Genomic DNA, 198974 nt, shown 5'->3' on the forward strand with positions numbered 1-198974 from the left:
ACCCCTGACCTCTACAATGCCATTGTAGCGCTCTCCCAGCTGAGCTACGGCCCCACATGTTCGCCGACCTGGACGCAACCGTCCGTTCCGACACCGCCCGCGAGGGACGAAAAACCCCGCCGGAGCGGGGCCGATTTCGAGGAATGGTGGAGCCGAGGGGGATCGAACCCCTGACCTCTACAATGCCATTGTAGCGCTCTCCCAGCTGAGCTACGGCCCCATCGTTTCCTCAGGATCGCCCTGGGAGGCGAACCATCCGGCGGTGTTTGCCGCCGGGAGCCGCGCCTCTAAGGGAGAGGCTTGGCGCTGGCAAGAGCGTTTTTTCGCCCCCGCCGATTTTTGCCGGCCTTTCCGTGACGAAGCACGCAAAGGCCGGCGAAACCATCAGTTCTCGTCGTCTTCGCCCTCGTGGGCGCCCACGCCGAGATCGTCGTCGCCACCCAGGTCGACGTCGTTGTCCGGCGAATCGCCGTCCTCGTCGATGTCGAGATCTTCCTCGGCGAGATCGACGTCGGCCACGGCCTCGACCTTCTCCTTCTGGATCTCTTCATAGGGGATCGGCTGCTTCGACTTGAGCACCGGATCGGGATGCCAGGCGTACTTGCATTCGACACAGGTGACCGGATCGGCATTGCCGAGGTCGTAGAAGCGGGTGCCGCACTTCGGACAGCTGTGCTTGGCGCCCCATTCAGGCTTGACCATGAACTTTCCTCGAAAAGCTTGCCCGCCGCCGGAAGGGCGCAGGCAGAAAACCAAAAAGCGTCTTTGGGGGCGCGCTGCCCGGAAATCAAGCGTCGCGCAAGAGCACCGACCATCTCGGACGGCGGCGCGCGCCTTGCCATAGCCGCCGCGCGCTGTCAAAAGCCGCGCGTTTTCGCCCTGTCCACCCGCGCTTCCGCCGCCAGCGGCCCGTGCCGTCCGTCAGCCAGAAAGTTCCTGCCTTGAGCCACTCCGCCGATCCCGCGCAGATGCGTCCCCGCCGCTTTCGGGCGCAAGGGCCCCTCACCGGCCGTATCCGCGTGCCCGGCGACAAGTCGATCAGTCATCGCTCGATCATGCTCGGCGCGCTGGCCGTGGGCGAGACGCGCGTGACCGGCCTGCTCGAAGGCGAGGACGTGCTGTCCACAGCCGCGGCGATGCGCGCGATGGGTGCCACGATCGAGCGCCAGGCCAATGGCGACTGGCTGGTCGCAGGGGTCGGCGTCGGCGGGCTGCTCCAGCCGCAGGGCGCGCTCGACATGGGCAATTCAGGCACCTCGACGCGGCTGCTCATGGGCCTTGTCGCCACGCACCCGATCACCGCCTGCTTCATCGGTGATGCCAGCTTGTCCAAGCGCCCGATGGGCCGGGTGATAGACCCGCTGACCGACGCCGGCGCGCGGTTTACCGGCTATCCCGGCGGTCGCCTGCCGCTGCTGGTCGAGGGCGCGCGCACCCCGGTTCCGCTGACCTATCGCCTCCCGGTCGCCTCCGCGCAGGTCAAGAGTGCGGTCTTGCTGGCCGGCCTCAACACGCCGGGCACGACCACGGTGATCGAACCGGTGGCGACGCGCGACCATTCCGAGCGGATGCTGCGCGGCTTTGGCGCGGACTTGTCAGTGGAAACCGATGCCGACGGCGCGCGCGTGATCCGCCTGACCGGCGAGGCCGAGCTGAAGCCGCAGGCGATCACCGTTCCGGGCGATCCCTCGTCCGCCGCCTTCTTCGTCGTCGTCGCGCTGATCGTGCCGGGTTCGGACCTCGTGATCGAAAACGTCGGCCTCAATCCCACGCGGGCGGCGCTGTTCGACGTGCTGCGCCTGATGGGCGGCAGCATCGAGGAACTCGATCGTCGCGACGTGGGCGGCGAGCCGGTGGCGGACCTGCGCGTGCGCGCCTCCAACTTGCGCGGCATCGACGTCGATCCGGCCGTGGTGCCGAGCATGGTCGACGAATTCCCGGTGCTGTTCGTTGCCGCAGCCCATGCGCAAGGCCGGACCGTGACGACCGGGCTCGAGGAGTTGCGCGTCAAGGAATCGGATCGCATCAGCGTCATGCGCGCGGCGCTCGAAGCGGCGGGCGCACGGGTGACTGAGACCGAGGACGGCCTTGTGATCGACGGCAGCGGGGGAGAGCCCCTGGCCGGCACGCATGACGCGCCCGTTGCCACGCATCTCGACCATCGTATCGCCATGTCGATGGCGGTCGCCGGGCTCGCCAGCCCGCACGGGGTCGAGGTGGACGACGTGCGCCCGATCGCCACCAGCTTCCCGGTGTTCGAGGACCTGATCGCGGCGGCGACCGGCGCATGACCCTGTCGCACACCTTTGCCAACATCTGCGGCTTTGCCGGGATGGCCTGCATCATCCTCGCTTACGGCTACATGACGCGCGAGAGCGGCAATGGCCGCACGCCCAACCCGTTCCTGCAGCACGGCACCAACCTCGTCGGCGCGATCCTGCTGACCATCTCGCTGCTGGTGAACCTCAATCCCGCCTCGCTGGTGCTCGAGGGCTTCTGGTCGGCGATCGCGATCTGGGGTCTGGTCAAGGCGTTTCGCCAGAAAGCGAAGGTGCGCCCGTGATCATCGCCATCGACGGCCCCACCGCTTCGGGCAAGGGCACCATCGCCAAGGCGCTGGCCGCGCACTACGGCCTTCCCCACCTCGACACCGGGCTGCTCTATCGCGCGGTAGGCCGGCAGGTGGCGCTGAACGGCGGCAACCCGGATTCGCCGGCGGACGCGCTGGCCGCCACCGCGTTTTCCGACGCCTTGCTGGCCGACCCGGAACTGCGTTCGGAGGCGAGCGGCGGGCTGGCCAGCCGGGTGTCGGTCCACCCGGCGGTGCGCGCCGCGCTGCTCGAGCGGCAACAGGCCTTCGCCAACCAGCCCGGCGGCGCCGTGCTCGACGGCCGCGACATCGCCACGGTGATCGCCCCCGATGCCGACGCCAAGCTGTTCGTCACCGCCAGCGTCGCGGCGCGCGCGCTGCGGCGCTGGGCCGAGATGCAGGCGCAAGGGCGCCAAATCGAACGCGCCGAGATCGAGGCCGACCTCGCCGCCCGCGATGCCCGCGACGCCAGCCGCGCGGCCGCTCCCCTGCGCCAGGCAGAGGGTGCGGCGCTGCTCGACACCTCGGCGCTGGGCCGCGAAGCCGCGATCGCGGCCGCCATCGCGCTAGTGGACAAGCAATTGGCGGCGCGCGACCGGGGCTGAAGTTCGGTTGTTTTTCCGGCCGTGAGTCGTGTTTGCGCCCTTCGACAAGCTCAGGGCGAACGGAGGTGGGCGGGACATTCTCTCCCTGTCCGTTCGGGCTGAGCCTGTCGAAGCCCCCCTGGCCGGCCCACGCCGTGTCTTGCGCCCTTCGACAGGCTCAGGGTGAACGGCGGGGGTGGGACATTCTCTCCCCATCTGTTCGGGCTGAGCCTGTCCAAGCCCGCCGCGCCCGCGACCACCCTGAAATCTGAGCACCGGCCACCGTTCTCCCTGGCGACAACCGATGCCACGGAGAATCCGATGTTCCTCAAGCGAGACCCGCGCCGCGACGCGCCTGCCGTCGCATTCCCGGCCAGCCCGGCGGTGGAGGCCGAGGATGTGCGCCGCTTTCCGCGAATCGGCGTGGAGATGCCGGTGCGCTGCAAGCTGGGAGTCGAGCGCGTGACGGTCATGCTCAAGGACCTGACGCCCTATGGCGCGCGGATCGAAGGGCTGGCGCGGCAGCGGATCGGCGAGCCGGTCATGCTGATGCTGCCCGGGCTCAAGCCCAAGCTCGCGTTCGTGGCGTGGACCGAGCCCATGGCCTCGGGCCTCGAATTCGAGCGCCCGCTGCACGAGAGCGTCTTCGCCAAGCTCGTCAGCACATTTGCCATCGACCATCATCGCCGCATGGCCGCGCGCGACACCGGGTTGCGCAACGCAGCGTGAGCGGGCGGCGGCCCGGCGCGTTGTCTTGCTGGCCCATGGACGCCGTAGGCCGGGGCGGTTAGGGGACCGCGGATGCGCTGCCCTTCCCGCATGTCCTCCTGCCCGGTCGCGGCGATCCGCCTGTCGGAACACGGGTGCCGGTCATGAGCACGCCGCGCCTCCATCATCTGGACGCTGCGCGCGCCGTGCTGCTGCTGCTGGGCATCCCGTTCCACGTCGCCACCACGGCCACCATGATCCTGTCGCCCGGCCTGCCCGGCTGGGTCGCCGATCCCGCGGTGGGCGTCGGGCTGTCGTTCATCCACTCGTTCCGCATGTCGGCGTTCTTCATCCTCGCCGGGTATTTTTCGGGGATGGCGAGCGCGCGGCGCGGGCGCAGGCGCTGGCTGCACGATCGCATGATGCGCGTGGCGCTGCCCCTGGTCGCCAGCGTCGCGACGCTGGCGCTGGTGCAATACCGGCTCAAGGTCATGCTCTCGGTCGCCTGGGCCAACGGCTATCGCGGATTGCCCGTGGCGTTCGAGCATCTGTGGTTCCTCGTCGTGCTGCTCGCCTACGTTTTCCTCTATGCCCTGCGGCCTCGCGTGGCGCGCGTGCCCGATCCCATGCTGAGGCCCCTGCTCGGGCTCGATCGCGGCGCCTGGCCGCTGGCGCTGCTCGCGCTGGCCGCATGGGGGGCGGCGCTGGCGGTCACGATCCAGGCCTTCGGACTGCACGACAACGAGGCCTGGTTCGAGGAGCAGCTGCTGCTGCGCACGCTGCAGTACCTGCCGGCGTTCCTGCTCGGCGCGCTGGCGTGGCGGCTCAAGCTCGGCGACCGGCTCTTTGCGTTCCACGGATACTGGCCCTGGGCGGTGGTTCCGCCCCTGATGGCAGCACACTTCCTGCTCGACCCGCTGGTCCGCCCGCATCTGGGCTGGACGGAGAACCCGCCCGCGATGCTGCAGGTCGTTGACAGCGCCATTGCCGGCGCACTGGCCTATGCCATGGCGCTGGTCGTGTTCCGCACGCTGGCGGCGCTGTTCGGCAAGCGCCATCACGTCATCGCCTTCCTCGTCGAGGGGGCGATGGCGATCTACCTGTTCCACATGATCATCGCCATGCTGGTGATCCTGACCCTTGCCCGCCTCGGCGGCACGGGCAGCCCCGCACCGACACTGCAATGGCTGGGGCTGTCGGGTCTGGTCTTCGGCCTGGCGGTGCTATGTTTCATGGCGGTGCGCCGCGTGCCGCTGCTCGCACTGCTGTTCTGCGGCACCGGGCTGAAACAGCCCGCGCCGCCGCATTCGACGGCGCAGCCACAGGCACCCAAGGCTTGCAATCCGGGCGAGAACCGCTAAGGGCCACGCTTCCGTTCGCGACTCGCTTGCGGAAATACCCGAAGAAAGCCGGAGGGGCCCCGCAATCCCGCGGACAAGCCAGCGATCGGTTAGACTAGATAAAGGACGCGAAGCATGCCGCTGTACGAGCATGTCTTTCTGGCGCGCCAGGATCTGAGCCAGGCTCAGGTCGACGCACTCGCCGCCGCCGCCACCGAAATCGTCGAGGCCAACGAAGGCAAGGTCACCAAGACCGAAACCTGGGGTCTCCGTTCGCTGGCGTACAAGATCCAGAAGAACCGCAAGGCTCACTTCGTGATGCTGAACATCGAAGCCAGCGGCGCCGTCGTCGCCGAGCTCGAGCGTCAGACCGCCATCAACGAAGACGTCATCCGCTACATGACCGTCCGCGTCGACGAGCACGAAGGCGGCCCGTCGGTGATGATGCGCAAGAACGACCGCGAGCGCAGCCGTCGCCGCGAACGCGAAGGGGAATAAGCCATGGCTCGTCCGTTTTTCCGCCGTCGCAAGAGCTGCCCGTTCTCGGGCAAGAACGCTCCGAAGATCGACTACAAGGACGTGCGCCTGCTCCAGGGCTTCATGTCCGAACGTGGCAAGATCGTCCCGTCGCGCATCACCGCCGTTTCGGCCAAGAAGCAGCGTGAGCTGAGCCAGGCGATCAAGCGCGCCCGGCACATCGGCCTCCTGCCCTACATCGTGAAGTAAGGAGCGGCCATCATGCAGATCATCCTGCTCGAGCGCATCGAAAAGCTCGGCCACATCGGCGACGAAGTTTCCGTCAAGGACGGTTACGCGCGCAACTTCCTTCTTCCCAACAAGAAGGCCCTGCGCGCCAACGACGCCAACCGCAAGGTGTTCGAGGCCAACCGCGCCCGCATCGAATCGGAAAACGCCGCTCGCCGCGAAACCGCGCAGAACGACGCCGGTTCGGTCGAAGGCAAGGAAGTGGTGCTCATCCGCGCTTCGTCCAACGCCGGCCAGCTCTATGGTTCGGTTTCGGTGCGTGACATCGTCGATGCCCTGGTCGCCGCCGGTGCCCCGGTCACCAAGGCGATGATCGTGCTCGAACGCCCGATCAAGACCATCGGCGTGTTCGACGTTCGCGTCGCGCTGCACCCCGAAGTGTCGGTCAACGTCAAGGTCAACGTCGCCCGTTCGACCGACGAGGCCGAACTGCAGTCGAAGGGCGTGGACGTCATCGACGCCATGTTCGACGGCGATGCGAGCGGCGGCTTCACCGAAGCCTACGATCCCAATGCCGAGCCGGGCGAAATCCCGGCCGACCTGCTCGACGAAGACCAGGCGGAAGCCTGATCCACGCGTCGCCGCACGGCACGAAACCAGAAGGGGCGCTTCCGCAAGGAGGCGCCCTTTTTGCAGCACAGCGCCTGCCCTTGCACTGTCATCCGGCTGCGCTACACCGGGGGCATGATTGCAAATGAACCTTTCACCGCAGCCGATCCCGCTGCCATCATTGCCGAACTGACCGCCCGGCACGACGCCGCCTGTGCGCGCCTGCGCACCGACATCGCCGCCTACATCGCGACGGGTGCGCTGCCCGATCCCGCCGATCGCCAGGCCGGCGCCTATTGCTATCCCGCGCTGCGCCTGCAGTTCTCGGGCGTGAGCCACGGCACGGCCGCGGGCCGCGCCTTCGGGCGGCTGACGCGCCCCGGCACCTTCGTCACGACCGTCACGCGCCCCGCGCTGTTCGCCGACTACCTGACGGAGCAGCTGGGGCTGCTGCGCGCCGACTACGACGTGACGCTGGAAGTCGTGAACTCGGCGCAGGAGATCCCCTTCCCCTACGTCGTCGATGCCAGCACCGGTTTCGGCTCGGTCTCGCCCAACGAACTGGCGCGGCATTTCCCAACGACCGACCTCGCGCATATCGGCGACGAGATCGCCGACGCGCTCGATCCCAGCCTCGATGCGACCGACGGCCCGGCCCCGCTGGCGCTGTTCGACGGCCTTCGCACCGACTTCAGCCTGGCGCGACTGGCGCATTACACCGGCACCAATCCTGCCGACTTCCAGCGCTTCATCCTGTTCACCAACTACCATCGCTATGTCGACGAATTCGTCGACTGGGCGGGCCGGCAGCTGGGGCAGGACGATTTCGTCGCCCTGACCGGCGCCGGTGGCCTGACGCTCGATGCACCCTGCGACAATGCGCGCGAGCGCCTGTCCGATACCGCATGGCGACGCCACCAGATGCCGGCCTACCACCTGATCCGGCCGGACCGCTCGGGCATCACGCTGGTCAACATCGGTGTCGGCCCGTCCAACGCCAAGACGATCTGCGATCACCTTGCCGTGCTGCGCCCCGAGGCCTGGCTGATGATCGGCCACTGCGGTGGCCTCAGGCCCACGCAGAAGATCGGCGACTACGTGCTGGCCCATGCCTATTTGCGCGACGATCACGTGCTCGACGACGTGCTGCCGCCCGAGATTCCGGTACCGGCCATCGCCGAAGTGCAGGTGGCACTGGCGCGCGCGGCCGAACTCGTCAGCGGCAGCGGCGGTGCCGACCTCAAGACGCGGATGCGCACCGGCACGATCGTGACGACCGACGATCGCAACTGGGAGCTGCGCTACGCCCACTCGGCCCGCCGCCTCAGCCTCAGCCGCGCGGTGGGGATCGACATGGAGAGCGCGACGATCGCGGCGCAGGGCTATCGCTTCCGCGTGCCTTACGGGACGCTGCTGTGCGTCTCGGACAAGCCGCTGCATGGCGAGATCAAGCTGCCGGGGCAGGCCAACCGCTTCTACGAGGAAGCGATCGCCGCGCACCTCGAGATCGGCACGACCGCCTGTGCGCTGCTGCGCGCCGAAGGCGATCGCCTGCACAGCCGCAAACTGCGCGCCTTCAACGAACCGCCGTTCCGGTAAGATTGCGCGCCTCCCCCCGCCCCGCCGGGTCAGCGGGGGGAGGAGGTGCAAGCCGCCTGTCAGGCCAGCCCTGCCAGCCACTCCGCGATCATCGCCCGCCCCGCCGCGACCGCGGTGCTGCCATGGCGATCGTGCGCGGCCCGCAGCGTCTCGGGCGTATGGCCGGCCTCGTGCACCTCTTCGGGGGATTGTTCGATCCACGCCTCGAAGCGCTCGTCCTCGCCCATCTCGGCGTGGAATTGCAGCGCCAGAAGGTTCGGCCCGCGCCGGAAGGCCTGATGGGGATAGAGCGGGCTGGAGGCGAGCAGTTCGGCCTGTGGCGGTAGGGTGAAGGTATCGCCGTGCCAGTGCAGCACCGGCACATCGGCCACGTGGCGCAGCGGGCTGTCGGGATCATGGACCTCGACCGCGTGGAACCCCAGTTCGCGCGCGTGACCGCGATAGACATCGGCGCCGAGCGCGGCGGCGATCATCTGCGCGCCGAAGCACACGCCCAGCGTCGGCCGGTCCGCCGCCAGCCGCGCGGCGAGCCGGCGCATCTGGCAGCGGATCCACGGATGCTCGATCTGGTCATAGACCCCCATCGGCCCACCCATCATGATGACGAGGTCGGGCTCGCGCAGGTCGAGCGCGGGGAACGCAGGATCGGCAACATCGATGCGGTCGACCTGGTAGCCGGCCTGTTCGATCGGCTCGCGATAACCGGCCACCCCCTCGTAGGGCACGTGGCGGATGATCAATGCGGACTTCATGGTGCGCTAGCGTCTTCCTGTTCCGACGGACGGGCCTTGGACCTTACAGGCCGAGCCGGGCGAAGAAATCCTCGGCCGAGGTCGGCTTGGCAAGCCCATCGCGGGGCCCCGGGTCCTGTCGCCATGAGGGATGCGGCAGGCGCGCCGTGGCCGAGGCGATCACAGGGGCCTGGCGGCGCAGGCGGGGGGTGTGGGAAACGGACATTCGCATTCTCCTTGTGACAGGGCCGAACACGAACCTGGCCAAGTGGCCTCGTCTTCGTGCGCTTTAGCCGTTGGTGACGCGGAGCAAGCTGGCAGGATCAAAAGCCGCGACCGGCACAGTGCCGATGAGATTTGTCTACTCATTCGCTTGATAAAGCGCATTCGAGAAAATCTGATGGGTCGGCAAGTTTCGCTTTTGGGTCTGACGATGGGCGAGCTTGCGCTGTCGTGCCGCCATTAATTCACCCCCGTTCGGTCATTCGTCACCCCGGGCGAAGACCCGGGGTCCCGCTTCTCCCGGCCGCCATTCTCCATCGACACTCAAGCTGGACCCCGGATCAAGTCCGGGGTGACGGGGGACTGGAGAGGAATGGGAACACTCAACGAGAAGGCCCGCCGGACACCTCGCGGCATCCGACGGGCCAGCCTTTCCTCCCCAGGAAAAGCGGTCGGCTCGGTGGCTTCAGCGCCCGGCGGCGCTGCCCAGCCGGTGGTAAAGGTTCGAGAACTTCACCGATTCGGGCTTGTCCTCGATCGCCTTGAGGTAGTGCAGCACCGCCTCACGGATCAGCTTGAAGTCCTCGGTCGAGAGGACTGCACGGGCACGGGCAGGTTCAGCCATTGTCCTTCTCCTACGTTCTCTTTCTGGTTGCTCGATGTTTCGGGCCGGCTCAGGCCGCGAACTGGTTCATGGTGTTGTGGGTACCGCCGGCCTTGAGCGCGGCTTCCCGGGCGAAGTATTCCTTGTGGTCGTCGCCGATGTCCGACCCCGCCATGGCCTGGTGCTTGACGCAGGCGATGCCCTGGCGAATTTCCTGGCGCTGCACGCCCTTGACGTAACCCAGCATGCCCGCCTCGCCGAAGTATTCCTTGGCCAGGTTGTCGGTGCTGAGCGCGGCCGTGTGGTAGGTTGGCAGCGTGATCAGGTGGTGGAAGATGCCCGCCTCGCGCGCCGCGTCCTTCTGGAAGGTGCGGATGCGCTCGTCGGCTTCGGCCGCCAGATCGGTATCGTCATAGTCCACGCTCATCAGGCGCGCCCGGTCGTAAGCGCCGAGGTCCTTGCCTTCCGCGGCCCAGGCGTCGAACACCTGCTGGCGGAAGTTGAGCGTCCAGTTGAAGCTGGGCGAGTTGTTGTAAACCAGCTTGGCATTGGGGATCACCTCGCGAATGCGCGAAACCATCCCGCCGATCTGGCCGATGTGCGGCTTCTCGGTCTCGATCCAGAGCAGGTCGGCGCCGTTCTGCAGGCTGTGGATGCAGTCGAGCACGCAGCGGTCCTCGCCGGTCCCGGTGCGGAACTGGTAGAGGTTCGAGGGCAACCGCTTCGGCTTCATCAGCTGGCCGTCGCGGGTGATCAGCACGTCGCCGTGGCCGATGCTGGCCGGATCGACCGGCTCGCAATCGAGGAAGGCGTTGTACTGGTCGCCGATGTCGCCGGCCTCGCGGGTGAAGGCGATCTGCTTGGTCAGGCCGGCGCCGAGCGAGTCGGTGCGCGCCACGATTACGCCGTCATCGACCCCCAGCTCGAGGAAGGCATAGCGGACCGCGCGGATCTTCGCGATGAAGTCCTCGTGCGGCACGGTGACCTTGCCGTCCTGGTGGCCGCACTGCTTCTCGTCGGAAACCTGGTTCTCGATCTGGATGCAGCAGGCGCCGGCCTCGATGAACTTCTTGGAGAGAAGATAGGTCGCCTCGGCGTTGCCGAAGCCGGCGTCGATGTCGGCAACGATCGGCACGATGTGCGTCTCGTGGTTTTCGATATCGTGCTGGATCTTGGCGGCCCGGACTTCGTCACCGGCCTCGCGGGCGGCATCGAGATCGCGGAACAGCTGGTTGAGCTCGCGGGCGTCGGCCTGGCGCAGGAAGGTGTAGAGCTCCTCGATCAGCGCGGGGACGCTGGTCTTCTCGTGCATCGACTGGTCGGGCAGCGGGCCGAACTCGCTGCGCAGCGCCGCGACCATCCAGCCCGACAGGTAGAGGTAGCGGCCCTTGGTGGTGCCGAAGTGCTTCTTGATCGAGATCATCTTCTGCTGGCCGATGAAGCCGTGCCAGCAACCCAGCGACTGGGTGTAGTTGGCCGGATCGGCGTCATAGGCGGCCATGTCGCGACGCATGATGCCGGCGGTGTAGCGCGCGATGTCGAGGCCGGTACGGAAGCGGTTCTGCAGGCGCATACGGGCCACCGATTCGGGCGCGATGCCATCCCAGTGCGTGTTGGGCGTGATCGTGCGATCGGCCTCGATGATCGATTGCTGGTACGTCATGGCAGTGCCCCTTCCAGTGCTCAGTGTGTTTCGTTGCACCCGGAATACGCCGCCATGATGCGGTGCGGAATGCGCGACGGGGTCTTGTTGTCAAACTTTACAGGTTATGCTTGTAAAGTTGTGCAGGCATGACATCATGGCGTTCATGGCACGCCCGGCAAGCCCATCCCGCCCGCTCTATCTCGGCCCGCGCATCAAGCGTCTGCGCCGCGAACTCGGCCTCACCCAGCAGGCCATGGCCGAGGACATGGCGGTCTCGCCCAGCTACATCGCGCTGATCGAGCGCAACCAGCGACCGCTGACCGCCGACATGCTGCTGCGTCTTGCGCGCACCTATCGGCTCGACATGGCGGACCTCGCTGCCGAGGACCGGGACGATCACGCCCGGCGCCTGACCGAGGCCTTGCGCGATCCGCTGTTCGCCGAGATCGACCTGCCCGCGCTCGAGGTGGCCGACGTGGCGACCAGCTTCCCCGGCATGACCGAGGCGTTGCTGCGGCTGCATGGCGCCTATGTCCGCGCCAACCAGGCGCTGGCCGAGGGGCGCGAGTCGGAAGGCAGCACGCCGGTGGCCGATGCCGCGGGCGAGGCCCGCCGCTTCCTGAGCGCACGCGGACACTGGTTTGCCACGCTCGATGCCAAGGCCGAGGCACTGGCCGGCGAGATCCAGGCCGCCGGCGGGGCAGAGCCGTGGTTGCGGCAAAGCGGGGTGCGGGTGCGCGCCATGCCCGCCAGCGTGATGATGGGGGCGCTGGCGCGGTACGACCGGCACAACGAGCAACTGTTGCTGGACGAATGCCTCGGTCCGCAGCGGCGTTCCTGGCAGGTCGCGCTCCACCTGGCCTATACGGCACTGCGCACCGAGATCGCGACCGTGGTGCGCGGCGAGAGCTTTGCCAGCGCCACGGCCGCACAGCTGGTGCGCCGCGCGCTCGCCGAGTTCGCGGCCGCCGCACTGCTGATGCCCTACGATCGCTTCGCTCGCGCGGCCGAGGCGCAGGGCTACGACCTGGATGCGCTGGCCGGGCTGTTCGCGGTCGAGTGGCAGAACGTCGCCCTGCGCCTCGCCAGCCTGCGCAAGCCCGGGCACGAGGGCGTGCCGTTCTTCCTCGTCGAGATCGACGCCGCCGGCAATGTCGTGCGGCGGATCGACGGCGCGGGCTTCCCCTTTCCGGCTCAGGGCGGCGGTTGCCCGCTGTGGACGCTGCATCGTATCGTAGCACGGCCCGGCGAGACGCTGGTGCAGGACCTCGAGCTGCCGCATGGCGCGACGTTCGTGTCGATCGCGCGCAGTCTTGGCCCCGAGGGGCGCGCGCTGGCCCTGGTCTGCGCAGCAGAGCATGGCCCACGCCTTGCCGCGATACGCAGCCGGCCCGCCAGCCCGCCGCCCACGCCGATCGGTGTCGCCTGCCGTCTGTGCCAACGGGCCGAGTGCACCGCTCGCGCCCACCCGCCGCTGGGACGCGAAATCCTGCCCGACGATTACCGCCGGGCAGGCGTACCCTTCGTGTTCAGCGAAAGCTGAAGTGGCTCAGGCCGCGGAGGCGTTGACGCCCATGCTGACCAGGTAGCGCTTGATGTTGCGCGCCGCCTGGCGCAGCCGCTGCTCGTTCTCGACCATGGCGATGCGCACGAAGCCCTCACCATCCTCGCCATAGCCCACGCCCGGCGCCACCGCGACTTCGGCGTGGGTGAGCAACTGCTTGGAAAACTCGAGGCTGCCCATGTGCTTGAGCGCCGGCGGCAGCGGCGCCCAGGCGAACATCGAGGCCTTGGGGCTCGGAATGTCCCAGCCGGCGCGGCCGAACGCCTCGACCATGACGTCGCGGCGCTTCTGATAGAGCTTGCGGTTCTGCTCGACGATGTCCTGCGGTCCGTTAAGCGCGGCGCAGGCCGCCGCCTGGATCGGGGTGAAGGCACCGTAGTCGAGGTAGGACTTTACCCGGGTCAGCGCCGCGATCAGCCGCTTGTTGCCCACCGCAAAGCCGACGCGCCAGCCGGCCATCGAATAGGTCTTGGACATCGAGGTGAATTCGACTGCCACGTCCTTGGCGCCGGGCACCTGGAGGATCGAGGGCGTCGGATTGCCGTCGTAATAGAGTTCGGAATAGGCCAGATCCGACAGGATCCAGACCTTGTTCTCCTTGGCCCAGGCGACCAGCCGTTCGTAGAACGCGAGATCGACCGTCTCGGCGGTCGGGTTCGACGGGTAATTGACGATCAGGATCGACGGGCGCGGCACAGTGAAAGCCATCGCGCGGTCGAGCGATTCCCAATAGCGTTCGTCGGGCGTCGTCGGCACCGAGCGGATCGTCGCCCCAGCGATGATGAAGCCGAAGGTGTGGATCGGGTACGACGGATTGGGCGCCAGCACGACATCGCCGGGCGCAGTGATCGCGGTGGCGAGGCTGGCGAGGCCTTCCTTCGAGCCCATGGTCATGACCACTTCGGTCTCGGGGTCGAGCTCCACGCCAAAGCGGTTGGCGTAGTAGTTGGCCTGAGCCTTGCGGATGCCGGGAATGCCCTTCGAGGCCGAATAGCCATGGGCCGAGGGCTTCTGCGCGACTTCGCAAAGCTTGTCGATCACATGCGCGGGTGGCGGAAGGTCAGGGTTGCCCATGCCGAGGTCGATGATGTCCCGCCCGCCGGCGCGTGCTGCGGCCCGCATCGCGTTCACTTCGGCGATGACATAGGGCGGCAGGCGCTTCATGCGGTAGAACTCTTCTTCCACGATCGTGACTCGAATGCTTGCCGGCTGGATTGCCGGGATGGTCCCCTTACGCCAATCGTTCCGCTTCGCCAAATCCTGTCGTGACACAAGCTTGCAACACTCGAGGCGCGACGTGGCGCAACATTCCGTCGATCGACCCCGAAGCGGCTTGCCCGGGCACAGGGCGCGCAATAGGTGTCGGATCGGAGCCGCAACAGGGGAACACGCCGATGCCAGACCGCGACGAGACAACCCCGCCCCGCGCCGCGCACCCGATCGTCGACAGCGCGGTGTTCGAGGACCTGTTCCGCCTTCAGACCGAGGCGATGCAGGCGATGATGGCGCCGTACCTGCCGACCACCGATGCGCGCGCGCCCGATCCTGGCGATCTCCAGCACTGGGCGATGAGCGGTGCCAAGCTGCAGAAGATGTGGCTGGACTTCGCGGCCGAGCAGACCGCCATGGCCGAGCCGCTGTGGGGCCGCCTGGTCGAACCCAATCGCTGGCAGCACTTGCTCGACGACTGGCTCGCCGCCATGCCGCTTGCCCGCACCGAAACCCAAGCGCAGCTGTGGGACGAAAGCACCCGCCTGTGGACGCGGATGCTGGAGCTTTATGCCGGTCATGCCGTGGGCGGCGGGCGCCCCGTCGCGGTCGATGCGCAGGCCCTGCCCCGCCATGACCGCCGCTTCGCCGATCCGCGCTGGCGCGAACAGCCGTGGTTCGCGCTGCTGCACCAGACCTACCTGTTGCTGGCCGAACGGCTCGAGGCCATGGCCGACGAGATTTCCGGGCTCGAGCCCGAACGGCACGGCCAGTTGCGCTTCATGACGCGGCTGATCGCCGAGGCCCTGTCGCCGGCCAACTTCCCGATGACCAACCCGCTGGTGATCGAGCGGACGCTGCAGACGCGCGGCGAGAACCTGGTCAAGGGCGTCGAGCATCTGCTGGCGGACATGCGCCGCGGGCAGCTCAGTCATACCGATTCCCAGGCCTTCGAGGTGGGGCGCAATGTCGCCACGACGCCGGGCCAGGTGATTCACGAGACGCCGCTGTTCCAGCTGATCCACTATGCGCCGACGACCGCCGACGTTGCGGCGGTGCCGCTGCTGATCTTCCCGCCGTGGATCAATCGGTTCTACATCCTCGATCTCAACCCCAAGAAGAGCTTCGTCGCCTGGGCGGTCGAACAAGGCCTCAGCGTCTTCCTCGTCTCGTGGAAGTCGGCCGATCCCAGTCTCGCCGACGTGACCATGGACGATTACGTCCGTGCACAGATCGAGGCGATCGACGTGGTGCGGACGCGCCTCTCTGTCCCGGCGGTGCATACGATCGGCTATTGCGTCGCCGGGACCACCTTGGCGGCGACGCTGGCGGTGCTGGCGCGGCGGGGCGAAGCCGACCGGGTCGCCTCGGCCACGTTCTTCACCGCACAGGTCGATTTCGCCGATGCGGGAGAGCTGACCCACTTCATCGACGATGCCCAGCTGCGCTGGGTCGAAAGCCTCGAGACTGACGGATACCTCGACGGGCGCTATCTCGCCGCGACCTTCAACCTGCTGCGCGGGCCGGACCTCATCTGGAACTACGTCATCAACAACTACCTGATGGGCGACGACTATCCGGTCTTCGACCTGCTATTCTGGAACGGCGACACCACCAACCTGCCCGCCAAGTGGCACCGCGCCTACCTGAGCGACCTCTATCGCGACAATCGCATGGTGGTGCCCGATGCGCTAAGCGCGGATGGCACGCCGATCGACCTGCGCCGGATACAGACCCCGTGCTACATCCAGGCGGGGCGCGAGGACCACATTGCGCCGCCGCAGAGCGTGTGGAAGCTGACGCGCCACCTTGGCGGACCATGGCGCTTCGTCATGGCGGGGTCGGGCCACATCGCCGGCGTGGTCAACCCGCCCGCGGCGGGGAAGTATCAATACTGGACCAACCCCGGGGAGGCGGCGAGCCTCGAGGCGTTCATGGCGGGCGCCAACGAGACGCGTGGCAGCTGGTGGCCAGACTGGCGCGCGTGGCTGGCCGGGATCGACGCCGCGACCGTCCCTGCCCAGGGGGCCCGCGTGCCGGGTGCAGGTGCGATCGAGCCCGCGCCGGGGCGCTATGTGCGGATGCGCTGATCGCGGTTCGCGATGGTAGCGCGACCACGGTAGCATTCGGAAAAAACATCCAACTTGGATATTGTGCACTGCACAATATCCTTGACTTCCGCCTGTGCATTCCTATTTTTTGCAGTGCAGCAAAGGCCCTCGTCTGGCTTCCTGCCGAGTCGCATTGCGGCTCGGGTCAGGTCACAGGCGTCGGAATGCGCTACACAGCAGGAGTTGCAGGTCATGGCCGAAGATACCAAGGACAAGCGACAGCCCCCGCGTTCGGCGCCCTCGGCGCCGCGTGGCAAGGGCATCGTGGCGTCGGGTTCCTCGACCGCGCCTGGCGCCCCGCTGTCGACCCACCTGCCGGCCCAGTCGCCCGTGACGGACGCTGCGTCGGCCGCAGCACCTGCCGCCAAGGGCGCTCGCAGCCCGCGCGGCGGCACCGCGCCGGCCCGCAAGGGTCCGCCTGTCGCCCCACTCGCCACGGCGCTTCCCGCCCTGGCCGATGCCCCCGCAGCTCCGGTCGCTTCGTCGGTCGCCGCTGCAAAGCCGGTTCGTCCGCGCGCCGTGCCCTCCGCGGCCGCCGCGCCGGCGCCCGTGATTGCCCCCCGGGTTCAGCCTGAGCCCGCTCCGGCCGCTGTCCACGCGCAGGCACCGGAACCGATCGACATTCGCGTGGATGCCGTGGCGGCCACCGAGACCGTCGCGCCGACCGTTGTTGTGACCCCGAACGCCTCCGAAGCCGAGCCTGTCGCCTCGTCTGCGGACCCCAAGAAGGACTTTTCCATCATGAACACCGCCAACGAATTCTCCGACAAGTTCCAGTCCGCTTTCAAGGACGCTTCGGACAAGGCCAAGACCGCCTTCGAAAAGAGCCAGGCTGCGTTCGGCGATGCCGGCGCCTTCGCCAAGGGCAACGTCGAAGCCGTCGTCGAATCGAGCAAGATCCTTGCCTCGGGCCTGCAGGAACTGACCAAGGGCTACGTCGCGGAAAGCAAGACCGCGCTCGAAAGCTTCACCGCCGAAGTCAAGGACCTGGCCACCGCCAAGTCGCCGACCGAATTCTTCGAAAAGCACTCGGCCCTGATGCGCAAGCAGTTCGACGCGGCCGTCGCGGCCAGCAGCAAGCACAGCGAAGCCATGCTCAAGCTGGCGAACGAGGCGTTCCAGCCGATCTCGAACCGCGTCAGCGTCGCGGTCGACAAGATGAAGCAGGCTGCCTGATCCAGGCATCCGCCCACAAGGCTTAAAGAGGGCGGCTCCGGGAAACCGGGCCGCCTTTTTTTGCGCCCGCTTGCATCTCGCCGATTGTCGGGACGCCGCCGTCAGCGGACGAGCGCCGCCCGAAAGGGCAAGCCTTGCGCGAAGTGGCACCGCGTAACGCAATCCGCGCGCCATTTGCCGTTTCGTAAGCCATTTGCGGCAGGGATCGCGCTCGCCCTCTTGTAGAGTGGCGGGAGCAATGCGATATTCAGGTTTCCATGAACACCCTGGCTTCCTCTCCGGCGCATGACGCCCCTTTCGCTCGTGCGGCGCATGCCGTTGCCGGATGTGTTCTCGCGGTGGAAAGCAGCGCGCCACGCGCCGCGGACGATGACGACCACGGCGGCAACGACGATCGCGACGGCCAGATCGGTATCGCCACCCGCACCCGCGCCCGGCCCAAGAAGCCGAGCATGTTCAAGGTGCTGATGCTGAACGACGACTACACCCCGATGGAATTCGTCGTCATGGTGCTCAAGCGCTTCTTCCACATGGACATGGAACAGGCGACGCGCGTGATGCTCCACGTCCACCAGCGCGGCGTCGGCGTCTGCGGGATCTTTCCCTACGAGATCGCTGAGACCAAGGTGAACCAGGTGATGGATTTCGCCCGGCAGAACCAGCACCCGCTGCAGTGCACGCTGGAAAAGGCGTGACGGCTGGCGCCGGCTGAGCGCCCCGCCACGACACTCCTCCCTTACAAGCGCGTCAGTGGGCGGACTTCGCCTCTATCATGTCGCGCGCCAAGGCCCGCAGCAGTGCCGCCAGAACCGCCATCGACAGTGCGTGGGCGCCGCGCGAATGCCCGCCGGCGCCGCTGGGAAGCGCGATCTGCGTCTGATACTGCCCATCGCCCATCCGGCTGATGGTGTACGTCGCGACCGAGGGCAGCAGGGCGATGGCGGCACTCTCGAACGCGCCCGAATCGGCAAGCAGGCTGACCCACATGCTTTCATCGACGCGCACCCCGGTATCGGGGGCGAGACTGGTGTCGGCCAGCACGCGCAGCGCCTGCTCGAACCCCTTGCGCTGGTCGGCCGCCGGTAAATGCTCGCAGCGCTCGGCGAGCGCGACGAGATCTTCGGGCGTGGCGTGACCAGCCGCCAGTCGCGATTGCCACCATGATCCCGACGTGAGGAAATTCACCGCTGGTCCTTTTCCGTTCGTGCCGGACGCAGATGGCGCACCGGACCCGTTTTTACATTGTCGCCGGTCAAATCGGGGGCCGGGGCCGTGGCCCGGGGCAGCGCCCCTCACGGGGAACAACCAAAGACAGCAGGACGTTCGAGCGTTGATAGCCGCATCGACCCTATGCCTCGCCCGCGGCCGTGACAATAACTTTAGTTTAGTGAATTTTACAATTCGTTCGCCCGTGTCGATGGCACGAGCGCCCGTTCACCTACCCGGCCACGGGCAGCGGCTTTTTCGGCTTCCGCATCGCGACGAAGCGCGGTAACCGAAATCGACGATCCTTCCGGTGCGGGCCAGCCCGGCCGGGCGCCCGGTGGTCCTGACCGACCCTCGTGGCACCGGCCTTCTCCCGCACCCCTTCAGGCGAACCAACCCGACGTGAAATTCTTCAGCGCCATCGACAGGTACATCGCCCGGCTGGTGATCGTGCCCATGCTGGCCGTGTTCGTGCTGGCGGCCTCGCTGCTTGTGCTCGACAAGATGCTGCGCCTGTTCGACTTCGTCGCGACCGAAGGCGGGCCGGTGACGGTCGTGTTCAAGATGCTGCTCAACCTCTTTCCGGAATATGCGAGCCTCGCCATTCCGCTGGGGCTGATGCTCGGCATCCTGTTCGCGTTCCGCAAGCTGGCGACGACATCGGAGCTCGACGTGATGCGCGCGGTCGGGCTGTCCTACACCCGGCTGCTGCGGGTGCCCTACATGTTCACCCTCGGGCTCGCGGCGGTGAACCTGCTCATCGTCGGCTACATCCAGCCGCTGAGCCGCTATTACTACGAGGAACTGCAGTACGAGCTGGGATCGGGCGCGCTGGGTGCATCGATCAAGGTCGGCGAGTTCAATGCCCTGCAGGATCGCACCGCGCTGCGCGTGGATTCGAGCCGCGACGACGGGCGCGAGCTGGAGGGCATCTTCGCCCGCCTCGTCACCTCGAAGGGCGAGATCCTGACGATCTCGGCGCGCGAGGGGCAGTTCTTCGCCAATCGCGAGAACCGCGACACGGTGATCCTGCGCCTGACCGACGGCCAGATCGTGCAGGACGGGCCGGACCTGCCCTCGCCGCGCGTGCTGAGTTTCGCCTCGCATGACCTGCCGATCGATTTGCCCAAGATCGCCCAGTTCCGCCAGCGCGGCGACAAGGACCGCGAATACATCCTGCCCGAGCTGCTCAAGATGGGCTGGGACAAGACCACCTCGCAGGACATGCGCAACAAGAGCCGCGCCAGCCTCAACTACCGCCTCGTCGAGGTGGTGATGATGTTCCTGCTGCCCTTGCTGGCGGTGGCGCTGGCCGTGCCGCCCAAGCGGTCGACTTCGGCGCTCGGCGTGTTCCTGTCGATCGTGATGGTCGTCGCCTATCACAAGATCAACGAATACGGCCAGGACGTCGCCAGTCTTGGCCGCCTCGATCCCGCGCTCGCGCTGTGGGGGCCGTTCGTGCTGTTCGCGGCGCTGATCGTGTGGATGTACTGGCGCCTCGCTTATGTTCCGGGCGGCCAGCCGATCGGGGCGCTGGAAACCGTGTTCGCCAAGCTGGCGAGCCGGGTGCGCCGCGTGATCGGCCGCCGCCGCCTGCCCGTGGCCGCGCACGACGATGCCTTGCCGGAGGACGATACGCTTGCCGCTTGAATTCTTCCCCTCGCGGACGATGACGATTTACATCGCCAAGATGTTCGCGCTGCGTGTCATCGCCGTGCTTCTGATGCTCGTGCTTGTGCTGCAGATGCTCGATCTTCTAAGCGAGAGCGGCCAGATCCTGGCGGCGAAAGGCAATGGGCAAGAGCAATTGCTGACCTATGTCGGGCTACGCGCGCCGCAGCTCGTCGCGCGGTTCCTGCCCTATTCGGTGCTGCTCGCCACGATCATCACGCTCATCACGCTCAACCAGAACAGCGAGGTCGTGGCGATGAAGGCCGCCGGCCTTTCCGCGCACCAGGTGCTGGCGCCGCTGTTCCTCGTGGCCGGCGTCATCAGCGTGGCCAACTTTGCCTTCAACGAGCGCATCGTCACGCGCGCGACCGCAACGCTCAAGGCCTGGCAGGCGGTGGACTATGGCCCGATCCCCGAGGATAGCCAGGTGCGCAACAACGTCTGGCTGCAGGACGGGCCCAACATCCTCTATGCGCGCAGCATCACCGGCGAAGGCCAGGCGACGCGCATGACCGACGTGACATGGCATCGCCGCGATCCCACCGGCATGGTCACCGAGATCGTCCGCGCCGGCTCGGCCAGCTACGCCAACCCCGGCTGGCGGTTCGATCGGCCCACGACTTTCGACGTACAGAGCGCGCGTCGTACCACTGCGGCCGGCAGCGCGGTCTTTGCCACCAGCGTCACGCCCGCGCAGGTCGTCATCCGCCGTGCCGACGCCGATGCCGAGACGCTGCCGCACCTCTCCCGTTCGATCGAGGCGGTCCGTGCCGCGAGCCACAGCACCAGCGAACTGGAAAGCCGCTGGTGGCACAAGTTCTCGGGCCCACTGTCTGCGGTGCTGATGCCGCTGCTGGGCGCGGTGGCCGCGTTCGGCCTCGCGCGCTCGGGCCAGCTGTTCATGCGCGCGGTCATCGGCATGGCTCTGGGCTTTGCCTACTTCGTGGTCGACAACGCCGCGCTGGCGATGGGCAGCTTCGGGGGATACGGACCGCTGATCGCGGCCTGGTCGCCCTTCGTGCTGTTCCTGCTGATCGGCGAGACCGTCTTGATCCGCACCGAGGAATGAGGCCGGCGGGCGCGCCACCGCCGCCCGCTCCATGATGGCGGGCACAAAAAAGCCGACACCGCGGAAAATCCCGAGGTGTCGGCTTTTTGCGTGGTCTGGCGACATCCCGGACGCGAGGCCCGGGATTGCCGGCATCAGCGCGGGCGCGAGCCCATCGTCGAGCGGGCAAGCCGCGACAACAGCGGGAAAAGACCGTCGTAGTTGGCGCGGCCGTAGGTCGAATCGACGCCGAGGTGGCTGCCGATGCGACGATGGCACTCGGCCAGCGAGTGGTAGGGCATGCTGGGCAGCAGGTGGTGCAGCGCGTGGTAGCGCAGCCCGACCGGCGCCCAGATCGCACCCCACAAGCCCGGCGGCGGCACGTTGACCGAGTCGAGGTACTGGCCGGTCACGGTCATCTGTTCGCCCTCGTTCTCCCACAGGTGCGCAACCAGCGTGCGGACCTGGTTGAGCAGAGCGGCCAGCGAGACGACGCAGACGGCGATACCGAGCGGCAGCCAGCCATGCGTTGCCGACCAGCCCAGCAGCGTCCAGGCCCAGAGCGTCGCGCCCAGCTCCTGCCAGAACACGGCGCGGGCAAAATCGCCCTCGGGCTTGCGGCGGCGGAAATCGGGGTTGATCGCGAGCGAGGAGGCGCGCTCCCACACAAGTGTGCGCACCGCGGGGATGATCGCGCCAAGCGGCACGAGAATGGCCGAGCGGATCAGCAGGCCCACCGGCAGCAGCAGCGCGGTGAGGGTGAACACCGGCAGCGACCACGGCTTCATCAGCGCGAGCGGCAGATATTCGGGGTCTTCGCTGGTGCCGTAGCGGATGCGCGAGTGATGCAGCGTATGCACGCCCTCGTACATCAGCGAGGGGATCAGCATGGGGATGCCGACGAGCACGTTCCAGGCGAAGCGGAAGCCCGGCAGCGCATCGCGGTGCATGTGCGTGAGTTCGTGAATGAACAGCAGCGCGCGGTACAGCGCCAGGGCCGAGAACACGCCGAGCGCGGCCACCAGCCACCACGAGCCACCCTTGAGCGCCTCGGCGATGGCAAGCGCCAGCGTGCCGTAGCCGAGCGCGGCCGAGACCAGCATGTCCGGCCAATAGATCTCGGGCCGGGCACGGGCGAGATCGCGGGTCAGGTCGGCCGCGGCGCGCAGCATCGCCTTGTCGTCGGGCGTGGCGGCCAGGCTGCCCGAGGCGGCCTTTGGAGCGGGGGCGAAAGCATCGCCGCGGGTGTCGAATTCAGTGGCAAGCATGACGTGATATTCCCAAGCTACCCAAGTTGCGGCAGGCGGATGCCGATGCATCTGCCTCGTCCGCGTATGATGCCGGTCCGCCTGGGTTCGTCCGGCTTGACAAGTCACCGACACCACCACAGGCAGCAATCGGGACAGCGCGCGTTTAACTCGAAACAAAGGCGATATCGTGGCAGGCGAAGTAGTCATCACTCCCGTTGCAAACAAGGCCGAGCGGTCGGCTTTCGTCGACCTCGCCTATCGCCTCAATGCCACCGATCCCAACTGGGTGCCGCCACTGCGCATGGAAGCGGTGGAACTGCTGACGCCTGGCAAGAACCCGTTCTTCGAGCATGCCGACGTCCAGCTGTTCCTTGCCCGCCGCGACGGGCGCGTCGTCGGCCGCATCAGCGCCCATATAGACCATCTGGCTGTGGCGATGGACCCGGTCCAGGGTATGGGGCCGGGCACCGGCAACTGGGGCCTGCTCGAGGCCGAGGACGAGGCCATCGCACATGCGCTGATCGCCAAGGCCGAGGGCTGGCTGCGCGACAAGGGCATGACGCGCGTGCTGGCGCCGCTGTCGATGTCGATCTGGGAAGAGCCCGGCCAACTGACGCTGGGCTTCGACCATGCGCCCACCGTGATGATGGGCCATCAGCCCGAGCGCTATCAGCACTATATCGAGGCGCTGCCCTACACGCCGGCCAAGCAGCTGCTGACGTACGAGCTGGACATCACCCGGCAGTTTCCGCCGCTGATCCAGCGCATCGTCCAATCGGGCGAGAAGAACGCCAAGATCCGCATCCGCAACGTCGACAAGAGCAAGTTCGACAGCGAGGCGGCGATTATCCTCGACATCCTCAACGATGCCTGGTCCGACAACTGGGGCTTCGTGCCGTTCACTCAGACCGAGATCGCCTACGCCGGCAAGAAGTTCAAGCCGATCGTGCGCGAGGACCTCATCATGATCGCCGAGTACGAGGGCGAGCCGGTAGCATTCATGATGACGCTGCCCGACCTCAACGAAGTGCTGCAGCCGATGGGTGGCAAGCTGTTCCCGTTCAACTTCATCAAGCTGCTGCGCTGGCTGCGCAAGCCGCGCTGCCGCACGATGCGCGTGCCGCTGATGGGGGTGCGTAAGAAGCTGCAGTCTTCGCGCCTCGCCAGCCAGCTCGCCTTCATGATGATCGAGTACATCCGGCGCAATTCGGTCGAGCATTACGGTGCCTCGCGCGGCGAGATCGGCTGGATCCTCGACGACAACCAGGGGATGATCGCCATCGCCGATGCGATCGATAGCCACGTCAACAAGCGCTACACGATCTACGAACGCGCGCTTTGACGCCCTGCGCCCCGCGGAAAGACCTCGGGGCCAGAAACGTGCCCTGGACCGTGCCATGGGCATGGCGGAACATCCCATGGTCTGGTTCGTTTTCCCGGCAAGGGTCGATATAGGTCGTGTCCGCCAGGGCGGGCGCGAGACGCCGGGAGGAACCAAGACGCATCATGGACGATATCGCTCCTCGCCGTGAACCGAGCCCGGACGGGGCCATGCCGCAGGCCGCTGCAACGCATCCCGGGCTGGGCCCCGCGCTCGTGGTCGAGGACGAAGCCGTGGTTGCGCTGGCGATGGCCGACGCCCTGACCGAAGCCGGCGCCGACGACGTGTCGATCTGCCATACCACCGCCGCGGCCATGGCCGAGATGCAACGGTTGCGGCCCGCCATCCTCGTCCTCGATGTGCATCTCGCCGACCGGGACGACGGGTGGGCGCTGGCCGAACTGGCCGTGGCCATGAGCCCGCGTCCCCCGCTCATCGTCTTCTCGACCGGTACGCCCGGCAGCATCCCCCCGCATATTGCCGGGATGGGCCACGTCCTGGCAAAGCCCTTCCCGCCCGAGGCCCTGATCCGGCTGGTGCGGTCGCGGCTGCGCCCCGCAGGCCTGATCGAGCGCCTGCGCAGCGCCCTCACCCGCTGACTATTCCAGCCGTCGCCGCAACTGCGCTTCTTGGCGGATGCAAGAAGCGTCGTTGCCATGCAGCCATTTGACGAAGGCCAACGAAAAAGGCCTCCGCCGGGGATTGGCGGAGGCCTTCGGGATCGTATCACCAGCCGCTTGGACGGGAGGGGGGGTCTCGGCGGTGACAGACCCTAAACGGGCGCCCCGGACATCCGTTCCCGCGCCTGACGAAAAAATGCGGATTTTTTCAAGCTGCTGATCGGCATGGCATAATGCCGAATAAAAACCTTTAGATATAGGGCCTTGCCGGAAGGCCGGCGCGGTCGAAGCCGATCCAGTCGCGCACGCGATCCAGATCGGGAATATGGATGCGATGAACATTCCAGTCGATAAGCCCGGCCTTGCGCAAGGTCTGGAACGTGCGATTGGTGTGAACCAGCGACAGGCCGAGCATGTCGGCGACCTGGCTCTGCGTAATGGGCACGTGCAACTCGTGCGCACGCACGAGGCCGGTCTGCATGCCCCGCTCCATCAGCCATAGCGCCAGATAAGCCACGCGCTCGCGCGCCGGGCGTTGGCCGACGGCAACGAGATGCTGCTCGAGCGCGTCTTCCTCGCGCGCCGAAAGCCAGATCACATCGTAGGCGAACCGCGGCTGTGCCGTCACCAGATCCATGAAGCGGTCGCGCGGAAACAGGCACAGCCGGGAATCGGTCAGGGCGGTGACGCTGTGGCTCATTTCGCCGTCGAACGCAGCCTGGAGCCCAATGAGATCGCCGGGGAACATCACGTTCACGACCTGGCGCCGCCCGTCCTCGAGCAGGCGCGCTCGAATCAGGACGCCTTCGAGCACGGTGAACAACCGGTCACCAGGTGCCCCCTGACGCAGGAGGTCATCGCCCTTCGCGACCTGGCGTTCGCCGGCACGGTAATGCTCGATCCATTCGCGCTGCGTGCTGCCCGGTGCGATCAGGCCAGGCAGCGATCGCAGGGGGCATTCGCGGCACGGCGGCGGACCATGCGCGGGCAAGGGCGCCGACGCGCTCGCGGGGGGCGCGTCACCCATTGCGGCGGGATCGCCCGTGAAGCCCGGACCAGGCGCCCCGCCCTGCCCGTTTGCGTTGCCGTTTCCATTCCCGCGATTGCGATACACTGCCAACCCCCACCCCAGGGCCCGATCCCACCCGGGCCGCCGTACCAATGCCTGCGGCTAAGCGCAGCATGCGAGCGCCGGCTATGTCAAATGACATCAGCCGACGCCAGTTTCGCGGATAGGGCGCTTTCCTTGAACGACAAATGACGGGAACGCGCGGGAATGGCCACCGGGTATGTTTTGATACTGGAAGACAATGTCCTGGCGGCAATGGAGATCGAAGACGAGTTGCTGACCCGCGGCCATGTCGCCCGATGCGCGACGCATCTGGCCGAGGCCGAAGCCATGCTCGACGAGCAGATGCCGTGGGTCGCGCTGCTGGACGTGCGCTTGCCCGATGGCGTCTCGCACGATCTGGCGAGGCGGCTTCAGATGGCCGGGTGCCCGCTGGCCTTCATCTCGGGCGTCGATTCGGGTGCCATCCCGGACGAACTCAGGAATTATCCAAGGTTTCCAAAGCCGGTCGGGGCCTGGGTGATCGCGGACTGGATCGATGGCTGCGTTACCACCGCCAAGGATGCCGCGATCGATGCGGAAGAGGGCAATTTCCCCGCTTGACGGGCGGCGCGAAAAACCGCGGGATAGGCCGGGAACCAATCGACGCGTCGTTGCTTTAGGGTTGCATCGCGTATCCAGGAAGGGGTTTAAATGTCGCTGGGCGCCAAAGTAGGTACCAATCTTCCCTATCTCCGCCGCTATGCCCGCGCCCTCACCGGCAGCCAGCAGACCGGGGACGCCTTCGTGCGTGCCACGCTGGAGGCGGCGCTTGCCGACGCCAGCCTGCGCGCCGAAATCGGTGAAGGCCGCGTCGCGCTGTATCGCGCATTCAACAAGGTCTGGTCGAGTGCATTCGTCGACACGGTCGATCACTCGGGCGGCGACCTGCCGCTGGGCGGTCTGCACGAGACGGCCGCACAGGAACGGCTCGCCCACATCACGCCGGCCAACCGCCAGGCGCTGCTGCTGGTGACGCTGGAAGACTTCTCGGTCGACGAAGTGGCCATGATCCTCGATCGCAGCCCGTCCGACGTCGAGGCACTGGTTCAGGAAGCGGTCGAGGAAATCGATCGTGAATCGACCACCAGCGTTCTCATCATCGAGGACGAGCCGCTCATCTCGATGCAGCTGGAAGACCTCGTCCGCTCGCTGGGCCACGACGTGTGCGGCATGGCCGCCACCCGCACCCAGGCGCGCGACATCGCCACCAGCGAAACGCCGGGCCTCGTCCTCGCCGACATCCAGCTGGCCGACGGTTCGTCGGGCCTCGACGCTGTGGACGACATCCTCAAGCTCGTCGATGTGCCGGTGATCTTCATCACCGCCTATCCGGAACGCCTGCTGACGGGCGACCGGCCGGAGCCGACCTACCTCATCACCAAGCCGTTCCAGGAAGCCACGGTGCGGGCCGCGATCAGCCAGGCGCTGTTCTTCGGGTCGAGCCAGCCACTTACCTGAGGCTTTACCACTCAGTTCCCTCGTGAAAGGGCCGGGCAGACCATCGTCTGCCCGGCCCTTTCCACATGCGTCCGAAGGGCCCACCACCAAAGTTCAGGTCGGCCGGCCCTCGCGGATGGCAAAGTTGCCACGCTGGCGCACGGGGATGACGAGCGAGCAGCGCACGCCTTCGGGCGAGAACGTCAGGTCGACGGGGTTGCGCAACTCGTGCGCGACGATCTTTTCGATCAGGTCGGTTCCGAAACCGCGCTTGCGCCGCGCCGTCGTGTCGATCGGCGGACCGCCGGCCTCCTCCCACGAAATGCGAGCCGTGGTGTCGCTCGCGATCTCCCAGCGCACCGTGACGCGGCCACCTGGCACACTGAGCGCACCGTATTTTGCCGCGTTTGTCGCGAGTTCATGGATCGCGAGACCAAGCGACAGGGCGTCGTTGGGCGCCAGCAACACATCCGGCCCGGCGATATCGACGTGGCGGTCGGAGCCTTGCGCATAAGGCGCGAGCTCGGTGCGAATGACCAGCGAAACCGGGGTCGCGCCCCAATCCGATTGGGTGAGCAGGTCGTGCGTCGCCGACAGCGCGCGGATGCGACCCTCGAGGCTCTCGACGAAGCCATCGAGGTCGACCGCGCGGCGCTTGGTCAGCGCGATGATCGAGAGGACGTTGGCCAGCGTATTCTTCACGCGGTGGTTGAGCTCGCGGGTCAGTGAGTCGCGGATCGAGGACTGCTGCTCGAACCAGCTCAGCGCCACGCGGTCTTCCGCCACCTGCTGGCTCACCAGCCGCGCCAGCACCATCAGCAGCGTGGCCACGAGCAGGCCGAACAGCAGCGTCATCACGGATAGCAGCGAGAGCATGCCCGATGGCGGTGCCTCGGCGACGAGGATCCAGCGGCGCCCGGCCAGTTCGACGACACGCCGTACCGTGAGGCCCGATCGCGCCTCGGGCCGCAGTTCGGCCAGCAACCGATCGGGCCGCTCCGTGCCATCGTAGACGCGGATGCCGACCATCATGTCCTGGTCGGCCGGCTGCGAGGCACGCAGGAAGTTGGCGGCATCGAACGGCGTAAAGATGAAGCCGCGCAGGAGACGATGCCTGTCCTCGGGCCCGGCGGTGAAGACCGGCATGTACATCACGAAACCGGCCGGTCCTTGTGCGTCGCCGTCCTTGACCAGCTGCAGCTTGCCCGAGGCTGTCGGACGACCGCTGGCCTCGGCCTTGTCCATCGCCGCGCGCCTGACAGGATCGGTCGCCATGTCGAAGCCGATCGACATGCGGCTCTTGGCCGTCTCGGGCGCCACGTACATGATCGGGACGACGTAAGGCCGACCGCTACGGTCGTCGGGACGAATCCTGAAGCCGGTGCCCGTACCCTCGCGCATCACGCGCTCCACCATGGCGACATCGCTGCGCGCCACGCGAATGCCCCAGCCCATCCCGTTCACGCCGAAGGACCCGTCCTCCATCTGGAGCTGGGCGACGAAGCTGCGGAACAGGGGTGCCTCGACCGAACGGCGGGTGGCGAACAGGGCAGCGGCCGAGCGAAGGTAGGCCGCATTGCCGTTGGCGCGTCGCTCGAGCCCCGATGCGACTTCCTGCGCGGTCTTGTCGAGCTGGGCGACCTCGCGCTGACGGTCGGCGCGTTCGATGGCGAGCACGCTGACCGTCGTGACGGCCATGGTCAGCACGAAAATGCCCACCGGCAACGCGCGCGGGAAACGCTCGTACCAGCGGGGCGCCAGATTCTTCTGGGCAAGATCCCCGGGCGCCAGGCCTTTCTGGGCGAGCAATTTCTCCACCTTGGACTACGAACCTTTCGTCAATTCCGGTCGCGGAGTAACGGTCCCCAACGCCAGTGCCAAACCATCTTGCCCGATGCAACGCACCGCACAAGCACAGGTGCCCGCCCCGCGCGCAGTTCGCCGCATTAACCAGGACGCTATGACCGCTTTCCTGACGACATCCTGACATCGCAAGCATGATCGAAGAAGGCCGGGAACCGTTGGACAGAAGCCGCGTTCCCCACCCGAATACTTCACATCCGTGGCGCTGTGAGACGGGCAGCCCCGGCACTTGAAATCCGGGCTGTCGGTTTTGCGCCCATGGTATCATTTTTGCGACGACCCACGGGGGGAGGCGAAGCCGAAAGCGAATGTCGAAAGATAAACCTATGAAGACCCTGGGAACCCGACGCCGGACCGGTGGTCGGACCAACTCGCCGGAATGGGCCGATGGCCTGCGCCGCCTCTACGACTCCGTCGTGGAAGAGCCGCTGCCGGACAACTTCTCCAAGCTGCTCGACCAGCTGGACGACGACGCGCATGGCTGAGCCCGCGCGACGCCCAGCCGCCGACAAGCCTGCCGGCACCACGCCTCATGAAGTCCCCACCCGGGAAACCGTCAATCGCAACGCCGCCGCATTCAAGCGCGAACTGACCACGGTCATCCCTCATCTGCGCGCCTTTGCGCGTGGCCTGTGCGGGCGCCCCGACCTGGCCGACGATCTGGTGCAGGAAACCCTGCTCAAGGCATGGGCCGCGCAGGAGCGGTTCGAGCCCGGCACGTCGATGCGCGCCTGGACCTTCGTGATCCTGCGTAACGCCTACCTCACCGACATGCGCCGCAACCGGTTCCGCGCCGAATACGACGAGACCGTCGCCGAGCGCATCCTGGTGGCCCCTGCGGGCCAGGAAAGCCCGCTGCACCTGTCGGACATGCACCGTGCGCTGCTGACGCTGCCGCCGGAGCGCCGCGAGGCGCTGCTGCTGGTGGGCGCCGGTGGCTTCTCCTACGAGGAAGCGGCGCAGATCTGCCAGTGCGCGGTCGGCACGATCAAGAGCCGCGTCGGGCGTGCCCGCGCCGCGCTGGCGCAGATGATCGACACCGGCCAGTTGCCGCGCCGCAGCACCGACGATTCGGTGGCCCATGACGCAATCATGTTCGAGCTGGATACGACCGTTCAGTCGGGCAACGCCTGATCGGCCTACTGTGGGGCATGGAGCGGCGCCGTTCGGCTCGCCCCATGCATCCGGCAAATCATCCGCCTGCCACCACGTACACTTGATTGCGCGTGGTGGCAGGCGCAGATCGTTCGTGGCGAATCACCGCTACCCCCAGGCGTGCCGACGTGTCTCTTGACGATCCCGTGACCTTGCCCACCGAGGCGCCACCCGCCGTGGCGCAGCGCGCCGATGCCGCGGTGCAGACGCAGCAGGCCCGACTGCAATCGGCCATCCTGTTGTTGCTCGGACTGGGGCTGTTCTGCGCCCTGCCCTTCGTGCTCTCGATCGGATCGGTGGTGTTCCTGCCGCCGGTGACGGCGATCATCCTGACCATCGTGCTGGCGCCCGCGGCCGACCGGCTGGTGCGGCTCGGCCTGCCCAACATGCTGGCCTCGTTCCTGGCCATGCTGTTCCTGGTGGCGGTAATCGTGGTGGCGCTCAGCCTGATCCTGCAGCCTGCCTACGACATGGTCGACCAGGTTCCGGCGATGGCCCGCCGCGTCACGCTGCGCTTTGCCGAGCTGCGCAGCAACCTTGCCTGGATGAACGACCTCAACCGGCAGATCACGCGCCTGACCGGCCATGCCGCGACGCGCGAGGTCGTGCTGGCGACGCCGTCGGTGATCGAGCAGGTCGCCTTCGCCACGCCGAGCGTGCTGCTCGAGATCCTGCTGACCGCGCTGCTGACATTCTTCATGATCGAATCGCGCATCCGCACCAAGCGGCGCCTGCTGTTCGATCGCCACAGCTTCGGCGCCTCGGTGCGGATCGCCCGGGTCATGCGCGCGGTGCAGGACAGAGTCGCCTCGTACATCCTGACCGTCGCGCAGATAAACCTGGGCGTCGGCATGATCGTTGCCGGCGGCTCGTGGGCCTTCGGGCTTGGCGCACCGATCATGTGGGGCGGTCTTGCCTTCGTCCTCAACTTCCTGCCCTACCTCGGCCCTCTGGCCATGACCGCGCTGCTCGCGCTGGTCGGTGTGGGTACGGCGAGCACGCTGGCGCTGGGGCTTCTGCCCGCGCTCGCGTTCCTCGGGCTGCATGCGCTCGAGGCGAACGTCGTCACGCCGGCGATCCTCGGGGCACGGCTGACCCTCAATCCCGTGTCGATCCTGATCTCGATCAGCTATTTCTCGTGGATCTGGGGGGCGCTGGGCGCGCTGCTCTCGGTGCCGATCCTGCTGACGCTGACCGCGCTGGTCGATCATCTCGGCCGGCCCAACATCGTCGGCTTCCTGTTCGGCGAACCGCTGTTCCAGCCGGGGATCATCGCGGCCGACGACCTGGTCGAGCCGGAAGAACCCTGCCCCGAGCCAGACCTGGCCGAACTGGCCAGCGCCCGCGCGCACGGTTAGGCAAACGGATCAGGCTGCGCGGGTCGCGCAGCCTTTGAGGAACAGCGCCAGCGCGACGAAGCCGATCGCCGCGGCGACCAGCAGGGGCATGGCCGGCAGGTCGATCAGCGCGCCTGGGCCGCTGAAGCGTGCCAGCGACTGGGCGTAGAGCGGCGGGCCGATGATCTGGGCGATCGAGCCGATCGACTGGACTGCGCCCTGCAACTCGCCTTGGCTGCGCGCGTCGACGGCGCGGCTGTTCATCGCCGAGATCGAGGGCTGCACAGAGCCCTGGAACGCGCCGATCGCGATGGCGAGATAGACCTGCCAGGTCTGCACCGCGATGGCATAGCCTACCGCCGAGATCGCCAGCGCGACGACGCCCATGACGACCGCGCGCCGCTCGCCCAGCAGAGGCAGCAGGAAGCGCATGCCGAAACCCTGGAACAGGGCGGCCGAGAGCCCGACGACGGCAAGTGCGATGCCCACCGCCTTGGTCGAGAAGCCATAGGCGGCGATCGCGAAATAGGTCCAGATCGCGGGATAGACGACATTGGCGAGTTGCCAGGCCCCCAGCGCGGCGACGAACCACAGCACTTGCGCGCTTTGGCCCTTCAAGGCCTGCAGGCTGGCAAAGGCGTTGGCGCGGCGCCAGTCAAAGGGCCGGCGGTGCTCCGCATCGAGCGATTCGCGCAAGGTCAGGAAGCCGAAGGCGAAGTTGGCGAGCGATAGCCCGGCGGCCGCGAAGAACGGCACGCGGGGGCCGAGCGTGCCGAGCAGCCCGCCCAGCGCCGGACCTGCGACGAAGCCGATCCCGAAGGCCATGCCCATCAGGCCGAAGCTGGCCGCGCGCTTTTCCGGCGGGGTGACGTCGGCGATATAGGCGTAGGCGGCAGAGAAACTGGCGCCGGTGATGCCGGCGATGATCCGCCCGGCGATCAACCAGCTCATCGCCGGGGCGAACGCCTGAAGCAGATAGTCGAGACCGAGCGCCAGAACCGCCGCAAGCAGCACCGGCCGCCGTCCGTACCGGTCCGACAGGTTCCCGATCACCGGCGCGAACACGAACTGCATGACCGCATAGCCCGCACCGAGCCAGCCGGCGTATTCGGCCGCCACGGTGATGGGCACGCGCGCCAGCGTCATGATCAGGTTCGGGAACACCGGGATGACGATGCCGAAGCCCAGCATGTCGATCAGCACGATGCCGAAGACGAAACCCAGCGATGCCTTATGCGTCATGCCCTGAGCCATGCCTTGCGTCGTGCCCCCGTTTCCCCCGCTTCATTGCGCGGGGGTGTTCGCCGGCCGGTCAGCGCTGGCCGAGGGCCGCTTCGCTTTCCGCCAGCAATTGCGCGATGATATCGGCCACGGGCTCCTCGCGCGTGACCATGCCCACCGATTGCCCCGCCATCACCGAGCCGCGCTCGATATCCCCGTCGACCACCGCGCGGCGCAGCGCGCCGGCCCAGAAGTGCTCGATCTCGAGCTGGGCCGCCGCCATGTCCACCGTACCGGCATCGAGAAGTTGGGCAACCTCGATCTGCTTGGCGGTGAAGGCTTCGGTGCCCTTGTTGCGCAGCGCGCGCACGGGAATGACCGGCAGGCGCGGGTCGACCTGCACCGAGGCGATCGCATCGCGCGCGTTGGCGCGGAAGAAGGCCTGCTTGAATGCGAGGTGCGCGATGGATTCGCTGGCGCAGGCAAAGCGCGTGCCGAGCTGGACGCCGGCCGCGCCCATCTCGAGATAGGCGGCCATCGCCTCGCCGCGGCCGATGCCACCGGCAACGAACACGAGATGCTCTTCGGCGAGCACGGGCAAAAATTCCTGCGCGAGCACCGAGGTCGAGACCGGGCCGATGTGGCCACCCGCTTCGCTGCCTTCGATCACCAGCGCATCGGCGCCGCTGCGGAACAGCTTCTTGGCCAGCGCGATCGTCGGGGCGAAGACGATGACCTTGGCGTCGAACGCCTTGATCGCCTCGACGCTGCCCTTGGGCGGGATGCCGCCCGCCAGCACGACATGGCCGACGCGGTGTTTTTCGCAGACCGCGATCAGCTCGAACAGCTGCGGGTGCATGGTGATGAGGTTGACGCCGAAGGGCTTGGCGGTCAGCGCCTTGGTGCCGGCGATCTCGGCATCGAGCAGCGCCGGGGTCATCGCCCCGCAGGCGATCACGCCAAAGCCGCCGGCATTGCTGATCGCCGCGACGAGGTTGCGCTCCGAAACCCAGCTCATCGCCCCGCACAGGATGGCATGCTCGGTCCCGAGGAAAGCCGCGCCGCGTGCCATCAACGCGGAAGTCTTGGGCGCGGAAATCGTGGGAGTGTCGGTCATTGCGGGAGCAGCCCCTGAAAAAGCAGTGAAGGATCTCGATCGGCGCGGGCTCCGGTCCAGGTGAAGAACACGGGGCCATCGCACGCGAAAACGCGCCGCGCTTTAGGCGGACTGCGCCTTTCGGGCAAGGCTAAGCGCGAAACCACCCACGACGAGCCTCATAGCAGACTCCTCGGTCATCTACGTGCTCGATAACTTTATCCATGTTAATGCACTTAGGCGATCAACGGCGGGGCGGTAGAACCGGGCATCGGTTCACGACAATCCACGGAGAGTACGCCATGTCTGATGTCGCCAAGTGCCCCGTCCATCACGGCGCCAGCAGTGCCGCGATCGCCACCGCCCAGGCGGGTGCGGTGCAAACCAACCAGACCTGGTGGCCCAACCGGCTCGACCTGCAGGTGCTGCGCCAGCATTCGACCCGCAGCGACCCGATGCCGCACGGGCACGACTATCGCGCGCTCTTCGCCAAGCTCGACCTCGATGCGGTCAAGGCCGACATCAACGCGCTGATGACCACGTCGCAGGACTGGTGGCCGGCGGACTATGGCCATTACGGCCCGCTGTTCATCCGCATGGCCTGGCACTCGGCCGGCACCTATCGCACGTATGACGGCCGCGGCGGTGCGGCGACCGGCACGCAGCGCTTCGCCCCGCTCAATTCCTGGCCGGACAACGTCAACCTCGACAAGGCGCGCCTGCTGCTGTGGCCGATCAAGCAGAAGTACGGCGCCAGCCTGAGCTGGGCCGACCTCATGGTGCTGGCCGGCAATTGCGCGCTCGAATCCATGGGCCTGCCCACCGTCGGCTTCGGCGGCGGCCGCGAGGACGTGTGGGAGAGCGAGGCCGACGTTTTCTGGGGTCCCGAAGCCGAATGGCTGGGCGACCAGCGCTACACCGGCGATCGCGAACTCGATGAATCGCTGGCGGCGGTCCAGATGGGCCTGATCTACGTCAACCCCGAAGGCCCCAACGGCAAGCCCGACCCGCTCGGCTCGGCGCGCGACATCCGCGACACCTTCGCCCGCATGGCGATGAACGACGAGGAAACCGTCGCGCTGATCGCGGGCGGCCACACCTTCGGCAAGGCGCATGGCGCCGGCGACCCGACGCAAGTGGGTGCAGCGCCGGAGGGTGCCGACATCCTGGCGCAAGGCCAGGGCTGGGCCAGCACGCACGGCACCGGGCGCGGCGTCGATGCGATCACCAGCGGGCTCGAAGGCGCGTGGACGCCCAACCCGATTGCATGGGACAACGGCTATTTCGAGACCCTGCTCGGCTACGAGTGGGAGCTGACCACCAGCCCCGGCGGCGCACACCAGTGGAAGCCCAAGGGCGACGCGGGCGCCGGCACCGTGCCCGACGCGCACGATCCGTCGCGCCGTCACCAGCCGATGATGTTCACCAGCGACATCGCGCTGATCGCCGACCCCGCGTATGCCGCGATCAGCCGCGACTTCCACGCCAACCCCGACAAGCTGGCGCGCGTCTTCGCCGAAGCCTGGTTCAAGCTGACGCATCGCGACATGGGGCCGCAGGTCCGCTACCTCGGCAAGGAGGTTCCTGCCGAGCCGCGGATCTGGATGGACCCGGTGCCGCCGGTCGACCACCCGCTGGTCACCGAGACCGACATTGCCGCGCTCAAGGGCCAGATCGCCGAAAGCGCGCTGTCGGTGGCGGACATGGTGCGCACGGCCTGGGCCTCGGCCTCGACCTATCGCCAGTCGGACAAGCGTGGCGGTGCCAACGGCGCGCGCATCCGTCTTGCCCCGCAGAAGGACTGGGCGGCGAACGAGCCGGCCGAACTGGCCCGCGTGCTGGGCGTGCTCGAAGGCATCCAGGCCGGCTTCAACGCCGCTGCACCGGGCGGGCGCCGGGTGAGCATGGCCGACCTGATCGTGCTGGCCGGCAATGTCGGGATCGAGATCGCGGGCCGCGCCGCCGGCCATGACGTGACCGTGCCGTTCACGCCGGGCCGGACCGACGCCACCGACGCGGACACCGATGCCGAGAGCTTCGCCGTGCTCGAGCCGCGCACCGATGGCTTCCGCAACTACGCCGGCCCCAAGTCGCGGCGCTCGCCCGAGGAGCTGCTGGTCGATCGCACCCAGTTGCTGGGCCTGACCGCGCCCGAGATGACCGTGCTGGTTGGCGGCCTGCGGGTCATCGGCGCCAACCATGGCGGCAGCGACCTCGGCGTATTCACCGACCGCGTCGGCGCGCTGAGCAACGACTTCTTCCGCAACCTCTTGGCGGCAACGACAGCGCTGCGCTGGGAAGAAGCCGAAGACGGCACCTTTGCCGCGTTCGACCGCAAGAGCGGGGAGCGCAAGTATCGCGCCAGCCGCGTCGACCTCATCTTCGGCGCCAATTCGGAACTGCGGGCACTGGCCGAGGCCTATGCGACCGACGATGCCGAGCGGACCTTCGTCGACGCCTTCGTCGCAGCCTGGGCCAAGGTGATGGATGCCGATCGCTTCGACGTGAAGCGCTGAACCGGGAGCAAAACGGCGCCGATTGATCCCCCCGGCGCCGATAGAGCTTCCCACCCCGCCTTTTTCCGGTATCCCCTGGGACCCGGAAGAAGGCGGGGTTTTCGTTTTCACGATCAGGGGCATGGACAGAACCGGCGATGATGAAGGCCACGCTGGAGATCGTGCTGTTCCTGCTTTCGGGCCTGGCGCTGGCCGTGGGCAAGGTCGCCGCGATCGTCGCGCTGGGGCTCGCCGTCCCGGTCGCGGGCTTCCTGCTGGCCCGCCGCCTCTGGCGTCGCTGAGCAGCCGATTTCCTGCGCCAGGGAAACATGATAGCGCGGGCGCCATGACCGCGCAGATCGAACCGTTCCACGCCATCGCCATTTCCACGCTCGCGCACCGCATCACCGCGGAAGGCCTGCATCCCGGCCGCCCGGTGATCCATATGGAATTCGGCCAGCCCTCCACCGGTGCGCCCGCCGCGGCCATCGCCAAGGCGCAGGATGTGCTGGCGACCGACCCGATGGGATATTGGGAGAGCCAGCCGCTCAAGGCGCGGATCGCGCAGAGCTATGCCCAAAGCTGCGGCGTGACCGTCGATGCCGGCCAGGTCGTGCTGACTTGCGGTGCCTCGCCCGCGCTGGTCATGGCGCTAAGCTTGCGCTTTGCGCCCGGTGCACGCGTGGCGCTCGCCCGGCCGGGCTACGTCGCCTATCGCAATACCCTGCGCGCGCTGCACATGGAACCGGTGGAGATAGAGTGCGGCGCGGCCGAGCGCTACAACGTGACCGCTGCCGCGCTCGCCGCGATGGAGCCCGCGCCCGATGGCCTGATCCTTGCCAGCCCGGCCAATCCCACCGGCACGGTCATCACGCCCGACGAACTTGCCGCGATCGCGGCGGTCTGCCGCGCGCGCGGCATCCACATCATCAGCGACGAGATCTACCACGGGCTGACGTATGACGGCGCCGAAGCGCGCTCGATCCTCGCGTTCGATCCAGATGCGGTCGTGGTCAACAGCTTCTCCAAGTACTTCTCGATGGCCGGCTGGCGGCTTGGCTGGCTGGTGGTGCCCGCCGACCAGGTCGCGCAGGCGCGGGCGCGCATGGGCAACCTGTTCCTGACCCCGCCGGTGCTGAGCCAGCACGCCGGCCTTGCCGCGTTCGACTGCACCGACGAGTTGGAAGGCCATGTCGCGACGTATGCCCGCAACCGCGCGATCCTGCTCGATGCGCTGCCGTTGCTGGGCCTGGCGCGCATCGCCCCGCCCGACGGTGCGTTCTACATCTGGGCCGACATCGGCCACCTGACGCAGGATTCGATGGCGTTCTGCCTGCGCCTTCTCGAGGACACCGGCGTCGCCACCGCACCGGGGATCGACTTCGACCCAGTCGAGGGACACCGCTTCATGCGCATCAGCTTCGCGGTCTCGACGCCGCGGGTGGAGGAGGCGATCGCGCGAATGAAGCCCTGGTTCGCCGCGCGCGCGGCGGAGGTCGCCGAGGTGGTTTGAGGGGCTGCCCCTTTCCACTGCCTCCGTCGCTGGGGCGTTACGCCTCTGCGACACCCAACTTGCGTCGTGCGCGGCGCAAGCTGGTCCACGTCAGCACGATGACCAGCGGGGTCAGCAGGCCCACCACCAGCCGCGCGTCGAAATGGGCCACGCTTTCCGCACCTTCGAGCATGTGGCCGACCAGAGCCACCGCGTAATAGCTGATGCCGACCACCGACAGCCCCTCGACGAGGTGCTGGAGGCGCAACTGGTGCTGGGCGCTGCGGTCGAGCGAGGCCAATAGCGCGCCGTTCTGATTCTCGATCCGCGTCTCGATCCGCGCCCGCAGCAGCGCGGTGAACTGGCCGGCTCGGCTGGCCACCTGGCGCTCGCGTCGCGAAAAGGCAGCGCAAGTGCGCACCGCCGGGAGGAAGCGGCGCTGGGTGAACTCCGCGAGCGAGAGGAAGCCGGGAATGGCGCGCGGGGCCAGATCCTCGAGCCGTTCCTCGACCAGCAGGGCATAGGCCGCCGTCGCGCTCATGCGATAGTCGGTGGCGCTTGCGACTGCGGCAATGGCCAGCGACAGGGCCGACAGCTCGGCCATGAGGTCGTCGTCGCGTATGTCGCTGCGGGTGAGGTTCTCCCCGAGGCGGCGCAGGTCCTCTTCGGCCCGGTCGAGCCGCGGCCAGGCGGCGCGGGCCACCGGCAGGCCGAGCAGCGCGAGATTGCGGTAGGTGCCCAGTTCCTGCAGGCGCTGCACCGCGCGGGTCAGGTCACCGCCGTCCAGGCCATTGGCGGCGATCAGCATCCGGCCATAGCCCCGGGCATAGCCATCGTCCGCAATGCGAAAGTCCGACCAGATGCGCATCGGCCCCGCGACATGGCACGAGACGATTTCCTCGCCTTCCAGCCGCATTCCGGGCAGCACTGCTTGCGCCGCGGCATCGTCGGGAACCAGCGTGATGCGCGTCGCGCGCACGGTGCGGCCGGGCAGGCTTTCCATCCAGCGGATCGCGTCTTCCAGCGCGGCTTCACTGCCCGGCGGGACGAACAGCGTCTGCGTGCTTGCCTCGCTGTGCCGCTCCCAGGTGAAGGCGATGCCGCCGGCCAGCGTTCCCGAGACGTGGCGGCGATAGGCATGGCGCACATCGCCGCCCGGCGGCATCGCGCGCCAGGCGTCCCATTCGGCATCGCGATCGGCATCGTCGACCAGGCGAACCTGCTGGACCACCTGCATCGGGGCGTGCAGCCGGGGCCAGCGACGCAAGTGCATCTCGCTGACGATCAGGCGGCGCCATTCGTGTTCGTGCATGGTGAACTCCCCTGCCGCGACGATGCGACACCATCACGGCAGGGGCAATGAGACTTCTGCCCGAGCGACCGGGCACCCGCTGAGGGGCCCCTTCGCGCAGGGCAAGGCCTCAGGGCTGGTAGCGGCGCTCGGTCGAGGCCGGATGCTTCGCCTGCACCGCCTTGCTGCGGGTCGGGCGGTCCATCAGTTCGCCGCCGCAGCCGGGGCAGCGGTCGTCGAGGTCTTCGGCGCACTCGGCGCAATAGGTGCATTCGAGCGAGCAGATGAAGGCCCCCGGCGCCTCGGCCGGGAGTTCGGTGCCGCATTGCTGGCAGTCTGGGCGCATTTCGAGCATGGCAGTTCCTTTCAGGCCGCAGCCTTGCGCACGGCATCGCAGATCGTGTCGACCACGTCGGCGACTTCGTCGGCGTCGTCGCCCTCGGCCATGACGCGGATCACCGGTTCGGTTCCCGAGGGGCGGATCACCAACCGGCCGCGCCCGGCCAAGCGCGCCTCGGCCTCGGCGATCACCGCCTTGACGCTTTCGGCCTCGAGCGGCTTGCCGCCGGCGAAGCGCACGTTCTTGAGCAGTTGCGGGACCGGGTCGAACAGGTGCAGCGTCTGGCTGGCGGGCTTGCCGCTCGAGACCAGCGCGGCCAGTACCTGCAGCGCGGCGATCGTGCCATCACCGGTGGTGGCGTGATCGGTCAGGATCATGTGGCCCGACTGCTCGCCGCCGACGTTGTAGCCGCCGCTGCGCATCCGCTCGAGCACGTGGCGGTCGCCAACGGCGGTGCGCACCAGCTCGAGGCCCCTGCCCTGCAGGAACCGCTCGAGGCCAAGGTTCGACATGACCGTGGCGACCACGCCGCCGCCGGTCAGCTCGCCCCGCGCGGCCAGCTGGCTGCCGATCAGCGCCATGATCTGGTCGCCATCGACGGTCTGGCCCTTCTCGTCGACCACGATCAGCCGGTCGGCATCGCCATCCAGCGCAATGCCGATGTCGGCGCGCACTTCGCGCACCTTGGCCTTGATCGCGTCGAGGTGCGTCGAGCCGACGTTGAGGTTGATGTTCTTGCCGTTGGGCTCGACGCCGATGGCGATGACTTCGGCGCCCAGTTCCCACAGCGCCGAGGGTGCGACGGTATAGGCCGCCCCATTGGCGCAATCGACCACGATGCGCAGGCCGTCGAGGCGCAGGTTGTGCGGCAGCGAGGCCTTGACCGCGTGGATGTAGCGGCCGCGCGCATCCTCGATGCGGCGGGCCCGGCCGACGTCGGTAGCCGGGGCGAGCGCGAGGTCGTCCTCGAGCATGGCCTCGATCGCCAGCTCGTCCTCGTCCGACAGTTTGAAGCCGTCGGGTCCGAACAGCTTGATGCCGTTGTCTTCATAGGGGTTATGGCTGGCCGAGATCATCACGCCAACGTCGGCGCGCATCTCGCGCGTGAGCATGGCGACGGCTGGCGTGGGCAGCGGCCCCAACAGCACGACATCCATGCCGACGCTGGTAAAGCCTGCGGTCATCGCGTTTTCGAGCATATAGCCAGACAGGCGCGTGTCCTTGCCGATCACCACGCGGTGGCGGTGATCGCCGCGCTGGAAATAGGTGCCGGCGGCCTGGCCCACCTTCATCGCGGTGGCCGCGGTCATCACACCGGCGTTGGTGCGGCCGCGAATCCCGTCGGTCCCGAAGAATTTCCGTCCCATTGCGAAGTTCTTGTCCCTTGGCTGGCACGCCTCGCGCGTGCAACATGGCGGCCTCCTACACCAATATCGTCACCGTGGCATGAACCAAGCGATTACCGAACCGTCATCTCCGCTTCCCCCGATCACCCGCGTTCCTGCCGCCTGGATCTTCGCCGGCCTCGTCGGCGGGCTGGCGCTGGGCCTGCTGCTTGCGCTGCGCCTGCCGCAGAGCCTGCCCGACGTTCTTGCCGTGGCCGGCCCGGTCGGCGACCTGTGGCTGCGCGCGCTGCGCGCGACGATCCTGCCGCTGGTGGTGGCCCTGCTGTTCACCGGCGTCGCGCAGACCGTCGCGGCGGCGAGCGCGGGCGCGCTGGCGCGGCGGGCGCTGCTGTGGTTCATGATCGTGCTGGTCGGCGGCTCGGCCATGGCCGGCCTGCTGACGCCGCTGCTGCTCTCGGTCCTGCCCATCCCGCAGGGCGCGGCGGAAGCGTTGCGCACCGCGGTCGCCACCACGCCGGCCAAGGCCGCGACGATGCCGGGGCTTGCGGACTTCATCACCTCGATGGTGCCGAGCAACGTCGTCACCTCGGCTGCCGAGGACGCGGTCCTGCCGGTGATCCTGTTCACCGCCGCCTTCGCCGCTGCGGCGACGCGGCTGGGCACTGCGCACCGCCAGTCGCTCACCACCTTCTTCGAGGCGGTCGCCGGGGCAATGCTGGTGGTCATCGGCTGGGTGCTGTGGTGCGCGCCGCTCGGCGTCTTCGCACTCAGCCTGACGGTCGCGGCCAAGAGCGGCACCGCCGCGATCGGCGCGCTGGCGCATTACGTTATGATCGTTGCGCTGGTCGGCACGGTCGTGTTCCTCGCCGCCTATCCCATCGCGATCTTCGCCGGCCGGCAGAAGCCGGGCGAATTCGCCCGCGCGGTGATGCCGGCCCAGGCGCTGGCACTGTCCACCCAGTCCTCGCTCGCCACCCTGCCCGCAATGCTGGCGGCCTGCCGCCGCCTTGGCCTGGGCGACGCGCGCAGCGAATTCGTCCTGCCGCTGGCGGTGGCGCTGTTCCGCGGCACCGGCCCGGCGATGAACTTCGCCGTCGCGATCTACGTGGCGCACTGGTTCAACGTGCCGGTCGACAGCTTCCACATGCTGGCCGGCTTCGCCGTCGCCTCGGTGATGAGCTTCGGCGCGGTCAGCCTGCCCGGTTCGATCAGCTTCGTCACCTCGATCGGCCCCATCGCGATGAGCATGGGCGTGCCGGTCGAGCCGCTCGCGCTGCTGGTCGCGGTGGAGATGCTGCCTGACCTCATGCGCACACTGGGCAACGTGACGATGGACGTGGCGGTCACCGCCGCAGTCGCCGCGCGCGAGGATTGACCCGGCGGCTGCACCACTTGGCCGTACGGGGACCACGCGTGAGTATGGCTTTGCGGGCGATTGGAAAAAATCACTGGAAATCGCCGGCACATGCCATAAGCCGCGAAGGCACCGACGCGGCCACAGGCCGCAGGGGCACCGACGCCACCCTGAGGCGTTGGTCGGCACTTCCAGTTTCTTTATTGCCCAATTTCCTTACCGAAACGGAGCGACCATGGCGATTTCCCTTCTTCCGCTGCCCTACGCCGATAGCGCGCTGGACCCCACGATTTCGGCCACCACCCTGCAGACCCACCACGGCAAGCATCACAAGGCCTATGTCGACAAGACCAACGCCGCCATCGACGGCAGCGACCTGGCCGACAAGAGCCTCGAAGAGATCGTCGCCGCGGCCGAAGCCAAGGGTGACAAGGGCCTGTTCAACAACTCGGCGCAGGTGTGGAACCACGGCTTCTACTGGCACAGTCTTGCCCCCGAGACCTCGGCCCCGGCCGGCGAACTCGCCGCCGCGATCGACGCCTCGTTCGGCTCGCTCGACGCGCTGAAGCAGGAACTGGCGACCCAGGGCGCCGCGCACTTCGCCTCGGGCTGGGTGTGGCTGGTGGCCAAGGACGGCAAGCTGTCAGTCGAGCAGACTCACGACGCCGCCACGTTCTCGTCGGTCAGCGGCAACCCGCTGCTCGTCATCGACCTGTGGGAACACGCCTACTACGTCGACTACAAGAACCTGCGCCCTGACTACCTCAAGGGCGTGATCGAAAAGCACCTGAACTGGGACTTCGCCGCCGAGAACCTCGGCCGCGGCACGGTCTGGGCCTACCCGGCCTGATCGATCCCACCAGGATTGACGATCAAGACACAGGCGGCCCCAAAAGGGTCGCCTGTTTTTTGTGTGGGTGCCGGGATGTGGTTTCGCTGTGGCTTATGTTGGGACAAAACCGTCATTCCCGTACGGCCGGTCCAATGGCAGGTCCGTCGCTAAAACCTGACACTCGCCGAACGGTTCACTGGACAAGAACTGCGGCGGCAACTGGGCAGTCTGCGGACTCGCAGCTGTCAGGTTATCAAGTGAAGAAAGCAGACATCATGCAGCGAAAGTCTGCTGGACTTGCCTTACGCTGTGGAAAGGCGGGTAACGGGACGTCAACCGCACACATCGCTTTCGCAATAGGGCGGCGGCTCCCACCTAGCAGTTTGCGTAAGCCGGCGATGGGACCGCCGATCAATTCGTTGCTTTCTTCCTCATCGAAGGGATACTTCCGCACTCAAGGGATATTCCGTGCTGGCGATGCAGAAATGAACGATTTCCACAATCTCTCCCCTCTCGACTTCGAGGAACTCGTCCGAGACCTGCTCCAGGCCCACTGGTCGCGTAGACTGGAGAGCTTCGGACCCGGAAAAGACCAGGGGGTGGATGTCCGGTATCTGGCGGGCCCCGAACGGATCGTCGTGCAGGCGAAGCACTTCGCCCGCAGTGGACCGACCGCGCTGGTGCGGGCGATGGGTCGCGAGTGCGCGAAGGCTGTCGCGCTTCAACCGAGCCGCTATCTCCTAGCGACGTCTGTCTCTATGACGCCACTGTTGAAGGCGCAGATTGCCGCTGCGATGCCGGGTGTGCCACTCGCCGAGAACGACATTCTCGGGCGGGAGGATCTCAACAACCTGCTCGGCCTGCATCCCGAAGTGGAGCAGCGCCACTTCAAGCTGTGGCTCGCAAGTTCGGCTGTTCTCGAGCGCATCGTTAGGAGCGGCGTCTACAACAGGACGGCGGTCGAACTCGACACCATACGGGAAATGATACCGCGCTTCGTCCAGAACCGGAGCGTGGCCGACGCCGAGGCGCTACTCGCGGAGACGGGTGCACTGTTCATCGCTGGCGCGCCGGGGGTGGGCAAGACGACGCTCGCCCAGATCCTGCTGTGGCGACATGCCGAGCAGGGTTGGCGGATCTTCGTGGTGGACGACGTCGAGGAGGCAATGGCGGTCGCCAGCGAGGGCGAGCGGCGCCTCATCCTGTTCGACGACTTCCTCGGGCAGGTCCGGCTGTCGTCGGATCACGTCCGCGGGCTAGATGCCAGAATGCCGCCGCTTTTGGATAGGGTGGCAGGGCAGAAAGACCTGCGCTTCATCCTGACCACGCGCGACTACATCTTGGCGCAGGCGAAGATCCTGTCCGCCCGCTTGGACTCCGCAAAAGGCGTCCGGAGCTATGTTCTTAACGTCGGCACTTACACGCGGGAGGTGAAGGCGAGGATTCTCTACAACCACATCCACTTCTCGACTCTCACCGAGGAGCAGCGCGAGGCGATCCTGGAAGACGACTTCTATCTGACGATAATTGACCACAAAAACTTTAATCCGCGCCTTATCGAAATGCTGACGCGGTCGGACTATCTCGCACTAGACAAGAGACCGACGCGCGAGCTGATCAAGCACGTACTCGCCAATCCACAGCTGCTATGGGAGCGTCCCTTCCGCCAGCACATGACCGGCGACGCGCGGACACTGCTCCTCGCAATGGCGGTCAACGGCAGGTTTGTCGGGATGGCGCCTCTAAAATCGAGCTTCGTGCGCGTCTCCCGTGCGCTGGGCTCTCCGGTTCTCCCTTCGGAGATCGAGCACCGGTTCCGATCGGCCTACCGGGAGATCGAGGGTTCCGCGCTAGGCCTCATCAATGGTCTCGTCCATTTCACTAATCCGGGGCTCCGAGACTATCTTCAGGGGGTTGTCCTGGCTGACCGCCTGCTTCCTCTAATAATCCCGTGTATCGAGACCCCGAAGGAACTCGCCGAATGCATCGCGATCTTCCGGACGCAGCGCAGCCAACCGAGTGGGTGGAACGGCCCGGTGGAGCCGTGGATCGCCGCGCTGGACAGAGTCCGTGATAGCGGACTCGCTGAGCGCTTCGACTACCTCGAGCTCGCTCTCGATCTGTGCGACGAGTTTTGCGACGACGGTCTCATTGAGATGATGCTCGCCGCCCTCGCCAAGATCGAGGAGGCCGACGTCGATCAGGATGAAGTCCGGGAGATCTGCTCGCTGCTAGAGCGGTCGGCCCTGACGATGCTGCCAACGGAAATAGAGGCCCGCGTTCGGTCCGTAGCGACAGAGGCTGCGGCGGTGCTGCTGGAGAGGGGCGCCGCGTGCCTAGCGCTTGAGGACATCGAGAGTTTGGACGAGGCCCTCTTCTCCTACGGCAATGACGAGAACAGAGCTGTAGCCGCGGTGCATTCGGCCATGTCGACGATCGCCTGCGGCATAGACGGCGACCTCGACGCGATAAAGACGCTCGATGCGCTCGACGAATTCGAGAAGAGTCTGCTGACGTTGATGGAGAAGCGAGACTACCAGAGCGAAAGAATTCGACGTGACATCCGATGGCGGCGGGAGGCGCTGGAGGAGTACGAGCCGCGAGATGATCCCGGCGAGGGCTATTACGGTTCCCGCATCACCCCGGAACGTATTATGAGCGACGGAGACATCCGATCAATGTTTGGCGGCCTGCGGAGCTGAACGTCACAATTCACTTGACGTCGCGGATATAGCTGCGCTGCATTTCGTGCCCGAACCGCCGCATCTTCATTTGGTCGATGAGTCGCTGGTGCAGCAGGCTTTTGACGGCAACTAGACAAGGGTGTTCATGGCAGGGCTCCTTTCGTGGCTTCGCGCCAAGCGAACGGCAGGTTCTGGTGGGCACTGACTTTCACAGTCCGACCGCGAACGGCCTATGCTGGTCGCATTCCGCCCCACCCCTCACTCATAAACACACCGATCATACTGCCCCCGCACCACCGCCGAACGCGCGGCGATGGCGTTCCCGTGGCGGCGCTGGCGGCCGCTGACCGCGACCACTTCGCGGACCTTGGGCTGGGGAAAGGCGGCGGCGATGCGGGCGGCTTCGAGGCGCGAGAGGTGGAGGGCGCTCTTGTTGTAGTAGCGCTGCGCCCCGGCTTCGGCGCCATACGTGCCGATGCCGGTCTCGGCGACATTGAGATAGACTTCCATGATCCGCCGCTTTCCCCAGATCTGCTCGATCAGCACAGTGAACCAGGCCTCCAGGCCCTTGCGGAAATAGCCGCCGCCCTGCCACAGGAACACGTTCTTGGCGGTCTGCTGGCTGATGGTGGACCCGCCGCGGATGCGCCCGCCCTGCTGGTTGCGCTCGAACGCCTGCATCATCGCCTGCCGATCGAAGCCGTTGTGGCTGCAAAAGCGCGAGTCCTCGCCGGCGATCGCGGCGTCGACCATGGTGCGGTCGATCCGGTCGAGCGGGGTCCAGTCCTTGGTGATCCCGTTGCCGTCGAGCACCATCGTCGCGGTGATCGGCACCGGCAGCCACTTGTAGGCCAGGACCCACAGCACGCTGCCCGCCAGGAAGATCACGATCGCCCGGCCGATCCACCAGCCGATCCGCCAGGACACCGGCTGGCTGCGCGAAGGGCGGGAGGGCATCAGGTGCTTGAACATGCCGGCGGTTATGCCGTGCCGGCAGGGCCCGATCAATCCATGCGGCGGTGACCCTCGGCGCAAAGTCGCTGCAAAACTGTTCATCAAAACTGTCCGGGCGGCCATTGCACCGCGCGGGTGCGCTGCCCACCTTGGCGCCGAACCAGGAAGGATCATCCCCCATGAAGACCAGCGGCAACACCATCCTCGTCACCGGCGGCGGCACGGGCATCGGGCGTGCGCTTGCGCAGGCGTGGCACGCGGCGGGCAACGTCGTGATCGTCACCGGCCGCACACGCGAAAACCTCGAGGAGACCGTTGCCGGGCGTGAGGGGCTGCACGCCATGCCGCTCGACGTCACCGACCCGGCCGCGATCGCCACCTTTGCCAAGGACGTTATCGCCCGCTTCCCCGCGCTCAACGTGCTGGTCAATAACGCCGGGATCATGCGTTACGAGACGTTGGGCGCCGGGCGCGACCTCGGCGATGCCGAGGCGACGATCGTGACCAACCTGCTCGGTCCGATCCGCATGACCGACGCGCTGGTCGATCATCTTGCCGCACAGGCAGATGCCGCGATCATCAACGTCACCTCGGGCCTCGCCTTCGTGCCGCTCGTCGCCACGCCGACCTACAATGCCACCAAGGCGGCGATGCATTCCTACACCCAGTCGCTGCGCGCGCAGCTGGCCGGCCGGGTCGAAGTGATCGAGCTGGCGCCGCCCGCGGTGCAGACCGACCTCACGCCCGGCCAGTCGACGCGCGAGGGCTACCTGCCGCTCGCGACTTATACCGCGCAGGTCATGGCGCTGTTCGGCCAGGTGCCGACCCCTGCCGAGGTCTGCGTGCCCAACACCCTGTTCCTGCGCAATGCCGAGCGCGAAGGCCGCTACGACGACGTCTTCGCCATGATCAACCAGCACTGAACCGCTGCATCCTTCCGATACGGAGACCACGACCGTGACAGAATTCCTGCACACCATGATCCGCGTGACCGACCCCGATGCGACGATCGCCTTCTTCAAGCTCCTCGGCGTCGAGGAGACGCGCCGCTTTTCGAGCGAACAGGGTCGCTTCACGCTGATCTACCTCGCCGCGCCGGGGCAGGACTATGAAGTGGAACTGACCTACAACTGGCCCGCCGAGGACGGCAGCTTCGAGCGCTACGAGGGTGGGCGCAACTTTGGCCACCTCGCGTTCCGGGTCGAGGACATCTACGCCACGTGCCAGACGCTGATGGATGCCGGCGTCACTGTGAACCGCCCCCCGCGCGACGGGCACATGGCCTTCGTCAAGACGCCCGATGGCATCTCGATCGAACTGCTGCAGAAGGGCGACCGCCTCGCCCCCGCCGAGCCCTGGGCGAGCATGGCCAACACCGGCAGTTGGTAAGCCACGGGCGGGCGCTCCAGTGCGAGCGCCCGCCTGTACCGCCGCACGCAACGATCACCGCACGACGACGGCGACGCTGTCGGGCACAAGATCGGCCAGCCGCACCAGGCTGCGGTTGTGCCGCAGCGTGCGGCGCTGTTCCTCGACGATCGGCCACAGCACCGTGGCCAGCGCGGCGGCAAGCGTGGCCGTATCGTTGGCCAGCCAGTGCCGCCCGACCGCGAAACCGACGAGCGGCGGGATCAGTTGCCGCAGCGCGGTCCACAACTGATCGGCCAAGGCCGACGCCGGAACGAGGATCGGGGCAGGTTCGGGCAAGCTGTTCGGGGTCATTGCGTCATCCTTCGGGGTTGAGGCTGCGATCAGCGCGCAAAGGTCGCGGCGAGCCAGGCGATCAGGCCCGACAGCACGCTGCCCAGCGCCACCAGCACCACCCAGGCCCCGCGCCGCTCGTTCTCGCGCGCTTCGATCTTGGCGAGGCGCGCATCGATCCGGTCGAGCGTCGCGGCCATCTGGGCAAGGCGGTCTTCCACGGCGTCGAGGCGTCCTTCCATGCGACCGAGGTCGCGGTGAATGTCGGTCGGTGCAGCTGCGCTCACTGCCCCGCCCCACAGACCCGGCAAGCGATGGCGCTGGCGGGATCATCGCGATCGAGCGGCCCCCAGCTATGCGGCTCAACCAGGGGCCAGGGCTCGTGCCGGCGCAGCGTCGTGCCACAGGCGGCACATCCGGTGCAGGGTTCGACGGCATCATCGACGGCATTGGTTACGGCGCCACAGCGGCAGGTCAGAACGGTCATGGCGATTACCCCCAGATCCAGGCGTTGAGCGATTTGGAAAAGCGCACCTGCACGGTCTGGCCCGCAGCCAGGGTGGTCGGTGCCGTGCCGATCACCGTCGGGCTGCCGGTGCTGGCATTGGTCACGGTCAGGGCGGTCACCGCCGAGCGGCTGGTGATGCGGTACGTCGCCTCGTCCGCCGGGTCGACCGGCAGGACGATCGTGAGCGCAGCCAGCAAGGCACCGTTGGTCAGCACCACGCTGCGGGCGTTTCCGGTCATCGCCACCGTACTCCCCGAGGCCGGCGCGACCTGCAACTTGTCGAGCGGCAGCCCCTGCGGGTTGAAATTGTCGCGGAACACGGTGGCGCATTTGCCCGCTGCGGTCCCCTCGGTGATCGCGGGCAGCATGTTGCCCGCGACCGACGCGGCCGTCTGGTTCGAGGGATGCGTATTCTCGGTGGCGTGGTAGAGCCCGCCCGCGATCGTCGCGCCATTGGCGATGGTCATGCGGTTCTGCTCGATCGTCGCCGTGACCGGCGAGGACATGAAGGCGCTGCACACGACATTGATCGCGTAGGCGCCCGCAGGAATCCACGCCAGCGGCGAGACGACGACGATCTGGTTGCCGCAGACGCTGGCGCCTTTGCGATACCCCTGCACGTCGATGAACGCCATGTTCACGCGCTGCGGCACGCTGGCATAGGTGAACAGCAGGCGGTTGTTCTCGACCACCTTGGTCATGCCCATGCCCGAGGTGAGCTGAATCGCGCAATTGGTCAGCATGTTGTTGGACACGACCACCATGTCTGCGGGCCCGTCGTTGCTGCGGCCCACCAACCCATCGCGTGCGATCACCGAGTTGCCCGAGAAATCGACCACCTCCTGCGCCGCAGTGCTGGAACCAGACGAGCTGCCCGCGATCACCTGGAAGAAGGTCCGCCCCTGCTGGTAGCGGAGGTAGCCGGCGGTGAAGCTGGCGCTATAAGCGATCCCCACGGTGAATTCGGTCGCCGAAAGCCGCGTCAGCGCCAGCGGCGTGGACGCAATCTCGGAGATCAGCACGAGTTGCCCGCTCTGGAGATCGAGCGCACTGCCGACGGTGACCTTGGTGGTGCCGTCGCCGTTGTCGGCAAAGGCGGTGATCGCGGCACTCTGCATATAGGTAGTTGCCGCTACGCTCGCGCCGGTGTTCGCGCCGGCCAAGGTGCATTCGATCGTGTTACCGCGGAATGCAACGTTGATTGCGGCGTAGAATGTGGAGCACGCGAAGTTGCCAAAGTGACGAATGGTGTTGCCCGTCGCCAGGCAATTGCTGCAGCCTTCGAAATCGAGCGCGGTGTCGGTCGAATACTCCAGTGTGTTTCCACTTACGATCACACTCTCGCCGCAATTGCCGTAGATACCGCCGTTGTTCCACGAGCAGTAATTGCCGAAGATGCGAAAGTGGGCGAAGCGCCGCAGGAACTGTACGCTGCCGCCCTTGGCGAAGTCGGCGCCCCCGCCCCACCACGAGATATTGCCGTAAGCCAGCGTGTTGCCGCTGATCTCGCCGTGGCGGGCGAAGTTGATGCGTATGCCGGGGATGCCGTAGCTGGTGTTCCAGCTGCGGTTGCGGCGCACGTAGATGTGCTCGTTGAGGTCATTGATGTCGTTGGGATTGAAGCCCGCGAGAACCGCCGGATCGACCGAGACCGAACCGCTCGCGGAATTGTAGGTGCCGTTCTCGTTGGCCTCGGCGGTCACGTAGAGCAGCGCGCAGGCGGCATATTCGCAATCCTCGACGTGCAGGCCGCGCACGTTGATGGCGCGGATCGCATAGGCGGTGCCACCGGTGACGGTACGCTGAAAGTAAAGCCGCTGGATGCGCAGGTTCGTCGCAAAGGTCGTGAACATGGCTGCGCCCGTCAGCCCCTGTGCCGGACGTATCGAGATCGCGCTGCTGCCGCTGAACACGATTCGGGCACCCGGCGCGCCGCCGGCGAGCGTCTGGTCGGCGTTGGCCGGCTTGATGCTGCCCGACCCGATCAGGAACGAGCCCGCCCCGAACAGGACGTGATAGCCGGTATTCACCGCCTTCTGGATCTGCGCCAGACAATTGGTCACGCCATCGCCCACCGCGCCGAACTGCTCGGCCCAGACCGTCTGCCCCTGCGGCGTGGCGTAGAGCTTCACCCCGGCGGCGGTGGTGAGATGCTGGTCGGTCGCGCTGACGGCGGCCTCGACATAGGCAAAGGGACCGGCGCGCCACACCGTGCCGGCCCCGCGCGCGGGCACCGTGCTGGTCAACAGTGCGGCGACGGTCGGAAGGGTCGTCCGGTCGATCTGGTTCTGCAGCGTGCCCCCGCCACTGGTGCCGATCAGCGTCGCGCCCTTGTTCGCGTCGGTGGAGGCAACGTCGGCGCGCAGCAACGCATCGGTCACGACCGCGTCGGCGATCACTGCCGTGCCGTCGATCGGCGAGAACGCCAGGAACTTGCCCTTGCGTTTCGTCGCCGAAGGCAGCGTGCCGGCGTTCTCGCCCAGCGGCAGGCGCATGCAGCGCTTGAGATCGCGCGACAGCGCCTGGTCGCGCAAGGCTGCGCGGTCATTGGCGAGGTTCACTGGCGCAGCCAGCCAGGCCGATCCGTTCTCGAACGCGGTCGTCTGCGTGAAGTCGGGATCGAGCCAGACCACCAGGTGCCCCGGCCCCGGCGCTTCACCGAACGTCACAGTGCCGCCGCCGCCCTCGTAGAGCTCGACGGTGTAGCCCTCGACCAGCGGCTGGTCGTCGAGCAGCACGGCCACGTCGCGCACGGACTGGGCGGTGAAGGTGAACGGGAAGGACGTGGTGACGCCATTGGCGCTGAACGGCCCATCGTAGGCATTGGTGGTGCTGACAGCCATCGGGTCGGAGTTCCTTGCGGGGCACGTGTCTGCTGCCGCCGCTCGAACAAGCGGCGCCAGGACAGCGAAGCCGGATGATGAAAAAGGAGGGGGCGACGCTCGCCCGGCGGCGGCGTCAGCCGATCCGGTTGCGCACCGAGCCGTATTGCCGCGCGCCCGACAGCACCGACTGGCCCATGTCGACCAGCCCGCTCATCAGCGCGGTCTGGCCTTGCGCCGCGGCGCTGCTGGCGCGGCCCATGGCGAACGCCGCCCCGGCATCGCCCTGCCGCATGGCGCGCGCACCGTCGGCGACGATCTCGGCGGCCCGCGCACTGCCGGTCAGGCGGGTCGAGGCGACCGCCTCTGCCGCCGTGCCGAAATCGACGCCAACGCCGCCAGCCGCGGCCGCCAGGCGCTGCCGCCCTTCCACGCCGGACGTCTGGCGATACTGGTCCTGCAGCGCACGCGCGGTCGCCTCCTGGGCATCGCGCACCGCGCTGCGTTCGAGATCGGCCTGGCGCAGCGCCGCCTGCCGCTGGTACGAGGCCTGGTGCATCGCGCTGATCGTGCTGATGCCCTGGCCGGCCACGGCAAGGCCGGCGGCGATGATCGGAAGAGCGGGGCCGCACATCAGGCATTCTCCTGTTGGTTGCGGTGGGAGGCAAAGCGATGGAAGCCCATGCCGCCCACGGTGATGACCTCGGGCGCGATCGCGAAGCCCCAGCGACGGAGCAGGCGGATCGCGCGGAAATTGTCGGCGGAGACTAGATTGGCGAGTAGCGCGCTTGAATCGTGCATCGTTGCCAGCACTTGCGGTCCGATCGTGACCAGGGCGCGGCCATGCCGCCAGACGGCATCGCTGCCCAGGAACCACGGCACGCCGACGCTCGGCACCACCGATTCCACGACCAGCCCGAACATCGCCTCGGGCTGCCCGTCGACCAGTGCGGTCCAGCACCAGGCCGACGCCACCAGCCCGTGCCGCAGCGCGCCGGCCGCCGATCGCCCCATCGCGCGGCATTCGGCCGCATCGATCGCCCTCACCCGCGGGGCCAGAGCGGGGATGTGGCCAGCGAGTGCCGGGACAATGCGCAGGCCCGGATCCGCCAACCCCTCCGTCAGTCGCGTGCCGCGCCTGCCACCTCCCCATGGCATGGGGAGGATCTGGGAAGATCCTCCCTGCCGCAGGCGGGGAGGGGGACCGCCGACGCAGTCGGTGGTGGAGGGGCTATCAGCGCCCCCCTCACCCACCGAACACCGCGTCGATCGCCACGCCCAGCAGCGTGAACGGCAGCGGCGCAGTCTGGCGCAACAATATCGTGCACTCGCCGCGCACCGCATTGTCGACATCGACCAGGTATTCGCCGTTCATCAGCGCATCGGGCGTGCTCCACGCCTCGCCCTTGCGCGACTTGACCGGGAAGAGATGGTCCGGCCCGATCCCGGCCGCGATCTGGCGCGTATCGGCCAGCGTCAGGACGGCCTGTGCCACCTGTTGCACCCGCCCGATCGTGCTTCCGCTTTGTGTGGAAAGACGCAGCGGCAGGGTCTCGACATCGACCTGATAGGGAATGCCGAAGGTCGCGCGCCGCCCCCCGTCCATGCCGGGCGGCAGCGTCACCGCCCCGCCCGCGACCGTCAGGCCGGTCACCGCAACGCCATCGACCAGCCCGGCGATGTCGGTGCGCCCTTCCAGGTGCCACAGACCGGTGAAGGTCGTGCGCGGGGTGTCGAACGTGCCCGACACCGCGCAGTCGAGAAAGCAGCTGTCCTGCACATCGCCCCAGCGATGGCTGGCCATGCGCTCGACGAAGCGGCGCGGCTGGCCGGCGATCTGCCGCTCGACCACCATGTAGACGCGGTCCTCGCCCGCCTCGCTGATCGCGCAGAGCGACAGCACGCGGCCATCGGTCTCGCACAGCGTCCAGCCCCAGACGTTCTGCTCCTGCTCCCAGGTGAAGCACAGCAGCTTGCCATCCTCGCGCGCCGCCCAGATCACGCTGCGCGGCTCCTGCGCATAGCACCATGAGACGATTCCCTGCCCATCGAACAGGTGCGGCGAGAAGATCGAGACATCGTTCGATTTCAGCCCGTCGATGCTGAAATCGTAGCCGATGGTGCGCACCGTCCGCCCGACGCTCGGCTGGTAGAACACGACATTGTCGATCACCAGCGGGGGCAATCGCGACGATCCGCGCCCGATCTGGCGGCGCGTGGCGGGCGGCTGCGTCGCGTCGAGCACGCCGCCGACGCCATCGCCGTCGATGTGGAACACGCTGTCCGAGGTCAGCGCGAGCAGGCTGGTCGTGGTGACCAGCTGGTTGACCGAGTTGACCCGCCCGGCGACGATGGTGAACGCCATCGCATCGTCGGCGCGCAAGGGGCGGGCACGATCCATGTTCTCCAGCTGGCCGCTGCGCGTGGCCCAGATGCCGTGCGGCACGTTGCGCGTGCGTGCCCAGATCGCGCGCTGCTCGAACAGTGTGACGGTCGAGGGGTAGTCGTTCGGCCCGGGAAAAGGGTTCGACGCCTGCGGCGGCGCGCGATCGAGCGCGGGGGCGATGTTGTCGTCGCGAAAACTCGTGCCCTCGGTCGTGCCGATATAGCCGACGAATTGCGAATTGTCTGCCTTGTAGACCGCATAGCGCGTCGCGCCGGGCACCGCACTCCAGCTGATCGTATTGAAATTGCGCTTGAGCGTCAGGTCGTTGGTCGCCGACGCCAGGCCCGAGGCGCGGCTTTCCATGCCGGTCGTGTCATCGATCGCGGTGACGCAATAGCTGGCGGCCTGTGGAAAGTACGCGGCATTGCCGTTGGCACTGTCGGTGTTCGCGGTGCTCGCCATGGCGACGCACGCTGCGGGCGCGGCGACCGTCGGCGCGAAAGTCACGGGCTGGAAGCGCCAGTCGGTATGCCCGGCGCGCACCAGCTTGGCCGGTGCATGGTCGAGGTGCGCCAGATACATCGTATCGGCGGTCTGCTCGAAATCGAGCTCGGCCAGTTCCAGGCCGTTGTACGGAGACCCGATGCGGGTGATGCGTGCGCCGCCCATCAGTACCAGACCCTTCCACCGAACTGTCCTGCCCCGCCGAAATAGATCGCCGGCGGATCGGGCGGGGGCGTCACCGGCGGCACCACCGGGGCAGGCGGCGGCACCGGCGGCGCGCTGCGGGTGATCCCGCCGCTGCATCCGCTGAACGGCGCGACTGCCGACGTATCGGCCGCAATGCGGAAATGACCGTCGTCGATCACCGCGGTCACCGGCCAGGCGCGGCCATTGAGCAGCGCGCCCATCGCCCCCTCGCAGCCGGTGACATAGAACAGGTCGCCCACCGCAAAGCCGTGCCAGGCCACCGCGACCTCCGCCTCGACCGCATTGCTGATCGCGCTGATCGCCAGCTCGTTCTCGAGGATGCGGCCACCCATGGCGCAGGGGCTGAGATAGCCCTGCCCCATTTCCAGCGCATAGGTCTGGTCGAGCGAGAACTGGAACGGCACCAGCCGCACCGGCTGCGATGGGTCGAGCACTTCGGCCACAAGCTCGGTGCCCGGCCGCTTCGTCACCCCGCCGTACTTCAGCACGATCACGTTGCGCGCACGGCGCAGCGCGGTGCCCCAGGCATCGACGTCGAACCGGCCATGCAGCTGCGGCCCCAACTCGCCCCGGCAGAAATTGGCTTGCGCCACGCGCACGCCGGTCATGCCGCGTCTCCGGCGCGGGCCAGTTCCGCCTCGCTGACATAGCGAGTGGGGCGTGCGCTGCGCAGGTTCGCATCGGCCGCGATGGCCCGTTGGCGCGCCAGTTCCGCCGCACGGGCCAGGGTCTGGGCCGCAGCGGGGTCCTTCTTCACCGGCAGCGCGAGACGCGCCGCCAGCTCCAGTTCGAAGGCCCGCGCGACGAGCGGCGGCAGCGCTGCGGCATCACTCACGCGCCGGACATAGACCAGCGCGGCATTCGCGACGTTGCTGTAGATCCGGCCGGCCTCGCACAGGAACGCCAGCGGCAGCGCATCCTGCCACGGGAACGCCGCCGATCCGGCCAGGGGCAGGCTTTCGGCCTCGTCTTCCATTGCGCGCACGGCCAGCGGGCGCACCATGTCGGCGGGCACGGCATAGGCATGCAGCCATTCCGCCGGCCGGTCGTTGGCCAGTTCGGCCAGCACGAGGCGCCCGCGCGCCCAGCTCCAGTCGGCCCATTCGCCCAGTTCGGCCAGCAGCGGTGATGCAAAGCGGGCCGCCTCGCGGGCTTCGATCGAGCCTTCGGCGAGGTCCGCGATCTGCCCGGCCGCGATCTGCGCCAAGGCGCGGTTACAGATGTCGATCAATTGAGCCATCGTCGCACCTCACGAAAGACTTGCTCCCCTCCTTTTCAAAGGAGGGGCGGAGGGTGGTGGAAGTCGAACGCAATGGGTGCGTTACGCCCCCTTGTCCGCTCCGCCCCGGTCGGGCGTCCCGATCCACGAGAAAGCGGGCGTGCCGAAGTGCGCCTGCGCCCGCTCGCGCGTGAACCCCTCGTCGCCGGGCATGAACGGTAGGCCGTCGTCGAAGACCTCGCCCGTGGTGTCGCTGTCGAGCCGCCAGATCGCCATGGTCGGCCTCCTCAGGCGTAGTGGATATTGAGACAAAGCACGTCGCCCGCCGCCAAAGCGGTGGTGTCGCTGTCCGCCGCCGCGCCGGTCAGCGCATAGGCAAGCCCGGCGCTGAAATAGAGCGGCGTGTCGAACGCGATCTCGAACGGGGCGGCCGGCGGCAGGTAATAGGTTGCGACCGGCGTGTCGGTGCCGACCGTGGGCGCCACATTCTTGTTGTAGAGCTTGAGATAGCGCGCCGCGGCTGCCGCATTGTAGCCGCGCAGGCGGAACAGGTCCGTGGCGCTGGTCTTGACGCTGGCGGCATTGGTCGTCGCCGCGGCAGACAACAGCCGTGCCGTGCTAGCCGGCTTCTTGGCGCGGTCCCAGGTGCTGCCGTTGAATACCAGATTGCGCGCCACGGCACACAGGCCGTTGCCGCTGGTGCCATTGCCGTCGGCCGAGGCAGACAGCACGCTCAGCGCCGACCCCGCGCTGGACAGCGCGACCAGCAGTTCACCGCGGGCCGAGACCTGCGCATTGCCGCGCTGCCCGTCGGCCAGCGTGGGTTGGGTGAGGTTGTAGACCCCGCCGATCTTGACCGGGTTGCCGGCATCGGTGGCACCCGCCGCGATCGCGCCGGCAACGCCGCCCGAATGGCCGATGCTGACAGCCAGCGTGCTGCCGCCGGGCGAGCGGACCCAGATATTGGCGGCATTGCCCACGATCGTCTCGAGCCGCGCCAGCGTGACGCCCGAGGCATCCGAGGCCGGCGCGCTCGCCCCGCCGAAGCAGACCTTGACCGGCTGCGGGGTGGTGTTCTGCAACAGCACGTCGGCATTCGCGGCGGCGGTCAGCGTTGCGGCGAGATCCTGCCAGGCACTGGTGGCGGCAAAGCTGCTTTGAGTGGCGGCTGCCATGGATGTCTCCTTCTCGTTTCGGGAAAGGCCGCTGCGCCGGCCAGGGGGCAGGCCGGCGCAGCGCAGCGCGCTTACTGGCCGCCGGTGCCGAGGTTGGTCTGGCGGCTGGCGACGATCGCGGCGGTGAGCTTGCCCGCGGTCGCGTTGCTGCCGCCAACGGTGTAATACAGCCGCAGGTAGCGTGCGTTCGCCCCCTCCTCGATCGAGCCGGGGACCTTGAACTGATAGCCGGCGACGAGCGATGCGACCGGCACCGTCGCGCCGCTCGAGATCGTCGTCCAGGTCGCGTTGTCGGGCGAGGCCTGGACCGAGACCTGCAGGTTGGTGAGGCCGGCAAAGGCCTGGGTAACGCTGACCAACAGGTCGATTTCGCTGCCGCGGCCGATGTCGCGTACCAGCGCGGCACTGGCGCCGAACGGCGTGCCCGTCGCACCGAGGTCGATGACATTGGCCGAAGGGGCGGAGGCGGTGACGGCCTGGCCGTCGCTGAACACGAGGGACGTATCGAAGATCATCGCAGGGTCTTTCGCAAGCGGGCAAGGATCGGGGCCGCGCCGAGGGGAAGCGGCGCGGCGCCCGTTGAAAGGCTCAGGCGTTCGAGAGCTCAGGCGACCAGCGCCTCGCTGGTCACGATCGCGTCGGTCTCGCGGATGGGGATGCCACGCCAGGTCATCACTTCCTCGCCCTGCACTTCCATCGGCGTCAGCCGCACGAAGTTGTCCACGCCGCTGCGCCCGTTGCTGGTCTCGGCATCGAGCGCCTCGAGCATCAGGCGGTTCATGTAGATCACGGTGCGACCCGGGCTGACCTGGCCCTCGCGCTCCATCTTGTAGGCGCGGCGGCCCTGCAGCTTGTAGTAGAGCTTGCGCATCAGCGGGTTGAGCGCGACCGTGCCGGCGATCACGTCGGACACGTCGATGTTGGCGATACGCCCGTTGAAGCGCCAGTCCTTGACGCACAGGCCAAGGTGCTGCGTGAACTTCTCTTCCTTGACGTAATAGGGGTTGCCGTTGCCATCGAGCACGCGCTGGCGCCCCATGTCCTCGCGCTGGACGCCCGCGGGCACCGCATCGGGCACGATCACGCTGGTCTGCATGTCGCCGTGCGTGACGAACCAGATCGAGGTGTTGTCGGCCTGGGTGCCGCCGCCGTTGACGACGTTGGCATTGGACAGCGCATTGTAGCGCGGCGCCAGGCCGTGGAACTGCTTGCCGTTCACCTTGACGTCCGAATACCAGATCGCACTGTCGACGGTCTGGGCGATGGACTCGAGGAAGCCCTGCCCCTCGACCAGCCGCATCTTGGCGGCTTCCGCGGGCTTGAGGTTGAGCAGGCGCTCATCGACCGAGGACAGGCCCTCGACGAAGCCGGTGGTGTCCTTGACCTCGGTATAGTTGCCCTTCGACTGGGCGATGCCCTGGTAGAGCGCGCCCCACGAGACCGCGGGCAGCCCGGTGCGGATGGTCGAGCGGTGCTCGGTCCCGCTGTTGCAGCTGACGACGTTGGCGTCCTTCATGAAGGGCGTCAGTTGCGTCAGCGCCTCCACCACATCGCCGAGGCCATCGCCGCCGGCCTTGAGGACGTCGATGAGATTCCAGTAACTTGCGCCGAGAATGGCCATGCTGCTCTCTCCTTATTTCGCTTCCTGGGGATAGAGGCGCTCCCAGACGGGACGTTGCGAGGCGCCGCCGGTGTGGGCACGGGCGAAGGCGCCGTCCTCGGCGAGCAGTTCGCCCAGCCGCCGGAAGGCGCGAATCATGTCGGGGTGATTGCCGAACCCGCTGTCGGCGAGCGCCGCGCGGAACGGATGGCCGTCGGTGAAGCCGAGCGCGTCGAGGCCACGGGCCGCCAGATGCTCGCTTTCGCGCGCCCGCCCGCCGCCGATCTCGGGGTCGGCGGCGAATTCCTCGGCCCAGGCCCGCTTCTGCGCGGCGGCGGCATCGGCGAAGTGCGCCAGCAGCGTCTCCTGCGTGCGCTGCATCACCCCCTGCGCCAGCGGGAGCAGCTTGCCCGCCTGGTCGTTCGACAGGCCCAGTTCGCGCAGCACCGGGTCCGCGCTTTCGAGCAGCACGGTGTCGAGCGTCAGCCCCTCCAGCGCCAGGTCGTAGCGCTCGGGCACGCCGGGGCGAGGCTCCGGCGCCAGCGGCTGCACCTCAGCCGGTGCGGGGCCGGCGGTCGGCACCGAGGTTGCCGGCTGGCTCATCACCTGGGCCGTCTCCGGGTTCGCCGGGGAGCTCGTCGTATCGGGTAAGGGAAGCGGGTCGCTCAAGGCGGAAGTCCTTTGCGCTAAGGGCGGTTTGGATCACGGCCTGCATCGTCGTCAGGCCGAGCGGGTCACGCTGGCGGGTCGCCTCGTCCTGGCCACGATGGGCCAGCGCGACGAGGTCGAGGCACAGGCTGCGGCGCCCTTCGAGAAAGGCCAGCGGGCCTTCCTGCGTGCTGCCCGCCATGCCGTGATGGCCCAGCAGGCCGGCGGCTTGAATCGCTGCATGCAGGAACCGCCGAAACTCCACGCGGCCAAGCAGGAACGCGGCATCCTCGGCCGGCAGGCTCATGGCTGGACCAGCTTGCGCAGCAGGCTCTCGCCGCCGACATCGGCGCGCGAGAGCAGCTCGGCCGCTGCCGCCGCGTCCTTCATCGCCGGGACCATCTGCGCGATCTGCGCGCTCTGCTGCGCCGCGTGGGCCGCCTGCGCCCGTTCCGCGCGCAGCACCGAGACTGCACCTGCCGGCCGTAGGATCCGCGCCGGGGTGCCCGCACGCCAGGCGTATTCGTCCAGCGCCTCGTCGAAGTCGATCTTGTCGAGGACTTCGGGATGCGCGCCCGCAAGATTGCCGACGAAGCCGACGACGCGCTCGATCTGGCCGATCCCGACCATGCGCTGCATCTGCTGGAGGATCGAGACGAACTCGACCCGCACCGCGCGGCCGTGCAGCGCAGCGGGCGCCGGCGGCAGCATTGCGCCGCGGCTCATGATCGCAAAGGCGCGGTCGATCGCCACCTGCAGCTTTTCGTTGGCCACCCGCTCGATCACCGGGCCAAGCTGCGTCAGCTTCTCTTCGTTGCGGCTGGCGATCTCCTCCACGGTCCGCGGCTGCACACCCCGCATGCTGGTGATCGCATTGAACAGGTCGGCAAAGCTCAGGCCGTCGATCTGGCGACGGCACTTGTCCATTTCCTCGCCGATCGCCGCCACCGCCTGGTACGGCATCTGGTAGGGGATCAGCACCCCTTCGCGGTCGAGCCCAGAGGCCGTCACCGTGCGCCCCGGCTCGCCGGTCAGGCGCACGCCGGGCGGGACGATCTTCTCGGGCTTGACCATCTGGTCGATCGCCTCGTTGCGCCGCTTGGCCTGCATCTGCAGCTCGCGCAGCGCCGGCAGCGCTTCCATGCCGGGCGAGTGGCCATAGGTATCGCCGCCGACCACGTCCCAGCGTGGTGCCCAGAATGGCTGCTCGTTGTAGCCCGACAGCTTGAGCAGCCGGTCGCCGCGCGCGTTGGCCTCCCAATAGACACTGCGCCATGCCTTCGAGCCGAAGCGATGCGGGTCGTGGCCCGGATCGGGCTCGATCGCGTGCATGACCTCGACCACCGCCTCGTACTGGCTGCGATCGTATAGCGCGCGCGTCGCGGGCGAGACCGCATCACCGAACGTCTCGACCGCCTGCTTCACGCTCATCGGGCACGTGCGATAGAGCGTGTCGGGCACCAGCGCGTCGGACAGCGCGATCCAGTATTCGCCGAAGGTCAGCGCGTGGCACACCGCGCCCGCCAGCGGATGCTCGACCATCACGCAGGCCTCGGTGCCGAACAGCCCCATCTCGCCATAGCCGGCCTTGGCCGCGCCATAGAAATTGGTCGACGCCAGGAACGCATAGAGCCGGCGCTCGACCGCAGACAGCCAGCCGCGCACGCCGTCGGCCTCCATCAGGTCGTCGTCGGCGGTCTTGAGCGTAAACCACGGACGCGACGCGCTCGAGAGGCCCGAGGTCATGCCATTGGTCAGCGTGCGGAACGCCTCGATTCCGTGAGGGTCGAACAGGGTCTTGTTCCACTGGCGCCGTCGCGCCCCCGAACGGTCGCGCGACCCCGCCAGAAAACGCGAGCGTGCCGGCTGAGCGAAGCGCGCGATCTGCTCGGCCTCGGCTTCGTAGTCCTGGCGGACGGTCTTCATGATCGACAGGCGCGCCTCGCAATGCGCGCGAATGGCGCGGGGATCAGCCAAGAGCGCCTCCTCCCAGCCGCGCCGAGGTCACGGGCGCCGCACCACCAAGCCCGAGCGGAGACGTCACCATCCCGGCCAGCAGCGCGCGGCGCCAGCGCAGCGCGTCGGCCGATACGGCAGGCGCGCCCTGGTCTGGAAGTTTGAGCGATTGCCGCTCGGCGGCGGCTGGAATGGTCGGCGTGCTGCACATGACGGGCACCTCCTCAAGGGGTCGAGGAGCTGTCTAGGCGGCGCCGTGGCGGCGTTGAATCGCGCCATGTCCGCAAGGCCATCAGGGTCGATCCGTATCGGGATCTTTCCGCTCGGTTGAAGGGCCCCGCGCTAACCAGACCGCGATTATTCCCGGCTCAACTTTGCAAAGAGGTCTGCCCATGCTGGCATGGTTCGAACAGGTCGCACCGATCCGCACCAAATTCCGGGCGATGCTGGCCGTGCACGCGGCGGCCGGCGCCCTCGCGCTCATCGGTGCGGCGCTCCTGGCCGCAGGCCTTGCGCCGTGGTGGCTCGGCCTGTCGATCACCGCGACGGGAGCGCTGCTCGGCGTCGCGACGGTCCTGATCGCCAGCGAGCGTGTGTGCCGGCCCTACGTCGATACCGTCGTGCGGATGGAGGCCCTTGCCGCCGGCGATCTTGAATCGCACATCGACTATACGCACCACACCGACTGCGTCGGCCGCATGACTCAAGCCATGGCGACCTTTCGCGACAACGCGCTGGCGATCCGGCGCAGCAATGCGATCGAAGTGGTGATATCGACGCTCGGCACGGCATTGAAGCGACTTTCAGGCGGTGACCTTGCCACTTCGATCACCGAGCCGCTGCCCGAACGCTACGCCTCGTTGCGCGCCGATTACAATCACGCACTCGGCGCGATGCAGCAGGTGATGGCGCTCGTTGCCGCAAGTGCCGACGCGGTCCTGACCAGCGCCCGCGAGATCCAGGCCGCGGCGGACAACCTTGCCGAACGCAACGAGCGACAGGCCGCCAGCCTCGAGGAAGTGGCCGCCGCGATGGTCCAGGTCACCACCGGCCTCGACAACACCGCGCGCTCCACCGCCGACGCGCAGACCGCGGTCGCCGACACCCAGCGCGAGGCCTCGGACGGCGGCGCTGTCGTGACCCGGGCGGTTGAGGCCATGGCCGAAATCTCGCAGTCGGCCGAACAGATTACCCAGATCATCGGGGTAATCGATGGCATCGCCTTTCAGACCAACCTGCTCGCGCTCAACGCGGGGGTCGAGGCCGCCCGTGCTGGCGAGGCGGGCCGCGGGTTCGCGGTCGTCGCCACCGAGGTCCGCGCGCTTGCCCAGCGCAGCGCCGATGCCGCGCGCGACATCCGCAAGCTCATCACCGTCTCCAGCCAGCAGGTGGCGCAAGGCGTGTCGCTGGTCGGCGATGCCGGGTCGGTCCTGTCGAAGATCGTCGAGCGCGTGACCGAGATCAACGCCCAGGTCGGCGCCATCGCCAGCCAGACGCAGACGCAGGCCACTGGCGTTCGCCAGATCGGCGACGTCATCAACGAGCTCGATCGTTCGACCCAGCACAACGCCGCGATGGTCGAGGAAAGCGCCGCCGCCTCGCATGCCCTCGCCGCGCGCGCGCACGAGTTGTCCACCGCGATCGACCATTTCAGCCTCGGCGATGCCACCCCCGGCCGCGCCGGCGGCGTTGCCCGCCTCGATCCGGCTCCCGCGCTGGCCGTGGTTGCGCCGGCCAGCCGCCCCGCACTCCCGCCTGCCGCCGCCAAACCCGTGCAACCCGCGCCTGCTCCCGTCGTCCGCCCGCGCCTCGCCGCGCAAGGCTCTGCGGCGGCCGCGGCGGACTGGTCCGAATTCTGAGGGTTCAGCCCAGCTCGCCATAGCGGCCCGCGCCGTCGTCCTCGCGTGGCGGCGGCGCCAGCCATGCAGGCACGGCGCGCGGGCCAACCGCCTCGGCAAAGGTGCAGGCCAGCGCGTCGGCCCAGTCGGGGCTGGGCAATCCGCGCCGCTTCATGTCGGGCTTCCGCTCCAGCTGGACGCGGGTGTCGTCGGCGGCAAAGCCATAAGTCGGCCCGATCAGGTCATCGCGCAGCCGCTCGTGGTCGGGCAGCGCGGCCTGCGCCAGCCAGGCGCGCATCCGGGTCCACATCTCGGCCCGCTTGTTGGCGGTCGGCACCGCCACCCCCGGCTCCAGCTCGGCCTCGCGACCCTTGCCGCCGAACCACACTTCCATCACCGGCACGTCGGAGCCCAGCAATTGTCGCAGCCGATCGACCACCGCCGCGCCGATATTGCCGGCATCAACGAAGATCGCATCCGGCCGGTGCCGCGCCGCCTCGAGCGCGATGTCGCCCGCCAGTTGCATCGCGTCCACCCCGCGCCACGCCTTCCACGGCCGGCTGCGCGCATCCCGGCCGCAACGGATCGCCAGCACGCTCTCGTCGTCGCCGAACCGCGCGCAGTCGACGCCGAAGATCACCGGATCGCTGGGCAGCCCTTCCGGCACCGAGCGCCGCCGCGCCGCCTCGACCAGGTCGAGCGGGATGAACTGCATCGTCCCGCTCGAAGGGAACAGCCCGCGCACCCTGACCCGCGCCACATCGCTGTCCTCGCCATAGGCTGCGACCAGTTCGTCCAGATAGGCACGGTTCACGCCCTCGACCTCGCGCGCATCAATCTGCGCGGTGCGCCACAGGCTGCGATGCTTGCCAAAGCATTCGCGGAAAGCGCCGGTGTTCTGGGTCGGGTTGCCCAGCGCCAGCCAGATCAGTTCCGTGCCCTCGTCGGTCAGCGCACCCAGCGCCACTTCCCACACCGCATCGGCAATGCCCGACGCCTCGTCGAAGACCAGCACGATCCGCCGGCCAAGGTTGTGCAGCCCGGCAAAGGCTTCGGTGTTATGCTCGCTCCAGGTCACCAGGTCGCAGCGCCACGCCGCCTCGTGCCCCGCGGCCGTCGCGGTCAGCGCCCGCCGGGTCTGGCGAAACCACCCGGCGGTCAGCGCCAGTTGCGCCCACTTGGCGATCTCCGGTCCGGTCTTGGTATCGAGCTGGCTTTCGGTATTGGCCGTCACCAGCACGCGTGCATTGGGGCAGGTGTCGAGCGCCCATTTGACCACCATCGCCACCAGTGCGGACTTGCCGATGCCGTGTCCCGAAGCGCGAGCGATGCGCAGCGGCTGATGGCGGGTCGCGGGGTTGGCCAGGTGCGCACCGATCTCGGCCAGCACGTGCCGCTGCCAGCCTCGCGGCCCCGTCATCCCCGCCAGGGCGCCCTCGCCCCACGGGAAGGCATAGAGGGCATAGCCCAGCGGATCGTGCGTGAAACCGCCGATCGCCTCGGCCAGTTCGCTGGACATCATCGCCTGTTCCCCCGCTCATGCCGCAGGCGTGCCATCACCGCCCGCGCAGGACCCGTGCCCGTGCCGCGGCCAGCCGCGCGCTCCAGTCCGGCCCGTCGCTCCCCGCGCTTTCGCCGTATTTGCCGGGAGCCCATTTCGAGAGCAGTTTCAATCGCGTCTCCACCCGCAGCCGCGCGCGCGCCACGTTGTCGGGATTCTTGGCGACGCTGACGCTCCCGTCGGATTTTTCCTTCGTGACGACGTCCTCGGCATCGTCGTCGGCGATCTCGAGCGCCTCCTCGGCGATCGCTTCGAAGCCGGCCTCGCGCGCCAGGGCGAAGCGCCGGGCGAAGTCCTTGTCCTCAAGGCGCCAGCGCTGGACCAGCGAGGCCGCCACGCCGTGCCGCCGGCACAGCTTGCGCAGCGTCACTCCCTCGGCCAGCCCGGCCAGCAGCGCCTCGGCCAGTGCCGCGTCACGCGGCAGCTTGCGCGGCCGCGCCATCAATCGCGCCCCTGGCGATAGGGCTTGCGATCGGTCGGCCGCGGCGTCCGCGCCCCCTTGGGCACATGCGGGCGGTCCACGTGCATGCTGGCACTGCGCGCGGTCCGCTTGCCGCTGGCGACGATCTCGACGATCCGAAACCGCTGGAAACGCTCGACCCGGATGAAGCCCTTGCGCTCCAGCCGCCGCACCATGACCGGCCCCATCGAGCAGGAATTGTACCCGCACAACATCTCGATATCGATGTTCGTCGGACAGGGCAGCCCCGCCTCGGCCGCCTCCACCAGGGCATGATACGTCGTCCGCTCGGTCCAGCTAAGGCCTGCGAGCGACAGGCGCTCCTCCCGGCGCTCGCTCTCGGGCGCCGGGGCAGCCGGCCCAGCCGGGGCATCCTGGGCCAAAGGTTCGGCAAAGGCACGCGTGCGTGCGGCAATGGGCATGGCGTTGTCCCCCTCTTTCAGATGCGACAGCCGGCACCGCCTGCAGCGCACCATCCTCGGCACTGCGGCTCGTTCGTCTCGTCGCGTTGGATACGGCCTCTAGCCGTTGCTTCCGAATATAGGAAATTTCCTATTTACCTAATCGAGATCGTTCCATTCTCGTACCATCGGCAGTAAGGGTCGATTCAAGAAAAGGAAATTTCCTTCAACCACTGCCGTGTCATCCCTCCCGCCGCCGGACCACTCATGCCCGACTCGCCGCCACTGCCACCCGGTTGGTCATGGTTCGAGGCCATCCTTCCCGATGGCCGCCGGCATCGTTTCGCCCTTCCTCACGACACACCGATCCCCGCCCTGCACACGCGTGCATGGCAGATCTGGTCGCCCGCCCGCGCCGGCAGCGACGGACGGTTTTTGGCTCCGGGATTGTCGGTAGAACGCGTGAGCGCCTGAGCCTTGAACGCCGTTGGCTTTGCGCCGAGCCCTCAGCCCATCGTCACGAAGATTTCGGCGACGATCACCCATGCCCCGCCGATCAGACGCCACTTGGCGCTATAGCGCCCTTGCGCCTCGATCGTGGCACCGTCGCTCGCGCGACCTTCCCAGTGCCCCTGCTCCAGCGCGATCGGCGCCACCGGCGAGCAGGCGATGGCATCGGGCGTGCGGACATAGATCGTCCGGGCGCGCGCCGAAAATTCGCGCTTCCACGCCTGCAGCTGCGCGCGTCGCCCGGCCAGCACGGCGCTGTCGCTCCCTGTCACCAGCACAACGTCAGGCGCCAGCAGCGGCCCGATCGCGGCGAGGTCCGCCTCCGCCAGCGCGCGGTTGAACGCCGCCCGCTGCAGGCGGATCGCCAGCTCGCCCCCTTCGGTCATCAGGCCTGCAACAGCTTGGGCAGCGTCCCGCTCATCCCCCGCGCCTCGTCCATGAACCAGCGCTTGAGCGTCGGCATCCGCTGCACGCCCGCCATGCCGATCCGCCGCACCGCGCTCGGCAGGCGTCCGCGCAGGCCGAACAGGCGCGTCAGCACGTCAGTCGCGGCTGCCACCATGAAGGTGTCAGTCGCCCGCCACCGCTCGTAGCGAGCCAGCAACTGCGCATCGCCCGGCTCCAGCCCCAGCCGCGCGCCTTCGGCCAGCACCTCGACCAGCGCCGCCACATCGCGCAGGCCCAGGTTCAGGCCCTGCCCCGCGATCGGGTGCATGCCGTGCGCCGCATCGCCCACCAGCGCCAGCCTGTCCTCGACGACCCGCACGGTATGATGGAAATTCAGCGGATAGGACGAGCGCGCGCCGTTGAGCGTGATCGCCCCGAACACGCCGCCCATGCGTTTCTCCACTTCGCGCAGGAACGCGGTCTCGCTCATCGCCAGGACACCCGCAGCGTCCTTCTCTGCCACCGTCCACACCAGCGCCGAACGGTGCCGCCCGGCCTCGTCGTCCAGCAGCGGCAGCAGGGCGAAGGGCCCGGCGGGATAGAAGATTTCCCAGGCAACGTTCTCGTGCGACTTTTCATGGACGAGGCCGGCAATGATCGCGCGGTGCCCATAATCCCAGCGCGCCGGCGTAAAGCCCGCCTCGTCGCGCGTCGGGCTGCGACGCCCCTCCGCAGCCACCAGCAAGCTACCCTTGAGCACGCGTCCATCGCTGAGCGTCACGCTCACCCCATGCGCCCCGCGCTCGCGCGTCGCCACCCGCGCATTGGGCAGAAACGTGATGAGCGTCTCGCGCGCGGCCGCCTCGTACATCACCGTGCGCAAGTCGCGATTGGCGTACATCCGCCCCAGCGAGCCTTCCTCCGGCTGGGGGCGGAAGTCGATGCGCCCCGGCTTGAGGCTGTCCATCACCGCGATCGCGTCGATCGGACAGCCCTTGGCCGACAGCGCCTCGGCCATGCCGAGGTTGGTATAGAGGTTCCAGCTGGCGGTGGAGATGGCCGAGGCGCGCCCGTCGAACCCGTCGGCGGTCATTGCCGCCGGATCCGACGAGTCGACGACGACACTGGCGATCCCCTGCTTGGCAAGGCCGATGGCCAGCGTCATGCCGACCAGCCCGCCGCCCAGAATCACCACGTCCCCACGGATCACGTCACCCGTCGCGGTCGCATCCATCGCCAGCTCGCTCATCACTTCACTCCACAGGTGCTGCCCGGCCCCGGATCGAGATCGAGGCAGCGACCGTCATAGGCGCCTTCGGGCGCCGGCAAATTGATCCATGCCGAAAGGGTGGGGGCGATGTCCACTGTTTCAACGGGCGAAGGCTGCTCGAACCCGGTCATGCCCTTGCGCCAGAACAGCATCGGCACGCGGCGGTCGTAATCCCAGGGCGAGCCGTGCGTGGCGACATATCCACCCGACGCGCTCGGCATGGCCATGATCCCGCGCTTGAGCAACACCACGAAATCACCCGAGCGCGGCGCGTAATACGAGGCGCGGGCGCGGTCGAGCAGGCTCCAGGTCTCGGGCGAACCGCTCGGCGCGGGTGCAGCCTGCAGCTCGGCCGCCGTGAACACGGCCGCGACCTGCGGATGGGCCGCCAGCAAGTCCTTCGCGGCCGCCACGACCCTTGCCTTGTCCGCCGCCGGCAGCGAGGCCTTGACCCAGAAATCGCCGGCCGCTCCATCGCCCAGGATCAGGCCATCGCCCGGCAGGCCGACCTTGGCCGCCACCGCGGCGCTGATCGCCTTGGGCAGCAGGTTCGCATCGGCGCGTGCCGCCTGCGGCAGGGCCTGGAGGTTGAGCCGCTCGGGCATGTCGTAGCCGCCGTGATCGGCCGACATCACGACCCCGTAGTCGATCCCGCGTGCATCGAGCGCCGCGAAGAACAGGCCCAGCGCCTTGTCCACGGTCGCCAGTTGCAAACACATCTCCGGCCCTTCGGTCCCCGTCGAATGGCCGACATAGTCGGTCGCCGACAGGCTCACCGACAGCAGGTCGGGCACGCTGCCCTGGCCCAGCTTCATCGCGTCGACCAGCTTGAGCGCCAGGTCGAGCGTCGCCTGGTCGAGGCGCGGCGAGGCGCGGAACGCCGTCGCATCGCCCGCGGTCAGCGCGAAGTGCCCGGTCCCGACCGTGGCACTGCCTGCCTTGACCGCCCCCTCACGCGCGGCGCAAAATGCGGGCAACTGCATCGCCGGCGCGCCGCTTGCCAAGACCTTGGTAACCTTGGCGTTCTCTTCATCGACCGCGGGCAGCACCGGGCGCCCGTCGATCGTGACGAAGCCCTTGGTCTTCCAGAACCACACCTGGTCGATGACATGGCCGCCCATCATCAGCGCGGCGCGATCCTTGCCCGAGACCGAGACGTTGCGCGCCGCGGGCCACTGCTGCTTGATCCGCTCGCCCAGCGTCGGCACCAGCAGATGCCTGACGCTCGACACGTAATCCTTGGGATCGGCGGGCTCACGCGTCTCGTCCTCGGCGCAATAGACTTCCTTCTTCGCCCGGCCGACCGACTGGTCGATCCAGGTATTGGCGATGATCCCGGTGCGCGCCGGATGCACGCCGGTCAGCAGCGTCGAGTGCCCCGGGCAGGTCTCGGTCGCGGCGTGGCTCTGGTAGCCGGCGGGAAACACCGCACCGCTTGCCAGCCGCGCCAGACCGCCGGTGAAGTGGCTGCGGTACTGTGCAAAGAGGTCGGCCGAGAACTGGTCCATCGCCATCGCGATCAGCAGGTGCGGAGGGCCGGCGGGCGCCGGGGCCGCAGCGGGCGCCGCCATGGGTGACGCCCCGGCGGCCGGCTTTGGCGTCTTGGCCGCCTTGGCCAGGGCAGGCGAGGCCATGAGAATTGCGGGGGCCAGCGCGGTTGCAAGCAGGGTGGAACGCAGCAGGGGGGGCAGATGCATCGGGATTCCTCTTTCACGCAAGGCTTTGGCGCATGACTCGAGCTGGGGCTCCGGCTTGTCCACCTGCCCGACCGTGCACAACGGCGGGCCAAGCTGGACGATACGGGTCGCCTGCCGTAAACCGCCTCGGCGCGAAAGGCATAGTCCGGCGCGACATTCAAAGGATAGCCCCCTGTTGCAGCGGTTTCGGAAGATGGTCCTTCGCGCGTTGGCGAACCGGATGACGCCATCACGTAGCATTGTTACGGTCTTGTGGCTTTGCCTCCTCGCATGTGCGCAACCCGCCCTGGCTGCCTCCGCCCAGGGCCGGCAGAGCGACGCGCGGCCCACCCACATCCGCCCCACCCTGCTCGCCGAAGGCCCGGTGGCGCCGGGCCAGACGGTCACCATGGCCGTGCTCATGCAGCCCGAGCCGGGCTGGCACGGCTACTGGACCAATCCGGGCGATGCCGGCCTGCCGCTCTCGCTCGACTGGTCGCTGCCGGCCGGCGCCAAGGCCGGTGACCTCCGCTTCCCCGTGCCACAGACCCTGCTGATCCAAGGGCTGATGAACCACGTCTACGAACACGACTATGCCGTGCTCGTAGACGTGACCATACCCGCCACTGCCCGCGCCGGCAGCCCCCTCGCGGTTAGCGCCAAGGCGCGCTGGCTCGCCTGTACCGACACGATCTGTGTGCCCGAACAGGCCGACCTCAGCGGCACCATTACCGTCGGCAGCGGTAGCACTGTCAGCAGCGGCGGCAGGGATACACGTTTCGCCGCCTGGCGCGCCGCCTTGCCCGCCCCGCTCGATCGGCCGGCGCGGTTTGCCGCCACCGCCAAGGGCCTTTCCATCGCCATTCCGTTTCCGGCCACCGCCACCATCGGCACGCCGCACCTGTTCATCGCCGGACAGGGCCTGGTCGACTACGCCGCCCCGCAGGCCTTCCGCCGTACCGGAGACTGGCTGGTCGCCGAACTCCCCCGCGCCAAGGGCATGATGGTCGAGCACCCCCAATCGGTCTCGGGCGTGCTGGCATTCGGGGCAGACAAGCAGGGTGCCACGGGCGCCGGTAGCAGCGGCGGCCTGTCGTTCACCGCGCAGCCCGGCGAAGTCCCCGCCGGCGGAACCCCGCTGGCCATGGGCGGCACCACGCCCTTTGCCTGGCGCACGCTGGTGCTCGCGATGCTGGGCGCGCTCGCCGGCGGCCTCATTCTCAACGTGATGCCTTGCGTGTTCCCGATCCTCAGCCTCAAGGCGATGGCGCTGGCCCGCGGCAACAGCAGCCACGCCCGCGCCGAAGGGCTGGCCTATTCCGCCGGCGTCATCCTCGCCTGTCTCGGTCTCGGCGCGGCCCTGCTCGCCCTGCGCGCCGGCGGGGCCCAGGTCGGCTGGGCATTCCAGTTGCAGAACCCCGGCGTCATTGCCGTGCTGGTGCTGCTCGCCGCCGCGATCACGGCCAACTTCGCCGGTCTCTACGAATTGCCCGGCCTGTCGGTCTCGCGCAGCGGCAACAGTGTCGGCACGATCGGTGGCGCCTTCGGCACGGGCCTGCTCGCCGCCTTCGTCGCCACGCCCTGCACCGGTCCGTTCATGGCCGCGGCGATGGGCGTGGCGCTCGTCCTGCCGCCGCTCGCGGGCCTTGCCGTCTTCGCAGCCCTTGGCCTGGGTCTCGCGCTCCCGTTCCTGCTGATCGGCTTCGTCCCGCCGCTGCGCCGCCTGCTGCCAAAGCCCGGCCCATGGATGGAAAAGTTCCGCCACTTCATGGCCGTGCCGATGGGCCTGACGGTCCTTGCACTGCTGTGGCTGGCCTCGCGCCAGGGCGGCTGGCCACTCGCGATCGCCGCCTTCGCGCTGGCCGCGGCCCTGCTCGCCGCGCTTGCCCTTGCCGAACGCCGCCGCCGCGCTGGCCGCCCGGTCGCGGTGTGGCTCGTGCCGACGATCCTCGCGCTCGGCGCCGCCGCGTTCCTCGGCGCCCCGCGCTTGGCGCAGGCCCCCGCCTCCGCCAGCGGCGCACTCCCCGGCGCCCGCCCGTTCAGCGCCTCCGCGCTCGCCGCCGCCCGTGCCAGCGGCAAGCCGGTGTTCCTCTATTTCACGGCGGACTGGTGCCTGTCGTGCAAGGTGAACGAGAACGTCGCCATCGACCGCCCCGCCACGACCGAGGCCTTCCGCAAGGCTGGCGTCCAGGTGCTGGTCGGTGACTGGACCAGGGCCGACCCGGCGATCACCGCCTTCCTCACCCAACAGGGTGCCGCCGGCGTCCCGCTCTACCTGTGGTACGCCCCCGGCGCCACCGACGCCAAGGTCCTGCCCCAGGTCCTGACCCCGGAGACGCTCCCCACCCTCGCCCGATCCTCACAAGGCAGTTGACCACCCAAAAAGCCTGTGGCAATCGCCGCGCTCCCGAGCGGGTGTAGCTCAATGGTAGAGCAGCAGCTTCCCAAGCTGAATACGAGGGTTCGATTCCCTTCACCCGCTCCACTTTCCAGACCGCGCGCGTTCGCCGGCGTCTGGATGAACCCCGGAAAATCCGAAATAGCCGCCGCCCCTCAGGGCGCTCGTGCATTCTCGCAACCTTCTGCGTCCGGGGTGCGCGCATAGCCGGGCTCGGGCGGTATGCCCCCGAACCCGGCATCACGCACCCTTCAGGCCCCTACTTCGCCGATGCAGGCGAGAAGCGTACCAGCTGGACCGCGTAGTGCTCCAGAGCCGGGTCGACCAGATTGGCGGCGCCGGCCGCGGGGCTGGCCATGACGACATCGCCGGCTTGCGGGCGGCTCGCTGGCCAACCGGTGATCGAGAGACGCTGGCGCTGGCCGCTCATGTTGAGCAGCACCAGCACGCCGGCCCCGGACTTGGAGACGCGGGCATAGGCGACGACCTGCGGATTGCCGCTGTTAAGCGGCAGATAGGCACCGCTGCGCAATGCGGGGTCGCTGTGGCGCAAGTGGAGGAGCCCGGTGTACCAAGCCAGCATGGATGCCTTGTCCACCTGCTGCCGGGCCACGTTCACGGTCTGCGCCTCAGGGTGCAGCGGCAGCCACGGAGCGCCGGTGGTGAAGCCCGCATTGGCCCCGCCGCTCCATTGCATGGGCGAGCGTTCTGGATCGCGCTTGTCCGCGACCTGCCGCTTGGGGCCGAGCGGAAAGTCCTTGAGCGTCGCGGCCGGAAGATCGGCCATGCCGATCTCCTCGCCATAGTACATCAGCGCCGTGCCGCGCAGGGTCAGCGTCATCGCGCCGGTCAGCTTCGCGATCGCCTCGTCATGCATGCCGTCGCCATAGCGGGTGCGCTGGCGCGTGGTATCGTGGTTGCTGAAGTGGAACACCGGCGGCAGGCCATCGAGCCCGAGTTCGGCCTCGTCGATCCGCGCCTTGAAGGCGGCGGCATCGAGCGTCGGGACGTCCTTGTAGAGGAAGTCCATGGGCAGGTTGATCTCATCGCCCTTGGCCCCGTAGACCCGCCGCAGGTCGGCAACCGTCGAGATCGCGTTCTCGCCCAGCAGCACGCGCTGACCGGGATAGCTGTCGAGCACCTTGCGCAGATCCTTAAGCGCCTCGCGCGTGGCAGGCAGGTTGCTGTTGTAGGGCTTGAGCCCCGCCGGCGGGCCGCTCTTGACGTCGGCATCGTTGGGCCAGGTCGGGTCTTCGAACAGATAGGGCGTCGCATCGAGACGGAAGCCACTGGCGCCATGATCGAGCCAGAAGCGCACGACATCGTGCATCGCCTTGCGCAGGCCCGGATTGCCCCAGTTGAGGTCCGGCTGCTCCTTGTAGAAGATGTGATAGTAATACTGGCCGCTGGCCTTGTCGTATTCCCAGGTCGAGCCGCCGAAGATCGATTCCCAGTTGGTCGGCGGGCCACCGTCGGGGGCCGGGTCCTTCCACACATACCAGTCCCTCTTGGGGTTGCTGCGCGAGGACCGGCTTTCCTTGAACCACGCGTGCTGGTCGGACGAATGGTTGAGCACGAAATCGACGAGGATGCGGATGCCGCGCTTGCGGGCCTCGCGCGCGAGTTCGTCCCAATCGGCCATCGTGCCGTACTCGGGCGAGACATTGGTGTAGTCGGCGACGTCGTAGCCGAAATCCTTGTTGGGCGAGGGAAAGAACGGCGTCAGCCAGATCGCGTCGACCCCGAGCTTCTGCAGGTAGTCGAGCCGCTGCGTGACCCCCTTGAGATCCCCGATGCCATCGCCATTGGTATCCTGGAAGCTGCGCGGATAGATCTCGTAGATGACGGCATGCGCCCACCATGGCTCGGCGGCCGGCGGTGGGGCCTTCGCCAGTGCCTGTCCGCCCGACAGCAGCGCCAGCAGGCCGCCCATGATGGCCCTGCTCCACATCCGTCCGGTCGCCCGTTTGCCGCTGCTCATCGTCACTCCTGTCAACATGCCATGGCACCGAGCCCGAGGGCTTCGGCGTGGCTGGGAAAATTCATTGCGCATCCACCAAGGAACCGCGCGACGTCGCGGTCGCGATGGAAATCGACGTCATCGCGCTGTTCCGCGCCGAGCGGCGGGAAGGCGCCGTAGCCGGCGAGCAGGCAATGCCACGACAGGTTCTGGAAGTGGCTGAGGCCCTCCATTGCGCCAAGTCTGGCCGCCAGATCCCCGCGACGAAACCATACGTCGAGAATTTCGAGCAGCGGCGCGGACAGATGCGTGTTGGCCCGGTTGGCCCGCCAGTAGTCGCTGTCGTCACGCGTATTGAGCTTGTAGTGCGCGACGATGTAATCGCGCACCCGCTCGACCCGCCCGGTGATGACCGCATTGAACGCATCGCGATGGCGGGCTGTAAAGCCCCCGCGTTCGAGATGGTCGACGAACAGGTCCACCGTGTTGAGCACGAGGTGGAGCGCGGTGGCCTCGAGCGGTTCGACGAACCCCTGCGCGAGACCCACGGCCAGGCAGTTGCGTTCCCAATGGCGCGCCAGCTGCCCCGGCGTGAACGTCAGGTGCCGCGCCTCCGCGCCGTCTGCGGCAGTGCCGAGATGCCTGCGCAGTTCGGCCTCGGCCTGCTCGGGCGCAAGGTGGTCGCGGCTATAGACATAGCCATTGCCGAAGCGGGTGGTGAGCGGGATCGACCAGGCCCACCCCGACGAAAGGGCCGTCGATACCGTCTCGACCGGGATGGCTTCTCCGGGCGGCGTCGGCAGCACGACCGCGGCGTCGTTGAACAGGTTGTCGCTGAAACTGTGGAACGGCACGCCCAGGGTCCCGCGCATCAGCAGCGCGGAAAAGCCGCTGCAGTCGATGAACCAGTCGCCTGCGATGCGCTCGCCGCGATCGGTGACGAGCGCTGCGACATCCCCGCTTTCCGCCTGTTCGCAGCGCACGATCCGCCGCGACAGGTGCGTCACGCCCTGCGCGATCGCATGGGCGCGCAAGAACAACCCCAGCTTCGCGGAGTCGAAGTGGTAGCCGTATTCCATGCGGAACGGGAAGTTGGTGGGGGTCAACGGTGCCTTGCCCTCCGCCGCCAGCACGCCATTGAGCAGGAAAGCACCGGGGCGGGTCGGCACGTCGTAGCCCAGCCGCCGGTTGCGGCAGTTGTTGACGAAGGCGTCCTCGGTATGGACGTCGATCTGTGTGGTGAACGGGTGGCTGTAGTCCGCCACTTCCGACGCCGGGCTCCAGCCGACGAAGCGGATGCTGGCCTTGTAAGTCGCATCGCAGGCCGGCATCCAGTCAGCCTCGGCGATGCCCAGTATTTCGAAGAAGCGCTTGAGCGACGGGGTCGAACCTTCGCCGACGCCGATCGTCGCGATGTCCGGCGCCTCGACCAGCGTGACCTCAGCCCCCAGGTGACCCCAGCGCTTCGCCATCAGGCAGGCCGTCATCCAGCCCGCGCTGCCCCCTCCGGCGATCACGATGCGCGGCGGCGGGATCACGGCGCTCGTGCCGTCATGCGCTGGAGATAGTCGTCATGGCTCGGCAGCTGATCCAGCGGCCGCGCCTTGACTGCTGCCAGTTGCGCAAGCTGCGCGGCCAGCTCGGCCTCGCTCGGGCCATCGGCCAGCGGGTGATGATCGACGGGCACGATCCCCTGCCCCATCAGCACCTGCACCCATGATGGCTCCATGAAGATGTCGTACTGGTCCTGCACCAGCGACCCGTTGGCCTGGAACAGTGCGATCTTGCTCGCCAGGCGCTCGGGCAGTTCCATCTGCCGCATCGCGCGCCAGAACGGCGAGCCGCGCCTGGCGTTGACGTGATAATGGAGGATGATGAAGTCGCGGACCAGCTCCATCTCGATCTGCGACTGGCGGTTGTATTCGTTGACCAGCTCCGCCGTGATCCCCTGATGCGGGAACAGGTGCACAAGCCGGGTTATGGCGGACTGGATGAGGTAGATGCTGGTCGATTCCAGGGGCTCGAGGAAACCGCTCGACAGGCCCACGGCCACGACATTGCGGTTCCATTGCCGGCGGGCGCGTCCGGTGCGGAAGGGGATGATCTTGGGCTCGCCCAGCGGGCTTGAATCGAGATTGCCGAGCAGAAGGCTGGCGGCCTCGTCGTCGCTGTAGTGCCGGCTCGAATAGACCAGCCCATTGCCGTTGCGATGCTGCAGCGGGATGCGCCACTGCCAGCCTGCGCTGTGGGCGATGGCGCGGGTAAACGGCAAGGTCTGGGCAAAGCGTTCCGACGGCACCGCCATCGCCCGGTCGCAGGGCAGCCAGTGGCTCCAGTCGTCATAGCCGGTGCCGAGCTGCTGCTGGATGAGAACGCCGCGACTGCCCGAGCAGTCGACGAACAGGTCGCCTTCGACCTGCCGCCCGTCCTGCATCACCAGGGCCAGGATATCGCCGACACCCGCTGCGCGCACGACCGCGCCGACGACGCCCTCGGTCCGCACGACGCCGCGTTTCTCGGAATAGCGGCGCAGGTACTGTCCATAGAGGGCGGAATCGAAGTGATAGGCATAGGGCATGTCCCAAATGGGATCGTTGCCGTGTGTCGGGGCGAACTTGCCGGCTTCCGCGGCCAGGTAGTTGAGATCGTAGTCCCAGTAGCTGCCGCCCAGCCCCGCCTTGCGCGCACGGTTCCAGAAATGATGGAACGAGGCGAACGGCGTGTTCCGCCCGGCGGTGCCGAACGTGTGATAGTAGCTCTCGCCGATCCCGCCCCAGTTCTCGAAGCGGATGGCGAGCTTGATCGTCGCCTTGGTCTCGCGCAGGAAATCGGCTTCGTCGATGCCGAGCACCGAATTGACGAGCTGGATCGGCGGGATCGTCGCTTCGCCCACGCCGATGATGCCGATGTCATCGGATTCGACGAGTTCAATCGCAGCCTGCTCGCCCAGCACCTTGGACAGCAGCGCCGCGGTCATCCATCCTGCCGTGCCGCCGCCGAGAATGACGACCTTGCGGATGAGACGGTTCATGTTCTCTTTCTCTCCAGTTCGTCGTGCCCTGCCAATATCCCCGTCCGGCATGGTCGCCGGCAAGGGATATCGTCAGGGACCGACGGGTCTTAGAAGAACGAATACGTCAGGTTCAGCATGAAGTTGCGCCCGAACCGCTCCGATCGCGACACGAGGCCGCTGCCGGTATCGGTGTAGATGTCCTTCTGGTCGGTCAGGTTCTGCCCCTGGATCGAAATCCGCAGGCCTTCGAGATACTTCAGGCCGGTGTACTTGAAGTCGTACCCGATCTGGGCATCGACCAGCGTTTCACCTGCGCGATTGACCGGCGAGATCGTATTGGAGCCGCCGCGGTCCTCCGACAGGTAGGCCGAGCGCTTGTTCATCGAGCCGCGGATCGAGAAGCCAGACTTCTCGAAGTAGCCGGTCACCTTGTAGACCCGCTTCGACAGGCCCGGCACGTCGGAGCCGTTGTTGAGCTTGCCGTCGGTGAAGGCCATCGCCCCCACCAGGCCGAACCCGTCCAGCGCCTTGGTCAGGCGGCCGAACGGCACGCTGGCCTGCAGTTCCACGCCCTTGACCGAGCCCGTGAGACCGCCGGTAAAGGTGGTGTTGAGGCCCTTGAACGTCGCCGGCGTGTAGATCGTCGTACCGTCGCTGCTGACGGCCTGGTGATAGCCGGGGATGTAGAACTGGGTGTAGTCGCGGATCGTCGTTGCAGCGACGTTCCAGTTGACCAGATCCTTGTAGAAGCCCGAGACCGAAACGAAGCCGTCCGGCGCGAAGTAGTATTCGTAGCTCGCATCGAACTGGTTGGCTTCATAGGGTCGCAGCTCGGCATTGCCGCCGGTCGATACCCATGGCCCCAAACCCGGATCGGTGTTCGTCACGTTGGCCACGTTGTTGCGGAATTTCACCGAGGAGCCGGGATTCAGATAATCGATGCGCGGCCGGCTGATCACCTTCGAGGCGGCGAAGCGCAGGGTATGCCCGCTGCCCAGATCGAAGTTGAGGTTGAGGCTGGGCAGCACGCGGGTGTAGTTCGCACCGTCGCTGATCGGCGTCGCGATGGTCCGCAGATTGGCCCCGATCACCGAATTGAAGCCGGAGCCGCGCTGGCGCGTGAACACGCCCTGCACGCCGATATTGCCGAACATCCGCACGCCGCTGAACTCGGCCTCGAAGTCCGCCTTCACGAACGGCTGCCACACCCTCTCCCGGATGGAATAGGTGTCGCCAAGACGATCGGGCTCGAGCGCGCCGGCGTCATAGCGCTTGTAGAAGTCGCTGTTGATGAGGCTGAGCGCATCATAGGCAACCACGTTGCCCAGGCCGACCCAGTTCAGATCCGCCGTGCCGCGACGTGCATCTGCTGGGATCGGGCCATCGATCGGATAGGTCTTGGCCGTCAGGAAGAAGCCCTGGTTGGTCTTCGACTTCTTGTGATCCGAATAGCGCACGCCAAGGTTCACGTGCTTGACGAACGACCCTTCGAGATCCTTCTGCACCTCGAAGCGCAGGGCATTGAGCCGCTCGTCGAAGATGCCGGTGTTGACGAAGCCGTCCTGCGCCTGCGCAAAACCGATGGGTTGCCCGCTCGAGCCGATCACGGCGGTCTGGTTCAACTCGGTGATCGGCGCGAGGCCGCCACCCCACGACTGCGGACCCGCCAGCCGGACGACGTTATAGTCGTTGTAGGCCTGCGAATTGTTGGAGAACGACAGGCCATTGTCGGAATACGTATAGGTCCGCAGGTTGTTGGGGCCCTGCGTGGTCAGGCCGGCGCGACCCAGGCCCGAATAGCTCTCACCGCGCGTGTCGCGCTTGTTGCTCTCGGCGTGCGACACGTCGAGCATCACATGAACGTCCGACGAGGGTTCCCACTTCAGGTTGCCGCCGAAGGTCTTGAGCTCGCCGCGTTTGTCGAGCGGGTCGGTCCGCAGCACCGAATTGAAGCCCGTGGTACGCGCCGAGACGACGTGGTTGCCATCGGTCTTGATTACCGTGCTGCCATCCGCGGCCACCGGCAGCGCCTCGATGAAGCCGCGCGAAATGCCACGATCCGAGAACTTGATGTAGAGCCCGTCCAACGTCAGCGAGAACTGGTCGGTCGGCTTGAATTCAAGCACGCCCGCCACGGTGTCGCGCTTCAGCACGCGCGAACGCGACGAGATGTCGATACCGGCCGGTGCATACTTGCCCGCGTTCGGACCCGACGAGATCACGCCTTTGTCATAGCCCCAGACGCTGAAGAATTCGTCCTGCGTCGGGGATGACGTGGTAGCTGCGGTCAAGGCCACGCCGATGGTGTCGTTCGCGAACTTGTCGCTGAACGAAAGCGCCGCGCGGTAGCCGGTATCCTTGAAATCGGGGTTCTTCGACTTCATGCCGTTCTTCTCGAACGACGCGTTCGCCACCAGCGTTCGCTTGTGTTCGAGCGGGTGGATCGTGCGCAGATCGACCGTACCGCCGACACCCTGTGCGATGAGGTCCGCGCTCGGCGTCTTGAAGACGACGGCGCTGTCGATGATTTCGGAAGGGTAGAGATCGTATTCGACGCCCCGGTTGTCGCCGATGCCGATGAGTTCGCGGCCATTCAGCGTGGTGCCGACGAAGTCTTCGCGGAAACCGCGCACCGAGATCCCGCTGAGACGACCGGCCCGGCGTTCACCGGCCAGGCCGGCGAGGCGACCGAGCGAGTCTGCGACGCTCGATTGCGGCAGCTTGCCGATGTCCTCGGCGGCAAGGGCCTCGACCACCGAGGTGCTGTTCTGCTTGACCGCCTGAGAGCGCTCGAGGCTGGCGCGAAGCCCGGTGACGACGATGGCGGCATCGGCTGGCGGGGCCACCGCGGTATCCACTGGTGCCTGCTGCGCCCAGGCGCCGCTCCCGCTCAGGATGGCGACGACCGCCGTCGAGCAGACGAGACTCTTCCTTGTGATCATGCGACTAATCCTCTCCCTGTTCGGGCCTTGCGACTCTATGCCGTCGGTCCCGACCTTGCCTTCTTTCGAGTTACGCCACTGGCAATCGATTGCAACATCGCGACACTTTTTTGCATATGCAAATTTTTGGGCCCTGTGCGACGACTGATTGCCACGGCATATTGATGCGATGGATGAGGCACCGGGCAGTGACCTTGGCTCGCATGGAGAGGGTAGCCGCCGCGCACTGATGGCGGTGTCTTTCGGCGCGTTTTTCGTGATGGGCGTCGCCGGGGCCATGGCCACGACGCTGGTTCCCGTCGTTCCCCTGGTCTTCGCGCGCGGCCTTTCGGCGGCGATGACGGTCCAGTGGATCGCGCTCGTGGTCGCCGGCCTGTCCTCGCTGGTTCTGGCGCAGCGCTTGCAACGAAGCGGCCCCCGCACCGTCATGCTCTGGGGGCTGGGTCTGGTGGTTCTGGGCTGTCTGGTCGTGGCCATGGCACTGCACCCGCCCGACGGTGCGCCGCCCAGCTTCCCCGCACTCATCGCTGCGCTGGCGCTGGTGGCGCTGGGCAATGCCGCGCTGCAGGTCGCAGCGAACGTCGTCGCGGTACAAGCCGGCAGCCCGCGTACCGCAGCCGCACGGCTTTCCGCCGCACAGGCGGTCAATTCGGTCGGCGTGCTCGCAGGGGTCAGTCTCGGCGCAGCACTGGCGCTGGGCAGCGAGCCGGGCACCATCGCCGATGGCGGCCGATTGGCCTATCTCCTCACCGGGCTTGTCGCCGGGACGGTGCTGGCGGGTGCCGCTCTCGTGAGACGCGCACGCTGGGGCACCCCCGCCCCGCCAAGCCACGCGCCCATCCGGCAGGCGCTGCGCTCACCGCTGGCGCTTGCCGGTGCTGCCACGATCGCGCTCTACGTCGGCGCCGAAGGTACCATCGGCAGCCTGCTCATCCCTTATCTGCACCAGTCGTCAGCTACGGGGCTGAGCCTGGCCCTGGGCGGTCAGATGGTCGCGTGGGTCTTCTGGGGCGGCGCACTCGTCGGCCGCGCTGCCGGAAGCGCGCTGCTGCTGCGGGTGCCAGCACCCCGCGCGCTGCTTGGCTCGGCCCTGCTCGCTTTGCTGTGCCTATCGGCCGTTCTCGGCATCTCGGGCCCCTTGCCGGGCTACGCGCTGCTCGCCACCGGCCTGTTCAATTCCATCATGTTCCCGGCGATCTTCGCGCTGACCTTGCAACATGCCGACGCCCCGCCCGCTGCCGTTTCAGGGCTGCTCTCGACCGCGGTCGCCGGGGGCGCGCTGATGTCCGTGGTGGCAGGGTATCTTGCCGAGAACCACGGCATCGGCCACGCCTTCGCCGTGCCAGCCGCGGCTTATGGCGTAATCGCGGTTTTCGCGATCTGGACGGGCCGGCTCGCCACCGCCCCGCAGGACTCGCGCACGACGAGATCGATTGGCAACCGTTCCGATTTCACTTCGTAGCCCGCCATCGCCCGCAGCAGCTTGGTCACGAGCAGATTGCCCGACAGGATCGGATCCTGCCGCATCGTGGTAAGCCGGGGCTGTATCAGCTGTGCAAGGTCGCTGTCGTCATACCCCACCACCGCCACGTCCTCGGGCACGCGCATTCCATGGTCCCGCAGCACGCGGATGGCCCCCACCGCGACCAGATCGGACGAGGCCACGATCGCGTCGAACCCCGTCCCTTTCGCGAGCAGCGTGCGCACGCCGTTTTCACCCGCCGCGAGGCCCGAGTTGGCGGGGCGCATCATCGTGATGCCGGGCGACCCCCCGGCCTCGGCAAGGGCGGCGCGAAACCCCGCGAGCCGTTCGGAAAGCTGCGAATGGCGCGTTTGCGCGGTGGTGATGGGCGCGGCCTGCCCGACGAAAGCCACCCGCTCGCGCCCAAGCGCAATCAGATGCTGCGTCGCGCGAAACCCGCAGGCAAAGTTGTCACTGCCTACAGAGCAATAGCGCTGCCCCGGCGTTTCCACGCCCCAGACCACGAACGGCCGGTTGCCTTGCGCCAGCGTGTTAAGGCCGTCGTGAAACTGCGACTGGCCGAAAAAGATCACCCCGTCGTAAGGGTGCCGGTCCATGAAGCGCAGCAGCGAGGCATCGTCATGCGGCGCCACCGCCGACACCGCAAAATCGAGACCCTGGTCGCGCATCGCGGCCCCCACGCCGCCCAACAGATTCATTTCGAAGGCATTCGCCAAGCGGCTTCCGGCCGGCAGTGCCACCGGCATCACTGCACAAACCGACCCAGTCCGCCGGGGCCGCCTGCTCCGCGCCGTTCTGGGCACGGCATCGGCATCTGGCAGCGGATAACCCTGCGCCTGCGCCACGGCCCGCACCCGCTCCTTCGTTTCGGACAGGATCGCCGGATGATCGCTGAGCACGCGTGACACCGTCGCGACCGAAACTCCGGCTGCTGCCGCAATATCGGAAAGTCTTGGCCTGCGATGCGTGTCTGACATTACGGCAATCCCGCCTCGATCCCGGCAATGGCCGATGCAACAAGGCTAGCTCACCCGGTCGGGTGGTCAAGCAGGTCAAAACCCGAACTGCGCCGCCGTAAACTCGTGCCGATCGCTCGACGGGAACGCCCCGAGGACCGACAGCCGCCCACCCTGGTGCCGGAAATGCCACGTCCGGTGGATGACCGGCGCGGCGTCGACGAAAGCCGCAGGGTCGAAGACCACAACATTGCATTCGCCCGCATCGGCACGTGCCGAGGGGGTGCGGATCACGGCCGTCTCCGCCAGCCGCGCCTCGCTCGCCAGCGCCTGGCACGCGGCATAGTCGTCCGGGTCGGTCCACGCCGAAAGATGTGCGGCGAAGGGCGGCCGGGTCAGGTCCAGCGCGCGATCGGTCGCCACGCGCACATGAAAGCTGGTGTACTCCACGGTGGCGGTCGGTGGCACGAAACCCGGCGAGCGACTGAAGAACCGCAGCGACCAGTAGGCCGTCTCGGCGATGGCGGTGGTTTCGGCCTCGGCAGCGTAGAAGATGCCGGGCCTCTCGTCCGCCCGGCGAAACCGGCTGGCGCTGCGGTGGCCATAGCGGAACGGCGTCGCGAGCAGGAAATGCAGATGCCGCGCGGATTGCGGGACTTGCGGCTTCACCTCTTCGGCCAGTTCCTCAAGAAGGGCCTGCGTGGCACCGTCGCTGGCCAGGCGGTTGGTGGAGATGCGGTGCTGGCCTTCGACGAGGCGCCAGATCGTCCCGCGATAGTCCCGGTGCTCAGACGCGAGCGCGATGGAAGTCCACATAATCACACAGTTCGATCAGGCCGCGCATGGTGTCGAGCTTCTCAATCGGCTTGCCCCCGAGATCGAGATTGGGTGTGTCCAGCCAGCGCCGCGCCGCCGCATCGTCACTACCCAGCAAGGCATCGAGGCTGCGAAACAGCCGCAGCAGGAATTGTCCGGCCTCGAAGGACTTGGATGCGGGATCGAGTTCGGTGGCGCCCCGCTTCAGACGCGAGATCGTGGGCGCCGAAAGACCGAGGATTGAGCCCAGCTTCGCGTTGTTCAGCGACCAGAACTCGGCGATGCGCACGATCGCCGTGCTCAGCGCAACAGCGCGATCGGGCTTCGGATCAGCCACGGCAGGCATCACATCATCCTTTCAGATGACATGAATACTCCTATTTCGTTCGTTTGACCAGCGCACAATGCAACCGGGCAGGGCCTGTGTCGACCCAGCTTTCCCCGCTACGCCTGTCCGCAGTTACTGCGTTTCGCGCGCCAGACGCTCCGCCAGCTCGGCGATCTCCGATGGATCGAGCAGCCAGGTCCGGGTCTTGCGCCCCTCGCGGTGGATCGGCACGGTCAGCAGCACGCGCGCGTTGTCCTTGGCATGGGGCTTGTAGAGCGAAAAGTGCAACGCACAGTCGCGCACCGTGCCGATGATCGGCGTGCGGCCCTCGAGGTCGATCATCGTCGCGGGCTGGTCCCACGGAATGGTGGTCGTGCTCATCGGCTCAGACGTCCAGGTTCGCGACGTTGAGCGCATTTTCTTGGATGAAGTCGCGGCGTGGTTCGACCACGTCACCCATCAGGCGGGTGAAGATCTCGTCGGTCACGTCGGCATCCTCGACCTTGACCTGCAGCAGCGAGCGGTTCTCCGGATCGAGCGTCGTTTCCCACAGCTGCTCGGCATTCATCTCGCCCAGCCCCTTGTAGCGCTGCACGGCGATACCCTTGCGACCATTGGCCAGCACGGCGTCGAGCAGTTGTGACGGGCGCGTGATCCCGGCGTCCTTGCTTTCGGCACGTGTCGGCGCGGCCGTCTCTTCGCCATCGGTGACAGCCGGCTCGGCTTCGGGAGCGGCGGCACTGGCGCGCACCAGCCGGGCCACGCCCTCGTAGACTTCGGCATGCTCGGACGCGAGGCGCGCCAGCTTGCGCGCTTCGGCGCTGACGAGGAAACCGGCTTCGATCAGGTGATGGTCGGTCACCCCGCGCCAAGCGCGCTGGATGTGATAGCCACCCTCTTCCGACATCTGCGCGGTCCACTGCGCCTCGGGATCGCCGCGATCGAGCCAGCGTGCCGTATTGGACAATGCCTCGCTCCGCGCCTCGGCCGACAGATCGGGATCGAGCGCGCCTGCCAGCGCCAGCGCCTCGACGATCGAAGGGTCATAGCGACGCGGAACGAAGGCCATGAGGTTGCGCAGGCGCAGCGCATGATCGACCAGCTCTGCCAGTTCGTTGCCGCCGCGCGCACCGCCCGAGGTTTCCAAGACGCGCCCGGTCGTCCCTGCCTCGACGAGGTAGCGGTCGAGCGCGGCGTTGTCCTTGAGGTAGACTTCGCTGCGGCCCTTGGCGACCTTGTAGAGCGGCGGCTGCGCGATGAAGAGGTGCCCGGCGCGGATGATGTCGGGCATCTGGCGATGGAAGAACGTCAGCAGCAGCGTGCGGATATGCGCGCCGTCGACGTCGGCGTCGGTCATGATGACGATCTTGTGGTAGCGCAGCTTCTCGAGGTTGAACTCGTCGCGGATACCCGTGCCCATCGCCTGGATCAGCGTGCCGACCTCGCGCGAGGAGATGATGCGATCGAAGCGCGCGCGCTCCACATTCAGGATCTTGCCGCGCAGCGGCAGGATCGCCTGGATCTTGCGGTCGCGGCCCTGCTTGGCGCTGCCGCCAGCCGAATCGCCCTCGACCAGAAAGAGTTCGCACTTGCTGGCGTCGCGCTCCTGGCAATCGGCCAGCTTGCCCGGCAGGCTGGCGATGTCCATCGCCCCCTTGCGGCGCGTCAGTTCGCGGGCACGGCGCGCGGCCTCGCGCGCGGCGGCGGCGTCGATGACCTTGAGGATCACCGATTTGGCATGGGCCGGGTTTTCCTCGAGCCACTCGCTCATCTTGTCGGCCATCAGGCTTTCAAGCGGCTGGCGCACTTCGGAGGAAACCAGCTTGTCCTTGGTCTGGCTCGAGAACTTCGGGTCGGGCAGCTTTACCGAGACGATCGCGGTCAGGCCCTCGCGCATGTCGTCGCCCGAAAGCGAGACCTTTTCCTTCTTGAGCAGGCCCGAGCGGTCGGCATAGCCGTTGAGCGTACGGGTCAGCGCGGCGCGGAACGCGGCCAGGTGCGTGCCGCCATCGCGCTGCGGAATGTTGTTGGTGAAGCACAGCACGTTTTCGTAGTAGCTGTCGTTCCACTCGAGCGAGACGTCGATACCGATGCCGTCGCGCATCGCCGAGATGGCGATGGGCTCGGGGATCAGGGCCTGCTTGTTGCGATCGAGGTACTTCACGAAGGCCGCGATGCCGCCCTCGTAGAACAGGTCGTGTTCCTTGATCTCCTCGTGGCGCTTGTCGCGCAGCAGGATGCGCACGCCCGAGTTGAGGAACGCTAGCTCGCGATAGCGATGCTCGAGCTTGTCGAAGTCGAACTCGGTCACGTTCTTGAACGTGTCGTGACTAGCGAAGAAGGTCACGCGCGTGCCCTTCTTGGGCTTGCCCGTATCGGCCAGCGGCGCGTCCCCGGTCACCTTCAGCGGCGCGACGGCATCGCCGTGCGCAAACTTCATCCAGTGTTCCTTGCCGTCGCGCCAGATCGTCAGCTCGAGCCATTCCGACAACGCGTTGACCACCGACACGCCCACGCCGTGCAGGCCGCCCGACACCTTGTAGGCATTGTCGTCCGAGGTGTTCTCGAACTTTCCGCCCGCATGCAGCTGGGTCATGATGACCTCGGCCGCCGAGACGCCTTCCTCGGAGTGGATGTCGGTCGGGATGCCGCGGCCGTTGTCCTCGACCGAGACCGAGCCATCGGGGTTGAGCTCGATCAGCACGAGGTCGCAATGCCCGGCCAGCGCCTCGTCGATCGCGTTGTCCGACACCTCGAACACCATGTGGTGCAGGCCCGAGCCATCGTCGGTATCGCCGATGTACATGCCGGGACGCTTGCGCACCGCGTCCAGACCTTTGAGGACCTTGATGCTGTCGGCGCCGTAGGAATTGGTGTTGGGCGTGTTTTCGTTAGTGCTGGCCATGGTCCTGCACATAGGCACTTTGTGCCCGAAACCCAAGCGAATTGGCCCCGTTTTGCACAGGCTGCGCCGGCCTTGCGACAGCCTGCTTGCGCCTGTCGCATTTCGCGCCATGGTACGCCCATCCGATCGGGTGCATCCGATCCTGGCAAAGGGGGCAAACCTTGACCATCCGTACCATCGCATCCGCCGCCACGCTGGCCCTTCTGGGCGCCGGCGCTGCCCACGCGGCCCCGGCCGCCGATCCGGGCGAGACGCAGTTCCGCGCGATCTACAAGGAACTCGTCGAGACCAACACCACCGTCAGCACCGGCTCGTGCACGCTCGCGGCCGAGCGCATGGCCGCGCATCTCAAGTCCGCCGGATATGCCGACGCGCAGATCACGCTGTTTTCCACCCCCGAGCATCCCAAGGACGGCGGCCTCGTCGCCGTGCTGCCCGGCACCTCCAGGACCGAGAAGGCGATCCTCCTGCTCGCCCACCTCGACGTGGTCGAGGCCAAGCGCGCCGACTGGGAGCGCGACCCCTTCACCCTCATCGAGGAAGGCGGCTATTTCTACGGCCGCGGCACCGCCGACGACAAGTCGATGGCCGCGGTCTGGGTCGACACCATGATCCGCCTCAAGGCGGCCAAGCCGCTCAAGCGGACCGTCAAGCTGGCCCTGACCTGTGGCGAGGAAACCACCTGGGCATTCAACGGCGCGCAATGGCTGGCGGCCAACAAGCGCGACCTGATCGATGCGGCCTTCGCGCTGAACGAGGGCGGTGGCGGCGACACCGACGGCAAGGGCGTGTCGGAAGGCGGCAAGCTGGTCAACCAGTCGATCCAGGTCGGCGAGAAGGCGGTGCAGAACTACCGCTTCGAGACGCGCAATCCCGGCGGCCACAGCTCGATCCCGGTGCGCGAAAACGCGATCTACGCGCTGTCCGATGCCCTAGCGAAGCTGCGCGACTACGACTTCCCGGCCGAACTCAGCGACACCACGCGCGCCTTCTTCACCAAGGCCGGCGCAGCCCGCGGCGATGCCATGGGCAAGGCCATGCAGGCGGTGGCCGCCAACCCCATCGGCAGCCCGGCCTTCGTCGAGGCGGAAAAGCTGGTCAACACCGACCGCACCTATCACTCCAAGCTGCGCACCACCTGCGTCGCCACGCTGCTCGACGGTGGCCACGCCAACAACGCCCTGCCCCAGCGCGCGGGTGCCAACGTGAACTGCCGCATCTTCCCCGGCCACTCGCCCGAGGAAATCCGCGATGCGCTGCAGAAGGTCGTGGCCGACCCGGGCGTGGCCATCACGCTGACCCCGCCGCTGCGCCCGGTGGCCAAGGCGCCGGCGCTCGACCCGGCAATCATCGGCCCGATGGAAAAGCTCTCGGCCCGCTATTTCCCCGGGGTGCCGGTGGTGCCCGACATGTCGACGGGCGCCACTGATGGCGTTTTCCTCGAGGCGGTCGGCATCCCGACGTATGGCGTGCCGGGCATCTGGGGCAACCCGGACGGCAATGGCGTCCATGGCCTCAACGAACGCATGGAGGTCAAGGCGCTGATGACCGGACGCGCCTATCTCTACGACCTCGTGGTTACTTACGCGCGCTGATCGCCACCTGTGGATAAGGCCCGTCCGTTCGCACCATGCGACGGTCGGGCCTTGACCATGACCCACCAAACGTGTTGGTTGTCCCCATGCGTCATGAAGCAGTCATGCCTGTCGCCCATCTCTCGCCCGCCCACCTCTCGCCCGGCGCGAGGCTGAGGCCGATTTGGCATGGGAGCACGTGCAGGGAATGCTTCACGAGGCGCTGATCGAGCGGGCGGCTTCGGCCAGGCCCCACAGCGGCGATGGCGCCGCGACACCCCGTTTGCTGGCGTCCAACCGTCACCTCGACAATTGCCCGGCGCTGGTCCTGAATGCGGACTACACTCCGCTCAGCTACTATCCGTTAAGCCTGTGGCCCTGGCAGACCGCGATCAAGGCCGTCTTCCTCGAGCGGGTGGACATCATCGCGACGTATGATCGCGCGGTGCACAGCCCCTCGCTCGACATGAAGATCCCCTCGGTGATCGCACTGCGCCAATATGTGAAGCCGAGCGAATTTCCCGCCTTCACCCGCTTCAACCTGTTCCTGCGCGACCGCTTCGTCTGCCAATACTGCGGCTGCGGCGATCACCTGACCTTCGACCATGTCGTCCCGCGCCGTCTGGGCGGCCGCACGACATGGGAAAACGTCACCACCGCCTGCGCGCCCTGCAACATGGCCAAGGGCGGGCGCACACCGGCCCAGGCGCACATGCGCCTGATGGAAGAGCCGATCCGCCCCACGACCTGGCAGCTCCAGGAAAAGGGCCGCGCCTTCCCGCCGAACCACCTGCACGAAAGCTGGCGCGACTGGCTTTACTGGGACGTCGAGCTGGAAAGCTGAGCGAGGCTGCCGCCCGCGCGGTTGGCGCGCTGCCCCGGCCGCAAATGCAAGGCGCCGCATAGGAAAGGGCCCGCACCGTCCCCGGCGCGGGCCTTTTTCTCAGGTCCCGAACGCTGCGATCAGAAGGTCGCGGTCAGCGAAATGACGGCCACGCTCTTGGCGGCACGGTGCATTTCGCCCGCCGAGACGCCCAGGAACGGGTTGTCGCGCGAGTCCTGCTTGCTGACGTTGGTGCCGACGGCGGAGACGTCGAACGTCAGGTTCTTCCAGGTCGTGCTGATCCCGGCGGTATAGTCGAGGTACTGCTTGGTGTAGTCGAAAGCGCCGCCGGTGTGGCCGAGGTGCGTGTGGATGGTGAACGGCGTGTTGGGGATGGAGCCCGACAGCTCACCGTACACATAAGTGTTGGTGTGCGTGGTGTAGATGTCGAGGTTCTTCTGCTTGGGCGCAAAGTTGACCCCGGCCTTGGCATTGATCGGCCCCAGCGCCTTGGTCAGCGAGCCGTAGACCTCGTAATAGTTGAGGCCCGGCGCACCCGGATAGAGATAGCCATAGACGCCGACGTCGAAGGTCACGCCGCTGTCGGCGATGCCGTGCGTGAAGCCGCCATAGACGTCGATCTCGGTGCCACCGATGTTCACCGCCGGGCTCGCCGTCGCGCTCGAACCCCAGGTCGACACATAGAAGCCCGAGCTGTGCGCGACGGTGATCGCACCCTGCACGGCCGGCTGGTTGTTCGACTGCGAAATGCCGCGGAAGCGATACTGGCTGGTGACCGCTGCAGAACCGGAAATCTTGAAGTCGCTGGGCGGCGCGGTTTCGTCGGCCATGGCGGGCACAGCATATCCGGCAATCACGGCAAGGCTGAGCGCCGCGGCTGCCTTGGCCACGCGCGACTTGATGGACGTACGCATGAAAATACCTCTTTGTTTCTTCTTCGCGTCGCCCCGCCTGCACAAGTCGCCGGGTCTCTGTCTTTGAAGCGGACCTCTTCACGACTTGCCGCTCCGGGATGCCGCGTCGTTTTGCGGCGCACAAGAGCTATTGCCGGAGCGTGACATTGTCGTTCTGTTCCGTGTCTTTTTTGCATCATAGCGTTTCTGCGGCTTGTCTGGCGCAAGGTTGGAACCATATTGGACCCAGGATGTTTTCACAGACCGCCGCATGTTGAAGTTTTTCAAATCCTTGATCGCCTCGCCGGACGAAGGCATCCCTGCCATCTCCTTGCGCGTGCCCGAGGGTGAGCGGGTCTATGCCATCGGCGACATCCATGGCCGGCTGGACTTGTTCCGCCGCATGATCGCCATGATCGAGCGCGACGAAAGCGTCCGCGACGTGGCGAAGACCACCGTGATCCTGCTTGGTGACCTGGTCGACCGCGGCCCCGACAGCGCCGGTGTCATCGCCGCTGCGCGAGACTGGGCCGCCCGCCGCGACGTGCGCATCCTTGCCGGCAATCACGAGGAAATGTTTCTCGACTCGTTCGACCACGACGAGACGCTGCGCCATTTCCTGCGTCATGGCGGGCGCGAAACCCTGCTGAGCTACGGCCTCACCCCCGAAGACTATGCGGCGATGACGCTGGAGGAGATCCGCGCCGCGATGCCCGCTCTGGTGCCCGCCGCCGACGTCGCGTTCCTGCGCAGCTTCGAGGACATCATCCGGATCGGGGACTATGTCTTCGTCCATGCGGGCATCCGTCCCGGCGTGGCGCTGTCGGCGCAAAACCCGCTCGACATGCGCTGGATCCGCGGGGAGTTCATCGCGGACCGCACCCCGCGCGACTTCGTCGTGGTTCACGGCCATACCATCTGCGAAGATCCCGAAGTGCACCCCTTGCGGGTCGGCATCGACACCGGTGCCTATGCCTCGGGCCGCCTCACCGCGATCGGGCTCGAGGGCGAATCACGCTGGCTGATCGAGGCGGCGGGAGCCCCCTCCCCCACGGGATGAACCCGTCGAAATGGCCGTCAAACTGCGGTCACGGGCTCCGTTCACCGCATTTGCACAATATGTCTGCTGCCGTTGCGAAGACGCCACAAACTCATGGATTGTGGCGTACATTCGGCAACGATTGAAACATCTTGGCTCAACCCTGGTGGTTTTTGTATAAATCGTGCGCGCGTTGCAGGATGTTGAAATCTGCAAACGAAATTTGTCATTTTAGTGTCACAAGAAACGAGTCAGGGAAACCCGCCGGGTGGCTGACACCATCGGCGCGCTGTTTCCTGTCCCCGGCTCGGGTGAGGTTGCAGTGCAGTAGCTTCCATCGGCTGTTGCGACGCACCAGCCACGACATTGCAACGGGGACACCAATGCACCGCTCGAATCTCTACGCCGGCACTGCGCTGGCGCTTGGCATGGCCTTCGTCGCCACGCCCGCCATGGCCCAGTCGACCGGCTCGGTCGATTTCGAACAGCAATCCATCGTCGTCAGCGCCCATGCCGCCAAGTCGGTCAATGGCGTCCAGCTGCCCGACACGCCCAAGGCCAAGCAGGTCCTCGACCAGGCGATCATTTCGCACCAGACCCCCGGCCAGACGATCAACGACATCATCAACCTGGTGCCGGGCGTCAGCTTCCAGAACAACGACCCGTTCGGTTCGGCCGGCGGCAAGCTGTTCATCCGTGGCTTCGACAACAGCCGTATCTCGCAGACGTTCGACGGCATGCCGCTGAACGACACGGGCAACTACGCGCTCTACTCGAACCAGCAGCTCGACCCCGAAGTCATCGAGCAGGTCAACGTCAACCTCGGCACGACCGACGTCGACTCGCCGACCGCCTCGGCCTCGGGTTCGACCGTGAACTATCGTTCGCGCATGCCCACCGAAGATTTCCACGCGCGCCTGCTCGGCTCGGTGGGTGACTTCCGCTTCGCCCGCATGTTCGGCGAGATCGACACCGGCAACCTGACCGCCTCGGGCCTGCGTGGTTTCATCACCGCCTCGAGCGCGACCAACAATGCCGTGTTCGGCGGTATCGGCAAGATCAACAAGCAGCAGCTGAACGCCAAGCTGTACCAGCCGCTCGGCTCGAACGGCGACTTCATCATGCTCGCCGGCCACCTCAACAAGAACCGCAACAACTTCTTCGGTTCGGTGCCGATGTGGACCGAGAACTACGGCACGCGCGTCGTGGGCGGTGGTTCGGGCAACCGCTACCCGCTGAACGGCGACGAGCGCTTCTACCAGACCGCTCGCTGCCTTGTTGCACCGGCCCGCGCTGGCCTGGCCGACACCGCCAACACTTGCGGTTCGGACTACGAGTACCGCTTCAACCCGTCGGACACCGCGAACATCCGCCTCAACAGCCGCTTCACGCTGGCTGACGGCCTGGTGCTGACGGTCGACCCCTCAATCCAGTGGACCAGCGCCAACGGCGGCGGTACCGCGGTCGGCACCGAAGCCACCACGCGCGTCGGCACCACCGCCGGCGTCGTCGGCTTCAACGGCACGAACTACTACTTCGGCCGCGACCTGAACGGTGACGGCGACCTGCTCGACACCGTGCGTCTCCTGGCTCCCAGCCAGACCAAGACCGCGCGTATCGGCCTGCTCGCCTCGCTGCGCTACGACATCAACCCGGACAACACGATCCGCGTTGCCTACTCGTACGACCGTGGCCGTCACAAGCAGACCGGCGAGCTCGGCTACCTGCGCGACAACGGCTTCGGCGCCGACTACTTCACGTCGGAAAACGCGCTGATCGACTCCAAGGGCAACATCGTCCAGAAGCGTAACCGCCTGTCCTACGCGATCCTGCACCAGGTCTCGGGTGAATATCGCGGCACCTTCGATGCGCTGACCGTCAACGTCGGCCTGCGCGTGCCCTTCCTGAAGCGCAACCTCACCAACAAGTGCTTCACCACCGGCGCTGGCGGCGGTGTGGCGTGCTATGGCGATGCCGGCGATGCCGCCGTCGTCGGTGCGGCCAACCCCTACGTCGTCAGCCCCGTCACGGGCCTGCCGACCGGCGGCTGGGCAGCTCCGCAGCAGCGCATCTTCAACTACAGCAAGCCGCTGCCGACTGCGGGCCTCGTGTTCCGCATCAACCCCGCCGCCAGCATCTTCGCGAACTACTCGCGCGGTCTGCAGGTGCCCGGCACGGACAACCTGTACAACTCGTTCTACTTCCCGCGTAACAACCCGGCGGCTCGCCCGGATCCGGAAACCACCGACAACTTCGATGCCGGTGTCCGCTATCGTTCGGGCAAGGTGATGGCGCAGGTTTCGGCCTGGTACACCATCTACCAGAACCGTCTGGCCTCGTCGTTCGACCGTGACCTGCAGGTCACGATCTATCGCAACCTCGGCCGCGTGGACAAGTACGGCTTCGACGGCTCGCTGGCCTATTCGCCGATGCAGAACCTGTCGATCTACGCCTTCGGTTCGTACCTGCACTCGAAGATCCGCGACAACGTCGATGCCGGCACCTGCACCGCGACCAACGTGACGCTGGGCATGCTGGGCTGCACCGCCGCGGGCAACCAGGCGTTCCTGCAGACCGCCGGCAAGCGTGAGTCGGGCGCGCCCGTCTACACCTTCGGTGGCCGCGTCGACGGCACCGTCGGCCCGCTGTCGCTGGGCGTGCAGGCCAAGCGTACCGGCCCGCGCTACGTGAACGACCAGAACCTGCCGTTCTACGTCAACAACAACAACAGCAAGCTCGAGATCTTCCCCGCGAAGACGCGTGCCTACACGGTCGTGGACCTCGACGCGAAGCTGGCGCTAGACAAGGTCGCCTCGATGTTCAACGAGCGCACCTTCCTGCAGCTGAACGTGACCAACCTGTTCGACGTGAACTACGTCGGCGGCTTCGACGGCACCTCGATCAGCCAGCAGACCAACGGCAACCCGATCACGTATGCGCAGCTCAGCCCGCCGCGTACGCTGATCGCGACCGTCAGCTTCGGCTTCTGATCCAACGCGATGCCGCTCTTCCCCCGCGCGGGGGAGAGCGGCTCTTGTGCTGACAGAGAAAAGGCCCCTGCCGCATCCCGGCAGGGGCCTTTTTCATGAGTCACGTCCGTCTCTTTCGGACAGGCGCGAGCGGGTCATCGCCCCGTGGCATCGCTCCCGTCCGACAGCGGCGCGGGCAGCGAGACGGCTGCACTCGCGGCAGCGGGCTGCACTGCCGAGGCGCGGATCCCGCCACCCAGCGCCGTGAACAGCGCCACCGTGTCGGTCAGACGCGCCGCACGCGCAGCCACGAACTGCGCGCGGGCGGTCTGCGCCGTAGCACTGGCGTTGAGCACCGCCAGTGTCCCGACACTGCCGAGCTCGAGCTGGCGGCGGGTGAAGCCGAGGCTCTGGCTCGCCGCCTGGTTGCCATGCTCGGCGACGTTGAGCGCGGTGGCGTCGGTGGCCAGCGCGGTCAGCGCATTGCTGACGTCGGCAAAGGCCTGCAACGCCGTGCCCTTGTACTCGGCCTTCGCGGCCTCGAGCGCATCCTTGGCCGCCTGCTCCTGCTTCTTGAGCGTGCCGCCGTGGAAGATCGGCGCGACGAGCCCACCGAGGATCTGCCAGAACGGGTTGCCGCTGGCGAACATGCGGCCGAAGTCCTCCGCCGTGCCGCCGGCCGTTGCCGACAGGGTGATCTGCGGCAGTCGCGCCGCCATCGCCACCTTGACGTCGGCCGCCGCGCCTTCGAGCGTCGCGGCCGAGGCCGCCACGTCGGGCCGGACGGCAAGCAGGTCTGCGGGCAGCGCCACGGGAAGGTCCGCCGGCAATGTCAGGTCGTCCAGCCCGGGCAGCTGCCCTGCCGGCTGGCCGGGTGCGCTTTCCAGCGGCGCGCCCGGTGCCTGGGCCAGCAGGACCGACAACGCCGCAAGGTTCACGCCGCGCTGGCGCAATAGCGGCGGCATCTGGCCCTCGATCGCCGCGACCGCCGCGGTCTGCGCGGCAACATCGGCGTGACCCACTGCCCCCAGCTTCTCGCGCGTGTGCAGCAGCGTCAGCACCTGGAGGTTGTTGTCGACCGCCTCGCGCGTCGCCGCGATCTCGGCGTTGAGCGCGGCGTTCTGGATGACCGCCAGCACGACATTGCCCGCGACCAGATTGCGGATGCCTTGTGCCTGCGCCTCTGCCACCGCGGCCGCCGCCTTGGCCGAGCGCAGCCGTGCCGCGCCGCCGCCGAAGAGGTCGGGGGCATAGCTCACGCTCACTTGCGCGGTGTGCAGCGAAAAGACCTGCGGGTCGGGATTGGACAGCGGTGTCGACAGCGTCTGCGACAGCCGCTGCCGCTCGCTGGTCAGCCCGGCGTCGACCTGCGGCAACAGCCCGCCGCGCGTCGCCCCGACGAGCGCCTGGGCCTGCGCCAGCCGCGCCTGCGCCGCCTTGACGTCGGTGTTGGCCGCCAGCGCGCGCTCGACCAGCGCATCGAGTGCCGGGCTGCCGAAGGCATGCCACCAGTCCTTGGCCACCGCCGCGCCGGGCCGGATCATCTGCGGCGCCGTGTCTCCTGGCGCCATCGGCGCATCGAGGATGCGCGCCGGGGCATTTCCGGTCACGCTCGGCGGCAGTGGAACGTCGACGCTGGCGGACACCGGCGGCGGCGCCTTTGCCGCCGCCGCGCCCGACAGCATCAGGGCGCTGACAGCGACGCCCTGCACCAGGGCAATGCGCGCGATACGGATCATGCCGGTTCTCCATCCTGTTCGAGGGCCGGAGCCGTGGTCTCCCCGTCCGCAGTCCGCTTGCGCGCGGCCGCGACACGGCTGGAGAAGCGGTTGATGAGCAGCGGCAGCACCAGCAGGATCAGCAGCGGCGCCATGGTCATGCCGCCCACCACCACCAGCGCCAGCGGCTTCTGCACCTGGCTGCCGATGCCCGTGGCGACCGCAGCCGGCGCAAGGCCGATCGCCGCGACGAGGCAGGTCATCAGCACCGGGCGCAGCGAGTTGGTCGTCGCGTGGCGCAGCGCGTCGAGTTGCGCCATGCCTTCGTCCATCGCCTGGTTAAAGCTGGTCACCAGCAGGATGCCGTCCATCACCGCGATGCCGAACAGCGCCACGAAACCGATCGCTGCGGAGATCGAGAACGCCGTTCCCGTCAGCATCAGCCCGAGCACCCCGCCGACCACCGCCATCGGGATCACCGAGAAGGCGAGCAGTGCATCGCGCAGCGAGCGGAAGTTGATGTAGAGCAGCCCGAACATGAGCAGCAGGCTCAGCGGCACCACGATCTCCAGCCGTGCCACGGCATTCTTGAGGTTGCTCATCTCGCCCGCCCATTCGAGGCTGTAGCCCGGCGGCAGCGGCACGTTCTTGGCGATGCGCGCCTGCGCTTCCTCGACCGCGCTGCCGAGGTCGCGGTCGCGGACCGAGAACTTGATCGGGATGTAGCGCTGCTGGTGCTCGCGATAGATGAAGCTTGCACCGGTGGTCAGGCGGATGTCGGCGAGTTCCGACAAGGGCACGGCGATCGTCGTCCCGTCGGGCGCGGTCGCCCCCACGGTGATGCGCTTCACCGCCTCGAGGCTGTCGCGCTGGTCGGCCTGCAGACGCACCACGATCGGGAAGTGCCGGTCGGTGTGCGGCTCGTAAAGGTCGCCCGGCGAGGTGCCGCCGATCGCGGCCTGCACGGTCTGGTTCACGTCGTCGACGCTCAGGCCATAGCGTGCCGCCTTCTCGCGATCGACGTCGATCCGCACGGTCGGCTGGCCCAGCGACTGGAAGATCCCGAGATCGGTGATGCCGCGCACCTTGGCCATCTGGTCGCGCATCTGCCCGGCGATCTTCTCGAGCGTCTCGAGATCGGGGCCGAACAGCTTGACCGAGTTCGCGCCCTTCACGCCCGAGGCCGCTTCCTCGACGTTGTCCTCGATGATCTGCGAGAACGAGAAGTCGACGCCGGGATACTTGGCCTGGAGCTTGGCCGAGAGGTCGGCGACCAGCTTCTCCTTGTCCATGCCCTTGGGCCATTCGTCGAACGGCTTGAGCGGCACGAAGTACTCGATGTTGAAGAAGCCGGTGGCGTCGGTGCCGTCATCCGGGCGGCCATGCGCCGACAGCACCGAGGTCACCTCGGGATACTGCATGATGTCGCGGCGGATCGCCCGCGCGGTCGGCTCGCCCGCATCGAGCGAGATCGCCGCCGGCAGCGAGGCGCGGATGTACATGTTCCCTTCCTCGAGGTGCGGCAGGAACTCCACGCCCAGCGATCGCACGCCGACGAAGGCCCCGATCACCATGAGCGCACCCGCGCCGATCGCCAGGAACTGGTTGCGGAAGGCAAAGGCGGCCATCGGCTCGTAGATCCGGCGGATCCGCGAGACGAGCCACGTTTCGGCCTCGTCCAGCTTGTCGGGCAGCATCAGTGCCGACAGCACCGGCGCCACGGTGAAGGTCGCGAGCAACCCGCCGATGATGGCATAGGCATAGGTCTTGGCCATCGGGCCGAAGATGTGGCCCTCGACGCCGGTCAGCGTGAACAGCGGCAGGAAGCTGGTGATGATGATCGCGGCGGCAAAGAAGATGCCACGGCTGACTTCACTGCTCGCGCCCAGCACCGATCCGATACGGCTGGCGAAGGTATAGCGTCCGCCCTCCTCGGTTTCGACGTGATGGGATCGCTCGGCCATGTGCCGGAATATGTTCTCGACCATGATGACGGTCGCGTCGACCACAAGCCCGAAGTCCAATGCACCCACCGAGAGCAGGTTGGCGCTCTCCCCCTGTATCGTCAGGATCAGCACGGCGAAGGCGAGCGCGAAGGGAATGGTCGCGGCCACGATCAGCGCGCTGCGCAGGTTGCCGAGGAACGCCCACTGCAGGATGAAGATCAGCAGCACGCCGGCGACAAGGTTTTCCATGACCGTGCGCGTGGTCACGCCGATGAGGTCCGAACGGTCGTAGATCCGCTCGAGGTGCACGCCGGGAGGCAGCACGCCGGTCGAATTGATCGTATCGATCTCGGCCTTGACCGCGTTGATCGTCGGCATCGACTGCGCGCCGCGGCGCATCAGCACGATGCCCTGGACGATGTCGTCATCGGCGTTGAGCCCGGCGATGCCGTTGCGCGGCATGTTGCCGATCTTGACCGTTGCCACGTCGCGCACCAGCACCGGCGCGGTGCCGTCGCGGCCCACGGGGGTGTCTTCCAGCGCATCGACCGACTGGATCAGGCCGATGCCGCGCACGATCGCGCTTTGTGCGCCGAAGTTGATGGTCTGGCCGCCGACGTTGGCATTCGCCTTGCCGAGCGCGGCGATGACTTGCGCGACGGTCAGGTGGTGGGCCTGCAGGCGATCGTTGTCGACCACCACGTCGTAGCTGCGCAGCTTGCCGCCCCATCCCGTCACGTCGACCACGCCGGGAATCGCGCGGAAGCGGCGCTGCAGCACCCAGTCCTGCAGGGTCTTGAGGTCCTCGACCGAGTAGCCCTTGGGCGCGGCGATGCGATAGCGGTAGATCTCGCCCACCGGGCTGGTCGGCGAAATCGTCGGTACCGCGCCGCCCGGCAGCTGCGGCAGCTGCGCCAGGCGGTTGATGACCTGCTGCTGCGCCTGCTCGTAATTGAAGTCGTAAGTGAACTGGATCTTCACGTCCGACAGACCGAACAACGAGATCGCGCGGATCGCGGTCATGTGCGGCAAGCCCGACATCTGGACCTCGATCGGGATGGTGACGTTGCGTTCCATCTCCTCGGCCGACAGGCCCGAAGATTGAGTCACGATTTCCACCATCGGCGGCACCGGGTCGGGGTAGGCCTCGATGTTGAGATTGTAGAAAGCGATTCCCCCCGCCACGATCATGACGAGGAAGAATGCGACCACGGCCATGCGCTGGCCCAGCGCATAACGAACCAGATTGACCATCAGTCGAGCCCCGCTTCGTTCACGAAGATCGCGCCCTGGGTCACGACCTTCTCGCCGGGGTTGAGGCCCGAGACGATCGTCACGCGGCCGTCATGGCTCTCGCCGGTGACCACGTCGCGCACCTTGACCCGGCCCTTGCCCTGCCAGACCCAGACGCGGGCGCTGTCGCCCTCGTGAATCACCGCCTCGGAGGGCAGGCTCAGCAGACGCGGCGCGGCCGCAACGGCGGGGACCTCCTTGTCAGGGGTCTCGATCGTGAAGTTCGCGAACATCTGCGGCTTGAGCGCGCCGTCGGGATTGGCGATCGTCGCGCGCACCTGGAGGCGGTGCGAGACCGGGTCGATCTGCGCGCCGACGTTGTCGATCGTCGCGTCGATGGTGCGGCCCGGATAGGCCGTGGCGGTCACGACGACCTTGTCGCCGATATGCACGCGCGAGGCATCGCTTTCCGCCACTTGCGCCACCAGCCACACGCGCGAGAGATCTGCGATCAGGAACGAGGGCTGGCTGCTGCCGCCCGCTCCACCGCTGACATACTGGCCCTGCGCGATCGCGCGGGTGACGACCACGCCGCCGATCGGCGCGCGCATCACGGCATCGCCGCCGCCACCGCCATTCGCGCCGAACACCGACAGCTTGGCCCGCGCCGCGGTCATCGCCGCGTCGGCGATGCCGAGCTGCGACTGCGCGGCGACCAGGTCGCTGCGTGCCTGCTGCAGATCCTTGAGCGCGCCGCCCGCGCTGCGATAGACTTCCTCGGCGCGCGAGGCGTTCTCCTGTGCGACACGCACCTGCGCTGCCGCACTGGTACGCTGGGCGAGCGCGGCCGCCAGCGCATTGCGCGCATCCGCAATGTCGGTGGTCCGCACCGACAGCAGCGGCGTGCCGGCGCTGACGCGGTCGCCGTTCTGCACGAAGACCTTCTGGACCTGGCCCGAATAGGGCAGGAAGACCGGCGTCGAGCGGGTCTCGTCCACCGCGATCTGACCGCTTGCGCCCGTCCGCGCGAACCCATCGTCCGCGCCCACCGTCTCGATCTTGAGGCTCTTCACCTGGCCGTCGGTCAACTGGACCTCACCGGCCGGCAAGGGCGCCGGCGCGGCGGCCGGCTGGTGCATCCAGGCGTGGATGGTGGTGGCTCCCACCGCCACGAGGGCGACGGCAGCGACGGACAGAGCCAGCACCCGGATCTGCCGGGCACGGGTCATTTGCGGCACAGCGTGGTCAAAGTTCATCGCGCAGGGTCTTTTCTTCGGTCCAAAGGGCGGTTCGGCGGCGCCGGCACGGGGCAGGCACACGACGATCCGATTGCAGCCCTTTGGCCGAGGCCCTGCGACCGCCCGCTGGCTGCCGCGTTAAATTCCGGTAATGCAGGGTCTAGGCATCTGCGCGACAGACACATCCTGCACTCATGTATAGGAGATCCTGGGCGAAGCCCTGCGCCCGTCCCCTGCCCCCGTACCGTTCGGGTTGAGCCTGTCGAAGCCCCCCACGCGCCGCAGGCCCGCCCAAACAAAAACCCCCGCTGTTTCCAGCGGGGGCCTTGTCGGATCAGGGTCGGATCAGGAGGAAGGCAGTCGCCCGATCAGGCGGCCTGTTCCTTGCCCTTGAGCACCTGGACGGGTTCCTTGCGGCCCTCGACCACGTCCTTGTCGACCACCACTTCGGTGACGCCTTCGAGCGTGGGCAGGTCGAACATCGTGTCGAGCAGCAGCCCTTCGACGATCGAGCGCAGGCCACGTGCGCCGGTCTTGCGTTCGATAGCCTTCTTGGCGATCGCCTCGAGCGCGTCGTCGGTGAAGGTCAGCGCCACGTCTTCCAGCTCGAACAGCTTGGCGTACTGCTTGACCAGCGCGTTCTTGGGCTCGCGCAGGATCTTGACCAGCGCCACGATGTCGAGATCGTTGAGCGTCGCGATCACCGGCAGGCGGCCGATGAACTCGGGGATCAGGCCGAACTTGAGCAGATCTTCCGGCTCGGCCTTCTGGAGCAGTTCGCCCACGCGGCGCTTGTCGGGATCGGCGACATGCGCGCCGAAGCCGATTGAACGCTTCTGCAGGCGGTCGGCGATGATCTTGTCGAGGCCGGCAAAGGCACCGCCGCAGATGAACAGGATGTTCGTCGTGTCGACCTGCAGGAATTCCTGCTGCGGATGCTTGCGCCCGCCCTGCGGCGGCACCGACGCGGTCGTGCCTTCCATCAGCTTGAGCAGCGCCTGCTGCACGCCCTCGCCCGACACGTCGCGCGTGATCGACGGGTTCTCGGCCTTGCGGCTGATCTTGTCGATCTCGTCGATGTAGACGATGCCGTGCTGCGCCTTCTCGACGTTGTAGTCGCTGGCCTGGAGCAGCTTGAGGATGATGTTCTCGACGTCCTCGCCCACGTAGCCGGCTTCGGTCAGCGTGGTGGCATCGGCCATCGTGAACGGCACGTCGAAGGTCTTGGCGAGCGTCTGCGCCAGCAGCGTCTTGCCCGAGCCGGTCGGGCCGACGAGCAGGATGTTCGACTTCGACAGTTCGACATCGCCGCCCTTGCCGCTGTGCTTGAGGCGCTTGTAGTGGTTGTGCACGGCCACCGACAGCACGCGCTTGGCGCGGTCCTGCCCGATCACGTAATCGTTCAGCGTCTCGAAGATGTCGCGCGGCGTGGGTACGCCACCATCCTTCTTGCCGGCGATGCCCTGCTTGGTCTCTTCCCGGATGATGTCGTTGCACAGCTCGACACACTCATCGCAGATGAAGACCGTCGGGCCGGCGATGAGCTTGCGCACCTCGTGCTGCGACTTCCCGCAGAAGCTGCAGTAGAGCGTGCTTTTAGAGTCCGATCCGGAAAGCTTTGTCATTCTTCAATCCCAGGCGCCCCTCCACGAGAGGCCGGCCCGGTTATCCTACTACCACAAGGGTATTAATCAACCGGGCCAGAAACGAGGTGATCCACCCTGCTCCCGCGTCCCTTTCGCAATGCTTAAGGGGCGGGCGCAGAATGATTAATCAGGCGGAAGGCGCGCCGCCCGTGCCGCTCTCCACGCCGGTCTGTTCGGATTGGGGACGCGATTCGAAAACCTTGTCCACCAGGCCGAAGGCCTGCGCTTCGTCGGCTTCGAGGAAGGTGTCGCGGTCCATCGCGCGTTCAACTTCCTCCAGGCTCTTGCCCGTGTACTTCACGTAAAGGTCGTTCATGCGCTTCTTGATGCGCAGAATCTCGCGGGCCTGGATCTCGATGTCCGAGGCCATGCCCTGCGCCCCGCCCGAAGGCTGGTGGATCATGATGCGCGCATGCGGCAGCGCGATGCGCATGCCCGGCTCGCCGGCGGCAAGCAGGAAGCTGCCCATCGAGCAGGCCTGGCCGATGCACACGGTCGACACGCGCGGGCGGATGTACTGCATGGTGTCATGGATCGCCATGCCCGCCGTGACGACGCCGCCCGGCGAGTTGATGTACATCGAGATGTCCTTCGACGGATTTTCCGATTCGAGGAACAGCAGCTGGGCGACGATCAGCGAGGCCATGTGATCCTCGATCGCGCCGGTGATGAACACGATGCGCTCGCGCAGCAGGCGGCTGAAGATGTCGAAGCTGCGCTCGCCACGGCTGGTCTGCTCGACAACGACCGGGACGAGCGCGCCGGTCACCGGGTCAATGTTGAACTTACCTTGGGCAGAGCGGCTGCCGAGCACGTCGAGCATGGGAATCCTCATCTGGTTGCGATCGCCTATGTCGCGTGCCAGCCGAGGATGTTCAAGGGCATTAAGCGCAAATGCGCGGGAATGCGTGGATAGCCGCAGGGAATCGGGAAAGGTTAGGCGGCGACACGCGCGCGCAGGGCTTCAAGGGCCGCAAGTTGCGCTTCCATCGCCCGCAAGCGCGCCTCGGTCCGCGCCATCTGCTCGCGCAGCGCGCGCGACCGGCGAAGGCCGGGCACGAAGCGGGCGAGAAACCGTCCGGCATCCCCAAGGCTTGCCGCGACGGCATCGAGCAGTCCCGGCTGTGGCACGGCCAGGGCCTGTCCGCGCGGCAGGGGCGTGCGATCGTCTGGTGCGGATACGGGGGGTGCCGATGCAGGCGCGATGGCCGGGGTGGCACAGACATCGGGCGGCGTGGGCCGGAGCAGCACGGGCTCTCGCGGCAGGGCCTCTGGCGGCATCGGAGCGGTGGCAAAAGTCTCGGGCTTGTCCGCCTTATCCTGCTTTGCGCGACGCGCCATCTCGGCCGCTGCCGCCGCCCGCCGCGCCGCCTTTCGGGCAGACTTCGCCTTCTGCGGACCCGCCGCCTTGCGCCGCTGCGGCGGCGCATCCCGCTGCGGGGTGCGCTCGTCCGGCAGTCCACCCGGACGCCCCGCCGGGGGCACCAGCGGCAGACGCGGCGGCGAGAGCGGCAGCGGCGCCGGAATGAGGCCAGCGGGCCAGGCAGCGGTGGTGATGATCGCGCCCCGCCGCGGAGGCAGGATCAAGTCGGCGGGAAACGCCGGCGGCATCGGCCTTTGCAGCAGGAACGGCGCTGGTGCCGCGCTGCCCCCGCCGGGCGGCGGCGCCCCACGCATGGCATTCGCCGATCGTCGTGATGTGTTTGATGTGGTCTGCTTGGCGCCGCCAGCGCGGCGATTGCGCACGGTAGGCATCGGGTGATCCCCCTCTGGGCGTTCCGATGCCCCGATTCTCTCACATCCCAACAAGGCGCCAATCCGTACGATGCCTAAGTATGGCACCGATACGAAAAGGGGCGCGACCGTTGCCGGCCGCGCCCCTTTCGGTTTGCTGGAAAGCGTTAGCCGATCAGGCGTCGTCGCCCTCGGCAGCAGCCTTCTTCTTGGCCGGAGCCTTCTTGGCCGGCTTCGCCTCGCCGTCGGTCGCTTCGCCTTCGGCGGCGTCGTCGGCCTTCTTGGCAGCCTTCTTCTTCGCCGGCTTGGCGTCGGCATCAGCCGCTTCGCCTTCGGCAGCGTCGTCGGCCTTCTTGGCGGCCTTCTTCTTCGCCGGCTTGGCTTCGGTCGCAGCGTCGGCGTTCTCTTCGGCTTCGATCGCGGCCTGCAGCTCGTCACGCGTCACTTCGCGCTCGGTCACTTCGGCCTTGTCGAACAGGAAGTCGACGACCTTGTCCTCATAGAGCGGCGCGCGCAGCTGGGCAGCGGCAAGCGGCTCCGAACGCACGTAGTCGACGAAACGCTGGCGGTCCTGCTCGCGGTACTGCTGCGCCGCCTGGCGGATCAGCATTTCCATTTCCTGCTGGGTCACCACCACGCCGTTGGCCTGGCCGATTTCCGAGAGGAGCAGGCCGAGGCGCACGCGACGTTCCGCGATCTTGCGGTAGTCGTCCTTCTCGGCTTCGATTTCCTTGAGCGCGTCCTCGGGGTTTTCCTCGTTCTGCGCTTCCTGGCTCAGCTGTTCCCAGATCTGCGAGAACTCGGCTTCCACCATCGAGGGCGGCACGTCGAAGTCGTGGCCGGCGGCGAGCTGGTCGAGCAGCGCGCGCTTCATGGCGGTGCGGGTCAGGCCGGCAGTTTCCTGCTCGAGCTGGCCCTTGAGCAGGCCGCGCAGCTGCTCGAGGCTCTCGAGGCCGAGCGACTTGGCGAAGTCGTCGTTGGCGACGAACTCACCCGGGTTCTTCACCGCCTTGACCTTGATGTCGAAGGTGGTTTCCTTGCCGGCGAGGTTCGCGGCCGGGTATTCCTCGGGGAAAGTCACGGTGATGACCTTCTCGTCGCCGGCCTTGGCACCGACGAGCTGCTCCTCGAAACCGGGGATGAAGCGGCCAGCGCCGATTTCCAGCGCCTGGTCTTCCGCCGCGCCGCCTTCGAACGGCTCGCCGTCGAGCTTGCCGAGGAAGTCGATGATCAGCTGGTCGCCGTCCTTGGCTTCAGCGCCTTCTTCGGCGTCGGTGAAGCTCTTCTGGCCGGCCGCGATGCGCTCGACGGCTTCATCGACCTGCGCGTCGGTGACGGGCACAGTCAGCTTTTCCAGCTTCAGGCCTTCGAGCGAAGGGGCCTCGACCTTGGGCAGCACTTCGAGGCTGACGGTCAGCGTGGCGTCCTTGCCTTCCTCGTAGCCTTCGCCGAGCGCGACGTCGGGCTGCATCGCCGGGCGCAGCTGGTGGTCGGCCACCAGCTTGTCCATGGCTTCGCGAATCGTCGTCTGCAGCGCTTCCTGGTGCAGGGCCGGGCCATGCATCTTGCGCACGAGGTTCGCGGGGACCTTGCCGGCGCGGAAGCCGGGCATGCGCACCTGCGGAGCGATCTTCTTGATTTCACCGTCCACGCGCGCCGCGATGTCGGCGGCCGGAATGGTCACGGCATAGGCGCGCTTCAGGCCCTCGTTGCTGGTTTCGACGATCTGCATCCTGATCCAACTTTCTCGACTGGCGCCGCCCTCGGGCGCCTCAAAATCCGTTCGGATTCGGCCGGGCGAATCTGGTGCGGGCGAAGGGACTCGAACCCCCACATCTTGCGATACTGGAACCTAAATCCAGCGCGTCTACCAGTTTCGCCACGCCCGCATCCGGCAAAAAGCGAGCGGTGCCCCTATCCCAGCACGTCGAAAAGCACAAGCCCGGCGCTGGCCCGATGGAACGCTGGCCGGATGGAACAAGGCGCCACGGGTATCCGTTGACCCCATGACCAATTGGAAAGGACCGCGACCCATGGCCAGCACCCCTCCCCCCGATCGCATCGATCCGCAATCGCCGCCCGACGTGCCGCCGGTGATCACCCCCGACGAGGCACCGATGGAAGAGCCGGCCGAAACGCCGCCGGTGACGCCCGACCGTATCGACCCGTCAACGCCGGCAGAAATCCCGACGGCCGACTGATCGCAACCCTTCTTGAAACGGCAAGGGCCACCCCGGCACGATGGCTGGGGTGGCCCTTGTTTTATCTGGCCGGCGTCAGCGCAGGCTGGGAGGGCCGCCGAGCCCTGTCATGCGGACCAACATCGCCAGCCAGCCGGCCCTCCGAGCCGGCACGACCTGCGCCGTATTGCCGCATTCGAGACAATAGGCCTGTGCCCCAGCCGCGCCAGTCAGGCGATCGAGGTCGGCCAGCATGCGTGCGCCCAGCGCCTGCTGCCGCAGCGCGATCAGACCGGTCACGTCGGTTGCGGCATGCGCGTCCTCGCTGCTGCTGCCATCGTCCATGATGCTGGCGAGGAAACCCTGCCAGCCGCCCTGGTTCGCGCCCAGGTACTCGGCATGCCAGCTGTCGAGCTTGGCAGCCTTGGCGGCATAGGCCAGCGCGTCCTCGATGCCGCCGAACTGGTCGACCAGCCCGATCTGGCGTGCGATGCCGCCATCCCACACCCGCCCTTGCGCGATCGCGTCGATCTGCGCCGGGGTCTTGTGCCGCGCGGTGGCGACAAGCGAGAGGAAGCGCGCATAGAAGCTCTCGACGCCGGCCTGCGACAGCGCCTCGACCTCGGGGCTGAGCCCGCCGAGAATGTCGGGCTGCCCGGACAGCGGCGTCGTGCGCACGCCATCGGAGGTGACGCCATAGCTTGCCAGCGTGTCCTCGAAGCTCGGCACCACGGCGAACACGCCGATCGAGCCGGTGATCGTCGCCGGCTCGGCGAAGATGCGGCTGGCCGGGGTGGAAACCCAATAGCCGCCGCTTGCCGCCAGGTTGCCCATCGACACCACCACCGGCAGCCCCTTGGCCTTGGCTCGCACGATCGCGGCGCGGATGCGCTCGGCCGCGGTCACCGAACCGCCCGGTGAATCCACCCGCACGACCAGCGCGGCATAGTCGCCGCTCGCCACCGCCTTGTCGATCAGGTCGGCAATGCGCGTGCCGCCTGCGCGGCCCGGGCCTGCTTCGCCATCGACGATCTCGCCGGCGACGGTGGCGACGGCAATGGCCTTGCCGGCCTTGGGCTCGGGCTTGTCGGCCAAGTATTTCGCCAGCGTCGTGCCCTTGTAGCTGCCCGCGGGCCCTTCCTTGTCGTGACCGACCAGGTCGCCCACGCGCTCACCGAACGCGGCCTTGTCGCCCACCTTGTCCACGAGCCCGGCTTTGACCGCGGCCTGCGCCATGTCGCCGCCGCTTTGCGCCAGCCACCCCTGCGGATCGCGGGTGACGCGGTCGATGTCGGCCTTGGGCCGCGCCTTCTTCACCTCGTCCTTCCACGCCTGCCACAGCGCGCCATAGACACCGGCGAGGTTTTCCTTGGCCTCGGGCGAGGCATCGCTGCGGGCATAGGGCTCGACCGCGGACTTGTACGTGCCGACCTTGAAGATGTGCGCCTTGATCTTGAGGCGGTCCATCAGCCCCTTGTAGTAGAGCTGCGCCCCCCCCGGCCCGGTCACGATCGCACCGCCGATGGGATCGACCCAGGCCTCGCTCGCGTGCGCGGCGATCTGTACGGCATCGTCGGTATAGAGCAGTCCGCGCACCAGCACCGGCTTGTGCGCGGCGCGAACCTTGTCCATCGCCGCGCCGATCCGGCTGAGATGGACCTGGCGCCCGCCGCCGAACCGCTCGAGGTCGAGGACCACGGCCTTGATCCGGCTGTCGTCCGCCGCGGTCTCGATCGCCCGCGCAACGTCGCGCGCCTGGTATTCGCGGGTCGGCGCCGCACCCGAGAGCAGCAGCTGGCTCGGCTGGATCGCGCTGCGTTCCTCCACCACCGGGCCATCGAGCGCGATGGTCAGTGCGCCGTCCTCCACCGCGCCGGGCACCGGGCGTAGCGTCAGGGCCGCGTAAAGCGCCCAGAAGAACAGCAAGAGGAACAGGAGGACCAAGCCATCCTTGATCGCGACGAGGACTTTCCAGACCGAGCGGGCAAATTTCATGGGGGATATCTAGCCAGCCGCGCCGCTCGGCGCCAGCCGAAAGACTTGCCGCCCCTGCCCCACAGGTCTAGGGCGTGGTCTTCGATGCACCCATCGAACCCCACCCCTTCGCCCGACAGCCTGACGCGCCGCTATCCGGCGGGTGGCCTCGCCTTCCCGCACCGCGACCTCACCGGGATCGGCCAGCTCGCGCGGCACGAGATCCTCTACCTGCTCGACGAAGCCGAGCCGTGGGTCGAACTCAACCGCCAGTCGCAAAAGCGCGCGGACCTGCTCTCGGGCCTGACCATCATCAACGCCTTTTTCGAGAACAGCACGCGCACGCTGCTCTCGTTCGAGATCGCCGGGAAGCGGCTGGGCGCCGACGTGGTCAACATGCACGCCGCCACCTCGAGCGTGAAGAAGGGCGAGACGCTGATCGACACGGCGATGACGCTCAACGCCATGCGCGCCGATGCCATCGTCATCCGCCATGCCAGCTCGGGTGCGGTGCGGCTGATCGCGGAAAAGGTCGATTGCCCGGTGCTCAATGCCGGTGACGGACAGCACGAGCACCCGACCCAGGCGCTGCTCGATGCGCTGACCATCCGCCATGCCATGGGCCTGCCGCCGGGCAGCGATCTCAACGGCTTGCGCGTCACCATCTGCGGCGACATCCTCCACAGCCGTGTCGCCCGTTCCAATATCCTGTCGCTAACCGCGCTGGGCGCCGAAGTCAGCGTCTGCGCCCCGCCCGCGCTGATGCCGGCCGAGATCGAGGTCATGGGCGTCAAGGTGTTCCACGATTTCGATGCTGCGCTCAAAGGCGCCCAAGTGGTAATGATGCTGCGCCTCCAGATGGAGCGGATGCAAGGCCAATTCATTCCTTCCCCGCGCGAGTATCGCCACCTCTACGGCCTCTCGCTCGAACGGCTGGCCCGTGCCGAGCCCGGCGCGCTGGTCATGCACCCCGGCCCGATGAACCGCGGCGTCGAGATCGACAGCCAGGTCGCCGACCATGTCGAACGCAGCCTCATCACCCGCCAGGTGGAGCGCGGCGTCGCGATCCGCATGGCCTGCCTCGAAGTCCTCACCCGCCGTGCCCGGCAAGTGCCCGGCTGGGCGCCGCTGGGCGGAGACCGCGCATGACCCCGCAGCCCCTCGTCATCATCAACGGCCGGCTGGTCCTGCCCCAGGGCGAGCCATTGGCCGCGCCTTTGCGCTGCGTCGGTGGCCGGATCGTCGCGATCGGCGATGATGCCCAAGCCCAGGATGGCGACAGCGTATTCGATGCCCGCGGCGCGCTGGTGACGCCCGGCCTCGTCGATCTTGGCGTCTTCGCGATCGACAAGCCCGCGTTCCATTTCGGCGGGATCACCCGCGCCGCGCTGATGCCCGACCAGGCACCGCCGCTCGACCATCCCGCGCGCGTCCGCTTCGCCGCGCAATCGGGCAAGCCCGACTTCTGGGTCCACCCGCTCGCCGCCGCCACGCGCGGGCTCGAGGGCAGCGAACTCGCCGAGCTGGCGCTGATGCGCGAGGCCGGCGCCCGCGCGGTCAGCACCGGGCGCCGCTGGATCGCGGATTCGGGCGTCATGCTGCGCCTGCTGTCGTATTGCGCGATGCTCGACCTCGTCGTCGTCACCCATGCCGAGGACGCCGGGATCACCGGCAGCGCAGTCGCCACCGCTGGCGAGGTCGCCACCCGGCTCGGCCTACCCTCCGCGCCTGCCGAGGCCGAGGCCCTTGCCGTCGCCCGCGATTGTGCGCTGGCCGAGATGACCGGCGCGCGCCTACACATTCGCCAGGTGACGACCGCGCGTGCCCTCGACCTCGTGCGCGAGGCCAAGGCGCGCGGGGTGCAGGTGACCGCAGGCGTAACCCCGGCGCACTTCATGCTGTCGGACCTAGAGCTGGTCGACTTCCGCACATTCTGCCGCTTCTCGCCCCCCTTGCGCGCCGATGCCGATCGCAAGGCGGTGATCGCCGCGCTGGCCGACGGCACGATCGACGTGGTCTCCTCCGGCCACGACCCGCGCGGCCCCGAAGACAAGCGCCTGCCGTTCGCCGATGCCGAGCCGGGCATGGCCGGCGCCGAGACGCTGCTGCCGCTGACGCTGACCCTGGTACGCGATGGCGTGATCGACGTGACGCGCGCCTTCACCCTGCTCGCCGGCAACCCGGCGGCGCTGCTCGGCGTCAATGCCGGCCGGCTGGTGGTGGGCGCCGAAGCCGACCTTGCGGTGGTCTCGCCCGACCGCCCTTGGGTCGTCAATTCCGACAAGATGGCCGCGAGCGCAGGCAATACTCCGTTCGACCGCCGCCCTGTCGAAGGGCGGGTGCTGGCGTTGTGGAAAGGCGGCGCGCGGATCGACTGAACCGGCCACGCATCGGCGCGCGGCGCACGAACCCTCCCTTGCGTCGGGGCCGCGTTCCGCGCCATGGTGCATGCCATGATCGCGCAGACCATTCAGCTCTCCCTCGCCCCGGTCTTCGTGCTGGTGGCGATCGGCAACATCATGAATATCCTGACCACGCGGCTCGGTCGCATGGTCGATCGTTCGCGCCACCTGCAGGTGCTGCACGCCGAAACCACCGGCATCGCGCACGACGCGGTGGTGGTCGAGATCCGCTACGTCGACCGCCGCATCCAGCTGATCGGTCGCGCGCTGCTGCTGCTGGTCCTCGCCGGGCTGGCGATCGGCGTCACCGTCGGCTCGCTGTTCTTCATGCAGATGACCAGCATCCGGCACCTCGACGACGTGACCGCCGCGACGTTCTTCATCGCCATCGCACTGCTGATGGCGGCGCTGGTCTATCTCCTGCTGGAAACCCGCCTCGTCGCCAGCACGCTGCGCCTTCCGCCCGAGTTCCTCGAACTCGAGCGCAAGGACCTCTGAGCCGCGCTCAGACGAGCAGCTTTTCGCCCTTCTCGCGGATCATGCCTTCGATCATGCCGCGCGCGAAGCCGAGCCCGGCCGGGACGTCGACGTCGAACACCAGCTGGTTTTCCTCGATCGCGACCGTGCTGGGAATGGTGAAACCCATCGCCGAGATGTTCATCGCCAGGTGATCGCTGTCGACCCACGACGTCTCGACTTGCGCCATGCCGCCGATCAGCTCGCTCGCCTTGCCCGAGGCATCGCCCAGCCGCGATTCGAGGCGGCGCCGCACCTCGTCCTTGCCGAGGGTATGGGGAAGGGTAATCTGCATCACTTGGTCTCCGGTGCCGGCAGATTGGCCGGCTGGGGGGTTGGCGCCCGCGAAGAAGCGGGTGCGTCGAGCGCCGGCGCATCGAGCGCGTCGCCGTAGCGGTAATCGAGATAGCGGCCGCGCACCGCCAGCGCGTCGAGGTCGCCGGCGGCCAGCTGGCGGGTGATCTGGTCGATCTCGCCGCTGATCTTGGTGAGGCCGTCGGCCAGCTGCTGGTCGGCATTGCGCCCGCCCCGCTCCTCGCGGCGCAGGTGCGGCGGAATCTTGCGCCAGCTCTCGACCATGCCGGGCAAATGCTCGCCCACCAGGCTGCGCACTTCGGCCACGGCCGGCTCGGCCGGGTCGATGCCTTCCAGCTGCGCGCCAAGACCATCGAGCTGCAACCCGATCTGGTCGACCAGCCGCACCGCGGGCGCAGGCAGCGCCGGTCGCTGCGCCTCGAGCCACAGCTCGGTGCGGCCAACCATCGTGCGCACGTCGCCGCGGTTGATCGTGCCGAGGTCCGGGACCTTGAGCTTGGGATACGTCGCGAAGAAGGCCAGCGCACCGATGATCGCGACGATCATCAGCAGCAGACCGCCAAGCCCGATGCCGTCGATCACCAGCCCCGCGACCATGCCGGCGAGCAGGATCGCCCCCACCGCCATCGCCATGCGCGTGACCTTGCGCGCCAGGTGGCGCCGCTTCATCTCGGCCGACCGCGCGCCGATCGAACGACGACGCCCCCCGGCGCGCTGGAGCGTCAGGGATTGCCGGGCCTCGGACAGGATACGGTCGGAATCGGACAGGGTCATGGGGTCTTCTATGCTGGAGTTACTGGAGGCCTCTACCACCCCCAACCCCCTCCTCTGAAAAAGAGGGGGCCTAACCTCTCCCCCTCCTCTTCAGAGGAGGGAGGCGGGGGGTGGTGGCAACCTTGAACTGACGTCAAATCACCCCTCCAGGCTCAACAACGACGGTGCACCCGGTTCGGCACCGCGCGCGGCGCCCTCGGCCCTTGCGATATAGCCCTTGGACTTCTCGACCTCGCCCGAAAGCGTGTCGACCGTCTGCTTCATCGCGTCGAGCGCCTTGAGCTTGAAGGTGTCGATGGTGTCCATCGTGTCGTAGATGTTCTGGAACGCGCGCTGCAGCGTTTCCAGCGGCACCGTGCTCGAGGCGGCCATCTCGTGGATCTTGCCGGTCTGCTCGCGCAGCAGCTTGCCGGTGGAATCGATGATGTTGGCGGTCGTGGTGTTGAGCGCGGTGACCTGCTCCAGCACGAGGCGCTGGTTGGTCATCGCCTGCGCCACGGTCACGGCGGTGCGCAGCGCGGCGACGGTGGTCGTGCTGGCGCGGTCCACGCCCTTGACCAGCTCGACGTTGTTCTTCTTGACGAGGTCGAGCGCGAGATAGCCCTGCACCGTCACCGCCATCTGCGTCAACAGGTCCTGGTGCCGCTGGCGGGTATAGAACAGCGCGCTCTCGCGGATCGCCTTGGCCTTGGCCGGATCGCTGTGATCGAGATCGGCGGCGGCGTCTTCCAGCTTGGTGTCGAGCAGGCGCGCGATGGTGATCATCTGCTCGAGATTGCCCATCGCCTCCCACAGCTTCTGCCGCTCTACGTCGATCGCGGCGTTGTCCATCAGCAGCTCGTCCTTGCCCGAGGCCAGGCTGGTGAGGATCGCCTTGATGTGGCCCTGCGACGAGACATAGCCGTCGAAGTACTTCTTCATGCTGTTGCCCAGCGGGATGATGCCCAGCAGCTTGCGGCCCGTGGACAGCTTGCCCTTGCGGCCCGGATCGAGGTCCTCGATCGTGCGGCGCAGTTCGGCGAGGTTCGCACCGACACCGGAATCCTTGTCCATCGCCTTGATCGGGCGATCGAGGAAGCGGTTGGACATGCCTGCGGCCGCGCTGATCTCCTTGCGACCCATCGCGGTCAGCTGGTCGACGCGCTTGCCGAATTCGGGGCTGGCGGCATCCTGTGCCAGCAACTCGTTCACGAAGGCCTCGGCCTTGGCCTCGAGCTTGCTGCGCGCTTCCTCGGCCACCGGAACCAGCCCTGCAGCCTGCGCGGGCGCCACCGCTGGCACCGGCTCGGGCGGGGTCAGCTGGATCGTCGGCGCGGGCTGCGCCAGCGTATCGGTTGCGCTGCTGGATGCGGGAGGGGGCGTCGCCATGATCTGGTCCTGTGAAGCGCGGCAAGTGCGGGTTGTCTTCGGCCGTCGAAGATGGCGGCGGCACCCGCCGGGTGCAAGCTCTATCGGACGAACCGCAACTGGGATCGGCGGGCGTCGACGGCGCCCGCCTGCGCTCCCATGGTTAACCGCGGCTAACGATCGCCTCAGCGCCAGCGCGCAGCCGCCCGGCAAACAAACGTGAATGATGAGGCTGCTAGGCCGATTGATGACGCGATCGTCCGGGCGTTGGCCGGCGCTGCCACTTCCGGGAGGAGGAGACATGCCGGGTTCGGCCCTTTCAAGTACAGTCATGCGGCACAGGGCCCAGGCCTCGATCGGCGCGCGCCTCGTTGCCGGCATCGTCCTGATCCTCTGCGCCGTCCAGCTGTCCAGCATCGTGTTCACCGTGCTCCATGCCGACGACGCGATCTCGGATGCGGCGCTGCGCCGCGCGCAAAGTGCGCTCGACATGGCCTCGACGCTGCATGTCCAGGCGATGACGCACCGCGCCTCGCTGGCGGATGACGACCGCGTCATCGGCACGCTCGACGCGACGATGCATGCCTGGGGCCGCGATACGCGCGGGCTGCAGGTCTGGACGGTGATGAGCCCGCAGACGATGAAATGGCAGTCCCGCCACGACCGGCAGGCCGCCGAACACCCGCATGACCGCCTCGATGCCCACGCGCTGGCAACGGGCACCGAACAGCGTTCGGTCGGCCGCGCAGCGGTCCGCATCGTCCGGCCGGTGGTGCTCGGCCGTGGCCACGCTGCCGATGCGCGCTGCATGGGATGCCACGGCACGGGTGCGGAGGCGGTGCGTCCGGGCGAGGTCATCGGTGCGTACAGCGTTCGTGTCGCCACGGCGCAGGATCGCACCGCGTTCTGGCAGGGTTTCGCGAAAGACACCGCCTTCGTCCTCGCCATGGCGATGGCCGGGGTGGCGGCGATGGCCCTGTGGCTGCGTCGCGCCCTGCTGCGCCCGCTGGTCGAGGTCGAGCGGATCACGCAGCGCCTGGCGAACGGCGCGATCGACGAGCCGGTCACGGGACTAGCCAGCAGCAACGAATTCGGCCGCATCGCCGCCGCGCTCGAAGGGTTCCGCGGCGCACTGGTGCAGCGCCGCGCGCTGGCCGAATACAACGCGTTCCTTGCCGGCCATGATCCTCTCACCGGCCTGCCCAACCGCGCCGCCTTCGTCCTTGCCCTGCGGCAGATGCTGGTCGAGGCCGGCCATGCGCGGGCCTCGGGGCGCGATCTGCGCCAGACGCTCTGCGTCAAGTTCGACATCGCCTGTTTCACCGCGATCAACGACCGGTTGGGCCGCGAGGCGGGGGATGCCGCGCTCTGCGCCCTTGCCCGCCGCCTGCGCGATGCGATGGCGCCGGGGGAAGCGGTGGCGCGGCTCCACGGCGATCTGTTCGCGGCTAGCTGCCTGGTGAGCACCGCTGCCGATGTCGTGTCCTTCATCGATCGCCTTCGCCGCACGGTAGAGGCGCCCCTGCTGATCGGGGAGCAGGACATCGGGCTCTTCGCCCGCATCGGCTACGCCTTTTCGCCCGATGACGGGTCGACCGCCGATGCCCTGCTGGGCAACGCCTGGCTCGCCCTGCGCCGTGCGAAGGCCGACCCGGCCGCCAGCGCCACGCGCTACGACCCCGACGCCGATCAGACCGCACGCCTTCGCCTTGGCCTTGTCGAGGACCTGCGCCACGCGATCGATCGCGACGAGATCGCGGTCCACTACCAGGCGCAGCACGACACCATGACCGGGGCCGTCGTCGGCTACGAGGCGCTGGCGCGCTGGCACCATCCGGTGCGTGGAGCCATCAGCCCGGCCCTGTTCATTCCGCTTGCCGAAGAGTCGGGCCTGATCGACGGCATCGGCGCCCACGTGCTGCGCGAAGCCTGCCTGCTTGCCGCACGCGAGCAGACCCCGGTCCGCGTCGCGGTCAACGTCTCGGCCGTGCAGCTGTGCAATCCCGACTTCGATCGACTGGTTCACCAGACCCTGCTGCAGACCGGCCTTGCCCCCTCGCGTCTCGAGCTCGAACTCACCGAAACCGCGCTCATCACCCATCGCGACCGTGCGCTGCACGCGCTGCGCCGCCTGAAAGCGCTCGGGGTGCAGATTGCGGTCGACGATTTCGGGGTCGGCTATTCCTCGCTCGAGGCGATCAGCCTGTTCCCGATCGACAAGATCAAGGTCGATCGCGCCTTCGTCAGCACCTACGACACCGATCCCAAGGGGCGAATGCTGCTGAAAGCAATCATGACGATCGGCGAATCGCTGCAAGTCCCCATACTGGCCGAGGGCGTGGAGACCGATTCCCAGCTCGCCTTCCTGCGCTCGGTCGGCTGCGCGCAAGTGCAGGGCTACCTGCTCGATTGCCCGCGCCATCGTCACGATCTCCCCTCGGGCGCACTGGGCATACGCGGATCGGGTACGCAGGGATCGGGTACGCAGGGATCGGGTACGCAGGGATCGGTCGGGCCGGCCCTTCCCGCCGTCGCCTGACACCTGCCCCCTCGGGCGCTCGACAGGCACGGGCCCAGCGGCCATGCCGGTTACCCAACCGAGGGAGATACCGATGCAGGTCGCGATATTCGGAGCGTCGGGCGGTATCGGCGCCGCACTCACCACGGCGCTCGCCGCCCGGCCCGAGGTCGAGGCCATCCACACCGGCGCCCGCCGGCCCCTGCCGGGCACCGGCAAGATGCGCCCCTTCACCTTCGACTATGCCGACGAGGCGAGCGTGGCGCGTGCCTGCGACGACCTCGCCGCCCACGGCCCGATCGACATGGTGCTCGTCGCCACCGGCCGCCTGACCCGCGCCGATGGCACCGGACCGGAAAAATCGGTGCGGGCGATCACCGCGGCGGGCCTGGCCGAACAGTTCGCCATCAACGCCATCGGCCCGGCGCTGGTCATGCGCCATGCGCCCTCCCTGCTGCCGCGCGACAGGCGGGCCGTGTTTGCGGCCCTTTCGGCGCGGGTCGGCTCGATCGGCGACAATCGTCTTGGCGGGTGGCACGGCTATCGCGCCGCCAAGGCTGCGCTCAACATGCTGCTGCGGGGCCTCGCCATAGAACTGGCGCGCAGCCATCCGCAGGCGATCGCGGTCGGGCTGCACCCCGGCACGGTCGATACCGGCCTGTCCGCGCCGTTCCACCGCGGTGTCGCCCCGGAATCGCTGTTCACGCCGCAGCGGTCAGCCGATGCGCTGCTTTCCGTGCTCGACGGCCTCGACCCGGCACAAAGCGGCCGGGTGTTCGCGTGGGACGGCGCCGAAATCCCGTTCTGACCCCCGGCGGCGCCCGCGGCTTCAGGCCCCGGGGTTGATCGAGCCGCCGACCGACAGACGCCGCCCGTCGGTGATGATGACCTTGTCGCCCAGGCTCGCCACCTTGAACAGCTTGCTCGCGAAATCCTCGGGCACGCCGACGCAGCCGTTGGTGGCATAGCCCTTCTCGACCTTGGAGCCGTGGATCGAGACGCCATCGTTGGTCAGCCGCAGCATGTAGGGCATCGGCGCGTCATAGATGCTGGACACATGACGCGCGTCCTTTTGGGTGATCGGGAACACCCCGGTCGGCGTCGGCTTGTCGCCATAGCCCTTGAGGATCGCGGTTGCCCCGATCTCGTGCCCGTTGCGGAACACAGACAGCACGCGCGCCTCGAGATCGACGGTGATGACCACCGGCCCCGGCTCGCCCTGGCTCTCGTCCCAATAGGATTGCCCGAAGCGGATCGGCCCGTCGATCTTGAGCACGGACTTGACCACGAAGGGCGAGTCCGGCGCGGCCAGTGCGGAAACGGGCGCCGGCGGCGGCACGGCCCCGGCCGGTGCTGCCGCCGGCGCCGCATTTGCAACTTGCGCGACCCCGCCTCCCGCCGCTGTACTGGCGGTGACGTCGTCGCTGCCACCCGAAAAGGTCTGTGCGAGGTCCTGCCCGACATGGAATGCCAGCAACATGGCAAGGCCGGTCGCGGCCGACCCGATGCCGATCACGGCCAGCCGGCTCCAGCGGTCAGGCCCCTGCCTGCCGCCACGGCGTCCCTTGCGGGGCCAGATCCACTCGCGCCACCGTCGCATCGCGTTATCCACTTCCCCTTGCCAGCCCATCATGCCCGGTCGCAGGCCGCACCGCCAGCCCGACCGAATGCGCGTCCCTATAGGGGACAGCCCATGGGCGGATCGTTAATGCCAGCCGCAAGCATGCGGTTTTTCAGGCTGCCGCAAGGTTGGCTGTGCGACAGGGGTTGCCATGCCATCGCTTTCGACCCTCACCGGCGCTCTGCCCCCGTGGCTGAGCAGCCCCCCTCCCCTGCTCGGCGCCGCGTTCGTGGCGATGCTGCTGGTGCTGTTCGCGGGCCTTGGCCATGGCGGGCTGGCACGTCTGGTGCGCTTTCTCGGTAATACGCTGCTGATCGGCGTCTTCGCGCTGGCGTGCCTGCGCTTTGCCCACCTCGATCCCAGCGTCGCGCCCTTCCTGCCCGGCCTCGGCATGCCCACGGCCAGCGTCTCGGGCGGCGAGGTGCGCGTCCCGCTCGCATCGGACGGGCATTACTGGATCGAGGCCAATGTCAACGGCACCCGCACCCGCTTCATGGTCGATACCGGCGCCACGGTGACGACATTGAGCGGGGAAGCTGCGGCCGAAGCCGGCGTCAAGCCCGACCCCTTGCGCGTGCCGGTCGTCATGCGCACCGCCAATGGCGACGTCGAGGCCCAACTCGCACGAATGGACTCGCTTCACTTCGGCTCGATCGTCGCACGCGATCTCGATGTCGTGGTCAGCGACACGACCGGCGGGCTCAACGTGCTGGGCATGAATTTCCTCACCCGGCTCAAGGGCTGGCGGGTCGAGGAAGGCGTGCTGATCCTCAGCCCGCGTCACCCGCAACCGGTCTAGATCGAGCGGTCCGGCTGACCCCGGCAAAGGTCAGTCGGCGCCACCCCCGCTCGAGCGGCCCCTGCCTGAACCGTGCCAGCCAGGCTTGCGGCCAGGCCAGCATCAGCGCCCATCCCGCCGGCACGAACAGCGGCAGCGTCCAGCGCGGCACAGCATGGGCACCGCCCCAGCCCAGGCCCAGCCCCCAGCCGCAGAACAGCGCGCTCATCACCAGCGTCGTGCCGAGATAGTTGGTGAACGCCGTGCGCCCTGCCGCCGCCATCGCGCGCCCGATCACGGTGCCGGAGAGGTATGGCCAGGCCAGAACCAGCAGCGCGGCATACCCCAGCGCCATCGCCAGCCGCGGCAAGGCGGCGAAATCGGTGGTCAACGCAAAGGTCAGTTGCGGCGGCCAACCCGCTTGCTGTCCCCACGCCACCAGACCAAGGGTCGCCGCAAGTCCGGCCAGCAGCGCGACGCTGCCTGTCGCGGCGATGGTTCGGCGACGCCACGCCCCCGTCAGCGCCCCGCTGCGCAGCAATGCCATGCCCACCAGCATCAGGGGGAAAGTCTCGGAAAAGGTGTTGAGCGTGGCGGTCAGCGGGAAGCCCGGCGTCTCGCCCAGGCGGATCGCCAGCGCTTGCCCAAAGCCTGCGTGCAGCACCCGCCCGTCCTCGTGCAGCGACGCCGCGATCCGCGTCGCAACCTCGTGAACCTGCGCTTGATCGGCCGCATCGCCTTGGCCCGCGTTGACCCGCGCCTCGGTGGCGATGGCAGGCAGCGCTGCGGTCGCGGCAAAGGCATGGGCCAGGACGAAGACCGGCAGCGCGATCGCCAGGAGAGCCGAAGCCGGCAGGCGGCGCAACGGCAGCGCCAGCATGCCGCACAGGGCATAGGCGAACAGGATATCGCCCCACCACAGCAACGCGAAATGGGCATAGCCGATCACCGCCAGCCACAGCAGGCGGCGCAGTTGCAGTCGATCCGCCGGCAACCCGCGACGCTCCGCGCTCTGCGCGAACAACACCATGCTGGCGCCGAACAGCAGCGTGAACAACGCCCGCATCTTGCCATCGAACACGATGAAGCCGACAACGAACCATGCGCTGCCCGAGGCATCGCCCGGCGGCAGCGACGGACTGAGGCTGGCCAGTTGCGGCCCCCAGAACCCGGTTATGTTGATTGCCAGGATACCTAGCACCGCAAAGCCGCGCAGGAAGTCGAGCACGGCAATGCGGGGGGGCGGCGGCGGGACCGGGGTCGGGACTGGAGCCGGAATGGCGGTGTCGCTCATGGTCCTGCCATGCCCGCCCGCCCGTTCGGCTCCAAGCGCGAAATCACCGCACCCGCGATCAGCGGCGGGTCATCCATGCGGCCAGGCTGCAAGTCGCGACCAGTGGGCCGATCCAGTCGATCCAGGCGTCGAGCCTGGTCCAGACGCGCGGGTCGAGCGGCCCCCACCATGGCATGTGGGCCCGCAGGTGCGCGCCGTAATGCTCGATCCAGCGATACTCCGCCTGCGCGACCTCGCGCCCGATGAAATAGGCCGAGGCGATTCCCGCCGCGGCCCACCAGTTACCCGTCATGCGGGCGATGATCACCTGCAGGATCAACGCGATGACCGCGTGCTCGAAATAGTGCATGGAACGTCTACGCGCGAGACGCCGCCACGATCCGCGCCGCGCCGCTTACTTGGCGACGATGCAATCGACACCCACCGACTTGAGGTCGGCACAGGCCCGCCCCGCGTCGGCTTGGCTGGCAAAGCCTCCCGCCAGAAGCCGCGTGACCGAGCCTTGCGACAAATCGATGCGCGGGTGCCCGGCCAGCGACGCCCGCCCGCGGACCCGGGCCCAGAGGCCATCGGCATTGGACCGCTGCGAGAAGGCCCCGAGCTGAACCCGCCAGGGTCCCGTCGCGGCGGCCGTCCGAATCGGCGCCGGCTTGGGCGCGGTGGGGGGAGGCGCAGGGACCGTTTTGCCCACGGCAGGTGCGGCTGCCATCGGGGCAGAAGCCGCGACCTTTGCCGGTGTGCGCGCAGGTTTGGCGACGCTGCCCGCCGTCGGCACGCGCGGCACTGCGACCGGACCGGCAAACGACGCCCCGGCCATGACCTGATCCCCGGTCATACCCTGGCCAGCGTCACTGCCCGCCGCGCCCGAGGGCGGCAAAGGCACGCTGGCAAGCGCTGCTGGCGTTGGCCGCGGCATCACCGGCGCGACCGCCACAGGCTTCGCGGGCTCGTTGCCGGGCACCGGCCCGCTGACCCCGAGCTCTGCCGCGGCCAGCTCGCGCGAGCGCGTGTCGCTGGTCTTGGCCTCGATGTCGCTCGACAGCGAGGCGCCCATCTGCCGCTGTTCGAGCGGGATGACCTCGTTCATTGTGCGCAGGCTTTCCATCGCCTGCGGCAGTCCCGAGGCCGCGGCGCGCGTCATCAGCGCATAGGCGCGGACCCAGTCCTTGGGCTGGTAATCGCCGTTGAACGCCGCCACGCCGAGAATGTACATCGCCCGGGGTTCCCCGCGGTCGGCCGAGGCCCGCAGCCAAGGCAGCGCCTCGCTTTGCCGCCCGCTCTGGAACAGCAGGACGCCGTAATTGTCTGCGGCCCGCGCATGGCCCTGCCGCGCCGCCTTGTGGAACCAGTCTTCGGCCCGTGCCATGTCGCGCAGTATCCCGCGCCCCAGCTTCGCGGCCTGTCCCATGTTGAACTGGGCATCGGCATCACCGCGCGCGGCCGGCCCCTGCCACTGCTGCACCGCGGCGGCATAGTCCCCGCGCGACCAGGCATCGACCCCGGCGCGAACGTCGGCCTGCGCCGGCACGGCCATGATCGCCAGCGCCAGGGCCCCGCCCAGAGTGCCCGCCGCCATCACGCGCTTCATTGCATCCCTGCCGATCATTTGCAGTACCGCGTCCTTGCCCAGCTTGTTGACGGCCCTCATGCCGCAGGAATGGTAAACGCTTTGCTGCGCGAGGTCACGCCCGGCGGCGCCGTGCACCTTTGCCCCGTGTCGACCGCGATGATCGCGGCAAATATGGCCGGGCATTAACCAATATTTCAGCGCGATCTGCGAATCCTCTTGGCCGGCGGGCGGTGTGCGTCCGCCTTGGCACATAGCAGGGGGCATCGTTGCGGGTACTGGCCTTGGCATCGCAGAAGGGCGGATCGGGGAAAACCACCCTGTCCGGTCATCTTGCCGTGCAGGCCGAGCGCGCCGGTGCCGGACCGGTCGTGCTGATCGACATCGACCCTCAAGGCTCGCTGTCCGACTGGTGGAACGAGCGCGAGGCCGAGTTCCCCGCTTTCGCCCAGACCACGGTCGCACGACTCGCCCACGATCTCCAGGCGCTGCGCGCCCAGGGTTTCCGCCTCGCCGTGATCGACACGCCGCCGGCGATCACCATGGCCATCCAGTCGGTGATCGCGCAGGCCGAGCTGATCGTCGTGCCCACGCGCCCCTCGCCCCATGACCTGCGCGCCGTCGGCGCCACCGTCGAGTTGTGCGAACGCGCCCGCAAGCCGCTGATCTTCACCGTCAATGGCGCGACGCCCAAGGCGCGGATCACCGCCGAGGCGATCATCGCCCTGTCGCAGCACGGTACCGTCGCCCCCGTCACGGTCCACCACCGCACCGATTTCGCGGCCTCGATGATCGACGGGCGCACCGTCATGGAAGTCGATCCTGCCGGGCGCTCGGCCGGCGAAGTGGCGCAGCTGTGGGCCTACGTCTCGGAACGGCTCGAGAAGAATTTCCGCCGCACGGTCTTTGCCGTCCCACAGCCCGGCGCTGCGCCGGTGCGTGCGCTCGGCGGCGCCGCGCCGCGCCCGGTCGGGCATTTCGGCCGCCGCGCTACCGGTTCGTGAAGGAGACGCCCATGGCCCAGCCCCGACCCGCCGCCTCGCTGACCGGATCGCTGCTCGCCCGCAAGGGTGCGGCCCGCCCGGCGATGCGTCCGCAGGTCTCGCTGGAATGGATGGATGATGCCGAGCGCGCCGCCATCGGCGCCAACGGCGAAGAGCACATCGAACCCGCACCCGACCATGACGCCGAACACCCCGAAGTGCTTCGCCAGATCGAGCGGCTTTCGCAGATCATGGGCAAGAAGCTTGCCGCGGTCCGTGCGGCCAATGCCGATGTCGAGCAATTGCCCGGTCGCAAGATCGCCTTCACACTGCGCCTCGACCCGCGCCGCCATGCCCTGCTGCGGGCCTGCTGCGCCGCCGAGAAGCGCAGCGCGCAAGCCCTTCTGGTCGAAGCGCTCGACCGCCTGATCGATGCGACGCCGGGGCTGGACGAAATCGCCGCCCAAATGGCCGACGCCACGCATCGCGTGACCAAGCCCGCACCCAAATCTTCCCGCCTCGGCTGACGCCCTGATTCGGAACGCCACGATGAACCACCGCATGCTTCGCTCGCTCGCTTCCACCGCTCTTGCCGCAGGGCTCCTCGCCGGCTGCGCCTCGACCGCACCGCATCCCGGGCAATCCGCGTCGCGCGCGCAGTCCGCGCTCGACGGCGGCCAGACCAGCAAGGCCGTGGCCCTCGCCGAGCAGGCAGCGCTCGCCGATCCGCGCAACCCGGGATACCGCATGCTGCTGGGCAGCGCCTACATGCGCGACGGCCGCTTCGAATCCGCGCGGCAGGCCTACGACGATGCGATGGAACTCGGCGAGGATGGCGGCAAGGCCGCACTCAGCCTCGCGCTGACCGACATCGCACTGGGCCATGGCGACATCGCGATCGATACGCTCAATGCCCATCAGGCCCAGATCCCGGTGGCCGACTATGGCCTCGCGCTGGCCCTGGCCGGTCACGCGCCCCAGGCCGTCGCGGTGCTCGAGCAGGCCTTGCGCACCAGTGAGCCCTCGCCCAAGCTGCGCCAGAATTACGCCTATGCCCTCGCCATGTCGGGCCAGTGGCGCGAGGCGCGCGAGATGGCGGCGCAGGATGTCCCCGCCGATCAGCTCACCCAGCGCATGGCCGAATGGGCCCAGCTGAACGACCCCGCCAACATGCGCCTGCGCGTCGCCGGCGTGCTGGGCGTGCCGATGCGCGTCGACCAGGGCCAGCCCACCGCACTTGCCCTCGCCAACTTCCCGGCGACCGCCGGCCAGGCCGTCGCCACCGCAGCAGAACCACAGGCACCCGCCGCTGTGCCGTCGGCACAAGCGCCCGCCCTCGCCAGCTTCGCAGCGCAGGAATTGCCTGCGCTCGACAACGGCGCCGCGCAGCCGCAGGTCGCGGATGCCAGTTCCGCCCCCGCTGCCGAGAAACTCGCCGTGCTGGATATGCCGCCCTCACGCCAGGCAGCGCCCGCGCTCGCCCCGCGCGCAGACCAGCCGCTGATGGCCTCGACGCCCTGGGCCCGACCGGCTGTGCCGGCGCCCCTGCTTTCGCGCCACACGAAACCCGCGAAGGGTCCGGCCCTGCTGGCCGCCGCGGCACAGGCTCGCGCAGCGAAGCAGCACACCGATGCGCTGACCGAGCTGCCCGCCGGCAGCCATGTCGTCCAGCTCGGCGCCTTTTCCACCGAGGAAGGCGCCCGGCGCGCCTGGCGGCACTATCTGGCGCGCAACCCCGCGCTCAAGGGCTATCACCCGGTCATTACGGCAGCGGTGGTCAAGGGGCGCCAGTTCTGGCGAACCCAGGCTGCCGGTTTCGCCAGCGCGGATCCCGCGCGCTCGCTATGCGGCTCGGTCAAAGCCAACGGCGGCGTGTGCATCGTGCTGGCCAATCCGCTGAATGGGCCCGCCGCAGCGCCCGCCGTCCGCTACGCCAGCAATCGGCGCTAGCCGATACAAGCCGCCGCGCCTTTTCTCCCAGCATTGAGGCGGGGGCGATCAGGCGGGGCGAACGATGATCGACAGGCCTTCGGGATCGAACGTCAGGGCGTCGATGCCCGGGGCCGAGGCGCAATCGCCGGGCTTCAGGACTTCGTCGCCCAGCCTGACTTCGCCAGACCGGGGAATGACCAGCAGCGGTCCGGCATAATCGGCCGCCAGCGCGGCATCGGGCGCACCTTCGAGACGATGCGCCGTGAAATACTTGCCGCTGGCAAGCTCGACCGTGCCGCGATCGGGAATGTGGCGATGCAGCGACGGATCGAGCGGCTCGCCGCGCGACACCGCGATCCCGGCATCGAGGTGCAATTCGCGCGGGCGACCGTAATCGTAGAGCCGGTACGTTATGTCGCTGTTCTGCTGGATCTCGATCAGGCTGACGCCGGCACCGATGGCATGAACCGTGTTGGCCGGAATGTAAAAGAAGTCGCCGGGCTGTACCGGGTACCACACCAGCATGTCCTCGATTCGCCCATCGAGCGCCGCAGCACGCATCGTCTCGTGGTCGATGGCCTCGTGAAATCCGACCCCCAGCGTCGCGCCGGGTTCGGTCGCGATCACCAGCCAGCACTCTTCCTTGCCATTGTCGGTCTCGCCGGCGGCTTTCGCCTGCGCATCTGTGGGATGGACCTGGACCGACAGCTTCTCGCTGGTGAAGATGTACTTCACCAGCAGGCTGGGCACGTCGGCGGGTGGCTCGAACCAGATCTCGCCGATGCGCTGGCCGGCCGGCGCCGCGAACGGGGCGGGCAGCACGTCCTTGCCCCAGGGTTTTTCGACGGCGCGGGTCGGCAGCTTGCTCATTGGTTCACCGCACCCTGCAATTTGCCTACCAGCTGCGCGCCCTCGGGCGTGGTAATGAGGACGTCATTGCCATCGACGACGATGATCAGGTTGCTGGCGCCGACGACCGAGACACGCGGCCCGTCACTGTGCACGAGAACGTTGGTGCAGTTCTTCAGTTCGACGTCGCCCTTGATGGCGTTGCCGGTCTCGTCCTTGTCGAGCGCCTCATGCAGCGCAACCCAGTTGCCGATATCCGACCAGGCCATGGTCGCCGGCACCATGGCGGCGCGATCGGTCTTTTCCATCACGGCGTAATCGACCGATTCCCCGGCGATGCGGCCGAACGCAGCGGCGTCGGGGTGAAAGAAGATGCCATCCTCGCGCCCGCCGTCGACCGCGGCGCGTACCGCCTCGGCGATGTCCGGGCGGTGGCGCGTCAACTCATCGAGGAAGTGGCCTGCGCGGAATGCAAAGATGCCGCCGTTCCACGAATAGCCGCCGTCGGCGAGGAAGCCCTTGGCGCGCTCAAGGTCCGGCTTCTCGACGAAGCGCTCGACCCGGTGACCCGCGCGCCCTTCGATCGAGGCGCCCTGCTTGAGGTAGCCGAACCCGGTCTCGGGCGCGGTGGCAGCGATACCGAACGAGACAAGCCAGTCGTCAGCCGCGAGTTCCGCCGCCGCCTTGGCGGCATTCTGGAACGCATCGCAATCACCGATATGATGATCGCTGGGGCAGACCAGCATGATGGCATCCGACGGCAGGCGCAGCGCTGCCAGCGCAATTGCAGCAGCCGTGTTCTTGCCCTCGGGTTCGACGATGACCTGGCTCTTGTCGGGATCGACCAGTTGCGCAGCGACATGCGGCACGTGCGCGTCGCCGGTTACGACCACGGGCGCCGCGAAACCAGCCTCCTGCGAACACCGCAGGATCGTGGCTTCGAACATGGTGGTATCACCGATCAGCGGCAAAAAAGGCTTGGGCATTGTCTTGCGCGACCGCGGCCAAAGTCGAGTTCCGCTGCCGCCGCAAAGAATAACCGGAGTAATCATGTATGCCGCTTTCCAATACGCACTAGAGCTATAACATATTTATTTGCGCGAATTCATTCCATGAGATCAAGGATCTCATCGATCGTAATGGAGGCAAATCCGACCGCGCTGTCGGAAATCCCGTAGGGGATCAGCATTTGGCCTGCAACTGCAAGCGCCCCGCAGGTATAGACGACATTGGGGACATAACCGAAACGGTCCGCATCGATGGCCGTCAACAACGGCACACGACTGCGTGCGATCACGCGCGACGGATCGTCCCGATCGAGCAAGGCGCAACCCAGCGCATATTTGCGCATGGCGCCAACGCCATGGGTCAGAAGCAGCCACCCCGCATCGGTGAGAATCGGGCTGCCGCAATTGCCGATCTGGACAAACTCCCAGGGGTACTTCGGCTCCATCAGCAGGACGCCGTCGTCGTCCCAGCAATCGATCCGTTCCGAACGCAACAGAAACAGGTTCTTGCCGTCCTGGCGACCGACCATGACATAGCGCCCGTCGATCTTCTCGGGGAACAGTGCCATGCCCTTGTTGCGCCCGGCCCGGCCCTGGATGGGCTCGAGCTGAAAGTCGCGGAAGTTGCGCGTGCGCAACAACTCCGAACGGATCGAGCTGCCTGAATAGGCAGTGTAAGTCCCGATCCATTCGAAGTCGCCATCGCCGTGGTCGAAACGCACCAGGCGCAGATCCTCGAGCCCGCCGCGCTGCTGCTCGGTGATCGGAAAGATCACGCTGTTCGACAGGCTGCTCTCGGCATGGCGATGCACCGCCACGGCGCCATCGTCCGCGCACGGCCCACCCGGATCGGGCAGCATGGCGGTCGCGAAGGCGCTCTGCGGCCAGAGTTGGAAGCTGCCATCGGCATGCACCAGACCCTCACGGAACACGATCGAACTGATATGCCCCTCACCCACCGCGCGCAGGCTCATGACGAAGCGAACCGCCCCGTCCATCATGCCCGACTGGTCGGGATGCGGGACGATCGACGGGTTCATCAGTGCCGCCGCGGCATAGGTATACTCGTGGCAGAAATAGGCACCGATAAGACGACGACGCACCGGATCGATCCCGGCATCGTCGAGATTCAGGGCGTCGCGCACCTCGGCATAGCGTTCCTCGAACAGCTGCTCGGTCTGCCAGTGCCGCTCCTCGAAATCGTGGAGCACACGTGCATATTCCTCGCTCGCCGTGCTGGCATCGAGCGAGAGGACATCGTCCACCAACCGTGCAGCACGCGAACCGCCGCGTGCTTCGCCCGTCCACCCGAGGTGGAAGGGGCGAAGTACCACGCGCGACGGGTCGGCGTGCAGCCGTTCGTCAAGAATTCGCAAGCCGCGGGGGCGTTGCGTATGGCTGGCCTCTGAAAGCTCGGTCGCCAAGAACAGTCCTTACCTTTGTCGATGATTCACGCTGTCGGGCGGTGCTGGCAACGCTTGCTTGCGCTGCTCGTTCCAGCGAGGCCACGGTATAATGGCCGATCTGGAAAGCCAAAATTGATTCCGCTCCGCAGTTCGCGTTGATTCCGCGCGGCGTGATGCCATCGCGGCAGCGCCCGCTAACGATATCGCCCAGTGCCTCGCCACGGTCGTTGGCCCCCAAGAACCAGCGATAGGCAACCAGGGCATGGTCCCGCCATTCCATCGCCCCCGTCGCGGTCCAGGCCGCATGGCAGGCATCGATCGCGGCCCACGCCTCGAGCGGCTGCTGGTCGAAGGGCTTTGCCTCGTATTCCACCGCATGTGGGCGGGTAAAGGTCTCGGAACCGATTGCACGGAAATGACCCGTAGAGCTGGTCTGTTGCGCCACGATGAACCGCAGGGCATCGAGACCGCTTTCGAGCCAGTCCGCCCGGCCAAGAATGTCGCCTGCACGCAGCAGTGCCTCGGGCAGGCGGGGATTGTCATATCCCAGCATCGCTTCGAACCACGCCCAATCCGGACGGCGCCCTTCCGCGAGCAGCGCATGGAGGACGGCGCCGCCCCGCTCGACCATTTCGCGGCTCGCGCGGTGCGTGGGGTCGACATGCAGCACCTCGATCGCGCCCAGCATCGTGAAGGCGATGCTGCGCGGATATTCGACCGTGGCAAGCGGGCCGACCGCAATGTCGAACCACTGCTGCGCCCAGGCGCGCAGTCCGGCATCGGGCGCGTGGCGCACGGCATGGCCCAACGCCCATAGCGCGCGGCCATTGCTGTCTTCCGATCCGATATCCTCGCACCACGACCGATCGAACGCCATGAAGTTGCGGAACCGGCCGGCCTCGGGATTCCAGGCGTGCTGGATGAACGAGGCATAGACCGTCGCCCAACGCTGGCGCTCGGCAAGCGGAATGGCATCCGCCACCCCCATCAGCATGAGGGCGCGGACGTTGTCGTCGAGGCAATAGCCATGGCGGCGATCGGGCACCACGCCGATGGCATGCTGCAGCATCCCGGTCGAATCGCACATCGCCCAGACGCCCGAGGTTCCCGGCGTCGCCGTCACCGGCGGCAGCGCGGCGCGGTCGCCGGCAACCTTGCCGATCAGCTGCGCGCAGTTGTCGGCAAAGCACGGCCAGATGGTCTCGCGGCCCTTGGCATAGGCCCGACGCTGCATCGCGGTCAGCGCCTCGCGATCGCCGAGCAGGCCGATGACCGCCGTCGCAACCTCATCGGCCGACCGCGGCGCGACCAGCGCCCCGACCCCGTCGGCGAGAAGCTCGCGGGCATGGAGATAAGGCGTGGACACCACGGCCTTGCCCAGCGCCACGGCGTAGCTCAGCGTGCCCGACGTCGACTGCTGCAGGTTGGGATAGGGCGTGAGATAGATGTCGCACGCCTCGAGCTGGTCGAGCAGCTCATCGGTCTCGAGGAAGCGGTTGTCCCATTCGACATGCTCGGCCACACCAAGGTCCGAGGCCAGGGCCATCAGGCGCTCGCGATAGGCCTCGCCTTCTGCGGCCACCAGATTGGGGTGTGTGGCACCGACGATGCGATAGATCGCATCGGGATGCTCCGCCACGATCCGCGGCAGCGCCTCGATCGCGGTTTCCAGGCCCTTGCCCGGCCCGAGCAGGCCGAACGTCATGATGACGCTGCGGCCCTTGAGGCCCGCCTGCTCCTTGAACGCGTCGCCACGACCGAACGGACGATCCGGCGCACCATGCGCGATCACCGTCACGCGGCGCGGGTCAACGCCATAGGTCTTCTCGAGCACGTCACGGCCATGCTCGCTCATCACCATCACGCCGCTGGCGCGATCGACGATCCGCTCAAGCACGTGGCGCTGCTGCGCCGAGGGCTCGGCCAGCACGGTGTGCAGCGTGACGATCAGCGGCGCCGCAATTCGGTCGACGAGCTCGAGCACCATGCTGCCGCAGTCGCCACCATAGATGCCGTATTCGTGCTGAAGCCACACGGCATCGACACCGTCTTCGTTCATCTGGCGGGCTGCTGCGCGATAGTCGTCGACATCGTCCGAACGGATGACCGTGCGCGCCTCGGGATAGGACAGCCCGTCGGCGGGGTTGTCGATCACGTGAAGATCGACCGACAGTTCACCATGGTGAATGCCGAGCTGCTCGTAGACGTCGGTGGTGAAAGTGGCGATGCCGCACTTGCGCGGGCGAAAGCCACCGATGAGCGCCATGCGCTTTGCACCTGCGAGATGAGGGATAGGAGGCGCGTTTTCGTCGCTCCCAAACAATTCGAGGACGGCTCCGCCCAGGGGAGTGGCGCGCCGAAAAGAAGCTGGAAATTCAAGTGTCATTTGGCTGGCTCGCCCCGAAATCTGTCTGATCGATGAACCAACGGCGGACGAGCGATAAAGTTGCACCGCAATGCACCGTAAAACCGCGATCCGTTATGATCCTGTCGCATGCCTCGGTCATCTCGGGCGACCCCGTTGCTACGCGCTTACATAGGTTGTGTTCCTGCCGCCGATCGCGACGGCGGGGTCCACCAGCGTTGCTGCCAGCCGTAGTCCGAGGCGACCGCCCGTCCCGCCGCATCCATCGCCGGGCGAAAGCGGAACCGTTGCCGGGCAAGCCGGCACGTCAGTGCGTCGGCCTCGTCATTGCCGCTGGGCTGATGCACACGGCAATCGCTGACCTTGCCATCGGTATCGACGCGCAGCACGATCACGACCTGCCGCCCGGCGCGCGCATCGCGGCCGGCGGCGGGATAGTCGCGCGTCGCGGCGATATCGCCGGCGATCTTGACTGCCTTGCGCGCGCCAATGCCCGCGCCATCGCCGCTGCCGGCTCCGCCGCTACCCGGTCCCGAACCTGCCAAGCCTCCCCCTGTCCCCTCACCTGCTAGCGCCGCCCCCGACTGCCGCGCATTCCCCTCGCCGGCGACGGGAGCGGCCGGCGGCGCGGGCAGGACTATACGCGCCGGCGGCGCCATGACTTGCGTGGCGGAAGCCTTGCGCCCGCTTGCTCCGGCATCACCGGCAGCCCTGCGCGATCGTGCTGGCGGCGGCTCCACCGGGGGCGGTGTCGGTTTGACGATGTCCAAAGTCACAGCCGCTGCATCGAGCGTGTCGGGCGGCGCAACAAGGGCGATGATGCCGCCCGCCAGGCCACGCACCAGTGCCAGGGCCAGCGCGACATGCAACAGCGCCACGACGAGAATGATTCCCGTCCTTTGCCGCCAAGAACTACGCGCTCGGCGATCCTGATCGTATCGTGGCATGGAATAGCCTGACATGGTCACGCCTCAATTGCCTTCTGCCCGCGCGGTTCCATGACGCCGTGACCCGGGCTTGAAACAGGACGAGTCGTGGCGCGACGGCGACAAGAATATGCAACCCCGTTTCAATTGCATCATGGGACGTATCGCAATCGATGCGGATAGGGTAAGGGAGCGTCAATGCGGCGACCCTGCAACCCGGGGTATCCTCGTCGCAAAGGAAAATAGCATGCGTATTCTGGTCGTCGAGGACGAGCCCTTGCTCGCAATGATGCTGGAGGAAAATCTGGCAGACCTCGGCCACGATGTTGTCACTGCCGTCGCCACCGTCGATCAGGCGCTGTCCGCGCTGGACGATGGCCCGGTCGATGCAGCCCTCCTCGATTTCTCGCTGGGCAGCGACACCACGTCGGTGCCCGTCGCCCTGCGCCTGCGCGAGGAAGGCACGCCGTTCTTCTATCTCAGCGGCCACGCCTCCTTCGACCCCGACGCTGGCGCGCCCGAGGCGCCAATGCTGCCCAAGCCGGTCAGCCTCGATGCGCTGCGCGCCGCCTTGCAGTCTGTCGCGCCCGCGGCCTGAACCTGCCGACCGCCGAGCCTGGGCCAAAGCGCCGGCCCGCTTCAGGCACGGTCACCCTTCCAGAAAACTGTCGCCACGGGCAAGCGTCACCAGCCGCAGCCCGTGCGCCTGCGCGCGCTCGGCGGCCATGGTTGAGGCGGCCGAAACCGTGACCAGCAGCGGCACCCCGGCAATCACGGCCTTCTGGACCAGTTCGTAGCTGCAGCGCGCGGTCAGCACCACGAAGCCGCTGCCGGCATCGATCCCGGCACGCGCCATGGCACCGATCAGCTTGTCGAAGGCATTATGCCGCCCGACGTCCTCGCGGACCAGCGCGATCGTCCCATCGGGCCGGCAGAAGGCGGCGGCATGGGCAGCGCGGGTTGCGCGACCAAGCGCCTGATGGTCGCCCAGTGCAGCGGTTGCGGCAAAGATCGCAGTATCCTCCACGCCGAGCTGCGCGGTCACCGGCGGCAAAGGGCGCAACACCTGGTCGAGGCTTTCGATGCCGCACAGGCCGCAGCTGCCCTCGGCCAGACGGATGCGGGCACGGTCGAGCAACGGTGCGGCGGCCTCGGCTGCGAGATTGATCCGCAGCATCCAGCCGCGCCCCTCGATGGCACTCGCCATGGCGGAGTGGAAATCGCCCCTGTCGGCGATCAACTGCTCCGACAGGCAAAAGCCCAAGGCATAGTCTTCGAGGTCCGTCGGCGTCGCCATCATCACGGCATAGCCGATGCCGTTGATCTCGATCGCGACCGGCGCTTCCTGCGCCAGCGCGCGGGTCAACGGCCGGGGCGGCCGTCCATCGGCAAACCGTTCGACGAAGGCGCGCGGGCTGGCGCCAGATACCTCAGGTCCCTGCACCCGATCAGCCGGCATCGGCACCGTGCTGCGCCGGATCGGTCACGCGCGTCTGCGGCGGCGGTTCATGGCCGGCGCGCAACTTGGCCACGGCTTCCTGAGCCGCGGGTTCGAGCCGGTCCTGCCCCGCGGCATCCAGATGGGCATAGAGCTGGCGCAGCATCGCCGGCGTCCAGAACGAGGTCAGGTGATCGGCGATGAACGCCGCCGGGCGCGGCTCGTGCGCGACGTTGCGCGCGATCTGGTTGATCATCGTGACCAGCTTGGCTTCGGTATGCCCGGTCACTCCGCCGCCTCCAGCGCGATGCCGGCGATGCGGCGCGACTGGCGGGCCTGTTCATCGTAGTCCTGCTGCCACTCGCTCGGCCCGTTCGACGGGGTGATCTGCACCGCCGTCACCTTGTATTCGGGGCAGTTGGTGGCCCAGTCCGAGAAGTCGGTGGTCACGACATTGGCCTGCGTCGCCGGGTGGTGGAACGTCGTGTAGACGACGCCCGGCGCCACGCGGTCGGTCACCGTCGCACGTAGCGTCGTCTCACCCGAACGGCTGGCGAGCCGCACCCAGTCGCCGCTCTGGATCCCGCGGTTCTCGGCATCGGTGGGGTGGATTTCGAGCAGGTCCTCGGGGTGCCACACGCTGTTCTCGGTACGGCGGGTCTGCGCGCCGACGTTGTACTGCGACAGGATGCGCCCCGTCGTCAGCAGCAGCGGGAAGCGTGGCCCGGTGCGCTCGTCGGTTGGCACATAGTCGGTCACCACGAACTTGCCCTTGCCGCGCACGAAGCCCTCGATGTGCATGATCGGCGAGCCGTCGGGCGAGGCATCGTTGACCGGCCACTGCAGCGATCCCTCGGCATCGAGCCGGGCATAGTTCACGCCCGCGAAAGTCGGGGTCAGCCGGGCGATCTCGTCCATGATCTCGCTCGGGTGGGTATAGTTCCAGTCCAGCCCCAGTGCGCGCGCCAGCAACTGCGTCACTTCCCAGTCCTGGTAACCGTTGAGCGGCTCCATCACCTTGCGCACCGGCTGGATGCGGCGCTCGGCATTGGTGAACGTGCCGTCCTTTTCGAGGAACGACGAGCCGGGCAGGAAGACGTGCGCGTAGTTTGCGGTCTCGTTGAGGAACAAGTCATGGACGATGACGCAGTCCATCGCGGCAAGACCGGCGGCGACATGCCTGGTGTCCGGGTCCGACTGGAGGATGTCCTCGCCCTGGATGTAGATGCCCTTGAACAGGCCGTCGGTCGCGGCATCGAGCATGTTGGGAATGCGCAGGCCCGGCTCGGGATCGATCGGCACGCCCCATTCGGCCTCGAACAGCGCGCGCGTGGCCGCGTCGGACACGTGGCGATAGCCCGACAGCTCGTGCGGGAAGCTGCCCATGTCGCAGGCGCCCTGCACGTTGTTCTGCCCGCGCAACGGGTTCACGCCCACGCCGCGCCGGCCGATGTTGCCCGTCGCCATCGCGAGGTTGGCGATCGCCATCACGGTCGACGAACCCTGGCTGTGCTCGGTCACGCCAAGCCCGTAATAGATCGCGCCATTGCCGCCGGTGGCATAGAGCCGCGCCGCACCGCGCAGCGCCTCGGCCGGAACGCCGGTGACCGGCTCGAGGAACTCGGGGCTGTTGCGCTCCTGGCTCACGAATTCCGCCCAGTGGCTGAACTCGTCCCAGTCGCAACGCTCGCGCACGAAAGCCTCGTCGACAAGGCCCTCGGTGACGATGACATGCGCCATCGCCGACAGCACCGCGACATTGGTGCCGGGGCGCAGCGGCAGGTGGTAATCCGCCTCGATGTGCGGGCTGCGCACGATGTCGGTGCGTCGCGGATCGATCACGATCAGCTTCGCACCCTGGCGCAGGCGACGCTTCATGCGGCTGCCGAACACGGGGTGGCCATCGGTCGGGTTGGCGCCGATCACCACGATGACGTCGCTGTCCTCGACGGAGTCGAAGTCCTGCGTCCCCGCCGAGGTGCCGAACGTGGTCTTGAGGCCATATCCGGTGGGCGAGTGGCACACGCGGGCGCAGGTATCGACGTTGTTGGTGCCGAACCCCGCGCGCACCAGCTTCTGTACGAGGAAGCCTTCCTCGTTGGTGCAGCGGCTCGACACGATCCCGCCCAGCGCATTGTTGCCATGGCTGGCGGCGATCGCCTTGAAGCGGTCGGCGGCGAAGGTCAGCGCCTCGTCCCAGCTCACTTCACGCCAGGGCTGGTCGATCGCCTCGCGCACCATCGGCTTGAGGATGCGGTCCTGGTGCTGGGCATAGCCCCAGGCGAAGCGGCCCTTGACGCAGGAATGCCCGCGATTGGCCTTGCCGTCCTTCCACGGCACCATGCGTACCAGCTGCTCGCCGCGCATCTCGGCGCGGAAGGTGCAGCCCACGCCGCAATAGGCGCAGGTGGTGACGACAGCGCGCTCGGGCTTACCGATCTCGGTCACCGCCTTTTCCATCAGCGCCGACGTCGGGCAGGCCTGCACGCAGGCCCCGCACGACACGCATTCCGACGACAGGAAGCTGTCCGAGCGCAGCCCCGCGCTGATCTTCGAATCGAACCCGCGCCCATCGATGGTCAGCGCCAGCGTCCCCTGCACTTCGTCGCAGGCGCGCACGCAGCGCGAGCAGACGATGCACTTGGTCGCATCGAAGTCGAAATAGGGGTTGCTGGCGTCAGTCTCGGCCGCGAGATGATTGGCGCCCTCGTAGCCATAGCGCACGTCGCGCAGGCCCACGGCCGCGGCCTGGTCCTGGAGTTCGCAGTCGTTGTTTGCGCTGCAGGTCAGGCAGTCGAGCGGGTGGTCGGAGATATAAAGCTCCATCACCCCGCGGCGCAGCTTCTGCAGCTTGGCCGTCTGGGTGTGGACCTTCATGCCGTCGGCCACCGGTGTGGTGCACGAGGCCGGCGTGCCGCGCATGCCGTCGATCTCGACCAGGCACAGCCGGCACGAGCCGAACTGCTTGAGGTTGTCGGTCGCGCAGAGCTTGGGGATCGACCCGCCCGCCTCGGCGGCGGCGCGCATCACCGTGGTGCCGGCCGGCACGGTCACGGTGCGGCCATCGATTTCCAGCGAAACCTGCGTGTCGGACCGGACGGCGGGGGTGCCGAAATCGGCCTGGCGTTCATAGCCCATGGGCATGCTCCTCGGCGGCGGCGAGATCCGCCGGCGTGTTGATGTTGTGCGGCACGCGCGACAGCGCGGCCGGGCGCGCGCCGACCAGTTCGGCAAAGGCGCGCAGGGAATGTTTGGTATCGCGCGCCAGCAGCGCGTCGAGCACGGGCGCGGCACTGGCCGGCCACAGCCCGATCACCGGCTGGCTATCGCAGAAGGCCGGAGCCGGGGCCAGCTGGCGCACGGTATCATGATCGAGACCATGGCTATCGACCGAGGCGGTCAGCACCGTGTCGTACCCGTTGTCGGCGGCATGGTGCAGCGCCGCCGCGATTCCGCCCAGCGGCCCCATCCCGGCGCGCGGCCGATCGGGCAGACAAGCGACCTCCGCCGCGTCGCGCCCGATGACGACCACCGCGTCGCACTGGCCCGCAAGCGCCGCGACCGCACCGCTCAGCAGGCTGCGCCCACCCAGCATCGCCAGCGCCTTGTCGCTGCCGAAACGGCTGGACTGCCCGCCGGCAAGGACCGCGCCCAGGATCATGCGGCCAGGCCCTTCGACAAGCTCAGGGCGAACGGGGATGAAAACTCAAACCCAAGACCCGTTCGGGCTGAGCCTGTCGAAGCCCCCAGCGCAAACGATCCTCCCCACACCGTGGGGAGGGGGACCGCCGCGAAGCGGTGGTGGAGGGACAAACCCTCTCTCACTCCGCCGCCTCGGCCTCAGGCTCCGCAACCCCGAAATCCTCGGGGAAGTGCCGCAGCGCCGACAGCACCGGATAGGGCGTGAACCCGCCCAGCGCGCAGAGCGAGCCGAACTTCATCGTCTCGCACAAGTCCTCGAGCAGCGCGACGTCGTCGGCCAGCGTCCGCACCGCCTTCTTGGCGTTGTGGATCTGCGGCAGGCGTTCCACCGCGTCGGCGGTCCGGCCGCTGCGCGCGCGGATGCGGTCGATCACCTCGACCCCGCGCGTCGATCCCAGCCGGCAGGGCGTGCACTTGCCGCAGCTTTCCGCCGCGCAGAAGCTCATGGCAAAGCGCGCCTGCGCGCTCATGTCGGCACTGTCGTCGAACACGGTCAGCCCGGCATGGCCGATCAGGCCGTCGGCCGCGGCAAAGCTCTCGTAATCGAACGGCAGGTGGAAATCGCGGGGCGGGTGATAGGCACCGAGCGGCCCACCCACCTGCACCGCGCGCACCGGCCGGCCCGAGGCCGTGCCCCCGCCGATAACCTCGACCAGTTCGCCCAGCGTGATGCCGAAGCCGACCTCGTAGAGGCCACCGTATTTGACGTTCCCGGCGATCTGGATTGGCATCGTACCCTTGGACCGCCCGAAGCCGACCTCAGCATAGGCCGCGCCGCCATGGTCCAGGATCCAGGGCACCGCCGCCAGCGTCAGCACGTTGTTGACCACCGTCGGCTTGCCGAACAGCCCTTCGAGCGCGGGCAGCGGCGGCTTGGCGCGCACTTCGCCGCGCTTGCCCTCCAGGCTGTTGAGCAGCGAGGTTTCCTCGCCGCAGACATAAGCGCCCGCGCCGACCCGGATCTCGACCTCGAACGGGGTAATGAAGGGCCGCGCCGCCTCGGCCGCCGCGCGCATCTTGGCGATGGCCTGCGGATATTCGCTGCGGATATAGACGTAGCCCTTGCCCGCCCCGACCGCGAGGCCGGCGATCGCCATGCCCTCGATCAGCATGAAGGGATCGCCCTCCATCACCATGCGGTCGGCAAAAGTGCCGCTGTCGCCCTCGTCGGCGTTGCAGACGATGTACTTGGGCGTGGCCGCCGCCTTGGCCACGGTCGTCCACTTGATCGCCGCCGGGAAGCCCGCCCCGCCGCGCCCGCGCAGGCCCGAGGCCATGACTTCGGCAATCGTCGCCTCGGCACCGATCTCTCGGGCCTTGGCAAGGCCGCTCCAGCCGCCATGCGCCTCGTAATCCTCAAGGCTCAGCGGACGCGTCTTGCCGGCACGCGCAAAGGTAAAGCGCTGCTGGCCGGCAATGAACGGATGCTCCGCCACCGGGCCGATGCCCTTGTCGCTGGTCCCCGCCAGAACGGCCGAAACGTCACTTGGCGTCAGCGGGCCGAACCCGTCGCCGTCGATCTCGGCCAGCGGCTCCAGCCAGTGCATGCCCCAGCTTGATACCCGCTCGACCGTGCAGCCGGCTGCGGCAAAGGCGGCGGCGACATCGTCGGCCCCGCAGGCCAGTGCCAAGGCGTCGTCGGAAATGCGGACCGTGCGGCTCATGCCAGTTCCCCCACCAGCGCGCTCAGCTTCGCGGCATCGAGCCGCGCGTGGACGGTGTCACCCACCATCGCGTTCGGTCCCACGCTGCACAACCCGAGGCAATAGACCGTCTCGACCTTGATCGGGCCGTCCACCGGCAACCGGGCGGCCAAGGCCTCAACGCCGCGCGCTTGGCAGCTTTCGGCGCGGCACAGCTTGACCACCGGCCGATCGACCGGCGCGGTGCGGAAATCGTGATAGAAGCTGACCACGCCATGCACCTCGGCGCGGCTGAGGTTCAGCGCCCCGGCAATCGTGCGGACGCTGTCCTCGGACACGTACCCGAAGGTTGCCTGCACGTCGTGCAGGATCGGCAGCAGCGATCCTTCGCGCCCGGCGTGGGCGGCAAGGATATGATCCAGTTCGGCGGTGTCGCTCATGCCGGCACCTTCGCGCGCGAGGCAACGGCGGTCAAATCCAATTGCCCAAAGCCTGATAGATAAAACCTATCAAATCCCGTCCATGCTCCGCGCCACGCGCAGCGCCGCCAGCGCCAGCGGGCTGAGCGGCTGGCGATCGAGCACGACCAGCCCCAGCCGACGCCCCTGCTCTGGCCCCGCCATGGGGCGAAACATGGCCCACTCCAGCCCGCGCATCAGGCTGGCATAGCCATCGGGAATGATCGTGGCGAACCGGCCCGAGCGGACCAGCGAGAGCAGGGCGACATGGCTGTCCGCCACCGCCCGCGGCTGGCACGACAAACCCCGCGCCACGAACTGCGCATCCAGAATCCGGCGATACTGCATCCCCTCGTGCAGCAGGCACAGGGGCATCGCCGCCGCCTCGGACCAGTCCATCGGACTTTCCGCATCCTCTGCCGAATTCCGACAAGAGACAAAGAGATAGCGCTCCTCCGCCAAGGGCACGGAGACCACATGCGCCGGCGGCTCGTGGTCGAGGTACGTCAGCCCTGCATCGCACGACAGCGCGGCCAGGTCCTGCTCGATCGCGCGGCTGGTGGCCTGCGTCACGGCCAGGGACAGGCCGGGATGCGCGCGCAGCAGCGCATCGCCAAACCGCCCGATCAGCGGCAGCGCGGCGGGGATCGAGGCCAGCCGGAACGCTCCTGCCAGCGGGGCATCGGTCGCCCCCACGGCCGACACCATGCTGCCCATCGCCCCCAGAACCTGCTCGGCCCACGGCAACATCGCCTCGCCCTGCGGCGTCAGGCCGATGAAGCGTCGGTCCCGCTCGACCAGCCGCTTGCCCAATTCCAGCTCCAGCGCCGCAAGCCCGGCCGACAGCGTGGGCTGCGACACCCCACATTCGCTGGCGGCGCGGGCAAAATGGCGCTGCCGGGCCAGCGTGACGAAGTACCGCAGGTGACGCAGCTGCATGGCCGGCGTAAAACTCCCTCCAAAACTGAGAGGGCATTCCTATCACGAATCTGGCCGTGCACCATGCCCGGGTGCCGCGTCCTGGCCTGATGCAGCAACCCTATCACTTCATTCCTGCGGCATCGCGGCGCGCAAGGACAGACGCGCCGCGATACTTACGTGGTCGCCCGCAGGGATTATCGCCCGTGTGGCATTCAGCGTCGCATTCGTGGGAGAGCCTGGACCATGGCCGACAACGGCTTGCTGGCAAGTCATCGCGCCCCGCGCGGCAGCGTCGCGGTCACGCTCTCGGTATGGCGCGCGCTCATGCTGCGCGAGGCACTGTCCCGCCTCTTCGCGACGCGCATCTCCTGGGCATGGCTGCTGTTCGAACCCGTGTTCCATGTCGCCTACCTGCTGCTGCTCTATGGCGCGGCACACGTCCACAGCATCGGCAACCTCGACACACCGATATGGATCATGGTGGGCATCCAGGCCTATTTCCTGTTCCGCAAGACCGCCGACCAGGTGGCCGGCGCTGCCGCAGACAACGGCGCGCTGTTCGCTTATCGCCAAGTCCGCCCGATCGACACGCTGATCGCGCGCGCCCTGCTCGAAGGGGCCACCTGGGCGGTGGTGACGCTCCTGCTGGTCCTCGTGCTCGCCTTGACCGGCCATGCGTTCCAACCCGATTTCCCGCTGACGATGATCGCCGCAGCCCTCGCGATGTGGCTGCTCGGCCTCGGCTTCGGCATGGTCGTCTCGGCCGCCACCGCCCTGATGCGCGAGACGCGGCAGGTGCTGCATATCGTCCTGCGCCCGCTTTACCTGCTCTCGGGTGTGATGTTCCCGCTCGACACGCTCTCCCCCGAATGGCGCCGCCTGCTGATGCTCAACCCGGTGGCCAACGGTGTCGACCTGATGCGCGCCGGCCTGTCGCGCAACTATGCCGGCCTTGCCGAAGCAAGCGGCCCGTACCTCTGGGCTTGGGTGCTCGGTCTGCTGGCACTTGCCATCGCGCTGCAACTGCGCGTGGCCGACAAGATCGCCGCCCGATGATCGTGGCGCGAAACCTCGCAAAGCGGTACATGACCGGGCACGGCGCCGGGCCATGGGTGCTGGACGATGTCAGCTTCGTTATCCCGCCCCGGACCAGCGTCGGCATTCTCGGCGCCAATGGCGCGGGCAAATCTACTTTGCTGCGCATCCTCGCAGGCGTGGACAAGCCGACACGCGGCACGGTGGAGCGTCATTGCCGCGTATCGTGGCCACTCGGCTTCGGCGGAGGGCTGCAGGGGACTCTGACCGGTCGACAGAATGCCCGCTTCGTCTGCCGCATCCACGGGCACGAAGACGACATTCCCGAGCGTCTCGCCCGCATCGCCGATTTCGCCGCACTGGGAGACAAGTTCGACCAGCCGATCCGCACGTATTCCACCGGCATGGCCGCGCGGCTGCGCTTCGCCATCTCGCTCGCGTTCGACTTCGACGTCTACATCTCGGACGAGGCGACTGCGGCCGGCGATGCCACATTCCGCCGCCGCGCCGCCGAGGAATTCCAGCGCCGCGCCGCCGAGGCCAGCGTCATCATGGTCAGCCACGACCCCGGCACGCTGCGGCGCTTCTGCACGGCGGGCATGCTCCTTCACCAAGGGCGCCTGCACTGGTTCGATCGCTTGGGTGATGCGATTGCCGCCTACAAGGACACCCTCCCTGCATGACTGGCCTGCTGTCCCGCACCCCGGATGTCGTACCGCTCGCGCCCACAGCCCGCGCAGCGCAAGACACCGCAGCTTCGCCTGCCCCACCGCCACTGCTTGCGCCGCGGGCGCGCCCCCGCTGGCCGGCGCGCCGCATCCGCAACGCGGTGCTGGGCCTCGCCGCCGGTCTGAGCCTCGCGGCTGCCGGATACTGGTGCCTCTGGGCCTCGGACCTCTATGTCTCGCAGGCCGACGTCATCGTCGTGCGCGCGGACATGGGTGCGATCGAGCCCGGCGGACTGGGCGGTCTTCTTGGTGGGCTGTCCGGCTCGGGCAATCGCGCCGACCAGATGCTGCTGCGCAACCACCTGCTCTCGCTCGACATGCTGGCCCGCCTTGATCGCCGGCTCGGCCTGCGCCGCCGCTATGCGGATCATCATCACGACGCGATCGCGCGCTTTGCCGCCGCCGATGCCCCACTCGCCCGCTTCGCAGACTACATGCGCAGCCGCATCCGCGTGGACTACGACGACAATGGCGGCGTCCTCCATGTCGAGGCAAGCGCGTTCGATCCCGCGACGGCGCAGGCGATCGTGGCGGCGATGCTTGACGAAGGCGCTGCCTTCATGAATGCCAACGATCATCGGCTGGCCCAGGCGCAGGTCGCCTTCCTGTCAGGCGAAGCGGGGCGCATGGGCCAGCGCAGCGAGGCTGAACGCAAAGCCCTCATCCAATTTCAGAACGCCTCCGGCATGGTCGCGCCCGACGCCACCTTGCAGAACGTCGCCGGCACGATCGCTCAGCTCGAGGCGCGACGCTCGTCACTGCAAACGCAGCTCGATACGCTGGGCGCCTATCTGGTGCCGGCGCATCCCGATATCGTGGCCGTGCGCCAGCAACTCGCCGCGGTCGAGGCCGAACTGGCGCGCGAACGCGCCCGCGCCACCTCCCCTGCACCCGACGCGCTCAACCGCAGCGCCGACCGCTTCCGCCAGCTCCAGCAGGAAGCGCAGTTTACCCAGACGCTGTACCAGACCACGCTGGCCGCGCTGGAAAAGGGCCGCATCACCGCAATGCAGGCCATGAAGCAGGTCTCGGTGATCCAGTCGCCGACACGGCCGGAATACCCCGCGCGGCCGCGCCGCCTCGTCAATTCGCTCGTCTTCGCGATCGTCGCCTTCTTCTCGGCCGCCATCGTGCTGCTGATGATCGCGGTGGTGCGCGACCATATCGATTGAAAGGCGCCCTTCCATGCGAAAGACACCGCTGGCACGTCCGCGTCCCGCTCGCTCGGCTCTCGCCACCACGCGGCTGGTTGCCGCTTGCATGATCGCGCTGATCCCCGCCCCCGTCCACGCGCAGCAGCTATCACCCGCACTGCTCGGCCAACTGGCGCAACAGGTCGATCCCGCCGTGCTCGCGGGCATGGCCTCGTCCGTGCAGCAGGGATCCGCCGGCACGGCACCGATACCGCTTGCCATGCTTTCCACATCCCCGGCCATCGGCCAAGCCGGCACGCCCCAGGTCGATCCTGCGATCCCGGCCATGGCCGCGCCTGCGCAAGCACTTCCCAGTGCAGAAGCCGCTGCCAACCTGACGACGCCGGTGTTCGGCGCACGCCTGTTCGGCGGCAACTTCGCGCGCGGGGGGACGGCCCGGTTCAACCCCGATTACGTGATCGGCGCCGGAGACAGGGTGGTGCTCCGCCTGTGGGGCGCCTTCCAGTTCGCGCAAGTGCAGGCGGTGGACCCGCAGGGCAACGTCTTCGTCCCCAACATCGGCCCGATCCATCTGGCCGGCACGCGCAATGGCGATCTCCAGCGCGTCGTGACCGGGGCCGTCGGCGGCACGTTCCGGAGCAACGTCTATGCCTATACCTCTCTGGCCGAAGCCCAGCCGGTGCGGGTCTTCGTCGGCGGGTTCGTGCGTCGGCCCGGCCTTTACGACGGCACCAGCATGGACAGCCTGCTCCACTATCTCGACGCGGCCGGCGGCATCGACCCCGATCGCGGCACTTTCATCGATGTGGAGGTCAAGCGGGGCGAGGCCGTGCGCGCCCACGTCAATCTCTACCAGTTCCTGTTCCGCGGGGTCATGCCGCCCGTCCCACTTGCAGACGGCGACGTGATCTTCGTCGGCCCGCGCCAGCAGACCGTCACCGTGCTCGGCCTCGCCAGCAACGCCAACGTCTTCGAATTCCCACGTAGCGCCCATCCGACCACGGCCGACGTCATGCTGCTGGCCGCACCGCTCCCCGCCGCAACGCATGTCCGCCTCACCCGCATGACCGGCCCGATCCGCAACGTCGACTACCGCCCCTTGAGCGAGGCCGGCGCACTCCCGGTGCAGAACGGCGACAGCCTCGAATTCACGGCCGACAAGAAGGCCGGCACGATCACCGTGCGGATCGAGGGCGAGCACGAAAGCGCGCAGGAATACGTCCTGCCCTACGGCGCCCGGCTCGGTGACCTCTTGCGCCAGGTGCGCTTTTCCGAACGCTCGGATGCCGACAGTATCCAGCTGTTCCGCCAGTCGGTGCGTGATCGCCAGAAAGCCATGCTACAGGCCAGCCTGCACAGCCTCGAACAGGCAGCGCTGACCGCGCGGTCGGGCACCAACGAAGAAAGCCAGCTGCGCCGTAACGAGGCCGACCTGATCCTGCAATGGATCGATCGCGCGCGAAAGGTCGATCCGATCGGGCAGGTCGTACTGGGCGAAGGCGATGCGCGCGCCGGCCTGCTTCTCGAAAACGGCGACGTGCTGCGCGTGCCGACCCGCGACGGGCTCGTGCTCGTCAGCGGCGAGGTGCTGTTCCCCAATGCCGTCGCCTGGCAGGCCGGGCTCAGCGCCAGCGGCTACGTCGACAGTGCCGGCGGGTTCACGCAACGCAGCGCCGCGCGGCGCATCGTCATCGCCCATGCCAACGGCCGCTTCGAGGACGTGCCGGCCACCAGCCATGCCGTGCGCAGCGGCGACGAACTTCTCGTTCTGCCACGCATCGACACCAAGTCCCGGCAAATCTGGAAGGACATGACGCAGATCCTCTACCAGATCGCGGTCAGCGCCCGGGTCGTCCTGGGGCTGTGATGTCAATTGCTGGCCAGCCACGCTCGTCCGGTCAGCACCCGGACCACGATCACCAGATGGATGCCGAGTGAAACGGCAAGTGCGATGGCGTGGTGCATCGGCGTGGCCTCATGGTCGTGCGCAAAGACGACCAGCGTGACTATGCCCAGCGGGATGAACAGCACGATGGAGGTCAGCAGCCCGGGATTGCAGCGGCGCATCGCGGCCGCCTGCAGGCCATGGCCCACGCCATTCACCAGGCTCAGATAGACCGCCACCAACCCCCAGGCGGGGTGGACAAGCGCCGCCAGGCTGAAAGCGCCCGCAATAAAGCCCCAGACCCCGACGATATTAATGACGAACACGTCGCTGCGCGTGAGCACGTCCATGCCCTGGCCGATCATGGCATTGACGAAGCGGCGAAAACGATCGTCATCGTGCTCTTCATATTGGTGCAGCATGTAGACCGGCAGTTGCAACCATACGAGCAGCAACACCATCGGCCAATCCCGCGCCAGCACCGGGCTCAGTCCCAGCATCAACCACGCGGCCAGACAACCGCCGTAGACCCAGTTGTCGCGAAGTCGCGCACCCATATTGCCTGCCGTCCCCCCTGCCCTCGCCTGATATACATCAGCTCGGCGGCATAAGGTATCCCGCCCGAGCGGGCACGACGATCACGCCGCCGGATCAGGCCACGCGAGCAACTGCTCCGTTTCGAAGGTAATACCTCAGTATTTATGCGGATCAGGTTGCGGCGGGTGCATGAAACGATTGCTTACGGAGGTTTCGTTGCTGGTCGAATTCGGGAAACTCGGCAAGGATCACTTCGTCGGCAGCAACGCCGGCGCGCCAAGGCGAGCATCACCAGCGCGGCGGTGGCTCCGGTCTTTCATCCACTGACCGAACCACCGCCCGCAAAAGGTGCAGTCATCGGCAAAGGCTGACTGATTTTAAGTCTTTCGCCACGCGGTATCACGTAAGCAAAGGGGGTTAGCGCCATGGCCACTGCGGCGCCTTTGAAGGATGAGACCGACGAGATGATGACCCCAGCTCACCGCTTCAAGCGCGTGTCCGTGATCGGCCTCGGCTATATCGGCCTGCCCACTGCCGCCGTCTTCGCCTCGCGCGGGATCGACGTGATCGGCGTCGACGTCAACGAGATCGCGGTCCAGACCATCAACAAGGGCCGCATCCATATCGTCGAGCCGGACCTCGACATGGTCGTCCATGCCGCTGCGCGTGAGGGCCGCCTGCGCGCCACACTCAAGCCGGAGCCGGCTGACGCGTTCCTGATCGCAGTGCCGACGCCTTTCCGCGAAGGCCACGAGCCCGATCTCTCGTACATCGAGGCGGCCGCCCGCGCGATCGCACCGGTCCTGGCCAAGGGCAACCTGGTGGTGCTCGAATCGACGTCGCCCGTCGGCACGACCGAACAGATCGCCGGCTGGCTCGCTGCCGAGCGCCCCGACCTCACCTTCCCGCAGGATGCCGGAGAGGCTGCGGACATCAAGGTCGCCTACTGCCCCGAACGCGTGCTGCCGGGCCATGTCCTGCGCGAACTGGTGGAAAACGACCGCGTGATCGGCGGGCTGACCCCGCGCTGCTCGGCAGAGGCCGTCGCGCTCTACAGCACCTTCGTCAAAGGCGAATGCGTCGTCACCACGGCCCGCACGGCCGAGATGTGCAAGCTGACCGAAAACGCCTTCCGCGACGTCAACATCGCCTTCGCCAACGAACTTTCGATCCTGTCGGACAAGCTGGGCATCAGCGTGTGGGAACTGATCCGGCTCGCCAACCGCCACCCGCGCGTCAACATCCTGCAGCCCGGCCCCGGCGTCGGCGGCCACTGCATCGCGGTCGACCCCTGGTTCATCGTCAACCGCAATCCCGAAGAGGCGCGGCTGATCCACACCGCGCGCCAGGTCAACGACAGCAAGCCGCACTGGGTGGTGGACAAGGTGCTCGAGGCCGCGCGCGCCGTCGCCGCGCGCAAGGGCTGCGCGCCCGAGGACGTGCGCGTCGCGACCTTTGGCCTCGCATTCAAGCCGGACATCGACGACCTGCGTGAAAGCCCGGCCGTGGAGATCGTCCGCGATCTGTCGAAGCATTTCCGTCGGCCCTTGCTGGCCGTCGAACCCAACATCGTCGCCCTTCCGCCTGCCCTGGCGGACTGCGGCGTCGAACTGATCGATGGCTTTGCCGCCCTCGACCAAGCCGATGTCTGGACCCTCCTGGTCGACCATCGCCCCTTCAAAACCGTCTCGCCCAAGCGGCGCGATGGAGTGGAGATCGTCGACGCGCGCGGGATCTGGACGGACTGACCACACCTGAACCGCCGCTGTGGCCACCTCGCTTGTTGCGACGTGTCGGCCACAGGGGCGCCGTGGGGAGCCGATGCGCGATACGCAAACTCATGACTCTTGCCTGTTGCTCCCCCCGCCCGAAAGCCCCGCCGCCGATGCCATCGGCGTAGGGCAAACCTGCGCGGTCGCAACGCCAACGCCGGCCGAGCCGGATATCACGACCCTCGAAGCCGAACTGGTCGCGACCCGTGCCGAACTGGCAGCATGGCAGGCCCACGCCGAGCACGCCCGGCTGCAGGCGGCACGGCAGGAGCGACAGCACGAGCGGATCGTAACCGCCTACGAGCAGCATGCCGGGCAGCTGCGCCAGACCCTGCCCTACCGCCTCGGGGAAACGCTCGTCTCGGCCTTCCGCTCGCCCCGCCGATTGACAGGCCTGCCGACCGCTCTGCTCGCGCTGCGGCGCAGCCCTGGTCTGATCGTGGATGCACTGCCGGAACCATGGGTCGGGCTCGAACCGGACGCCTCGCTCCGTTCCGTCGAGGCGCCGGGCGAGACGTCGGAACCGCGCCCGCCGAGCCCTCTGCCCGATCTTCCTCCTCAATTGCTGCATTCTCCTGTCGCCCTCGCGCGAGCAGAGCGGCAGGCCGCCCGTGCCGCTGCGGCACGCGAACGCAAGGCCCGTGTCACGCGCGCCGAAGCCCACGCGCACCGCGCCCGTGCCCTGCAGGCCAGCGATCCCGTTGCGGCAGCAGCTGCCGCCGAACAGGCATACGTTACTGATCCGCAGCCCTGGCGCGCGAAGTGGCTGGCGTTCCGGCAATACGACGCAGGCATGCTCGAAAGCCCCGCGCGGCTGCTGCGAGGATTGCCGCCAACCGTTTCCATGAACGGCTCCGAACAAACCCGGGCGCTGCAGATCCTCGCCCAGGTGGACTGGGCCACGACGCTTCCCGAGGTGCCGCCACGCGCATCACCGGCCTATGACCCGATGCCGCGCAGCCTGCTCTATTGTGCAGCCAGCGCACTCCCCTGGCATACCAGCGGATATACCACCCGCAGCCATGCGCTGATGCAGGCACTCCTGTCCGAAGGCGTGGCGCTGACCGCGATGACGCGGGCGGGCTATCCCTGGGACCGTGCAGACAGCAGCGGGACGCCCGAGGGCCTGATGACGCACCACGAGGGCGTCGACTGGCACCATCTGCGGCAACCCGGCCAGTCGCTGCCGATCGACGTCTACGTCGACCGCGCCTGCACCGCGATCATGCGGCGGGCCCGCGAAGCCCGCGTGGCTGCAATCCACGCCGCGTCCAACCACCTCAACGCCCTGCCCGCGCTCATCGCCGCAAGACGGCTCGGCGTGCCGTTCCACTACGAGCTACGCGGCTTGTGGGAATTGAGCCGCGCGGCGGCCGTCCCCGGCTTCGACACCAGCGAGCGCGGCCAACTCGGGCTCGAACTCGAGGCATTGGTCGCCCGCGCCGCCGATCAGGTCTTCGTCATCTCGCAAACGCTGGCCGACCACGTGATGCCAGCCTGGGAGCTCAATCCGCAACGCGTGGCGCTGCTCCCCAACGGCGTCGACGTCGATCGTTTCGCCGGGATTAACGCGCCCAAATTGCCCCGCTTCACCATCGGTTATGCCGGTGCATTGGTCGCCTACGAAGGCCTGGACCTGCTCCTTGTCGCCATCGCCCGGCTGCACGACCGTGGCATCCCGATGGACCTGCTCGTCATGGGTGACGGCCCGTTGCGCGAAATGCTCGAGCGGCAGGCGATGGCCGCAGGCATTGCCGCCACGTTCACCGGCCGGCTCGATCCGGATTCCGCACGCGCGCGCCTTGCCGGGTGCCATGCGGTTTGCCTGCCACGCCGGCAGAGCGCGGTGACCGAACTCGTGCCGCCAATCAAGCTGGTCGAAGCCATGGCGCTGGGCCTGCCCGTCATCGTACCCGACCTGCCGATTTTCCGCGAAGAAGCATCAGAAGATGAAATGGCCACGTTCTTTGCGCCGGACGACGCGGCCGATCTCGCCCGGGCCTTGGCCGACCTGGCCTGCGACCCGGCCCGTGCCCGCCGCCTGGGTGAGGCGGCACGGACAAAGGTGCTAACAACGCGCGGCTGGCACAGCCATGCTCGCGCCATCAGCAAACTGCTGCTCGCGCCATCAGCAAACTGCTGCCCCCGCCAGACCCCGGCAATTCATCGGGCGCCGAACTCGACGATGCCGACATCGTGGAGGAGGCGAGCGAACCGCCCCCGCCCGAGGAACCTGCATGGCATCTGCCCGATCCCGAAGCGGCCGCGACCGCCCTGGTGCAGGGCGACTTGCCTACAGTGAGATCCATGATGGCGGCAGCCGCCATAACGCCCCCTGCCGATGGTGCGCGCGAGTGGCTGCGTCTGGGCCGGGTCGCCGCCGCGCACCAGCGCAAGGCCGAAGCCCTCGCTGCCGAAGAAGCCTTGGCCCACGATCGCAGCCTGCCGATCCTGCTCGGCGCCTACGCAGCGCTCCAGCGCGCCGGGGCCTTCGACCGCTGCCTCGGCTTGATGCCCGAGATCACGCATCACCCGGCCGCGCAGGGCCAGTCGGCACGGGAACGGATCCAGCGCCTCCGCCTGGGCCTGGCCGGCCAGCTCGCGATGTTCGATCTCATCCCTCAGCGCCGGGCATGCGTGCTGAATACTGTCCCCGATCGGCTGTGCTACGTCCTGCACAACAGCCTGCCCTTTGCCTCGGGCGGGTACGGCACCCGCGCCCATGGTCTCTCGCAGGGACTTGCCGAAGCCGGGCTCGACGTCATCGTGACCACGCGCCCCGGATTTCCGGGCGACGTCGCCGCGCATCGCACGACGCCTGAACCGGAAAAAAAAGACGGCACCGCTCCGCGGCCGGCCGGGAGCGATACGCCAGACGAGCCAGAGATCATCGACGGGATCACATATACCCGGATCGTGCGCCCCAGCCGCAAGGGCTTGCGCTACGTCCAATACGTCCCCGCTGCGGCACAGGCGCTGGAGGCGCATTTTCGCACCCATCGTCCAGCGCTGGTGATGGCGGCGTCGAACCACCTGGTGGCCCTGCCCGCGCTGATCGCCGCGCGGCGGCTGGGACTGCCGTTCGTCTACGAGGTGCGCGGCTTCTGGGAAGTTACCCGCCTGTCCCGCGATGCCGGCTATCGCGATACGGCAACCTATGAAATGCAGGAGCGGCTCGAGACCGAGGTCTGCCTGGCGGCCGACCGGGTGCTGACGCTGACCGAACCCATGCGCGACGAGCTCGTTCGCCGCGGCGTGCCTGCAGACCGCATCGCGCTGGCGCCCAACGCCTGCGATCCGCGACGCTTCACCCCCGCCCCGCGCGACGCGGCGTTGGCGGCGGAACTCGGCATTCCCGAAAGGGTGCCCGTCATAGGCTATGTGGGCACCTTCGTGGATTACGAGGGGCTGGACGATCTGGCACGGGCCTGCGCCACGCTCAAGGCACGCGGGCGGGCCTTCAGGCTTCTCCTCGTGGGGAACGAGACCACCAGCGCCGACGGCCATGGCCCCATCGCCGAGGCCATTCGGGCCATCGCGACATCGGGCGACTTTGCGGATTGGCTCATCATGCCCGGCCGCGTTCCGCACGAGGATGTCGCCCGCTGGTATTCGCTGATCGACATCTGCCCCTTCCCGCGCAAGCCCTGGCCGGTGTGCGAGATGGTCTCCCCGATGAAACCGCTCGAGGCGCTGGCGATGGAGAAAGCCGTCCTGGTCCCGAACCTCCGCGCGCTCAGCGCCATGATCGCCCCGGACCGGACCGGGCTCGTCCATGCCCCCGGCGATCCGCTCGCTCTCGCCGATGCCCTCGACCGGCTGCTCGACGATCCTGCCCTGCGACAGCGGCTGGGCCGCGCCGGTCGGGCCTGGGTCGAGGCGGAACGAACCTGGTCGCGCGTCGCGCAAGGCGTGGCGGACATCCTGCGCGCGATCATGACCGACGATGCCTTTCCAGGAGGCGCCCGAGCATGAACGGTATCACAAGCATCCTGCCGTCCGACACCGTGGCTCAGGCCATGGCCGCCCAGATGAAACGCAAGGTGGCTACGCCCAGGCGTGGGGCACGGACCATCACGCTGAGCGCCGGTGGCGTCGACCTGCATGTGCGGCTGCGCGTGGCGCCGGGCGCGGATCGCCTGCTGGTGACGTTCCATGGCGGCGTGGATCGGGCGCGCGCCACGCTGCCGGTGTTCAACGGCTTCATCGACGACTTGCCCGGTACCCATCAGCTGTCTGTCAGCGATCCTTCGCTGGGCTGCGACAGCGCCTTGCGCCTGGCCTGGCATGCGGGCCACGAAGGGTTCGACACGCCCGCCGTGTTGCGAGCGGTGATCGCGGCCACGATCCAGCAGCTCAAGGTCGTGCGCACGGCCTTCTTCGGCACCTCGGGCGGCGGCTTTGCCGCGCTCGTCCAGTCCCACGCCGTGCCCGGCAGCATTGTGGTGGTCGCCAATCCGCAGACCGCGATCGAGCGTTACCATCCGCGCCAGGTCGCCAGCTACCGCGCCGCCTGTTGGCCTGAGCTTCCGCCGGAGGTGCCGCTCGACAGCGTCACCGTGGCCGATTGCGCCCGCCTCTACGCCGGTGGGTTCGACAACACCGTGATCTATGCGCTGTCGCTGGGTGACGGTCATCACATGCGCCATCACATGCTGCCGTTCGTCGCCGCAATCGCGCATCTGCCCGCCGCGCAACGCCTACTCCTGCACACCGATTACGACGGCAACGCCGGACATCACATGGCACGAAGCCACTATCTGCCGTGGTTGCGCGCGGCCCTGACCGCCACCGATACCGCGCCGGCCAGCCTGCTGACGATGTGGCATTCGCTGCGCGATGCGCCGCTTCGTCCCCTCCGCCCCGGGCGTCGCCGGCCCGCGCCGGTATCGCCCCCCTTTGCGCCGAGCGATCTCGCCGCAGGCGAACGCGTCGCAGCCTGGCTCGCGGGAACCGCCCGAGAATCTTCTGTCCCAAACCACAACCCGATCCCCTCGGCCCCAACCCTCCCCGTCCTGCGCAAGGAGCACGCCTGATGGTCAATCCCTATCGCGGTCGCGAGGCCCGCGCCTTCTGGTCCGGCGCGGTGGCCGACCGCCACTGCACGGCCATGACCGACCTGTGGGACCCGATCGCGCTGTCGCGCCACGATCGCATCGCCACGGCCGGCAGCTGCTTTGCCCAGCACATCGGCAACGCCCTCGCCCGGCGGGGCGCGGACTTCCTCGATTGCGAACCCGCGCCGCCGGTCTTCGCTAGCAGCGACGAAGCCCGGCGCTTTGGCTACGGGCTGTTTTCCTGCCGCTATGGCAACATCTACACCGCGCGCCAGATGCGCCAGCTGGTGGAGGAAGCATACGGGCATCGCCGTCCGAACGAGGCGATCTGGACCCGCGACGGGCGCTTTTTCGATGCACTGCGGCCTGCCGTCGATCCCGCCGGCCATGCCAGCGCCGATACGGTGGTCAGGGCGCGGCAGCTGCACCTCGCGGCCGTGCGCACCATGCTGGAGACGATGGACCTGCTGGTGTTCACGCTGGGCCTGACCGAATGCTGGCAAAGCCTGATCGACGGCACCGTCTACCCGACCGCGCCGGGCACGCTGGCAGGGGCCTTCGATCCAGCGCTGCATGCCTTCCGAAACCTGCGCCATGCCGACGTGCTCGAGGATATGGAGGCGCTGATCGCCCTCATTCGGGCGGTCAATCCGAGGGCCCGGATCCTGCTGACGGTATCACCGGTTCCGCTCGTAGCGACGGCCAGTGGCGGGCATGTGCTGCCGGCAACGGTGCGATCCAAGTCCGTCCTGCGCGCCGTTGCCGGCGAATTGGCCGACGGCCACGATCACGTCGCCTACTTTCCCAGTTACGAGATCATCACGGCGCACCCGGCCCGCGGCATGTTCTTCGACCCCGACTTGCGCACCGTCAACGCGCTGGGGGTGGAGCAGGTCATGGCACAGTTCTTTTCCGGCTCCCTCGCGCAGGCGTTCGCCCCGGCCGACGCTCAGGCCCCCATGCCCGAGGCGATCTGCGATGAAGACCGCGTGGCGGAAACGCTGTGACCGATGCGGCCCGCCCCCCGCTCGAAACGTTCGTCGCGCTTTGCGGCATGCCGCGCTGCGGTACGCGCCAGTTTGCCGACTACCTGAACCGGCATCCCCGCCTGTGCATCCAGGGCGAGATCCGCAGCGGCCTGGTCAACACCATCCGCGCCACGCTCGATGCTGCCGAACGCGCCTATCCAGAGGGGTATGCCGCCAATTACGCACGCGGCAAACGTGCGCAGGCGGTGGCCGACCTGTTCGGCATCTTGTCCAAAGATCGCCGCCTCTTTCGGCCGGAGGCGGACATTCACGGCTGCAAGAGCCCGCAGCTGGAGCGTCAACACGGGACGCTCGGCGCGATCGTCGCACCGGCGTTCGAGCGGCTGGTCTGGCTGCACTGCATCCGCAACCCGGTCGATTGCTGGCTTTCGCTACAGGCCATGCCGTGGTTCCGCGACGATCTCGACACATTCGTGATGCGATACTGCACAAGTCTCAAGCGCGCCCGCGCCATCGCGGACGGGCCCGCACCGCCCGGCCTTGCCGTCACCATCCATCCGCTCGACCTTGATGCCTCCATCGCCGCGCCCGATCGGGCAGGCTGGCTGGCCGGGCACCTCTTTGCCCCGCTCGGCCTCTCACCATCCCGCCAAGAACTGGACGACATCGTCGCGACCACCGCCAATCGCAATGCGACGTCGAGCACCACCGGCCGCCCCCGGCCGACAACTTTGACCGCAACGGATCACGCCGGCTTCGCACGCCATGTGCCCCAGTTGCGACATGCCATCAGGGCCTACAACGCGCGCTTCGGTACGGCGCTGGGTTTGCAATTGCCTTTGGCACAGGCGGCGGCATGAACGACAGGCATCTGTCCAACCGCGCACGATGGCTCAAGGCATTGCCCACAGCCTTCTTTCTTGCGCTGCTGTGTCTGCTGGCCTTCCCAGCGAGGGCAGCAACGCTGTACCTGTCGCCGACCGGCAGCGACACCGCTGCCGGTACCTCCCCGGACCAGGCGCTCGCGACGCTGCCGGCCGCGTGGGACAAGGCCCGGGCCGTAACGCCCGGCGAGGCCGTCACGATCGTGGTGCTGCCCGGCACGTACCGCGCGCAGACCCTCATCATCGATGCGCGCGTGCAGCGCGGACCGATCGTGATCACCGGCGATCGAACCGCTGGTGAGCTTCCAGCCTTCGTCGGCGACGGCACGGGAACCTGGCTGCACTATCGCGGCACGCTGGGCCGTGACAGCGGACTGACCGTGCGCGCCTTCCGCATCGCGCACTACGCCACCGCCATAAGCCTCGATGGCAACCGAACAGACCCGGCCGCCTTCAATCGGGGCACGGTGCTGACCGATCTTGCGATCGAGGACATCGGCTCCGGCAGCGGCGGGGCTGGGAACGACAACGCGGCCCCGTCCACAGCCGCGATCCGCCTGGTCAATGCGCATGACACCACGATCCGCGCCATCGCGTTCCGCCGCATCCGCACGGCCGACCCAGCCCGATGCGCGGGCCTTCATGCCATCTATCTCGCCAGCCATGCGCGCGGAGCAATGATCACCGGAAACACCTTCACCGACTTCTGCGGCAGCGCAATCAAGCTGCGCGACGATTCGGGCGATGCCGTGATCGACGGCAGCCGCTTCGCGGCGGGCAGCGCGGCCCCCGCCATCGAGGAGTGGTTCTGCGACATGGCGCGCACCACGGCCTGCACCAAACCGCAGGGCGAGTGTCCGTCGACCGGCATCCGCATCGGCGCGAACGATTTCGGCGATATGCCGGTGCGCCGCCGCGTGATGGTTCGTGGCACGCGCCTCCAGCGTCCCTGGTGCCCGCCCGGCAGCGCTGCAGCGCCCCGCTTCGTGTTCGCCGACGGACACACGTTGCCGTGACGCTGTCCCCCGCCCCATTCGCCGCGCTCAAGGTCGCGCTTGTGGCAGACGAGCTGACTCATGCCTGCCTCACCCCCGAATGCCGCGTGATCGCGGTCCCGGCGCTGGCGACTTTGGGGGCCTTCCGCCGTCTCCTCGCCCAGACCCGACCCGACATGCTGCTGGTCGAAAGCGCCTGGCACGGACCGGCGCAGACCTGGCGCTATCGCGTCGCCGCCTATCCCCACTGGTGGCGCAGCAACCGCCGCTTGCGTCTGCTGGTGCACGCGGCGCGTGACCTCGGCATCCCGGCCGTCTTCTGGAACAAGGAGGACGGGGTCCACTTCGGTCGCTTCGTCGACAGCGCGCGCCTGTTCGACCATGTCTTCACCGTCGATGCCAACTGCCTCGACCGCTATCGCGCGGCGATCGGGACCCAGGCCTCGGTGCATGTCCTGCCGTTTCCGGTCCAGCCGGCCTATCACTCCTTCACGGGCTTCGCCTTCCGCCACGCCACGGCCAATTTCGTGGGCAGCTACAGCAAGCATATTCATCCCGCCCGGCGTGCGTGGCAGGACATGGCCTTTGCCGCGGCGCTCGACAGTGGCCTGGGGCTGACCGTCTACGACCGCAATTCGGCCCGCCCCTCCTCGATCTACCGCTATCCGGCAGACGGCGGCATCGACGTGCGCCCCGCGATCGCACATGCCCGGACCGCACACATCTACAAGGACAACCTCGTCTCGCTGAACGTCAACACCGTGACGGATTCGGCCACGATGTTCTCGCGCCGGCTGGTCGAGATCCTCGCTTGCGGCGGCATCGCGGTAACGTCTGCCGCACGATCGGTGGATGCGATGTTCGCCGATTTCTGTCACGTGGTGTGCGGGCCCGAGGAAGCGCGAGATCTTTTCGCCCGACTGCGCCATGGCCCTTGCCCCCAGGACCTCGAGCGTGCGCGCGCCGGCGCGGCTTTCGTCGCCGCACATCACACATGGGACCAGCGACTGGCGCACGTCGCAGCGGTCGCCGGGGTCTGAGACGGCGATCAGGCTGGCCGCGGGCGGGCCTGCTCGTCCTTCGACAGGCTCAGGACGAACGGAGCGAAAATGCGCAGGTGTCGACGATCGGGTTCGGCGGTCCAGCATCGCTCACCTCGTCCGCCGCCATTGCCCCGGTCTCGTGTCGCCGGGCCACCTCCGTTCGCCCTGAGCTTGTCGAAGGGCCAAGGGCCAGCAAGCTCCGCGCTTTCTCGTCCTTCGACAGGCTCAGGACGAACGGGACGGAAGGACAATCCGATCGTCAGTACCCCTGTGAAGTCCCAAGCCTCGCTCAGAGGCTCCAGTACTGCACCCCTTGCGGCAAGTCCTCGGTTCGCAGCGCGGACTTCACGTCCACCAGCACGCCACCCGGGCGCAACATGGCCGCAATCGCAGCGCCGCCCATAGCCGCGTAATCGCGATGCGACACCGCATAGATCACCGCGTCGAGATCCTGGAAGGCGTCCAGATCGCTCAGCTCCACGCCGAATTCGTGGCGCGCGGCGGCCGGGTCGGCCATGGGATCGTGAAGCAGGGGCTCGATCCCGAAATCCTGCAGTTCGCGCCAGATATCCTCGACCTTGGAATTGCGGATATCGGGCACGTTCTCCTTGAAGGTCAGCCCCAGGATGCCGACCCGCGCCTGCTTGAGCGCACAGCCCGCGCCCGCCAGCATCTTGACCGTGCGCTGGGCGATATAGGCGCCCATGCCGTCGTTGATGCGCCGACCGGCAAGGATCACTTGAGGGTGATAGCCCAGCTGCTCGGCCTTGGCGGTGAGGTAATAGGGATCCACGCCGATGCAGTGCCCGCCGACGAGGCCGGGATAGAAGCGCAGGAAGTTCCACTTGGTCCCCGCGGCGGCCAGCACTTCGCTGGTGCGGATGCCCACGAGGTCGCAGATCTTCGAAATCTCGTTCATCAATGCGATGTTGATGTCGCGCTGCGTGTTCTCGATCACCTTGGCGGCCTCGGCCACCTTGATCGAGCTTGCCCGGTGGATCCCGGCCTCGACCACCGCGCCATAAAGCCCGGCGAGCAGGTCGAGCGTCTCTGCGTCCTCGCCCGCCACGACCTTGACGATCTTCTCGAAGGGGTGGTCCTTGTCGCCGGGATTGATGCGCTCGGGGCTGTAGCCGAGCTTGAAATCGACCCCCGCCTTGAGGCCCGAGACCGCCTCGATCGCCGGGGCGCAGACTTCCTCGGTCGCGCCGGGATAGACGGTCGATTCGAACACGATCACCGTGCCCGGCGCGATCACCTTGCCCAGCGTCTCGCAGGCCATGCGCACCGGGGTGAAATCGGGCCGGCGGCTTTCGTCGACCGGGGTGGGCACGGTGACGATGATGACCGGGCAATCGCGCAGCGCCGCCGCGTCGTCGGTCACGACGAGGCTCGAGGCGGCAAGATCCTCGGGCGAGACTTCGCCGGTATAGTCGTGATGCGCGCGCAGCGTGGAAATGCGGTGCGCGCTGACATCGAAACCGACCACGTCGAACTTGCGCGCGAAGGCGATCGCCAGCGGCAGGCCGACATAGCCCAGCCCGACAACCCCGATCCTGCCCGAATATGCCTCTTTGCCCTGCACGCCTGATTTCCGATCCTGTGTCCCGGCGCCCGATGTCGCCCGCACCCGCCTAGCGCGCCGACGTTAACTATCGGCAAATGCCAGCATACCCGCCCCATTTCGCAGCGCGCAACCGCGGCCCTTTCCCTTGCCCGGCCCTTTGATTAAAGGCACGGCTAAATAGTGCCTTTGTCCTGTAACAGACCCGAACGGAGTCGCCCGATGTCCGACCTTGCCACGCTCGAAGCCCCTGCGGCCGCCCACCCGGCGACGCGCACCGACTGGAGCCGCGAGGAGATCGCCGCGCTGTTCGATCTGCCCTTTACCGAACTGGTCTTCCGCGCTGCCGAGGTCCACCGCGCACACCACCGCGCCGGCGAAGTGCAGCTGTGCACGCTGCTGTCGATCAAGACCGGGGGCTGCCCCGAGGACTGCGGCTATTGCTCGCAGTCGGTCAAGGCGGACAGCGGCGTCGCCGCAAGCAAGCTGATGGACGTGCAGGCCGTGCTCCAGTCCGCCGCACAGGCCCGCGACGCCGGTTCCAAGCGCTTCTGCATGGGCGCCGCCTGGCGCAACCCGAAGGACCGCGACATGGGCGCGATCGTCCAGATGGTGACGGGCGTGCGCGAGATGGGGCTCGAAACCTGCATGACGCTGGGCATGCTCAGCCCCGACCAGGCCGCGCAGCTCGCCGAGGCCGGGCTGGACTACTACAATCACAACATCGACACCTCGCCCGAACGCTACAACGAGGTCATCACCACCCGCACGTTCCAGGACCGGCTCGATACGCTGAGCGTGGTGCGCGAGGCGGGAATCAACGTCTGCTCGGGCGGCATCGTCGGCATGGGCGAGACGCGCAGCGACCGCGTCGGTTTCGTCCATGCGCTGGCGACGCTCGAACAGCACCCTGAAAGCGTGCCGGTCAACGCGCTGGTCCCGGTCAAGGGCACCGTTCTGGGCGACATGCTGGCCGATACCCCGCTTGCCAAGATCGACGACATCGAATTCGTGCGCACCGTGGCGGTCGCACGCATCACCATGCCGCTGTCGATGGTCCGCCTCTCGGCCGGACGCGAGAGCATGAGCGAGGCGACGCAGGCGCTGTGCTTCATGGCCGGTGCGAACTCGATCTTCACCGGCGACAAGCTGCTCACCGCCCCCAATGCCGGCGACGACAGCGACGCGGCGATGTTCGCCCGCCTCGGCCTCAAACCCATGGAAGGCGAGGAGCCGATGCGCGCAATGAAGGCTGTGGCGGATGCAGCGGAGGCTGCGCGGCCTGAGGCCATGACAGACCCTGTCGCCACTTCGCCGTGGCAGGCACAGGCCGCCGACCTGGCAGCCCTGGCCGAGCGGTCCCGCCTGCGCCGGCTGATCCCGCGCGCCGGTATCGACTTTTCCTCCAACGACTATCTCGGTCTCGCGCAGGCGCCGCGCCTGCGCGCCGCTGTTGCCGAGGCGCTGGCGCGCGGCGTCGCGGTCGGTTCGGGTGGGTCGCGCCTGCTGCGCGGCAACGATCCCGAGCACGAGGCGCTGGAGGCCGAGGCCGCCGCATTCTTCGGTTGCGAGGCGGCGCTGTGGTTCGGCGCGGGCTATGCCGCCAATGTCGCGCTGATCAGCACGCTGCCGCAGCGTGGCGACCTCGTGCTGTGCGACGAACTCATCCACGCCTCGGTCCACGAGGGCCTGCGCCTGGCGCGGGCCGAGACCGCGCTCGCCCGGCACAACGACGCGCAAAGTTTCGACGACCGCGCCCGCGCCTGGCGCGCTGCGGGCAACACCGGCACGCTGTGGCTGGCGGTCGAAAGCCTCTATTCGATGGACGGCGACCGTGCCCCGCTCGACGACCTGATCGCGGTGGCCGAGCGCCACGGCGCGGTGCTGGTGATCGACGAAGCCCATGCCACCGGCGTCTTCGGCCCCGACGGTCGCGGTCTGGCCGCGCATCTTGATGGACGCCCCGACGTCGTGGTCTTGCGCACGTGCGGCAAGGCGCTGGGATGCGAAGGCGCACTGGTCTGCGGCCCCGCCGTGGTGCGCGACTTCCTCGTCAATCGCGGTCGCCCCTTCATTTTTTCCACCGCGCCCAGCCCGCTGATGGCGAGCGCGGTGCGCGAGGCCTTGCGCATTTGCGCCGACGAGCCCGAGCGGCGCGCTAGGCTCGAGGCGCTGGTCCGTCATGCGGAAAGGGTGCTCGGCCCGCTGGGCGCGACCGTCAGCGGCAGCCAGGTCCTGCCGCTGATCCTCGGCGACGACGCGCGCACCATGGCGCTGGCGGCAAAGCTCCAGGCCGCCGGGTTCGACGTGCGCGGCATTCGCCCGCCTACGGTGCCCGCCGGCACCAGCCGCCTGCGCATCTCGCTCACGCTCAACGCGACCCCCGCCGACGTCGATGCGCTCGCCGGCACCCTTCGGGAGCATATCTGATGGCCCGCTTCGTCGTCACCGGCACCGACACCGGGATCGGCAAGACCATGTTCAGCGCTGCGCTGACCAGCGCTTTGCAGGCACACTACTGGAAGCCCGTCCAATCGGGTCTCGCCGATGGCGCGGATCGCGACGCGGTGGCGCAGCTGGCAGGCGTGCCGGCCAGCCACTGCGTGCCCGAGGCCTATCGCCTGACCGAGCCGCTCTCCCCCCACCGCGCGGCCGAGCTCGACGGCGTGCATATCGACCCGGCGCGGCTTGCCGTGCCCGATCACGACCCGCTGGTGGTCGAGGGCGCGGGCGGCGCGCTGGTGCCGGTGACGCGCGGCACGCTCTATGCCGACATCTTCGCCTGGTGGAACCTGCCGGTCATCGTCGTGGCGCGTACCGGGCTGGGCACGATCAACCACAGCCTGCTGACGATCGAGGCGCTGCGCGCGCGCGGCGTGCCGATCCACGGGATCGCCTTCGTCGGCGACGCCAACGAGGACAACGAGGCGACCATCGCCGCAATCGCCAAGGTCCGCCGCCTCGGACGCCTGCCGATGCTCGAGACCGTGACGCCGGCCACGCTGGCCACGGCCTTCGCCGCGAACTTCGCGCCCGGAGACTTCGCATGAGCGGCTCGCCGGTCTGGCACCCGTTCTGGCAGCACGGCCTCGAACAGCCGATCCTGCGGGTCGCGCGCGGCGAGGGCGCGGCGCTGGTGCTCGAGGACGGGCGCCGGATGATCGACGCGATTTCCTCGTGGTGGGTGACGACCCACGGGCACAATCACCCCCGGATCATGGCCGCGATCCGCGCGCAGACCGAGCGCCTCGACCAGGTGATCTTCGCCGGCTGGACGCACGAGCCGGCCGAGACCGTGGCGCGCGAACTCACGGCGATGCTGCCGCCGGCGCTGACGCGGGTGTTCTTCTCCGACAGCGGCAGCACCTGCGTCGAAGTCGCGCTCAAGATGGCGCTGGGCTACTGGCACCATACCGGCGAGGCGCGCCAGCGCATCCTGGTGATGCAGCACAGCTATCACGGCGACACGATCGGCACGATGTCGGTCGGCGAGCGCGGGGTCTACAACGCGGCGTACGGCCCGCTGCTGTTCGACGTCGAGTCGATCCCGTTCCCCCTAGCCGATGGCGCCAACACCGTGGCCGCACTCGAAGCCGCGTGCGTCGATACTGGCCACGGCAAGCCCGCTGCGCTGATCGTCGAGCCGCTGGTGTTGGGCGCAGGCGGCATGCTGTTTTACCCGCCCGCCGTGCTCGCCGCGATGGCCGAGGTCTGCCGGCGCCACGACGTGCTGCTGATCGCCGACGAGGTGATGACCGGGTTCGGCCGTACGGGTACGCTGCTGGCATGCGAGCAGGCCGGTGTGGTGCCCGACATCCTGTGCCTCGCCAAGGGGCTCACCGGCGGCTCGATGCCGCTCGCCGTCACCGTCGCGCAGGAGCGGATCTTCGCGGCCCACTGGTCCACCGACCGGGCCAGGACCTTCTTCCATTCCTCCAGCTACACCGCCAACCCGATCGCGTGCGCCGCCGCGGTCGCCAACCTCGCGATATGGCGCGAGGAGCCGGTACGCGAGCGGATCGCGACGCTGGGCTTGCGCCAGGATGCGTTGCTGCAGCGCCTGGCCACGCTGCCCGGCGCGACGGCGCCGCGCCGCTGCGGCACGATCATCGCAGTCGATTTCGAAACCCCCGACGGCGGGTACCTGTCCGCGCTGGCGCCCCATCTCATGGCCTTCGCCCGCGACAACGGCGTGCTGCTGCGCCCGCTGGGCAATACCGTCTATGTGCTGCCGCCCTATTGCATTGCAGAGGACGACCTCGCGCGGGTCGGCGACGTTATCGAGGCAGGGCTGGCTGCGCTCGATTCGGGCAATGGGCACGAATCCACGTAAACTTGCGTATTGGCGCAGGGCTAAGTCTCGGGAAAACTGGCCTCGTCCTTTGTTCGGAGCCGGCCGCAATGCACCACCATCGCAGGTTAGGCTCTCCCGGCGCGCGGCACAATACGTGGCCACGGCGGCGCGTCATTGCGGGAAAGGTGTGCGCCACACTGGCCATGTTCACCCTCCCCGCCTCGGCGGTCGCCGAGTCATCCTTCGTTCTCGGCGTGCAGACCCATTTCAGCCAGGGCTGGCCGCCAACGGGCAACGCGCTCACCGCCGATGTCCTGTCCCCATTGCAGCGCGATTCGCTGCCCTGGCCGATGGGCGAGCCGACCAAGGGCCGCTATGCGCTCGACAGCAGCACCGCGCAGACGCTCAAGGGTGCCTGCAAGGCCGGACGTCGCCTGATCCTGACGCAAGTCCCCGTCCATCCGCTCTACGATGAAGGCCAGTGGGTCTCGTCCGATGCAGGCCGCACCGCGTTCGCCGACTACCTCGTCGCGCTCACGCAGGCCTTCGGCCCGTGCCTCGTCGCGATCGAACTCGGCAACGAGATCAACGGCACGCGCGTCATGCGCTTTGCACCGGGCACCGACAGTACAGCCGCCTATGTCCGCCTCGCCGCCACGGTGCGCGCAAAGCTTGGCGGAAGCCCCGCCCTGCTCGGCGGATCGACCAACATGATCGGCACCGGCTTCCTGCGCCCGCTGTTCGCCGCCGGCCTCCTGACGCAGGTCGACGGCATCGCGGTTCACCCCTATCGCACGCGCGGCGAGGGGGTGGACCTCGAACTGGCGAAGCTGCGCGCGGCGATGGATGCGAGCGGCCGGCGCCTGCCCGTCTGGGCCACCGAGTTCGGCCTTGCCACCGCCGACCAGACTCTGGCCGCGGGCGAGCTGGTCAAGCAGGCGACCCTGCTCGCCGCCAACGATGTCGCCATGGCCAGCTGGTATGCGCTGGTCGACCAATCCGGCTATCCCACCATGGGCCTGGTCTCGGGCAGTGCGCTCAAGGAGCAGGGCCGAGCGTTCCGCTTCCTCCAGGCTGCCGTGCTGCCCAAGGGCCGTCCCTTGCGGCTCGACCTTGGCGATCCCCTGCTCCAGGCCTGGCGCTTCGGGGATGACGTCACCGTGATCTGGGGAACGCTGCGCAGCCTCGTGCTCGGCAGCGGCACGAGGGCCTATTCCCCGACCGGCGCCACGCTGGCGGCGCCCATGATCGGCGAAGAACCCATCGTGCTGATCGGCAAGGGCTTCACCCCCGGCGCCTCATCCGTCGTGGGCGATACCCTGTTCGGCTGGGGCACGGGCGCGTGGCGCTATTTCGTGCGTGCGAAAGACGGCAAGGACACCACGCTCGACTGGATCGACGACACGTGGACCGGCTATTTCGGCAATGCCTATTCGCGGCCTTTGCGGATCAACGCCACGACCGCCGCGGTGGCCGGCACCGGCAGCGCGCCGCTGCGCGCGGTCTGGCGCTATACCGCGCCAGGCGCCCAGTCGCTCGACCTGCGCGCCTGCTTCGCCAAGGCGGCCGTGGGCGATGGCGTGGATCTGACCGTGCTGCACAACGGCAGGCCGGTCTGGCAGGCGGTGCTGGTCGATCGGCAGGCTCCCGGTCCGCTGCCGCTCGACCTCGCGCGCGGCGACACGGTGGACCTGGTCGCCGGCCCCAACCAGTCCGCCGGCGGCGATGCCTTCACCTATCGCCTCACCCTGTTCCGCCGCGGGCAGAGTGCGCCGGTCATCTGCCCCGACGGGGCGTGATCAGGGCTGCGGCGCGGCGGGTGCTGGCGGAGTTGCCGGCGTGGGTGCCGGCGCAGCAGCCGGCGCCGGTGTCGCGTTCGGCACGCGCCGCGCGCTCAGCACCTTGACCGGCTTGTCCAGCATCTGGCCGCGCATCGCCCCCTCGCCGAGCGTCGCCGAAATCGGCTGGTCCCAGATCCTGCGCACGACATCCATGCCCGAGACCACGTGCCCGAATGCGGCATAGCCCAGCTGCCCCTCGGGATCGGGCGATGACGGGTCGGCATCCAGGCCCTGGATGTCCGACAGCAGGATGGAGAAATCCGAGGTCGCCGTGCCGGGGGCCAGACGCGCCATCGAGAGTGTGCCGGCCTTGTGCAGGATGCCCGTCTGCGTGGTCGGCTCGTGCGCGATCGGCTTGAACAGCAGGCGGCTGTCACGAATGCCGCCCTGGAGCAGGCCATTCGGCTGCTGCCCCCATTCAAGGTGCATGGCGCGATAGAACAGCATCCCGTCATAGCGCTTGGCATCGACGTAATGGAGGAAATTGCCCACCGACAGCGGCGCATGCTTGCCATCGAGTTCGACGACGATCGAGCCCAGCTCGGTCACCAGCGCGACCGTTGCCAGATCGGGCACCGGTGCGGGTGCCGGTGGCGGCGCGGGGGTGGCGCTGCGGGCCGTCACGGCCTTGCGCGCGGGCGCTGCGGCCTTGGCCAGCGCTGGCACCGGCATGGTCATCGCCAGCGACAGGGCCAGAGCGAACAGGGAGCCGGCGGCGCGGGCGCGCGGGCGAGACGGCAGGACGAATCGGTGCATCATACCCGCCATGGTGGCGCGGGCGACGGGGCGGGTAAACACGGCATCGGCATGCCCCTCGCGGAAAATACGGCCAGCATTCTTGCGAGCGGGTATGGTTACCGCATCCTTGCCGGCCACCCGCTAGCCTGATCGCCAGCACGCAAAGTGCCGCAAAAGGCGTTCCCCGACATGGCCCATCTGACCCTCCCCGCAAGGCTGCGGACCGCGCTCACCCGTCCCCGCCCGCTGATCCTCGCCCCGCCCGATACGTCGATCGAAGCCGAGCCGCAGCCCCCGCTCGCCCAGATCGCCACGGCCAGCGAGACCATGCAGGCCATGCTCGACCAGATCGCCGCAGCCTCTTCCGCCCTTGCCACGCAGTCGACGCGCCAGGACGAGGCGCTGGAGGATATGACCGCGGCGACGAGTGCGATGCGCGAGGGCGCCCACGTCGCGGGCGCTGCCCTGGCCACCGCGCGCGATGCTTGCCTGGTGGCGCAAGCGCACACCGAGACCATGTACGCGGCAATGCAGGCCATCGCGCAGGATGCGCAGCGCATGGCCGCACTCGTCGCGTCGATCGACAATATCGCCTTCCGCACCAACCTGCTCGCGCTCAACGCCGGCGTCGAAAGCGCCCGCGCGGCGCACGCGGCGGGCGGATTTGCCGTCGTCGCGAGCGAGGCCCGCGCACTGGCCGAACGCAGCGCCGAGGCGGCGCGCGATGCCCGGTCCTGCGTGCAGGCCGCGGCCGAGGGGATCGCGCGCGGCACCGGCCTCGCCGAATGCGCAGCGGCCGCGACGCGGGATGTGGTCGCAGCCATCGCAACCGCATCCACCGCGCTCGACCAGCTCATGCAGGCACCGCTCGATCCGGCCGAACCCGACAGCCTCCTCGAACAGCTCGACCACTTCCGCCACGAGGAAGACCGCGCCTTGCGCCCGGCCCTCAAGCGCGTGCCGGTCGAGGAGGAGTGGATCGCGCTTTGACCCGCCCTACCCTTGCGTAGTCTTGCGTAGGCCCATCGCGCCCACACCCTAACCAACGATCGTCAGGATCGGGCTACCAGGCGGCCCTGCTGTCGCGCTGCCGCCATCGCTCGACAAGGACTGAACCCATGCCCTCTCCCCCTGCCCGCGCTGCATCGGCCCTGCTGGGTTTCGTGGCCATCGGCATGAGCGGTATCGGCATCGGCGGAGCCAGTGCGCAGGGCACGGACTGGTCGCGGCAGGTGACCCGCATCATCGCCGCGAAACAATCCTACCCGCTCTCCGCCCAGAAACGCGGCGAGGAGGGGACGGCCCGCATCAGGGTCTACGTCAATGCATCGGGGGTCGTCGAAAAGACCGAGCTGCTCGGCGGCTCCGGCTCCGCAGCCCTTGATCGCGAGGCCATGGCGCTGCCCCGCCGCGCCGGCACGCTGCCACCGCCGCCGGGCGGGCCGAGGTCGCTGACCCTGCCCATTACCTGGCGGCTGATGTAGCCTGACAGCGGCGCTGCCGGCGGAGCTTCAGAGCCCCGCTTCGACCGCCATGCGGATGGCGTCGGCGCTCGTGCGTACGCCCAGCGTGCGGATGACCGACGAACGGTGCATCTTCACCGTGCGTTCCGACAGCCCCAGTTCGTAGGCGATCTGCTTGTTGAGCTTGCCCGCCGCCATGTGCACGAGGATCTCGCGCTGGCGCGGCGACAATTGCGCGACGCGCTCGCGCGCGATCTGCCCGCGATTGTCGGTGTCGATGTCGCTGCCCTTGCTGACATCGACCTGCGAACCCAGGAAATATTCGAGCTCGCCCTGCGCGTCGAAGATCGGCGCGACCATCACCGCGTTGCGGAACGGGGTGCCGTCCTTCTTGTAGTTGATGATCTCGACCAGCACCGGCCGGCCCTCGCGGATGCCGGCGCGCAGTTCCTCGGTCAGGTCGATCTCGGTGCCCGGGCCACGCAGGAAGCGGCAGTTGCGGCCGATGATTTCGGGGCGCGAATAGCCGGTGAGAGCCTCGAACGCAGCGTTGCACTCGATGATGGGATTATCGGGCAAGCGCGGGTTGCTGACTACGGCAGCAACCGGGCTCGCCGCTATCATCTCGGATATCAGCATGGTTCCTCATGTGGCACGGAGCGCGCGCGGCTCCAGTGTCCTTTCTACCATGTTGTCGCGACAGGGCTGCGACTGCAAGTCGTAATGTGAACGAGGCCGGCCTCTCCTGCCGCACTGTGCGCAGCATCCCCGGCCGGGAGACATCCACATGAACGTCGTCGCCTTCGATTTCCAGAACCATGCCGCGCCGGCAAAACCCGAGGTCCCCGAGCCCGTGCAGGATGCGATCCGCACGCTGCTGCGCTGGGCGGGCGACGACCCGGAACGCGAAGGCCTGATCGACACCCCGGCGCGGGTCGGGCGCGCTTGGCTCGAATACTGCGGCGGCTATCGCGAAGATCCCAGCATCCACCTCACGCGCACGTTCGAGGAAGTCGGCGGCTACGACGAGATTGTCCTGCTGCGCGACATTCCCTTCCAGTCGCACTGCGAGCATCACATGGCGCCGATCACCGGCACCGCCTCGATCGCCTACCTGCCGCGCAACCGCGTGGTCGGCATCTCCAAGCTCGCCCGCGTGCTGCACGGCTATGCCCGCCGCCTGCAGGTTCAGGAACGCCTCACTGCCGAAGTCGCCCAGTGCATCTGGGACCACCTCCAGCCGCAGGGCGTGGCCGTGGTGATCGAGGCGCAGCATGGCTGCATGACCGGACGCGGCGTCCGCACGCCCGGCGTGGGCATGGTCACCAGCCGCATGCTCGGCACCTTCCTCGAGGATGCCAGCAGCCGCAAGGAAGTCATGTCGCTGATGGGTCGCGGCTGACGCATCGAGGTCAATCGGACGACGCGCGCGGCGGACAAGGGGACGGTCCCGCGCGCACGTCAATTGGGGAAAAAGGTGGTGGAGTTCGGGATCATCGGCGCTGGCCTTGCGGGATTGGCCTGTGCGGAGCTACTGGTGGCCACCGGCCATTCGGTCCGCATCTTCGACAAGGGACGTGGCCCCGGTGGCCGGATGTCGACGCGCCGCATCGACACGCCGCAGGGACAGGCGAGCTTCGATCATGGTGCGCAGTTCTGCACCGCCCGCCACGCCGGGTTTGCCGCGCAGATCGCCGACTGGACCAAGCGCGGCGTCACCGCGCCCTGGCCCGATGCCGGCCCTGACGCCCACGTCGGCGTGCCGGGGATGAGCGCCCTCGTCGCCGATCTCGCCCAGCGCCACGACGTCCACTTCGGCACCCTGGTCAAGGGCCTGGTGCGCGATCCGGCCTCAGGCGGCTGGTGGATGGTGATTGACGGCAATCGGCTCGGTCCGTTCGACGCGGTGATCGTCGCCACGCCGGCCGAGCAGGCCGCGCCCCTGCTTTCGCTCCACGCGTTCCCCATGGCGCGCGAGGCGGCAGGCGTCACCTCCGACGCCTGCTGGACGATGATGCTCGCCTTCGACGCGCCGCTCGACCTGCCTTGGACGGTCCATCGCGCGACCGGCCCGGACGCCACGATCGCCTGGGCCGCGCGCAATTCCGCCAAGCCGGGCCGTGCCGATCCCCGCAGCGGTGCGCCCGATTGCTGGGTGGTTCAGGCCGGCGCCGCATGGTCCCGGCAGCACCTTGAACGCGACGCGACCGACATCGCCGGCCTGCTACGCGACGAATTCACGGCGCTTGCCGGCAAGGCGCTGCCCGAACCGCTCGTCGCCACCGCGCACCGCTGGCGCTTTGCCCGCCCGGCCAGCCGCAGCGCCATGGCGTTATGGGAAGGCAGCTTGCGTCTCGGCGCCTGTGGGGACTGGCTGTCCGAACCGACCGTCGAAGGGGCCTGGGCCTCGGGTCAGGCCCTCGCCAGCACGATCCTCGCCCGCGCCAAGGCCGCCTGACACGCCAGACGGCCGCGCGCGGGCCTCAGCGATTAAGGCGTCGCAGATTCGCGCGCACCTTGCGCCGATACATCCGCACCGCACGACTGGTCTGCATCTCGGGTGACGGCAGCGCGCGGCCCTGCCACAGGGCCTCGCCCTGCGCGCGGGCCAGCGCCCACCAGACCTGCCCCAGCGCCTCGACCTTCTCGTCCACCATGCGCCGGCTTTCCGCCGCAGCACGCGGATCGGACAGGGCGATCAGCCACAGCCTGGCCGAAATCACCATCGCCGCCTCGCTCGCCAGCAAGGCCTGCTGTTGCCACAAGCCCATGAGGCGGGCCGCCTGCGCCTGAGCGCTACCGAAATCGGAAATCATCGCGCCTGTACTCCGCCATGGGTCTGGTGGTGCAACGGTTGGCGCGGCCGCCTCGTTCCGCCGCAGTGCACAATACTCAGGCGCGGCTTACCGGGACGCAAGACAATTGCGGCGCCAGGCCGCCAGGTCCGTCGCGGCAATGGAGCCACGCAGGGGCCGGCACGCCCGCCCCGCCGGCCCCATGGCGATCGCCGCAGGCAGGCCGAAACCCTCGCCCAGTTCGCGGTCCGCCAGCCGCCGGGCTTCGACCGCGTCCATCGTATCGACCTGACCGGCCAGTTCGCCACGGATCGGGATCGGCCGGTCGATCCACGCCAGCACAAGGCGATCGGGCGCGGCAGCGCGAACCAGATCCGGCAGGTGGCCAAGTTCTGCCATGCACGGCGCGCACCACCGCGCGCCGAACAGCACGATCTGGTGCGGCATGGTGGCGTCTGCCGCCTCGCCCCAAGCCACGCCGGGCAGCAGCGCCAGCACCATCGCCGTCGCGAGGCGCCTGGCCAGGCCACCGCCGCTCGCCCTGCACCTGATGGACAATCCGACCATGCGACCATACTATTGCCGGACATTTCGATGTAAACGGGGGTTGGGGCATGCGTCGATCGAAACGGCCGGTATGGCAGGCCGCACTGGGCGCTGCCGCCCTGGCCATGCCGGTGCTTGTCATAGCCCAGCCTGTTCCCGGTACATCGTCGGCCCCCGCTACATCGTCTGCTGCCGCCAGCACGGGCAAATCGACGCTCCAGCAACGGTTCGATGCCGCCACCGCCGCCTGGGACGAGGGGAATTGCGCTGCCGCGTTGCCGCTGCTGGCCGCCCTCGCAGCCGAGCCTGCGGTCAAGCCCGGCACGCTGCCCGCCAACCTCATCGGCCTGCGCCGCGGCTACTGCCTGATCCAGACCGGCAAGGCCGACGTCGGCGAGCCGATGCTGGCCGATGCCCTGCCCCGGCTCAAGGATGCGCCGGTCGATCTGTCGGCCGACATCGTGATGGGCGAGACCGCACTCGGTAACCAGGCGATGGCCCGCTGGGACCGCGACACGGCGCTGGCCCACTATCGCACTGCCCTGGCGCTGCTCAAGGGCGAGGCGCGGGCGCCACTGCTGGTGCGCATCGCGATGGTGACGATGTTCGATCGTACCAACACTGCGATCGACGCTGCCAATGAAGGCCTGGCACTGCAGGCCGGCAAGGCCAAGCCGGACAAGGTCATGGAGGCCCGCTGGCACACGCTGATCGGTCGGACCCTGCTCAACCAGGGTGATATTCAGGGCGGCTACGCGCACCTCACCCAGGCCCTGTCGCGCATGGGTGGCCTCGACACGACCGTCAGCCTCGAGGAAGCCATGCTCCGACAGGATCTCGCCCAGGCGGCCCTGCTGACGCACCGCAACGAAGAGGCGCGCCGCTACATGGCGATGTCGGGTGCCGGGCGCATCGCCGGATCTGCCTTCGCGAAGGCCGCTGTGCTCGATGCTCCTACTTGCGGGCCCGATACCGGCCTGAGCCCCGACGACATGGCCGTTATCGAGTTTGCGGTCGACAGCGATGGCCAGGTGATCGGCGCGCAACCGGTCTATTCCACGGCAGGCTATGCCAAAGCCACCGCGCTGGCCCGCGCGGTATCGCAGTGGCGCTGGAAGCCCGAGGATGCCGCCAGTTTGCCGAAATTCTTCCGGTATTCCGCCCGGGTGGAGGTGCGCTGCACGCGCAGCGAGGGAAGCGCCTCGGTCGTCACGCCGGCCCTCGGGGTCATCCATTCGTGGACGTCGCAGCAGCTTGGCGCCGCGATCCCCGACCGGCGCGACGATTGGCCGGCCTGGCTCGCGCTGGCCGAAGCGGCACGGACGAGTGGCAACGCAGCCAGCGAACTTGCCGCCCGCGTCGAGCTTCTCCCGGTCGATCTGCGCAACGCAGACGATCAGATCGCCTCGGTCGATCGTGCCCTCTCACTGCTGGGGGATCCAGCGGTGCCGGCACCGGTACGCAACCTATCGCGCGTGCTGCTCATGCAGGGCCGGGCCAATGCCCTGCGCGAGAAGCGGCACCAGTCTCGCGGGTATGCGCAGCCGATCGATGGCGCTGTCGCTGCACTGGCCGATGAGCCGGCGATCGCGGCCGATCCCCTGGCGCAAAGCACGGCCCTGCTGCTCGCCGTCCCGGCACGGCCGAGCGCCGCCGATGCCGTCCGGGTGACGGCGATGGTCATGCATGTCGCCAACGATGATCGACTGCCTGCGCATCATCCCCTGCGCCAGTATGCACAGTTGCGCCTCGCCAACGATTTCGCGCGCCAGGGCAACATGGTCGAGGCGCAGCGCCGGTTCCTCTCGACCGGCCTCACCGAAACCCAATGCGCACTGATCGGTCCCAAGCCCGTGGTCACGCAAGTCGACACGGCCTCGGCCTACCCGACCTCGGCCATCGAATGGGGCATGGAGGGCTGGACGATCTCGGAATTCGACATTCTCGCCGATGGCCGGACGAGCGGCACTCGCATCCTCGCGTCCTATCCGCCGTTCGTGTTCGACGAGTCCGCGACCCAGATGATGAGCAAGGCCCGCTATCAGTCCAGCTTCCGTCCCACCGGCATGTCCGGCTGCAGCGCCAAGGTCGAGCCGATCACATTCAGCATTCCCGGCAACGCGAACACCGCGCGCGAGGTCAAGCGCAAGTCGTGACACGAAAAAGGGCGCTGCCTTGGCAAGCAGCGCCCCGATTTTCGGACGTCAGGCCGGTCAGGCCATGCCCTGTACGATCAGAACTTCAGCGCCTTGACGAGGCGCACGCCCGGCACTTCACGCGCGGCGGCGAGTACGTCGTCGGCCACCGGGCTGTCGACCGAGAGCAGCAGCACCGCCTCGCCACCGGCCTCGCGGCGGCCGAGGTGGAAGGTGCCGATGTTGATCCCGGCCTTGCCCAGCAGCGTGCCCACCGAGCCGATGAAGCCCGGCACGTCGGTGTTGACGATGTAGAGCATGTCACCGTCGAGATCGGCCTCGATCGCGATGCCGAAGATCTCGACCAGGCGCGGCTGGCTGTTGCCGAACAGCGTTCCGGCCACCGAACGGTCACCCTGGCTGGTGCTGACGGTCACGCGCACCAGCGTGCGGTATTCGCCCTCGCGGTCGTGGCGCACTTCGCGCACGTCCAGCCCGCGTTCCTTGGCGAGGAACGGCGCGTTGACCATGTTCACGGTGTCGGAATACTGCTTCATCACGCCGGTCAGCACCGCGGCGGTGATCGGCTTCTGGTTGAGCTGCGCGGCCGCACCCTCGACCTCGATGGCGATCTTGGTCAGGTTGTCGTGCGCCAGCTGGCCCACCAGCGAACCCAGCTTTTCCGCCAGCGCCATGTAGGGCTTGAGCTTGGGCGCTTCCTCGGCCGAGAGCGAGGGCATGTTGAGCGCGTTGGTCACGCCACCGGTCACCAGGAAGTCGGCCATCTGCTCGGCCACCTGCAGCGCCACGTTGACCTGCGCTTCGGTGGTCGAGGCACCGAGGTGCGGGGTGCAGATGAAGTTGGGCGTGCCGAACAGCGGGCTGTCCTTGGCCGGCTCGGTCTCGAACACGTCGAGCGCGGCACCGGCGATGTGGCCCGCATCCAGCAGGTCCTTCAGCGCCTTCTCGTCGATCAGGCCGCCACGCGCGCAATTGACGATACGCACGCCCTTCTTGGTCTTGGCCAGGTTCTCGGCCGAGAGAATGTTGCGCGTCTGGTCAGTCAGCGGCGTGTGCAGCGTGATGAAGTCGGCCTTGGCGAGCAGCGTATCGAGGTCGGCCTTCTCCACGCCCATTTCCACCGCGCGCTCAGGCGTCAGGAACGGGTCGAACGCCACGACCTTCATGCGCAGGCCGAGCGCACGGCTGGCGACGATCGAGCCGATGTTGCCCGCGCCGATCAGGCCCAGCGTCTTGCCGGTGACCTCGACGCCCATGAAGCGGTTCTTTTCCCACTTGCCGGCCTGGGTCGAGGCGTCGGCCTCGGGCAGCTGGCGGGCGAGCGCGAAGATCAGCGCGATGGCGTGTTCGGCCGTGGTGATCGAGTTGCCGAACGGCGTGTTCATGACCACCACACCCTTCGCCGAGGCGGCCGGGATGTCCACGTTGTCGACGCCGATGCCGGCGCGGCCGACGACCTTGAGGTTGGTCGCGGCCTCGAGGATGTCCTTGGTGACCTTGGTCGAGGAGCGGATCGCAAGACCGTCGTACTGGCCGATGATCGCCTTCAATTCCTCGGGCGTCTTGCCGGTGATCACGTCGACGTCGCAGCCACGCTCTTCGAAGATACGCGCGGCGTTGGGGTCCATCTTGTCGGAAATCAGAACCTTGGGCTTGGTCATGGTCTGGGCTTTCATGGTTGCGCCGAAACGGCGCACGGCCACGGGTGGGCCGGGGGAATGGGGAGTTTCCTATCCTTCGTCACCCCGGGCTCGACCCGGGGTCCCGCTGTTACGCCCCTTGCGGCAACGGCGGCGCAGGGCCCCGGGTCTAGCCCGGGGCGACGGTGTCAAGGATGCATGAACTTCGGGAAAATCAGGCCGCGACCGGCGCGGTCAGCTGGGCATAAGCCCAGTCGAGCCACGGGCCGAGCGCCTCGATGTCGGCGGTGTCGACGGTAGCGCCGCACCAAATGCGCAGGCCCGCCGGGGCATCGCGATATCCCGCGATGTCATAGGCCGCGCCTTCCTTCTCGAGCAGGCCGGCGAACTTCTTGATGAAGTCCGCATCCGCGCCCTCGACGGTGAGGCAGACCGAGGTCTTGGACCGCGTGCCGCTGTCGGCCGCGAGGTGACCCAGCCACTTGCGCTCCGCGACGATCTTGTCGAGCGCGTGGGCATTGGCGGTGCAGCGCGCCTTGAGGCCTTCGAGGCCGCCAACCGACTTGGCCCATTCGAGCGCGAAGATCGCGTCCTCGACGGCCAGCATCGAGGGCGTGTTGATCGTCTCGCCCTTGAAGATGCCTTCGGCGAGCTTGCCCTTGGCCATCAGGCGGAACACCTTGGGCAGCGGCCAAGCGGGGGTGTAGGTCTCGAGACGCTCGACCGCACGCGGGCCGAGAATCAGGACGCCATGCGCGCCCTCGCCACCGAGCACCTTCTGCCACGAGAAGGTCGCGACGTCGATCTTGTGCCAGGGAATGTCGTAGGCGAATACCGCGCTGGTCGCGTCGGCGAAGGACAGGCCCTGGCGGTCGTCGCGGATCCATTCGCCGTCGGGCACGCGCACGCCGCTGGTAGTGCCGTTCCAGGTGAACAGCACGTCGTCGGCCCAGTCCACTTTATCGAGATCGGGGAGCTGGCCGTAGTCGGCGCGCATCACCGTGGGTTCGAGCTTGAGCTGCTTGACTGCATCGGTGACCCAACCTTCACCGAAGCTTTCCCACGCCAGCGTGGTCACGCCGCGCGCGCCCAGCATCGTCCACATCGCCATCTCGAAGGCGCCGGTATCCGAGCCGGGCACGATGCCGATGCGATGCGTGTCGGGCAGCTGCAGCACCTCGCGCATCAGGTCGATGGCGAGCTGCAGGCGCGACTTGCCGATCTTGGCGCGGTGCGAGCGGCCCAGCGATTCGGTGGCGAGCTTGTCGAGAGAATACCCCGGCGGCTTGGCGCACGGACCCGAGGAAAAGAAAGGACGCGCCGGCTTTGCGGCGGGAATACCAACAGTCATGTAAACTCTCCTTACAGAGAGCACGCGCGGCGTTGGGACCGCGTGGCCCGGCGCCGCTTCTAGGGTCGGGGGCAGTCCTGTCAACCGGCCTTTCGTCGGATGTACGGAAAAATGCTGCGCCGCGAGCCGGGCAAATGGCGGCCAGCGGTTCGTCGCAAATTCCCCGATCCGGGCAAGAAGCGGACTTGCCGTTTACCCCGCAGTAACCAAGACTGCCGCATCTGAAACCCATGGCAAGATGGACTTTTCTCGCCTGGGCCATGCTACCGGTGACGACGCTCGCCGGCTGCGTCGATGCCCCGCCCAGCGCCCCCCGCCGCCCGGTGCGGATGGTCTCGCGCCCGGTCGTCCAGCCCATTCCCCCCAGTGCCCAGACCCGCGCCTGCATGATCGGCCTGCGCCGCGAGAACATCGGCTATGCCCCGGTGCCCGACCAGTACTACGGTGCGGGCTGCTCGACGCTGGGCAGCGTGCGGCTGTCGTACCTGCGCAGCGACCGGAGCGAACTGGCGCTCGCCAATGCCGGCCCCGTCACCTGCCAGCTCGCCACCACGCTCCAGGGCTGGGCGCGCTTCGGCGTGGACCGCGCGGCACAGGCGATCCTGGGCAGCCCGCTGGTCAAGATCGAGACGATGGGCAGCTACAACTGCCGCAACGTGGCGGGCACCGCGCGCAAGTCCGCCCATGCCACCGCCAACGCCATCGACGTCTCGGGCTTCCTGCTTGCCGACGGGCGCCGCGTCACCGTGCTGCGCGACTGGCGCGACGCGGACCCGCAGACCCGCGCCTTCCTGCGCACTGTGCGCGATAGCGCCTGCAAGCGCTTCGGCACCGTGCTCAGCCCCGACTACAACGCCGCGCACCGCGACCACCTGCATCTCGAGGTCGGCCCCGCCCGCCCGCTCTGCGCCTGATGCGAAAAGCGGGCGCCATGGCCCTGCCCGACGCCCGCCTTTCACGATGTAACCGATCTGGCTAGTTCAGCCTTCCTGGTGCGCGCGCAGCATCCACATCTGCTTGTCGATGTCGTGCGCGATTTCCTGCAGCATGTTGGCAGTCACCGGATCGTCCTTCTCGACCGCATCGATCCGCTCGTAGAGGCTGTCGCTCTCGCGCTTGAACGCCATCGACAGGGTCTTGATCCCTTCGGCATCGCGCGTCTTGGCAAAAGCCATCTCGGGCACCTTGGAATTGGCGGCCACCGCCGAGGGACGCCCGTCGACCGGCACGCCCAGCGCGCGGTTGCGCTCGGCCACGAGGTCGACATAGCCCGCAACGGTCTTGTAGAAATCGCCGAGCATCTCGTGCGTGCTGTAGAAGGTCGGGCCGGTCACGTTCCAGTGCAGCTGCTGGATGTTCTGCTGAAGGCCGATCAGGTCGTAGAGCGTCGATTGCAGCGCCGCGGTCGTCGCGCGCGAGGGCGCCGGACGCGGCATGATCTGGGCGCCATTGGCGCGATAGACCGACAGGTCCTGCGCGGCGGCAGGGAGCGGAGCCAGCGCAGCGGCGCAAAGCGTGGCAAGGACGATGGAACGCATGGGGGATCCTGACGTGGTTGAATGTACCGTTCAGGTTCCAATACACATTCCAGCAACACACGTTCCGTAATCGCCGCAATGCCCGAAAGACAGCGCTGCCCCCCTGTCAGGCGCCCTCGAACTGCATCCGCGCCAGCCGCGCGTAAAGGCCGTCCTGCGCCGTCAGGCTGGCATGTGTGCCCTGCTCGACGATGCGCCCGCCGTCCATGACGATGATGCGGTCCGCCGCGCGCACGGTGGCGAGGCGGTGGGCAATGACCAGCGTGGTGCGCCCCTCCATCAGGTGGTCGAGTGCGTCCTGCACCAGCCGCTCGCTTTCGGCATCGAGCGCGCTGGTCGCCTCGTCGAGCAGCAGGATCGGCGCATCGCGCAGCACCGCGCGCGCGATCGCCATGCGCTGGCGCTGGCCGCCCGACAGACGGGCCCCGCCCTCGCCCAGGAACGTATCGAGGCCCTCGGGCAGCGCGCGCAGGAAATCTTCGGCATTGGCGGCCCGCGCCGCCGCCCAGATCGCCTCGTCGCTCGCGTCCCACGCGCCATAGCGCAGGTTGTCGCGCGCGTTTGCGGCGAACAGCACCGCCTCCTGCGGCACCAGCGCCATGCGCGCGCGGATCTCGGCCGGGTCGGCCTGGGGCAGCGGCACGCCGTCGATGCGGATCATGCCGCCGTGCGGGTCGTAGAAACGCTGCGCCAGCAAGAACAGCGTCGACTTGCCCGCGCCCGAGGGGCCGACGATCGCCACCGTCTCGCCCGGCTCGATCGTCAGCGAGAAGTCGCTGAGCGCCGAAACTTCGGGCCGGCTGGGATAGCGGAACGACACGTTCTGGAACGCCAGTGCGCCGCGGGGCGGCTGCGGCAACGCGATCGGCCGCGCCGGCGGCGCGATGTCGGGCTGTTCGAGCAGGAGTTCGTTGAGCCGCCCGGCCGCGCCTGCGCCGCGCAGAAGGTCGCCATAGACCTCGGTCAGCGCCCCGCACGAGCCGGCGACGATGCCGCCGGTCAGCACGAAGGCGGCGATCGTCCCGCCGCTCAGGCTGCCGTTGGCGACACCGATCGCGCCCTGCCACATGATCGCGGTGATCCCGCCCATGACGAGGAAGATCACCACCGCGGTCATCACCGCACGGATCAGGATGCGCCGGCGTGCGGTGTCGAACGTGCGCTCGACGGTCGCGGCAAAGCGCGCGCGCTCGCGATCCTCCTGGCCGAATGCCTGGACGATGCGGATCGCGCCGAGCACTTCGGCGACGGTCGCACCGATGTCGGCGACGCGGTCCTGGCTGCTGCGCGAGACCTTGCGCAGCCGGCTGCCGAACCAGGCGATCGGGAAGATCACCACCGGAATGCCGATGACGAGGAACGCGGTCAGCCTCGGCGCAAGGAAGAACAGGTAGATCAGCCCGCCCAGCGCCGTGATCGTGTTGCGCAGCGCGATCGAGACCGTCGTGCCCACGACCTGCTCGATCACGGCGGTGTCCGCCGTCATGCGCGAGGAGATTTCCTTGGGGCTGTTGCTCTCGAAGAAGGCGGGCGGCAGGCGCAGCAGATTGGTCTGCACGCGGGTGCGGATGTCGGCGACCACGCGCTCGCCCAGCCACGAGACGAAGTAGAAGCGGATCGCGGTCGCGATGCCCAGCACCACGACGATCAGCAGCAGGACGTGGAACGCGCTGTCGATCGTCTCCATCTGCGCGCCCTTGCCGAACGCCTGGTCGACGATGCCCTTGAAGCGCGCTGGAATCGCGATCGTGGCGGCGGACGTGGTGAACAGCGCGAGCAGCGCCGCGGCCAGCTGGCGCGGGTACTTGACGCCTTCGGTCCAGATCATTCGCAGCGGCGACAGGCGCCGTGCAGGCGGCGCCGCCGCGGCGCTCTCGGAAGGGGTCGTATCCGGAGCGGGCCGGCCCGGTTCCTGCAACGATTGATCCCGCAAAGGCTGATCCTGCAACGACTGATCCTGCATAGGCTGATCCATGCCGCATCGCCTAGCCGATGCCGCGATGCACCGGAAGAGGGCTTGCAGCGGCAAGGCGTGCTACCCATTTCGAGGACAGGGTCCGAAGCGAATATTTCGACCAGACCCGATCGGTGCATGCTGCGTTGCACTGACAGTGATTCGCAGGCAAACTGCGGCAAACTTCGGCTCGCGATGCCGCGTTGCACCACGCCCGGTGGCGCCCGGATCGCAGCTCAGGAAAGGCAACCGTTTCCGTGCTCTACAAGGCGTATGAAATCCAGCGCTCGCTGCTCAATGCCAGCAGCGCCTGGGCCTCGATGATGGCGGACGTGCTCAACGATCCGCGCCTGCCCTTTTCCGGCTTCGGCCCCAACCAGACGATGGCCTCCGCGCTCGACGTCTTCGCCCATGCCACCGCCCCGCGCGGCAAGCCGGCCTTCGGCATCCGTACCGTCCACGTCGACGGACAGACACACGCGGTCCACGAGACGACCGTGATGGGTCGCCCGTTCTGCGACCTCAAGCGCTTCACCCACGACGGCCTGCCCGACGGCGCGCCGCGCCTGCTGCTGGTTGCGCCGATGAGCGGCCATTACGCCACGCTGCTGCGCGGCACGGTCGAGCGCCTGCTCGAGCGCGCCGAGGTCTACGTGACCGACTGGGCCGATGCCAAGTACGTGCCGCTGGCCGAAGGACACTTCGACCTCGACGACTACATCGACTACCTGATCGCCTTCCTCGAGCACATCGGCCCCGAGGCGCACATGATGGCCGTGTGCCAGCCCTCGGTCCCCGCCTTTGCCGCCACGGCCGTGATGGGCGCGCAGAAGCACCCCTGCCGCCCGCTGACGCTGACGATGATGGGTGGCCCGATCGACACGCGCGAGAGCCCGACCGCGGTCAACGATCACGCGATCGCCAAGCCTTACGTCTGGTTCAAGCACAATGTCATCACCACGGTACCGGAAAACTATCCGGGCGCGGGACGGCAGGTCTATCCGGGCTTCGTCCAGCTCACCAGCTTCATGTCGATGAATCTCGGCAGCCACATGATGAGCCATTACAAGCTGTTCCAGCACATGGTCCAGGGCGCCGAGGAAAGCGCCGAGGCGACCAAACGCTTCTACGACGAGTATCGCTCGGTCTGCGATCTACCGGCAGAATTCTACCTGCAGACGGTCGACGTTGTGTTCCAGCGCCATGCCCTGCCCCAGGGCGAACTGGTCCATCGCGGCAGCGCGGTAGACCTCGCCGCGATCACCGACACTGCGATCCTATGCATCGAGGGCGAGAAGGACGACATCTCGGGCATCGGCCAGACCCGCGCCGCGCTCAAGGTCACGCCCAACCTGCCCGAGGCGATGAAGCAGTACTACCTCGCCGAGGAAGTCGGCCACTACGGCATCTTCAACGGCTCGCGCTGGCGCAAGAAGGTCGCCCCGGTGGTCGAGGCCTGGATGGCCCGCCACGGCACGCGCACCGACATGACCGGCAAGAAGGGCGGCAAGCTGACCGCAGTACAGTGAGCGCGAGGGGCGTTCGGCCCCTCCACCACCGCTTCGCGGCGGTCCCCCTCCCCGCCTGCGGCAGGGAGGATCAGATCCTCCCCACCTCGTGGGGAGGTGGCAGGCGCGAAGCGGCTGACGGAGGGGTGTTCTCTACCGGCAGCGTAACCGTCAGGCCGCCGCCGGCTCCACCACCTTGCGCGTGACGAATGGCACCGGCGCGGCGCGGCGCACCCGGCCGATATAGGCCGAAAGCCCGCATTGCAGGCCGACCAGCATGTAGCAGAACGGCTGGAACGCGATCCCCACGAAGGTCGCGCCGACCATGTAGCAGACTTGCGCCTGCTGCAGCGCATCCGCCAGCGGCGCGACCCAGGCGAAACCCTCGGGCGGGCTCTTGCGATAGCGGCGGCTGATCAGTTCCATCTGGAACACGCCCATGAGGTGCAGCAGCAGCCATAGCCCGAGCCCTGGATAGCCCTGTTCGCCCAGCATCTCGAAGTAGGCGGAGTGATAGGCGCGGCCCTTCTCCTCGATGTGTTCGGTCTGGAGCGCAGCATTGTTGTCGCCGGCATAGTCGGCCTTGACCGTATCGTAGCTCACGTCGTTCTGGAGGTAGGCGTCGAAGCCGCCGCCGAACGGATGGGTCTTGGCAAACTCGATCGTCCACTTCCACACCGCCACGCGCGTCGAGGCGGACTGGTCGGCCTGGTGGTTCTTGATCGTGCCCATGCGCTCGGTGAAGCTTTGCGGCAGCAGCGGCACCGCCACCAGCGCACCGGCGCAGAGCAGCCCGATATAAAGCATCCGCCGCTTGGTCGAGCGCAGCATCATCGCCGCCAGCACCGCTGCACAGATCAGCCCGGTGCGCGCCTGCGTGCCAATCGGCATGAGAATGCACGAGAAGCATATCCCGGCGGCAAACAGCTTGGCCTTCCAGTCCGGCTTGAAGATCGTGCCGTGGTTGGCCAGCCACAGCGCGAGCGGGATGACGCACATCGCCACCGTGGAGATGATCGAGCCTTCGTAAAGCCCGGTATTGTCGTTCACCAGCAGCTTGAGCTCGCCATAACCGCCACCCGAGCCCAGCGTCTTGATCCCGCCGCCGATGACGATCACGCCGACCGAGAGCACCATAGTCAGGGTCAGCGCCTCGATCCTCAGCCGCGTGCGCAGCGTCAGCGGCAGGAACAGCGCGAAGACCAGCGCCTTCCACACCCAGGCCCACTTGGCCGCGGCCTCGACCGGGAAATCGGCCGTACGCGTGGTCAGCCCGCAATAGATAAGCAGCAGCAACAGCACGAACTGGCGCGGACTGACGCGCACGCCGTTCTTGTCCTCCGCTACGATCCAGCCGAGCAAGGCGCAGGAAAACGCGATCAGCGAGATCGGGATATGAGTCAGGAAGCCCCAGCTGACCTTCTGCGGCGCGACGATGTCGATGTAGGTATAGGCGAGCACGAACAGGAACGGCCGCTTGAGCCCGGCGCCCAGGAACGCCAGGCAGAACGCGGTAAAGAACAGGTCAAGCATCGGGGCCGCCCGTGCTGCCGCCACCATCCGCCGGCGGACCCGTCCGGCGGACCCGGCCGAGCAGGGAGGGCCGGCGATTGGGCAAGGCCGGATCGTCGTCGAGATCCTCGCGGCGGACCAGCGCCCAGATCATCAGTGCCATCAGGATATGCGGCACGAATATGGTAATCTTGTCGATCATGGCCGGCGGCCGCGCATTCCCTGTGGGCGCGTGCAGGGCCGGCGCGCGCCATCGTCACTCCCGGGCATAGTGCATCACGGTTGCCGGGGCGTTAAGCCCTTTCGCCACCAGCCGAAACCGAGGTCGTAAACCTTGCTCCTCCCATGCACAGGGGCTCCCCTCCTCGCGGAAGGGAGCCCCCATGCAGGCACTTCGATCGCGCGCGGATCAGAAGTTGCGCTTGACCGTCACCGCCCAGGTCCGCGGCAGGCCCGGCGCGCCGGCGCTGGTGCCGATCGGGCCGAAGTTCGCGGTCATCGAGGTGAAGTAGTACTTGTTGGTGATGTTGCGCACCTCGGCACTCAGCGACCACTTGTCCTCGCCGTCCTTCCAGGTGAGGCGGGCATTGGCGAGGAAGTAGTCGTCGATGCGGTTGGTCGCGGTCTGGCTGGCCAGCGGGCTCGGCGTCGCGGCAGGGATCACCACGGCGTCGACATTGGTGGGGTCGACATAGATGTGCGACTGGTAGCTGCCGTCGAGGCGCACCACCACGCTGCCCTTGAACACGTCGGGGATGTCGTACGACAGGCCGGCGTTCCACTTCCACTCGGGCGTGTACGGCGGCACCATGTTGGGCTTCACGCCGGTGTTGGCGGTGTCGACCGTGGTGTACTTGAAGTCGAGCCACGACAGCGAGCCATCGAGGGTCAGGTGCTCCATCGGCCGGATCGTCGTCTCCACTTCGATCCCCTTCACGTGGGCCGAGCCGACGTTCTTGGGCTGGAGGCACGGCGTCGCCGGGAAGCCCGCCGTGTTCGGGCAGTTGAGCACGGTCAGGATGATGTTCTTGTAATCGTTGTAGAAGGCCGAGACGTTGAAGCGCAGGCGCCGGTCGAACAGGTCCGACTTGAAGCCCACCTCGTACGCGGTAATCGTCTCGGGGCGGAAGTCCTGCACCTGGCTGGGGTAGAACGGCCGCGGGTTCACGCCGCCCGAGCGGTACCCGGTCGAGACCTGGCCATAGGCCATGAACGCGGGCGAGAAGCGGTAGTCGGCGGCCACGCGCCAGTCGAGCCGCGAGGCATCGAAGGTCTTGTAGAGCCCGTTGAGCGCCGCGAGCGCGCAGTTCGGCGGCTGGCTGACCGAGAACGGATAGCCGGTGCACGGCTGGATCGTGGTGCCATCCGGGTTATGCCGGGCATAGCCGTATTCCTTGTGGTCCCACGATTCGCGCAGGCCCCCGGTCAGCGTGAAGGCCTCGAATGGCTTCCAGCTGGCATTGGCGAACAGCGCCTTGTTGGTGGCGGGCGTCGGGTCGGGGCCGTGGAGGAAGTCGATCCCGGCATAGTTCAGGTCGATGCGCCCAGTGAACAGCCCCTTGGCGTGGAAGTAGAATCCGCCCAGCACGAAATCGAGCGTGTTGTCGAGCGCCTTGCCGGTGAGGCGGATTTCCTCGCTCCACTGCGTGTTGCTCTGTGCCTGGTTGAGCATCGAGGGCAAGACCGGCGCGGCCTCGGCGAACGACCAGTCCGAGGTGTAGCGGCGATAGGCGGTGATCGACTTGAGCGCGAGGTTGTCGCCCAGCTTCCAGTCGATCGTGCCGGCAAAGCCGTAGTTGTCGAGGTTGGAATGGCGGTTCAGCGCCAGCGGCTTGTACGGCACCTGGTGATCGGGGCGCGCCGCATCGTAGAACGTGGAATAGGCGACGTAGCGCTTGTCGTAGCCGCCGCCCAGCGTGTCGCAGCTGTTGCGGCCCGAGGGCACGAACCGGCAATCGAGCGGGATCGGCTTGCCGTCGGTGCCATAGAGCCAGGCGCGGTTGGGATCCTTGGTCACCGGAGAGCCGGCGAACTGCGCGATATTGTTGCCGTAGATCAGCACGCCCGGGCCCGGCTCGTCGCGCTCGCGGGTGTAGTCAGCCGAGAGGTTGACCTCGATGTCGGCATCCGGGGTCCAGCGCAGCGCCACCTTGCCGGCGGTAAAGCTGGTGCCGCCAAGCGTGCCGATCACCGGATCGGAGCCGGTCGCCATGGTCGGCACCGTGCTGCCCGGATGAGTACGCGCATAGTCGAGGATCTTGACGTAGCCGTCGCGGTTCTTGCTCACCCCCGAAACGCGCATGGCGAGATTGTCGGTCAGCTTGAGATCGAAATGACCGCGCAGGTCGATGCGGTGGAAGCTGCCGTAAGTCGCCTCGAACGAGCCCGAATTGTCGCCCTTGGGCTTCACACCATAGAGCTTGATCGAGCCGCCCAGCGAGTTGCGCCCGGCCAGCGTGCCTTGCGGCCCGCGCAGCACTTCCACCCGGTCGAGGTCCATCAGATCGAGCAGCGAGCCGGTGAGCGTCGGCAGATAGACGTCGTCGACGTACATGCCCACGCCCGGCTCGAGCGCGAAGTTGGGGTCGGACTGGCCCACGCCGCGAATGAAGGCGATGATGCCGGGGCCGAGGTACTGGTTCTGCGGGGCCAGCGTGACGTTGGGCGTCTGCGCCGCCACTTCCGCCACGTTGGTTTGCCCGCGCGCGGCCAGCGATTCTCCGTTCATCGCGGTGATTGCCAGTGGCGTATCCTGCAGCTTCTGGCTGCGAAACTGCGCGGTCACGACGATTTCCGGCGGCATGGCACGGCTGGTTTCATCGGCCGGCGCCTGGGGCGCGGCCTGGGCCATGGCCTGCGAAAGCGGGGACAGCGCGACGAACGCGGCGGCGGAACACAGCAAGGCACTGCGTGGAAACGCCATTTCAGTATCCTCCCAAGGATCAGCAGCCGAATGTTTCGGTCTGCAACGCCTGGGTATCACGTACGCGAACGCTTCAGCAACGCGAATTACCAAAATGACGATAACAATTGATAGGGTGTTGCCGGGATGCTTCGGTCAGGAATCCCAGAAAGCCGTGGCGCGCATCTCGATGCTGACGCGCGGCGTTGCATCGGGCGGGCAGTCGGGCAGGTCGAAGGCGACATGCGGCACATGGGTCGCGCGCTGCGGATCGCTGTCGAAGGTCTTGAACACGATCGCCTCGTCGGCGGTCATGCCCGAGAACCAGTGCCAGCGATGCTGCGGATTGGCGGCGATCACCAGGCCCTCGAACGACCACTCCGACCCCTCGGGCGGGTCGAACACCGCATCGGCGATGATGCAGTCGGCGGGCGCAAGGCTGCGCGCATCGCACAGCGCCAGCGGCACGTCCTGCGGCGGCGGCGAGAGCGCGCGCCACACGTTGTACTGCGCCACCCGTGCAAAGCCGCGCTCCCCGGCAAGCTTGCCCGCCATCGCCAGCGCGGTCGTGGGCGCGACGTCGATATGCGCGAAGCGCGCAGGCATCGAGTTGTCGAGGCTGCCGGCGCGGCCCGAGCGCTCGGAAAAGCGCAGGATCCCCGCGCCCGTCACCTCGACGCGCGAGGCGCCGGTCTGCGCGCGGATCAGGTCGGCGATCTCGGGGACATGGATCGACAGCACCGCCGCGCGGTCGGCAAAGTCGGTGACGGCGCTGGCGTGGTGTACCAGCGCGAAGCCTTCGCGGTCGAGCGTGGTGCCAAGGTCCCGCGCGTCGGTCATCGCCATGGGCACGGGTGCGATGTCCACCTCGTCGCGGTGATGCGCATTGGCGTAATAGCGCGGGCGCGCAAAGCGGCGGCCCGAATAGGCGATCAGCGCTTCCATGGCAGTCCCTTTCCCAAAGGGTCCGCGCCGTGATCCGCCCGGTACCCCTAGCGTGTGTACCCCGTGCAGCGTGCCCCCTCCCCGCACCGATGCGGGAAGGGGGCGATGCATCAGCCCGCGGCGAGCTGCTTTTCGAGGTCACCCAGCACGCGATAGCAATCGAGCACTTGCGCGACCGAGCTGTTGGACTCGCGGCCCTCGCGGATCGCGGCGATGAACTCGCGGTCCTGCAGTTCGATGCCGTTCATCGACACGTCGACCTTCGACACGTCGATCGCCTCTTCCTTGCCGTTCACCAGGTCGTCGTAGCGCGCGATGTAGGTGCCGGTGTCGCCGATGTAGCGGAAGAAGGTGCCGAGCGGCCCGTCGTTGTTGAACGACAGAGACAGCGTGCAGATCGCGCCGCTTTCGCTCTTGAGCTGGATCGACATGTCCATGGCGATGCCCAATTCCGGATGGATCGGACCTTCGACCGCGTTGGCCTTGACGATCTTGCCCGCCTGGTAGGCGAAGAGGTCGACCGTATGCGCGGCGTGGTGCCACAGCAGGTGGTCGGTCCACGAGCGCGCCTCGCCCTTGGCGTTCATGTTCTTGCGGCGGAAGAAGTAGGTCTGCACATCCATCTGCTGGATGTTGAATTCACCCGCGGTGATCTTGTTGTGCACCCACTGGTGCGACGGGTTGAAGCGGCGGGTGTGCCCGACCATGCAGACCAGGCCCGTTTCCTTCTGCTTGGCCACGACCGCCTCGGCATCGGCCCAGCTGTCGGCCAGCGGAATTTCGACCTGCACGTGCTTGCCCGCGTTCATGCATGCGATCGCCTGTTCGGCGTGCATCTGCGTGGGCGTGCACAGGATCACCGCGTCGACGTCGTCGCGCGCCAGTGCTTCGTCCAGTTCGGTGCCCGAGTGGCGCGCGCCATACTTCTCGGCGACGGCCGCGGCCTGCTCGGCGCGGCGGCTGATGACCGAGACGATTTCCACGCCGTCGATGTTCTTGAGGCCGTCGAGGTGCTTTTCGCCGAAGGCGCCGGCACCGGCCAGGGCAATACGCATGGGGACGCTCCTGTGGTGTATTCCCCTCCCGACGAGGGGGTCTGTTTGTAGGGGGTGGGGAACATTCCCTCCCCCGGCCCCTCCCGCACGCGGGAGGGGGGAATTCTGGCGCAACCTGCTCCCCTCCCGCTTGCGGGAGGGGCTGGGGGAGGGCCAGTCACGGTCTCCCCCATCAGTTACTTTGGGAAAGGAGAACATCCCCTCCCCCGGCCCCTCCCGCATGCGGGAGGGGAGCAGCCGTCAGGCCGCGACCGTCTCTTCCTCGACCGGTTCGAGCACGATGTGCCCGATCGCGGTGTTGGAACAGGGGATGTGGTAATGACGGTGCAGCAGCTTGGTCTTGTGCCCCAGCGCGCCGCGCATGATCAGCCACATGACCATCTCGATGCCTTCCGAGCCAGTCTCGCGCAGGTACTCGATATGCGGGATCCAGCGCGCTGCGTCGGTCTCGCCGATCAGCATGTCGAGGAACTTGTTGTCCCACTCGCGATTGAGCAGGCCCGCACGCTTGCCCTGAAGCTGGTGGCTCATGCCGCCGGTGCCCCAGATCTGGACGTTGAGATCCTCGGGGAAGCTCTCGACCGCGCGCTTGATCGCCTCGCCGAGCGCCCAGCAGCGGTTACCCGAGGGCACCGGGTACGTCACGACGTTGACCGCCAGCGGAATGATCTTGGCCGGCCATTGCTCGGGCTGGCCGAACATCATCGACAGCGGCACGGTCAGGCCATGGTCGACGTCCATCTCGTTGATGATGGTCATGTCGAACTCGTCGAGGATCAGGCTCTGCGCGATGTGCCACGCAAGGTCGGGATGACCCTCCACGTCGGGCACCTGGCGCGGGCCCCAGCCCTCGTCGGCCGGCTTGTAGTGCTCGCCGCAACCGATCGCGAAGGTCGGCACGATCTTCATGTCGAACGCGGAGGCGTGGTCGTTGTAGACCAGGATCACCACGTCGGGCTTCTGCTCCTTCTCCCACGCACGGGTCCATTCGTATCCGGCGAAGATCGGGCCGAAATAGTCGTCGGTCGACTTGCCCTGGTCCACGGCCACGCCCAGCAGGGGCACATGGCTGGAACCGACGCCTGCGGTAATGCGTGCCATTGTCAGCTATCCTTCCCGGTTTGCGCAGCGCGCGCAGCAGCCTCGAGGTTTTCCCGGATCGAGCGATTGCCCTCGGGCGAGCGGCCACCGTCCAGCATCATCTGGCGGTATTCGGGCCAGGTCATGTCGGTCATCGTCGAGACGGCCTCGGCGAAAGGCAGCCCGTCGGACGAGAACAGCTTCGACAGGAAATAGACGTTGCCGCCCATGTCGAGCAGCGTGTTGTAGTCGCGCTTGAGCAGCGCCTGCTTGGCTTCCTCGCTGATCTTCCATTCATCGAGGTAGGCGCGCTCGTCGGCCTTGAAGCGCGCACGGTTGTCCGCCTTCATCAGGCTCATCGCGAACTGGTTGATGTGATAGCCCATGCGCGCGCGTGCGGCGGTATAGACCCGGGTGCCGGGAATATCGTCGAACTCGGCCAGGTAGGCGTGGATGTCGCGCGGCTTGTTATCGGGCGCGCCCTTGGTGATCGTCACAGGCCCCTCTCCTTCAGCTTGGCGTCGAGGCGCGGGAACACGCGACGGGCATTGCCCTCGAAGATCGCGTGGCGCTGCTCGTCCGAAATGGCGAGCGCATCGACATAGCGCTTGGTGTCGTCGAAATAATGCCCGGTGGTGGGATCGATGCCGCGCACCGCGCCGACCATTTCCGAACCGAACAGGATGTTCTTGGTCTCGATCACCTCGGCCAGCAGGTTCACGCCGGGCTGGTGATAGACGCAGGTGTCGAAGAACACGTTGTTCATCAGGTGCCCGTCGAGCGCCGGCTTCTTGAGCATGTCGGCCAGCCCGCGATAGCGGCCCCAGTGATAGGGCACCGCACCGCCGCCGTGCGGGATGATGAACCGCAAGGTGGGGAAACGGCTGAACAGGTCGCCTTCGAGCAGCTGCATGAAGGCGATCGTATCGGCCGCGATGTAGTAGGCGCCGGTCGCGTGCATCGCCGGATTGCAGCTGCCCGAGACGTGGATCATCGCCGGCACGTCCAGCTCGACCATCTTCTCGTAGAAGGGGAACCAGAATTCATCGGTCAGCGGCGGATGCTTGAAGTGCCCGCCGCCGGGATCAGGGTTAAGGTTGCAGCCGATGAAGCCCAGCTCGGTGACGCAACGCTCAAGCTCGGCGATCGAGCTGGACATGTCCGCCTCGGGCGACTGGGGCAGCATGCACACGCCCGCGAAAGTCTCGGGATAGAGCGCCACCACGCGCGCGATGAGGTCGTTGCAGGCGCGCGCCCACGGCACCGCCACGCTCTGGTCGCCGACGTGCGGCGCCATCGCGCTGGCGCGCGGCGAGAAGATCGTCATGTCCGCGCCGCGTTCCTTGATCAGGCGCAGCTGGTTGGCCTCGATCGTCTCGCGGATCTCGTCGTCGCTGATCGCGGGATAGGGCGGCGCGGCCTCCCCCGCCTTGAACGCCGCCTTCTGCTGCTCGCGCCAGGCGTCGTGCGCCTTGGGCAGAACGGTATAGTGGCCGTGGCAGTCGATGATCATGGTCATTCGGCCGGTTCCCTGCTGGTGTTTTCCAAAGTCTGCGGTTCGAAGGCGATCGGCTGGCCCGCCTGCTGGCGCTGGCGCCCGACGGTGCCCAAGGTCATCAGCGGCTCCACGCCGAGGCTGACCAGCGTCTTGGCCGATTCCTCCATCTCGGCGGCGCGGCGCAGCCCGTGCGTCACCATCCGCTCGATGTTGTAGGGTGCGCGGTCGAACCAGCTGCTGGTCTTCTCGCTGGCATCGAGCGAGGCGAGCACTTCGTCCACGACGCCCGCCTTCGTTGCCGCCAGCATCATCTCGGCGGTCAGCGCCTCGACACCCTTGACCATGACCGAGCGGATCATCTTGATCGCGCTGGCGCGACCGACTTCGTCGCCGACCACGCGCACGTTGACGAAGCCGACTTCGCGCAGCGCGGCCTCGGCCGCAGCCGCCTGCGGCCCCGAAACCAGCAGCGGCACCTTGAGCCGGGCGGGATGGACCGGTGCCAGCACCGCCACGTCGACATAGTGCGCGCCGGCCGCCTCGATCGCGTGGGCGGCGGCACGCTTGGTATCGGGCGCCACCGAATTCATGTCGCAGAAGAGCGCGCCGGGGGCGAGCAGGCCGGCATAATCGCGTGCGGCGGGCAGTGCGCTGTCGGCCGTGACCAGCGAGAGCACCAGCGAGGCCGGGGCCAGGGCGCTGTCGGGCGTGGCGCTGGCGACGACCCCGGCCTCGACCATCGCGGGCCGGCGTGCCGGATTCACGTCATAGGCCAGGGCCGCGGATTCCCAGCCCGCCGCTTCGGCGAAAGTGGCGCCGGCTTCGCCGAAGCCGATCAGGGCAAGCGTTCTCTCCATGCCCTGCCTGTTGCGGCGGGGTGGCCGCGCATACAAATGCAAAGAGCGCCCAAGGTATAAGTTTATGCGAAGCCTTCGGTCGCCACTTCGCGCAGCAGTGCGATGAACGCCCCCTGCGGCGCGGTGGGCCGCCAGCCGGCGCGATGCGTTACCCCGATCACGCGGCGCACCGGCTGCGGCGTCGGCCGCGCGGCGAGCAGCCCGACATCGAGTTCGACCGCGAGTTGCGCCGGGCTCAGCAGCGTCAGCGCGTCCGATCCGACCAGCAATTGCCGCACGGTCAGCACCGAGCCGCACTCGATCCCGACGTGCGGCGGCGCCTGCCCGGTCGCGGCGCGCATCATCGTGTCCCAGTAATGCCGCAGCGGCGTGTCGCCTGCCGGCAGAACCCAGGGGTAGGCCGCCAGCGCCGGGCCATCGAGCGTCGCGGCCGGATCGGCCAGCGGGTGGCCCGCGCGCATGACCAGCGCGGGGCGATCCTCGAAGGCGGGCTCCTGCACCAGGTCTTCCAGCGTCGCCGTCTCGCGCAACGCGCCGAGCATCAGGTCGATCTCCCCATCGCGTAAGGGGCCGACCAGCTCGCTGTGGCTGCCCTCGACCACCGCGACATCGACGCCGGGATGGCGCGCGACGAAGCGCAGCAGCGTCTCGGGCAGCCAACGGGCGCGCGACAGCGGCATGGCGCCGATGACGATGCGCCCCGCCGCCTTCCCCTGCCAGCCCGCCACTTCAGCGAGGCCTGCGCGCAATTCGGCCATGGCGAGGCCGAAGCCACGCGCGCGGCGCAAGCCCGCCGGGGTCAGCAGCACCGAACGTCCGCGCCGGTCGACCAGCCGCTGTCCCAGCGCCACGCCGAGATCGGCCACCGCCCGGTGCAGCGACGCGGCGGACAGGCCCGTCGCCTCTGCCGCACCGGCATAGGACCCTGCACGGGCAAGGGCGAGGAAGGCGCGCACTTGCGTGCCGGTGACGCGCGGCGAGCCGATGTACTCGATCGCCGCCTCCGCGCGCGGGGCGAGCAGGCGCGCCGGCTCTGTCGCCGCCATCCCGGCCGCGCCGCGCTCGAACAAGGCGCAGCCCAGCTCCGCCTCGAGCCGGGCGATCGCTTGGGTCAGCGCCGGCTGGGTCAGGTTCACCGCACGCGCCGCGCGGGTCACGCTGCCGTGGCGCACCGTCGCGGCGAGGGCTGCGAAATGGCGGATGTTGAGCGTCGGTTCGTGACGGATCATGACGACAGGCTTAGCATTTCCTTATGCCTTGCGCCAAACATTGCATTTGGCCTTGGCCGGGGGGCAGGCCCATGTGCGAGGCATGACCGCCCCGCGATGGGGCCAGCGATCTGAGGGAGACCAGCGATGTCGGGTATCGTCGTGCAGCATATCGAGCGGGCCGATCCCGCGGTGATCGACGGGCTGGCCGCCTGCGGCGTCGCCACCGTGCACGAGGCGCAGGGCCGCACCGGCCTGCTCGCCAGCTACATGCGCCCGATCTATCGCGGCGCGCGCATCGCCGGCTCGGCCGTGACGATCAGCGCGCCTCCGGGCGACAACTGGATGGTCCACGTCGCGATCGAGCAGCTCCAGGCCGGCGACATCCTGCTGCTCGCCCCCACCAGCCCCTGCGAGGACGGCTACTTCGGCGACCTGCTCGCCACCTCCGCCCAGGCGCGCGGCTGCCGTGGCCTGGTGATCGACGCCGGCGTGCGCGACGTGCGCGACCTCACCGAGATGCAGTTCCCGGTGTGGTCCAAGGCGATCTATGCGCAAGGCACGGTCAAGAACACACTGGGCAGTGTCAACGTGCCGGTCGTCTGCGCCAACTGCGCGGTGAACCCCGGCGACGTAATCGTGGCCGATGACGACGGCGTGGTCGTCGTCCCCCGCGCCAAGGCCGCCGAAGTCTTGGCCGCAGCCCAGGCGCGCGAGGCGAACGAGGGCGAGAAGCGCGAGAAGCTGGCCGGCGGCGTGCTCGGGCTCGACATGTACAAGATGCGCGAGCGCCTCGAGAAGGAAGGCCTGAAGTACGTTTGAATTGTAAGGTCGGCCCCTCCACCACCGGCTGCGCCGGTGGTCCCCCTCCCCACCTTCGGCAGGGAGGACCTGGGATCCTCCCCATGCAATGGGGAGGGGGACCGCCGCGAAGCGGTGGTGGAGGGGCCGCCCCCGTCACGAAGGACAACGAACCATGACCACCGGATACTCCGCCCCCTGCATGTGGATGCGCGGCGGTACGTCGAAGGGCGGATACTTCCTCAAGGATGACCTCCCCGCCGACACCGAAACGCGCGATGCGTTCCTGCTGGCGGTCATGGGCTCGCCCGATCCGCGCCAGATCGACGGGATGGGCGGCGCCGATCCGCTGACCAGCAAGGTCGGCGTGGTCTCGAAATCCACCCGCGAGGGCATCGATGTCGACTACCTGTTCCTGCAGGTCTTCGTCGATCAGGCCATCGTCACCGATGCGCAGAACTGCGGCAACATCCTTGCCGGGATCGGCCCCTTCGCGATCGAGCGCGGTCTGGTGGCGGCCACCGGCGACGAGACCCGCGTGGCGATCTTCATGGAGAACACCGGCCAGGTCGCGGTCGCCACGGTGCAGACGCCCGGCGGCACGGTGACCTATACCGGCGAGGCGGCGATCGACGGCGTCCCGGGCACCCATGCGCCGGTCCCGCTCGAATTTCGCGACACCGCCGGGTCGAGCTGCGGCGCGCTGCTGCCCAGCGGCAATGCGGTCGATGTGATCCAGGGCGTGCCCCTCACGCTGATCGACAACGGCATGCCCTGCGTGGTGATGAAGGCCGAGGACCTGGGCATCACCGGCTATGAGGACCGCGAGTGGCTCGACAATGCCACCGACCTCAAGGCGCGGATCGAGGCGATCCGGCTCGAGGTCGGGCCGATGATGAACCTTGGCAACGTGAAGGAAAAGTCGGTCCCCAAGATGATGCTGGTCGCCCCGCCCAAGAACGGCGGCGCGGTTACGGTGCGCAGCTTCATCCCGCATCGCGCCCATGCCACGATCGGCGTGCTCGGCGCGGTCTCGGTGGCAACGGCCTGCCTGCTCGAAGGCTCACCCGCGGCCGAGGTGGCGAAAGTCCCCGACGGTCCGCGCAAGACGCTGTCGGTCGAGCACCCGACCGGCGAGATGAGCTGCGTGCTCGAGGTGGACGACACCGGCGCCGTGCGCACCGCCGCCCTCCTGCGCACCGCGCGCAAGCTGATGGACGGGGTAGTGTTCGGGTGACGAGGGCGCGTGACCGATGGGCCCGTCGACAGGCTCCGGGCGAACGGGGTGTCTGACAACAAGGTCCGTTCGGGCTGAGCTTGTCGAAGCCCCCCTCGCCATCCCTCGCCATCCCTCGCAATTCACGATCAAGAACCGTTCGGGCCAACCAATCCCGCCTGACAAGGATGATGCAAGCATGACCGACCGTATCGTTTCCTGGCACGGCAACCCGTCCAAGCCGCGCTATACCCCGCCGGCCGGCGCGATCGACGCGCATTGCCACGTGTTCGGGCCGATGGCGCAGTTCCCGTTCAGCGCCAAGGCCAAGTACCTGCCCGAGGATGCCGGCCCCGACATGCTGTTCGCGCTGCGCGATCATCTCGGCTTCGACCGGAACGTGATCGTCCAGGCCAGCTGCCACGGCACCGACAACGCCGCCACGCTCGATGCCATCGCCAGGTCGAACGGCAAGGCGCGCGGCGTCGCGGTGGTCGACCCGGCGATTTCCGAAGCCGAGCTGGCAGCGCTGCACGATGGCGGCATCCGCGGCATCCGCTTCAACTTCCTCAAGCGGCTGGTCGACGACGCGCCCAAGGACAAGTTCCTCGAAGTCGCCGGGCGACTGCCCAAGGGCTGGCACGTCGTGATCTACTTCGAGGCCGACATCCTCGAGGAACTGCGTCCGTTCATGGACGCGATCCCGGTGCCGCTGGTGATCGACCACATGGGCCGCCCCGACGTCACGCAAGGGCCCGACGGCGCCGACATGAAGGCATTCCGCGCCTTCCTCGATTCGCGCGAGGACATCTGGTTCAAGGCGACCTGCCCCGACCGGCTCGATCCATCAGGGGTTCCGTGGAACGCCTTTGCCGACGCCGTGGCGCCGCTGGTGGCGGACTATCAGGACCGCGTGCTGTGGGGCACCGACTGGCCGCACCCCAACATGCAGGACGCGATCCCCGACGACGGCCACCTCGTCGACATGATCCCGCGCATCGCCCCGACCGAGGAACTGCAGCGCAAGCTGCTGATCGACAATCCGATGAAGCTCTACTGGGCCGACTGATACCCGCCCGTTAACCCACCCCGCCCGACACCTTTGCCAGACGGCATGGCCGCGTGATAGGGCGCAGGCCATGCCGCTGCGCCAGACCACCACCGAACTGACCGTGCCCACGCCGGGGCCGGGCCTCCACGAGATCACCCGTGAGGTCACCCGCTGGGTCGAGGCAGCAGGCCTTTCGACAGGCCTGCTCACGGTGTTCTGCCGCCATACCTCGGCGTCGCTGTGCATCCAGGAAAACGCCGCCCGCGAAGTGCGGGGCGACGTGCTGCGCTGGCTCGACCGGCTCGCACCCGAGAACGCCGGCTATGCCCACGACGACGAGGGGCCGGACGACATGCCCGCCCATCTCAAGTCGATCCTGACCGGCGTGTCGCTGCCGATCCCGCTCGTGGGCCAACGGCTGGCGCTCGGCACCTGGCAGGGCATCTACCTGTGCGAACACCGCCGCGCCCCGCACCGGCGCTCGGTCGTGCTGCATCTTCTGGGGGAATGACCATGGCCGCCGCCTTCACGCAGACCTTCGTGGCCGGGCCGGAGCACATCGACGTGCTCGGCCATGTCAACAATGCCGTCTGGGTGCAGTGGATGGAGCAGATCGCCGTCAGCCACTGGGAGGCGGTGGCCCCGCCCGCGCATCAGGACGCCTTTGTCTGGGTCGTGACCCGGCATGTAATCGACTATCGCGGCAATGTCACGCAAGGCGCGGTGGTCGAGGGGCGGACCTTCATCCCCGACCCGCCGCACGGCGCCCGCTTCGACCGTCGCGTCGATTTCACCGACAGCGCCACCGGCAAGGTCCTGGTCAGCGCGCGCACCACGTGGGCGCTGCTCGACAAGGCCAGCGGCCGGCTGCAGCGCATCCCGCCCGAGGTGGCCGCCCCGTTTTATGATGGCGGTGAAAGCTAAAGGCGCCTAGGCGGCAGGCATGACTGCATCGCTTGCCCTGGCCCGGATGGGCCGCCTCGTGGCCGAAGCCCATGGCTGGGACCTCGCCCGCGCCTTCAAGACCTACGAACCTTCCGCTGCCGACCAGGCGGTGATCGCCGGTTGCGCACAGGACATGCTCCGTGCGCTGGGCGGCAAGCCGCTCTCGGCTCCGGCATTGAGCGCGGCCTTCGCGGTGCACCTCGGGCGCAAGCTCGATGCCCCGATCGTGGTGGCGCAGGGCACGCTGGCCGTGACCGGCGAGACGGTGCCGGGCGATCATGCCTGGGTGATGATCGGCCCGTGGATCGCCGACATGGCGCTGTTCACGCGGGCCTATGCCGCAGATGCCCCGCCCACCCTCGCCGCGCATGTGCTGCGCGCCTTCGGGCCGGGCAAGGGCCTGTTCTGCGAGGCCTGGCGCCGCACCCCGCGCATGGGCCTGGGCTACGACCCGCGCCGCGTGCTTGACGATGCAGCGCTGGAGACCTGCCTCGCCGAGGCCAGCGCGCAACTGCGCGCCGCCTGACGGCTTCAACACCGGATACGAAAAGGCCCCCGGCTCATGGCGAGACGGGGGCCTTTTCATGCAGGGCTACGAGCGCGGATCACTCGATCACGGCGCCCCAGTTGCCCCAGACGTAGATGGCGATGAACAGGAACAGCCACACCACGTCGACGAAGTGCCAGTACCATGCCGCCGCCTCGAGGCCGAAGTGCTGGCGCGGGGTGAAGTCGCCACGCTCGGCACGGATCCAGCACACGATCAGGAAGATCGTGCCGATGATGACGTGGAAGCCGTGGAAGCCGGTCGCCATGAAGAACGCCGAGCCATAGGTGTTCTTGCCGAAGGCGAACGGGGCGTGGACGTATTCGTAGGCCTGGATCGAGGAGAACAGCAGGCCCAGCAGGATCGTGGCGACGAGGCCGAGCTTGAGGCCCTTGCGGTCCCCGTGGATCAGCGCGTGGTGCGCCCAGGTCAGCGTCGTGCCCGAGCACAGCAGGATCAGGGTGTTGAGCAGCGGCAGGTCGAAGGCATTGATGACCGCCTCGATCGCCTTGGGTGGCCATACTCCGCCGATGACGTCGGTGTTCACCTTGCTGGGAAACAGGGAGAAGTCGAAGAATGCCCAGAACCAGCCAACGAAGAACATCACTTCCGAAGCGATGAACAGGATCATGCCGTAGCGCTGGTGCAGCTGCACCACCGGGGTGTGATCGCCTGCGTGCGCTTCCTTGATGACCTTGCCCCACCACGAGAACATGGTGAGCAGGACGCCGAGCAGACCCAGCAGCATGACCTGCGTGCCGCCGGCCATCTTGTGCATGTAGAGCACGCCGCCGCTGGTCATCACGAGCGCGGACATGGCACCCATGAACGGCCAGATGTCTGGCGGCAGGATGTGATAATCGTGGTTCTTGGCGCCGGCCATGGTCGTCTACTTCCCCCAAGGTTACCGAGCATCCTGGCCGCAAACACGCAGCCGGAGCCATTGTTTCATCCGCCCACGTCTATCCGCGCAAAACCGCCCGGTCCAGTCAATTTGCAGCCTTAAGGAAGGTGTAGCTGAGCGTGATTTCCGGGATGTTGCGCGTGTTGGGATCCTTGAGCAGGTCGGGATCCACATAGTAGATCACCGGCATGCGCACTTCCTCGCCGGGCTTGAGCGTCTGTTCGTTGAAGCAGAAGCACTGGATCTTGTGGAAGTAGGCGCCGGTCTGCTCGGGCGTGACGTTGAACACCGCGCGGCCGGTGATCGGCTTGTCCGAATTGTTGCGCGCGGTGAAGAACGCGATCTTGCGCTCGCCGATTCGCCCGTCCTGCGTGACCTGCACGGGGCGGAAGGTCCAGGGCAGCCCCGGCGCGACGTTCGCATCGAACCGGATCGTGATCATGCGCGCCGCCGCCTTGACCGCCGCCGCCTGCTGCGCCGTGGCGCGCTGCGTCGTCCCGGCAAAACCCGTGGCCTGACAGAACATCCGGTAGAGCGGCACCGCGGCATAGCCCAGCCCGAGCATCCCGAGCGCCACCACGGCCATGATCAGCCCCAGGCGGCGGTTGGCCCGTGAACGGTCCTCGACAAGTGTGGCCATCGTCAATGCTCTCCCGTCGTCGTCGTCAGTGATGCGCCGCCTGGATCCCCAGCTTCACCACTGTGATGGCGAAGAACAGCACCACCAGCGCGCCGAGCACGAGACCCAGCGCCCGGTTGCGCGCCTTTTGCCGGGCGCGGAACGCCACCATGTCGATCTTTTCGATCGCGTTGTCCTGCGGGTCGTTGCCCATCACAGCCATCCCTCCAAGCCGGCGAAGCGGTCCACCACCAAGGCTGCGAACAGCGCGAAGAGATAGATGATCGAAAAGGCAAACAACTGCCGCTCGGGCTTCATCCGGTCACCCTCGGCACTGTGGCGCAATCCCACGCGCAGCGCCAGTGCCAGGAAGCCAAGCCCGAGTACCGCCGCCGCGATGCCATAGACCAGCCCCGCCCCGCCGAGGATGAACGGCAGCAGGCTCAGCGGCACGAGCAGCAGCGTGTAGAGGAGGATCTGGCGGCGCGTCGCCTTCTCGCCCGCGACGACGGGGAGCATCGGAATGCCGACCTTGGCGTAGTCGGTCTGCACGAACAGTGCGAGCGCCCAGAAATGCGGCGGCGTCCAGAAGAAGATGATGAGGAACAGCACGACCGGCATCCAGGTGACGTGCCCCGTCACCGCAACCCACCCGATCAGCGGCGGAAAGGCACCGGCCCCGCCCCCGATGACGATGTTCTGCGGCGTGCGCGGCTTGAGCCAGACGGTGTAGACCCAGGCGTAATAGAAGATCGAGATGGCCAGGATCGCGGCGGCCAGCCACCCGATCGCCAGCCCCATCACCACCACCGAACCACCGGCGAGCGCGAAGCCGAAATCGCGCGCCGATTCGCGCTCCATCCGCCCCGATGGCAGCGGGCGCTTGGCGGTGCGCTTCATGCCGGCATCGATGTCGGCTTCCCACCACTGGTTCAGCGCGGCCGCCCCGCCTGCCCCCACGGCGATGCACAGGATCGCGGTGAAGGCCAGCACCGGGTGGATGCTGCCGGGCGCGGCAAGCAGCCCGCACAGCCCGGTGAAGATCACCAGCGTCATCACGCGCGGCTTGGTCAGCGCAAAGAAATCGCGCCAGTCGGCCGGCAGGCGCAGCGGCGCCGAATTGAGGGTCGGGGCATGGTCCATCGTGGCAGCGGCTATAGCAGCCCGTGCCCCAAGGGGAAGCCCGCGTGCCGATGCCACCCCCAACCCGGAACCATGCCTCGCGCTGCGCATTGCGGCGATGATCAGGCAGCGAGGACCGGGCGGAAATGGCCGCCCGGCTTCGCCTGCCGACCGTTTCGCACTGCAAGGAGCGCCCCATGGCCACCGCCAAAGACACCGCGACCCCGTTCACCGACACCGCCACGCTGCGCGCCGAGGCCCGCAAGCACATCGACCAGGGCCCGGTGACGCGCAATTTCCCCGAAGACCGCGAAACGATCATCGCGCAGCTTAACAAGGCGCTGGCGACCGAATGGGTCTGCGTCCTGCGCTACCTGCGCCACTATTACGTCGCGGACGGCCTCGTCTCGCAGCCGGTCAAGGCCCACTTCCTCGAACATGCCAACGAAGAGCGCGGCCATGCCGACAAGCTCGCCGAGCGCATCGTCCAGCTGGGCGGCGAGCCTGACCTCGACCCCGCCACGCTGACCAAGCGTAGCCACGCCGAATACCAGGTCGGCAAGACGCTCAAGGACATGGTCCGCGAAGACCTGATCGCCGAGCGCATCGCCGTCGAATCCTATCGCGAACTCATCGCCTATGTCGGCGATCGCGACCCGACCACGCGCACCATGCTGGAAAGCATCCTCGCGCAGGAAGAAGACCACGCCGACGAATTCCGCGACCTGCTCGAAGGCTGGCAGGGCGAGTAATCGCCGGGGCGGGCGCGGCTTTTCGGGCGGCGCCCGCCTCTCACGTCACCTGCGTCTCAGTCGTCAGTTCCGCGCAAGCCCGCGTTACCATGGCTTGCCGCTCCGCCAGTGACAGATCGCCACGCTGCGCAACGTACCGCACCAGCGCATAGGCGCGATGCGCCCGCCACTGCGCTTCCCCCGCCTCGCACCCCAGCGTCGCGAACAGTTCTTCCAGGTAGGCGATCCGCGCCTCGTCGACGGCCTGCACGGCCGCGCGCGCCTCGGGCGATCGCCGCGCCCACATCATGATCGCCAGTTCAAACTCGGCGGCCTCGGCTGCGGCACCGCTCGCCAGGGGAAGCTCCATCAAGCGCTGGATGCGCAACTGTGCCTCGGGTGCCTCCAGTGCAAGCCGCGCCTGGACTGCCACCGTCTGGCGAAGCCGCCACGCCTCGAGCACGGCATCGAGCAATGCCTGCCGATCCTTGAAATGCCAATAGAAACTGCCCTTGGAGGCGCCGAGTGCTACCGCCAGGCGCTCGACCCGCACTTGCTCGACCCCGGTCCCCGCCATCACCCGCACCGCCGCATCGACCCAGTCCTGCCGGGTCAGCCGGCGCGTTTCCTTTGCGTGCTTGGCAGGGTCGTGATTTTCGGGGCCGTCCATGACATCGCGGACTAACCGCATGCGCCCGAGGGGTCCAGCATGCGGTTGACGACGGCCCTGCGGCAAACCATACGGTGGCGTATAGTTCTCGTCAGGCTGGGAGCCGCGCCCGATGTCCTACAGCGAAGCCGCCGCCGCGATCGTCGCGCAGATCGAAGCCATCCCCGAGTGGGCGCAGGTCCGTGCGCGCCACGCGCAGACCGATCTCGACACCGCGACGCTGACCCAGATCATCGGCGCCGCGGGCGACTTGGCGCACGACGTACTCGCCCCGTTCAACCGCACGGGCGATGCCGCCGGCTGCCGGCTGGTCGATGGCCGCGTGCAACTCGCGCCGGGGCATCACGCCGCGTGGCAGGCCTATCGCGAAGGCGGATGGACGACCATCGACGCCCCTGCCGCGCATGGCGGTGCCGGCCTTCCCGTCACGGTTCACGCCGCGTGCGAGGAACTGGTCAACAGGGCCGCGCCCGCTTTCGGCATGCTGCCCACGCCCATGCGCTGCGCGACCATGGTGCTGATGCGCTACGCCGCAGCGGCCATCGTCGACGAATGGGTCCCTCGCCTCGTCGACGGCAGCTGGGCGGCGACGATCTGCATTTCCGAGCCCGATGCCGGCTCCGACGTCGGCCGGGTGCGCACCATGGCCACGCCGCAGGACGACGGCACTTGGCGCGTCACCGGTGAAAAGATCTGGATCAGCTTCGGCGATCACGACCTCGCCCCGCGCATCGGCCACATGGTGCTGGCGCGCACGCCCGGCGGTGCCCCCGGTACGGCCGGCCTCAGCCTGTTCCTCGTCCCGTCCGACCAAGACGGAAGGCGCAACGGCGTGGTCGTGCGCCGCATCGAGGAAAAGCTCGGGCTGCACGCCTCCCCCACCTGCGCGCTCGGCTTCGAGGATGCCCATGCCTTGCTCGTCGGCACGGAGGGGCGCGGATTGCCGCAACTCTTCGCGATGATCGTCGGCATGCGCCTGTCGGTCGGCAGCCAGGGCGCAGGCATCGCCGGCGCCGCGGCGGACCTGGCCGCGCACTACGCCACCGAACGCCACCAGGGCGGCAAGCCTGACCGACCCGCGGTGCCGATCGCCAGCCACCCCGACGTCCGCCGTATGCTCCAGGCCAGCGCTGCACGGGCCGAAGTCGCGCGCGGACTGGTCCTCACCGCCTCGGTGCTGTCCGACCTGCAGGACGACGACCTTGACGCCGCCGCCCTCGTCGCCTGGCTACTGCCGATCACCAAGACCTTCTGCGCCGAGGCCGCGAGCCTCTGCGCGGACCAGGCCATCCAGGTCCTCGGCGGCGCGGGCTACACCCGCGAATGGCCCGCCGAACAATACCTGCGCGACGCGCGCGTACTTGCGATCTACGAAGGCACCAGCGGCATGCAGGCGCTTGACCTCGTCATGCGCCGCGTCCTCGGCGACGAGGCCCGCCCCTTGCGCGCCTTCCTCACCCGCGCGCGACACGATGCCAGGGTTGGGGACGGCACCGCACTGGCCACCATGCTCGACCGCCTAGAGCGGGCGGCAGCCTCGCTCGACCGCACCAGCGCGCAAACGGTCGCCTACCCCTTTCTGCAGCTCGGCGCCCTCGCGACAACCGCCTGGATCGCCACGCGCCTCCTGCGCCATTGCGCGGACCTCAAAGTCGCTCGCAACGCCCGGCATTGGCTCAAGCTCGCCACCATCCAATCCGCCGCAGAGGCCGACCTGGTCGCGCTGGGCGAAGACCTGCTCACGCAATGAGCCAACTGCGCCTTGCGGAAAAGCAAGGCGTCCGTTCGGCTTCGCCCGCAGTCCGTAGTTCCCCTATCACTCACCCCATCGTCATGCCGAACTTGTTTCGGCATCCAGCTCTCGGCCATGTTCTGTGTGGGCG

General features: G+C 67.7%; 180 protein-coding genes, 4 tRNA genes and 1 pseudogene (1 of these 185 cut by a window edge). 81 read left to right on the forward strand and 104 right to left on the reverse strand.

Translation table 11 applies throughout. The features are described 5' to 3' along the window. The 3 genes from V7Q48_RS01350 to V7Q48_RS01360 all read right to left on the reverse strand — a co-directional run. A tRNA-Ala gene (locus V7Q48_RS01350) sits at positions 1-54 on the reverse strand (it extends 122 nt beyond the left edge of the window). A 90-nt stretch (positions 55-144) separates the two neighbouring features. Next, positions 145-220, reverse strand: a tRNA-Ala gene (locus V7Q48_RS01355). Between the two features lie 164 nt (positions 221-384). Next, positions 385-702 carry an FYDLN acid domain-containing protein gene (locus V7Q48_RS01360; RefSeq protein WP_333835797.1) on the reverse strand — a complete coding sequence of 106 codons (318 nt, stop codon included), beginning with the start codon at positions 700-702 and terminating at the stop codon, positions 385-387. 266 nt (positions 703-968) lie between these two features. Here V7Q48_RS01360 and aroA point away from each other — a divergent pair, with 266 nt between their 5' ends. The 9 genes from aroA to V7Q48_RS01405 all read left to right on the forward strand — a co-directional run bounded on the left by aroA (position 969) and on the right by V7Q48_RS01405 (position 8135). Next, positions 969-2291 carry a 3-phosphoshikimate 1-carboxyvinyltransferase gene (aroA, locus tag V7Q48_RS01365; RefSeq protein ID WP_333836004.1) on the forward strand — a complete coding sequence of 441 codons (1323 nt, stop codon included), beginning with the start codon at positions 969-971 and terminating at the stop codon, positions 2289-2291. Beyond that, positions 2288-2563 (forward strand): CBU_0592 family membrane protein, encoded by a 276-nt coding sequence (locus V7Q48_RS01370; protein ID WP_333835798.1) that lies wholly within the window; start codon positions 2288-2290, stop codon positions 2561-2563. The genes aroA and V7Q48_RS01370 overlap by 4 nt, the downstream gene beginning before the upstream one ends. Beyond that, positions 2560-3195, forward strand: a complete 636-nt coding sequence (locus tag V7Q48_RS01375; protein ID WP_333835799.1) for a (d)CMP kinase — start codon at positions 2560-2562, stop codon at positions 3193-3195. Before V7Q48_RS01370 ends, V7Q48_RS01375 begins: the two co-directional genes overlap by 4 nt. A 300-nt stretch (positions 3196-3495) precedes the next feature. Beyond that, positions 3496-3903, forward strand: a complete 408-nt coding sequence (locus V7Q48_RS01380; RefSeq protein ID WP_333835800.1) for a PilZ domain-containing protein — start codon at positions 3496-3498, stop codon at positions 3901-3903. Between the two features lie 143 nt (positions 3904-4046). After that, the gene (locus tag V7Q48_RS01385; RefSeq protein WP_333835801.1) at positions 4047-5243 is read left to right on the forward strand and encodes an acyltransferase family protein; all 1197 of its coding nucleotides are present in this window, start codon (positions 4047-4049) and stop codon (positions 5241-5243) included. Positions 5244-5357: 114 nt separating this feature from the next. Continuing rightward, positions 5358-5720, forward strand: coding sequence for a 30S ribosomal protein S6 (gene rpsF / locus V7Q48_RS01390; RefSeq protein ID WP_333835802.1), 363 nt, complete (start codon positions 5358-5360; stop codon positions 5718-5720). Between the two features lie 3 nt (positions 5721-5723). After that, entirely contained in the window at positions 5724-5948 is a 225-nt protein-coding gene (gene rpsR, locus V7Q48_RS01395; RefSeq protein ID WP_011445073.1) for a 30S ribosomal protein S18, read from the forward strand. Between the two features lie 12 nt (positions 5949-5960). Further along, a complete protein-coding gene (gene rplI, locus V7Q48_RS01400; protein WP_333835809.1) occupies positions 5961-6557 on the forward strand; it encodes a 50S ribosomal protein L9 in 597 nt (198 codons plus the stop codon). Between the two features lie 114 nt (positions 6558-6671). Next, positions 6672-8135: an AMP nucleosidase gene (locus tag V7Q48_RS01405; protein ID WP_333835810.1), complete on the forward strand. Its 1464-nt coding sequence runs from the start codon at positions 6672-6674 to the stop codon at positions 8133-8135. 59 nt (positions 8136-8194) lie between these two features. Here V7Q48_RS01405 and V7Q48_RS01410 read toward each other — a convergent pair whose 3' ends face one another. From V7Q48_RS01410 to V7Q48_RS01425, 4 genes are all read right to left on the reverse strand, one after another. Then, complete coding sequence (locus tag V7Q48_RS01410) at positions 8195-8887, reverse strand: glutamine amidotransferase (protein WP_333835811.1); 693 nt, start codon at positions 8885-8887, stop codon at positions 8195-8197. A gap of 43 nt (positions 8888-8930) precedes the next feature. Further along, positions 8931-9092, reverse strand: a complete 162-nt coding sequence (locus tag V7Q48_RS01415) for a hypothetical protein (RefSeq protein ID WP_333835812.1) — start codon at positions 9090-9092, stop codon at positions 8931-8933. A 462-nt stretch (positions 9093-9554) separates the two neighbouring features. Next, positions 9555-9713 (reverse strand): hypothetical protein, encoded by a 159-nt coding sequence (locus V7Q48_RS01420; RefSeq protein WP_333835813.1) that lies wholly within the window; start codon positions 9711-9713, stop codon positions 9555-9557. Positions 9714-9762: 49 nt separating this feature from the next. Then, positions 9763-11355: an isocitrate lyase gene (locus V7Q48_RS01425; protein WP_333835814.1), complete on the reverse strand. Its 1593-nt coding sequence runs from the start codon at positions 11353-11355 to the stop codon at positions 9763-9765. Between the two features lie 145 nt (positions 11356-11500). On the opposite strand from V7Q48_RS01425, the gene V7Q48_RS01430 reads away from it, so the two are divergent. Beyond that, complete coding sequence (locus V7Q48_RS01430) at positions 11501-12880, forward strand: helix-turn-helix domain-containing protein (protein ID WP_333835815.1); 1380 nt, start codon at positions 11501-11503, stop codon at positions 12878-12880. A 6-nt stretch (positions 12881-12886) separates the two neighbouring features. Here V7Q48_RS01430 and V7Q48_RS01435 read toward each other — a convergent pair whose 3' ends face one another. Then, the gene (locus V7Q48_RS01435) at positions 12887-14086 is read right to left on the reverse strand and encodes an LL-diaminopimelate aminotransferase (RefSeq protein ID WP_333835816.1); all 1200 of its coding nucleotides are present in this window, start codon (positions 14084-14086) and stop codon (positions 12887-12889) included. Between the two features lie 209 nt (positions 14087-14295). On the opposite strand from V7Q48_RS01435, the gene V7Q48_RS01440 reads away from it, so the two are divergent. From V7Q48_RS01440 to clpS, 3 genes are all read left to right on the forward strand, one after another. Then, the gene (locus V7Q48_RS01440) at positions 14296-16200 is read left to right on the forward strand and encodes a PHA/PHB synthase family protein (protein ID WP_333835817.1); all 1905 of its coding nucleotides are present in this window, start codon (positions 14296-14298) and stop codon (positions 16198-16200) included. Positions 16201-16413: 213 nt separating this feature from the next. Beyond that, complete coding sequence (gene phaP / locus V7Q48_RS01445; protein WP_333835818.1) at positions 16414-17397, forward strand: phasin family protein; 984 nt, start codon at positions 16414-16416, stop codon at positions 17395-17397. A 257-nt stretch (positions 17398-17654) separates the two neighbouring features. Further along, positions 17655-18092 carry an ATP-dependent Clp protease adapter ClpS gene (gene clpS, locus V7Q48_RS01450; RefSeq protein WP_333835819.1) on the forward strand — a complete coding sequence of 146 codons (438 nt, stop codon included), beginning with the start codon at positions 17655-17657 and terminating at the stop codon, positions 18090-18092. A gap of 52 nt (positions 18093-18144) precedes the next feature. Here clpS and V7Q48_RS01455 read toward each other — a convergent pair whose 3' ends face one another. Then, positions 18145-18582 carry a hypothetical protein gene (locus tag V7Q48_RS01455; RefSeq protein ID WP_333835820.1) on the reverse strand — a complete coding sequence of 146 codons (438 nt, stop codon included), beginning with the start codon at positions 18580-18582 and terminating at the stop codon, positions 18145-18147. A gap of 423 nt (positions 18583-19005) precedes the next feature. Between V7Q48_RS01455 and lptF the strand changes: the two genes are divergently transcribed. After that, a complete protein-coding gene (lptF, locus tag V7Q48_RS01460; protein ID WP_333835821.1) occupies positions 19006-20253 on the forward strand; it encodes an LPS export ABC transporter permease LptF in 1248 nt (415 codons plus the stop codon). Further along, positions 20243-21343, forward strand: coding sequence for an LPS export ABC transporter permease LptG (gene lptG / locus V7Q48_RS01465; RefSeq protein ID WP_333835822.1), 1101 nt, complete (start codon positions 20243-20245; stop codon positions 21341-21343). The genes lptF and lptG overlap by 11 nt, the downstream gene beginning before the upstream one ends. A 134-nt stretch (positions 21344-21477) precedes the next feature. On the opposite strand, the gene V7Q48_RS01470 is transcribed toward lptG, so the two are convergent. Beyond that, positions 21478-22590 carry a fatty acid desaturase family protein gene (locus V7Q48_RS01470; RefSeq protein ID WP_333835823.1) on the reverse strand — a complete coding sequence of 371 codons (1113 nt, stop codon included), beginning with the start codon at positions 22588-22590 and terminating at the stop codon, positions 21478-21480. Between the two features lie 166 nt (positions 22591-22756). Here V7Q48_RS01470 and V7Q48_RS01475 point away from each other — a divergent pair, with 166 nt between their 5' ends. Together V7Q48_RS01475 and V7Q48_RS01480 are read left to right on the forward strand one after the other, a co-directional pair. Then, a complete protein-coding gene (locus V7Q48_RS01475) occupies positions 22757-23914 on the forward strand; it encodes an N-acetyltransferase (protein WP_333836005.1) in 1158 nt (385 codons plus the stop codon). Between the two features lie 164 nt (positions 23915-24078). Beyond that, positions 24079-24552, forward strand: a complete 474-nt coding sequence (locus V7Q48_RS01480; RefSeq protein WP_333835824.1) for a response regulator — start codon at positions 24079-24081, stop codon at positions 24550-24552. A 271-nt stretch (positions 24553-24823) separates the two neighbouring features. On the opposite strand, the gene V7Q48_RS01485 is transcribed toward V7Q48_RS01480, so the two are convergent. Then, positions 24824-25600 (reverse strand): Crp/Fnr family transcriptional regulator, encoded by a 777-nt coding sequence (locus V7Q48_RS01485; protein ID WP_333835825.1) that lies wholly within the window; start codon positions 25598-25600, stop codon positions 24824-24826. Between the two features lie 249 nt (positions 25601-25849). On the opposite strand from V7Q48_RS01485, the gene V7Q48_RS01490 reads away from it, so the two are divergent. Together V7Q48_RS01490 and V7Q48_RS01495 are read left to right on the forward strand one after the other, a co-directional pair. After that, positions 25850-26245: a hypothetical protein gene (locus tag V7Q48_RS01490; RefSeq protein WP_333835826.1), complete on the forward strand. Its 396-nt coding sequence runs from the start codon at positions 25850-25852 to the stop codon at positions 26243-26245. Between the two features lie 90 nt (positions 26246-26335). Further along, complete coding sequence (locus tag V7Q48_RS01495) at positions 26336-27142, forward strand: response regulator (RefSeq protein WP_333835827.1); 807 nt, start codon at positions 26336-26338, stop codon at positions 27140-27142. Positions 27143-27235: 93 nt separating this feature from the next. Here the strand turns inward: V7Q48_RS01495 and V7Q48_RS01500 are convergent, their stop codons facing one another. Then, positions 27236-28930 (reverse strand): CHASE domain-containing protein, encoded by a 1695-nt coding sequence (locus tag V7Q48_RS01500; protein ID WP_333835828.1) that lies wholly within the window; start codon positions 28928-28930, stop codon positions 27236-27238. 380 nt (positions 28931-29310) lie between these two features. Here V7Q48_RS01500 and V7Q48_RS01505 point away from each other — a divergent pair, with 380 nt between their 5' ends. The 3 genes from V7Q48_RS01505 (at position 29311) to V7Q48_RS01515 (ending at position 31497) form a co-directional block, all read left to right on the forward strand. Continuing rightward, positions 29311-29469 (forward strand): NepR family anti-sigma factor, encoded by a 159-nt coding sequence (locus V7Q48_RS01505; RefSeq protein ID WP_333835829.1) that lies wholly within the window; start codon positions 29311-29313, stop codon positions 29467-29469. Then, positions 29462-30118, forward strand: a complete 657-nt coding sequence (locus tag V7Q48_RS01510) for a sigma-70 family RNA polymerase sigma factor (RefSeq protein WP_333835830.1) — start codon at positions 29462-29464, stop codon at positions 30116-30118. The genes V7Q48_RS01505 and V7Q48_RS01510 overlap by 8 nt, the downstream gene beginning before the upstream one ends. A 167-nt stretch (positions 30119-30285) precedes the next feature. Continuing rightward, complete coding sequence (locus V7Q48_RS01515) at positions 30286-31497, forward strand: AI-2E family transporter (RefSeq protein WP_333835831.1); 1212 nt, start codon at positions 30286-30288, stop codon at positions 31495-31497. A 9-nt stretch (positions 31498-31506) separates the two neighbouring features. Here the strand turns inward: V7Q48_RS01515 and V7Q48_RS01520 are convergent, their stop codons facing one another. Together V7Q48_RS01520 and V7Q48_RS01525 are read right to left on the reverse strand one after the other, a co-directional pair. Next, a complete protein-coding gene (locus V7Q48_RS01520; protein ID WP_333835832.1) occupies positions 31507-32718 on the reverse strand; it encodes an MFS transporter in 1212 nt (403 codons plus the stop codon). A gap of 70 nt (positions 32719-32788) precedes the next feature. After that, a complete protein-coding gene (locus V7Q48_RS01525; RefSeq protein ID WP_333835834.1) occupies positions 32789-33814 on the reverse strand; it encodes an NAD(P)H-dependent flavin oxidoreductase in 1026 nt (341 codons plus the stop codon). 281 nt (positions 33815-34095) lie between these two features. On the opposite strand from V7Q48_RS01525, the gene katG reads away from it, so the two are divergent. The 3 genes from katG (at position 34096) to V7Q48_RS01540 (ending at position 37801) form a co-directional block, all read left to right on the forward strand. After that, entirely contained in the window at positions 34096-36309 is a 2214-nt protein-coding gene (katG, locus tag V7Q48_RS01530; RefSeq protein WP_333835835.1) for a catalase/peroxidase HPI, read from the forward strand. Positions 36310-36449: 140 nt separating this feature from the next. Then, a complete protein-coding gene (locus V7Q48_RS01535) occupies positions 36450-36590 on the forward strand; it encodes a hypothetical protein (RefSeq protein WP_333835836.1) in 141 nt (46 codons plus the stop codon). A gap of 44 nt (positions 36591-36634) precedes the next feature. After that, complete coding sequence (locus tag V7Q48_RS01540; protein WP_333835837.1) at positions 36635-37801, forward strand: aminotransferase class I/II-fold pyridoxal phosphate-dependent enzyme; 1167 nt, start codon at positions 36635-36637, stop codon at positions 37799-37801. Between the two features lie 37 nt (positions 37802-37838). Here V7Q48_RS01540 and V7Q48_RS01545 read toward each other — a convergent pair whose 3' ends face one another. From V7Q48_RS01545 to glmM, 3 genes are all read right to left on the reverse strand, one after another. Next, positions 37839-39092: a DUF3422 domain-containing protein gene (locus tag V7Q48_RS01545; protein WP_333835839.1), complete on the reverse strand. Its 1254-nt coding sequence runs from the start codon at positions 39090-39092 to the stop codon at positions 37839-37841. 109 nt (positions 39093-39201) lie between these two features. Further along, positions 39202-39426, reverse strand: coding sequence for a DUF1272 domain-containing protein (locus V7Q48_RS01550; RefSeq protein WP_333835840.1), 225 nt, complete (start codon positions 39424-39426; stop codon positions 39202-39204). 11 nt (positions 39427-39437) lie between these two features. After that, entirely contained in the window at positions 39438-40778 is a 1341-nt protein-coding gene (gene glmM, locus V7Q48_RS01555; protein ID WP_333835841.1) for a phosphoglucosamine mutase, read from the reverse strand. A gap of 79 nt (positions 40779-40857) precedes the next feature. On the opposite strand from glmM, the gene V7Q48_RS01560 reads away from it, so the two are divergent. From V7Q48_RS01560 to V7Q48_RS01570, 3 genes are all read left to right on the forward strand, one after another. After that, a complete protein-coding gene (locus tag V7Q48_RS01560) occupies positions 40858-42132 on the forward strand; it encodes a dicarboxylate/amino acid:cation symporter (protein ID WP_333835843.1) in 1275 nt (424 codons plus the stop codon). A 214-nt stretch (positions 42133-42346) separates the two neighbouring features. Then, positions 42347-42961 carry a superoxide dismutase gene (locus V7Q48_RS01565; RefSeq protein WP_333835844.1) on the forward strand — a complete coding sequence of 205 codons (615 nt, stop codon included), beginning with the start codon at positions 42347-42349 and terminating at the stop codon, positions 42959-42961. 467 nt (positions 42962-43428) lie between these two features. After that, positions 43429-45645, forward strand: coding sequence for a restriction endonuclease (locus V7Q48_RS01570; protein WP_333835845.1), 2217 nt, complete (start codon positions 43429-43431; stop codon positions 45643-45645). 240 nt (positions 45646-45885) lie between these two features. Here V7Q48_RS01570 and mtgA read toward each other — a convergent pair whose 3' ends face one another. Continuing rightward, on the reverse strand, positions 45886-46584 hold the full coding sequence (mtgA, locus tag V7Q48_RS01575; RefSeq protein ID WP_333836006.1) for a monofunctional biosynthetic peptidoglycan transglycosylase: 699 nt from the start codon (positions 46582-46584) through the stop codon (positions 45886-45888). A 176-nt stretch (positions 46585-46760) separates the two neighbouring features. Here mtgA and V7Q48_RS01580 point away from each other — a divergent pair, with 176 nt between their 5' ends. Together V7Q48_RS01580 and V7Q48_RS01585 are read left to right on the forward strand one after the other, a co-directional pair. Beyond that, positions 46761-47504: an SDR family oxidoreductase gene (locus V7Q48_RS01580; protein WP_333835846.1), complete on the forward strand. Its 744-nt coding sequence runs from the start codon at positions 46761-46763 to the stop codon at positions 47502-47504. Positions 47505-47538: 34 nt separating this feature from the next. Next, positions 47539-47970 carry a VOC family protein gene (locus tag V7Q48_RS01585; RefSeq protein WP_333835847.1) on the forward strand — a complete coding sequence of 144 codons (432 nt, stop codon included), beginning with the start codon at positions 47539-47541 and terminating at the stop codon, positions 47968-47970. A 54-nt stretch (positions 47971-48024) separates the two neighbouring features. On the opposite strand, the gene V7Q48_RS01590 is transcribed toward V7Q48_RS01585, so the two are convergent. From V7Q48_RS01590 to V7Q48_RS01670, 17 genes are all read right to left on the reverse strand, one after another. Next, on the reverse strand, positions 48025-48303 hold the full coding sequence (locus V7Q48_RS01590; RefSeq protein WP_333835849.1) for a Pam3-gp28 family putative phage holin: 279 nt from the start codon (positions 48301-48303) through the stop codon (positions 48025-48027). Positions 48304-48332: 29 nt separating this feature from the next. Further along, the gene (locus V7Q48_RS01595; protein ID WP_333835850.1) at positions 48333-48569 is read right to left on the reverse strand and encodes a hypothetical protein; all 237 of its coding nucleotides are present in this window, start codon (positions 48567-48569) and stop codon (positions 48333-48335) included. After that, positions 48566-48769: a hypothetical protein gene (locus V7Q48_RS01600; RefSeq protein ID WP_333835852.1), complete on the reverse strand. Its 204-nt coding sequence runs from the start codon at positions 48767-48769 to the stop codon at positions 48566-48568. Before V7Q48_RS01600 ends, V7Q48_RS01595 begins: the two co-directional genes overlap by 4 nt. Positions 48770-48774: 5 nt before the next feature. Then, a complete protein-coding gene (locus V7Q48_RS01605; protein ID WP_333835853.1) occupies positions 48775-51633 on the reverse strand; it encodes a hypothetical protein in 2859 nt (952 codons plus the stop codon). Positions 51634-51748: 115 nt separating this feature from the next. After that, entirely contained in the window at positions 51749-52246 is a 498-nt protein-coding gene (locus V7Q48_RS01610) for a hypothetical protein (protein WP_333835855.1), read from the reverse strand. Continuing rightward, on the reverse strand, positions 52246-52659 hold the full coding sequence (locus V7Q48_RS01615; protein ID WP_333835857.1) for a hypothetical protein: 414 nt from the start codon (positions 52657-52659) through the stop codon (positions 52246-52248). Before V7Q48_RS01615 ends, V7Q48_RS01610 begins: the two co-directional genes overlap by 1 nt. A gap of 199 nt (positions 52660-52858) precedes the next feature. Then, entirely contained in the window at positions 52859-54667 is a 1809-nt protein-coding gene (locus V7Q48_RS01620; protein WP_333835859.1) for a hypothetical protein, read from the reverse strand. After that, on the reverse strand, positions 54667-55317 hold the full coding sequence (locus V7Q48_RS01625) for a hypothetical protein (RefSeq protein ID WP_333835860.1): 651 nt from the start codon (positions 55315-55317) through the stop codon (positions 54667-54669). Before V7Q48_RS01625 ends, V7Q48_RS01620 begins: the two co-directional genes overlap by 1 nt. Beyond that, entirely contained in the window at positions 55314-55949 is a 636-nt protein-coding gene (locus V7Q48_RS01630; RefSeq protein WP_333835862.1) for a hypothetical protein, read from the reverse strand. The genes V7Q48_RS01625 and V7Q48_RS01630 overlap by 4 nt, the downstream gene beginning before the upstream one ends. Before the next feature lie 81 nt (positions 55950-56030). Next, entirely contained in the window at positions 56031-56204 is a 174-nt protein-coding gene (locus V7Q48_RS01635; protein ID WP_333835864.1) for a hypothetical protein, read from the reverse strand. Between the two features lie 11 nt (positions 56205-56215). Next, on the reverse strand, positions 56216-57103 hold the full coding sequence (locus V7Q48_RS01640) for a hypothetical protein (protein WP_333835866.1): 888 nt from the start codon (positions 57101-57103) through the stop codon (positions 56216-56218). Positions 57104-57174: 71 nt separating this feature from the next. Beyond that, positions 57175-57618, reverse strand: coding sequence for a Bbp16 family capsid cement protein (locus V7Q48_RS01645; RefSeq protein ID WP_333835868.1), 444 nt, complete (start codon positions 57616-57618; stop codon positions 57175-57177). An 89-nt stretch (positions 57619-57707) separates the two neighbouring features. Further along, positions 57708-58724 (reverse strand): major capsid protein, encoded by a 1017-nt coding sequence (locus V7Q48_RS01650; RefSeq protein WP_333835870.1) that lies wholly within the window; start codon positions 58722-58724, stop codon positions 57708-57710. A gap of 12 nt (positions 58725-58736) precedes the next feature. Next, on the reverse strand, positions 58737-59306 hold the full coding sequence (locus V7Q48_RS01655; RefSeq protein WP_333835871.1) for a hypothetical protein: 570 nt from the start codon (positions 59304-59306) through the stop codon (positions 58737-58739). Further along, positions 59257-59658, reverse strand: coding sequence for a hypothetical protein (locus tag V7Q48_RS01660; RefSeq protein WP_333835872.1), 402 nt, complete (start codon positions 59656-59658; stop codon positions 59257-59259). The genes V7Q48_RS01655 and V7Q48_RS01660 overlap by 50 nt, the downstream gene beginning before the upstream one ends. Further along, the gene (locus V7Q48_RS01665; RefSeq protein ID WP_333835873.1) at positions 59655-61328 is read right to left on the reverse strand and encodes a portal protein; all 1674 of its coding nucleotides are present in this window, start codon (positions 61326-61328) and stop codon (positions 59655-59657) included. Before V7Q48_RS01665 ends, V7Q48_RS01660 begins: the two co-directional genes overlap by 4 nt. After that, complete coding sequence (locus V7Q48_RS01670) at positions 61321-61518, reverse strand: hypothetical protein (RefSeq protein ID WP_333835874.1); 198 nt, start codon at positions 61516-61518, stop codon at positions 61321-61323. Before V7Q48_RS01670 ends, V7Q48_RS01665 begins: the two co-directional genes overlap by 8 nt. Positions 61519-61699: 181 nt before the next feature. Here V7Q48_RS01670 and V7Q48_RS01675 point away from each other — a divergent pair, with 181 nt between their 5' ends. Continuing rightward, the gene (locus V7Q48_RS01675) at positions 61700-63166 is read left to right on the forward strand and encodes a methyl-accepting chemotaxis protein (protein ID WP_333835875.1); all 1467 of its coding nucleotides are present in this window, start codon (positions 61700-61702) and stop codon (positions 63164-63166) included. A gap of 4 nt (positions 63167-63170) precedes the next feature. Here V7Q48_RS01675 and V7Q48_RS01680 read toward each other — a convergent pair whose 3' ends face one another. From V7Q48_RS01680 to V7Q48_RS01705, 6 genes are all read right to left on the reverse strand, one after another. Then, the gene (locus V7Q48_RS01680) at positions 63171-64667 is read right to left on the reverse strand and encodes a terminase (RefSeq protein ID WP_333835877.1); all 1497 of its coding nucleotides are present in this window, start codon (positions 64665-64667) and stop codon (positions 63171-63173) included. A gap of 34 nt (positions 64668-64701) precedes the next feature. Beyond that, positions 64702-65148 (reverse strand): hypothetical protein, encoded by a 447-nt coding sequence (locus tag V7Q48_RS01685; RefSeq protein ID WP_333835878.1) that lies wholly within the window; start codon positions 65146-65148, stop codon positions 64702-64704. Then, complete coding sequence (locus V7Q48_RS01690) at positions 65148-65588, reverse strand: hypothetical protein (RefSeq protein WP_333835879.1); 441 nt, start codon at positions 65586-65588, stop codon at positions 65148-65150. The genes V7Q48_RS01685 and V7Q48_RS01690 overlap by 1 nt, the downstream gene beginning before the upstream one ends. A 485-nt stretch (positions 65589-66073) precedes the next feature. Then, a complete protein-coding gene (locus V7Q48_RS01695; protein WP_333835880.1) occupies positions 66074-66463 on the reverse strand; it encodes a nuclear transport factor 2 family protein in 390 nt (129 codons plus the stop codon). After that, positions 66463-67713: a UbiH/UbiF/VisC/COQ6 family ubiquinone biosynthesis hydroxylase gene (locus V7Q48_RS01700; RefSeq protein ID WP_333835881.1), complete on the reverse strand. Its 1251-nt coding sequence runs from the start codon at positions 67711-67713 to the stop codon at positions 66463-66465. Before V7Q48_RS01700 ends, V7Q48_RS01695 begins: the two co-directional genes overlap by 1 nt. Further along, positions 67713-69431: an alkaline phosphatase family protein gene (locus V7Q48_RS01705; protein ID WP_333835882.1), complete on the reverse strand. Its 1719-nt coding sequence runs from the start codon at positions 69429-69431 to the stop codon at positions 67713-67715. The genes V7Q48_RS01700 and V7Q48_RS01705 overlap by 1 nt, the downstream gene beginning before the upstream one ends. A 250-nt stretch (positions 69432-69681) precedes the next feature. On the opposite strand from V7Q48_RS01705, the gene V7Q48_RS01710 reads away from it, so the two are divergent. Together V7Q48_RS01710 and V7Q48_RS01715 are read left to right on the forward strand one after the other, a co-directional pair. Next, positions 69682-71784, forward strand: a complete 2103-nt coding sequence (locus V7Q48_RS01710) for a protein-disulfide reductase DsbD family protein (protein WP_333835883.1) — start codon at positions 69682-69684, stop codon at positions 71782-71784. Positions 71785-71821: 37 nt separating this feature from the next. Beyond that, positions 71822-71895 (forward strand) — tRNA-Gly (locus V7Q48_RS01715). 172 nt (positions 71896-72067) lie between these two features. Here the strand turns inward: V7Q48_RS01715 and V7Q48_RS01720 are convergent. The 4 genes from V7Q48_RS01720 to V7Q48_RS01735 form a co-directional block, all read right to left on the reverse strand. Then, positions 72068-73789 carry an alpha-glucosidase gene (locus V7Q48_RS01720; protein WP_333835884.1) on the reverse strand — a complete coding sequence of 574 codons (1722 nt, stop codon included), beginning with the start codon at positions 73787-73789 and terminating at the stop codon, positions 72068-72070. Between the two features lie 11 nt (positions 73790-73800). Beyond that, complete coding sequence (locus tag V7Q48_RS01725; RefSeq protein ID WP_333835885.1) at positions 73801-75306, reverse strand: tryptophan halogenase family protein; 1506 nt, start codon at positions 75304-75306, stop codon at positions 73801-73803. Then, positions 75303-76799: a tryptophan halogenase family protein gene (locus tag V7Q48_RS01730; RefSeq protein ID WP_333835886.1), complete on the reverse strand. Its 1497-nt coding sequence runs from the start codon at positions 76797-76799 to the stop codon at positions 75303-75305. The genes V7Q48_RS01725 and V7Q48_RS01730 overlap by 4 nt, the downstream gene beginning before the upstream one ends. Before the next feature lie 89 nt (positions 76800-76888). Continuing rightward, positions 76889-79723 carry a TonB-dependent receptor gene (locus V7Q48_RS01735; RefSeq protein ID WP_333835887.1) on the reverse strand — a complete coding sequence of 945 codons (2835 nt, stop codon included), beginning with the start codon at positions 79721-79723 and terminating at the stop codon, positions 76889-76891. 169 nt (positions 79724-79892) lie between these two features. Here V7Q48_RS01735 and V7Q48_RS01740 point away from each other — a divergent pair, with 169 nt between their 5' ends. Beyond that, positions 79893-81185, forward strand: coding sequence for an MFS transporter (locus V7Q48_RS01740; RefSeq protein WP_333835888.1), 1293 nt, complete (start codon positions 79893-79895; stop codon positions 81183-81185). On the opposite strand, the gene V7Q48_RS01745 is transcribed toward V7Q48_RS01740, so the two are convergent. The 5 genes from V7Q48_RS01745 to gyrB all read right to left on the reverse strand — a co-directional run bounded on the left by V7Q48_RS01745 (position 81077) and on the right by gyrB (position 86211). After that, the gene (locus V7Q48_RS01745) at positions 81077-82183 is read right to left on the reverse strand and encodes a LacI family DNA-binding transcriptional regulator (protein WP_333835889.1); all 1107 of its coding nucleotides are present in this window, start codon (positions 82181-82183) and stop codon (positions 81077-81079) included. The genes V7Q48_RS01740 and V7Q48_RS01745 overlap by 109 nt on opposite strands. A 75-nt stretch (positions 82184-82258) precedes the next feature. Continuing rightward, positions 82259-82978, reverse strand: a complete 720-nt coding sequence (locus V7Q48_RS01750) for an RES family NAD+ phosphorylase (RefSeq protein ID WP_333835890.1) — start codon at positions 82976-82978, stop codon at positions 82259-82261. Then, positions 82950-83324: an antitoxin Xre/MbcA/ParS toxin-binding domain-containing protein gene (locus V7Q48_RS01755; RefSeq protein WP_333835891.1), complete on the reverse strand. Its 375-nt coding sequence runs from the start codon at positions 83322-83324 to the stop codon at positions 82950-82952. Before V7Q48_RS01755 ends, V7Q48_RS01750 begins: the two co-directional genes overlap by 29 nt. 114 nt (positions 83325-83438) lie before the next feature. Further along, positions 83439-83687 (reverse strand): hypothetical protein, encoded by a 249-nt coding sequence (locus tag V7Q48_RS01760; protein ID WP_333835892.1) that lies wholly within the window; start codon positions 83685-83687, stop codon positions 83439-83441. 4 nt (positions 83688-83691) lie between these two features. After that, positions 83692-86211, reverse strand: a complete 2520-nt coding sequence (gene gyrB / locus V7Q48_RS01765) for a DNA topoisomerase (ATP-hydrolyzing) subunit B (RefSeq protein WP_333835893.1) — start codon at positions 86209-86211, stop codon at positions 83692-83694. A 167-nt stretch (positions 86212-86378) separates the two neighbouring features. Here gyrB and V7Q48_RS01770 point away from each other — a divergent pair, with 167 nt between their 5' ends. Together V7Q48_RS01770 and V7Q48_RS01775 are read left to right on the forward strand one after the other, a co-directional pair. Continuing rightward, positions 86379-87806 carry a M20/M25/M40 family metallo-hydrolase gene (locus V7Q48_RS01770; protein ID WP_333836007.1) on the forward strand — a complete coding sequence of 476 codons (1428 nt, stop codon included), beginning with the start codon at positions 86379-86381 and terminating at the stop codon, positions 87804-87806. Between the two features lie 187 nt (positions 87807-87993). Further along, entirely contained in the window at positions 87994-88629 is a 636-nt protein-coding gene (locus tag V7Q48_RS01775) for an HNH endonuclease (RefSeq protein WP_333836008.1), read from the forward strand. 119 nt (positions 88630-88748) lie between these two features. On the opposite strand, the gene V7Q48_RS01780 is transcribed toward V7Q48_RS01775, so the two are convergent. Then, positions 88749-89543, reverse strand: a complete 795-nt coding sequence (locus V7Q48_RS01780; RefSeq protein WP_333835894.1) for a TorF family putative porin — start codon at positions 89541-89543, stop codon at positions 88749-88751. A gap of 271 nt (positions 89544-89814) precedes the next feature. Here V7Q48_RS01780 and V7Q48_RS01785 point away from each other — a divergent pair, with 271 nt between their 5' ends. Both V7Q48_RS01785 and V7Q48_RS01790 read left to right on the forward strand, forming a co-directional pair. Continuing rightward, positions 89815-90582: a metallophosphoesterase gene (locus tag V7Q48_RS01785; RefSeq protein ID WP_333835895.1), complete on the forward strand. Its 768-nt coding sequence runs from the start codon at positions 89815-89817 to the stop codon at positions 90580-90582. Between the two features lie 362 nt (positions 90583-90944). Continuing rightward, positions 90945-93551, forward strand: a complete 2607-nt coding sequence (locus V7Q48_RS01790; RefSeq protein ID WP_333835896.1) for a TonB-dependent receptor — start codon at positions 90945-90947, stop codon at positions 93549-93551. A gap of 134 nt (positions 93552-93685) precedes the next feature. Here the strand turns inward: V7Q48_RS01790 and V7Q48_RS01795 are convergent, their stop codons facing one another. The 8 genes from V7Q48_RS01795 to V7Q48_RS01830 form a co-directional block, all read right to left on the reverse strand. Continuing rightward, positions 93686-95269, reverse strand: a complete 1584-nt coding sequence (locus V7Q48_RS01795) for an efflux transporter outer membrane subunit (RefSeq protein WP_333835897.1) — start codon at positions 95267-95269, stop codon at positions 93686-93688. Next, positions 95266-98448, reverse strand: a complete 3183-nt coding sequence (locus V7Q48_RS01800; protein ID WP_333835899.1) for an efflux RND transporter permease subunit — start codon at positions 98446-98448, stop codon at positions 95266-95268. Before V7Q48_RS01800 ends, V7Q48_RS01795 begins: the two co-directional genes overlap by 4 nt. After that, the gene (locus V7Q48_RS01805; protein WP_333835901.1) at positions 98448-99656 is read right to left on the reverse strand and encodes an efflux RND transporter periplasmic adaptor subunit; all 1209 of its coding nucleotides are present in this window, start codon (positions 99654-99656) and stop codon (positions 98448-98450) included. Before V7Q48_RS01805 ends, V7Q48_RS01800 begins: the two co-directional genes overlap by 1 nt. Before the next feature lie 377 nt (positions 99657-100033). Further along, entirely contained in the window at positions 100034-101290 is a 1257-nt protein-coding gene (gene clpX / locus V7Q48_RS01810) for an ATP-dependent Clp protease ATP-binding subunit ClpX (RefSeq protein ID WP_333835903.1), read from the reverse strand. A 148-nt stretch (positions 101291-101438) separates the two neighbouring features. Beyond that, complete coding sequence (clpP, locus tag V7Q48_RS01815; protein WP_333836009.1) at positions 101439-102134, reverse strand: ATP-dependent Clp endopeptidase proteolytic subunit ClpP; 696 nt, start codon at positions 102132-102134, stop codon at positions 101439-101441. Between the two features lie 113 nt (positions 102135-102247). Then, the gene (locus V7Q48_RS01820) at positions 102248-102898 is read right to left on the reverse strand and encodes a hypothetical protein (protein WP_333835904.1); all 651 of its coding nucleotides are present in this window, start codon (positions 102896-102898) and stop codon (positions 102248-102250) included. A gap of 322 nt (positions 102899-103220) precedes the next feature. After that, on the reverse strand, positions 103221-104777 hold the full coding sequence (gene tig, locus V7Q48_RS01825; protein ID WP_333835905.1) for a trigger factor: 1557 nt from the start codon (positions 104775-104777) through the stop codon (positions 103221-103223). Between the two features lie 72 nt (positions 104778-104849). Then, a tRNA-Leu gene (locus V7Q48_RS01830) sits at positions 104850-104934 on the reverse strand. 144 nt (positions 104935-105078) lie between these two features. Between V7Q48_RS01830 and V7Q48_RS01835 the strand changes: the two genes are divergently transcribed. Continuing rightward, positions 105079-105246 carry a hypothetical protein gene (locus tag V7Q48_RS01835; protein ID WP_333835907.1) on the forward strand — a complete coding sequence of 56 codons (168 nt, stop codon included), beginning with the start codon at positions 105079-105081 and terminating at the stop codon, positions 105244-105246. Positions 105247-105321: 75 nt separating this feature from the next. On the opposite strand, the gene sppA is transcribed toward V7Q48_RS01835, so the two are convergent. After that, complete coding sequence (gene sppA / locus V7Q48_RS01840) at positions 105322-107220, reverse strand: signal peptide peptidase SppA (RefSeq protein WP_333835908.1); 1899 nt, start codon at positions 107218-107220, stop codon at positions 105322-105324. Between the two features lie 84 nt (positions 107221-107304). On the opposite strand from sppA, the gene V7Q48_RS01845 reads away from it, so the two are divergent. The 3 genes from V7Q48_RS01845 (at position 107305) to V7Q48_RS01855 (ending at position 110099) form a co-directional block, all read left to right on the forward strand. After that, positions 107305-108348, forward strand: coding sequence for an aspartate carbamoyltransferase catalytic subunit (locus V7Q48_RS01845; protein ID WP_333835909.1), 1044 nt, complete (start codon positions 107305-107307; stop codon positions 108346-108348). Next, positions 108345-109577: a dihydroorotase gene (locus V7Q48_RS01850; protein WP_333835910.1), complete on the forward strand. Its 1233-nt coding sequence runs from the start codon at positions 108345-108347 to the stop codon at positions 109575-109577. Before V7Q48_RS01845 ends, V7Q48_RS01850 begins: the two co-directional genes overlap by 4 nt. Before the next feature lie 75 nt (positions 109578-109652). After that, positions 109653-110099, forward strand: a complete 447-nt coding sequence (locus tag V7Q48_RS01855; RefSeq protein ID WP_333835912.1) for a DUF2721 domain-containing protein — start codon at positions 109653-109655, stop codon at positions 110097-110099. A gap of 7 nt (positions 110100-110106) precedes the next feature. On the opposite strand, the gene V7Q48_RS01860 is transcribed toward V7Q48_RS01855, so the two are convergent. The 3 genes from V7Q48_RS01860 to V7Q48_RS01870 all read right to left on the reverse strand — a co-directional run bounded on the left by V7Q48_RS01860 (position 110107) and on the right by V7Q48_RS01870 (position 112574). Next, positions 110107-110412: a polyhydroxyalkanoic acid system family protein gene (locus V7Q48_RS01860; protein WP_333835913.1), complete on the reverse strand. Its 306-nt coding sequence runs from the start codon at positions 110410-110412 to the stop codon at positions 110107-110109. Next, positions 110412-111206 carry a DUF6703 family protein gene (locus V7Q48_RS01865; RefSeq protein ID WP_333835914.1) on the reverse strand — a complete coding sequence of 265 codons (795 nt, stop codon included), beginning with the start codon at positions 111204-111206 and terminating at the stop codon, positions 110412-110414. The genes V7Q48_RS01860 and V7Q48_RS01865 overlap by 1 nt, the downstream gene beginning before the upstream one ends. Before the next feature lie 138 nt (positions 111207-111344). Then, the gene (locus V7Q48_RS01870) at positions 111345-112574 is read right to left on the reverse strand and encodes a toxic anion resistance protein (protein ID WP_333835916.1); all 1230 of its coding nucleotides are present in this window, start codon (positions 112572-112574) and stop codon (positions 111345-111347) included. A gap of 310 nt (positions 112575-112884) precedes the next feature. Here V7Q48_RS01870 and V7Q48_RS01875 point away from each other — a divergent pair, with 310 nt between their 5' ends. Further along, positions 112885-115092 (forward strand): putative bifunctional diguanylate cyclase/phosphodiesterase, encoded by a 2208-nt coding sequence (locus tag V7Q48_RS01875; RefSeq protein ID WP_333835918.1) that lies wholly within the window; start codon positions 112885-112887, stop codon positions 115090-115092. 73 nt (positions 115093-115165) lie between these two features. Then, the gene (locus V7Q48_RS01880) at positions 115166-115879 is read left to right on the forward strand and encodes an SDR family NAD(P)-dependent oxidoreductase (protein WP_333835920.1); all 714 of its coding nucleotides are present in this window, start codon (positions 115166-115168) and stop codon (positions 115877-115879) included. A gap of 21 nt (positions 115880-115900) precedes the next feature. Here V7Q48_RS01880 and V7Q48_RS01885 read toward each other — a convergent pair whose 3' ends face one another. Beyond that, on the reverse strand, positions 115901-116671 hold the full coding sequence (locus tag V7Q48_RS01885) for a L,D-transpeptidase family protein (RefSeq protein WP_333835921.1): 771 nt from the start codon (positions 116669-116671) through the stop codon (positions 115901-115903). A gap of 172 nt (positions 116672-116843) precedes the next feature. On the opposite strand from V7Q48_RS01885, the gene V7Q48_RS01890 reads away from it, so the two are divergent. After that, the gene (locus V7Q48_RS01890; protein WP_333835922.1) at positions 116844-117491 is read left to right on the forward strand and encodes a retropepsin-like aspartic protease family protein; all 648 of its coding nucleotides are present in this window, start codon (positions 116844-116846) and stop codon (positions 117489-117491) included. Here V7Q48_RS01890 and V7Q48_RS01895 read toward each other — a convergent pair. The 3 genes from V7Q48_RS01895 to V7Q48_RS01905 are packed head-to-tail and all read right to left on the reverse strand — an operon-like array spanning position 117463 to position 120412. After that, a complete protein-coding gene (locus V7Q48_RS01895) occupies positions 117463-118764 on the reverse strand; it encodes a DUF418 domain-containing protein (protein WP_333835923.1) in 1302 nt (433 codons plus the stop codon). The genes V7Q48_RS01890 and V7Q48_RS01895 overlap by 29 nt on opposite strands. A 58-nt stretch (positions 118765-118822) precedes the next feature. Then, positions 118823-119113, reverse strand: coding sequence for a hypothetical protein (locus tag V7Q48_RS01900; protein ID WP_333835924.1), 291 nt, complete (start codon positions 119111-119113; stop codon positions 118823-118825). A 45-nt stretch (positions 119114-119158) separates the two neighbouring features. Next, the gene (locus V7Q48_RS01905) at positions 119159-120412 is read right to left on the reverse strand and encodes an SPOR domain-containing protein (protein ID WP_333835926.1); all 1254 of its coding nucleotides are present in this window, start codon (positions 120410-120412) and stop codon (positions 119159-119161) included. 188 nt (positions 120413-120600) lie between these two features. On the opposite strand from V7Q48_RS01905, the gene V7Q48_RS01910 reads away from it, so the two are divergent. From V7Q48_RS01910 to V7Q48_RS01920, 3 genes are read left to right on the forward strand one after another with little or no spacing between them, the layout of a single operon-like run. Then, a complete protein-coding gene (locus V7Q48_RS01910; protein ID WP_333835928.1) occupies positions 120601-121335 on the forward strand; it encodes a ParA family protein in 735 nt (244 codons plus the stop codon). 11 nt (positions 121336-121346) lie between these two features. Beyond that, entirely contained in the window at positions 121347-121841 is a 495-nt protein-coding gene (locus V7Q48_RS01915; protein WP_333835929.1) for a hypothetical protein, read from the forward strand. A gap of 34 nt (positions 121842-121875) precedes the next feature. Beyond that, a complete protein-coding gene (locus tag V7Q48_RS01920) occupies positions 121876-123264 on the forward strand; it encodes a tetratricopeptide repeat protein (RefSeq protein ID WP_333835930.1) in 1389 nt (462 codons plus the stop codon). A gap of 48 nt (positions 123265-123312) precedes the next feature. Here the strand turns inward: V7Q48_RS01920 and V7Q48_RS01925 are convergent, their stop codons facing one another. From V7Q48_RS01925 to V7Q48_RS01945, 5 genes are all read right to left on the reverse strand, one after another. Next, entirely contained in the window at positions 123313-124116 is an 804-nt protein-coding gene (locus V7Q48_RS01925) for a class I mannose-6-phosphate isomerase (RefSeq protein ID WP_333835931.1), read from the reverse strand. After that, positions 124113-125147 (reverse strand): mannose-1-phosphate guanylyltransferase, encoded by a 1035-nt coding sequence (locus V7Q48_RS01930; RefSeq protein ID WP_333835932.1) that lies wholly within the window; start codon positions 125145-125147, stop codon positions 124113-124115. Before V7Q48_RS01930 ends, V7Q48_RS01925 begins: the two co-directional genes overlap by 4 nt. Before the next feature lie 53 nt (positions 125148-125200). Beyond that, entirely contained in the window at positions 125201-126478 is a 1278-nt protein-coding gene (locus tag V7Q48_RS01935; RefSeq protein WP_333835933.1) for a glycoside hydrolase family 130 protein, read from the reverse strand. After that, positions 126465-128774 carry a glycosyltransferase family 4 protein gene (locus V7Q48_RS01940; protein WP_333835934.1) on the reverse strand — a complete coding sequence of 770 codons (2310 nt, stop codon included), beginning with the start codon at positions 128772-128774 and terminating at the stop codon, positions 126465-126467. Before V7Q48_RS01940 ends, V7Q48_RS01935 begins: the two co-directional genes overlap by 14 nt. Before the next feature lie 266 nt (positions 128775-129040). Next, the gene (locus V7Q48_RS01945) at positions 129041-129751 is read right to left on the reverse strand and encodes a TonB family protein (protein WP_333835935.1); all 711 of its coding nucleotides are present in this window, start codon (positions 129749-129751) and stop codon (positions 129041-129043) included. A 295-nt stretch (positions 129752-130046) separates the two neighbouring features. On the opposite strand from V7Q48_RS01945, the gene V7Q48_RS01950 reads away from it, so the two are divergent. Further along, positions 130047-130397 (forward strand): response regulator, encoded by a 351-nt coding sequence (locus V7Q48_RS01950; protein ID WP_333835936.1) that lies wholly within the window; start codon positions 130047-130049, stop codon positions 130395-130397. A 51-nt stretch (positions 130398-130448) separates the two neighbouring features. Here V7Q48_RS01950 and fdhD read toward each other — a convergent pair whose 3' ends face one another. From fdhD to V7Q48_RS01985, 7 genes are all read right to left on the reverse strand, one after another. After that, entirely contained in the window at positions 130449-131258 is an 810-nt protein-coding gene (fdhD, locus tag V7Q48_RS01955) for a formate dehydrogenase accessory sulfurtransferase FdhD (protein ID WP_442947076.1), read from the reverse strand. Next, entirely contained in the window at positions 131248-131526 is a 279-nt protein-coding gene (locus V7Q48_RS01960; RefSeq protein ID WP_333835939.1) for a formate dehydrogenase subunit delta, read from the reverse strand. The genes fdhD and V7Q48_RS01960 overlap by 11 nt, the downstream gene beginning before the upstream one ends. Next, positions 131523-134375, reverse strand: a complete 2853-nt coding sequence (gene fdhF, locus V7Q48_RS01965) for a formate dehydrogenase subunit alpha (RefSeq protein ID WP_333835940.1) — start codon at positions 134373-134375, stop codon at positions 131523-131525. The genes V7Q48_RS01960 and fdhF overlap by 4 nt, the downstream gene beginning before the upstream one ends. Then, entirely contained in the window at positions 134365-134898 is a 534-nt protein-coding gene (gene mobA / locus V7Q48_RS01970; RefSeq protein WP_333835941.1) for a molybdenum cofactor guanylyltransferase, read from the reverse strand. Before mobA ends, fdhF begins: the two co-directional genes overlap by 11 nt. Positions 134899-135058: 160 nt before the next feature. After that, the gene (locus V7Q48_RS01975) at positions 135059-136603 is read right to left on the reverse strand and encodes an NADH-ubiquinone oxidoreductase-F iron-sulfur binding region domain-containing protein (protein ID WP_333835942.1); all 1545 of its coding nucleotides are present in this window, start codon (positions 136601-136603) and stop codon (positions 135059-135061) included. Further along, the gene (locus V7Q48_RS01980) at positions 136600-137022 is read right to left on the reverse strand and encodes an NAD(P)H-dependent oxidoreductase subunit E (protein ID WP_333835944.1); all 423 of its coding nucleotides are present in this window, start codon (positions 137020-137022) and stop codon (positions 136600-136602) included. The genes V7Q48_RS01975 and V7Q48_RS01980 overlap by 4 nt, the downstream gene beginning before the upstream one ends. Before the next feature lie 69 nt (positions 137023-137091). Then, positions 137092-137979 (reverse strand): LysR family transcriptional regulator, encoded by an 888-nt coding sequence (locus V7Q48_RS01985; protein WP_333835945.1) that lies wholly within the window; start codon positions 137977-137979, stop codon positions 137092-137094. A 225-nt stretch (positions 137980-138204) separates the two neighbouring features. On the opposite strand from V7Q48_RS01985, the gene V7Q48_RS01990 reads away from it, so the two are divergent. Genes V7Q48_RS01990 through V7Q48_RS02005 form a run of 4 tightly spaced genes read left to right on the forward strand, consistent with a single transcriptional unit; the run spans position 138205 to position 142745 of the window. Then, positions 138205-139017, forward strand: coding sequence for an ABC transporter permease (locus V7Q48_RS01990; protein WP_333835946.1), 813 nt, complete (start codon positions 138205-138207; stop codon positions 139015-139017). Next, the gene (locus V7Q48_RS01995; RefSeq protein WP_333835947.1) at positions 139014-139679 is read left to right on the forward strand and encodes an ABC transporter ATP-binding protein; all 666 of its coding nucleotides are present in this window, start codon (positions 139014-139016) and stop codon (positions 139677-139679) included. Before V7Q48_RS01990 ends, V7Q48_RS01995 begins: the two co-directional genes overlap by 4 nt. Next, positions 139676-140896 (forward strand): hypothetical protein, encoded by a 1221-nt coding sequence (locus V7Q48_RS02000; protein WP_333835948.1) that lies wholly within the window; start codon positions 139676-139678, stop codon positions 140894-140896. Before V7Q48_RS01995 ends, V7Q48_RS02000 begins: the two co-directional genes overlap by 4 nt. A gap of 13 nt (positions 140897-140909) precedes the next feature. Continuing rightward, complete coding sequence (locus V7Q48_RS02005) at positions 140910-142745, forward strand: polysaccharide biosynthesis/export family protein (protein ID WP_333835949.1); 1836 nt, start codon at positions 140910-140912, stop codon at positions 142743-142745. A 2-nt stretch (positions 142746-142747) separates the two neighbouring features. Here the strand turns inward: V7Q48_RS02005 and V7Q48_RS02010 are convergent, their stop codons facing one another. Continuing rightward, positions 142748-143320: an HXXEE domain-containing protein gene (locus V7Q48_RS02010; protein WP_333835950.1), complete on the reverse strand. Its 573-nt coding sequence runs from the start codon at positions 143318-143320 to the stop codon at positions 142748-142750. Positions 143321-143767: 447 nt separating this feature from the next. Between V7Q48_RS02010 and wecC the strand changes: the two genes are divergently transcribed. From wecC to V7Q48_RS02050, 8 genes are all read left to right on the forward strand, one after another. Beyond that, positions 143768-145048, forward strand: a complete 1281-nt coding sequence (gene wecC / locus V7Q48_RS02015) for a UDP-N-acetyl-D-mannosamine dehydrogenase (RefSeq protein WP_442947078.1) — start codon at positions 143768-143770, stop codon at positions 145046-145048. Positions 145049-145154: 106 nt separating this feature from the next. After that, on the forward strand, positions 145155-147374 hold the full coding sequence (locus V7Q48_RS02020) for a glycosyltransferase family 4 protein (RefSeq protein WP_333835953.1): 2220 nt from the start codon (positions 145155-145157) through the stop codon (positions 147372-147374). A 5-nt stretch (positions 147375-147379) separates the two neighbouring features. Next, the gene (locus V7Q48_RS02025; protein ID WP_333835954.1) at positions 147380-149047 is read left to right on the forward strand and encodes a glycosyltransferase family 4 protein; all 1668 of its coding nucleotides are present in this window, start codon (positions 147380-147382) and stop codon (positions 149045-149047) included. Beyond that, on the forward strand, positions 149044-150108 hold the full coding sequence (locus tag V7Q48_RS02030; RefSeq protein ID WP_333835955.1) for a hypothetical protein: 1065 nt from the start codon (positions 149044-149046) through the stop codon (positions 150106-150108). Before V7Q48_RS02025 ends, V7Q48_RS02030 begins: the two co-directional genes overlap by 4 nt. Beyond that, positions 150108-151136, forward strand: a complete 1029-nt coding sequence (locus tag V7Q48_RS02035) for a GSCFA domain-containing protein (RefSeq protein ID WP_333835956.1) — start codon at positions 150108-150110, stop codon at positions 151134-151136. The genes V7Q48_RS02030 and V7Q48_RS02035 overlap by 1 nt, the downstream gene beginning before the upstream one ends. Next, on the forward strand, positions 151133-151978 hold the full coding sequence (locus tag V7Q48_RS02040) for a hypothetical protein (RefSeq protein ID WP_333835957.1): 846 nt from the start codon (positions 151133-151135) through the stop codon (positions 151976-151978). The genes V7Q48_RS02035 and V7Q48_RS02040 overlap by 4 nt, the downstream gene beginning before the upstream one ends. Then, complete coding sequence (locus V7Q48_RS02045) at positions 151975-153018, forward strand: hypothetical protein (RefSeq protein WP_333835958.1); 1044 nt, start codon at positions 151975-151977, stop codon at positions 153016-153018. The genes V7Q48_RS02040 and V7Q48_RS02045 overlap by 4 nt, the downstream gene beginning before the upstream one ends. Next, positions 153015-154037 carry a CgeB family protein gene (locus tag V7Q48_RS02050; RefSeq protein ID WP_333835959.1) on the forward strand — a complete coding sequence of 341 codons (1023 nt, stop codon included), beginning with the start codon at positions 153015-153017 and terminating at the stop codon, positions 154035-154037. Before V7Q48_RS02045 ends, V7Q48_RS02050 begins: the two co-directional genes overlap by 4 nt. A 292-nt stretch (positions 154038-154329) precedes the next feature. Here the strand turns inward: V7Q48_RS02050 and V7Q48_RS02055 are convergent, their stop codons facing one another. Further along, positions 154330-155625: a nucleotide sugar dehydrogenase gene (locus tag V7Q48_RS02055; RefSeq protein ID WP_333835960.1), complete on the reverse strand. Its 1296-nt coding sequence runs from the start codon at positions 155623-155625 to the stop codon at positions 154330-154332. 201 nt (positions 155626-155826) lie between these two features. On the opposite strand from V7Q48_RS02055, the pseudogene bioB reads away from it, so the two are divergent. The 5 genes and pseudogenes from bioB to V7Q48_RS02080 all read left to right on the forward strand — a co-directional run. Then, positions 155827-156864 (forward strand): annotated as a pseudogene (gene bioB, locus V7Q48_RS02060) (biotin synthase BioB); the annotation flags it as partial. Between the two features lie 30 nt (positions 156865-156894). Next, on the forward strand, positions 156895-158034 hold the full coding sequence (locus V7Q48_RS02065; RefSeq protein ID WP_333836011.1) for an 8-amino-7-oxononanoate synthase: 1140 nt from the start codon (positions 156895-156897) through the stop codon (positions 158032-158034). Then, the gene (gene bioD, locus V7Q48_RS02070) at positions 158034-158654 is read left to right on the forward strand and encodes a dethiobiotin synthase (protein ID WP_333835961.1); all 621 of its coding nucleotides are present in this window, start codon (positions 158034-158036) and stop codon (positions 158652-158654) included. Before V7Q48_RS02065 ends, bioD begins: the two co-directional genes overlap by 1 nt. After that, complete coding sequence (locus V7Q48_RS02075) at positions 158651-159937, forward strand: adenosylmethionine--8-amino-7-oxononanoate transaminase (protein WP_333835962.1); 1287 nt, start codon at positions 158651-158653, stop codon at positions 159935-159937. The genes bioD and V7Q48_RS02075 overlap by 4 nt, the downstream gene beginning before the upstream one ends. 164 nt (positions 159938-160101) lie before the next feature. Then, a complete protein-coding gene (locus V7Q48_RS02080) occupies positions 160102-161697 on the forward strand; it encodes a hypothetical protein (protein ID WP_333835963.1) in 1596 nt (531 codons plus the stop codon). On the opposite strand, the gene V7Q48_RS02085 is transcribed toward V7Q48_RS02080, so the two are convergent. Then, complete coding sequence (locus V7Q48_RS02085; protein WP_333835964.1) at positions 161698-162498, reverse strand: peptidylprolyl isomerase; 801 nt, start codon at positions 162496-162498, stop codon at positions 161698-161700. 411 nt (positions 162499-162909) lie between these two features. Between V7Q48_RS02085 and V7Q48_RS02090 the strand changes: the two genes are divergently transcribed. Then, a complete protein-coding gene (locus V7Q48_RS02090; protein ID WP_442947079.1) occupies positions 162910-163467 on the forward strand; it encodes a methyl-accepting chemotaxis protein in 558 nt (185 codons plus the stop codon). Positions 163468-163595: 128 nt separating this feature from the next. Next, positions 163596-163961, forward strand: a complete 366-nt coding sequence (locus V7Q48_RS02095; RefSeq protein WP_333835966.1) for an energy transducer TonB family protein — start codon at positions 163596-163598, stop codon at positions 163959-163961. 27 nt (positions 163962-163988) lie between these two features. On the opposite strand, the gene V7Q48_RS02100 is transcribed toward V7Q48_RS02095, so the two are convergent. Further along, positions 163989-164579, reverse strand: a complete 591-nt coding sequence (locus V7Q48_RS02100) for a LuxR C-terminal-related transcriptional regulator (RefSeq protein ID WP_333835967.1) — start codon at positions 164577-164579, stop codon at positions 163989-163991. 148 nt (positions 164580-164727) lie between these two features. Between V7Q48_RS02100 and folE the strand changes: the two genes are divergently transcribed. After that, a complete protein-coding gene (folE, locus tag V7Q48_RS02105) occupies positions 164728-165342 on the forward strand; it encodes a GTP cyclohydrolase I FolE (RefSeq protein ID WP_333835968.1) in 615 nt (204 codons plus the stop codon). A gap of 78 nt (positions 165343-165420) precedes the next feature. Continuing rightward, positions 165421-166398, forward strand: a complete 978-nt coding sequence (locus V7Q48_RS02110; protein WP_333835969.1) for an NAD(P)/FAD-dependent oxidoreductase — start codon at positions 165421-165423, stop codon at positions 166396-166398. 25 nt (positions 166399-166423) lie between these two features. Here V7Q48_RS02110 and V7Q48_RS02115 read toward each other — a convergent pair whose 3' ends face one another. Both V7Q48_RS02115 and V7Q48_RS02120 read right to left on the reverse strand, forming a co-directional pair. Beyond that, positions 166424-166756, reverse strand: a complete 333-nt coding sequence (locus V7Q48_RS02115) for a hypothetical protein (protein WP_333835970.1) — start codon at positions 166754-166756, stop codon at positions 166424-166426. A gap of 87 nt (positions 166757-166843) precedes the next feature. Next, on the reverse strand, positions 166844-167236 hold the full coding sequence (locus V7Q48_RS02120; RefSeq protein ID WP_333835972.1) for a hypothetical protein: 393 nt from the start codon (positions 167234-167236) through the stop codon (positions 166844-166846). Positions 167237-167349: 113 nt separating this feature from the next. Here V7Q48_RS02120 and V7Q48_RS02125 point away from each other — a divergent pair, with 113 nt between their 5' ends. After that, complete coding sequence (locus V7Q48_RS02125; protein ID WP_333835974.1) at positions 167350-169437, forward strand: energy transducer TonB; 2088 nt, start codon at positions 167350-167352, stop codon at positions 169435-169437. A 77-nt stretch (positions 169438-169514) separates the two neighbouring features. Here V7Q48_RS02125 and serA read toward each other — a convergent pair whose 3' ends face one another. Both serA and V7Q48_RS02135 read right to left on the reverse strand, forming a co-directional pair. After that, entirely contained in the window at positions 169515-171098 is a 1584-nt protein-coding gene (serA, locus tag V7Q48_RS02130) for a phosphoglycerate dehydrogenase (RefSeq protein ID WP_333836012.1), read from the reverse strand. A gap of 193 nt (positions 171099-171291) precedes the next feature. After that, positions 171292-172428: a phosphoserine transaminase gene (locus V7Q48_RS02135; RefSeq protein WP_333835976.1), complete on the reverse strand. Its 1137-nt coding sequence runs from the start codon at positions 172426-172428 to the stop codon at positions 171292-171294. A 230-nt stretch (positions 172429-172658) separates the two neighbouring features. Here V7Q48_RS02135 and V7Q48_RS02140 point away from each other — a divergent pair, with 230 nt between their 5' ends. Beyond that, the gene (locus V7Q48_RS02140) at positions 172659-173342 is read left to right on the forward strand and encodes an extensin family protein (protein WP_333835977.1); all 684 of its coding nucleotides are present in this window, start codon (positions 172659-172661) and stop codon (positions 173340-173342) included. A gap of 66 nt (positions 173343-173408) precedes the next feature. Here V7Q48_RS02140 and V7Q48_RS02145 read toward each other — a convergent pair whose 3' ends face one another. Further along, entirely contained in the window at positions 173409-173966 is a 558-nt protein-coding gene (locus V7Q48_RS02145) for a Dps family protein (protein ID WP_333835978.1), read from the reverse strand. 106 nt (positions 173967-174072) lie between these two features. Continuing rightward, positions 174073-175794, reverse strand: coding sequence for an ABC transporter transmembrane domain-containing protein (locus V7Q48_RS02150; RefSeq protein WP_442947077.1), 1722 nt, complete (start codon positions 175792-175794; stop codon positions 174073-174075). 383 nt (positions 175795-176177) lie between these two features. Here V7Q48_RS02150 and V7Q48_RS02155 point away from each other — a divergent pair, with 383 nt between their 5' ends. Further along, positions 176178-177449 carry a polyhydroxyalkanoate depolymerase gene (locus V7Q48_RS02155; protein ID WP_333835979.1) on the forward strand — a complete coding sequence of 424 codons (1272 nt, stop codon included), beginning with the start codon at positions 176178-176180 and terminating at the stop codon, positions 177447-177449. 150 nt (positions 177450-177599) lie between these two features. Here V7Q48_RS02155 and V7Q48_RS02160 read toward each other — a convergent pair whose 3' ends face one another. The 10 genes from V7Q48_RS02160 to V7Q48_RS02205 form a co-directional block, all read right to left on the reverse strand. Continuing rightward, the gene (locus tag V7Q48_RS02160; protein ID WP_333835980.1) at positions 177600-178961 is read right to left on the reverse strand and encodes a putative O-glycosylation ligase, exosortase A system-associated; all 1362 of its coding nucleotides are present in this window, start codon (positions 178959-178961) and stop codon (positions 177600-177602) included. Continuing rightward, entirely contained in the window at positions 178954-179142 is a 189-nt protein-coding gene (locus tag V7Q48_RS02165) for a hypothetical protein (protein ID WP_333835982.1), read from the reverse strand. Before V7Q48_RS02165 ends, V7Q48_RS02160 begins: the two co-directional genes overlap by 8 nt. Before the next feature lie 207 nt (positions 179143-179349). Next, the gene (locus tag V7Q48_RS02170) at positions 179350-181863 is read right to left on the reverse strand and encodes a TonB-dependent receptor (protein WP_333835983.1); all 2514 of its coding nucleotides are present in this window, start codon (positions 181861-181863) and stop codon (positions 179350-179352) included. 135 nt (positions 181864-181998) lie between these two features. Continuing rightward, positions 181999-182787 carry a CmcJ/NvfI family oxidoreductase gene (locus V7Q48_RS02175; protein WP_333835984.1) on the reverse strand — a complete coding sequence of 263 codons (789 nt, stop codon included), beginning with the start codon at positions 182785-182787 and terminating at the stop codon, positions 181999-182001. Between the two features lie 110 nt (positions 182788-182897). Then, complete coding sequence (locus tag V7Q48_RS02180) at positions 182898-183842, reverse strand: Gfo/Idh/MocA family oxidoreductase (protein ID WP_333835985.1); 945 nt, start codon at positions 183840-183842, stop codon at positions 182898-182900. A gap of 240 nt (positions 183843-184082) precedes the next feature. Continuing rightward, a complete protein-coding gene (locus V7Q48_RS02185) occupies positions 184083-184943 on the reverse strand; it encodes a class III extradiol dioxygenase subunit beta (RefSeq protein ID WP_333835986.1) in 861 nt (286 codons plus the stop codon). Positions 184944-184945: 2 nt separating this feature from the next. Next, positions 184946-185419, reverse strand: a complete 474-nt coding sequence (gene ligA / locus V7Q48_RS02190) for a protocatechuate 4,5-dioxygenase subunit alpha (protein ID WP_333835987.1) — start codon at positions 185417-185419, stop codon at positions 184946-184948. Next, positions 185416-186441, reverse strand: a complete 1026-nt coding sequence (locus tag V7Q48_RS02195; protein ID WP_333835988.1) for an amidohydrolase family protein — start codon at positions 186439-186441, stop codon at positions 185416-185418. The genes ligA and V7Q48_RS02195 overlap by 4 nt, the downstream gene beginning before the upstream one ends. After that, entirely contained in the window at positions 186438-187277 is an 840-nt protein-coding gene (locus tag V7Q48_RS02200) for an NAD(P)-dependent oxidoreductase (RefSeq protein WP_333835990.1), read from the reverse strand. Before V7Q48_RS02200 ends, V7Q48_RS02195 begins: the two co-directional genes overlap by 4 nt. 62 nt (positions 187278-187339) lie before the next feature. Continuing rightward, entirely contained in the window at positions 187340-188506 is a 1167-nt protein-coding gene (locus tag V7Q48_RS02205) for a LysR family transcriptional regulator (protein WP_333835991.1), read from the reverse strand. 126 nt (positions 188507-188632) lie between these two features. On the opposite strand from V7Q48_RS02205, the gene ligK reads away from it, so the two are divergent. The 6 genes from ligK to V7Q48_RS02235 all read left to right on the forward strand — a co-directional run bounded on the left by ligK (position 188633) and on the right by V7Q48_RS02235 (position 193024). Then, positions 188633-189307, forward strand: a complete 675-nt coding sequence (ligK, locus tag V7Q48_RS02210) for a 4-carboxy-4-hydroxy-2-oxoadipate aldolase/oxaloacetate decarboxylase (RefSeq protein WP_333835993.1) — start codon at positions 188633-188635, stop codon at positions 189305-189307. Between the two features lie 154 nt (positions 189308-189461). Beyond that, positions 189462-190523, forward strand: coding sequence for a 4-oxalomesaconate tautomerase (locus V7Q48_RS02215; RefSeq protein ID WP_333835995.1), 1062 nt, complete (start codon positions 189462-189464; stop codon positions 190521-190523). 178 nt (positions 190524-190701) lie between these two features. Further along, positions 190702-191571, forward strand: coding sequence for an amidohydrolase family protein (locus V7Q48_RS02220; RefSeq protein ID WP_333835996.1), 870 nt, complete (start codon positions 190702-190704; stop codon positions 191569-191571). 76 nt (positions 191572-191647) lie between these two features. Continuing rightward, entirely contained in the window at positions 191648-192064 is a 417-nt protein-coding gene (locus V7Q48_RS02225; RefSeq protein WP_333836015.1) for a secondary thiamine-phosphate synthase enzyme YjbQ, read from the forward strand. 2 nt (positions 192065-192066) lie between these two features. Continuing rightward, positions 192067-192477, forward strand: coding sequence for an acyl-CoA thioesterase (locus V7Q48_RS02230; protein ID WP_333836016.1), 411 nt, complete (start codon positions 192067-192069; stop codon positions 192475-192477). Positions 192478-192496: 19 nt separating this feature from the next. Further along, positions 192497-193024 carry a hypothetical protein gene (locus tag V7Q48_RS02235; RefSeq protein ID WP_333835997.1) on the forward strand — a complete coding sequence of 176 codons (528 nt, stop codon included), beginning with the start codon at positions 192497-192499 and terminating at the stop codon, positions 193022-193024. A 79-nt stretch (positions 193025-193103) separates the two neighbouring features. Here V7Q48_RS02235 and V7Q48_RS02240 read toward each other — a convergent pair whose 3' ends face one another. The 4 genes from V7Q48_RS02240 to V7Q48_RS02255 all read right to left on the reverse strand — a co-directional run bounded on the left by V7Q48_RS02240 (position 193104) and on the right by V7Q48_RS02255 (position 195711). Continuing rightward, positions 193104-193928: a cytochrome c oxidase subunit 3 gene (locus V7Q48_RS02240; RefSeq protein ID WP_333835998.1), complete on the reverse strand. Its 825-nt coding sequence runs from the start codon at positions 193926-193928 to the stop codon at positions 193104-193106. A 106-nt stretch (positions 193929-194034) separates the two neighbouring features. Further along, positions 194035-194589, reverse strand: coding sequence for a cytochrome c oxidase assembly protein (locus V7Q48_RS02245; RefSeq protein WP_333835999.1), 555 nt, complete (start codon positions 194587-194589; stop codon positions 194035-194037). Between the two features lie 25 nt (positions 194590-194614). Continuing rightward, entirely contained in the window at positions 194615-194782 is a 168-nt protein-coding gene (locus V7Q48_RS02250; protein ID WP_333836018.1) for a hypothetical protein, read from the reverse strand. After that, a complete protein-coding gene (locus V7Q48_RS02255) occupies positions 194782-195711 on the reverse strand; it encodes a heme o synthase (protein ID WP_333836000.1) in 930 nt (309 codons plus the stop codon). The genes V7Q48_RS02250 and V7Q48_RS02255 overlap by 1 nt, the downstream gene beginning before the upstream one ends. A 176-nt stretch (positions 195712-195887) precedes the next feature. On the opposite strand from V7Q48_RS02255, the gene V7Q48_RS02260 reads away from it, so the two are divergent. Then, entirely contained in the window at positions 195888-196442 is a 555-nt protein-coding gene (locus tag V7Q48_RS02260) for a ferritin-like domain-containing protein (protein WP_333836001.1), read from the forward strand. 40 nt (positions 196443-196482) lie between these two features. Here the strand turns inward: V7Q48_RS02260 and V7Q48_RS02265 are convergent, their stop codons facing one another. Further along, entirely contained in the window at positions 196483-197091 is a 609-nt protein-coding gene (locus V7Q48_RS02265) for a TetR/AcrR family transcriptional regulator (RefSeq protein WP_333836002.1), read from the reverse strand. A gap of 112 nt (positions 197092-197203) precedes the next feature. Between V7Q48_RS02265 and V7Q48_RS02270 the strand changes: the two genes are divergently transcribed. Then, complete coding sequence (locus tag V7Q48_RS02270) at positions 197204-198841, forward strand: acyl-CoA dehydrogenase family protein (RefSeq protein WP_333836003.1); 1638 nt, start codon at positions 197204-197206, stop codon at positions 198839-198841. The last annotated feature ends 133 nt before the right edge of the window (positions 198842-198974 follow it).

Origin of the sequence: Novosphingobium sp. (assembly GCF_036803765.1) — a bacterium.
In the GTDB taxonomy this organism is placed as follows: Bacteria; Pseudomonadota; Alphaproteobacteria; order Sphingomonadales; family Sphingomonadaceae; genus Novosphingobium.

Coding starts and splice junctions, on each gene's coding strand:
- V7Q48_RS01580 (WP_333835846.1), top strand. CDS start 46,761: ATGAAGACCAGCGGCAACACCATCCTCGTCACCGGCGGCGGCACGGGC.
- V7Q48_RS01605 (WP_333835853.1), bottom strand. CDS start 51,633: ATGGCTGTCAGCACCACCAATGCCTACGATGGGCCGTTCAGCGCCAAT.
- V7Q48_RS01610 (WP_333835855.1), bottom strand. CDS start 52,246: ATGTGCGGCCCCGCTCTTCCGATCATCGCCGCCGGCCTTGCCGTGGCC.
- V7Q48_RS01600 (WP_333835852.1), bottom strand. CDS start 48,769: ATGACCGTTCTGACCTGCCGCTGTGGCGCCGTAACCAATGCCGTCGAT.
- V7Q48_RS02215 (WP_333835995.1), top strand. CDS start 189,462: ATGACCACCGGATACTCCGCCCCCTGCATGTGGATGCGCGGCGGTACG.
- phaP (WP_333835818.1), top strand. CDS start 16,414: ATGGCCGAAGATACCAAGGACAAGCGACAGCCCCCGCGTTCGGCGCCC.
- V7Q48_RS02145 (WP_333835978.1), bottom strand. CDS start 173,966: ATGCGTTCCATCGTCCTTGCCACGCTTTGCGCCGCTGCGCTGGCTCCG.
- bioD (WP_333835961.1), top strand. CDS start 158,034: ATGGCCCGCTTCGTCGTCACCGGCACCGACACCGGGATCGGCAAGACC.
- V7Q48_RS01800 (WP_333835899.1), bottom strand. CDS start 98,448: ATGGTCAATCTGGTTCGTTATGCGCTGGGCCAGCGCATGGCCGTGGTC.
- V7Q48_RS01915 (WP_333835929.1), top strand. CDS start 121,347: ATGGCCCAGCCCCGACCCGCCGCCTCGCTGACCGGATCGCTGCTCGCC.
- tig (WP_333835905.1), bottom strand. CDS start 104,777: ATGCAGATCGTCGAAACCAGCAACGAGGGCCTGAAGCGCGCCTATGCC.
- V7Q48_RS02200 (WP_333835990.1), bottom strand. CDS start 187,277: ATGGAGAGAACGCTTGCCCTGATCGGCTTCGGCGAAGCCGGCGCCACT.
- V7Q48_RS01640 (WP_333835866.1), bottom strand. CDS start 57,103: ATGGCAGCCGCCACTCAAAGCAGCTTTGCCGCCACCAGTGCCTGGCAG.
- V7Q48_RS02260 (WP_333836001.1), top strand. CDS start 195,888: ATGGCCACCGCCAAAGACACCGCGACCCCGTTCACCGACACCGCCACG.
- V7Q48_RS01730 (WP_333835886.1), bottom strand. CDS start 76,799: ATGAACCGTCTCATCCGCAAGGTCGTCATTCTCGGCGGCGGCACGGCA.
- V7Q48_RS01550 (WP_333835840.1), bottom strand. CDS start 39,426: ATGCTCGAAATGCGCCCAGACTGCCAGCAATGCGGCACCGAACTCCCG.
- V7Q48_RS01930 (WP_333835932.1), bottom strand. CDS start 125,147: ATGATTACTCCGGTTATTCTTTGCGGCGGCAGCGGAACTCGACTTTGG.
- V7Q48_RS02185 (WP_333835986.1), bottom strand. CDS start 184,943: ATGGCACGCATTACCGCAGGCGTCGGTTCCAGCCATGTGCCCCTGCTG.
- V7Q48_RS02095 (WP_333835966.1), top strand. CDS start 163,596: ATGCCCTCTCCCCCTGCCCGCGCTGCATCGGCCCTGCTGGGTTTCGTG.
- V7Q48_RS02090 (WP_442947079.1), top strand. CDS start 162,910: ATGCGCGAGGGCGCCCACGTCGCGGGCGCTGCCCTGGCCACCGCGCGC.
- V7Q48_RS01745 (WP_333835889.1), bottom strand. CDS start 82,183: ATGTCAGACACGCATCGCAGGCCAAGACTTTCCGATATTGCGGCAGCA.
- V7Q48_RS01975 (WP_333835942.1), bottom strand. CDS start 136,603: ATGAGCCGCACGGTCCGCATTTCCGACGACGCCTTGGCACTGGCCTGC.
- V7Q48_RS02150 (WP_442947077.1), bottom strand. CDS start 175,794: ATGATCTGGACCGAAGGCGTCAAGTACCCGCGCCAGCTGGCCGCGGCG.
- V7Q48_RS01415 (WP_333835812.1), bottom strand. CDS start 9,092: ATGTCCGTTTCCCACACCCCCCGCCTGCGCCGCCAGGCCCCTGTGATC.
- V7Q48_RS01535 (WP_333835836.1), top strand. CDS start 36,450: ATGAAGGCCACGCTGGAGATCGTGCTGTTCCTGCTTTCGGGCCTGGCG.
- folE (WP_333835968.1), top strand. CDS start 164,728: ATGAACGTCGTCGCCTTCGATTTCCAGAACCATGCCGCGCCGGCAAAA.
- V7Q48_RS02065 (WP_333836011.1), top strand. CDS start 156,895: ATGACAGACCCTGTCGCCACTTCGCCGTGGCAGGCACAGGCCGCCGAC.
- V7Q48_RS02010 (WP_333835950.1), bottom strand. CDS start 143,320: ATGGGTGCGCGACTTCGCGACAACTGGGTCTACGGCGGTTGTCTGGCC.
- V7Q48_RS01670 (WP_333835874.1), bottom strand. CDS start 61,518: ATGTGCAGCACGCCGACCATTCCAGCCGCCGCCGAGCGGCAATCGCTC.
- V7Q48_RS01370 (WP_333835798.1), top strand. CDS start 2,288: ATGACCCTGTCGCACACCTTTGCCAACATCTGCGGCTTTGCCGGGATG.
- V7Q48_RS01870 (WP_333835916.1), bottom strand. CDS start 112,574: ATGGCGACGCCCCCTCCCGCATCCAGCAGCGCAACCGATACGCTGGCG.
- V7Q48_RS01440 (WP_333835817.1), top strand. CDS start 14,296: ATGCCAGACCGCGACGAGACAACCCCGCCCCGCGCCGCGCACCCGATC.
- V7Q48_RS01795 (WP_333835897.1), bottom strand. CDS start 95,269: ATGATCCGTATCGCGCGCATTGCCCTGGTGCAGGGCGTCGCTGTCAGC.
- V7Q48_RS01890 (WP_333835922.1), top strand. CDS start 116,844: ATGCCATCGCTTTCGACCCTCACCGGCGCTCTGCCCCCGTGGCTGAGC.
- V7Q48_RS02100 (WP_333835967.1), bottom strand. CDS start 164,579: ATGCTGATATCCGAGATGATAGCGGCGAGCCCGGTTGCTGCCGTAGTC.
- V7Q48_RS02170 (WP_333835983.1), bottom strand. CDS start 181,863: ATGGCGTTTCCACGCAGTGCCTTGCTGTGTTCCGCCGCCGCGTTCGTC.
- V7Q48_RS01485 (WP_333835825.1), bottom strand. CDS start 25,600: ATGGGTGACGCGCCCCCCGCGAGCGCGTCGGCGCCCTTGCCCGCGCAT.
- V7Q48_RS01990 (WP_333835946.1), top strand. CDS start 138,205: ATGGCCGACAACGGCTTGCTGGCAAGTCATCGCGCCCCGCGCGGCAGC.
- V7Q48_RS02160 (WP_333835980.1), bottom strand. CDS start 178,961: ATGCTTGACCTGTTCTTTACCGCGTTCTGCCTGGCGTTCCTGGGCGCC.
- V7Q48_RS01860 (WP_333835913.1), bottom strand. CDS start 110,412: ATGCAGATTACCCTTCCCCATACCCTCGGCAAGGACGAGGTGCGGCGC.
- mobA (WP_333835941.1), bottom strand. CDS start 134,898: ATGATCCTGGGCGCGGTCCTTGCCGGCGGGCAGTCCAGCCGTTTCGGC.
- V7Q48_RS01790 (WP_333835896.1), top strand. CDS start 90,945: ATGCACCGCTCGAATCTCTACGCCGGCACTGCGCTGGCGCTTGGCATG.
- V7Q48_RS01635 (WP_333835864.1), bottom strand. CDS start 56,204: ATGGCGATCTGGCGGCTCGACAGCGACACCACGGGCGAGGTCTTCGAC.
- V7Q48_RS02245 (WP_333835999.1), bottom strand. CDS start 194,589: ATGGCCACACTTGTCGAGGACCGTTCACGGGCCAACCGCCGCCTGGGG.
- V7Q48_RS01655 (WP_333835871.1), bottom strand. CDS start 59,306: ATGAGCCAGCCGGCAACCTCGGTGCCGACCGCCGGCCCCGCACCGGCT.
- V7Q48_RS02265 (WP_333836002.1), bottom strand. CDS start 197,091: ATGGACGGCCCCGAAAATCACGACCCTGCCAAGCACGCAAAGGAAACG.
- V7Q48_RS01760 (WP_333835892.1), bottom strand. CDS start 83,687: ATGAGCACGACCACCATTCCGTGGGACCAGCCCGCGACGATGATCGAC.
- V7Q48_RS02030 (WP_333835955.1), top strand. CDS start 149,044: ATGAACGGTATCACAAGCATCCTGCCGTCCGACACCGTGGCTCAGGCC.
- V7Q48_RS01405 (WP_333835810.1), top strand. CDS start 6,672: ATGATTGCAAATGAACCTTTCACCGCAGCCGATCCCGCTGCCATCATT.
- serA (WP_333836012.1), bottom strand. CDS start 171,098: ATGACCAAGCCCAAGGTTCTGATTTCCGACAAGATGGACCCCAACGCC.
- V7Q48_RS02175 (WP_333835984.1), bottom strand. CDS start 182,787: ATGGAAGCGCTGATCGCCTATTCGGGCCGCCGCTTTGCGCGCCCGCGC.
- V7Q48_RS02195 (WP_333835988.1), bottom strand. CDS start 186,441: ATGACCATGATCATCGACTGCCACGGCCACTATACCGTTCTGCCCAAG.
- V7Q48_RS01700 (WP_333835881.1), bottom strand. CDS start 67,713: ATGAGCGAGCTGGCGATGGATGCGACCGCGACGGGTGACGTGATCCGT.
- V7Q48_RS01420 (WP_333835813.1), bottom strand. CDS start 9,713: ATGGCTGAACCTGCCCGTGCCCGTGCAGTCCTCTCGACCGAGGACTTC.
- glmM (WP_333835841.1), bottom strand. CDS start 40,778: ATGGGACGGAAATTCTTCGGGACCGACGGGATTCGCGGCCGCACCAAC.
- clpX (WP_333835903.1), bottom strand. CDS start 101,290: ATGACAAAGCTTTCCGGATCGGACTCTAAAAGCACGCTCTACTGCAGC.
- fdhD (WP_442947076.1), bottom strand. CDS start 131,258: ATGCCGGCTGATCGGGTGCAGGGACCTGAGGTATCTGGCGCCAGCCCG.
- V7Q48_RS01570 (WP_333835845.1), top strand. CDS start 43,429: ATGAACGATTTCCACAATCTCTCCCCTCTCGACTTCGAGGAACTCGTC.
- V7Q48_RS01845 (WP_333835909.1), top strand. CDS start 107,305: ATGCACCCATCGAACCCCACCCCTTCGCCCGACAGCCTGACGCGCCGC.
- V7Q48_RS01410 (WP_333835811.1), bottom strand. CDS start 8,887: ATGAAGTCCGCATTGATCATCCGCCACGTGCCCTACGAGGGGGTGGCC.
- V7Q48_RS02205 (WP_333835991.1), bottom strand. CDS start 188,506: ATGATCCGTCACGAACCGACGCTCAACATCCGCCATTTCGCAGCCCTC.
- V7Q48_RS01885 (WP_333835921.1), bottom strand. CDS start 116,671: ATGCGACGGTGGCGCGAGTGGATCTGGCCCCGCAAGGGACGCCGTGGC.
- V7Q48_RS01925 (WP_333835931.1), bottom strand. CDS start 124,116: ATGAGCAAGCTGCCGACCCGCGCCGTCGAAAAACCCTGGGGCAAGGAC.
- V7Q48_RS01735 (WP_333835887.1), bottom strand. CDS start 79,723: ATGATCACAAGGAAGAGTCTCGTCTGCTCGACGGCGGTCGTCGCCATC.
- V7Q48_RS01940 (WP_333835934.1), bottom strand. CDS start 128,774: ATGGCGCTCATCGGTGGCTTTCGCCCGCGCAAGTGCGGCATCGCCACT.
- V7Q48_RS01385 (WP_333835801.1), top strand. CDS start 4,047: ATGAGCACGCCGCGCCTCCATCATCTGGACGCTGCGCGCGCCGTGCTG.
- V7Q48_RS01505 (WP_333835829.1), top strand. CDS start 29,311: ATGAAGACCCTGGGAACCCGACGCCGGACCGGTGGTCGGACCAACTCG.
- clpS (WP_333835819.1), top strand. CDS start 17,655: ATGAACACCCTGGCTTCCTCTCCGGCGCATGACGCCCCTTTCGCTCGT.
- V7Q48_RS01905 (WP_333835926.1), bottom strand. CDS start 120,412: ATGAGGGCCGTCAACAAGCTGGGCAAGGACGCGGTACTGCAAATGATC.
- V7Q48_RS01480 (WP_333835824.1), top strand. CDS start 24,079: ATGGACGATATCGCTCCTCGCCGTGAACCGAGCCCGGACGGGGCCATG.
- V7Q48_RS02005 (WP_333835949.1), top strand. CDS start 140,910: ATGCGAAAGACACCGCTGGCACGTCCGCGTCCCGCTCGCTCGGCTCTC.
- V7Q48_RS02115 (WP_333835970.1), bottom strand. CDS start 166,756: ATGATTTCCGATTTCGGTAGCGCTCAGGCGCAGGCGGCCCGCCTCATG.
- V7Q48_RS01425 (WP_333835814.1), bottom strand. CDS start 11,355: ATGACGTACCAGCAATCGATCATCGAGGCCGATCGCACGATCACGCCC.
- V7Q48_RS02235 (WP_333835997.1), top strand. CDS start 192,497: ATGACTGCATCGCTTGCCCTGGCCCGGATGGGCCGCCTCGTGGCCGAA.
- rplI (WP_333835809.1), top strand. CDS start 5,961: ATGCAGATCATCCTGCTCGAGCGCATCGAAAAGCTCGGCCACATCGGC.
- V7Q48_RS01495 (WP_333835827.1), top strand. CDS start 26,336: ATGTCGCTGGGCGCCAAAGTAGGTACCAATCTTCCCTATCTCCGCCGC.
- V7Q48_RS01850 (WP_333835910.1), top strand. CDS start 108,345: ATGACCCCGCAGCCCCTCGTCATCATCAACGGCCGGCTGGTCCTGCCC.
- mtgA (WP_333836006.1), bottom strand. CDS start 46,584: ATGCCCTCCCGCCCTTCGCGCAGCCAGCCGGTGTCCTGGCGGATCGGC.
- V7Q48_RS01900 (WP_333835924.1), bottom strand. CDS start 119,113: ATGCACTATTTCGAGCACGCGGTCATCGCGTTGATCCTGCAGGTGATC.
- V7Q48_RS02240 (WP_333835998.1), bottom strand. CDS start 193,928: ATGGCCGGCGCCAAGAACCACGATTATCACATCCTGCCGCCAGACATC.
- V7Q48_RS01995 (WP_333835947.1), top strand. CDS start 139,014: ATGATCGTGGCGCGAAACCTCGCAAAGCGGTACATGACCGGGCACGGC.
- V7Q48_RS01720 (WP_333835884.1), bottom strand. CDS start 73,789: ATGAGCAGCGGCAAACGGGCGACCGGACGGATGTGGAGCAGGGCCATC.
- V7Q48_RS01880 (WP_333835920.1), top strand. CDS start 115,166: ATGCAGGTCGCGATATTCGGAGCGTCGGGCGGTATCGGCGCCGCACTC.
- V7Q48_RS01695 (WP_333835880.1), bottom strand. CDS start 66,463: ATGACCGAAGGGGGCGAGCTGGCGATCCGCCTGCAGCGGGCGGCGTTC.
- V7Q48_RS02000 (WP_333835948.1), top strand. CDS start 139,676: ATGACTGGCCTGCTGTCCCGCACCCCGGATGTCGTACCGCTCGCGCCC.
- V7Q48_RS01380 (WP_333835800.1), top strand. CDS start 3,496: ATGTTCCTCAAGCGAGACCCGCGCCGCGACGCGCCTGCCGTCGCATTC.
- V7Q48_RS02270 (WP_333836003.1), top strand. CDS start 197,204: ATGTCCTACAGCGAAGCCGCCGCCGCGATCGTCGCGCAGATCGAAGCC.
- V7Q48_RS01650 (WP_333835870.1), bottom strand. CDS start 58,724: ATGGCCATTCTCGGCGCAAGTTACTGGAATCTCATCGACGTCCTCAAG.
- V7Q48_RS01625 (WP_333835860.1), bottom strand. CDS start 55,317: ATGACCGGCGTGCGCGTGGCGCAAGCCAATTTCTGCCGGGGCGAGTTG.
- V7Q48_RS01660 (WP_333835872.1), bottom strand. CDS start 59,658: ATGAGCCTGCCGGCCGAGGATGCCGCGTTCCTGCTTGGCCGCGTGGAG.
- V7Q48_RS01865 (WP_333835914.1), bottom strand. CDS start 111,206: ATGACCCTGTCCGATTCCGACCGTATCCTGTCCGAGGCCCGGCAATCC.
- gyrB (WP_333835893.1), bottom strand. CDS start 86,211: ATGGCCAGCACTAACGAAAACACGCCCAACACCAATTCCTACGGCGCC.
- V7Q48_RS02250 (WP_333836018.1), bottom strand. CDS start 194,782: ATGGGCAACGACCCGCAGGACAACGCGATCGAAAAGATCGACATGGTG.
- V7Q48_RS01565 (WP_333835844.1), top strand. CDS start 42,347: ATGGCGATTTCCCTTCTTCCGCTGCCCTACGCCGATAGCGCGCTGGAC.
- V7Q48_RS01620 (WP_333835859.1), bottom strand. CDS start 54,667: ATGGGCGGCGCACGCATCACCCGCATCGGGTCTCCGTACAACGGCCTG.
- ligK (WP_333835993.1), top strand. CDS start 188,633: ATGTCGGGTATCGTCGTGCAGCATATCGAGCGGGCCGATCCCGCGGTG.
- V7Q48_RS01690 (WP_333835879.1), bottom strand. CDS start 65,588: ATGCCCATTGCCGCACGCACGCGTGCCTTTGCCGAACCTTTGGCCCAG.
- V7Q48_RS01590 (WP_333835849.1), bottom strand. CDS start 48,303: ATGACCCCGAACAGCTTGCCCGAACCTGCCCCGATCCTCGTTCCGGCG.
- katG (WP_333835835.1), top strand. CDS start 34,096: ATGTCTGATGTCGCCAAGTGCCCCGTCCATCACGGCGCCAGCAGTGCC.
- clpP (WP_333836009.1), bottom strand. CDS start 102,134: ATGCTCGACGTGCTCGGCAGCCGCTCTGCCCAAGGTAAGTTCAACATT.
- V7Q48_RS01895 (WP_333835923.1), bottom strand. CDS start 118,764: ATGAGCGACACCGCCATTCCGGCTCCAGTCCCGACCCCGGTCCCGCCG.
- V7Q48_RS01780 (WP_333835894.1), bottom strand. CDS start 89,543: ATGCGTACGTCCATCAAGTCGCGCGTGGCCAAGGCAGCCGCGGCGCTC.
- V7Q48_RS02120 (WP_333835972.1), bottom strand. CDS start 167,236: ATGGTGCTGGCGCTGCTGCCCGGCGTGGCTTGGGGCGAGGCGGCAGAC.
- V7Q48_RS02085 (WP_333835964.1), bottom strand. CDS start 162,498: ATGATGCACCGATTCGTCCTGCCGTCTCGCCCGCGCGCCCGCGCCGCC.
- V7Q48_RS02255 (WP_333836000.1), bottom strand. CDS start 195,711: ATGGACCATGCCCCGACCCTCAATTCGGCGCCGCTGCGCCTGCCGGCC.
- V7Q48_RS01775 (WP_333836008.1), top strand. CDS start 87,994: ATGCTTCACGAGGCGCTGATCGAGCGGGCGGCTTCGGCCAGGCCCCAC.
- V7Q48_RS01920 (WP_333835930.1), top strand. CDS start 121,876: ATGCTTCGCTCGCTCGCTTCCACCGCTCTTGCCGCAGGGCTCCTCGCC.
- V7Q48_RS02230 (WP_333836016.1), top strand. CDS start 192,067: ATGGCCGCCGCCTTCACGCAGACCTTCGTGGCCGGGCCGGAGCACATC.
- V7Q48_RS01490 (WP_333835826.1), top strand. CDS start 25,850: ATGGCCACCGGGTATGTTTTGATACTGGAAGACAATGTCCTGGCGGCA.
- V7Q48_RS01740 (WP_333835888.1), top strand. CDS start 79,893: ATGGATGAGGCACCGGGCAGTGACCTTGGCTCGCATGGAGAGGGTAGC.
- V7Q48_RS02045 (WP_333835958.1), top strand. CDS start 151,975: ATGAACGACAGGCATCTGTCCAACCGCGCACGATGGCTCAAGGCATTG.
- V7Q48_RS02180 (WP_333835985.1), bottom strand. CDS start 183,842: ATGCGTATTGCCCTGGCCGGTGCCGGCGCCTTCGGCGAAAAGCACCTC.
- sppA (WP_333835908.1), bottom strand. CDS start 107,220: ATGAAATTTGCCCGCTCGGTCTGGAAAGTCCTCGTCGCGATCAAGGAT.
- V7Q48_RS01950 (WP_333835936.1), top strand. CDS start 130,047: ATGCGTATTCTGGTCGTCGAGGACGAGCCCTTGCTCGCAATGATGCTG.
- V7Q48_RS01750 (WP_333835890.1), bottom strand. CDS start 82,978: ATGTGGACTTCCATCGCGCTCGCGTCTGAGCACCGGGACTATCGCGGG.
- V7Q48_RS01685 (WP_333835878.1), bottom strand. CDS start 65,148: ATGGCGCGGCCGCGCAAGCTGCCGCGTGACGCGGCACTGGCCGAGGCG.
- rpsR (WP_011445073.1), top strand. CDS start 5,724: ATGGCTCGTCCGTTTTTCCGCCGTCGCAAGAGCTGCCCGTTCTCGGGC.
- V7Q48_RS02165 (WP_333835982.1), bottom strand. CDS start 179,142: ATGATCGACAAGATTACCATATTCGTGCCGCATATCCTGATGGCACTG.
- V7Q48_RS01630 (WP_333835862.1), bottom strand. CDS start 55,949: ATGGCTCAATTGATCGACATCTGTAACCGCGCCTTGGCGCAGATCGCG.
- V7Q48_RS01645 (WP_333835868.1), bottom strand. CDS start 57,618: ATGATCTTCGATACGTCCCTCGTGTTCAGCGACGGCCAGGCCGTCACC.
- V7Q48_RS01680 (WP_333835877.1), bottom strand. CDS start 64,667: ATGATGTCCAGCGAACTGGCCGAGGCGATCGGCGGTTTCACGCACGAT.
- V7Q48_RS01560 (WP_333835843.1), top strand. CDS start 40,858: ATGAACCAAGCGATTACCGAACCGTCATCTCCGCTTCCCCCGATCACC.
- V7Q48_RS01985 (WP_333835945.1), bottom strand. CDS start 137,979: ATGCAGCTGCGTCACCTGCGGTACTTCGTCACGCTGGCCCGGCAGCGC.
- V7Q48_RS01755 (WP_333835891.1), bottom strand. CDS start 83,324: ATGCCTGCCGTGGCTGATCCGAAGCCCGATCGCGCTGTTGCGCTGAGC.
- V7Q48_RS01805 (WP_333835901.1), bottom strand. CDS start 99,656: ATGACCCGTGCCCGGCAGATCCGGGTGCTGGCTCTGTCCGTCGCTGCC.
- V7Q48_RS01980 (WP_333835944.1), bottom strand. CDS start 137,022: ATGAGCGACACCGCCGAACTGGATCATATCCTTGCCGCCCACGCCGGG.
- V7Q48_RS01875 (WP_333835918.1), top strand. CDS start 112,885: ATGCGGCACAGGGCCCAGGCCTCGATCGGCGCGCGCCTCGTTGCCGGC.
- V7Q48_RS01430 (WP_333835815.1), top strand. CDS start 11,501: ATGGCACGCCCGGCAAGCCCATCCCGCCCGCTCTATCTCGGCCCGCGC.
- V7Q48_RS01470 (WP_333835823.1), bottom strand. CDS start 22,590: ATGCTTGCCACTGAATTCGACACCCGCGGCGATGCTTTCGCCCCCGCT.
- V7Q48_RS01855 (WP_333835912.1), top strand. CDS start 109,653: ATGATCGCGCAGACCATTCAGCTCTCCCTCGCCCCGGTCTTCGTGCTG.
- aroA (WP_333836004.1), top strand. CDS start 969: ATGCGTCCCCGCCGCTTTCGGGCGCAAGGGCCCCTCACCGGCCGTATC.
- V7Q48_RS02025 (WP_333835954.1), top strand. CDS start 147,380: ATGATGGCGGCAGCCGCCATAACGCCCCCTGCCGATGGTGCGCGCGAG.
- V7Q48_RS02075 (WP_333835962.1), top strand. CDS start 158,651: ATGAGCGGCTCGCCGGTCTGGCACCCGTTCTGGCAGCACGGCCTCGAA.
- V7Q48_RS01520 (WP_333835832.1), bottom strand. CDS start 32,718: ATGACGCATAAGGCATCGCTGGGTTTCGTCTTCGGCATCGTGCTGATC.
- V7Q48_RS01510 (WP_333835830.1), top strand. CDS start 29,462: ATGGCTGAGCCCGCGCGACGCCCAGCCGCCGACAAGCCTGCCGGCACC.
- V7Q48_RS01545 (WP_333835839.1), bottom strand. CDS start 39,092: ATGCACGAACACGAATGGCGCCGCCTGATCGTCAGCGAGATGCACTTG.
- V7Q48_RS02035 (WP_333835956.1), top strand. CDS start 150,108: ATGGTCAATCCCTATCGCGGTCGCGAGGCCCGCGCCTTCTGGTCCGGC.
- fdhF (WP_333835940.1), bottom strand. CDS start 134,375: ATGGGCTATGAACGCCAGGCCGATTTCGGCACCCCCGCCGTCCGGTCC.
- V7Q48_RS02140 (WP_333835977.1), top strand. CDS start 172,659: ATGGCAAGATGGACTTTTCTCGCCTGGGCCATGCTACCGGTGACGACG.
- V7Q48_RS01540 (WP_333835837.1), top strand. CDS start 36,635: ATGACCGCGCAGATCGAACCGTTCCACGCCATCGCCATTTCCACGCTC.
- V7Q48_RS02135 (WP_333835976.1), bottom strand. CDS start 172,428: ATGACTGTTGGTATTCCCGCCGCAAAGCCGGCGCGTCCTTTCTTTTCC.
- V7Q48_RS01525 (WP_333835834.1), bottom strand. CDS start 33,814: ATGACCGACACTCCCACGATTTCCGCGCCCAAGACTTCCGCGTTGATG.
- V7Q48_RS01675 (WP_333835875.1), top strand. CDS start 61,700: ATGCTGGCATGGTTCGAACAGGTCGCACCGATCCGCACCAAATTCCGG.
- V7Q48_RS01360 (WP_333835797.1), bottom strand. CDS start 702: ATGGTCAAGCCTGAATGGGGCGCCAAGCACAGCTGTCCGAAGTGCGGC.
- V7Q48_RS02125 (WP_333835974.1), top strand. CDS start 167,350: ATGCGTCGATCGAAACGGCCGGTATGGCAGGCCGCACTGGGCGCTGCC.
- rpsF (WP_333835802.1), top strand. CDS start 5,358: ATGCCGCTGTACGAGCATGTCTTTCTGGCGCGCCAGGATCTGAGCCAG.
- V7Q48_RS02220 (WP_333835996.1), top strand. CDS start 190,702: ATGACCGACCGTATCGTTTCCTGGCACGGCAACCCGTCCAAGCCGCGC.
- V7Q48_RS01705 (WP_333835882.1), bottom strand. CDS start 69,431: ATGCATCTGCCCCCCCTGCTGCGTTCCACCCTGCTTGCAACCGCGCTG.
- wecC (WP_442947078.1), top strand. CDS start 143,768: ATGACCCCAGCTCACCGCTTCAAGCGCGTGTCCGTGATCGGCCTCGGC.
- V7Q48_RS02080 (WP_333835963.1), top strand. CDS start 160,102: ATGTTCACCCTCCCCGCCTCGGCGGTCGCCGAGTCATCCTTCGTTCTC.
- V7Q48_RS01835 (WP_333835907.1), top strand. CDS start 105,079: ATGGCCAGCACCCCTCCCCCCGATCGCATCGATCCGCAATCGCCGCCC.